Annotated in this window: 205 protein-coding genes, 1 tRNA gene and 1 pseudogene (1 of these 207 cut by a window edge); 104 read left to right on the forward strand and 103 right to left on the reverse strand. The window is 67.2% G+C overall.

Annotated elements, in window-relative coordinates:
• Positions 1-344: 344 nt before the first annotated feature.
• The 3 genes from ACLQ3C_RS05285 to ACLQ3C_RS05295 are packed head-to-tail and all read left to right on the forward strand — an operon-like array spanning position 345 to position 2,750.
• Positions 345-1,514 carry an acyl-CoA dehydrogenase family protein gene (locus ACLQ3C_RS05285; protein WP_425703989.1) on the forward strand — a complete coding sequence of 390 codons (1,170 nt, stop codon included), beginning with the start codon at positions 345-347 and terminating at the stop codon, positions 1,512-1,514.
• 1 nt (position 1,515) lies between these two features.
• Positions 1,516-1,992, forward strand: a complete 477-nt coding sequence (locus tag ACLQ3C_RS05290; protein WP_425703990.1) for an LLM class flavin-dependent oxidoreductase — start codon at positions 1,516-1,518, stop codon at positions 1,990-1,992.
• Positions 1,989-2,750 carry an LLM class flavin-dependent oxidoreductase gene (locus ACLQ3C_RS05295; RefSeq protein WP_425703991.1) on the forward strand — a complete coding sequence of 254 codons (762 nt, stop codon included), beginning with the start codon at positions 1,989-1,991 and terminating at the stop codon, positions 2,748-2,750. The genes ACLQ3C_RS05290 and ACLQ3C_RS05295 overlap by 4 nt, the downstream gene beginning before the upstream one ends.
• 30 nt (positions 2,751-2,780) lie before the next feature.
• Here the strand turns inward: ACLQ3C_RS05295 and ACLQ3C_RS05300 are convergent, their stop codons facing one another.
• The 5 genes and pseudogenes from ACLQ3C_RS05300 to ACLQ3C_RS05320 form a co-directional block, all read right to left on the reverse strand.
• A complete protein-coding gene (locus tag ACLQ3C_RS05300; protein ID WP_425703992.1) occupies positions 2,781-3,641 on the reverse strand; it encodes an HAD family hydrolase in 861 nt (286 codons plus the stop codon).
• Positions 3,638-3,787 (reverse strand): hypothetical protein, encoded by a 150-nt coding sequence (locus ACLQ3C_RS05305; RefSeq protein ID WP_425703993.1) that lies wholly within the window; start codon positions 3,785-3,787, stop codon positions 3,638-3,640. Before ACLQ3C_RS05305 ends, ACLQ3C_RS05300 begins: the two co-directional genes overlap by 4 nt.
• A gap of 69 nt (positions 3,788-3,856) precedes the next feature.
• Positions 3,857-3,967, reverse strand: a pseudogene (locus ACLQ3C_RS05310) (DUF4440 domain-containing protein); the annotation flags it as partial.
• Positions 3,968-4,174: 207 nt separating this feature from the next.
• Complete coding sequence (locus tag ACLQ3C_RS05315) at positions 4,175-4,954, reverse strand: lysophospholipid acyltransferase family protein (protein WP_425703994.1); 780 nt, start codon at positions 4,952-4,954, stop codon at positions 4,175-4,177.
• Between the two features lie 2 nt (positions 4,955-4,956).
• Positions 4,957-5,952, reverse strand: a complete 996-nt coding sequence (locus tag ACLQ3C_RS05320) for a polysaccharide pyruvyl transferase family protein (RefSeq protein WP_425703995.1) — start codon at positions 5,950-5,952, stop codon at positions 4,957-4,959.
• Positions 5,953-6,298: 346 nt separating this feature from the next.
• Here ACLQ3C_RS05320 and ACLQ3C_RS05325 point away from each other — a divergent pair, with 346 nt between their 5' ends.
• The 3 genes from ACLQ3C_RS05325 (at position 6,299) to ACLQ3C_RS05335 (ending at position 10,172) form a co-directional block, all read left to right on the forward strand.
• Positions 6,299-7,930 carry a Rieske 2Fe-2S domain-containing protein gene (locus ACLQ3C_RS05325; protein ID WP_425703996.1) on the forward strand — a complete coding sequence of 544 codons (1,632 nt, stop codon included), beginning with the start codon at positions 6,299-6,301 and terminating at the stop codon, positions 7,928-7,930.
• Positions 7,931-7,967: 37 nt separating this feature from the next.
• Positions 7,968-8,585 carry a TetR/AcrR family transcriptional regulator gene (locus ACLQ3C_RS05330; protein WP_425703997.1) on the forward strand — a complete coding sequence of 206 codons (618 nt, stop codon included), beginning with the start codon at positions 7,968-7,970 and terminating at the stop codon, positions 8,583-8,585.
• A gap of 132 nt (positions 8,586-8,717) precedes the next feature.
• Entirely contained in the window at positions 8,718-10,172 is a 1,455-nt protein-coding gene (locus ACLQ3C_RS05335; RefSeq protein ID WP_425703998.1) for a lipase family protein, read from the forward strand.
• A 16-nt stretch (positions 10,173-10,188) separates the two neighbouring features.
• On the opposite strand, the gene ACLQ3C_RS05340 is transcribed toward ACLQ3C_RS05335, so the two are convergent.
• Positions 10,189-10,764: a hypothetical protein gene (locus ACLQ3C_RS05340; protein ID WP_425703999.1), complete on the reverse strand. Its 576-nt coding sequence runs from the start codon at positions 10,762-10,764 to the stop codon at positions 10,189-10,191.
• A gap of 86 nt (positions 10,765-10,850) precedes the next feature.
• Here ACLQ3C_RS05340 and ACLQ3C_RS05345 point away from each other — a divergent pair, with 86 nt between their 5' ends.
• Complete coding sequence (locus ACLQ3C_RS05345; protein WP_425704000.1) at positions 10,851-12,128, forward strand: sensor histidine kinase; 1,278 nt, start codon at positions 10,851-10,853, stop codon at positions 12,126-12,128.
• Positions 12,128-12,781: a response regulator gene (locus ACLQ3C_RS05350; RefSeq protein WP_425704001.1), complete on the forward strand. Its 654-nt coding sequence runs from the start codon at positions 12,128-12,130 to the stop codon at positions 12,779-12,781. The genes ACLQ3C_RS05345 and ACLQ3C_RS05350 overlap by 1 nt, the downstream gene beginning before the upstream one ends.
• A gap of 65 nt (positions 12,782-12,846) precedes the next feature.
• Here the strand turns inward: ACLQ3C_RS05350 and ACLQ3C_RS05355 are convergent, their stop codons facing one another.
• From ACLQ3C_RS05355 to ACLQ3C_RS05420, 14 genes are all read right to left on the reverse strand, one after another.
• Positions 12,847-13,389 (reverse strand): hypothetical protein, encoded by a 543-nt coding sequence (locus ACLQ3C_RS05355; protein ID WP_425704002.1) that lies wholly within the window; start codon positions 13,387-13,389, stop codon positions 12,847-12,849.
• Between the two features lie 43 nt (positions 13,390-13,432).
• The gene (locus tag ACLQ3C_RS05360; RefSeq protein ID WP_425704003.1) at positions 13,433-13,975 is read right to left on the reverse strand and encodes a hypothetical protein; all 543 of its coding nucleotides are present in this window, start codon (positions 13,973-13,975) and stop codon (positions 13,433-13,435) included.
• Positions 13,972-14,097 (reverse strand): hypothetical protein, encoded by a 126-nt coding sequence (locus ACLQ3C_RS05365; RefSeq protein WP_425704004.1) that lies wholly within the window; start codon positions 14,095-14,097, stop codon positions 13,972-13,974. Before ACLQ3C_RS05365 ends, ACLQ3C_RS05360 begins: the two co-directional genes overlap by 4 nt.
• Entirely contained in the window at positions 14,094-14,780 is a 687-nt protein-coding gene (locus tag ACLQ3C_RS05370; RefSeq protein ID WP_425704005.1) for an alpha/beta hydrolase, read from the reverse strand. Before ACLQ3C_RS05370 ends, ACLQ3C_RS05365 begins: the two co-directional genes overlap by 4 nt.
• Before the next feature lie 74 nt (positions 14,781-14,854).
• The gene (locus tag ACLQ3C_RS05375; protein ID WP_425704006.1) at positions 14,855-15,652 is read right to left on the reverse strand and encodes a hypothetical protein; all 798 of its coding nucleotides are present in this window, start codon (positions 15,650-15,652) and stop codon (positions 14,855-14,857) included.
• Positions 15,652-16,029 carry a hypothetical protein gene (locus ACLQ3C_RS05380; protein WP_425704007.1) on the reverse strand — a complete coding sequence of 126 codons (378 nt, stop codon included), beginning with the start codon at positions 16,027-16,029 and terminating at the stop codon, positions 15,652-15,654. The genes ACLQ3C_RS05375 and ACLQ3C_RS05380 overlap by 1 nt, the downstream gene beginning before the upstream one ends.
• A gap of 123 nt (positions 16,030-16,152) precedes the next feature.
• A complete protein-coding gene (gene ctaD, locus ACLQ3C_RS05385; protein ID WP_425704241.1) occupies positions 16,153-17,769 on the reverse strand; it encodes a cytochrome c oxidase subunit I in 1,617 nt (538 codons plus the stop codon).
• 120 nt (positions 17,770-17,889) lie between these two features.
• A complete protein-coding gene (locus ACLQ3C_RS05390) occupies positions 17,890-18,948 on the reverse strand; it encodes an enolase C-terminal domain-like protein (RefSeq protein WP_425704008.1) in 1,059 nt (352 codons plus the stop codon).
• Positions 18,945-21,926 carry an FAD-binding and (Fe-S)-binding domain-containing protein gene (locus ACLQ3C_RS05395; protein ID WP_425704009.1) on the reverse strand — a complete coding sequence of 994 codons (2,982 nt, stop codon included), beginning with the start codon at positions 21,924-21,926 and terminating at the stop codon, positions 18,945-18,947. Before ACLQ3C_RS05395 ends, ACLQ3C_RS05390 begins: the two co-directional genes overlap by 4 nt.
• Complete coding sequence (locus ACLQ3C_RS05400; protein WP_425704010.1) at positions 21,919-23,721, reverse strand: thiamine pyrophosphate-requiring protein; 1,803 nt, start codon at positions 23,719-23,721, stop codon at positions 21,919-21,921. Before ACLQ3C_RS05400 ends, ACLQ3C_RS05395 begins: the two co-directional genes overlap by 8 nt.
• Before the next feature lie 122 nt (positions 23,722-23,843).
• Positions 23,844-24,701 (reverse strand): hypothetical protein, encoded by an 858-nt coding sequence (locus ACLQ3C_RS05405; protein ID WP_425704011.1) that lies wholly within the window; start codon positions 24,699-24,701, stop codon positions 23,844-23,846.
• 3 nt (positions 24,702-24,704) lie between these two features.
• On the reverse strand, positions 24,705-25,658 hold the full coding sequence (locus tag ACLQ3C_RS05410) for an EamA/RhaT family transporter (RefSeq protein ID WP_425704012.1): 954 nt from the start codon (positions 25,656-25,658) through the stop codon (positions 24,705-24,707).
• Between the two features lie 33 nt (positions 25,659-25,691).
• Positions 25,692-26,948, reverse strand: a complete 1,257-nt coding sequence (gene serS / locus ACLQ3C_RS05415) for a serine--tRNA ligase (protein ID WP_425704013.1) — start codon at positions 26,946-26,948, stop codon at positions 25,692-25,694.
• Between the two features lie 77 nt (positions 26,949-27,025).
• Positions 27,026-27,439, reverse strand: coding sequence for an ankyrin repeat domain-containing protein (locus ACLQ3C_RS05420; protein ID WP_425704014.1), 414 nt, complete (start codon positions 27,437-27,439; stop codon positions 27,026-27,028).
• Between the two features lie 63 nt (positions 27,440-27,502).
• Between ACLQ3C_RS05420 and ACLQ3C_RS05425 the strand changes: the two genes are divergently transcribed.
• Positions 27,503-28,702: a septum formation family protein gene (locus ACLQ3C_RS05425; protein WP_425704015.1), complete on the forward strand. Its 1,200-nt coding sequence runs from the start codon at positions 27,503-27,505 to the stop codon at positions 28,700-28,702.
• 8 nt (positions 28,703-28,710) lie between these two features.
• On the forward strand, positions 28,711-29,061 hold the full coding sequence (locus tag ACLQ3C_RS05430) for a metallopeptidase family protein (RefSeq protein ID WP_425704016.1): 351 nt from the start codon (positions 28,711-28,713) through the stop codon (positions 29,059-29,061).
• A 126-nt stretch (positions 29,062-29,187) separates the two neighbouring features.
• Here the strand turns inward: ACLQ3C_RS05430 and ACLQ3C_RS05435 are convergent, their stop codons facing one another.
• From ACLQ3C_RS05435 to pheA, 3 genes are all read right to left on the reverse strand, one after another.
• Positions 29,188-30,162 carry an HNH endonuclease signature motif containing protein gene (locus ACLQ3C_RS05435; protein WP_425704017.1) on the reverse strand — a complete coding sequence of 325 codons (975 nt, stop codon included), beginning with the start codon at positions 30,160-30,162 and terminating at the stop codon, positions 29,188-29,190.
• A 159-nt stretch (positions 30,163-30,321) separates the two neighbouring features.
• Positions 30,322-31,011 carry a histidine phosphatase family protein gene (locus ACLQ3C_RS05440; protein ID WP_425704018.1) on the reverse strand — a complete coding sequence of 230 codons (690 nt, stop codon included), beginning with the start codon at positions 31,009-31,011 and terminating at the stop codon, positions 30,322-30,324.
• Entirely contained in the window at positions 31,011-31,991 is a 981-nt protein-coding gene (gene pheA, locus ACLQ3C_RS05445; protein ID WP_425704019.1) for a prephenate dehydratase, read from the reverse strand. The genes ACLQ3C_RS05440 and pheA overlap by 1 nt, the downstream gene beginning before the upstream one ends.
• A 231-nt stretch (positions 31,992-32,222) precedes the next feature.
• On the opposite strand from pheA, the gene ACLQ3C_RS05450 reads away from it, so the two are divergent.
• From ACLQ3C_RS05450 to ACLQ3C_RS05465, 4 genes are all read left to right on the forward strand, one after another.
• Entirely contained in the window at positions 32,223-32,996 is a 774-nt protein-coding gene (locus ACLQ3C_RS05450) for a DUF2470 domain-containing protein (RefSeq protein ID WP_425704020.1), read from the forward strand.
• A gap of 39 nt (positions 32,997-33,035) precedes the next feature.
• A complete protein-coding gene (locus ACLQ3C_RS05455; protein WP_425704021.1) occupies positions 33,036-33,836 on the forward strand; it encodes a CPBP family intramembrane glutamic endopeptidase in 801 nt (266 codons plus the stop codon).
• 268 nt (positions 33,837-34,104) lie between these two features.
• Positions 34,105-35,361, forward strand: coding sequence for an LCP family protein (locus ACLQ3C_RS05460; protein ID WP_425704022.1), 1,257 nt, complete (start codon positions 34,105-34,107; stop codon positions 35,359-35,361).
• A gap of 112 nt (positions 35,362-35,473) precedes the next feature.
• The gene (locus ACLQ3C_RS05465; protein WP_425704023.1) at positions 35,474-35,776 is read left to right on the forward strand and encodes a hypothetical protein; all 303 of its coding nucleotides are present in this window, start codon (positions 35,474-35,476) and stop codon (positions 35,774-35,776) included.
• 26 nt (positions 35,777-35,802) lie between these two features.
• Here the strand turns inward: ACLQ3C_RS05465 and ACLQ3C_RS05470 are convergent, their stop codons facing one another.
• The 5 genes from ACLQ3C_RS05470 to ACLQ3C_RS05490 form a co-directional block, all read right to left on the reverse strand.
• On the reverse strand, positions 35,803-36,804 hold the full coding sequence (locus tag ACLQ3C_RS05470) for a DUF5926 family protein (RefSeq protein ID WP_425704024.1): 1,002 nt from the start codon (positions 36,802-36,804) through the stop codon (positions 35,803-35,805).
• Positions 36,805-36,850: 46 nt separating this feature from the next.
• Entirely contained in the window at positions 36,851-37,642 is a 792-nt protein-coding gene (locus tag ACLQ3C_RS05475) for a glycerophosphodiester phosphodiesterase (RefSeq protein ID WP_425704242.1), read from the reverse strand.
• Positions 37,639-38,571, reverse strand: coding sequence for a DUF4328 domain-containing protein (locus tag ACLQ3C_RS05480; protein ID WP_425704025.1), 933 nt, complete (start codon positions 38,569-38,571; stop codon positions 37,639-37,641). Before ACLQ3C_RS05480 ends, ACLQ3C_RS05475 begins: the two co-directional genes overlap by 4 nt.
• A 92-nt stretch (positions 38,572-38,663) precedes the next feature.
• Positions 38,664-38,996 (reverse strand): rhodanese-like domain-containing protein, encoded by a 333-nt coding sequence (locus tag ACLQ3C_RS05485; RefSeq protein ID WP_425704243.1) that lies wholly within the window; start codon positions 38,994-38,996, stop codon positions 38,664-38,666.
• Positions 38,997-39,416: 420 nt separating this feature from the next.
• A complete protein-coding gene (locus ACLQ3C_RS05490; RefSeq protein WP_425704026.1) occupies positions 39,417-40,265 on the reverse strand; it encodes a S49 family peptidase in 849 nt (282 codons plus the stop codon).
• A 71-nt stretch (positions 40,266-40,336) separates the two neighbouring features.
• Here ACLQ3C_RS05490 and ACLQ3C_RS05495 point away from each other — a divergent pair, with 71 nt between their 5' ends.
• Positions 40,337-41,095 (forward strand): VOC family protein, encoded by a 759-nt coding sequence (locus tag ACLQ3C_RS05495; protein ID WP_425704027.1) that lies wholly within the window; start codon positions 40,337-40,339, stop codon positions 41,093-41,095.
• Between the two features lie 9 nt (positions 41,096-41,104).
• Here the strand turns inward: ACLQ3C_RS05495 and ACLQ3C_RS05500 are convergent, their stop codons facing one another.
• Positions 41,105-42,196 (reverse strand): winged helix DNA-binding domain-containing protein, encoded by a 1,092-nt coding sequence (locus ACLQ3C_RS05500; RefSeq protein ID WP_425704028.1) that lies wholly within the window; start codon positions 42,194-42,196, stop codon positions 41,105-41,107.
• 10 nt (positions 42,197-42,206) lie between these two features.
• Positions 42,207-42,908 (reverse strand): peptide-methionine (S)-S-oxide reductase MsrA, encoded by a 702-nt coding sequence (gene msrA / locus ACLQ3C_RS05505; protein ID WP_425704029.1) that lies wholly within the window; start codon positions 42,906-42,908, stop codon positions 42,207-42,209.
• A gap of 120 nt (positions 42,909-43,028) precedes the next feature.
• On the opposite strand from msrA, the gene ACLQ3C_RS05510 reads away from it, so the two are divergent.
• A complete protein-coding gene (locus tag ACLQ3C_RS05510; protein ID WP_425704030.1) occupies positions 43,029-43,181 on the forward strand; it encodes a hypothetical protein in 153 nt (50 codons plus the stop codon).
• A 264-nt stretch (positions 43,182-43,445) separates the two neighbouring features.
• Positions 43,446-44,075, forward strand: coding sequence for a superoxide dismutase (locus ACLQ3C_RS05515; RefSeq protein ID WP_425704031.1), 630 nt, complete (start codon positions 43,446-43,448; stop codon positions 44,073-44,075).
• A gap of 120 nt (positions 44,076-44,195) precedes the next feature.
• Here ACLQ3C_RS05515 and ACLQ3C_RS05520 read toward each other — a convergent pair whose 3' ends face one another.
• Both ACLQ3C_RS05520 and ACLQ3C_RS05525 read right to left on the reverse strand, forming a co-directional pair.
• Positions 44,196-44,945 carry an energy-coupling factor transporter transmembrane component T family protein gene (locus ACLQ3C_RS05520; protein WP_425704032.1) on the reverse strand — a complete coding sequence of 250 codons (750 nt, stop codon included), beginning with the start codon at positions 44,943-44,945 and terminating at the stop codon, positions 44,196-44,198.
• Positions 44,942-47,158: an ABC transporter ATP-binding protein gene (locus ACLQ3C_RS05525; RefSeq protein ID WP_425704033.1), complete on the reverse strand. Its 2,217-nt coding sequence runs from the start codon at positions 47,156-47,158 to the stop codon at positions 44,942-44,944. The genes ACLQ3C_RS05520 and ACLQ3C_RS05525 overlap by 4 nt, the downstream gene beginning before the upstream one ends.
• 214 nt (positions 47,159-47,372) lie before the next feature.
• Between ACLQ3C_RS05525 and ACLQ3C_RS05530 the strand changes: the two genes are divergently transcribed.
• Both ACLQ3C_RS05530 and ACLQ3C_RS05535 read left to right on the forward strand, forming a co-directional pair.
• Positions 47,373-47,894, forward strand: coding sequence for a peptidase (locus ACLQ3C_RS05530; RefSeq protein ID WP_425704034.1), 522 nt, complete (start codon positions 47,373-47,375; stop codon positions 47,892-47,894).
• A 107-nt stretch (positions 47,895-48,001) separates the two neighbouring features.
• Positions 48,002-48,733 carry a TMEM165/GDT1 family protein gene (locus tag ACLQ3C_RS05535; protein WP_425704244.1) on the forward strand — a complete coding sequence of 244 codons (732 nt, stop codon included), beginning with the start codon at positions 48,002-48,004 and terminating at the stop codon, positions 48,731-48,733.
• A gap of 15 nt (positions 48,734-48,748) precedes the next feature.
• On the opposite strand, the gene ACLQ3C_RS05540 is transcribed toward ACLQ3C_RS05535, so the two are convergent.
• From ACLQ3C_RS05540 to ACLQ3C_RS05550, 3 genes are read right to left on the reverse strand one after another with little or no spacing between them, the layout of a single operon-like run.
• Positions 48,749-49,996, reverse strand: coding sequence for an MAB_1171c family putative transporter (locus tag ACLQ3C_RS05540; protein WP_425704245.1), 1,248 nt, complete (start codon positions 49,994-49,996; stop codon positions 48,749-48,751).
• On the reverse strand, positions 49,996-50,502 hold the full coding sequence (locus ACLQ3C_RS05545; protein ID WP_425704035.1) for a hypothetical protein: 507 nt from the start codon (positions 50,500-50,502) through the stop codon (positions 49,996-49,998). The genes ACLQ3C_RS05540 and ACLQ3C_RS05545 overlap by 1 nt, the downstream gene beginning before the upstream one ends.
• A gap of 48 nt (positions 50,503-50,550) precedes the next feature.
• Positions 50,551-51,066, reverse strand: coding sequence for an XRE family transcriptional regulator (locus ACLQ3C_RS05550; protein ID WP_425704036.1), 516 nt, complete (start codon positions 51,064-51,066; stop codon positions 50,551-50,553).
• A gap of 775 nt (positions 51,067-51,841) precedes the next feature.
• On the opposite strand from ACLQ3C_RS05550, the gene ACLQ3C_RS05555 reads away from it, so the two are divergent.
• Positions 51,842-52,147: a hypothetical protein gene (locus ACLQ3C_RS05555; RefSeq protein WP_425704037.1), complete on the forward strand. Its 306-nt coding sequence runs from the start codon at positions 51,842-51,844 to the stop codon at positions 52,145-52,147.
• Here ACLQ3C_RS05555 and ACLQ3C_RS05560 read toward each other — a convergent pair.
• On the reverse strand, positions 52,073-53,953 hold the full coding sequence (locus ACLQ3C_RS05560; protein ID WP_425704038.1) for a TM0106 family RecB-like putative nuclease: 1,881 nt from the start codon (positions 53,951-53,953) through the stop codon (positions 52,073-52,075). The genes ACLQ3C_RS05555 and ACLQ3C_RS05560 overlap by 75 nt on opposite strands.
• Before the next feature lie 186 nt (positions 53,954-54,139).
• Here ACLQ3C_RS05560 and ACLQ3C_RS05565 point away from each other — a divergent pair, with 186 nt between their 5' ends.
• Together ACLQ3C_RS05565 and ACLQ3C_RS05570 are read left to right on the forward strand one after the other, a co-directional pair.
• Entirely contained in the window at positions 54,140-54,853 is a 714-nt protein-coding gene (locus tag ACLQ3C_RS05565; protein ID WP_425704039.1) for a DUF6474 family protein, read from the forward strand.
• A gap of 97 nt (positions 54,854-54,950) precedes the next feature.
• Positions 54,951-55,592, forward strand: coding sequence for a hypothetical protein (locus tag ACLQ3C_RS05570; protein WP_425704040.1), 642 nt, complete (start codon positions 54,951-54,953; stop codon positions 55,590-55,592).
• Between the two features lie 24 nt (positions 55,593-55,616).
• On the opposite strand, the gene ACLQ3C_RS05575 is transcribed toward ACLQ3C_RS05570, so the two are convergent.
• The 3 genes from ACLQ3C_RS05575 to ACLQ3C_RS05585 all read right to left on the reverse strand — a co-directional run bounded on the left by ACLQ3C_RS05575 (position 55,617) and on the right by ACLQ3C_RS05585 (position 59,022).
• Positions 55,617-56,465: an alpha/beta fold hydrolase gene (locus ACLQ3C_RS05575; protein ID WP_425704041.1), complete on the reverse strand. Its 849-nt coding sequence runs from the start codon at positions 56,463-56,465 to the stop codon at positions 55,617-55,619.
• Between the two features lie 78 nt (positions 56,466-56,543).
• Positions 56,544-57,392 (reverse strand): helix-turn-helix domain-containing protein, encoded by an 849-nt coding sequence (locus ACLQ3C_RS05580; protein ID WP_425704042.1) that lies wholly within the window; start codon positions 57,390-57,392, stop codon positions 56,544-56,546.
• Entirely contained in the window at positions 57,361-59,022 is a 1,662-nt protein-coding gene (locus ACLQ3C_RS05585) for a DUF222 domain-containing protein (protein ID WP_425704043.1), read from the reverse strand. Before ACLQ3C_RS05585 ends, ACLQ3C_RS05580 begins: the two co-directional genes overlap by 32 nt.
• A gap of 176 nt (positions 59,023-59,198) precedes the next feature.
• On the opposite strand from ACLQ3C_RS05585, the gene ACLQ3C_RS05590 reads away from it, so the two are divergent.
• Positions 59,199-59,657 carry a DUF3224 domain-containing protein gene (locus tag ACLQ3C_RS05590; RefSeq protein ID WP_425704044.1) on the forward strand — a complete coding sequence of 153 codons (459 nt, stop codon included), beginning with the start codon at positions 59,199-59,201 and terminating at the stop codon, positions 59,655-59,657.
• Between the two features lie 185 nt (positions 59,658-59,842).
• Positions 59,843-60,409 (forward strand): Rv1733c family protein, encoded by a 567-nt coding sequence (locus ACLQ3C_RS05595; RefSeq protein WP_425704045.1) that lies wholly within the window; start codon positions 59,843-59,845, stop codon positions 60,407-60,409.
• A gap of 18 nt (positions 60,410-60,427) precedes the next feature.
• Here ACLQ3C_RS05595 and ACLQ3C_RS05600 read toward each other — a convergent pair whose 3' ends face one another.
• The 5 genes from ACLQ3C_RS05600 to ACLQ3C_RS05620 all read right to left on the reverse strand — a co-directional run bounded on the left by ACLQ3C_RS05600 (position 60,428) and on the right by ACLQ3C_RS05620 (position 65,630).
• Entirely contained in the window at positions 60,428-61,981 is a 1,554-nt protein-coding gene (locus ACLQ3C_RS05600) for a succinic semialdehyde dehydrogenase (RefSeq protein WP_425704046.1), read from the reverse strand.
• 41 nt (positions 61,982-62,022) lie between these two features.
• Entirely contained in the window at positions 62,023-62,520 is a 498-nt protein-coding gene (gene rraA, locus ACLQ3C_RS05605; protein ID WP_425704047.1) for a ribonuclease E activity regulator RraA, read from the reverse strand.
• 98 nt (positions 62,521-62,618) lie between these two features.
• The gene (locus tag ACLQ3C_RS05610) at positions 62,619-62,870 is read right to left on the reverse strand and encodes a type II toxin-antitoxin system Phd/YefM family antitoxin (RefSeq protein ID WP_425704048.1); all 252 of its coding nucleotides are present in this window, start codon (positions 62,868-62,870) and stop codon (positions 62,619-62,621) included.
• A 43-nt stretch (positions 62,871-62,913) separates the two neighbouring features.
• A complete protein-coding gene (locus tag ACLQ3C_RS05615) occupies positions 62,914-64,062 on the reverse strand; it encodes a lipase family protein (protein ID WP_425704049.1) in 1,149 nt (382 codons plus the stop codon).
• Between the two features lie 56 nt (positions 64,063-64,118).
• Complete coding sequence (locus tag ACLQ3C_RS05620; protein WP_425704050.1) at positions 64,119-65,630, reverse strand: M28 family peptidase; 1,512 nt, start codon at positions 65,628-65,630, stop codon at positions 64,119-64,121.
• 225 nt (positions 65,631-65,855) lie between these two features.
• On the opposite strand from ACLQ3C_RS05620, the gene ACLQ3C_RS05625 reads away from it, so the two are divergent.
• The gene (locus ACLQ3C_RS05625) at positions 65,856-66,437 is read left to right on the forward strand and encodes a TetR/AcrR family transcriptional regulator (RefSeq protein ID WP_425704051.1); all 582 of its coding nucleotides are present in this window, start codon (positions 65,856-65,858) and stop codon (positions 66,435-66,437) included.
• A gap of 15 nt (positions 66,438-66,452) precedes the next feature.
• Here the strand turns inward: ACLQ3C_RS05625 and ACLQ3C_RS05630 are convergent, their stop codons facing one another.
• The gene (locus ACLQ3C_RS05630; RefSeq protein ID WP_425704052.1) at positions 66,453-67,352 is read right to left on the reverse strand and encodes an alpha/beta fold hydrolase; all 900 of its coding nucleotides are present in this window, start codon (positions 67,350-67,352) and stop codon (positions 66,453-66,455) included.
• A complete protein-coding gene (gene lysX, locus ACLQ3C_RS05635) occupies positions 67,352-70,771 on the reverse strand; it encodes a bifunctional lysylphosphatidylglycerol synthetase/lysine--tRNA ligase LysX (protein WP_425704053.1) in 3,420 nt (1,139 codons plus the stop codon). Before lysX ends, ACLQ3C_RS05630 begins: the two co-directional genes overlap by 1 nt.
• A 56-nt stretch (positions 70,772-70,827) precedes the next feature.
• Here lysX and ACLQ3C_RS05640 point away from each other — a divergent pair, with 56 nt between their 5' ends.
• Positions 70,828-71,049 (forward strand): RNA-binding S4 domain-containing protein, encoded by a 222-nt coding sequence (locus tag ACLQ3C_RS05640; RefSeq protein WP_425704054.1) that lies wholly within the window; start codon positions 70,828-70,830, stop codon positions 71,047-71,049.
• Between the two features lie 369 nt (positions 71,050-71,418).
• Here ACLQ3C_RS05640 and ACLQ3C_RS05645 read toward each other — a convergent pair whose 3' ends face one another.
• The 4 genes from ACLQ3C_RS05645 to ACLQ3C_RS05660 form a co-directional block, all read right to left on the reverse strand.
• Positions 71,419-72,873, reverse strand: coding sequence for a glutamate synthase subunit beta (locus ACLQ3C_RS05645; protein WP_425704055.1), 1,455 nt, complete (start codon positions 72,871-72,873; stop codon positions 71,419-71,421).
• Positions 72,866-77,485: a glutamate synthase large subunit gene (gene gltB / locus ACLQ3C_RS05650; protein WP_425704056.1), complete on the reverse strand. Its 4,620-nt coding sequence runs from the start codon at positions 77,483-77,485 to the stop codon at positions 72,866-72,868. The genes ACLQ3C_RS05645 and gltB overlap by 8 nt, the downstream gene beginning before the upstream one ends.
• Before the next feature lie 350 nt (positions 77,486-77,835).
• Positions 77,836-80,034, reverse strand: a complete 2,199-nt coding sequence (locus tag ACLQ3C_RS05655; RefSeq protein WP_425704057.1) for a DUF2254 domain-containing protein — start codon at positions 80,032-80,034, stop codon at positions 77,836-77,838.
• 87 nt (positions 80,035-80,121) lie between these two features.
• Positions 80,122-80,775, reverse strand: coding sequence for a TetR family transcriptional regulator (locus ACLQ3C_RS05660; RefSeq protein WP_425704058.1), 654 nt, complete (start codon positions 80,773-80,775; stop codon positions 80,122-80,124).
• Between the two features lie 88 nt (positions 80,776-80,863).
• Here ACLQ3C_RS05660 and ACLQ3C_RS05665 point away from each other — a divergent pair, with 88 nt between their 5' ends.
• Together ACLQ3C_RS05665 and ACLQ3C_RS05670 are read left to right on the forward strand one after the other, a co-directional pair.
• The gene (locus ACLQ3C_RS05665) at positions 80,864-81,664 is read left to right on the forward strand and encodes an SDR family NAD(P)-dependent oxidoreductase (protein WP_425704059.1); all 801 of its coding nucleotides are present in this window, start codon (positions 80,864-80,866) and stop codon (positions 81,662-81,664) included.
• Between the two features lie 61 nt (positions 81,665-81,725).
• The gene (locus ACLQ3C_RS05670; RefSeq protein WP_425704060.1) at positions 81,726-82,121 is read left to right on the forward strand and encodes an ester cyclase; all 396 of its coding nucleotides are present in this window, start codon (positions 81,726-81,728) and stop codon (positions 82,119-82,121) included.
• 131 nt (positions 82,122-82,252) lie between these two features.
• On the opposite strand, the gene ACLQ3C_RS05675 is transcribed toward ACLQ3C_RS05670, so the two are convergent.
• Entirely contained in the window at positions 82,253-83,563 is a 1,311-nt protein-coding gene (locus ACLQ3C_RS05675) for a DUF222 domain-containing protein (RefSeq protein ID WP_425704061.1), read from the reverse strand.
• A gap of 179 nt (positions 83,564-83,742) precedes the next feature.
• Positions 83,743-84,615: a LysR family transcriptional regulator gene (locus ACLQ3C_RS05680; RefSeq protein ID WP_425704062.1), complete on the reverse strand. Its 873-nt coding sequence runs from the start codon at positions 84,613-84,615 to the stop codon at positions 83,743-83,745.
• 92 nt (positions 84,616-84,707) lie between these two features.
• Here ACLQ3C_RS05680 and ACLQ3C_RS05685 point away from each other — a divergent pair, with 92 nt between their 5' ends.
• Both ACLQ3C_RS05685 and ACLQ3C_RS05690 read left to right on the forward strand, forming a co-directional pair.
• Positions 84,708-85,946, forward strand: coding sequence for an MFS transporter (locus tag ACLQ3C_RS05685; protein ID WP_425704063.1), 1,239 nt, complete (start codon positions 84,708-84,710; stop codon positions 85,944-85,946).
• Positions 85,947-85,953: 7 nt separating this feature from the next.
• Complete coding sequence (locus tag ACLQ3C_RS05690) at positions 85,954-86,754, forward strand: PIG-L deacetylase family protein (RefSeq protein ID WP_425704064.1); 801 nt, start codon at positions 85,954-85,956, stop codon at positions 86,752-86,754.
• Between the two features lie 19 nt (positions 86,755-86,773).
• Here the strand turns inward: ACLQ3C_RS05690 and ACLQ3C_RS05695 are convergent, their stop codons facing one another.
• Positions 86,774-87,199: a DUF779 domain-containing protein gene (locus ACLQ3C_RS05695; protein ID WP_425704065.1), complete on the reverse strand. Its 426-nt coding sequence runs from the start codon at positions 87,197-87,199 to the stop codon at positions 86,774-86,776.
• Between the two features lie 30 nt (positions 87,200-87,229).
• Complete coding sequence (exaC, locus tag ACLQ3C_RS05700; protein ID WP_425704066.1) at positions 87,230-88,753, reverse strand: acetaldehyde dehydrogenase ExaC; 1,524 nt, start codon at positions 88,751-88,753, stop codon at positions 87,230-87,232.
• Positions 88,754-89,109: 356 nt separating this feature from the next.
• On the opposite strand from exaC, the gene ACLQ3C_RS05705 reads away from it, so the two are divergent.
• A complete protein-coding gene (locus ACLQ3C_RS05705; RefSeq protein WP_425704067.1) occupies positions 89,110-89,271 on the forward strand; it encodes a hypothetical protein in 162 nt (53 codons plus the stop codon).
• 13 nt (positions 89,272-89,284) lie between these two features.
• Here the strand turns inward: ACLQ3C_RS05705 and ACLQ3C_RS05710 are convergent, their stop codons facing one another.
• Together ACLQ3C_RS05710 and ACLQ3C_RS05715 are read right to left on the reverse strand one after the other, a co-directional pair.
• Positions 89,285-90,583 (reverse strand): GAF domain-containing protein, encoded by a 1,299-nt coding sequence (locus tag ACLQ3C_RS05710; RefSeq protein WP_425704068.1) that lies wholly within the window; start codon positions 90,581-90,583, stop codon positions 89,285-89,287.
• An 88-nt stretch (positions 90,584-90,671) separates the two neighbouring features.
• Positions 90,672-90,926, reverse strand: coding sequence for a hypothetical protein (locus ACLQ3C_RS05715; RefSeq protein ID WP_425704069.1), 255 nt, complete (start codon positions 90,924-90,926; stop codon positions 90,672-90,674).
• An 81-nt stretch (positions 90,927-91,007) separates the two neighbouring features.
• Between ACLQ3C_RS05715 and ACLQ3C_RS05720 the strand changes: the two genes are divergently transcribed.
• Complete coding sequence (locus tag ACLQ3C_RS05720) at positions 91,008-91,430, forward strand: YccF domain-containing protein (RefSeq protein ID WP_425704070.1); 423 nt, start codon at positions 91,008-91,010, stop codon at positions 91,428-91,430.
• Positions 91,431-91,467: 37 nt separating this feature from the next.
• On the opposite strand, the gene ACLQ3C_RS05725 is transcribed toward ACLQ3C_RS05720, so the two are convergent.
• The 3 genes from ACLQ3C_RS05725 to ACLQ3C_RS05735 form a co-directional block, all read right to left on the reverse strand.
• Positions 91,468-91,884 carry a type II toxin-antitoxin system VapC family toxin gene (locus ACLQ3C_RS05725; protein ID WP_425704071.1) on the reverse strand — a complete coding sequence of 139 codons (417 nt, stop codon included), beginning with the start codon at positions 91,882-91,884 and terminating at the stop codon, positions 91,468-91,470.
• Positions 91,881-92,138 (reverse strand): FitA-like ribbon-helix-helix domain-containing protein, encoded by a 258-nt coding sequence (locus ACLQ3C_RS05730; protein WP_425704072.1) that lies wholly within the window; start codon positions 92,136-92,138, stop codon positions 91,881-91,883. The genes ACLQ3C_RS05725 and ACLQ3C_RS05730 overlap by 4 nt, the downstream gene beginning before the upstream one ends.
• A gap of 99 nt (positions 92,139-92,237) precedes the next feature.
• Positions 92,238-93,317, reverse strand: a complete 1,080-nt coding sequence (locus ACLQ3C_RS05735; protein ID WP_425704073.1) for an aldo/keto reductase — start codon at positions 93,315-93,317, stop codon at positions 92,238-92,240.
• A gap of 182 nt (positions 93,318-93,499) precedes the next feature.
• Here ACLQ3C_RS05735 and ACLQ3C_RS05740 point away from each other — a divergent pair, with 182 nt between their 5' ends.
• Positions 93,500-94,258, forward strand: a complete 759-nt coding sequence (locus tag ACLQ3C_RS05740; RefSeq protein WP_425704074.1) for an SDR family NAD(P)-dependent oxidoreductase — start codon at positions 93,500-93,502, stop codon at positions 94,256-94,258.
• Between the two features lie 46 nt (positions 94,259-94,304).
• Positions 94,305-95,360 carry an L-glyceraldehyde 3-phosphate reductase gene (gene mgrA, locus ACLQ3C_RS05745; protein WP_425704075.1) on the forward strand — a complete coding sequence of 352 codons (1,056 nt, stop codon included), beginning with the start codon at positions 94,305-94,307 and terminating at the stop codon, positions 95,358-95,360.
• A gap of 30 nt (positions 95,361-95,390) precedes the next feature.
• Here the strand turns inward: mgrA and ACLQ3C_RS05750 are convergent, their stop codons facing one another.
• Positions 95,391-96,080, reverse strand: a complete 690-nt coding sequence (locus ACLQ3C_RS05750; RefSeq protein WP_425704076.1) for a FadR/GntR family transcriptional regulator — start codon at positions 96,078-96,080, stop codon at positions 95,391-95,393.
• Positions 96,081-96,171: 91 nt separating this feature from the next.
• On the opposite strand from ACLQ3C_RS05750, the gene ACLQ3C_RS05755 reads away from it, so the two are divergent.
• The 4 genes from ACLQ3C_RS05755 to ACLQ3C_RS05770 are packed head-to-tail and all read left to right on the forward strand — an operon-like array spanning position 96,172 to position 101,397.
• Positions 96,172-97,374, forward strand: coding sequence for an MFS transporter (locus ACLQ3C_RS05755; RefSeq protein ID WP_425704077.1), 1,203 nt, complete (start codon positions 96,172-96,174; stop codon positions 97,372-97,374).
• Between the two features lie 60 nt (positions 97,375-97,434).
• On the forward strand, positions 97,435-98,280 hold the full coding sequence (locus tag ACLQ3C_RS05760) for an ABC transporter ATP-binding protein (RefSeq protein ID WP_425704078.1): 846 nt from the start codon (positions 97,435-97,437) through the stop codon (positions 98,278-98,280).
• 29 nt (positions 98,281-98,309) lie between these two features.
• The gene (locus ACLQ3C_RS05765; RefSeq protein WP_425704079.1) at positions 98,310-99,293 is read left to right on the forward strand and encodes an ABC transporter substrate-binding protein; all 984 of its coding nucleotides are present in this window, start codon (positions 98,310-98,312) and stop codon (positions 99,291-99,293) included.
• Between the two features lie 19 nt (positions 99,294-99,312).
• On the forward strand, positions 99,313-101,397 hold the full coding sequence (locus ACLQ3C_RS05770; RefSeq protein WP_425704080.1) for an iron ABC transporter permease: 2,085 nt from the start codon (positions 99,313-99,315) through the stop codon (positions 101,395-101,397).
• A 19-nt stretch (positions 101,398-101,416) separates the two neighbouring features.
• On the opposite strand, the gene ACLQ3C_RS05775 is transcribed toward ACLQ3C_RS05770, so the two are convergent.
• Positions 101,417-102,949: an ATP-dependent DNA ligase gene (locus ACLQ3C_RS05775; protein WP_425704081.1), complete on the reverse strand. Its 1,533-nt coding sequence runs from the start codon at positions 102,947-102,949 to the stop codon at positions 101,417-101,419.
• Positions 102,950-103,117: 168 nt separating this feature from the next.
• Here ACLQ3C_RS05775 and ACLQ3C_RS05780 point away from each other — a divergent pair, with 168 nt between their 5' ends.
• Both ACLQ3C_RS05780 and ACLQ3C_RS05785 read left to right on the forward strand, forming a co-directional pair.
• Entirely contained in the window at positions 103,118-104,737 is a 1,620-nt protein-coding gene (locus ACLQ3C_RS05780) for a DUF222 domain-containing protein (protein ID WP_425704082.1), read from the forward strand.
• A 253-nt stretch (positions 104,738-104,990) separates the two neighbouring features.
• Complete coding sequence (locus tag ACLQ3C_RS05785; protein WP_425704246.1) at positions 104,991-106,547, forward strand: SpoIID/LytB domain-containing protein; 1,557 nt, start codon at positions 104,991-104,993, stop codon at positions 106,545-106,547.
• 7 nt (positions 106,548-106,554) lie between these two features.
• On the opposite strand, the gene ACLQ3C_RS05790 is transcribed toward ACLQ3C_RS05785, so the two are convergent.
• The gene (locus tag ACLQ3C_RS05790; RefSeq protein WP_425704083.1) at positions 106,555-107,232 is read right to left on the reverse strand and encodes a GAF and ANTAR domain-containing protein; all 678 of its coding nucleotides are present in this window, start codon (positions 107,230-107,232) and stop codon (positions 106,555-106,557) included.
• 195 nt (positions 107,233-107,427) lie between these two features.
• Here ACLQ3C_RS05790 and glf point away from each other — a divergent pair, with 195 nt between their 5' ends.
• From glf to ACLQ3C_RS05855, 13 genes are all read left to right on the forward strand, one after another.
• Positions 107,428-108,651 carry a UDP-galactopyranose mutase gene (gene glf / locus ACLQ3C_RS05795; protein WP_425704084.1) on the forward strand — a complete coding sequence of 408 codons (1,224 nt, stop codon included), beginning with the start codon at positions 107,428-107,430 and terminating at the stop codon, positions 108,649-108,651.
• A gap of 44 nt (positions 108,652-108,695) precedes the next feature.
• Positions 108,696-110,660 (forward strand): glycosyltransferase, encoded by a 1,965-nt coding sequence (locus ACLQ3C_RS05800; RefSeq protein WP_425704085.1) that lies wholly within the window; start codon positions 108,696-108,698, stop codon positions 110,658-110,660.
• Positions 110,641-111,360 (forward strand): phosphatase PAP2 family protein, encoded by a 720-nt coding sequence (locus ACLQ3C_RS05805; RefSeq protein ID WP_425704086.1) that lies wholly within the window; start codon positions 110,641-110,643, stop codon positions 111,358-111,360. Before ACLQ3C_RS05800 ends, ACLQ3C_RS05805 begins: the two co-directional genes overlap by 20 nt.
• A complete protein-coding gene (locus ACLQ3C_RS05810; protein ID WP_425704087.1) occupies positions 111,357-112,283 on the forward strand; it encodes a decaprenyl-phosphate phosphoribosyltransferase in 927 nt (308 codons plus the stop codon). Before ACLQ3C_RS05805 ends, ACLQ3C_RS05810 begins: the two co-directional genes overlap by 4 nt.
• Positions 112,270-114,540: a flagellar motor control protein ZomB gene (gene zomB, locus ACLQ3C_RS05815; protein ID WP_425704088.1), complete on the forward strand. Its 2,271-nt coding sequence runs from the start codon at positions 112,270-112,272 to the stop codon at positions 114,538-114,540. Before ACLQ3C_RS05810 ends, zomB begins: the two co-directional genes overlap by 14 nt.
• Positions 114,541-114,863: 323 nt before the next feature.
• On the forward strand, positions 114,864-115,889 hold the full coding sequence (locus ACLQ3C_RS05820) for an alpha/beta hydrolase (RefSeq protein ID WP_425704089.1): 1,026 nt from the start codon (positions 114,864-114,866) through the stop codon (positions 115,887-115,889).
• Between the two features lie 360 nt (positions 115,890-116,249).
• A complete protein-coding gene (locus ACLQ3C_RS05825) occupies positions 116,250-117,701 on the forward strand; it encodes an alpha/beta hydrolase-fold protein (RefSeq protein ID WP_425704247.1) in 1,452 nt (483 codons plus the stop codon).
• 241 nt (positions 117,702-117,942) lie between these two features.
• Positions 117,943-118,476 carry a DUF732 domain-containing protein gene (locus ACLQ3C_RS05830; protein ID WP_425704090.1) on the forward strand — a complete coding sequence of 178 codons (534 nt, stop codon included), beginning with the start codon at positions 117,943-117,945 and terminating at the stop codon, positions 118,474-118,476.
• 14 nt (positions 118,477-118,490) lie between these two features.
• On the forward strand, positions 118,491-119,495 hold the full coding sequence (locus ACLQ3C_RS05835) for a cutinase family protein (RefSeq protein ID WP_425704091.1): 1,005 nt from the start codon (positions 118,491-118,493) through the stop codon (positions 119,493-119,495).
• A gap of 144 nt (positions 119,496-119,639) precedes the next feature.
• Positions 119,640-120,653, forward strand: coding sequence for an LLM class F420-dependent oxidoreductase (locus ACLQ3C_RS05840; protein ID WP_425704092.1), 1,014 nt, complete (start codon positions 119,640-119,642; stop codon positions 120,651-120,653).
• A 463-nt stretch (positions 120,654-121,116) separates the two neighbouring features.
• A complete protein-coding gene (fadD32, locus tag ACLQ3C_RS05845; RefSeq protein ID WP_425704093.1) occupies positions 121,117-123,018 on the forward strand; it encodes a long-chain-fatty-acid--AMP ligase FadD32 in 1,902 nt (633 codons plus the stop codon).
• A gap of 166 nt (positions 123,019-123,184) precedes the next feature.
• A complete protein-coding gene (gene pks13, locus ACLQ3C_RS05850) occupies positions 123,185-128,443 on the forward strand; it encodes a polyketide synthase Pks13 (RefSeq protein ID WP_425704094.1) in 5,259 nt (1,752 codons plus the stop codon).
• Between the two features lie 44 nt (positions 128,444-128,487).
• Positions 128,488-130,035: an acyl-CoA carboxylase subunit beta gene (locus ACLQ3C_RS05855; RefSeq protein WP_425704095.1), complete on the forward strand. Its 1,548-nt coding sequence runs from the start codon at positions 128,488-128,490 to the stop codon at positions 130,033-130,035.
• A gap of 13 nt (positions 130,036-130,048) precedes the next feature.
• Here the strand turns inward: ACLQ3C_RS05855 and ACLQ3C_RS05860 are convergent, their stop codons facing one another.
• Positions 130,049-130,807, reverse strand: a complete 759-nt coding sequence (locus ACLQ3C_RS05860) for a VIT1/CCC1 transporter family protein (RefSeq protein ID WP_425704096.1) — start codon at positions 130,805-130,807, stop codon at positions 130,049-130,051.
• 285 nt (positions 130,808-131,092) lie between these two features.
• Here ACLQ3C_RS05860 and ACLQ3C_RS05865 point away from each other — a divergent pair, with 285 nt between their 5' ends.
• The 3 genes from ACLQ3C_RS05865 (at position 131,093) to ACLQ3C_RS05875 (ending at position 138,413) form a co-directional block, all read left to right on the forward strand.
• The gene (locus ACLQ3C_RS05865; protein ID WP_425704097.1) at positions 131,093-134,464 is read left to right on the forward strand and encodes an arabinosyltransferase domain-containing protein; all 3,372 of its coding nucleotides are present in this window, start codon (positions 131,093-131,095) and stop codon (positions 134,462-134,464) included.
• Complete coding sequence (locus ACLQ3C_RS05870) at positions 134,457-137,855, forward strand: arabinosyltransferase domain-containing protein (RefSeq protein ID WP_425704098.1); 3,399 nt, start codon at positions 134,457-134,459, stop codon at positions 137,853-137,855. Before ACLQ3C_RS05865 ends, ACLQ3C_RS05870 begins: the two co-directional genes overlap by 8 nt.
• Before the next feature lie 81 nt (positions 137,856-137,936).
• Complete coding sequence (locus ACLQ3C_RS05875; RefSeq protein WP_425704099.1) at positions 137,937-138,413, forward strand: GNAT family N-acetyltransferase; 477 nt, start codon at positions 137,937-137,939, stop codon at positions 138,411-138,413.
• Between the two features lie 29 nt (positions 138,414-138,442).
• On the opposite strand, the gene ACLQ3C_RS05880 is transcribed toward ACLQ3C_RS05875, so the two are convergent.
• Both ACLQ3C_RS05880 and ACLQ3C_RS05885 read right to left on the reverse strand, forming a co-directional pair.
• A complete protein-coding gene (locus ACLQ3C_RS05880) occupies positions 138,443-138,637 on the reverse strand; it encodes a hypothetical protein (RefSeq protein ID WP_425704100.1) in 195 nt (64 codons plus the stop codon).
• Positions 138,638-138,733: 96 nt separating this feature from the next.
• Positions 138,734-142,066, reverse strand: a complete 3,333-nt coding sequence (locus ACLQ3C_RS05885) for an arabinosyltransferase domain-containing protein (RefSeq protein WP_425704101.1) — start codon at positions 142,064-142,066, stop codon at positions 138,734-138,736.
• 69 nt (positions 142,067-142,135) lie between these two features.
• Here ACLQ3C_RS05885 and aroQ point away from each other — a divergent pair, with 69 nt between their 5' ends.
• Complete coding sequence (aroQ, locus tag ACLQ3C_RS05890; protein WP_425704102.1) at positions 142,136-142,600, forward strand: type II 3-dehydroquinate dehydratase; 465 nt, start codon at positions 142,136-142,138, stop codon at positions 142,598-142,600.
• 17 nt (positions 142,601-142,617) lie between these two features.
• Here aroQ and ACLQ3C_RS05895 read toward each other — a convergent pair whose 3' ends face one another.
• The 7 genes from ACLQ3C_RS05895 to ACLQ3C_RS05925 form a co-directional block, all read right to left on the reverse strand.
• Positions 142,618-143,370, reverse strand: a complete 753-nt coding sequence (locus ACLQ3C_RS05895) for an MBL fold metallo-hydrolase (protein WP_425704103.1) — start codon at positions 143,368-143,370, stop codon at positions 142,618-142,620.
• Between the two features lie 2 nt (positions 143,371-143,372).
• Positions 143,373-145,379 carry a galactan 5-O-arabinofuranosyltransferase gene (locus ACLQ3C_RS05900; protein WP_425704104.1) on the reverse strand — a complete coding sequence of 669 codons (2,007 nt, stop codon included), beginning with the start codon at positions 145,377-145,379 and terminating at the stop codon, positions 143,373-143,375.
• A gap of 136 nt (positions 145,380-145,515) precedes the next feature.
• A complete protein-coding gene (locus tag ACLQ3C_RS05905) occupies positions 145,516-145,671 on the reverse strand; it encodes a hypothetical protein (protein ID WP_425704105.1) in 156 nt (51 codons plus the stop codon).
• A 57-nt stretch (positions 145,672-145,728) separates the two neighbouring features.
• A complete protein-coding gene (locus ACLQ3C_RS05910; protein ID WP_425704106.1) occupies positions 145,729-146,490 on the reverse strand; it encodes a decaprenylphospho-beta-D-erythro-pentofuranosid-2-ulose 2-reductase in 762 nt (253 codons plus the stop codon).
• A gap of 56 nt (positions 146,491-146,546) precedes the next feature.
• Positions 146,547-147,971, reverse strand: coding sequence for an FAD-binding protein (locus ACLQ3C_RS05915; protein WP_425704107.1), 1,425 nt, complete (start codon positions 147,969-147,971; stop codon positions 146,547-146,549).
• Positions 147,972-148,043: 72 nt separating this feature from the next.
• A complete protein-coding gene (locus tag ACLQ3C_RS05920; protein ID WP_425704108.1) occupies positions 148,044-149,657 on the reverse strand; it encodes a phytoene desaturase family protein in 1,614 nt (537 codons plus the stop codon).
• A gap of 3 nt (positions 149,658-149,660) precedes the next feature.
• The gene (locus ACLQ3C_RS05925) at positions 149,661-150,887 is read right to left on the reverse strand and encodes an alpha/beta hydrolase family protein (RefSeq protein WP_425704109.1); all 1,227 of its coding nucleotides are present in this window, start codon (positions 150,885-150,887) and stop codon (positions 149,661-149,663) included.
• Positions 150,888-150,985: 98 nt separating this feature from the next.
• Here ACLQ3C_RS05925 and ACLQ3C_RS05930 point away from each other — a divergent pair, with 98 nt between their 5' ends.
• The 4 genes from ACLQ3C_RS05930 (at position 150,986) to ACLQ3C_RS05945 (ending at position 155,812) form a co-directional block, all read left to right on the forward strand.
• Positions 150,986-151,816, forward strand: coding sequence for an aldo/keto reductase (locus tag ACLQ3C_RS05930; RefSeq protein WP_425704110.1), 831 nt, complete (start codon positions 150,986-150,988; stop codon positions 151,814-151,816).
• A 113-nt stretch (positions 151,817-151,929) separates the two neighbouring features.
• Complete coding sequence (locus ACLQ3C_RS05935) at positions 151,930-152,361, forward strand: GtrA family protein (protein WP_425704248.1); 432 nt, start codon at positions 151,930-151,932, stop codon at positions 152,359-152,361.
• 114 nt (positions 152,362-152,475) lie between these two features.
• Complete coding sequence (locus tag ACLQ3C_RS05940; protein WP_425704111.1) at positions 152,476-154,302, forward strand: glycosyltransferase; 1,827 nt, start codon at positions 152,476-152,478, stop codon at positions 154,300-154,302.
• Positions 154,268-155,812 carry a glycosyltransferase family 39 protein gene (locus ACLQ3C_RS05945; protein ID WP_425704112.1) on the forward strand — a complete coding sequence of 515 codons (1,545 nt, stop codon included), beginning with the start codon at positions 154,268-154,270 and terminating at the stop codon, positions 155,810-155,812. Before ACLQ3C_RS05940 ends, ACLQ3C_RS05945 begins: the two co-directional genes overlap by 35 nt.
• A gap of 15 nt (positions 155,813-155,827) precedes the next feature.
• Here the strand turns inward: ACLQ3C_RS05945 and ACLQ3C_RS05950 are convergent, their stop codons facing one another.
• From ACLQ3C_RS05950 to ACLQ3C_RS05970, 5 genes are all read right to left on the reverse strand, one after another.
• Positions 155,828-156,706 carry a TIGR03619 family F420-dependent LLM class oxidoreductase gene (locus tag ACLQ3C_RS05950; protein ID WP_425704249.1) on the reverse strand — a complete coding sequence of 293 codons (879 nt, stop codon included), beginning with the start codon at positions 156,704-156,706 and terminating at the stop codon, positions 155,828-155,830.
• A 138-nt stretch (positions 156,707-156,844) separates the two neighbouring features.
• A complete protein-coding gene (locus ACLQ3C_RS05955; RefSeq protein ID WP_425704113.1) occupies positions 156,845-157,759 on the reverse strand; it encodes a glycosyltransferase in 915 nt (304 codons plus the stop codon).
• Positions 157,756-158,577, reverse strand: coding sequence for an ABC transporter ATP-binding protein (locus ACLQ3C_RS05960; protein ID WP_425704114.1), 822 nt, complete (start codon positions 158,575-158,577; stop codon positions 157,756-157,758). The genes ACLQ3C_RS05955 and ACLQ3C_RS05960 overlap by 4 nt, the downstream gene beginning before the upstream one ends.
• A 44-nt stretch (positions 158,578-158,621) precedes the next feature.
• On the reverse strand, positions 158,622-159,485 hold the full coding sequence (locus ACLQ3C_RS05965; protein ID WP_425704115.1) for an ABC transporter permease: 864 nt from the start codon (positions 159,483-159,485) through the stop codon (positions 158,622-158,624).
• Positions 159,486-159,555: 70 nt separating this feature from the next.
• On the reverse strand, positions 159,556-160,116 hold the full coding sequence (locus ACLQ3C_RS05970) for a bacterial proteasome activator family protein (protein ID WP_425704116.1): 561 nt from the start codon (positions 160,114-160,116) through the stop codon (positions 159,556-159,558).
• A 95-nt stretch (positions 160,117-160,211) separates the two neighbouring features.
• Here ACLQ3C_RS05970 and ACLQ3C_RS05975 point away from each other — a divergent pair, with 95 nt between their 5' ends.
• Positions 160,212-161,408 carry an aminotransferase class V-fold PLP-dependent enzyme gene (locus ACLQ3C_RS05975; RefSeq protein ID WP_425704117.1) on the forward strand — a complete coding sequence of 399 codons (1,197 nt, stop codon included), beginning with the start codon at positions 160,212-160,214 and terminating at the stop codon, positions 161,406-161,408.
• 70 nt (positions 161,409-161,478) lie between these two features.
• Positions 161,479-161,967: a MarR family winged helix-turn-helix transcriptional regulator gene (locus ACLQ3C_RS05980; RefSeq protein WP_425704118.1), complete on the forward strand. Its 489-nt coding sequence runs from the start codon at positions 161,479-161,481 to the stop codon at positions 161,965-161,967.
• Here the strand turns inward: ACLQ3C_RS05980 and ACLQ3C_RS05985 are convergent.
• Positions 161,964-162,956, reverse strand: coding sequence for an NAD(P)H-quinone oxidoreductase (locus ACLQ3C_RS05985; RefSeq protein WP_425704119.1), 993 nt, complete (start codon positions 162,954-162,956; stop codon positions 161,964-161,966). The two genes, ACLQ3C_RS05980 and ACLQ3C_RS05985, sit on opposite strands and share 4 nt — an antisense overlap.
• 129 nt (positions 162,957-163,085) lie before the next feature.
• Between ACLQ3C_RS05985 and ACLQ3C_RS05990 the strand changes: the two genes are divergently transcribed.
• The 9 genes from ACLQ3C_RS05990 to ACLQ3C_RS06030 all read left to right on the forward strand — a co-directional run bounded on the left by ACLQ3C_RS05990 (position 163,086) and on the right by ACLQ3C_RS06030 (position 169,006).
• A tRNA-Ser gene (locus ACLQ3C_RS05990) sits at positions 163,086-163,173 on the forward strand.
• A 166-nt stretch (positions 163,174-163,339) separates the two neighbouring features.
• Positions 163,340-163,618 (forward strand): hypothetical protein, encoded by a 279-nt coding sequence (locus ACLQ3C_RS05995; RefSeq protein ID WP_425704120.1) that lies wholly within the window; start codon positions 163,340-163,342, stop codon positions 163,616-163,618.
• A complete protein-coding gene (locus ACLQ3C_RS06000) occupies positions 163,615-163,836 on the forward strand; it encodes a hypothetical protein (RefSeq protein WP_425704121.1) in 222 nt (73 codons plus the stop codon). Before ACLQ3C_RS05995 ends, ACLQ3C_RS06000 begins: the two co-directional genes overlap by 4 nt.
• Before the next feature lie 187 nt (positions 163,837-164,023).
• Complete coding sequence (locus tag ACLQ3C_RS06005; protein WP_425704250.1) at positions 164,024-164,659, forward strand: YoaK family protein; 636 nt, start codon at positions 164,024-164,026, stop codon at positions 164,657-164,659.
• 396 nt (positions 164,660-165,055) lie between these two features.
• Entirely contained in the window at positions 165,056-166,240 is a 1,185-nt protein-coding gene (locus ACLQ3C_RS06010) for an IS30 family transposase (RefSeq protein ID WP_425704122.1), read from the forward strand.
• A gap of 561 nt (positions 166,241-166,801) precedes the next feature.
• On the forward strand, positions 166,802-167,218 hold the full coding sequence (locus ACLQ3C_RS06015) for a CoA-binding protein (protein WP_425704123.1): 417 nt from the start codon (positions 166,802-166,804) through the stop codon (positions 167,216-167,218).
• A 7-nt stretch (positions 167,219-167,225) separates the two neighbouring features.
• The gene (locus ACLQ3C_RS06020) at positions 167,226-167,975 is read left to right on the forward strand and encodes a hypothetical protein (RefSeq protein ID WP_425704124.1); all 750 of its coding nucleotides are present in this window, start codon (positions 167,226-167,228) and stop codon (positions 167,973-167,975) included.
• Positions 167,976-168,004: 29 nt separating this feature from the next.
• A complete protein-coding gene (locus tag ACLQ3C_RS06025) occupies positions 168,005-168,493 on the forward strand; it encodes a MarR family winged helix-turn-helix transcriptional regulator (protein WP_425704125.1) in 489 nt (162 codons plus the stop codon).
• Between the two features lie 30 nt (positions 168,494-168,523).
• On the forward strand, positions 168,524-169,006 hold the full coding sequence (locus ACLQ3C_RS06030; protein WP_425704126.1) for a hypothetical protein: 483 nt from the start codon (positions 168,524-168,526) through the stop codon (positions 169,004-169,006).
• Positions 169,007-169,023: 17 nt separating this feature from the next.
• Here the strand turns inward: ACLQ3C_RS06030 and ACLQ3C_RS06035 are convergent, their stop codons facing one another.
• On the reverse strand, positions 169,024-169,551 hold the full coding sequence (locus ACLQ3C_RS06035) for a DUF1697 domain-containing protein (protein ID WP_425704127.1): 528 nt from the start codon (positions 169,549-169,551) through the stop codon (positions 169,024-169,026).
• 4 nt (positions 169,552-169,555) lie between these two features.
• Positions 169,556-170,707, reverse strand: a complete 1,152-nt coding sequence (locus ACLQ3C_RS06040; protein WP_425704128.1) for a citrate/2-methylcitrate synthase — start codon at positions 170,705-170,707, stop codon at positions 169,556-169,558.
• Between the two features lie 101 nt (positions 170,708-170,808).
• Between ACLQ3C_RS06040 and ACLQ3C_RS06045 the strand changes: the two genes are divergently transcribed.
• Positions 170,809-172,038 carry a citrate synthase gene (locus ACLQ3C_RS06045; protein ID WP_425704129.1) on the forward strand — a complete coding sequence of 410 codons (1,230 nt, stop codon included), beginning with the start codon at positions 170,809-170,811 and terminating at the stop codon, positions 172,036-172,038.
• Here ACLQ3C_RS06045 and ACLQ3C_RS06050 read toward each other — a convergent pair.
• Positions 172,029-172,808: a methyltransferase domain-containing protein gene (locus ACLQ3C_RS06050; RefSeq protein WP_425704130.1), complete on the reverse strand. Its 780-nt coding sequence runs from the start codon at positions 172,806-172,808 to the stop codon at positions 172,029-172,031. The two genes, ACLQ3C_RS06045 and ACLQ3C_RS06050, sit on opposite strands and share 10 nt — an antisense overlap.
• Before the next feature lie 54 nt (positions 172,809-172,862).
• Here ACLQ3C_RS06050 and rnhA point away from each other — a divergent pair, with 54 nt between their 5' ends.
• From rnhA to ACLQ3C_RS06065, 3 genes are all read left to right on the forward strand, one after another.
• Positions 172,863-173,342, forward strand: coding sequence for a ribonuclease HI (gene rnhA, locus ACLQ3C_RS06055; protein WP_425704131.1), 480 nt, complete (start codon positions 172,863-172,865; stop codon positions 173,340-173,342).
• Entirely contained in the window at positions 173,339-174,265 is a 927-nt protein-coding gene (locus ACLQ3C_RS06060; protein ID WP_425704132.1) for a D-isomer specific 2-hydroxyacid dehydrogenase family protein, read from the forward strand. The genes rnhA and ACLQ3C_RS06060 overlap by 4 nt, the downstream gene beginning before the upstream one ends.
• A gap of 63 nt (positions 174,266-174,328) precedes the next feature.
• Positions 174,329-175,006 (forward strand): hypothetical protein, encoded by a 678-nt coding sequence (locus tag ACLQ3C_RS06065; protein WP_425704133.1) that lies wholly within the window; start codon positions 174,329-174,331, stop codon positions 175,004-175,006.
• Positions 175,007-175,064: 58 nt separating this feature from the next.
• Here ACLQ3C_RS06065 and ACLQ3C_RS06070 read toward each other — a convergent pair whose 3' ends face one another.
• The 5 genes from ACLQ3C_RS06070 to ACLQ3C_RS06090 form a co-directional block, all read right to left on the reverse strand.
• Entirely contained in the window at positions 175,065-176,996 is a 1,932-nt protein-coding gene (locus tag ACLQ3C_RS06070; RefSeq protein WP_425704134.1) for an ABC transporter ATP-binding protein, read from the reverse strand.
• A complete protein-coding gene (locus tag ACLQ3C_RS06075) occupies positions 176,993-178,726 on the reverse strand; it encodes an ABC transporter ATP-binding protein (protein WP_425704135.1) in 1,734 nt (577 codons plus the stop codon). The genes ACLQ3C_RS06070 and ACLQ3C_RS06075 overlap by 4 nt, the downstream gene beginning before the upstream one ends.
• Before the next feature lie 141 nt (positions 178,727-178,867).
• Complete coding sequence (locus tag ACLQ3C_RS06080; protein WP_425704136.1) at positions 178,868-179,668, reverse strand: family 1 encapsulin nanocompartment shell protein; 801 nt, start codon at positions 179,666-179,668, stop codon at positions 178,868-178,870.
• Positions 179,669-179,732: 64 nt separating this feature from the next.
• Entirely contained in the window at positions 179,733-180,773 is a 1,041-nt protein-coding gene (locus tag ACLQ3C_RS06085) for a Dyp-type peroxidase (RefSeq protein ID WP_425704137.1), read from the reverse strand.
• 97 nt (positions 180,774-180,870) lie between these two features.
• Positions 180,871-182,556, reverse strand: a complete 1,686-nt coding sequence (locus tag ACLQ3C_RS06090; RefSeq protein WP_425704138.1) for a CocE/NonD family hydrolase — start codon at positions 182,554-182,556, stop codon at positions 180,871-180,873.
• Positions 182,557-182,640: 84 nt separating this feature from the next.
• Between ACLQ3C_RS06090 and ACLQ3C_RS06095 the strand changes: the two genes are divergently transcribed.
• Entirely contained in the window at positions 182,641-183,327 is a 687-nt protein-coding gene (locus tag ACLQ3C_RS06095; protein WP_425704139.1) for a TetR/AcrR family transcriptional regulator, read from the forward strand.
• Between the two features lie 70 nt (positions 183,328-183,397).
• Here the strand turns inward: ACLQ3C_RS06095 and ACLQ3C_RS06100 are convergent, their stop codons facing one another.
• A complete protein-coding gene (locus ACLQ3C_RS06100; protein ID WP_425704140.1) occupies positions 183,398-185,056 on the reverse strand; it encodes an FAD-binding dehydrogenase in 1,659 nt (552 codons plus the stop codon).
• Positions 185,057-185,380: 324 nt separating this feature from the next.
• Between ACLQ3C_RS06100 and ACLQ3C_RS06105 the strand changes: the two genes are divergently transcribed.
• Positions 185,381-186,337 (forward strand): alpha/beta hydrolase, encoded by a 957-nt coding sequence (locus ACLQ3C_RS06105; protein WP_425704141.1) that lies wholly within the window; start codon positions 185,381-185,383, stop codon positions 186,335-186,337.
• Positions 186,338-186,700: 363 nt separating this feature from the next.
• On the opposite strand, the gene ACLQ3C_RS06110 is transcribed toward ACLQ3C_RS06105, so the two are convergent.
• Positions 186,701-188,263 (reverse strand): DUF3068 domain-containing protein, encoded by a 1,563-nt coding sequence (locus ACLQ3C_RS06110; RefSeq protein WP_425704142.1) that lies wholly within the window; start codon positions 188,261-188,263, stop codon positions 186,701-186,703.
• 128 nt (positions 188,264-188,391) lie between these two features.
• Positions 188,392-189,798: an ABC1 kinase family protein gene (locus ACLQ3C_RS06115; protein ID WP_425704143.1), complete on the reverse strand. Its 1,407-nt coding sequence runs from the start codon at positions 189,796-189,798 to the stop codon at positions 188,392-188,394.
• 192 nt (positions 189,799-189,990) lie between these two features.
• On the opposite strand from ACLQ3C_RS06115, the gene nadB reads away from it, so the two are divergent.
• The 6 genes from nadB to ACLQ3C_RS06145 all read left to right on the forward strand — a co-directional run bounded on the left by nadB (position 189,991) and on the right by ACLQ3C_RS06145 (position 195,880).
• A complete protein-coding gene (gene nadB, locus ACLQ3C_RS06120; protein ID WP_425704144.1) occupies positions 189,991-191,640 on the forward strand; it encodes an L-aspartate oxidase in 1,650 nt (549 codons plus the stop codon).
• A gap of 73 nt (positions 191,641-191,713) precedes the next feature.
• Positions 191,714-192,688 (forward strand): hypothetical protein, encoded by a 975-nt coding sequence (locus ACLQ3C_RS06125; RefSeq protein WP_425704145.1) that lies wholly within the window; start codon positions 191,714-191,716, stop codon positions 192,686-192,688.
• A 114-nt stretch (positions 192,689-192,802) separates the two neighbouring features.
• Positions 192,803-193,096: a metal-sensitive transcriptional regulator gene (locus tag ACLQ3C_RS06130; protein ID WP_425704146.1), complete on the forward strand. Its 294-nt coding sequence runs from the start codon at positions 192,803-192,805 to the stop codon at positions 193,094-193,096.
• Positions 193,097-193,192: 96 nt separating this feature from the next.
• The gene (locus tag ACLQ3C_RS06135) at positions 193,193-193,396 is read left to right on the forward strand and encodes a heavy-metal-associated domain-containing protein (RefSeq protein WP_425704147.1); all 204 of its coding nucleotides are present in this window, start codon (positions 193,193-193,195) and stop codon (positions 193,394-193,396) included.
• A 7-nt stretch (positions 193,397-193,403) separates the two neighbouring features.
• Positions 193,404-193,598 carry a hypothetical protein gene (locus ACLQ3C_RS06140; protein ID WP_425704148.1) on the forward strand — a complete coding sequence of 65 codons (195 nt, stop codon included), beginning with the start codon at positions 193,404-193,406 and terminating at the stop codon, positions 193,596-193,598.
• Positions 193,598-195,880: a heavy metal translocating P-type ATPase gene (locus ACLQ3C_RS06145; RefSeq protein WP_425704149.1), complete on the forward strand. Its 2,283-nt coding sequence runs from the start codon at positions 193,598-193,600 to the stop codon at positions 195,878-195,880. Before ACLQ3C_RS06140 ends, ACLQ3C_RS06145 begins: the two co-directional genes overlap by 1 nt.
• A 402-nt stretch (positions 195,881-196,282) precedes the next feature.
• Here ACLQ3C_RS06145 and ACLQ3C_RS06150 read toward each other — a convergent pair whose 3' ends face one another.
• On the reverse strand, positions 196,283-197,767 hold the full coding sequence (locus tag ACLQ3C_RS06150; protein ID WP_425704150.1) for an FAD-binding protein: 1,485 nt from the start codon (positions 197,765-197,767) through the stop codon (positions 196,283-196,285).
• Between the two features lie 111 nt (positions 197,768-197,878).
• On the opposite strand from ACLQ3C_RS06150, the gene ACLQ3C_RS06155 reads away from it, so the two are divergent.
• Positions 197,879-199,510 carry a molybdopterin-dependent oxidoreductase gene (locus tag ACLQ3C_RS06155; RefSeq protein ID WP_425704151.1) on the forward strand — a complete coding sequence of 544 codons (1,632 nt, stop codon included), beginning with the start codon at positions 197,879-197,881 and terminating at the stop codon, positions 199,508-199,510.
• Between the two features lie 111 nt (positions 199,511-199,621).
• On the opposite strand, the gene ACLQ3C_RS06160 is transcribed toward ACLQ3C_RS06155, so the two are convergent.
• Positions 199,622-200,896 (reverse strand): DUF222 domain-containing protein, encoded by a 1,275-nt coding sequence (locus ACLQ3C_RS06160; RefSeq protein WP_425704152.1) that lies wholly within the window; start codon positions 200,894-200,896, stop codon positions 199,622-199,624.
• A gap of 365 nt (positions 200,897-201,261) precedes the next feature.
• On the opposite strand from ACLQ3C_RS06160, the gene ACLQ3C_RS06165 reads away from it, so the two are divergent.
• The 6 genes from ACLQ3C_RS06165 (at position 201,262) to ACLQ3C_RS06190 (ending at position 207,034) form a co-directional block, all read left to right on the forward strand.
• Positions 201,262-202,719: a hypothetical protein gene (locus ACLQ3C_RS06165; protein WP_425704153.1), complete on the forward strand. Its 1,458-nt coding sequence runs from the start codon at positions 201,262-201,264 to the stop codon at positions 202,717-202,719.
• Positions 202,720-202,777: 58 nt separating this feature from the next.
• Entirely contained in the window at positions 202,778-203,038 is a 261-nt protein-coding gene (locus ACLQ3C_RS06170) for a hypothetical protein (protein ID WP_425704154.1), read from the forward strand.
• Positions 203,039-203,138: 100 nt separating this feature from the next.
• Entirely contained in the window at positions 203,139-203,672 is a 534-nt protein-coding gene (locus ACLQ3C_RS06175) for a Fic/DOC family protein (protein WP_425704155.1), read from the forward strand.
• A 445-nt stretch (positions 203,673-204,117) separates the two neighbouring features.
• Positions 204,118-205,206: an NAD(P) transhydrogenase subunit alpha gene (locus ACLQ3C_RS06180; protein WP_425704156.1), complete on the forward strand. Its 1,089-nt coding sequence runs from the start codon at positions 204,118-204,120 to the stop codon at positions 205,204-205,206.
• Positions 205,206-205,511 (forward strand): NAD(P) transhydrogenase subunit alpha, encoded by a 306-nt coding sequence (locus ACLQ3C_RS06185; RefSeq protein WP_425704157.1) that lies wholly within the window; start codon positions 205,206-205,208, stop codon positions 205,509-205,511. Before ACLQ3C_RS06180 ends, ACLQ3C_RS06185 begins: the two co-directional genes overlap by 1 nt.
• Positions 205,508-207,034, forward strand: a complete 1,527-nt coding sequence (locus tag ACLQ3C_RS06190; RefSeq protein ID WP_425704158.1) for an NAD(P)(+) transhydrogenase (Re/Si-specific) subunit beta — start codon at positions 205,508-205,510, stop codon at positions 207,032-207,034. The genes ACLQ3C_RS06185 and ACLQ3C_RS06190 overlap by 4 nt, the downstream gene beginning before the upstream one ends.
• Here ACLQ3C_RS06190 and ACLQ3C_RS06195 read toward each other — a convergent pair.
• Positions 207,021-207,347: a hypothetical protein gene (locus tag ACLQ3C_RS06195; protein ID WP_425704159.1), complete on the reverse strand. Its 327-nt coding sequence runs from the start codon at positions 207,345-207,347 to the stop codon at positions 207,021-207,023. The two genes, ACLQ3C_RS06190 and ACLQ3C_RS06195, sit on opposite strands and share 14 nt — an antisense overlap.
• A gap of 253 nt (positions 207,348-207,600) precedes the next feature.
• Here ACLQ3C_RS06195 and ACLQ3C_RS06200 point away from each other — a divergent pair, with 253 nt between their 5' ends.
• On the forward strand, positions 207,601-207,753 hold the full coding sequence (locus ACLQ3C_RS06200) for a hypothetical protein (RefSeq protein WP_425704160.1): 153 nt from the start codon (positions 207,601-207,603) through the stop codon (positions 207,751-207,753).
• On the forward strand, positions 207,740-207,889 hold the full coding sequence (locus ACLQ3C_RS06205; RefSeq protein WP_425704161.1) for a hypothetical protein: 150 nt from the start codon (positions 207,740-207,742) through the stop codon (positions 207,887-207,889). Before ACLQ3C_RS06200 ends, ACLQ3C_RS06205 begins: the two co-directional genes overlap by 14 nt.
• Before the next feature lie 73 nt (positions 207,890-207,962).
• On the opposite strand, the gene ACLQ3C_RS06210 is transcribed toward ACLQ3C_RS06205, so the two are convergent.
• The 7 genes from ACLQ3C_RS06210 to ACLQ3C_RS06240 all read right to left on the reverse strand — a co-directional run bounded on the left by ACLQ3C_RS06210 (position 207,963) and on the right by ACLQ3C_RS06240 (position 216,615).
• Positions 207,963-208,991 carry a YdcF family protein gene (locus ACLQ3C_RS06210; protein WP_425704162.1) on the reverse strand — a complete coding sequence of 343 codons (1,029 nt, stop codon included), beginning with the start codon at positions 208,989-208,991 and terminating at the stop codon, positions 207,963-207,965.
• 142 nt (positions 208,992-209,133) lie between these two features.
• On the reverse strand, positions 209,134-209,646 hold the full coding sequence (locus ACLQ3C_RS06215; protein WP_425704163.1) for a hypothetical protein: 513 nt from the start codon (positions 209,644-209,646) through the stop codon (positions 209,134-209,136).
• Positions 209,643-210,740: a MerR family transcriptional regulator gene (locus ACLQ3C_RS06220; protein WP_425704164.1), complete on the reverse strand. Its 1,098-nt coding sequence runs from the start codon at positions 210,738-210,740 to the stop codon at positions 209,643-209,645. Before ACLQ3C_RS06220 ends, ACLQ3C_RS06215 begins: the two co-directional genes overlap by 4 nt.
• A 234-nt stretch (positions 210,741-210,974) precedes the next feature.
• On the reverse strand, positions 210,975-212,246 hold the full coding sequence (locus tag ACLQ3C_RS06225; protein WP_425704165.1) for a DUF222 domain-containing protein: 1,272 nt from the start codon (positions 212,244-212,246) through the stop codon (positions 210,975-210,977).
• Positions 212,247-212,475: 229 nt separating this feature from the next.
• Positions 212,476-213,213, reverse strand: a complete 738-nt coding sequence (locus ACLQ3C_RS06230; RefSeq protein ID WP_425704166.1) for a metallophosphoesterase — start codon at positions 213,211-213,213, stop codon at positions 212,476-212,478.
• 97 nt (positions 213,214-213,310) lie between these two features.
• Positions 213,311-214,081, reverse strand: a complete 771-nt coding sequence (locus ACLQ3C_RS06235; protein ID WP_425704167.1) for a dienelactone hydrolase family protein — start codon at positions 214,079-214,081, stop codon at positions 213,311-213,313.
• Positions 214,082-214,197: 116 nt separating this feature from the next.
• A complete protein-coding gene (locus ACLQ3C_RS06240) occupies positions 214,198-216,615 on the reverse strand; it encodes an ATP-dependent DNA ligase (RefSeq protein ID WP_425704168.1) in 2,418 nt (805 codons plus the stop codon).
• Between the two features lie 59 nt (positions 216,616-216,674).
• Between ACLQ3C_RS06240 and ACLQ3C_RS06245 the strand changes: the two genes are divergently transcribed.
• From ACLQ3C_RS06245 to ACLQ3C_RS06270, 6 genes are all read left to right on the forward strand, one after another.
• On the forward strand, positions 216,675-217,634 hold the full coding sequence (locus tag ACLQ3C_RS06245; RefSeq protein ID WP_425704169.1) for a Ku protein: 960 nt from the start codon (positions 216,675-216,677) through the stop codon (positions 217,632-217,634).
• A gap of 70 nt (positions 217,635-217,704) precedes the next feature.
• On the forward strand, positions 217,705-219,057 hold the full coding sequence (locus ACLQ3C_RS06250) for an MFS transporter (protein WP_425704170.1): 1,353 nt from the start codon (positions 217,705-217,707) through the stop codon (positions 219,055-219,057).
• 183 nt (positions 219,058-219,240) lie between these two features.
• The gene (locus ACLQ3C_RS06255; RefSeq protein WP_425704171.1) at positions 219,241-219,549 is read left to right on the forward strand and encodes a hypothetical protein; all 309 of its coding nucleotides are present in this window, start codon (positions 219,241-219,243) and stop codon (positions 219,547-219,549) included.
• A gap of 214 nt (positions 219,550-219,763) precedes the next feature.
• Positions 219,764-220,786, forward strand: a complete 1,023-nt coding sequence (locus ACLQ3C_RS06260; protein ID WP_425704172.1) for a hypothetical protein — start codon at positions 219,764-219,766, stop codon at positions 220,784-220,786.
• A complete protein-coding gene (locus tag ACLQ3C_RS06265) occupies positions 220,786-221,238 on the forward strand; it encodes a hypothetical protein (RefSeq protein ID WP_425704173.1) in 453 nt (150 codons plus the stop codon). Before ACLQ3C_RS06260 ends, ACLQ3C_RS06265 begins: the two co-directional genes overlap by 1 nt.
• Before the next feature lie 128 nt (positions 221,239-221,366).
• Positions 221,367-221,822, forward strand: a complete 456-nt coding sequence (locus tag ACLQ3C_RS06270; RefSeq protein ID WP_425704174.1) for a hypothetical protein — start codon at positions 221,367-221,369, stop codon at positions 221,820-221,822.
• 55 nt (positions 221,823-221,877) lie between these two features.
• On the opposite strand, the gene ACLQ3C_RS06275 is transcribed toward ACLQ3C_RS06270, so the two are convergent.
• The 3 genes from ACLQ3C_RS06275 to ACLQ3C_RS06285 form a co-directional block, all read right to left on the reverse strand.
• On the reverse strand, positions 221,878-223,470 hold the full coding sequence (locus ACLQ3C_RS06275; RefSeq protein WP_425704175.1) for a cutinase family protein: 1,593 nt from the start codon (positions 223,468-223,470) through the stop codon (positions 221,878-221,880).
• 156 nt (positions 223,471-223,626) lie between these two features.
• Positions 223,627-224,286: a response regulator gene (locus ACLQ3C_RS06280; RefSeq protein WP_425704176.1), complete on the reverse strand. Its 660-nt coding sequence runs from the start codon at positions 224,284-224,286 to the stop codon at positions 223,627-223,629.
• A complete protein-coding gene (locus ACLQ3C_RS06285; RefSeq protein WP_425704177.1) occupies positions 224,283-225,398 on the reverse strand; it encodes a sensor histidine kinase in 1,116 nt (371 codons plus the stop codon). The genes ACLQ3C_RS06280 and ACLQ3C_RS06285 overlap by 4 nt, the downstream gene beginning before the upstream one ends.
• 161 nt (positions 225,399-225,559) lie before the next feature.
• Between ACLQ3C_RS06285 and ACLQ3C_RS06290 the strand changes: the two genes are divergently transcribed.
• Entirely contained in the window at positions 225,560-226,129 is a 570-nt protein-coding gene (locus tag ACLQ3C_RS06290) for a hypothetical protein (RefSeq protein WP_425704178.1), read from the forward strand.
• Between the two features lie 52 nt (positions 226,130-226,181).
• Positions 226,182-227,462 (forward strand): alpha-hydroxy-acid oxidizing protein, encoded by a 1,281-nt coding sequence (locus tag ACLQ3C_RS06295; protein ID WP_425704179.1) that lies wholly within the window; start codon positions 226,182-226,184, stop codon positions 227,460-227,462.
• 7 nt (positions 227,463-227,469) lie between these two features.
• On the opposite strand, the gene ACLQ3C_RS06300 is transcribed toward ACLQ3C_RS06295, so the two are convergent.
• A complete protein-coding gene (locus tag ACLQ3C_RS06300) occupies positions 227,470-228,408 on the reverse strand; it encodes an oxygenase MpaB family protein (protein ID WP_425704180.1) in 939 nt (312 codons plus the stop codon).
• Between the two features lie 113 nt (positions 228,409-228,521).
• On the opposite strand from ACLQ3C_RS06300, the gene ACLQ3C_RS06305 reads away from it, so the two are divergent.
• The 3 genes from ACLQ3C_RS06305 to ACLQ3C_RS06315 form a co-directional block, all read left to right on the forward strand.
• The gene (locus tag ACLQ3C_RS06305) at positions 228,522-229,262 is read left to right on the forward strand and encodes a TetR/AcrR family transcriptional regulator (RefSeq protein WP_425704181.1); all 741 of its coding nucleotides are present in this window, start codon (positions 228,522-228,524) and stop codon (positions 229,260-229,262) included.
• Positions 229,259-229,912 carry a TetR/AcrR family transcriptional regulator gene (locus tag ACLQ3C_RS06310; RefSeq protein WP_425704182.1) on the forward strand — a complete coding sequence of 218 codons (654 nt, stop codon included), beginning with the start codon at positions 229,259-229,261 and terminating at the stop codon, positions 229,910-229,912. Before ACLQ3C_RS06305 ends, ACLQ3C_RS06310 begins: the two co-directional genes overlap by 4 nt.
• 147 nt (positions 229,913-230,059) lie before the next feature.
• Positions 230,060-230,686: the 5' portion of an acyl-CoA dehydrogenase family protein gene (locus ACLQ3C_RS06315; RefSeq protein WP_425704183.1), read on the forward strand. 591 nt of this gene lie beyond the right edge of the window; 627 of the gene's 1,218 nt are visible here — the first part of the coding sequence; it begins with the start codon at positions 230,060-230,062; the stop codon falls past the right edge of the window.

The raw sequence follows: 230,686 nt of genomic DNA on the forward strand, positions 1-230,686 counted from the left end.
TTGCGCAAGCTTGTCTTCGACGCTGGTTCCCGGACCACCAGTCGAATCGGTTGCGCTCATTGTCACCCCCCAGTGAAGCGATCAAACATCAGTTCGTCGCTGGTGCGTTCGAGTCTACGCCCGATCTATCCGGTCGGCAACCATCGATCGAAAATACTTTTGACGAATTTCGGATCACAAGAGGTCCGCGGCGTTCCTACACCATCGCCGCACCTGGGTCGAGTTCACATCGTGCCGGTTCTTATCCTCGGCGACTCGTGACGGCAGCTCTACGGTCGATCTGACGTCCGGGCCACACTTCCGTCGCAGTTGATCCGATGCCCGGCCCCACCGGAAGGCACGTCATGACTCACCTTGCCCCGCCGTCGAGAACCGGTTGGCTCATCCCCACCGACACACTCCAGCGATTCCGCGAGCGCGCGATCGTCCACGATCGGGAGAACACCTTCTTCGCCGACGATCTCGCCGACCTCATCGAGCTGGGATATCTGCGTGCCGCACTTCCGGTCGATCACGGCGGTCTCGGACTCTCCCTACACCAGCTCAACGCCGAGCAGCGACGCCTGGCCACCTTCGCGCCGGCGACCGCTCTCGGCATCAACATGCACCTGTACTGGACCGGCCCGCTCGCCGACCAGCTCAACGCCGGCAACACCGAGAACTCTTGGCTCGCAACGGAGATCGCGCACGGCAAGGTCGTCGCCGCCGGACACGGCGAACCCGGCAACGACCTCGTCATCGACGATTCGACGACGATTGCGATCCCGGTCGAGGGCGGCTATCGCCTCACCGGACACAAGATCTTCACCTCGCTGTCGCCGGCGTGGGACTGGCTGGGCGTGCACGCCCGCGACAACTCCGACCCGCAACACCCGAAGATCGTCCACACCTTCATCCGCCGCGGCGAGCCCGGCGTGTCGACCGTCGAGACCTGGGACACCCTCGGGGTCCGGGCCACCGCCAGCCACGACACCCTGCTGGAGGATGTCTTCGTCCCCGCCGAACGCACCGTCGGGATCGTGGACCTCGGGCAGCCGCCGACCGGGTATGTGGCCGGGATCTTCCCCTGGGTGCTACCACTTCTGGGCAACGTCTACCTCGGGATCGGCCGTCGCGCACTGGATCTGGCGATCGCGTCGGCGTCGGCGCGCAGCGCGCTGTCCCTCGGCGGACAGTCGGTGGCGCACAAGCCGTTCACGCAGTATCACGTCGCCGAGGCCGAACTCGCACTCGAGGCCGTCACCGGACAACTCGATGACCTGACCACGTCGCTGACGGCCGGCGAAGATCTCGGCGACCGCACCCTGTTGCGGTTGTTCGCGGCCAAGGAGAACGGCACCCGCGTGGCGCGCACCGTCACCGAGCTCGCACTCGAGATCGCCGGCGCCGGTGCGCTGCACCGTCGCAACGAACTCGAACGTCTTTATCGCGACGTCCGTGCGGGCAGCTTCCATCCGCCCAACTCCGATGCGGTACGCGCCTACATCGGGGCGTTCGCGCTCGGGCTGGGTTGACTTGGCGCCGCAGCCCGTCTGCGACCCCGTCATCGATGCGCGCTCGATGGTGTTGCGGATCGCCGACGTCACCGGAGTGAGCGGGGCCCTCGCCCTCGCCCGCGACGCGGACCGCCACGGGACGGCGTCGCTCGTTGTCGACCCACAGCCCGGCGCCGGCGTCGACCCGTTCGTGGTGGCCGCGGCGATCGCCGTGGCGACCGCCTTCACCCGGATCGGGGTCGTCGTCGGGCTGGATACGTGGCGTCCGTATCCGCTCGCGCGACGCCTCGCCCAACTCGACCAGCTCTCGGCCGGGCGGATCGCGTGGAGTCCTGCCGATCCCGATCCGCGCCGTCGCATCGAGGCGATCGGCGTGGTCACGTCGCTGCTGACCTCGCGGGCGCCCGATTCCGTGCCCGCCGGACCCCAGGGCGCGGTGCCGGTCTTCGTCGGCGCCGACCGTCCGGACCGATGTCGCGTGGAGGACCTCTGGTGACGCCAATACCGTTGCTGCTGGCCGATATTCCCGTCTTCGACGGCCACCCGGACTCCTACCTGGAGTTCGCCTCCCACCTGCCGTGCGGTGGCTTCTTCGCCGCCTGCCTCACCGACGAGATCGGTGCCGCCGAGCCATCCACCCTTGCCGCGGCCATCGTGGCCGAGTTGCCGGATCTGACCGTCGTGGTCGCCGCCTCGACGGTCGACGCGTCCGGCGCGCAACTTCACGACCAGTTCACCACGCTGCAGTCGCTCTCGAACGGCAGGATCGGGTGGGAGATCGTCACCGCGGCCGATCCGGCCGAACCCGTCGTCGACGATCTCCTCGACCGCTGGGGAGATGATCGCCCGCTGTTGGTGCACGCCGCGACGACACCGGCCGGGCGCAGCTTTGCCGCCCGATATGCCGATGTGGCGCTCGGAGCGGCGCCGACCAAGCAGGCCGCCAAGGCGTGTCGCCGAGAACTGCGCCGACGGGCCACCGCAGCCGGCCGCGACCCGGACGACATCTGCTTCATCCCAACCATTTTCACCACGGTGCACGACACCGGCGGCGAGGCGCCCACCCCCGCCCGCAGCGACAGACATCTGTCGGTGAGCGGTACCGGCGCCGACGTCGCGGCGGTGATGAACGCGTGGGTCGGCGATCGGGCCTGCGACGGATTCTTCGTCAAGTTCGCGCACAACAACCCCGGAGCCGCAGTCGATTTCGTTCGCGAGGTTGCGCCCCTGCTGTCGGCGCCCGGCCTCGTCTGACCACGGCCTCGGCTGACCCGGCGTCGGCGCCTACCCGAACCAGCGTGCCAACACCCGCGCCACACCGTCCTCGTTGTTGCCGACGGTGACCTCGTCGGCGGCGGCGAGCGCGGCGGGATGCGCATGCCCCATGGCGACACCGTGACTCGCCCAGGTGAGCATCTCGACATCATTGGGCATATCACCGAATGCGATCGTCGATGACCCGTCGCCCCCGGTGTGCTCCAACAGCTTTCGTATCCCCGATGCCTTGTGGGTGTCGGGCAGCGAGAGTTCGACGAGACCGTTCTCGGTGGAGAAGGTCACCTCGGCCAGATCGCCGATCGGAGCCGAAATACGCTGCGCCATCTCCGAACTCGGCATTCCGGGGGCTCGGATCAACAGCTTGACGGCGGGTTCGGTGTAGATCTCGTCGTCGCCGACCTCGACGTGATCGGGATTGAGCCACGCATGCTGATAGCCGGAGGTCGCGACGAACGGCGGGGTGGCCGCATCGTGCGCGGAGCGGCCCACCCGCTCGGCGGCGATCCCGCACCCGGGGATCTGCGCCGTCGCGATGGCCCCGAGTTCGGCGAGGACCTCGGGGGCCAGGGTCGCCGCCGACAGCACCCGATCATGTTCGACGTCGTAGACGATGGCGCCATTGGCGCACACCGCATGTCGGATACGTACCCGCGACGGGTCGAACTGGTCGGTGATCTCGGCGATCCAGCGCGGCGGGCGGCCGGTCGCCAGCACGAACTCCGCGCCGGCATCGCGTGCATTGGCCAGGATCGACTGGGTGTAGGCCGACACGCGGTTCTCGTCGTCGATCAAGGTGCCGTCGACGTCACTGGCGATCAGCGTCGGGGCGGCAAGGGATTCCGGATGCACACCACCGGACGCGGTCACCGGCGTGCCCTCCGGCCGCGCGCCGCTGCCTGCTTGTCGACGTCGGCGTCGGGTGCGACCCCGATGCCGACCTTCTGGGCCCGGACGAGCGTGTTCGCGACGATCTCGAGGGCCCGGAACACCGGTTCGGAATCCGCGTTGGTCATCCGGCAAGAGTATCGGGGCCGCCGCGTCCGGCCCTATCCGGTGGGCGGCACGAACTCGGGCTGATGGAATGGTTCTTCGGGAATGAAGGTCGGCCGATGGGCCGGCACCTGCGCCCACAGTTCGCGGATCGCGTCGCGGCCGGTGGTCACCTGTCCCGGCGGATACGCCAGGACGGCGTCAGCTCGAGTATTTCGCCGCCGTCGCCCATCCGGACCGTCGTCGACCGGGCATGCGGTGAATTACGCATCGGCATCGAGGCGACGTCGCCGGATGCGATCGCCGGTCTGGTCCGCGGTGACGGCCTTTGTGGCGTTCGCCCGGGACGCGTTCGGTATCGCGGCACCCAGATAGCCGGTACACAGATAGCCGGTGCGAAACCTGGTGAACTACTGCTCGTCCGGGGCGCCGGCGGGCCGCGGCCGCGCGGCGCGGCGGGCGGCCCGGGCGGCCTGCTCCTCGGCGTCGAGCCGGTTGGCCTCCTCGAGCGTCGGTGCCGACCCACCGAGGCGCGCCGGCACCCAGAACTCCCCTTGGGGATGTTCGCCATAGGCGTCCTGCAACTCCAGGAGCTTCTCGCTCATCGCCTTGTGCAGCTGCGCGGTGAGGGTGTCGGCGTCACCGACCGGTTCGATCGGCTCACCGACCCCGATCATGATCTGGTAACCGGTCCGTCCCAGACGTTTCGGGTGACCTTTGGTCCACACCCGCTGCGCACCCCAGATGACGGTCGGGATGAGCGGGGCGTGCGCCTCCAAGGCCATCCGGGCCGCACCGGATTTGAATTCCTTGAGCTCGAAGCTGCGGCTGATCGTCGCCTCCGGATAGACGCCTACCAGCTCACCTTGCTTGAGGTAGTCGACGGCGTCGTGGTAGCTCTGCGCGCCGTCGGCCCGGTCGACAGGAATGTGCTTGAGCGCCCGCATGATCGGGCCCGAGTACTTGTTGTCGAAGACCTCTTTCTTCGCCATGAAACGCACATAGCGATGACCCTGCAAGAACGCGGGGATACCGGCATAGGTGAAATCGAGGTAGCCGGTGTGGTTGATGGCGACGACTCCCGGCCCGCTCTTCGGGACGTTACCCACTCCGGAGACCTTGAACTTCAGACCTTCGGCCAGCCACAGCAGCCGGGCTGCGGTGATCACGGTGCCGTACACGGGTTCCATGGTTAGACCCTAGCGCCCGTCCGCAGCACCTCGCCGACGAGCTCATCGGCCTGATCGGTCGGCGCCCGGGCGGCGACGGCACGCGCCGCGGCGCGACCTTCCGCCGACAGACACCAGGCGAACCACCGGTCGAACTCACTCCCCTGTTGCTGCCTGGTCTCGGCCGAGATGAGTGCAGGCCAATGCAGCGCCCGCGCCTGCGCAGTCACCTTGGCGCCGTGACATCTCGGCCCGCTCGCTTCGCTCCCGGCGCCGTGACATACCGGGTCGACCGCCACCACCGGCACGCCCGCCCGCAACCCCAGGACCAGTCCGTGCAGCCGGGTGGTGACCACCGCGTCCACCCGGCGGATGGCCGAACAGAACTGGTCGGGGTCGCGGAATTGGGCGTCCGGCCCGAGCCGCGTGTCGAATTCGAGTACCGCGCAGGTTCGCTCCCGGAGCGCGCCCTCGATGGCCTCATGTACCTCCTCGTGCCGGCCGCGCTTGCCGTACTCGGCCTGCCCGGGCGCCCGGATCCAGGCGACGACGGGCACCTCGGCCGTGCTCGCGGAGAACGCGAGGTCCACCCGCGGCGGTCGATCGGCCGCGGTCATGGTGACGTCGCGGGGCAGGACCGAATCGAATCCGGTGACGGCCGGATCGTGCGGGTCGGGCACCGAGACCCCGACCGCGATGCGGCGGCAGTGGGCAAAACGCCGGTGCAGCCACTCGAGTTGGCGGCCCGCGACCGGACCACAGATGAAGACCACGTGCGTGTAGCGCCCCGGGTCGACGTCGTCGAAGGACAGCGCGCCCGGACGGAACCCCGGACTCCAGCAGACATCGTGCGGGACGCCCTGCGCGGTCAGCGCCGCGTCGATGCGCGACACCGCCAGCACATCCCCGGCGGTCGCCTCGCCGTGCCGGAAGGCCGCCCAACTGGTCAGCAGGACGCGCGGATCGCCGCACCCCGCAGTACCAGAATGCGGGCCGGTCCCGACATCTATCGGCGCCATGGCGTCCTCCACTCGCTGAGCGTTCTCGATCGTGTCCGAACTACCCGCAGCCCGCGGATTCCACACCTGCTCGGGGCCCGAACGTCCCCAGATTCAGTCAGCGGACCGTTCGATCTCGGTTCCGAACCCCCGTCGACCCGGCATTCCTCGCCGACTATTGCCACGCCCGCGCGGTTGGGGTCCCGACACGTCTGATGCGGGGGCCGGCGCCGACACCGCGCCACTGGCCGGATTCGCGCGGTCGGGACCGACGGCCCACGACGCCCGGTGCGCCGGGCCGATAGATTGGTGTGTCGAATGCTCCGCCCGCGCGCGCCGCGCGCGCACCTGTCAGGAAAGGCCTAACGTGCAGATCACCAGCATCGGTCACGCCGGATTCCACATCCAGACCACGGCCGGGTCGATCCTCTGCGACCCATGGACCAACCCCGCGTACTTTGCCTCCTGGGTGCCGTTTCCCGACAATGCGGAGCTGGACTGGAAGAGTCTGGGCCAGTGCGACTACCTGTACGTCTCGCATCTGCATCGTGATCACTTCGACGAGGCGAACCTGCGTGACAACGTCAGCAAGGACGCCACGGTGCTGCTGCCGGATTACCCGGTGCCCGATCTCAAGCGGGAGCTGGAGAAGCTGGGCTTCACCAAGTTCGTCGAGACCACCGACTCGGAGAAGATCACCGTCGAGGGCCCCAAGGGTTCCCTCGACGTGATGATCATCGCGTTGCGCGCCCCGGCCGACGGACCGATCGGCGATTCTGGTCTCGTCGTCGACGACGGCGAGACCGTGGTGTTCAACATGAACGACGCCCGGCCGATCGATCTCGACGTCATCGCCGAGCAGTTCGGCCGCGTCGACGTACATCTGCTGCAGTACTCGGGGGCGATCTGGTACCCGATGGTCTACGACATCCCCCGCAAGTCCAAGGCCAATTTCGCCGCGCAGAAGCGTCAGCGCGGCATGGACCGGGCCCGCTCCTACATCGAGCAGGTCGATGCCACCTGGGTGGTGCCGTCGGCCGGGCCGCCGATGTTCCTCGACGACGACCTGTTCGCGCTCAACGACTTCGGTTCCGGGATCGACTCGCCGGAGAATCCCCGCCCGGGCGATGTGACGTCGATCTTCCCCGACCAGGAGACCTTCCTGGAGCAGATGCGCATCCACGGCACCGACGACGGCGAGAAGCATCGCGGTCTGCTGATGGTGTCGGGGTCGGTCGCGGGCTTCACCGGTTCGGCGCTCGACGAGATCACCCACCCCTATGCGCCCCACGAGGTCTTCGGCGAGAACAAGCAGGCGTACCTGGAGCGCATGAAGGAGAAGTTCACCCCGGTCATCGCCGCCGACAAGGCGACCTGGGCCCCGGCCGAGGGGGATCCGCTGCTGCCGGCACTCAAGGAACTCTTCGAACCGATCATGGGCGCGTCGGATCTCATCTGCGACGGCATCGGCTACCCGGTCGGCCTGGTGATGGCTCCCGGTGGCGCCGGCAAGAACACCCCCGAGTCGGCCACCGAGACCGTCGTCCTCGACTTCCCGAACCGCATCGTGCGGGAACCGAAAGAAGGAGAAGGCAAGTACCGCTACGGTTTCCGCATCGCCACCGAATTGGTGCGGACGGTGCTGCGCGATCAGGAGCCCGACTGGGTCAACACCATCTTCCTGTCCACCCGGTTCACCACCTGGCGGATCGGCGGTTACAACGAATTCCTCTACACGTTCTTCAAATGCCTCACCGACGAGCGGATCGCCTACGCCGACGGCTGGTTTGCCGAAGCGCACGACGACTCGTCGTCGATCACCAAGGACGGCTGGGAGATCCAACGCCGCTGCCCGCACCTGAAGGCCGACCTGTCGAAGTTCGGCGTGATCGAGGGCGAGAAGCTGACCTGCAATCTGCATGGCTGGCAATGGGATCTGCCGACCGGGCGCTGCCTGACGTCCAAGGGCCACGAGTTGCGGTCGAAACATCTCGAGTGACATGCCGGTCTCGCGTGACGTGGGAACCTCGAAGGAGATGACAGGACCGGCGCGCCGCTACGGTGGCCGCAGTGTCGCCGACCGGCTGGCCGAACGGCGTCGACGCTTCCTCGACGCCGCGCTCGCCGAATTCGCGACCGCCGGCTACACATCGTCGTCGGTGACCTCGATCTGCAAGGCGGCGGGCCTGTCGCGCCGGCAGTTCTACGAGCTGTTCGACGACCGCGAGTCGCTGCTGATCGCACTGTATGACGAGATCCAGGGCGACGCCCGCACTGCCGTGGCACAAGCGTTGGGCGACAGCGCTTCTGGTGATCGAAAACATCTGGCCACGGTGGCGATGCGCGCCTACGTCGAGTCGGTGGGATCGGATTTCCGTCGGGCGGAGGTGTCCTTCGTCCAGATCGTCGGTGTGAGTCCGGCCGTCGAGCAGCATCGACTCGACTCGCGTGCGGAATGGATGGATTTCTTCGTCGCCGGGATGAGCGAGTTCGCCGGCCGCGAACCCGGGCCGCGCGACGCCGAGCTGGCGACGGGCTTCGTCGGCGCACTCACCGCGGTGATCCACCGGTGGAGCCTGACCCCCGAACCGCACCACATCGAGACCGTCGTCGACGTGCTCGCCGACATCCTCGTCGCCTTCATCGACATCTGAGCAGTAGGAGACATCTGAGCAGTACGGGATACGCGTCACCCGAGTCCGCCGGTTGTGTCCCGTGCCACAACCGTGTACCTTCACCCACGGTGTGAGACACCTGCGTCTCACATATGGGAAAGGTGACAGTAGATGCGTCGGGGATCCATGGGCAGACTTCGGTATCGAATATTCGCGTTGCTGGCGGGCACACTGATCGCCACCCCGGTGGCCACCGCGTTCGTCGCCGGCACCGCAGCCGCCGCCCCGACAGCACCCGCGACGAGCGGCGTCCGGGTCGCACCGGCGCTGCCCTTTCCGGTCCCGCCGGCCATCCCGGAGTTCGACAAGGGCTTCTACCAGCCACCCGCATCGGTGGTCGCGTCCAAGGCGCCGGGTGAGCTGATCTCGGCGCGGCGCGTCAATCTGGCCGCATTGTCGGTGGCCCCGATCAACGTCGACGCCTGGCAGATCTCGTATCGCTCGACCAACACGCGCAACCAGCCGATCGCGGCGGTGGCCACCCTGATCAAGCCGCGCGGACCCGTTCACCCGGGCCCGTCGAAGCTCGTGTCGTGGCAGTCGGCCGAGGACTCCACCGCGCAGTACTGCGCACCGTCGTATGCGATGCAGCAGGCGTCGATCCCCGGCCAGCTGACCGGGTCGGCGGATTCGACCTATGAACTGCTCCAGATCACCTCGCTCGTCGCCGCCGGATGGTCGGTGGTCATCCCGGATCATGAGGGCCCGGATTCGGCGTTCGCCGCCGGTCCACTGGCCGGCCGCATCACCCTCGACGGCATCCGTGGCGCGCGTAACTTCGCCCCGCTCGGGCTCAAGCCCGATCTGCGCGTCGGGCTGATGGGCTACTCCGGCGGCGCCATCGCGACCGGATGGGCGTCGGAACTGCACAAGTCGTATGCACCCGAATTGCCGATCGTCGGCGCCGCCGAGGGCGGGGTGCCGGCCAACATCCGCGCACTGGTCGACCTGGCGAACAACAATGCGGCCTCGGGTCTGATCATGGCCGGCATCATCGGCGTCAGTCGCGAGTACCCAGAGCTGGCCCACTTCCTCGATCAGCACATCAACCCCTTGGGCCGGGCCCTGATCGCGGGGAAGAATCCGCTCTGCCTGTCCTATCAGGCGGCGCTCGCCCCGTTCGTCAACATCAAGGGCCTGTTCCCCGGGCCCGGTGATCCACTCGACGCGCCGGGACCGCGAAAAGTGCTGGACCAGTTGAAGATGGGCAAGACGGTTCCGGACTTCCCGATGTTCGTCTACCAGTCGAACCCGGACTGGATCGCCCCGGTCGGACCGGTCAACAAGCTCGTGTCGACCTATTGCGCCGACCCGAACGCACGTGTGCGCTACGTGCGCGACCACTTCAGCGAGCACATCTCGCTGGCGGTGGTGGGCTTCGCCCCGGCGATGGTCTGGATGCAGCAGCGACTCGACGGCAAACCCGCCGCGCGTGGATGCTCCACCAGCGATCAGGGGTCGATGACACTCGATCCGCAGAACTGGCGGCCCTTCGTCAACCTGGTCGGCAACAACATCGCCGCCCTGTTCCAGGCGCAGCTGGGCAATCCGCCGGTGCGGCCCTGAGGGTCGGCGAAGTCGGTCAGCGGTGCCGGGCGTCGGCGTCGTCGCGCGCATCGAAGAGCGTCCACACCGGCCCGGTGAGCAACCAGATCACGGTGACCACCCCGAGCATCGGGAAGATGCCGCGGAGATCATCGGCCTGCTGTGCCGAGGCAACGGTGACCGAGAGAACCAGGATCGCGCCCGTGGCGATCGCGGCGGCGATCAGCCACTGCCCGAACGCGAGCAACTCGTGCCGAAATGCGGCCGGTCCGGATCGCGGTGGTCGCGGTGGTGCTTTCGCCCCGGCGAACCAGTGGGCGAAGCGCGCATCCGTCCACGCGACGATGCTGTGCCCGAAGGCGGCGGTCTCGCCCAGGTAGATCCCGGCCAGCCGATGCACGATCGTCACCTCGGCGCCGTGCGAAAGATCAACGGCGACAGCGATCAGCAGGACCACATCGACGACGGGCACCAGCGCGAGGATCACCGTCGAGGGACGTCGGCGCCGCAGCATGTAGCGCACGGACAGACCGCCGATCACCAGCGCCCAGAAGCCGATCTCGCATCCGAGGATCACCCAGAGGACCGGCGAGTGCAGGACGTTGTGTGACATGCCTTCACGATCCGGCGCAATGCCGGGCGGGTCGTCGGCCATCCCATCGACCCGGTGTCGCCCCTGGGTCGTCATCCTTTTGTCGGATGACCGGCGCCGTGCGTGCGTGCGACGATGGCGACATGTGGCGTGTCCCGGTGTCTCGCGCACGGCTCAACGACTACGCATTGACCCTGCTGTTCTTCGCCCTCGGCCTCGCGCTGTATGCGACCGGACTCGGCCTGATCGGGCAGGACCTCGCCGCTGACCTACCCGCCTGGACCTGCCTCATCACGCTCGCCGTCGCGGCGTGTTTCCAGCTGTTCCGGTCGAGTCACCCCGGCGTGGCACTCGCCGGGGTGACGCTCGCCCTGATCGTCGATGCCGCGACCGTTCCGTCCATCGCGGTATGGCTGGTGTTCTCCGACATCGTGTACGCCACCTGCGTCTACGGTGGTCCGCGGCTGGTCCGTGGCCTCTACGCGGTCGCCGGAATCGTCTCGGTGGCCACGTTCCTGCTCGTGACCACGTTCGCCGGCTCCGATTGGCGGCTGATCTTCATCTGCCTGCTGTGGCTGATGGCCTTGGTCGGCTCGCCGCTGGCCTACGGGCTGGCCGTGCGGGAACACCGCAATGCGCTCGTCCTCGAACGCGCCCATTCGCGCACCCTCGCCGATCTGGCCGAACGCGAGCAGATCGAGGCCGTCGCCGATGAACGTCGGCGACTGGCCCGCGAGCTCCACGATGTGATCGCCGGCCGGCTCTCGGCGATCACCGTGCAATCGGCGGCGGCGCTGCAATATCCGGAGGACACCGCACTCGCCGGCAAGGCACTGCAGTCTGTGCGCTCGAGCAGCGTCGAGGCATTGAGCGAGATGCGCGGACTCATCGATCTGCTCTCCGACGGCACCGATCACAGCGCGCCCGACGGTCGGGTCACCGCGGGCCTGCGTCGGATCGACCGTCTCATCGAGCCGATCGCCGAGTCCGGCACCGACATCGACGTCGACGTGCCCGACTCGCTCACCGCAGCCGCCGGCACCGATGAGCTGGCGCCGGTCGTCGACATCGCGGCCTATCGGATCGTCGCCGAAGCACTCTCGAACGCGGTCACTCATGCACCGGGACAACCGATCTGGGTCGCCATCACCTACGACACCGAGAAATTGCGCCTGTGCGTGCGCAATCGGCTCAGCCCGCACCGCGGCCGCACCGGCGGCGACACGGGACACACCGGCCGCGGACTGGGCAACATGCACACCCGCGCTCACACCGTCGGCGGCATCCTGCACGCCGAACCGGACGGCGACGAATTCGTCGTGGAGGCAACGCTTCCCGCTACCGGCGGCACCTCCGTCGGCACCACTACGCCGAAGGAAGTGTGATGACCGCCGTCCTGATCGCCGACGACCACGCCGCCATCCGCGCCGGGGTCCGGATGATGCTCGAACCGGCCGACGGAATCGTGGTCGTCGGGGAGGCGGCCGACGGCGACCAGGCGATCGCCGCCGCCCGCGAACTGCGGCCCGACGTGGTGGTGATGGACGTCCGGATGCCCGGCACCGACGGTATTCGCGCCACCGAAGTCATTGTCGGCGAGGGTCTCTGCCCGGTCATCGTCCTCACCACCTTCGACCACGACGAGTACGTGTTCGGCGCGCTGCGCGCCGGTGCCAGCGGCTTTCTGCTGAAGACCGCATCGGCCGAGGCGATCATCGACGCCGTCCGCGCGGCGCAGCGCGGCGACGCGACCCTCTCGCCGGAGGTGACCCGGCGCGTCGTCGACACCTTTCGTTCCGCACCGGAGCGCCGACGCGCGGCCCCCGCCACACCGCCGGCGGCACTGGCGGAACTGACCGCCCGTGAGCGCGACGTACTACGTTGCCTTGGAGAGGGTTTGGCGAATGCGGACATCGCCGCCACCCTGTTCGTCACCGAGGCCACCGTCAAGACCCACGTATCCCGGGTGCTGATGAAACTCGGACTCGAATCCCGCGTGCAGGCGGCGATCCTGGTGCGCGATCTCGGTGGCATCTGAGCCCGGCTCCACGAATCGGTAGACATCTCTCTCGGAAACCGCGACTGGATGCCTACCAAGCCGAGTCACCGGTCGCCGCCGGACGGATCCCGAACGCATGGCGATGACGAACTGATCTCCAACCTCAACAGCTGACTGACGGGGTAGTTGTAGATGAGCACTCCCACCGTGAACTTGCGAGAATCCGAGACCGTGACATTTCGCGGATCACGCGTATCGGGCTGAGGCCTGACGACGAACCCCTTCGAGACCAGGCCTTGCGCGCTGGCTCGCCATTGATCGATCCGAGCCGCATCCGGATTGTCGTGGTCGCGTCGGGCGACGTACCGCCACGGTGGCCCCGTCGGCAGCGCCGACGGGAAACTGTCTACGCAGCCGACGCGCGTGACGTCACCGGTAGGAGTGTCGTACCGGACCACGTCATCGGCTGGTGGGTCCACTGCATTCAAGTTGTCGATGACCGTCCGCGAAGCCTCGGCCGGCGACATCGAGATCGCTTCGACGTCGTCACCGTCGTCGGGGAGCAGACCACAACCCGCTGACACACTCACCACGATGGCCGGTACGACCACCATCAGGCATGCGCGGACACCACCACGCAGCGTCATCGCAAATCAACAATCCGACAAGCCCCGCGACAAGTCCCGCGAGTCACCGGTCGCCGCCGGACGGGTCCCGAACGCACGGTGAGGATGAACTGATCGACACTCTCAACAGCTGACTGGCGGGATAGTTGTGGATGAATACTCCCACCGTGAACCCGCGAGAATCCGAGACCGTGACATTTCTCGGATCATCCGTATCGACCAGTGGATCGACGTCGAACCCTTTCGCGACGAGACCTCGTGCGCCGGCCCGCCATTGATCGATCCGAGCCACATCCGGATTGTCGTGGTCGCGTCGGACGACGTAGCGCCATGGTGGACCGGTCGGCATCGCCGACGGGAAACTGTCTGCGCAGCCGACGCGCGTGACGCCACCGGTAGGTGTGTCGTACCGGACCACGTCATCGGCTGGTGGGTCCACTGCATTCAGGTTGTCCATGACCGTCTGCGAAGCCTCGGCCGCCGTCATCGAGATCGCATGGTCGTCCTCCCCGTCGTCGGGGAGCAGACCACAACCCGCTGATGCACTCACCACGACGATCGGTACGACCACCATCAGGCATGCCCGGACACCACCGCGCGCGATCATGGGGGCGTCACCTCGACGGTCAAGGGTCCTGGGGCCAGGATCACCGGTGGCGGGGTGGTGTTCTCGAGCCGGGTGTCCGGTGCGCGCCACACGTACTCGGTGGGTTCCTCACCCCTGATCACCTTCGCCATGTTCTGGAAGGCAGTCGATTCCGGGTCGTCCCAGTAACCGCCGTGACTGTGCGCACCCCACACGAGTTCGCGCGAACCGTCGTCCTTCTGCCCGTAGTAGCCAGTTCGAGGCGTGTCACGCCCGGCGTGGTGTCGGGGTCCCCGCCGTGCTGAGTTTCCAATCCCTGGAAATACTGGATCGGATCCCCCGGCGCGGTGAGCGAGTATCGCCGCACGTCGTCATTCGGGTTGTGCCAGGGCTGATCATCGATGACCCCGGTACCTGCCGATGATGCATAGATCACGTTGTCGGCGTTGAGGCCCAACTGCTCAGCGGTCCCGACGATCGATCCGCCGTAGGAGTGTCCGATGAAGGTGGTCTTCGCGTCAGGTGAAGTCTCGTCGAGCGTCCGGTCCAGTTCATGACCGAAGGACACCAGATCGGGTGCCATCCGCCTGGCGAGCGTCGTGTCCATGGCGTCGTTGTCCCCGAAGGGATTGACGAATGCCGAAACCCCGTTGCCTGCCGGGAATTCACCGTCCATGTAAAGGATGACCGGCCCGCCCGATGCACGCGCCAGGTTCAGTGCCGCGTTGTGGTTGGACTGGCTGCCGTTGAGGTTGCTGTTCGTTCCCGGCACGTAGACCGCGACATTTCGTGTCGTCGGGTTGATCGCGCCGACGATTTCGATCATGTTGCCGTGTCGCGTGTTCTCGAAGGCGAGGAAGGTCCGCTCGATCCGGCCGTCGTCCGCGCCCTCCTGACGCGTCAGCGGATCTTCGATCGGGTGAGCATCGCCTTCAATTGGTCGATCCGGGAATTGTCTGGTGGCTGCTTCTGGAGTTCGTCGGCAAGTGTGTTCCGGATGTTGACCTCGTTCGCGTCGATACGCACCGGGAACGGGACACCGTCCATGTTCCCGATCACATCGGGGTCGGCCTGGGCGAGTCTGCGCAGTTGCTCGGGTGTCAGACGACCCAGCAGCGCGGCACGCTCATCAGGCGTCATACCTTTCAGCCGGGAGACCAGCGCGTCCGGATCGATCGCCCCGATCCCCGACACGACGAGGTCTGGCTGTCCCTTCACCATCGACGCCAGATCCGATGACAGTCCTTCGAGGCGTGACCCGTAGGTTTCGTCGAGTTCGTCGACGGTGTTCAACGCGGCGGTGATGATCGCCTGCTGCGTCTCGACGTCTTCCGCCTTGTCTGGATCGGGGTGCGAGACGACACCGAAATTGTCGACGTCGAGTTGGGCTCCGATAGCGTTGCGGACGACGCGCAACGTGTACTCCTTCGCATACCCGAGATCACGGCTGGCGTCGCCGGCCTCGTCGGCAGTCCGATTGAGGACGTTGCGCACCTCTCGCGCGTGATCTTGTTCCTGCGTGATGCGGGTATGCGCGGCATCGCGGGTCTGTCCGAACCAGGATCCCGCGTTGTCGATGCCACGTACGGCCGAATCGACGGCATCGTCCAGTTTGGCGGCGTTGCCCTCGGCGAGGGCCGACAATGTCTGCAGCCCAGCGATATCCCAGCTCTCGAGCTGATCGATCGTCGGCCGCATCAGCGCTCGGAGAGTTCACGAATGCCGGCACCGGCGCGACTGTCCGTCTCGACCACACGAGAGTTGAACACCTTGAGTTTGTCAGCCAGTGCGGTCAGTCGTCCACCGATGGAGTTCGTGGCGGCCGCGGCCGGTGACGCCACCGAACGCGCGGCGGCAAAGGTTCGGCCACCATTGCCGGTCACCGAACCAAAAGCGGAGAAGTCCAGCCCGTTGACGGTGGTCCCCTGGCTCCGCCAACCGTTGGCGATACCTGTGACCTGCGACGGCAGAATGCCGAACCCTGCCGATCGCTGCTGAGGCTGCCCCGGTGGCGGTGGGACCGGGCCCGGTTCGGCCGGCATCGGCTCCCGCGGTGGCGTCGTCGGCGTCGTCATCGAACCCCCTGGCCCCGTGCCCGGTCGTCGTCGAACGGGCATCGATTCGTCCGTCATGGCGAACGCCACGACCGCAGGTCAACATACCCGACTATTCCGGCTCCGCGAATCTTCGATCCACGGTCATCGGCTCGCGGCCTTGCGGCCGTGTACGTGGGCCTCGTCGCGTATTCGTTGCCGCATATGGGGATAGTGCAGCTCGTAGGCCGGCCGCTCGGACCGGATGCGCGGCAGTTCGGTGAAGTTGTGCCGGGGCGGCGGGCAACTGGTGGCCCATTCAAGTGAATTGCCGAAGCCCCACGGGTCGTCGGCGGTGACCACCTCGCCGTAGCGGTAGCTGCGGAAGGCGTTCCACAGGAACGGAATCGTGGACACCCCGAGGATGAAGGCACCGACGGTGGAGACGACGTTCAGCGTCGTGAATCCGTCGGACGGAAGGTAATCGGCATAACGGCGGGGCATGCCCTCGTTGCCGAGCCAGTGCTGCACCAGGAAGGTGGTGTGAAAACCGATGAAGGTCAACCAGAAGTGGACCTTCCCGAGTTTCTCGTTCAGCATCCGCCCGGTCATCTTGGGGAACCAGAAGTAGATGCCGGCGAAGGTGGCGAACACGATGGTGCCGAAGAGCACGTAATGGAAGTGGGCGACGACGAAGTAGGTGTCGTGGACGTGGAAATCCAGCGGCGGGGAGGCCAGGATGATTCCGGAGAGCCCACCGAAGAGGAATGTCACCAGGAATCCCACCGAGAACAGCATAGGTGTCTCAAAGGTCAACTGTCCCTTCCACATCGTTCCTATCCAGTTGAAGAACTTGATCCCGGTGGGTATCGCGATCAGCATCGACATCGCGGAGAAGAACGGCAGCAGCACGGCACCGGTCACGAACATGTGATGGGCCCACACCGACATCGACAACAAGGCGATGGCAAAGGTCGCATAGACCAGCCCCGTGTAGCCGAAGACCGGCTTACGGGAGAACACCGGGAAGATCTCGGTGACGATGCCGAAGAACGGCAACGCCACGATGTAGACCTCCGGGTGTCCGAAGAACCAGAACAGATGCTGCCACAGGACCGCGCCGCCGATTGCGGGATCGAAGACGTGGGCACCGAAGATGCGGTCGGCCATCAATCCCATCAGCGCCGCGGTGAGCAGTGGGAACGCGATCAGGATCATGATGCTCGTGGCCAGGATGTTCCAGGTGAAGATCGGCATCCGGAACATGGTCATACCCGGTGCGCGCAAGCACACCACGGTGGTGATCATGTTGACCGCGCCGAGAATGGTGCCGACACCGGAGACGGCCAGACCCATCGCCCACAGATTGCCGCCGACGCCCGGTGAGTTCATGGCGTCGCTGAGCGGCGTGTAGGCGGTCCACCCGAAATCGGCGGCGCCACCCGGGGTGAGGAAGCCGGCCAGAACCACGGCGCCACCGAACACGAACAGCCAGAAACTGAGGGCGTTGAGACGCGGGAAGGCGACGTCGGGGGCGCCGATCTGCAAGGGCAACACCACATTCGCGAAGCCGATGACGATGGGGGTCGCGTACAGCAACAGCATCACGGTGCCGTGCATGGTGAACATCTGGTTGTACTGCTCATTGGAGAGGAACTGCAGCCCGGGTTGCGCGAGTTCGGTGCGCATCAACAGCGCCATCAGGCCGCCCATCAAGAAGAAGGCGATACACGCCACGATGTACATCTGCCCGATCAGCTTGTGGTCGGTGGTGGTGATCATCCGGTAGATGAAGCTGCCGTGGAGCCCCCGTGCGGGGTACGGCGCCGCGGCAACGGGGGCCGTCCGTGGCTTTTCGACGGTGGACACGGGGTCGACCTCCTGATGAGAATTCCGCGCGGGTCAGTGTGCGGCGGCGAGCGTCATGCCGTGGCCTGCGGATGCCGACGGCTTCAGTGCTCCGTCGATGACCTCGGGGACGCCGTCGGCCAGGTGGGGCTCGAGGCGGGCGTGGTCGGCGAAGTATTCGATGTGCCGGATATTCGGCGTGGCCGCAGCCACCGGGGTGTGGAGCGCCGGAGCGCAGTGCGCCGAGACGTCGAGGTGATGCGCGGCGGCGATACCCGCGCAGCGGAACCAGGCGGTGTATCCGCCGCAACGCGTCACATCGAGTTGCAGGCAGTCGACCGCCGGTGCCGTGCGTTCGGCGTCGGTGATGTTCCACACGTACTCGCCCGCGGTGACATCGCAGTCGAGTCGCTCGCGCAGCGACGCCAGGCCCACCAGGTCGTCGCTGGTCACCGGTTCCTCGAACCAGGTGATGCCCATCCGATCCAGCTCGTGGCCGACCCGGACCGCCTGGCCGCGGGTATAGGCACCATTGGCATCGACCATGCAGTCGGCGCCCGTGGGTGCCTGGTCGACCAATGCGGTCGCGCGCGACAGATCGCGCTCGATTGCCGTACCGCCGGCCTCCCCGATCTTGATCTTCATGCCGCGGCACCCTAGGCGTGACCACTCGTCGACGTATCCGCGGAGCTGCTCGGCATCCTCGTTGACGAACCCACCCGATCCGTAGACCTCTACGCGCGAATGCATCTCGCCCCACAGCGTGGTGAGGCCGACGTCGAGCGTGCGGGCCCGCAGATCCCACAGGGCGATGTCGACGGCGCTGATCGCCTGCATCACCAGTCCGGTGCTGCCGACATTCCGGCACGCCCGTACCATCGCCTGCCAGCATCGGGGTGGGTCGGCGAGGTCGTCGTCGTGCAACGCCGACCGCAACACCGTGTCGATCACCTCGGTGGCCGCGCGGTGACCGTAGGTCCAGCCGAGCCCGGTGTGGTCACCGGCCGCGATGGTCACCACCACCGCCGTGGTGGCGTCCCAGCGCAAGGTGCCGTCCTCCTCGGGGTGGGGAGTCGGAAATCGGCGGCTCTCGGTGCGTAGCTCGAACGTCATCGGTTGCCGTCGATCCGGTCGGCGAGGAGTTCGGCCAGATGACGTCCGACCCGGCCACCGCTGTCGAGTTCGGCGATCTGGGTGCGGCAGCTGAATCCGTCGGCCAGCACTTCGGTCTGCGCGGGCGCGTCGCGGATCGAGGGCAGCATCGACTGCTCGGCACAGGCGACGCTGACGTCGAGATGACCGGGCTCGAAGCCGAAATTGCCTGCCAGCCCGCAGCATCCCGATTCCATGAAGGTCGCGTCGATGCCTGCGGTCTCGAGCACCGACCGATCGGCGTCGGTGCCCATCACCGCATGCTGGTGGCAATGGGTTTGCACGAGCGCGGCCGCCGGGCCCGTACCATCGGTGCCACCACGGCTCGGTAGCTGCCATCCGGGGGTGTGCGCGTCGAGGAGCTCCGCGAGCGTCACCGTCTGATCGCGCAGCCGCCGCAGGAGTTCCTCGTCGCCGAGCAATTCGATGGCATCGGCGCGGAACACCGCAGTACAACTGGGCTCCAGACCGACGACGAGTCCACCGGCACGCAGATGATCGGCCAGCGCGTCGAGCGTGCGGCGCAGCACCTTCTCGGCGACGTCGAGTTGCCCAGTCGAGATCCACGTCAGCCCACAACACAAGTCGCCGTGGGGAATCCGGACCTGCCACCCGGCGTCCTCGAGAACCCGGACCGCGGCCTGGCCGATATGTGGATGGAAATGGTTGGTGAAGGTGTCCGGCCACAGCATCACCGTTCCACGAGACGGCTTGGCCACCGGATACCCAGTGGGCCGACGAGACCACCACTGCTGCAACGTTGTTGAAGCAAACCGTGGGATCGCACGGTCCTCGAGGCCGGCGATCCGGGTGCCGATGCGGGCCAGCGGCCGTTGTGCGGCCAACGCATTGACGAGTCTGCCTGCGCGGATATGTCCGATGGCGGCAGCGGCCACCGGTAACCAACCCATCGTGTAGTGGGCGCGCGGGCGCAGCCGGCCCGCGTAGTGGTGGGCGAGGAACTCGGCCTTGTAGGTCGCCATGTCGACGTTCACCGGGCAATCGGCTTTGCATCCCTTGCACGAGAGACAGAGGTCCAGCGCATCACGCACCTCGGTCGATTGCCAGCCGTCGGTGATGGTGCTGTCGGGATGTCCGCCGATCATCTCGAAGAGCAGCCGCGCGCGCCCGCGGGTGGCATCCTCCTCCTCCCCGGTCACCTGATACGAGGGGCACATGACCGATCCGCCGGAGTGGCTGTGCTGCCGGCATCTGCCCACGCCGACACAGCGATTGGCGGCCCGGACGAATGAGCCGTCGTCGTCGGGATAGGTGAAATGCAGATCGGTCGGATTCGTCGGTTGCCATGCGGCGCCCAGCCGGAGGTCGCTGTCGAGCGGATCGGGATCGACGACCTTGCCCGGATTCATCCGGTTGTGCGGGTCGAAGATCCGCTTCAACTCCCCGAACGCCGACACCAGGCGGTCACCGAACATGATGGGCAGCAACTCGCCCCGCCCCTGCCCATCGCCGTGCTCACCCGACAGCGAGCCACCGTAATCCGCGACCAGCCGTGCCGCGTCGGACATGAACGCCCGGTAGGTCGCCACTCCTTGGGCACTGGTCAGGTCGAACGGGATTCGCGTGTGCACGCATCCTTGCCCGAAGTGACCGTAGATACTCGGCGCGGTCTCGCCCAGGTATCCGTACTTCTCGTAGAGTCCCTGCAGATCCCGGATGTAGTCGCCGAGCCGGTCGGGCGCGACCGCGGAATCCTCCCAGCCCGGCCAGGTGTCGGGCTGACCGGGGACGTGGGCCGTGGCGCCGAGTCCGGCCTCTCGTACCTGCCAGAGTTTGTCCTCGACGGCCGGGTCCTTGAGTACCGAGACGTGCGGGTCGTCCTTGCCGATACCGAGATCCGACCGCAGCCGCGCGACGGCATCGGCGACCTCCGCTCGCGTCTGGCCACCGAATTGGACCATGAGGAAGGCCTTGCCCGCCGGAAGGTCGTGCAACGCATCCGGATCGATGTGATTGCGTTGCTCGTCGACGATCAGCCGATGGTCGAGCCCTTCGAGTGCGATGGGGTCCGATCGGATGACGACGGGGACGTGGTCGGCCGCGTCGGCAACGCTGTCGTAGCCGAGCACGACGACAGCGCGCTCGGGAAGCACCGGCACGAGCTCGATTTCGGCGTGGAGCACGGTCACCAGGGTGGCCTCGCTGCCGACGAGTAGTCCGGCGACGTCGAAGTTGTGCTCCGGCAACAATGAATCGAGATTGTAGCCGGAGACGCGGCGCGGAATGTCCGGATATCCGCGGCGGATGTCGTCGGCATACTCGTCGCGCAGCCGCCGCAGTTGCCGGTAGATCGCCGACACCGGATCGCCATGCCGTTCGATGGCATCGTATTCGTCGTCACCGGTTGCCCCACACCAGAATCGGGTGCCGTCGTACAGCATCACCTCGAGGCGCGCGATGTTGTCGACGACCTTGCCGGTCCGCTGTGCCGTCGCACCACACGAGTTGTTGCCGATCATGCCGCCGAGTGTGCAATTCGGGTGGGTCGAGGGACGCGGCCCGTATTCCAGCCCGTGCCCGGCGAGTGCGCGGTTGAGATCATCGAGCACCACGCCGGGTTCGACCACGGCCCGGCGCCGTTGCGCGTCGACCGACACGATCTGGTTGCAGTATTTGGACCAGTCGATCATCACGGCGTGGTTGGTGCACTGTCCCGCCAAACTGGTGCCCCCGCCCCGGGATACGATCGGCGCGCCGGCGTCGCGGCAGGCATGGATGGCCCGGACGCCGTCCTCGATCGTTCTCGGTACCACCACCCCGATCGGAACCTCCCGGAAGTCGGAGGCATCGGTGGAATACGCACCGCGCGTGCCACTGTCGAATCGGACCTCACCGTCGAGCTCCCGAGCGAGACGGCCGGAAAGTTCGGCCCAGCGTGATTGTGGCCCAGTGGATTCGGCGGCCTCGACGCTACTCACCGTCTTCTGCTTTGGTGCCGGGAAGGTATTGCTGCACCTTCTGTTTCGCGCCCTCCTTGATGATGCCCCAGGCATCCTCGTCGCCCTTGACCAACGCGGCACTGAGCGACATCGCCTGCTCACGTGTGGCATGCGGCGGGATCGGCGGAACACTCGGATCACAGCGGACGTCGAGCACCGTGGGCTCCTCGGCGGCCAGTGCCTTGTCCCAGGCATCCCCGAGCCGGCCGACGTCGTCGACGTTGATGCCGCCCAGTCCGATGCTGCGCGCGAAGCCGGCGTAGTCCATCTCCGGAAGATCCTGGGATGCTTTGAATTTCGGCGACTTGGTCATCGCACGCTGTTCCCAGGTCACCTGGTTGAGGTCGTTGTTGTGCAGCACGGCGACCACCAGCCGCGGATCGCTCCACTGCTGCCAGTAGTGCGCGATCGTCAGCAGCTCGGCCATGCCGTTCATCTGCATCGCCCCATCGCCCTCGAAGGCGATCGCGGGCCGTTCCGGGTGCGCCCACTTCGCGCCGATCACATACGGCACCGCCGGCCCCATCGTGGCCAGCGTGCCCGACAACGACCCGCGCATCTGATCGCGAAAGACGATGTGGCGGGCATACCAGTTCGCGGCGGAGCCGGAGTCGGCGGTCACGATCGCGTCCGACGGCGCCCGCCGGGAGAACTCGTGGAAGATCCGCATCGGATTGATCGGATCGGCGTCGGTCATCGCCTGCCGTTGCGCGGTCTTGTCCCACCGCTGCACATGTTTTTCGACCGACTCCCGCCAGGACCGGTCCTGCTTGTACTCCAGATGCGGAAGCAACTGCTGCAGTGTCGCTTTGGCGTCGCCGACGAGATTGACCTCGTTGGGGTAGCGCATGCCGATCCACTTGCCCGACCGGTCGATCTGGACGCCACGGGCCTGCCCGAATTCCGGGAGGAACTGGCTGTAGGGAAAGTTCGATCCGACGGTCAGCAGGGTGTCGCAGTCACGCATCAGGTGGTAGCTGGCGGTGGTACCGAGCAGGCCGATCGAGCCGGTGACCCATGGCAGGGTGTCCGGGAGGACGTCGCGGCCCAGCAGCGCCTTGGTGCAGCCCGCGCCCAACGCCTCGGCGACCTGGGTGACCTCCTCGACGCAACCACGCGCACCCTGCCCGATGAGCATCGCGACCTTCTTGCCCTCGTTGAGCACCGACGCCGCTCGTGCCACGGACTCCTTGTCGGGGGCCGCGGAGGCGGGCTCGATACCCATGCTGGAGGGCACCTGTTTGAACGCGTGCTGCGGCGGCGTGTACTCGAGTTCGAAGACGTCGGACGGGAAGATGATCGCGGTCGGCGCGCGCTCGCTCAACGCGGTTCGAATGGCCCGATCGAGCAGATTCGGGATCTGCTCGGGCACGGTACACATCTGGATGTATTCACTGCACACGTCCTTGTACAGCGAGAGCATGTCGATTTCTTGCTGATACGACCCACCCATCGCCGACCGCTCCGTCTGCCCGACCAGCGCCACGACCGGCACATGCTCGAGCTTGGCGTCGTAGAGTCCGTTGAGCAGATGCACCCCGCCCGGGCCGCTCGTCGCCGCGCACACCCCCACGTGGCCGGAGAATTTCGCGAAACCGACGGCCTCGAAGGCGCTCATCTCCTCGTGGCGTGACTGCACGAACTGCGGTTTGTCGTCGGCGCGCGCCCACGCGGCCAGCAGTCCGTTGATCCCGTCACCGGGATAACCGAACACCTGACTCACGCCCCATTCACGCAATCGGGACAAAACGACGTCGGCGAGTGTCTTACTCACGGAACCTCCTCGGGGTGCGCTACCGGTAATCAGTAGCGCGTACCCGATTGGTCAGATCCCTACACGTTGTCCGGAGCACGGTTTCCGCGCGGTGCTACCTCGGTGCGCTCGGCGCGGCGCCCTCAACCCTCGGTGCTCGCCACCGCCGACGACATCGCGACGATCACGGCACCGGCAACCGCGGCGCAGAAGGCGATCACCGCGACGACGGCCCAGCCGGCGCGCACGGTGTCACCCAGCAACACGATGCCCGCCACGCCGGGCACCACGGTCTCCCCGACGACGAGTGCGGCAGAGGCGGCGCTGACCGACCCGGTCTGCAGTGCGACGGTGAACAGATAGAAGCCGCCCACGCCGCAGACGATGATCGTGTAGGCGGCCGGGTCGGTGAGCAGCCGGGCAAGGTCGAACGGCGAGATCCCGTCGACGATGCGCACGGCGACGGCCAGGCAGCCGAACAGCACACCACCGAGCAGCCCGGCACCCACGGCAACCCGGGCGCCGGAGAACCGCATCAGCACCAGCCCGGCCGCGACGAGCACGGCGCCGACGACGAGCACGCCCCAATGCAGGAGGTCACCGGCATCCCGGTGTCCCTCCTGCCCGGCCGCGACGCCCAGGACCGCCAGCGATGCGACGACGACGACGATGCCCGTCCAGTCGCGCGCCGACAGCCGCGCATGCAGCATCACGGTGGCCAGCAAGGCAGTGACCACCAGATTCGCGGCGATGATCGGTTGGGCGACGAACAGCGGCATCGTTCGCGCGGCCACCATGTTGCCGGCGAAGCCGAGGGTGTCGAGGGCCAGGCCGCCCAGGAACGAGACGGTGATCATCGCGGCGAAGGTCGACGACGCGCTCGGCACCTGTCCGTGCGCGGCGGCGCCGTCGTCGACCTGCGCCGCGCCGCGCGCCTGCAGCACCGACGCGGTTCCGTAGGCGAGAGCCGCGATGACGGCCGCGATCAGCCCGATCAGCATGTCTCAGGCCTTGTCGACGGGTGCGGGCCCGAGTTGGCGCGGCCGGTGCTCGTGGTGATAGGCCGCGGCCTCGGCATGCTCGACGGCCTGCACCGCGCTCGACGACGACACGATCACCCCGCCGATGACGGCGGCGACGAACGCGACGATGGTCGGAATCTCCCAGCCGTTGTTGATGGTGTCGCCGAGCAGCAGGATCCCGATCGCACCGGGGATCACCGTCTCGCCGACGACGAGGGCGGCGGCGGCACCGTTGACCGACCCGGTCTGCAACGCGACGGTGAACAGATAGAAGCCGAGGATGCCGCTGAGCACGAGTCCGTAGAGCGCCGGATCGGTGAGCAACTGACTGACCGAGAACGGTGAGACACCGTAGAGCACACGCGATGCCACCGCCATCACACCGAACATCGCGCCGGCGACCAGACCGGTGGCCGACGCGATGTGCTTGTGCAGCACCCGCATCAACACCAGTCCGAGACCGAACAGCACGAACGTCGCCGCCAGCGTCGCCCAGTGCATCCAATAGTCGTTGCGCGTTCCCTCCGGGCCCGCGCCCACCGCGAGCAGCACCAGTGCGGCGATGACCACCGAGCCGGCGATCCAATCCCGCCGGCGCAGGGCCACGTGCAGGATCAGCATCGCCAGTACTGCGGTGACCACGAGTCGTGCGGCGATGATGGACTGCGACAAGAACAGTGGGATCAGACGCGCCGACAGGATGGTGGCACCGAAGCCGACGACGTCGAAGAGCAGGCCGAGCAGGAACGGCCATCTGATGATGGTGCGGACGGTGGACCGCAGACTCGGCGGCGCCTGGGTGGCCACCGAGCCGGGGGTGGCGGTGGGGTCGTCGGCCTCCCGCCGCGCAGTCCATTCGGCGGCCATCGATTGCAGGACCGCCGCGAGTGCGAACGCGATCGAACCGATGACCGCGGCAATGACGCCCATCATCATGTCGTGCCTATCCCTGCGGAACCGATCTCGCCATCATGCCGGGGTCAGCAGATCGGTGCCGACGAATCGCGCCAGCTCGGCAGGTAGCCGCACCGAACCGTCGGGCTGCTGATGGTTTTCCAGGATCGCCACAATCCAGCGCGTGGTCGCGAGGGTGCCGTTCAGGGTCGCGGCGATCTGCGGCCGACCGTTCTCGTCGCGGTAGCGGGTCGAGAGCCGGCGCGCCTGGAACGTCGTGCAATTCGACGTCGATGTCAGCTCGCGGTACGTGTTCTGCGTCGGCACCCACGCCTCGCAGTCGAATTTGCGGGCCGCCGACGACCCGAGGTCGCCGCCGGCCACGTCGATGACGCGATAGGGCACGTCGATCGCGGCGAGCATCTCGCGTTGCCAGTGCAGCAGTTTCTGGTGCTCGGCCTCGGCCTCGTCGGGTCGGCAGTAGATGAAGCCCTCGACCTTGTCGAACTGGTGGACGCGGATGATGCCGCGGGTGTCCTTGCCGTACGAGCCGGCCTCCCGGCGAAAGCAGGTCGACCAGCCGGCGTAACGCTTCGGTCCGTCCGACAGATCGAGGATCTCGTTCATGTGATAGCCGGCCAGCGGCACCTCGGAGGTACCCACGAGGTACAGGTCGTCGTCCTTGTCGAGGTGATACACCTCGTCGGCGTGCGCGCCGAGGAAGCCGGTGCCGCCCATGACCTCCGGACGTACCAGCACCGGCGGGATCATCAGGGTGAAGCCGTTGGCGGTGGCCTTCTGGGCGGCCATCGTGAGCAAGCCCAGTTGAAGCAGCGCACCCTGCCCGGTGAGGAAGTAGAACCGCGACCCCGACACCTTGGCCCCGCGTTCCATGTCGAACAGACCGAGGGATTCGCCGAGCTCGACATGATCCTTCTGGTTGTCGATGACCGTCGGCTCACCGACGTGCTCGAGTACGACGTAGTCGTCCTCACCCCCGGACGGCGCTCCCTCGACGATATTGGCGATCGCGGCGTGGGCGACTTGCGACTTCGCGTCGGCCTCGGTCTGCCGGGCGACGGCAGCCTTGACCTGATCGGCGAGTTCTTTGCCCTTGGCCAGCAGCTGCGTCTTCTCCTCGGGCGCGGCCTTGCCGACCTGTTTGCCCAGCGCCTTCTGCTCGGAACGCAACGAGTCGGCCTCGACGATCGCCGAGCGCCGCGTGACATCGGCATCGAGTAGTTGGTCCACCAGACCGGGGTCCTCACCGCGGGCCCGCTGCGAGGCGCGGACACGGTCGGGATCTTCGCGCACAATCTTGAGGTCGATCACGACTTCAAACCCTACTTGAGCTGCCGTGCAACCCCCGGCCAGGAGTGCCGGATGTGCAGATCGCGTCGCCGGATTCGTCAGTGCTCGTCGGCGGGATCGCCCCATCGTGCGAGGTAGTCCGCACGCCCGAACATGAGGGCGGTGTCGTGGGCGGTGGGCGCGCCGTGGTGCGGGTCGGCGCCCGCCCCGAGTAACACCGTGACCACGTCGTCGTGGCCCTTGAACACCGCGCCCGCCAGCGGACTCTGCCCACGGTCGTTGGCCAGATCCGCGTCGGCGCCGCGTGCGAGAAGGGCTGCGACGGTGTCGGCGTGGCCGTGGTAGGCGGCCAGCATCAGAAGCGAGTCGCCGGCTTGATTGCGCAGGTCGGCGGGCACGCCGGCGTCGAGGTACGCGGCCAGCTCGGCCGTCGTGCCGGCCCGTGCCAGCCCGAACAGGCGGGTGGCCAGGGCGATGACCTCGGGATCGATCTCGCCGGGATCGGAAGTCACCTCGCCGAGTGTAGGACGTGGCGCGCTCGGAGTCTGTGGACCGACCAGGCATCATGGAGGGCGATGAGTGACGAAGCCCACCGCGACGAGCACGACGACGACGTCGCCCGCGACGAGCCGGACAGCCGAGCCGTCGATTTGACGAAGTACGACGACCAGCCGACCACGCAGTTCACGCCGGCCGAGTCCCCGCCACCCCGCAGCCGAGTGCAGCGCAACGCCGTGCGGATCGGGCTGGCCGCGATCGTGATCGGCGCCCTCGTCGCCGCGGGCGTCGCGTTCGCGATGGGCGCGTTCAACGATCGCGGCAGTGTCGGGACCACCGACATCGGCCAGCACGACCGGCTCGCCGAGAACGCATTCACCCAGTCGAATCCCGGGGACTGTCTGACGTGGCCGGAGAACAGGCCGGGCGAACCATCGAAGGTGGTGTGCACCGACGAGCACCGCTTCGAGGTGGCCGGCGCCCTGGACACCGCGCTGCTGCCGGGGTCGGAGTTCGGTGATTCCGCGCGGTGGCCCGGGCCGGAGCGGTTCGGCCAGATCCGCGACGAACAGTGCCCGGTCATCGTCAACCGCTACCTCGCCGGCCGTCTCGACCCGGACGGGCGATTCTCGGTTGGCCTGATGTATCCCTCGGAACAACAGTGGGACAAGGGCGCCCGCGAATTGCGGTGCGGACTGCAGGTGACCGGCGCCGATGGCACCCCCCAATTGTTCGCAGGCAAGGTCGCCGATCAGGATCAGTCCTTCCAGTGGCCGGCGGGCACCTGTATCGGCATCGACACGCAGACACGACGCGTCGCGTCGCCGCCTACGGTGGTGGGATGCTCTGAGCCCCATGCATTTCAGACCACCGGGATCGTCGACCTCGGGCAGCGGTTCGGCGATGCGACCTCGGGTAAGCCGTGGCCGGGCGAGAAGGCGCAGAACGAGTACCTGGCAACGATATGTCCGGGCCAGGCCGAGCGATTCGTCGGCGGCAAGCAGAAGCTCGATGCCACCGGCCTCAATACCCAGTGGTCGGTGATCAGTGAACCGCGCTGGCTCTCGGGAAGCCGTAAGATCGTGTGCTTCATGGGTCTTCCGGACCAGGGTGGCTTCGCGACCCTCGTCGGTGATGCCCGCGGCGCCGTGCTGATCAACGGCAAGATCCCCCAGCCGCCGGAGCAGGGGCCGCCCGGACGGGCCTTGCCCACGCCGGTACCGCTGCCGCCCGGCGTCGTTCCCAATCCGTTCGAGACACCGGCCCCGGCCGGATAGGCCCGGGCATGCCGGTACGGATGCGTGACGACGAGTTCGAGGAGTTGGTGGGCGACGCCCTCGACTCGATTCCGGGCGAACTCACCGACGCGATGAGCAACGTGGTGATCCTGATCGAGCCACACAACCCGGAGGCTCCGCACATTTTGGGCCTGTATTCCGGTGTGGCACTGACCAGACGGACACACGACTACGGCGGGTTCCTTCCCGACACGATCCATATCTACCGGGATCCGATCCTCGCGATGTGCCACAGCCGCGAGCAGGTGGTGCACGAGGTGGCAATCACCGTCGTCCACGAGATCGGCCACCACTTCGGCATCGACGATGACTGGCTACACACCCACGGGTGGGGCTGAGCAGCGGAAGCCTGGGTGCCGGGCCGGCGCCCTATGAAGTTCTCAAACAACAATTGCAGCCCCGGCGGGCCGGGTGCGGGGTCAGAAAGTTGTTGCGGGCAAGCCTGTTTCAGGCGGCCAGTGTGGTCAGGCAGCGTTGTCGAGGCGTAGCGTTCGCCGGTTGTAGGCCGGTAGTGGTCGTCGTTTCGGGTCGACCGTGGCCGGTGGGATCAGCCACGGATGCCGGTCGAACCCCATCACCACATCCCAGTAATCATTCGGCCCGCTCGCTTCGCTCCCGGCGCCGGCGCGATCGTGAACGTCGTGGTGGCAGCTGGTGCAGAGCAGGCAGCCGTTGTCGAGGTCGGTGGGGCCACCGTCGGCCCAATGCCGCAAATGGTGCGACTGGGTCCGCGACGCGGGTGCACCACACTTCACGCAGCATTCGTCGCGCAGGATGAACGCTTTGCGTTGGGCATTGGTGAACAGGCGTTTACGGCGTCCGAGTTGTAGGGGCGCTTGTTCGTCGTCGAGGATGGCGACAGTCAGTTGGGCGTCACACGTCAATGTGGTGGCGAGTTGGTCGGTGACCGGCCCCATGTGTTGCAGGGCAGACCGGTCGGGCTGGTGGGCGTTGAGCGTCAAAAGGATGTCGTAGCGCGACGTGGTGGAGACGGTGTGGTCGCGGCGTTGCTCGGGGGTGATGGGTTCTCCGGCGCGGGATTCGATGTGGGTGAGTCCGAGGACGACCGCGTCGGCGTGGTCGAGGGATATCGCACCGTCGACGGTGTGGATACGCAGGCCGTCGAGCTCCGTGGTGGTGCCGACGCGGACGAGTCGGCTGGCAACAGCCGGGGCGATTCCCATGGTGATCAACAGTTGTCGTACCGACCGGCCTTGGGGCGCGGTCATTTTGAGGCGGTCGAACTCACCGGTCATGGTGGCTGCGAGGTGATCGAGCATGTTGCGCAAGGTGATCAGTTGCTGCATTGCCGCGAACGCTTCTCGTGAGGTGATGTCCGCGCGGAAGGTGCGGTCGTCGAGTTGGGTGATGAGGCCCGCGGACAGGTCAGCCGAAAGCTCCGCGGACAGTGAAGCCGAAAGCGCGGTGTCGTCGATCATGGAATCCCCCTGGATGCTCTTGCGGTGACTCCATCCTACGCGAACCCACCGACAAGATCCCACGCTCTTGCCTGGAGCTGTGCAACGAATACTGTTTGTGGACAACATTTTCCGCAGTTCAGATGGGCGCGCGATTCTGTCGGAGGCGTGTGCTACCGCTCAGCCCATCGGATTCCCGTCGACGACCAGTGGTTCGTCGACGGCCTGCCCGAACGGCGCCCGGATGGCGCCCCAGCGGTGACACACCCACAGCCCGTCGCGGTATTCGAGTTCGACGCTGCCCGCATTGGGCAGATGTGTTGCGGCGGCGAACTTTCCATCGATCCCGGCCAGCCGGGCCGCAACCAGCCGAATGGCTGCCCCATGGCTGACGACCACCACGTCGGTGGCGTCGGGCCCGCTCAGGTGCCGCTTCGCGAGTTCGTCGATGGCCGGTAGATAGCGGTCGTAGACCATCTGGAGGGATTCGCCACCGGGGATGCGGGTCTGCGGTGCGCCGCCGTACCAGGCGTCGAGGACCTCACGGAAGACCCCGTGCGCCTCATCGTCGCTGCGGTCCTCGAGCTCACCGGCCTGCACCTCGTGGATCCCCTCGACGGCCTCGGGGTCGACCTCCCACACCGAGCCGATCAGCTCGGCGGTCTGCTGCGCCCGGCGGGCCAGCGAACTGACCAGCACCGCCGGCCGCCCGGCCGACTCGCCGGTCACTTGCAGACGGTTCTCCAGACCGTACCGAACACCTTGACGCACACCGAAATCCGTCAACGCCGCGCCGGGCAGTGCGGTGTCGAGGCGGCGCATCACGTTGGCGGTGGTCTCGCCGTGGCGAACCAGATGCAACCGGGCCATCAGTCTGCGCCCCGACGTATCCGGGCCAGCCATTGCGCGCCGGCACGATGGTCGGGCGGCGGAGTGCCGCCACCCGCGTCGGCTGACCACGACCCGAGAAACGTTATCCGCTCCGAGCGCCGATATAGCGCCTGCAGCGCCTCGGCGATGGCGGCGTCCTCGATGTGCCCGACCGCATCGAGAAAGAAGTGATAGTGGCCGGGCATCGTGGTGCCACGTTCCACGTCGCGCCGCGGCCGGGACTGGATTCGTGTGAGATCGATTCCGCGTGAGGCGAATTCGTTCATCGCCGCCATCAGGCTGCCCGGCTCGTTGGAGAGTTCGAGGATCACCGACGTCCGGTCGGCGCCGGTGGGCGCCGGCGGCGCGCCCGGGCGGCCGATCAGCAGGAAGCGGGTGACGGCGTCGGTCGCGTCACTCACACCGTCGGCCAAAACCGTCAGCCCGGCTCCGTCGGCGGCCAGCCGCGTCGACACCGCCGCGTCGGCGCGTCGGGCCGCGACGTCGATCGCCGCCGCCGCATTGGACGATGCGGTGACGAATTCGGCTCCGGGAAAAAGCTTCTCGACGCTCGCACGAACCTGCGCCGAGGCGACGGGATACGCCGCGATCGAACGAACGTCTGCGGCGGTGGTATCCGGCCGCGCGGCGATGGTGAAGGCGATGTCCAGATTCACCTCCGCGAACACCTGCACCCGGGGCACGAGGGCGCCGGGGTCAGGGACCAACGCGTCCATGGTGGCGGGCACCGATCCCTCGAGCGAGCTCTCGATGGGCACGCAGGCGAACTCCGCATGCCCCGAACGCACGGATTCGATGGTGGCCACCGGACTGCTCGCCGCCACTTTGCTGATGTTTGAGATGGCCATGGCACCGGTCCGGCCGACCAGCTCGCCCAGCAGCGGGGCGTCCGCGAGGAACCGGTCGAGGGCCATCTCGGTGAACGTTCCGGGCGGGCCGAAGTACGCGAACTGGGTCACGTCAAAAGCCTAGTGGACTGTGTCACGTGAAAAGCCCAGGAAACAGGGTCACGTGAAAAGCCCAGGAAACAGGGTCACGTGAAGAGCCCGGTAAACATTCGAGCAGCGCGATTCTCACCATTGACGACAGACGTCTCTGGATTTAGGTTAGGGTCACCTTGGTAGAGCCGTCGCGTTGCCGGTCCCGCCAAGGCCGGACGCCGGATTCTCCCCAGATCAGTGAGGACCACCATGACACGTGCCATCACCGACCGTCCGTCGGACGCCGAGGCGATCGCGACCGCCTGCCGCCGCGCCTCCACCGCGATCCTCGCGGTGGAGGATCCGGGCCGGCCCGCCGGCAGCGAACCGGCCCCGGTCGATCTGATCCACCTGTTCGAGTCACAGGCCTTCCTGCTGGTGCCCAGCGACTGCGCCGTACTCGACCTTGCGACCCATACCGTCGACGGCGTGCCCGCGATGGTCGAGATCACCGACTGCGCCCCCATCGACCTGCGCGAACGCGTGCGGTCGCTGATCTGGCTCAGCGGCACCGCACACGCGGTGCCGTGTGAACTCGAACGGGATCTGGCCGTCGAGATCGCCGCCGAACATCCCGAAGGCAGCCTCCTCGACATCGGACACGGACGCTCGATGATCCGGCTGCAGGTGGGCAGTGCGGTGGTGGCCGGCAGTTCCGGTGCGGCAGCCGTCTCGGCCACCGAACTCGCGGCCGCCGTACCCGACCCGTTCTGGTCCTACGAGAGCGAGTGGCTCGTGCACCTCGACGCCGACCACGCCGACGTGGTCGGCCGACTCGCCCGCAAGCTTCCGGGCGATCTCCGCAAGGGGCGCGTCCGGCCGCTCGGACTCGACCGCTTCGGCATCCGGTTCCGCGTCGAGGGAGCCGACGGCGACGCCGACGTGCGACTGCCCTTCCCGCGTCCCGTCGACGACGTCGGCGAGCTCTCCCGTGCGCTGCGCTCGCTGGCCGGCTGCCCGTTCCTCAACAGCCTGCCCGGCTGAGCGGTCCGGAGTCGGCGCCGCACCGTAGTCTGACCACCCATGCGGGTCTCGTCGTTGGTGCGTCCCCCGGTCCAGGCGCAGGTGGCGGTGGTCACCGACCCACGGGAACGACGCGGACTGATCATCGAGCTCGTCATCGTCGGCGTGCTCACCTTCGGCTTCTCGGCACTGTCGGCGATTCTGTCGCTGGTCGAGATCCAGGTGACGAGCGGGGTCGGCAACGCCACGGTGGCCCTCAACCCCAGCCAGTCGTCGGTAGCCGCGATCGATCTGCTCCGGCAGCTGATGGGCGCGGCCCGCCTGTACGCCATCGCCGCCCTCGGTGCCTATCTGCTCTGGCGCAGCGGACTCGTGCTGGGTCGTCTCGGTCTGGGCCGGGTGCGCACTCCCGACATCCCGCCCGGCCTGACGCTGGCCGCGGTCATCGGGCTGCCCGGGCTCGGGCTGGTCGCCGCGGCGCGGGCCCTGGGGATGAATGCTCACCTCGTACCCAGCGAGACCGGCGGCACCTGGTGGCACTGGCCGCTCTACATCCTTCTCGCCATCGGCAACGCGGCGGCCGAGGAGATCGTCGTCGTCGCCTACTTCATCACCCGGTTACGCCAGCTCGGGGCGTCGGAGAACGCGTCGCTGGCCGCCAGCGCGGTGCTACGCGGGGGCTATCACCTCTACCAGGGCGTCGGTGCCGGGCTGGGCAATCTGGTGATGGGCCTGATCTTCGGCCGGTACTACCAGCTCACCAACCGGGTGTGGCCACTGGTCATCGCCCATGCGGTCATCGACGTCATCGCGTTCGTCGGATATGCGCTGCTGCACGATCACCTGGGCTGGGTCGGGTGAAACCCGCCACCGCAGTGAATGACACGGGCACGGCGGGTACGTCGGTACATTCGATGAGGTGAACCAGCCCGATCCGCCGAATGCGGGACGACGCGGTGGTCCATCGCCCGCCCCGAATCGACGGAATCCGGCGCCGATACCCCCACCCCGTCAGAACCCTCCCCCTCAGAACTCACCCCGTCAGAGCCCGCCCCGCCCGCATGGCCGGTACGACGACCGGCAGCCATTTGTGCCGGGCGCGCGTCCCGGCGGCACTCCACGCCATCCGGTGCCCCCGGACCCCGCCGCACCGACCCGGCGGGTGGCGCCCCCGAATCGCCCGCGCAACGACGTCTATGAGCCGCCCCGCGCATACTCCGGGGTTCCCGGGTACGCGCCACCGCAACAGCCCGAAGCGATTCCGGGCCGCGCCCGCCCGGCCGAACCCGCTCCCCGCGAGCGGCATTCGTCATCGGGCGCACCTCCGCGCCGCCCGCGCACCGACGACCCGCGCGCGGCGCCGCCGAGGGAGCCCACCCCGAAGGGGCCCGGTCGCCGGCGCAGACCGTCGCTGCGCCGGCCACGCACCGGCCGCCGGCTCACCAAACGTCGGGTCGGGGCGATCGTGCTCGTCATCTTGTTGGTCCTGGTGATCGTGCCGGTGGCCCTGATGTTCTACTACGACTCCAAACTGCATCGGGTCGACGCACTGGCCCCGTACGCCGGTCGGCCGGCGAGCACCCCGGGCACCACCTGGCTGATCGTGGGGACCGATTCGCGCGCCGATCTCTCCGCGGAGCAGCGCCGCGACCTGTCCACCGGTGACAGCGACGGCGCCCGTACCGACACGATCATGCTGGTGTACAAACCACCGTCGGGAAAGACCTCGATCATCAGCATCCCGCGCGACCTCTATGTGCCGATCCCCGGTCAGGGCAGCCACAAGGTCAACGCCGCCTTCAACTTCGGTGGACCGACGCTGCTCGTGCGCACGGTCGAGCAGCTCTCGGGGGTGCACATCGACCATTACGCCGAGATCGGCTTCGGCGGTTTCGACACCCTTGTCGATGCCGTCGGCGGCGTGAACATGTGCATCGACGCCCCGCTCCACGATCCGAAGGCCGGGCTGAACCTCAAACCGGGGTGCCAGACCCTCAACGGCCGCGAGGCACTGGGCTTCGTCCGTACCCGCGCCTTTGCCAACGCCGACCTCATGCGCGTGACAAATCAGCGAAAGTTCCTCGCGGCGTTGATGTCCAAGGCGACCAGTCCGTCGGTTCTGCTCAATCCGTTCCGGTTGTTCCCGTTCGTCAGCGGCACCGTGGACACCTTGACCGTCGACAAGGGCACCCACATCTGGAATCTCGCGATGCTGGCGTGGTGGTTGCGCAGCTCGCCGCAGACGATCACCACGCCCAACGGTGGACCCGTCGACACCGACGACGGCAGCTCGCTGGAGGTCGACGACTCCACCAAGCAGTTCTTCGACGCCATCCGTCAGGGCCGGCAGATCCCGCAGGAATTCGTCGACGGACAGGCGGGCTGACGACCGGCCACCGCGGTGTGGGATCAGTCCGATTGGCCGCATTTGCTCACCGATTTTTCGAAACTCGGCGAAAATTCAGCCATTCTTCAGCAGGGTGGTGCAGGGTGGGCCCATGGCTTCATCGCGCATGAACCCTCGACCCGACCGTTTCACCACGGTGCCCCGATGGTTTGCCGCATTGGCAACCGTCTACGGCACGGCGCTGACTTTTCTGGCGGCCGCTTTCATCCTGGGCGCGAGCACCTGGTCGCACACCGCCACCGCCAGCGCCAGTGCCATCGGCGACGGCTTCGCCCACTGGTGGCCGTCGGCGAGTCTCGCGGCGGCCATCGTGGCCATCATCCTCGTCAGTTTCGGGGTGGCCGCGTCCCGGCGGCGCCGATCGCACGCCCGGGCCCGGCTGCCGCGCCCGTAGACTTCCGGTCCCCGCGAGGGCTCGGCTCAGCGCAGGGTGACCTGCCGGCCCCGGATACCGTCGCGGGAACTGCGCTCGTCCAGAGTCAGTTCCGTCGTCGCGGCGAGCGCCTCGGTGAGTCGGCCGTCGAACCGGTCGAGCTCGTCGTACCACTCTTCGTGATGACGTTCGTTGTCGAGATCGAAGACCGGGACCAGCAGGCCGTGGGTCCGGAACGAACCGGCAAACCGCGAGCCCTCGCCGAGGCTCAGCTGCCCGGCCGCATGCAGTCGTGCCAGCGCGGTCATCACTTCGTCCTCGGGTTCGGGACGCACCCAGCGCAGATGTGCGCGTTCGCCCGCGTCGACCCACCACGGTGCACCGTTGCCGCTGCTGACATGCATGCGCGCGGTCGGCAGCACGGTGTCATTGGCCCGTTCGAGCATCGCCGCGATCTCCGGCGGCACCTCGTTGCCGGGCGGGAACCACCACGCGAAGTCGCCGTGCACGACGATCTCCAACTCCGCGTCGGCCTTGAGCACGTCGGTCAGCGCCGGCCGCGCGGCCCCGTCGGGTGTGGTCTCACCGCCGTGCCGATATTCGCCACCCGGGCCGGCATGGGCGGCCCACGCGATGGCCGCGGCCAGCGCACCACTCAGGTCATCTGGGTCGGGATCGGTTTGCAGCGCCACCAATGCCTCGGTGGCACCGCTTATCTCGCGGGTGATGCCGGCGACCGCACCGGGCAGGATGGTGGCGAGCACGACCTCGTTGCGCGCCCCTTCGGGGGCAGGCGGTGCGATCGCGGTGTCGTCGGGGAGTACCGAGGTCAACTCGGGTCGCGGCGGTCCCGGTTCGACGAGGTCGAGCACCGCGGTCGCCGACGGGACGAAGGTGTGCAGCGCCACCAGATCGCATTCGGCGGCGAGACCGGCGAACGGGCGCGGGGGCGGCGCGAGGGCTGCGGCCTGGCGCTCCTTGCGTGCGGCAACCCGCTCGGCGCGATTACTGCCCGGACGCGGACCACTGCCCCGCTTGCTCTTGCCCATGGCTCCACCTTCTCACGGGCGCGCTGCCCGGCGGCATCGACCCGAATCAGTCGACGGTGACGAGCCAGTCCCGCACTTTCTGCGGGTGATCGGTGGCGATCCAGCGCACGCCGAGATCGGCGCACAGCTGTACGTCGGCGACGTCGTCGACGGTCCAGCAGTAGGTGACGCGGCCGGCCGCGGCCGCCTTGTCGACGATCTCGGGATGCAACCGCAACGTCTGGATCGAGGGGCCGATGCCGGTCGCCCCGACCGCGGTCGCCGCACTGCCGCCGAGCACCCGAGCGGTCTCGCCGAGGAGGATCGTCGGCAGGATGGGCGCGTGGCGGCGGATGCGCCAGACTCCGGCCGAGGAGAACGAGATGACCACGGCGCGACTGTGATCGGCCGACGGGGGTGCGGCGACCCCGAAGTTGTGCAGTTGGGCCAGCAACTGTTGTTCGACGAGGCTCCCGAACCGCACCGGATGTTTGGTCTCGATGAACAGCCGCACCGGCCGGCGCCAATCGAGGGTCAGGGTCAGCAATTCCGCGAGGGTCAGCACCGTGGCCGGCTTGCCCGACGGATGCCAGCTGCCGAAGTCGAATTCGCGCAGCTCGGCGAGGGTCATCTCGCTGACGATGCCCGTGCCGTCGGACGTGCGCTCGATGGTGCGGTCGTGTACGCACACCAGCTCGTGGTCGGCCGTCAGGCGGACGTCGCACTCGAGCCCGTCGGCACCCTGCTCGAGCGCGAGTTCATACGCCTGGAGGGTGTGCTCCGGCAGATCGGCCGACGCCCCGCGATGCGCGACGACCGCGGGTTTACCCGACCGTGAGACCTGCTCGGCGACGTTCATCCGACGACCACCCATCGATGTGCCGGAACCTTTTCCGGCGCGGCGGTCGGTGAGAACACCGACGGCAGCCGGGACGCGGCCCAGTAGGCGAATGCCGCCGAGACGGCCGCACAGAGCACGACCATGAACAATGCGTTCGCGCCCGTCTGGATCGAGCCGGACGCTGCCCCCACCCACCAGGTGATGACGGTGGCGACGGCGACCGCGTTGACCACCGCCCACCCCACCCACAGCTTTCGCAGGTGCGCGAGCGCCGCGCCGCGCGCGACGTCGTCGAGGGTGGCGGCGGGTTCGTGGAGCAACAGGGCCGCACCGGCCACGTTGACGAGGGGGATCGCCGCCAGCGGGATGATCTGCCAGCGCGGACGGGGATCGAAGAAGCCGCGGTCGGCGAACACCCCAGACCGGACCGCAAGTAGCCAACGAACGAAAATGACTGTCGCATAGACGTATCCGGCAATTGCGAGCGCACCGGAGGCCAACACCAGGACGGTACTGAGTGCGATGAGCCAGCCGGGCAGCGTCGTCGAACGATTGACCACCAGCAACAGGTACTGCAGCAGATGGGCACACGTCGACGCGACGAATGCGGCGCCGGCGATCTGCAGTGCGGTGGTCAGCGCCGCGCCCAGACGCGCGCGTACATTCGGCGTCTGGTCGGCGGCGTCCGGGGAATCGAGCAGGCCCCATCGGGGGAGGTAGGCGTAGCGCGGGATCGGCCGCGGCCCGACACGACGCGGTGGGCGCGGCGGCGGCAGCGTACCGGCCGGGCGGCGTGCCACCCAGCGAACCTGCCTGCTGCCGTACATCCGCGGCGCGCCGCCGCCACGGTGGGGACCTCCCCCGCCCGGCCGCGGCGGCGGGGGTGGCACCGGGGCCGGCGACCGAAAGGCTGCGATGACGGCCGCGGCCTGGGCGTCGGAGGCCACCACGGTGAGCGGACCACCACACCGTGGGCACCGGGTACGGCCGTCACGGTGCGGTGCCTGGATGCGGCAACGCGGACAGAGATCCTGCATGCTCAGGCCGGCCCCGTTCCGGTCTCGACCGGCTTGCCGCCCTCACGCCACGCCATCATGCCGCCCCGCACACAGGTTCCGTCGTAGCCGACCTGCTGCAAGTACTGCAGGACCCGCAATGAGCGGCCGCTGGACAGGCAGATGACATAGAGGTCGGCGTCGGAATCGATCTCGCCGAGTCGCGCGGGAACCTCCCCCAACGGGATGTGCATGGCACCGCGGACGTGCCCGTCCGCCCATTCGTCGTCTTCTCGGACATCGAGCAGCAGCTTGTCGGTGTGGGCGCTGAAGTCGTCCGGCAGCTCGGTTACGGGGACCTGCGGAATCTCGCCGATGCTCACGAATCCATGGTCGCACAGCGCCGCCGGTACCGGCGTCGGCCTGTCGAGGAGTTACTGCGCGATCTGGCGGGTAAAGACTCCGAACCAGCCGCGCGACGCTCGATTTGACAACGTCAACCCCGGCCACAGCCGACTATGCACCCCTGCATAACGCTATCCACATGGGGTTCGGTATCGACTGTGATGTGCAGCACAGCGCGAGTGTCAAGTTGTGGATGAGACTGTGGAATCTGTGGAGAAATGATCGTGGTCACTTGATCAAGTGTGATGGCGATCACGGGTTCGCAACAGTAACGCGTCAAAGTGTTCACGTCAGTGCACTCCGCGGATGTCGCGCATCATTCACAGCCATCCCCAGTGCCTGTGGATAACTTGGGGACAACAACGCATATTTGTCAGACCGGCGCCAACAGGTCAGTGCAGACGCACTGCACTGGCGCGTTCGAGGGCGTTCACCGCACCGCCGATGAGCGACTCGGCCACCACCGACGCCCGGACCTGATCACCGACGACGCGGGCCAGCAACGGCTTGGGCGTTTCGATGACGGTGATCTCCGCGTCGGGATAGTGCTCGGCCACCACCGACCGCATGACACCGATGCCGTCGACGAGCCCGAGTCGGGCGGCGCGCTCGCCGATCCACACGTCGCCGTTGAACAAGACCTCATCGGCGGCGTCGAGCCGCTTACCGCGACGCTGACGCACCCACCCGATGAACGACTCGTGCAGCTGGCGTTGCAGCCCCTGTAACCACTCGACGTCGTCGGCCTTCTCCGGGGAGAAGGAATCGAGACGGGTCTTGTTCTCGCCGGCCGAGTACAGGCGTCGCTCCACACCGAGGCGACTCAGGACGTCGACGAACCCGAATCCCGACGACACCACGCCGATCGATCCGATCAGGGAGGTGTGCGCGGCATAGATCTCGTCGGCCGCGCAGGCGATCCAGTAGCCACCGGAGGCGACGACGTCCTCGCAGAACGCCAGCACCCGCACGTCCTTCTCCGACGCGAGCTGACGGATGCGTTCGGCGATGTACTCCGACTGGGTCGGCGAGCCGCCCGGCGAGTTGATCACGATCACCACCGCACGCAGGTGCTCGGTATCGAAAGCTCGTCGGAGAACCGGCTCGACGCTGGTGGTCGACAATCCGGATCGGCCGGGACCACCCTGCCCGATCGCCCCGTCCAAGCGCACCACCGCAACCTTGTCGGCCCGTTTGTGGGCCAGCTTCTTCGCGATTCGCCCGATCGGTCCACGACTCATCCCGCCGAGTCTAGGGCGTCGCGCAGCGGCGTGTCCCACCGGCGCGGCCGGTCCGCCCCTACACTGCTGACGTGCAGATCCGGTGGCTCACGGCATACCTCGACTTCGCCGCGGCGCAGTTCGGGACCGAGGTCACCTACTGGCGCGCCATCACCGGGTCGACCGTGTCGCCGCCGCGCGGGCCCCACCGCGAATTCGCGACGCTCGAACCGTTCACGGGCGACTCCCACCTGCGGGTACAGCGCATCGAGGAGGGCCCCGGCGGCGTCCACCTCGACATCCACCTCGACGACCCGCGTCGCGCGGCCGTCGAGGTGACCGAACTCGGCGGCAGCCTCGTCGCCGACCATCCCACCCACCTCGTCTACGAGTCGCCGGCCGGCATGCGGTTCTGTCTCGTCCCGGTTCATGGCACGCCGCGGCGCTCCGGCCCGATCCGCTGGCCCGAGGACACGATCTCCATCATCGATCAGATCTGCATCGACGTGCCGCCGACGATGTTCGACCGTGAGGTCACCTTCTGGTCGCTGCTCACCGGCCGGCCGACCCGTCCCGGCTCTCGTCCCGAACTCATCGGATTGCGCCGCGATCGGGCACTCGGCCTCGGAATCCTGCTGCAACGCTTGGATTCCGGCACCGGCGACGACGGCTTCCCGGTGCGCGCGTCGGCGCATCTGGACCTCGCCACCACATCGGTGGTCGACGAGGTGGGCCGCCACGAGGGCTGGGGCGCGACAGTGGTGACGCGCTTTGCGCACTGGACGGTGATGGCCGATCCGGTCGGCCGTCGCTACTGCATCACCGACCGCAATCCCCGCACCGGACAGTGACCCACCCACTCACCGTTCCCGGGACAGCCACTCCGACAACCACTCTCCGAGCCGCGACACCTCGTCGTCGAGTTCGGCCCGCACCTCCGGCGATCCGCCGGCGAACAACTCGGTCTGCACCACCGTCGAGCCCGGCGGGATCCGCCACACCCCGGCCAGCCGGCCGTCGACGAGGATGAAGCCCGGTGAGCGTCCGTTGGGAGTGACGGTGCGACCGAACAGATCGTCATCGGCGATGCGCACCCGATCGCCCTGGGCGACGAGGATGTGGTCGAAAGGCGCGATCAGCCGTACCGGCGCAGGTTGGTCCGCATCGGCGAGGTCGAGCCCCTCGAGGTCGTAGAGCATCTGCCCGTGCGGACCGGTGTAGACGGCGAGCTCCCAATCGCGTTCCATCTGTTCGACGAGACCGCGCAATTGGCGTAGTCCCGACCATTTCTGGATGGCGCCGATCGACGCCGGGCCGAATCCGCGCAGGTAGAGCCGGATCAGTTCACGACGCGCCTCATCCCCGTCGAGCGCCGGCTCGCCGGGACCGATCCAGTCGTCGAGGAGCCGATAGGTCGGCCGCCCACTGCCCTGCCAGAGTCCGCGCGGCGGGATCTGCACCAGTGGCAGTGCGCAGCGCGCGATCCCGGTCAGCGTCGACGGGTTCTCCCCGGGATGCCGTTGCGCCAGCTCGCGGCCGAGTTCGTCACCGGTCATCGGCGCGGCCCGCAGCAACTCGACGGCGTCGGCGATCACCGGCGGGGACGTGGTCGAGACGAGCTTCGGCTCGTACGCCGCACGCAGCTCACCGTCGATCACCGGCTGGGCGAGCGGGCGAATCCAGCGGGCATCCTGGCCGTCGACGAGAAAGATGGTGCTGCGCAGCAACGCGATCCGCACGATCTCACGGTCGATGAGCAAGGCGTCGAGCTCAGGCGGCTCGAATCCGTCGATGCGGCAATGCAATCCGAAGAACGCCGATGCGGGATCCTGCGATTGCATACCGACGAGACGATCGATGACCTCGATGGCGTCCTCGTCGACGCGCGCGAGTAGATGCTGGCGTTGCAGCAGCGTGCGGTTCCACTGCCCCGCGGTGATGGGTTGGGCCACCTCGGAGCGGTCAGCCCCCGAAGCCGACGCCGGTGGCGGCGTGGCAACGGTACCCGTGTGGATTCTTCGCCAGGTACTGCTGGTGGTAGTCCTCGGCGTAGTAGAAGTGGCCGTCGCCGGCCTGCTCGAGCGGCGCGATCTCGGTGGTGATCGGCCCGAGTCCGGCGGCGTCGAGCGCCTTCTGGAACGTTTCCGCGCTCGCACGGGCGATCTGGGCGTCGGCCGCCGAGCTCGTGAATATCGCCGAGCGGTACTGAGAGCCGATGTCGTTGCCCTGCCGCATCTCCTGGGTCGGGTCGTGGTTCTCCCAGAAGATCCGCAGAATGCCGTCGAGGTCGATCCGTGCCGGGTCGAATACCACCAGCGCCGACTCCGTGTGACCGGTGCGCGCGGTGCAGGTCTCCTCATAGGTCGGATTGGGCGTGAAGCCCCCGGCATAGCCGACGGCGGTCGTCCACACTCCCGGCACCTGCCAGAAGATCTCCTCGACGCCCCAGAAGCAGCCACCGGCCAGTACCACCGCGTCGAGACCGTCGGGGAACGTGCCGATCCCGGTGCCCTGCTCAGGGGAATCGCCGCGCATCGGATGATGGGTGATGATGTTCTCCGCTGCCTGCTGCACCGGCGTCGTGCGGCCCGGCAACGCCGCGTCGGCGCTGATCAATTGCTGTTTGGCGGAATGGGAGGACAGGAGCTCGGCAAGCCACGACATGGTCCGATCCTACGCGGCGAACTTCACGCGAACTTGAGCCCGCAGATCAACCGCGTCTATGATGGCGACGGCGGATGTGACGACCGTCACTTGACGCAGCCCGTACCCGGAGGACAGATGATGGCCACTGACGCGACTCGCAATCTTCGGCCATCGCGGTCGGCAGGCCGGCCGGTCGGCCGGGTCGCCTACGACGTCCGATCGTCCTGCATCGGCATCGGGGTCAGCATCCTGGCGCTCGCCGTTCTGCTGCTCGCCCTCGCACTGCTCTGAGGATCGCCGGGGTCTCCACGAATTCGATGACCGGGATTCGACGCCCGACGTGATCGCGTAAAGCGTTGTGCGCGAGCAGATTCGGGCGTATTCCTCATCGGGATACTTCAACTCGGGTTGAAGTATATTGGCGCGCGTTTGTTGCATTCCCCCATGTACTGGGGAAGGGTGGAACCATCCGCGAGGCGGCGTCCACCCGGGCGATCACGCGCGTGTCGATAGTGAAAGCAATACCCGAACGGTATGTGCGAAGAGAGGATTACCGTGGCTGAATACACCTTGCCGGACCTGCCTTATGACTACGCGGCACTGGAGCCGCATATCTCCGGCAGGATCATGGAGCTCCACCACGACAAGCACCACGCCACCTACGTCAAGGGCGCCAACGACGCCCTCGACAAGCTGGCCGAGGCGCGGGCAGACGGCTCGATCGCCGGAAAGGTCTACGGACTGTCGGCCACCCTGGGATTCCACCTGGGTGGGCACACCAACCACTCGATCTTCTGGAAGAACCTGTCGCCCAACGGTGGCGGGAAGCCGGAAGGCGAGCTGGCCGCCGCGATCGACGACCAGTTCGGTGGCTTCGACCAGTTCCAGGCCCACTTCACCGCTGCGGCGACCACACTGCAGGGGTCGGGCTGGGCGGTCCTGGCCTATGACACCATCGGTGGCAAGCTCGTGATCCTGCAGCTGACCGATCAGAGCGGGAACATCCCCGCCGCGATCATCCCGATCGTGTTGCTCGACATGTGGGAGCACGCCTTCTACCTCGACTACCAGAACGTCAAGCCCGACTACGTCAAGGCCTGGTGGAACGTCGTCAACTGGGCCGACGCCGCCGAGCGCTTCGGTCGTGCGACCGCTCAGGGCAAGGGCCTCATCGTCCCCGCCTGAGTTCTTTCTCTCCTTCACCGCCGACGGCGGCCGACTCCCTGCCGGGGGTCGGCCGCCGTTCGTGTCAGCAGGACCGCGGCGCCGAAACACTCGGCCCAACAGCCTTCGTCGGCGATCAGCTCAAAGCAGCACCGTCGCCGTGATGGCGCCCGCGCAGGCGGCGACGATCACGACCAGCACCACCGCATCGGTCAGATGCGGCCGGGACGGATAGGCGGTCAGCCTGCCGGTACCGCCGCGCGCGGTGATCGCCTCGGCCATCTCCTCGGAGCGGCGCAGCGCCGAGGACATCGCCGCCACCACCATGTCGATGATCCCCATCTCCGCAGCCGGATGACCCGAATCGGCCGGGGCCTTCGGCCGCAACCGCTGCGCCGCCCGCAACAGTCGCAGTTCCTCGATCAACATCGGCAGGCCACGCAGACACAGTGCGATCGAGACGGCCCACTCGTCGACGGGCAGACGCAACCAGCGCAGCGGGCGCATCAGGGTCGCGATGGCCGGCGACACCTCGGCCAGTGGCGTCGTCCAGATCACCAGGATCGAGGTGGCCACCAGTACCAGTCCCAGTGCGGTGGCACGGGCAAAGATGACCACCGCCGACAGGCTGACGGCCGCGTTCACCGCCGCCCCGACGAGGATCAGCGCCCAGAACCACCAAGGCGGACGCGGAATCGCACCCAGCGGGATGCCCGCGAGCAGCGCGGTGATCAGCAACGTCGCGGCGACCAGACCGAGCGCGGGCCAGGAGGGCAGCACCCAGGTCATCGCGCTGAGGAGGAACACGACGATGAGTTTCGTTCCGGCCCAGAGCCGGTGGATCACCGAGTCGCCGGGTACCTGACGTAACGGAACCGTGCGCATCGTCATTCGCGGTGCCCCTTCCCTCGGAACACCGACGGCCGGGCCGCATCGGCCCCGTCGTGATGATCGCCGTCCATGGGGTCGCCGGCACTCTCCGCGCCGGAATCCACCTCGTCCTCGCCGCCCTCGGTGAGCACACCGTGCACCAGATGGACGCGACGATCGCACACGTCACCGAGTGCGGTGAAGTCGTGGGAGATGATCACGATCGTCATGCCGGCGCGGCGTAGACCCGCCAGCACGCCGATGACCTCGGTGCGTGCGCCGGGATCGAGTCCGGCGAGCGGCTCGTCGAGCACCAGCACCTCCGGCTTACGGGCCAGCAGTCCGGCCAGGACGACTCGGCGCATCTGTCCGCCGGAAAGCGAATCGGTGCGTGCCGCCGCGATCGACCTCGGCAATCCGACCGACTCGAGCACGCGGGCCACCTCGTTGGTGCCGACCTTTTCGCCGCCGGCGGCCATGATCTCCTCGCCGACATTCTGCTTCTGGATCTGCAGCCGGGCGTGCTGAAACGCCAGCCCCACCTCGCCGACGCAGCTGGTCACCTGCTGGGCGGTCTCACCGTCCGGTCCTGTCCCGTCACCGACGAGTTCACACTTACCCTCAGACGGCGCGATGAGGCCGGCCATTATCCACGCGAGAGTTGTTTTGCCCGAACCATTTCCGCCGACGATGAGTAGCCCGTCACCACGATTGACGGTCAACGTCACCGCATGCAGGGCCGTCACCGCCCAGGGCGAGCCCGCCAGATAGGTGTGCCCGACCCGATCCAGGCGCAGCACCGGGCGCCGATGGCCGATCGCGTGGGCCGCGCCGACCGTCTCGGGGGCGGACTCCGCGGCCGCGCCGGCGCCCGGCATCCACGCCGGTGCCTGCGGCGCCACCCGGCCGTCGACGATGTGCACGACGCGGTCGGCGGCCACGGCCTCCGACGCGCGGTGGGTGATGAGCACGACGGCCACTCCACGCGTCCGGGGCAGTTCGGTGAGCAGCGCCATGATCTCCTCGCGGCCCTGTGGGTCGACCATCGAGGTCACCTCGTCGGCGATCAGCAGCGCCGGATCACGGGCCAGTGCGCCGGCGATCGCCAGGCGTTGTTGCTGGCCACCGGACAGATCCGACGTCTCGCGCTCGCCGAGGCCCGACAAACCCACCTCGGCGAGCAGTGCATCGACGTCGACGTTCGCCTCGGCCGGAAGGCCCCAGACGACGTCGTCGGCGACCCGCGAGCCGAGCATCTGCGTCTCGGGGCGCTGCAGCACCATCGCGGTGCCGCCGAGCCGGCCGAGTCCCGCCGCACCCGGGCGGCTCACCGTGCCCGTCGACGGGTGCCGGCCGGCGAGGATCTTCGCCAGCGTCGACTTGCCCGAACCGTTCGCGCCGACGACGGCGATGAATTCGCCGGACTCGATGGTCATGTCGATACCGCGCAGGATGCGGCGACCGCCCGGCTCATAGGCGAATTCGACGTCGTGTAGCGCCATCGGCAGTGGTGCGATCGTGGCGTCGTCGGCGGCCGGGGACGCCGCCTCCCCGGAGTCGATGGTGTCCACGCTGCTCACGTCGGCCAGCCGTTCGATCACCGAACCGAGAATCCACCAGGCCACCACGATGGTGATGAAGGTGCCCACGGCCCCCGACACGAGCACCCACGCCCACCAATAGTCGACGACACTGGATCGAACGCTGTTGAGCCCGTGGGCGATTCCGCTGCCAATGGACGGGATCTTGCCGATCCAGCGGGCAGCACCCTCGATCGAGTTGGAGAGCGCGGCGAGCACCAGTTCCCGCAGCGGCCGCAGGATCAGCAGGATCAGCACGGTCACCGCGGCCACCACCGGCGCGGTGAGCAGCGCGGCGAGCAGCATCGTCGGGGCGCCCCGGCCGCGGCGTTTGATCTCGCCGATGATGCCGCCGAGCACCGCCGACCCGAACACCGAGATCGCCGCCCCGGTGCCGGCCATCGCGAAGGCCACCCCGGTCGTCGCGATGGCTGCGGCAACGGTGGCCCGCGGCCGGCTGCGGGCCGCGATCAGGGCCAGCGGCACCGGCGCGAGTACGCGCACCGCGCTGGCGAGTGGGATGACCGCGGCGATGACGACCGTCGCCACGGCCAGGCCCCCGAAGATCGCGATCGAAGCGATTTCGACCGGGCGCAGCGGTCCGCGGGGCACACTCGCCTGCCCCGCCGGCAGGGTCTCGGTCTTTGGTCGCACCCATCCAGTGTGCCTGGGCCCACCGACGTCCGATCCGACGCGTCGGGCTTGCGCCCGGCCGCGGTGGCGCGGCGGCGACCACCAGGGGGGTGCCGGATAGGTAAAAGTACCGTCACATCCGGTGATTCGAGTTGTCCGTGGTGCGCATCGGGAGGATATTTTCTTCACCGGTTGTCCGCGGCCGGTTCACCGCACCTCGCAGGAGGGAGACACCATGCAGTCGACCCCGATCGGGCTCACGCCGGTCCATCAAGAAGGTGAACTGAACGGCATCCTCATCTCCGGGCGCTGGCCGGAGTCGACTCTCGAGTGGACCCAGACGCTGGTGGCCTCGGTCCGCATCGCGTGCCGTCCCGGTTTTCTGCCCACGACCACGATCTTCGGCGTCGTCGAGGACCGTCCCGATGAAGCCGACGACGACGCCGTGGGCATGATGGTGGCCGTCGGCAACGTGGTCGACGACAGTTTCCTGGAGGCGGGACGCTTCCTCACCAATCCGCCGGCACTGCTGATGCTGCACCCGCCGTCACGCACCCGGCCCTCGCTGCCGGAATGCTCAAAGGTCGCCTCGGGCTGTGTACTGCTACCGGGTCTGCCCGAACTCGGGCTCGAACACCGCGCGGGCTGGGCCGAGGCGGAGGCCGACGGAACCGTGGTGAACCTGCGCAATCAGGTCGGCATCGACCCGAACGCCGACCCCGATACCGCGGTGTTGGCGATGCTGCTCGCCGCCTGAGACCCCGTTTCAGGTATCCCCAACTTTCATTTTTGGGCCTCCTACCTGCACAAATGTGGGTTGGCGAGACGTTGCGCCGCGAGTGAGGCATGTCTAACCTGGCCGACGTGATTGCTGCCCTGCTCTTGAGTTTCGGCGTGATCTTCGTCGCCGAGCTCGGTGACAAGTCGCAGCTGATGGCCATGACGTACGCCTTGCGCTACAAGTGGTGGATCGTCCTCGCGGCCATCACCGTGGCCACCACCGCCGTGCATGCGGTCTCGGTGTTCTTCGGCCACTTCCTGGGCCTGTCGATCCCGTCGGACCTGATGTCGATCGTCGGCGGACTGGCCATGCTGATCTTCGGTCTCTGGACGCTGCGCGGCGACGACCTCGACGAGAACGAGAAGGCCCGGGCCGAGCGCGTCGGCGCGTCGGTGTTCCTGGCCGTCATGTCGTCGTTCTTCCTCGCCGAACTCGGCGACAAGACCATGCTGGCCACCATCACCCTGGCCGCCGACAACAACTGGGCCGGCGTCTGGATCGGGTCGACGATCGGTATGGTCGCCGCCGACGCGCTGGCCATCGTGGTCGGCATGACCGTGGGCAAGCACCTGCCCGAACGCCTCATCGCCCGCGGCGCGGCGGTGTTGTTCTTCGTCTTCGCCGGCTGGCTGCTCGTCGAGGGGCTCTCGTCGGCCGGTACGCCGGTCATCGTGGGGACGATCACCGCGGTGGTCGCGCTCATCGGTGTCGGCTCGGTCTACATCCGGTGGGTGCATCGTCGCCGAGAGCGCGACCGCCGTGCGCAGGCGGCCCTGGTCCCTGCGCATGGGCACCCGGACGACGCGACCCGCTGAGGCGCCCGCCGCCGATCAGCCGGTCGCGCCTTCGGGTTCCTCGCCTTCGGGGTCCTCGCCTTCGGGGTCCTCGCCTTCGGGTTCCTCGCCTATCTCGGGGAGCGCGGCGAGTGCCGCCGACAACTCCAGCAGCGGTGCGGCATCTCCTTCGAGGCCGTCGCCGACGGCCGGCAGCACGTCACGTACCGCTCCCGAGCGCATTCCCTCGTCGGTGCGGCGCGCGGCAGCCATGCGCACCATCGCTGCCCGGACCTCGGTCGTGGCGTAGTCGAAGGCGTCGGGCAGGAAGGGGCCGAGTTGGGTGATCGCGTCGCGGATCTCGATCACCCGGCGATGCAGCAGTGCCGTCGGCGAGATCCGTCCGGTGTCGGGCAGAACCACCTCGGGGACGGCGCCGGTCACCAACTCCCACAGCGGCAGCAACTCCTGCGCGTGGCGACGGCGGCGCCGGCGCGCGGTGAGCCCGTGCCATTTGGCGTGCACCATCGGGAAACTGATGCCGATCAAGAAACCCACGACGCCCAGCGCCTCGACCCATCGGCTCGTGGCCAGCAGCCACCCGGCGTCGGCGACCCCGGTCGCATTGCCCAGCACGTACAGAATCTGGATGACGGCACCGACCGCGAGCAGTGCCAGCCCGGCGATCAAGATGGTCAGCGCGGTGCGGAGGTATCCACCCGATAGCGCCAGATACCTCCGGACGCTGCGCACACAGGCGGAAAAGCCGTAGGCCAGATAGCCGCAGGCGATGAGATAGAACAGGGCGTAGCCCCAGTTGGTCAGCGTCCAGTGACTCAACGATGCTTCGCGCATATTCGTCGGGACGAACGTGAGACTGACCTGCAGCCCGACGAGGGCGGCGACGAGGGGCACGGCCTCGACGCCCGCCCGGCGCTCGCGACTGACCTTCGCCCCCGGATAGAAGAACACCACGATGAGCGAGGCCACCCCGAGCGCGAGCAGACCGTAGAAACACAAGCGCGACGCGCCGGCGACGATCCAGTCGTCGATCGTGTGCGACGCCGAGTTGTTGCTCACCACGAAGGCCAGCGTCAGCGCGGCCACCGCGACCGTCATCGCCAGCGCTTGCAGACCGCCACCGTGGCGTCGGATCTGATCGATCCGCCAGCACAGCGCCGCGGTGAAGGCGACCAGCGCCAACACGTTGATCGCGGCCGGGGCCGTCAGCCAGTGCGCGGCGAGGGTGCCGCCCGGGTGTGGGTCGGCTGCGCCGAATCGGGGGATCCACGCCTGCCCGGACATCACAGCCACCCCTTGTGGCCTCCGAGGAGCCGTTGCAGTCCCCGCACGTCCGGGTGCGCCGAGGTCGCGCCGACGCCGTCCCGCGCTTGCGCGGCCCAGGTCAGGATCATCGAGGCCACCGTCTCGGCCTCCCGTTCACGCTCGTCGTCATAACACGTGCGCTGTAGCGAGGAGTCGGCGTCGGCGTCGCTGAGGCCGGCGAGCACCGCAGGCATGTCTGCGAGCATCTGGTGCCCGCAGATCAGATGGGCGAACTCGTGGATGACGATCTGGTCGCGATGCCAGCGCGTGGTGTTCGCCTGGTGAAAGAAGTAGTCGGCGTCCTCGGCGGCAAGCCACACGCCGTTGGGCACCCCGGCAGGCAGCGGGTGCGCGAGCAATCGGATCGGCCGGCCGCGCTGTGCGCCGTACCGCTCGCAGAGCTGGTCGACGTCGAGCGGCAGATCGAGTCCGAGCGGACCGAGCACCGACCGGCACAACGACCACATGGCGCGCGAACTGCGCATCGCGGAGATCTCCTCATCGTGGCGGAACAGGCCGCGGCGACGCAGGGATCAGTCCTCGATCTCCTTGCCGCCGACCACGCGCAGGCGCGCGTCGGCCTGCTCTTCGGTCAACCCGGCAGCCACGATATCCGGTGGGTCCTTGGGCAGCCCCTGCTGATCACGCAGCACCTTGATCAGTTCGTTGACCACGGTCACCGAATCGCTCGACAGACCGGCCAGCCGAAAGGCCGCGAGCTGCACGTTGGTGTCGGCCTGTAGCCGCATCAAGTCGATCTCATCGCGGGTGCGCTGAGCTGCGCGGTCCTCGAGGAAGTAGTGCACATCGACCCCGAACGCAGCCGCGATCCCCTCGACCGTCCGGAACGACGGCGACTTCGCCTTACCCGAGCGCAGCTGGCTCAGGTAGGACTCGCCGAGCCGAAATCCTCGCTCGGTCGATCGCGCAGCGATCGCCTTCGCGCTGTAGGCCCGGCCGTTGGGGCCGGGCACTGTGCGGAACAGTTCTTCTAGTCGGCGCGCGAAAAGTCCCGGGTCGGTGTCGACCGGCCTATCGGCAGCCCCCATCGTCGTTCCTGCGGGCCGTTCATCGCCTCGTGACATCATACCTTCTCCGAAACCTGAAACTTGCATCTGCAAACATTAAAGACCGTAAACCGAGAGTTCCGCAACGGCCAGCTATCATCAATCATTGCTTGAACCCCCCACAACTTCTACTTCACCCGCATGGCCAGCACACCAGAAGGTTTTGTGGCCTTGATCACAATCAATGTTGCAGATGTCCATTGGCCGTGATCCATCTGTGACCCTACAGTCACAGATCGGTGAATTCGAGGCGAACACGAACCACGAACGCAGGAGACAGGCGATGGGATTCCACCGGACACCGCGGGCTCGGTGGTGCCGTGTGAACCGGCGCCCTGGTCTCCTGGTCTTCGGGCTCCTGGCCATGCTGATGCTGACACTCGGTGCCGGGGTCGGAGTCGCCGTCGCCTCGCCCGGCGAATCCGGCGAGTCGGGCACGCCGTCGGGCGATTCATCGGTCGGCACGGCGACACGCCCGGGGGGATGCCACTGGCACGGGGACTGCTGTCACCACCACCATCACTGTGAGACTTCCTCCCCGACGACCACAACCGAGCCCGCGACCACCCCCACGCCGACGACGCCCACGACCACACCCGAATCCAGCACAGATGAATCCACCACGACCCGCCGGCACCGCGGCGGTGGCGTCGTACCTCCACGGACCTCGAGCTCGGCACCGTCGAGCAGCCGCGGCACCCCGGACCTCGACCGGTCGCCTCACCCGCCTCCGTCGGCCGCCGCGCCCATGCCGCCGGTGGTGCCGGTCCCGGCGGCTCCTGCGCCGCCCGCTGCGAGCCCCGGTCCGGCCGGCACCGGCTCGAATCCGGATGCTGCGAGCCCCGGCCCGGCAACGAGCGGACCGGGATCCGGCCCCGCCGCGCCGCGACCGGCGGTGCCGGCGCCCGGAACCGCCGAGCCCGCCCCGCAGCCGCGGCTCACGCTCGCCGCGGTCGGTGGCTTCCTCGGCGACATCTCGCCCGGACTCCTACTGCTGCTCGGTGCGGTCGCCCTCGTCGGAACCGGGCCGTTCCTCGACGCGCTGCGCTCCACCCGCCTCTGACCGGGCGGCCACGCCCGCCCGCCGGAAGGCCAGCAGGTCCTGCTGATAGGGGATGCGCCGCGCGGTCTCGTCGTCGGACCAGTCGCGGTCCATCCATTCCCGCAGCACCTTGGTGGCACGCACATCGTCCTCGTTGTATGCCAACAGCCGATCACGTTGGGAGAGATCGAGTTCGGTGCCGGCCAGCCCGACGGCGGCCTTGTACCAGTCCATCGACGCCGCGCCGCCGGCTTCGTCGTCGCGCCAGGTGAACCCGGCGACCGGGGCCACCTTCTTGAGGCCCTTGCCCTGCGGGCACACGAAGTTTGCACCAACCGCCTCGAAGATGTCGACCCACTCCGGCGAATCGATGAATGCCTGGACCTCCCCGCGGGTCGGGACGCCCTCGGCGCCGACGAATCGATCCGCCGACGACAATAACCACCGATTCTCGGCTTGCTGGGAATAGCAGTACGCCGCAAAGGTTTTCCCGGCCGTGTGCGCATCGTCGCGTTCGGTGGCCAGCCAGTCCCAGAACTGCGCGAAGGAGTGGGCCTCGTCGGCGGTCGGCAGCGGGTGCCAGGTGACGAACGGGCGGTAGCGCACGGGCCGGTCGCGGTCGACCCGGTCGGTGAGCAGCGTGCCCCACATGTAGGCGCCGTCCTCGCCGTAACTCTCCATGTCGACGTCGACTTCCACATCGGCGCGCTGCACCCGGGGTTGCGGCCGGCGGCGGATCAGCGGGATGTCGGCGAGCCAGGCGATCGCATTGGTCACCGCGTCGTCGAAGGTGCCCTTCGGCGCCCACGTCTCCGGTGCCGGGCCCTCATGGTGCGCGAGTCGGTCGATGGTGCCCAGACCCGCCTCCGTCAACACCTCGGCCTGCGCACCGGAGACGACGAGACTGACGTCGCGGCGGGCCTCGAGTTCAGGGCCGCACTTCTCCCACCACGGGCAGCCACGGCATTCCGAGACACGCCGCGGGGTGGTCCTCACCGCCCCGGAAGCGATGTCCTGCCGACGTTCGAACACCGTCCGATAGTCGGACAACGACGCGCCGATGTGGTGCACCACGATGCAGTCGGCGTCGAGGCCGATCACCCCGGCTCGCAGCTCGCTCTCGGGCACCGAAGGGGCGAGCCCCTCGTCGAGCAGCATCTGCGTGAGGTGGGCCAGCCGGAGTTGGTCGCGGCGGTGACCACGCACGCTCCGGTACGGGTCCGGGGCCGGAATCCAGCCCCACAGTGGACTTGTGAGAACTTCGGGACTTGTGAGAACTTCGGGACTTGTGAGAACTTCGGGACTTGTGAGAACTTCGGGACTTGTGAGAACTTCGGGCCTGGTGAGAACTTCGGGACTCGTGAGAACTTCGGGACTGGTGACCGCCTGCGTCGACCCCTCGACGGACGCGCGTCGACGCTGCCTGGCGGGGTGGGACGCACGGTGATTGACAACGATGATCGGGAGGTAGCCGTCACCGACACGGACCAGGAGTTCGGAGTGTCCGCGTCGGCCGCGCTCGCGGTCGGCGGGCAGGGTCGCATTCCAGATCCATCGGGCACCGGCGGCGCAGGCACGCAGAGTGCTCGCCGACCGTTCGGCGCCCGGGCCGGGGGCGACGATGACGAAGGTGTTCGGCGGCTGGTCGCTGTGTATCGCACGCAACAGCTCGCGGACCCGGTCGCGGTGGCGCGTGGCGGCCTCGGTGCGCCGTGCGGCCTCCGGGGTCTGCGGACGGTCTCGCATCACGCCGGGATGCGTCGCATCCAGTGCGAGACGATGCTCGCAGCCGGCGAGGTCACGTGCATGGAGCAGCGACGATCCCATTCTCTCCTCACCTCCTCGTCTCCCCGCGTGGGCATCATCGGACGACGATGTGCCGTATCCGTCGTCACAGCCCGCCCACGAGCCTATGTAATGCTTGTGGCAGCAGGTGCACCCTTGCGGTCGCGCACGCCAGGTGGCGGTCGTGTAGGTGCGCGTTGATCGGCAGTCCCAGCGAAAGGTGCACCGATGGGTTTGTTCTCGTCTGACCGTAGGAGCCGCGCCGAGCGGCGGGTCGAGGCCAAAGCAATCAAGGCCAAGGCGAGGCTCGAGGCGAAGTTCGCATCCAAGGAACGCCGCAAGGCCGTCAAGGACCGCCACAAGGCCGAGCACAAGCTGCGTGACAAGGAACTGAAGAGGCAGAGCAAGGCCGCGAAGAAGGCGGCCAGAGCCGCGCGCAAAACCGGCAAGGCACAGGTCAAAGTGGCGCAGGCCGAGGCCAAGACGGTGGCGGCGAAGTCCAAGGCCGACGCCGACGCGAAGCCGTTGAGCCCGGCCAGCGTGCGCCGCTATCTCACCGTCGGCCGGCTCGTGGCGCCGATCGTCGCGCCGGTCGTCTACCGGGCCGCGGTCGCCGCGCGTGGCCGGCTCACCACGATGCAGGCCGAACGCGCCGGCGTCACGCCCGATGTGTTGCGGAAGTTCTCCGGCCACGGTGCAACGCTGTCGGCGCGGATCGCCACCGCCCGCACCTCGGTGGAGAAGGTTTCCGCGAAGGACACCTCGGCCGACGCGAAAGCGTTCGTCGACGCGATGACCGATCGGCTGGACAATCTGGCCATCGCCGTCGACGCCGCGGAGTCGATGTCGGCCGGTCAGCGCCGGACGGCGCATCGGGCGATAGAGGACGAACTCGGCGCCATCGACGCCGACGTGCTGGCCCGGCTCGGGGTCCGCGCCTGAGCCTCGCCGCGGGCGGGTGTCGTGGTGAAACCACATCGGACACCCGTGTCTAGGATTGACTTCGCCACGCCAGCGACACGCAAGGGAGCGACTCGATATGACCGACCCGAATCCGCGCGAAGTGCCTGAACCGTCGGCTTCTCGGCCGGCAGACGACAACGCGGCGGAGACGGGTGGCACGGGGGCCGCCGACCAGCAGCAGTCGACAGAACAGCAGAACCCGCCAGAACAGGCGCAGCCGAAGGCGGCGCCCGCGAAGAAGGCGCCCGCCAAGAAGACCCCTGCGAAGAAGACGCCGGCCAAGAAGACCCCCGCGAAAAAGGCAGCCGCGAAAAAGGCACCGGCCAAGAAGACCGCCGCGAAGAAGGCGCCGCCTGCCAAGCGTCCGGCTCCACCCGCGGGTACCGCACCAGCCAAGAAGGCACCTCCGAAATCCGCACCGCCGGCCGCGCCGCACGTCGAGCCCGAACTTCCCTTCGACGAATCGGCAACAGCGGCCCCGGTTGATTCCACACCGGTCGACCCCACACCGGTTGATTCCACACAGCTGACGCCGGACGCTCCGGCTATCGTCGACGTGGTCGCCGAGTCCGATGCTCAGCAGGCCACCTTCGCGCAGTTGCGAGCCGGCGCACCGACCGAACTTCCTTTTCCGGTGCGTGTGCCTGTCGTTGTCGGCGCCGGCCTGCTCGCGGCCCTGCTCGTACTCGTCGAGGTGCTGCGCCGACGCCGCTCCTGAGCCAGGCAACCGACCGGGGCGGCCTCAGCCGATGCGCGCCAGGATGGCGTCGGCCACCTCACGGGGACGCCGCTGCGGAATCCAGTGGTCGACGCCCTCGAGAACGATGAAATCGTAAGGCGCGTCGACCATCTGCGCGCATCCGCGCGCACCGGCGCGGGACAGGAAGATGTCGCCGTCGCTCCAGATATAGGTGGTGGGGACGGTCACCTTGCGGTTCATCAGGCCGCGGTCACCGTACTTGAGCGCGCGATACCAGTTGAGGCCGCCGGTCAGCGCGCCATACTCGACGATCTCGGTGCGCAGGTGATCGGTGAAGCCGGGCGGACCGATCTGCGGCGCGCGCGGACTGGTGACTCCCTTGCTCAGCAACCACTCCGGTAACCGTGGGATCTGGAACAGGCCCATGTACCACGAACGCAGTAGTTGACCGCGAGGCATCGCTCGCAGATATGCGCCGGGGTGCGGGACCGCGAGTGCGGTGAGTGTGGCCACGCGGTCCGGATGATCACCGGCCACCGACCACGCGACAGCCGAACCCCAATCATGGCCGACGAGATGAATTTTCGGTGCGTCGAGCGCATCTGCGAGTGCGATCACATCGCGGGCCAGTTCAGATGTTCGATAGTCGCGGACGGCACTGGGGCGGGCTCTGGGCGAGTACCCGCGCTGATCGGGTGCGACGGTCCGATATCCCTGCGCATTCAGGAGCGGGGTGACCGCGTCCCAGCAGGATGCGCGTTCGGGGAATCCGTGCAACATGACGATGGGCACATCGTCTGCCGCCGCGGCGTCGTCCGATCTGGTCACACCGGAGTCGGTTACATCGAACGTCAGTCCGTCCCTTGTGAATTCACTGATCGTCTGCGCCATCACGCCTTCCCTTGTGCACCGCGGGGCGACCCGTGTCGCGCACCGCTGCCTTGCTCCGACGATAGCGTGCCCGGCGACTCAGCGTCGACGATCTGTGGTGCGGCCGCCGCGGACATAGGCGGCCGGCGGTGTGCCGACGACCCTGGTGAACGCTCGCGTCAGGTGTGACTGATCGGTGAAGCCCAGGCGCACAGCGGTTTCCGCCCAGTCGACGTCACCGCCGGCATTGGCCACCGCAGCCACATCGAGCATCCGGAACCGCTGGATGACCCACTTGGGTCCGATGCCCACGTACTCGCCGAACTGGCGTTGCAGGGTTCGCAGGCTCACGCCACCCCGGTGGGCGAGTTGTTCGGCTCGGGTGATCTCCGCGTCGTGTTCAGCAGCCTCGACCAGCGACGCGACTTCGTCGATCGCCGGGTCGACAACCGGACCGAGGTCGCGGAGCCAACCGGTGACGATCGCGGCCAGATCGTCGTCACCGCGATCGGGATCGAGCAGCCGGGACGCGAGAGGGCGATCGTCGACGCCGAGCGCGTCGCCGACGGTGCGCACCGAGCGGGTCAGTGCACTCACCGGTCCGTCGAGGAACCCGCGGAAACCGCCCGCGCGGAAGGCAACGCCGACCACCTGGCCATCACCGGCGAGCGTGCGCGCAAAGCTGTTCTCCCCGACCCCATGTACCCACATCCGGTCGGCCTCGGCCGCCATGTGCACGACCGGCTGTGGAATCACCTGCTGCACATGCGGCTCGGTGACCGTCCAGCGCACGATCCACGTGTAGTCGACCCAGTACGCGAGGTCGGCGGGTGGAAGTATTCGCGACACCCGGAACGGCAGCGCGTCGGCAGCACCGATGATGGCCTGCCGCCCGCGACCGACGCGCGACAATGCTCTACCGATCTGCCGGGTCGAGCGCGTCATCATCGTGGGTGATGATCTCGACGATGTCGTAGCTGCCGGTCGCGGTGCCGACGGTGGTGCGCAGGATCTTGTCACCGGGCGCCAAGCCCACCAAGCAGCTCCGGTCCGAGGCGATCGGACCGGTGAATATACCGGTACTGCTGTCCGGCAACGGATTACCCGCGTCGGGTGGGTCGGATGGTTGCGCGTGTATTTGGGCACGCACCCTCGCGAGCCCGGCAGTGAAGTCGGGCCCGACGTCGGGCAGTTTGTTGACGCGTTTCGGGTGCGGTGGGGCGCCGGGTGCGGCGTTGCGGCGCCACCAACACCGGCCGGCGAGGGGTCCGTCGCGGTAGATGCCGGTGGTGTACTGGCCAAGCCGGTCGCCGACCATCCGATTGTGTTTCGGGCACGCCGGGGCGAGGTCGTCGATGTTGGTCAACCCGCCCTTCGCATAATCGAGGGTGGCGTGGTGGATTTCCGAATGCGCGGCCGGTTGCGAACATCCGGGGTGTGAGCACACTTGGCCGTCGGGTTTGGCGAACAGGGCGATGCGTTGTCCGCGGCTCGCCAGCCGGGCGCGACCCAAATACAGGGGCACGGTGGTGTGCTCACCGAACACCGCCAACCAGGGTTGCGCGTCGGCCGCCAACCGGATGACGTCGGTGATGGGCAGCAGGCTGTTGGTGGCGGTCACGCCGTGGCCGGTTTCGTTGATCAGGTCGGTCAGGTCGGCTTTGATGATCAGCTGCACCGGTAGGCCGCGGTGCGATTCGCCGAGTTCCCCCGACGTCAGGGCCAGTTTGTACACGGCCTGCATCGCATCATGGTTGCGTTGGGCTTGGCTGCGGGTGTCGCGGTCGGCGGCGGCCGCCAATTTTTCGGGGTCGGCGTCTTCGACGGAACCCGACGGTGAGTCGGGGTCGTCGGGGTTGTTCATGCCGGGTGCGGCCCATACCGCCCAGACGGCTTCTTGGTCGGCGCGGCATTCCGGGGTCATTTTGCCGGTCATCTTCGACATTTGCTGGGTGTCTTGGCGGCCGAGGAACACTTGGCGTTTCTGCTGCCGGTCGGTGTCGTCGGTCAACTCGCCGTCGGGGTCGAGGTGTGCCATGAGGCGGGCGCCGATCGTGGTCAACTCGGCGGGGGTGTGCACGCGCGCGTAGTCGGCCATCTGCTTTTCGGCGTTGACCTTGATGTCGTGGTCGACCTGGTGCGGGATGTCGTCGAGGACGTCGATCACCACCCGCGAATGTGCGGGCCCGACCGCCCCCTCGGCGAACGCCTGCGCCAACGTGGGGTACTTCGGGGCGAGGGGTTCACCGGTCAACCCGTGATAGGTGGCGGTGGCGGTCATCTGCTTGCGGCGGCGCATCGGCTCCGACACCCGCAACCCGACGACCATCATGTCGGTCACCGATCGAAACCCGAACCGGCGCTCCGCATTCCGGTCGGATAGCTCGACGATCTGCCGGTCACCCTGAAACGTCAACCGGTTGATCGCGCGTTCATTGGCTGCCGCGACCTCCAACAGTGTCTCATCCGAACACGGCGACAGATCCGTCTTCGCCAGATCATCGATGAGGGCGTGCAATTGCGCAACCTTGTCTTCGACGCTGGTTCCCGGACCACCAGTCGAATCGGTTGCGCTCATTGTCACCCCCCAGTGAAGCGATCAAACATCAGTTCGTCGCTGGTGCGTTCGAGTCTACGCCCGATCTATCCGCATGGCAACCATCGATCGAAAATACTTTTGACAAGTTTCGTGGGTATGGACGGGCTGTCGCGTTTCTCCAAGACACCCCCGCCCGCCACGGGCAGGCTGGGTTCATGAATGCCACTCCCGACATCCAAACCCACACCGTCGCAGCGACTTTCCAGGTCGCCTCCTGGGAAGAGGAAACGATCTACCTCGCCGACGACCACACCGTCGAGATCAGCGGAAAGGATTACCCGACGCACGGCTTCGCTCGCGCCGACGTCACCTACAGCTATGACGGCGACGTCTCCGGTACCGGCCGCCTGTCCTACCTGCTCGCCTATAACGCCGAAGGCGATGCACCCACCTTCGGATTCGAGGCATTCGAGGGCTCCATCGACGGCCACGAGGGCACGCTGGTGCTGCGCCACAACGGCTTCCACAATGCGACCGGGGTCTACGAGCGGCTCGACATCGTCGAGAACCTGGGCACCGGCGGGCTGGCGGCCATGCGCGGATTCGCGCAGATCGAGATCGCCGGACACAGCGACGCCGGCTACCCCATCACCTTCCATTACACGATGGGCTGACCGGGCAACTCGCCATACACCGCAACAGCCTCGACCGATCGGTCGCGGCTGTTGCGGCTCGATGACCGCTCTGCGCGGTGTTTCGTTACTCACAGTTCGGCCCTGGACCGGGGATCGAGTTTGTCAAAACGGCCCGACAGGCGAATTCTGGATGGTGAACAGGTTTGGGGATCGCGAGGACTGTGATGGACGATCGGACGGCGTATCGGCGCCGGGACGCGTACCTGCCGTGGTCGCACAATGCGTTGATGCGGCGCGGCGATCGAATGTTCGCCACCGCGGCGGTGATTTCGGTGGCCCTGGTGTTGCTGGCCATTCCGCTATGCGTGTGGGCGGGCAACGCCACCTACCGGGCCGTCACCGCCCGGGCGGACGACGCGATCCCGATCAGCGCCACGGTCGTCCACGTCACCGACCCTGGAGCCACCGCCGTGGGAACCACTGCGACCCTCGCCTGGCGCACCTCCTCGGGTCGCCATACCGACACCATGTCGGTGGCCGACGGCACCAAGACCGGCGCCGTCCTCGACGCCTGGACCACTGCGGACGGCACCCGCCTGCACAACCATCCCGGCGTCACCGAACGTGTGCTGGGCGCGGTCTGGGTCGGTGGACTGACGTGGCTGGCGGTACTCACCCTTGTCATCATCGCGACCGGCCTCGTGCGACGTCGCGTCACCCGCACCCATGACGCGCTCTGGGACCGCGAGTGGGCGCTCGCCGGCAAAGCCAACGGCTGGGCCGCCCGCTGAACTCTCCGCCAGGGCCCGTCAGCGGCCGGGCAGATACTTCAGGGCACGCATCGCGTACGGGCTCGCCGCGCGGTAGAGGCCCCGCGGGATGCCGGGGGCGCGATCGATACCGATGAACCGCTGCTCGGCGATGGTCTGCGACTCGGTGTATTTGAGCAGCCCCTCCTCGCCGTGCCTGCGACCGACACCCGAGATGCCCATGCCGCCCATCGGGGCCGCCGTCGACGCCCATGCCGCGGCGTAGCCCTCGTTGATGTTGACGGTGCCGGCGCGCAGCTTCTCCGCGATGCGCTGCGCCTCTTCGCTGCTGCCGGCCCAGACGCTCGCGTTCAGCCCGTATGCGGTGTCGTTGGCGAGTTTGATCGCCTCGTCGACGGAGTCGACGGGATACACCGACACCACCGGCCCGAAGGTCTCGTCGGCGAAGCACTCCATCGCGTCGGTGACGCCGGTGAGCACGGTCGGCTCGAAGAAGAACGGCCCGAGATCTGCACGGCGCTTACCGCCGGCGACCACCGTGGCACCCTTGGCCACCGCGTCGTCGACGTGCGCCTGCGCCGCGTCGACCTGGGCCGCCGATGCCAGCGAGCCCATGTCGGCGTTGAAGTCGTAGGAGGCGCTCAGGCGCATCTTGCGGACAAACGCGCCGAATTTCTCGATGAACTCGTCGGCGATGGCGGCATCGACGTAAAGCCGTTCGATCGAGATGCACAACTGGCCCGAGTTCGAGTAACAGGCGCGGGCAGCGCCCTCGACGGTCCGGTCGATGTCGGCGCCGGCGGTCACGATCATCGGGTTCTTGCCGCCGAGTTCGGCCGAGAATCCGATCAGCCGTCGGCCGGCCTGCTCGGCCAGGGTGGCGCCGGTCGCCGACGATCCGGTGAACATCACATAGTCGGTGGTCGCGACGATCGCCTGCCCGACGACGCTGCCCGGTCCGGGCACCACCGCGTACAGCTCCGGCGGCAGGCCCGCCTCGTAGAGGAGTTCGGCGAGGGCCAGTGCACAATACGGCGTCTGGCTGTCCGGCTTGATGACGACGCCGTTGCCCGCGAGCAGCGCCGCGACCGCGTCGGAGACCGCGAGCGTCAGCGGGTAGTTCCACGGACTGATGACGCCGATGACACCCTTGGGCTGATACCGCACCCGCACCTTGGTGGCACCCGGGAGGATGCCCTTCACCTTGCGATCGGCGAGCAGCTTGGGGCCGTTGGCGGCGTAGTACCGCGCGGACAGCGCGACGTCGATGACCTCTTCTTGGGCGTACGCGCGGGCCTTACCCGTCTCGGCCTGTGCGATGTCCATGAGCGACACCGCATTTCGGTGTACCAACTCAGAGAACCGGTCGATCACCTTGGCACGGTCCTGCGGGCTGCGGGCAGCCCAGCCCTCCTGTGCGGCGCGCGCACGTGCCACCGCGGTCTCGAGGTCGTCGGCGGTGCCGACCGGGATGGTGGCCATCTCGACGCCACTGAACGCCTCGAGCACCGGACGGGTCGGGCGGTCCGCCGCGTTGTCGATCGCGGCGAGCGCGCCGAGCCGGGCGAAGTATTCGGGTGTGGGTCGGGCCATGATCAATCTCCTCGCGCGATCGGACAGAACGGGTGGTCGGGTCAGACGGCGGCGACGAGCACGATGCCGTCGTCGTCGGAATAGAGGGTGTCGCCGGGGGCGAAGGTGATGCCGCCGAGTTCGAGCGGGATGTCGCGCTCCCCGGCGCCGGTCTTGGTGGACTTGCGCGGATTGGTGCCCAGCGCCTTCACCCCGATCTGCATCCCGCCGATCGCCTTCGCGTCGCGGATCGCGCCGTTGACGATGACGCCGGCCCAGCCGTGGGACCGGCCGAGCTCGGCGATCAGGTCGCCGACCAGTGCGGTATGCACCGATGCGTCCCCGTCGACGACGAGCACGCCACCCGGATTCGATTCGCCCAGGATCGACTTGAGCAGCGCATTGTCCTGAAAGCAGCGGACCGTGGTGACGTGGCCGACGAACTCGCGCACCCCGCCGTACTGGGTGAACTGGGTATCGCAGCTCCGCACATCGGCACCGATCTCGTCGACCAGGTCGGCGGTCGGGGTAAAGGTGAGCTCACTCATACCGAACAGCATAGGTGTTACCGAAACCAACAGGTAATGCCGCTCACGCGACGGCGCAGTGGCGGGTGGTGACGAAGTGATCGTGGACGCCGAGGTGAGCGGCTCGACGGTCACCGCGAGCCGCGAACGTCCTCGAGGATCGCGGTGAGGTTGTGACGGCTGCGGATCGGGCTGACTGCGGTGAGCATCCCGGGGCGGCGGGCGGGAACGAGGACCCCGGCGTCGATCAATGCCGATCGGGAGCCTTCGCTTTCGGCGGCCGGCACCAGATGCGCGACGAGGCGTCCATTGTTCGCCACATCCAACGTCTCGCCGGCCTCGACTCGCGCGAGGTATCGCGATGCGTTCTCACCGCAGCTCACGCACTCCGATGGTCTCCATACCGAAAGCCTATGCCCGATCGTGCTACCGCGGCTCGAGCCGAGCCGTCAGCCACTCGGCGATCGCCGTCGCAGTACGCGGGTCGGTGGGTACCGGCGTGTGGCCGGCCGGGTGGACCGCGAAATCCACGGGCGTGCCGGCGCGCCGATACTTCCCGACCAGCTCCGCGACCACCGGCAGCGGGGCCACCGCGTCGTAGGCTCCCGCGTCGACACGAATCGGCAACCCGGCCGGAAACCTCAGGTGGGCAACATCATTGCGGTCGACGATGGCCGCCAGCTGTGCGCGTGCCGACACCCCGCGCGGCCCGAGGAGCTGGGTCGGGGCCATGCCGCCGAACGAGTCCGATGCCGACAACCCGGTGTAACAACGACTTTCGAGGTGCGGGAGCAGTCGCCTCGCGGCGGGGCTGAGGCCCCCACGCTCGACCAGGCCGGCGAAGCCCGGGTCGGCGGCCGCGGCGCCGTGGATCAGCAGGGCGGCGAGTCCGACGAGGTCGGCGGTCGGCGCGCCGCCGAACGGTAGCTGTCCGACACCGGAGACGATGTCGCCCATGTGCGTCGGCGGGGTCACCGCGGCCACCGCGCGTAGCCGCAGGCCGCCCCACTCGACCGCGGGCGACGCGGCCGCGAACAGTGCCGCCACCGCCCCCTCGGAGTGGCCGGCCAGCACGACGTCGCGGCCGATCCGCGAGTCTGTGTGCCGCACCGCCAACGCCGCGTCGATCGTCGACCGCGCCAGCGACCGGCCGATCAGATACGGATGCGGCCCCGGCGCCCCGATCCCTTCGAAATCTGGTCGTACAACCGCAATTCCGGCGTCGAGCAGCCTGCCGACAATCCGATTCCCGGAGGTCATGTGCGCCAGCTCGGGATCACCGGCCCGCGCCGATGACGGGGCACAGACGTCGGCTGCACCGACCGTCATGTGATTCCACACGGCCAATGGCCAGCCACCGGGAGGCGGCGCGGACCGTGGCAGCAGCAGCGTCCCGGTCATCTGGGTCGGCTGCCCCCGCACCGACGTCGACGAATAACGGATCAGCGTGGTCGAGACCGCCTGTGGCAGTGCGACGACGGGATCGGTCACCGGCGTGGCCGCGAGAACGGTCGGGACCACCACCGGCGCACCACGCGCCCCGCCCGCGCCCGCCAACGCCGCAACCGCGGTCATCGCCAGGATCACAACGCCTGCGCTGCACCGCTTCCCACGTGCCGCCGGCATTAGGGTCACCGGGGTACCAGGCCGATCGATCGGCTCGGCTGCGCGTCGAGACGATCAAGGGTGTCGGCGAAGAACGCGGCCACCGGGGCGAGTTGGCTGCGGTCGACCTTGTCGAGGGTGTCGGCGTCGTCATACATGTACAGCGGTCCGGCGATGAAGCTCACGACGGGTATCCCGGCGACCAGGGCGAACGACGCGTCGGTCGGCACGCCGCCGCCGGTGTATTGGAAGGGCGCGGCATTGAGCATCGTGGCGGCCCGAACATCGTTGCGGCTCAACGAACGTGCCATGTCGGCCTTGAGAGCGAGATTCACGTTCTCGAAGATGCCCTTGGGCTCGGGCTGATCGGTGGTGATCAGACGGCCGTTCGCGGCGCGCTTGGCATGGCGCCCCACATGTTCGATCGTGGTGTTGGCCACGATGTTCCACGGCGTGGCCCGGCGCACGAGATATTTGTCGACGAATGCCTGATGGGACTGATATCCGGTGAAGTGGGAGTCGAAGGTGACGAACATCAGGCTCTTGTCGCGCGGACGGTATCCCGGCCGCCGGGCCGCCGCACCGTAGTGGTCGGCGAGCGCGATCACCTCGGCGGTGCCGGTGCCGTCCTCGACGGCGCCGGTGGTCACCGAATCATGATGCGACTGCACCATGACCGTGTCGCGGGTACGCCCTGCCAGCATGCCGACCACGGTGCGAGCGGTCACCGCCCGCCGGTCCACGGTGAGATCGATTCGTGCTCGATTCCCCTGCCGGGCAAGCATTTCGCGCATCCGAGCCCCGTCAGCGCGGGTCACCCACATTCCGGGGATCGTCATCGCGAGTCGCCGGTAGTACTCGTTGTGATAGCGATTGGAGTCGAAGTAGTCGTCGAGCACACCGACGAAGCCGACGGCGCCGGCCTGTTGCGCCTCGCGGACAGTCGATTCCAGTGACGTCAGGTAGGGATTGGCGGCGAGCATCGTCTCCGGATCGAATCGCGAGTTCCCCGGATCGTTGATGTACTCGGCCAATGGCAGCATGCCTGCGGTGGGTAGCAAGAAGTCCAGGTCGAACAGGACGATCTTGCCGCGCACATCGTGACCGGCGACCTTGCCGTTCCCGATGTCGGCGACCGGCGCGGTGAGCCCGGTCATCCCGGTGCTGCGGTGCCCGGCGCCGGCATCGGCCGGGATGAACGAGTGCGATACCGGGAAGGCGTCGATCGGGGTGTCACCGACACGCAGCCCGTAGTTCGACGGCGTCCAATCGTAGGAGGTGACCTCCTCGAAGTGGACGTCGGACAGCCCGGCGGCCTGGAAGCGCTGGGCCACATAGTCGGCGGCGCGGCGGCCACCCGGTGACCCGGTTGCCCGCGGACCCGACGACGTCAGGTCGCCCACGGTGGAATAGATCGACTCGCTGCTCATCGGGCTCGCCGGGCTCGCGTGCGCCGGCGCCACATGCGGCCCGACGCACGCTGCCGCGACGGCCACGACGGCCCCGATGACTCGCCGCACCACTATTCTCGAACGCACTGCACTCCCTCGATCCGTCCGCACACCAACTCGATCCGTCCGCACGCCAAGTAACGTACGGTTCGGTACTTTACTACAGGAGGTATTACGTCCACGTCCGATTCGGCCGAATCGCCCATTCCCAGGATCACCGAGGGCGTCTTCTTCAGCACACCTGAGCGCCTGCCGCGCGGTCCGCACGGCCTGAGTCGCGAGAAGGTCCGCGCCATCCAGTCCGAGCGCGTGATGATCGCCTACACCGAACTGGTGGCCGCGTACGGCTACCAGGCGGTCGGCGTCAAGGAGGTGGTGGCACGCTCCGGGATGTCACGCTCGGCGCTCTACGACTGCTTCGAGCACATCGACGCCTGCGCCGACGCCGCCTACGACCGATTCATCTCGGTACTGGTCACCGAGATGACGGCGCGGCTGACCCACACCGCCGTCAGCCGCGACATTCCCCTGGTGCTGCGCGCCTACCTCGAGACATTGCAGCGCGACCTCGTCGTCGCCCGTGCATTCCAGCTCGAGTTCGACGCAGCCGGGCCGTCCGCGCGCCGACGCCGCCGGGCGGCAATGGAATTCATCGCGACATTTCTCCGTGACGAGCATCGCAAATTGGCCGTCGACGACGCCGATCTCGACCCCGATCTCCCGTTCGAGGTCTTCCTCGCGGCCGTCTACGCCGTCCGCCAACTCTCCTCCGACGCCCTCGATACGCACGCCGAACCGGCACTACCGGACCTCGAACCCCTGCTGTCGGGTTGGCTCGCACGCAGCCTGCTCCGGCCCGGGAGTCGACGAGCGCCGGGCACGTCGACAACCTGAGCTCGTCGGAACCACCTATGTCCGCCCGCCGACCTCGCCCACCAACTCGGCCACCTCGTCGGGTCGATCGAGCACCACGAAGTGGCGGGCGGCCACGGTACGGAACTGCGCACCGAGATCCGCGGCGTAGCGCCGCTGCTTCCAGCACCAATAGCGCTGCCACACAGCCGGTCCCGACACCGCAGCCAGCACGATGGTCGGCACCTCGGGCATCGGGTGTGTATGTCGCATCCGCCGGAGCGCTGCGTTGATCGCGGGGAAGGCGGCGTTCTCCGTCAGCGTCGCCAGCAGCATCGACGGTCCGCCGAACAGCCTGCCGGCCCAGCGCCGTTGGGACTCGTCGAACCCCTCGGGAGGCCGCGGCAGCACCCGCTCACGCACTGCGGCACCATCCGCCGGGCGAATTCCGCTGCACCGGCCGATCGTCCGCAGCAGGCCGATCGCCCGGTGCGCGTTGCCCACCCGGACACCGGTGGGCAGAATGCGCCACGGGACCAGCACATACGACCCGTCGAGGATCAGCACACCGGCGGTCCGGTCAGGGCGGGTTCGCGCGAATCCCTCGACGTACAACGACGCCAGCGAATGCCCGACGAGGATCACCGATCCGGCGACACCCACCGCGTCGAGAACGGCCAGCATCCGGTCGATCTCACCATCCAGCGACGGAACATGATGGGCCCGAGGCGCTTCGGACATCCCGTAGCCGGGCCGGTCGTAACGGACCACGCGATGGCCGCGGGCCACCAGCCGCGCGGCCAGCGGATCGAGATCGAACCAGTTGCTGCCCAATGCGGCCATCAGCAGCACCGGCGGCCCCGCACCCTCGTCGACGACGTGGATGCGTCGGCCGTCGACCTCGACGAACCGACCCGGCACCGACGTTCCGGATCGGGGCCCGGCCGGCTCGGTCATCACCCCTCGTCGGGCTTGACCAGCGGGAAGGCCAGCGACTCGCGGATCGACTGCCCGGTGATCAGCATGACGACGCGGTCGACGCCGATACCGAGACCGCCGGTCGGTGGCATCGCATACTCGAGCGCCTCGAGGAAGTCCTCGTCGAGCTCCATCGCCTCCGCGTCGCCGTCGGCGGCCAGGATCGATTGCGCCGTCAGCCGTCTGCGCTGTTCGACCGGGTCGGTGAGCTCGGTGTAGGCGGTGCCGAGCTCCACCCCCCACGCCACGAGATCCCACCGTTCGGCGACGCCCGCGCGGCTGCGGTGCGCGCGGGTCAGCGGCGACGTCGACGTCGGGAAGTCGATGTAGAACGTCGGGAACGTCGTGCGGTCCTCGCCGAGATGCTCATACAGCTCCAGCACGAGGGCGCCGGCATCCCAATCCGGCCGGTGCGCGATCTCCAGGCGATCGCAGATCCGTCGCAGGTCTTCGGCGCTCGTCTCGGGCGTGATCTCCTCCCCCGCGCCCTCGGAGACGACCTCGTGCACCGTCTTCACCGGCCACGCCCCGGAGATGTCGATTCGCTCCGGGTTGCCGTCGCCGTCGGTCCGGTAGATCACCGGCTCACCGTGCGCGGCGGTCGCGGCAAACTGGATCATCTCCCGGGTCAGGTCCAGCATCTTCAGGTAATCGCTGTGTGCCTCATATGCTTCCAGGCTGGTGAACTCCGGGTTGTGGCTGAAGTCGACGCCCTCGTTGCGGAAGTTGCGGCCGATCTCGTAGACCTTCTCCACCCCGCCGACGCACAGCCGCTTGAGGTAGAGCTCGGGGGCGATCCGTAGATACAGGTCCAGGTTGTAGGCATTGATGTGGGTATGGAACGGAGTTGCGTTGGCGCCGCCATGTACCTGCTGCAGTATCGGCGTCTCCACCTCCAAGAAGTCACGCGCCGAGAGGAAGTCGCGCAATGCCTTGACCACCACGCTGCGTGTCCGCAGCAGCTCACGACTGCGCGCGTTGGTGGCGAGATCCAGATAGCGTTGCCGCACACGGGCTTCCGGATCGGCGAGGCCGGCCCACTTGTCGGGCAGTGGACGCAGGCACTTGCCGTTGATCCGCCACGCATCGATCAGCACCGACAGTTCGCCCGAGCGGCTCTCCCCCAGGATGCCGCGCGCCTCGATCAGGTCGCCGAGATCCACGTCATCACCGAAATCCGGGGTTCCCGGGATGATCCGGCAGTTCTCGACGAGCAGCTGGACCTCGCCGGACCAATCGTGGAGGTCGGCGAAGATCACCTTGCCGAAGTCGCGCAGCCGGGTGACCCGGCCGGCGATGGTCACCTGCGTGCCCGCCGGCTCCTCCCGCGCCTGCGCGACGGTGTGGGTCGGGGCGTCTGCGGGCGGATACGGATCGAATCCTTCGGCGACCAGGCGATCGAGCTTCGCCATGCGCACCCGCACCTGCTCGGGCCGATGCACCGTGACGGCTTCCCGATCGGCTTCGGCCGCAAGTTCGGCGATGAGTTCGTCGACGTCGATGCCGGCCGGCACCGACGACCCGCCGTCGGCATTGCGTTCCTTGCGACGCAGCCGCGGCAGCTGCACAAAGCCCTCGGTGACGACGCTGGCCAGCCCGGCGCGCGGCAGCATGCGGGCATCCTCGAAGCACAAGAAGCGTGGCTGCCAATCGGGCAGGTATTTCGCGTTGGACTTGTAGAGCGACTCCATCTGCAGAAACCTGGAGCCGAACATGAGCAGCGAGTAGGTCGCCCGCGTCACCGGTCCGGCCCCGATCTGACTGCCCTGTTCGAAGAACGCGCGGAACGTCGCGAAGTTCAACGAGATCTCACTGATGCCGACCAGCGCGGATTGCCGGCACAGCTCGGCGACCATCGTCTCGACGACGCCGTTGACGCCGTTGCGGTCGCGGCGCATGACGTCCAGCGAGATCCCGCGTCGACCCCACGGGACGAACGAGAGCATGCCGACAACCTTCTCGTCGCCGGCCTCCGCGTCCCCGGCCGTGCCGTGGGCACCGTGCTGGATCGCCTCGACCAGCAGGCAATCGCCGTCGGCCGGATCGCCGAGTCGCGACAGCGCCATTGCGAAGCCGCGTTCCTCGTCGGTGTCACGCCACGCGTCGGCGCGCGCGATCACCTGCGCCATCTCTTCGTCCGACAGTTCACGGTGGCGGCGCACCCGCACGGTCACGCCGGCGCGGCGGTTACGGGTGACGGCCTGCCGCACACTTTTCATCGTCGATCCCGAGAGACTGAACTCGGCCGTGTGGATGATCGCCTCGTCACCGATGGTGAGCGTGCCGAATCCGGCGGCGTCATAGGCGGCGGCGCCGCGCTGACCGGCGCCCATGGCCGCCGGATGCCAGCCGTAGCGCTCGCAGAGGGTCAGGAACTCCGCGATCGCCCCCGGCCACGACGCCGGGTCGCCGATCGGGTCGCCACCGGCCAGGCCGACACCGAGTTCCACGCGATAGGTGATCGCGGCACGTCCGTCGAGGGAGAACACGACCGCCTTGTCGCGCCGTGTCGAGAAGTAGGCCAGCGAGTCGTCGGCGCCGAACCGGTCGATCAGCGCCCGGATCAGCCGTTCGTCCTCTGCGGTCATCAGCGACTGCAGTCGCTGTGACCGGAACAGGACGAGTGCCGCGACGATCAGCGCCAGCGCTCCGAGAAGCCCGAGCAATCCGTTGATCCACGGGTGGGTGTGGCCGTCGAAGGTGCGCTGGTCGATTGTCGCGAAGGCGACGACGCGGTTGAACGCGTACGCCAGTCGTTCGCCATGTTGCAGACTGCCCGGGGCCAGCTCCACCAGACCCCAGCCGATCAGCGTGGCGACGGCCAGACCGCCGATCAACACGCCGTTCGCGCGCAGCAATGCGCCACGACGAACCCGCGTATAGAACTGCCGGTAGGTCAGGAGCAGAAAGATCAGGATTGCCGCATCGATGGCCAGACCGATGCCGATGTTGATGCGCTCGGTCCGTGAGATATTCAGATCGGCGCCGATCGCCGGGACGAACAGCAATGCGTTGGAGATCAGGAACAATGGCACCAGGATGACGCAGATCCACCACGCGATCCGTTTGCGGGCCGCGAGTGCGATCGCCAGGATCGCGAGCACATAGGCCCACGCGAAACTCGTATCCGGCAACGCGACGATGTAGTTGTCCACGTAGTCACGCGGTACATGGATCCAATGCCGGAAGAACGGAAAAACGCTGGACGCCAAGGCGATCGCGGCCAGCACGCCGACGACGGTGCCGGCGATCCGCGGTGCGCCGCGGCCGAATCCCCGCGGACTCCGGATCTGATCGAGCAGCTCGGCCGATCGACGTTCGGCCGCCTTCGGGTCCGGTCTCGCCGGTAGGTGCCGCCTCGCCTCGGCGGTCTGCTCAGCACGCGTCTCGACCACCATGAATCACAACCTTAGACTGCGGTTCGGTTCGCCGGAAACGCTTGCATTCGGGCAGGATGGCCGGTGTGTGGGACGTGGTGATCAACGATCAGGCAATCCGGCTCGGCCAGTTCTTGAAACTGGCCGGCCTCATCGACTCCGGCGCGGAGGCCAAGGAAGTCATCTCCGACGGACTCGTGTCGGTCAACGGCGAGGTGGAGACCCGCCGCGGGCGTCAGTTACACGTCGCCGACGTCGTCGAATTCGCGGGGCGGTCCGCGCGTGTCGCCGCCGAATGAGGCGGCAATCGATCAGCCGTTGAGGCGGCGAAGCTCCGCGGCCGTGATCAACCGTTCGGCCTCGGCCGGGAACGTACGAGCCTGGCGCCGAGTGCGACGAATGGAGAGCGCACCGAGCCTGGCGGGACGACGGGGTCCATGGAATGTATCAGCCAACTTCATGACCTGACGCTTCCCTGATCAATACAACGGATACCGACTTCGTTTTACTGTAGCGGTAATCATGACGACCACCACCACACCCGTGTACGTCGATATTGGCATGCAAATCGTTACCTGACCGGCAGCGACTCGCACCCCGTTGAACTGGGTCGAATCAGAACGTGGCGAAGATCACTCGGCTGCGAGAACCCGGACCAGACGAGATCCTCAGCGCTGGGCGACCTGCGTGGGAACGATCGGCGCGGGCAGATCCGACCGGCCGGCCAGATAGTTGTCGGCGGCGGCAGCGGCCGAACGACCCTCGGCAATGGCCCACACGATCAGCGACTGTCCGCGGCCGGCGTCCCCGGCGACGAAGACGTTCTCCTGGCCGGAAGCACGGAACTCGTCGTCACGCTTGATGTTTCCGCGTTGGTCGTACTCGACGCCGAGCTTGTCGAGCAGATCGCCGCGCTCGGGTCCGACGAAGCCCATCGCCAGCAGGACGAGGTCGCATTCGAGCTCGAAATCGCTGCCCTCGACCTTCTCGAAACGGCCTTCGCGCATCACGACCTCGTGTGCCTTGAGTGCGGTGACCTTGCCGTTCTCGCCGACGAACTGTTCGGTGTTGACCGAGAACATCCGCTCGCCACCCTCTTCGTGAGCCGATGACACGCGGTACATCAACGGATACGTCGGCCACGGGGTCGACTCGGCGCGCTCATGCGGTGGCATCGGCATGATCTCGAACTGGTGCACGATCTCGGCGCCCTGACGCAGCGACGTGCCCAGGCAGTCGGCGCCGGTGTCGCCGCCACCGATGATGACGACCTTCTTGCCCTTCGCGGTGATCTGTCCCTCGACGGTGTCACCGAGCTGCACCCGATTGGCCTGGGGCAGGAACTCCATCGCCTGGTGGATGCCGTCGAGATCCCGGCCACCGATCGGCAGGTCACGGCCGATCGTCGAACCCATCGCCAGGATCACCGCGTCGAAGTCCTCACGCAACTGCGCGACGGTGACGTCGACCCCGACGTTCACGCCCGGACGGAACACCGTCCCCTCGGCCTTCATCTGCTCGAGACGGCGATCGATGTGGCGCTTCTCCATCTTGAACTCGGGGATGCCGTACCGCAGCAGCCCACCGATCCGGTCGGCGCGCTCGTAGACGTAGACGGTGTGTCCGGCGCGGGTGAGCTGCTGCGCCGCAGCCAGTCCCGCGGGTCCCGAACCGACGACGGCAATACTCTTGCCGGTGTGCTCGGACGGCACCACCGGCGTCACCAGACCGGTTTCCCAGGCGTTGTCGATCAGCTCGACCTCGACCTGCTTGATGGTGACCGCCGGCTGGTTGATGCCGAGCACACACGACGCCTCGCACGGCGCCGGACACAACCGCCCGGTGAACTCCGGGAAGTTGTTGGTGGCGTGCAACCGTTCGATGCCGTCGTCCCAACGACCCTTGTGGACCAGGTCGTTCCACTCCGGGATCAGGTTCCCCAACGGGCAACCGTTGTGGCAGAACGGGATACCGCAGTCCATGCATCGGCTGGCCTGGGTCTCGAGGGCACCGTGATCGAAGTCGGTGTAGACCTCTTTCCAGTCCATCAGGCGCAGGTCGACCGGCCGGCGCTCGGGCAGTTCACGCTCGGTGTGCTTGAGGAATCCTCTGGGATCAGCCACGTGCGGCCTCCATGATCGCTTCGTTCACGTCTCGTCCATCTCGCTCGGCGGCGGTCGCCGCCGCGAGCACCCGCTTGTAGTCACGCGGCATCACCTTGGCGAACTGGGTCTGTGCGGTCTCCCAGTCGGCGAGCAGCGCTGCCGCGACCGGCGACTCGGTCTCGTCGCGGTGCTCGGTGATGATCCCGGCAAGAAACTCGATGTCGTCGGCGTCGAGCGGCTCGAGTTCGACGAGTTCGCCGTTCAGGTTGTCGGCGAAGTTCTGCGCCGGGTCGTGCACGAAGGCAAGCCCGCCGGACATACCCGCGGCGAAGTTGCGTCCGGTCGTCCCGAGCACCACCACGCGGCCACCGGTCATGTACTCGCAGCCGTGATCGCCGACGCCCTCGACAACGGCGGTGGCTCCGGAGTTGCGCACACAGAAGCGCTCGCCCACCACGCCGCGCAAAAAGATCTTGCCCGCGGTCGCGCCGAAGCCGATGACGTTGCCGGCGATGATGTTGCGCTCGGCGACAAAGCCTTCGGGGGCGTTGCGCGCCGGGCGCACCACGATGCGGCCGCCGGAGAGGCCCTTGCCGACGAAGTCGTTGGCGTCGCCCTCGAGCCGCAACGTGATGCCCTTGGGCACGAACGCACCGAAGCTGTTGCCTGCCGATCCGGTGAAGTCGATCATGATCGTGCCGTCCGGAAGACCGTGTGCGCCATAGGCCTTGGTGACCTCGTGGCCGAGCATGGTGCCGACGGTGCGGTTCACGTTGGTGATCTTCGACGAGAAGCTCACCCGGGTACCGTGATCGATCGCCTCGCGGCTCTGCGCGATGAGCTGCTGATCGAGCGCCTTGTCGAGTCCATGATCCTGCACGCCGGAGCAGTACAGGTCCTGATTCATGAACGGCGATTCGGGCTGTGCGAGCACCGAAGACAGGTCGAGCCTGCCGGCCTTGGCCGAACTCCAGTGCGACAGCGCCTTTCCGGTGTCGAGGGCCTCGACGTGGCCGACCGCCTCCCGCAGGGTGCGGAAGCCCAGGCGCGCGAGGAGTTCGCGCACCTCCTCGGCGATGAACATGAAGAAGTTCTCGACGAACTCCGGTTTGCCGGTGAAACGCTCACGCAGCAGCGGATTCTGGGTGGCCACACCCACCGGGCAGGTGTCGAGGTGACACACGCGCATCATGATGCAGCCCGACACCACCAATGGTGCGGTGGCGAAACCGAATTCCTCGGCGCCGAGCAGAGCGGCGACCACCACGTCGCGGCCCGTCTTGAGCTGACCGTCGACCTGCACCGAGATGCGGTCGCGAAGACCGTTGAGCAGCAACGTCTGCTGGGTTTCGGCCAGACCGATCTCCCATGGCGCGCCCGCATGTTTGAGCGAGGTGAGCGGCGAGGCACCGGTGCCACCGTCGTGACCGGAGATCAGCACCACGTCGGCGTGGGCCTTGGACACACCCGCGGCGACGGTGCCCACCCCGATCTCGCTGACGAGTTTCACGTGAATCCGAGCCTGCGGATTCGCGTTCTTCAGGTCGTGGATCAGCTGTGCGAGGTCCTCGATCGAATAGATGTCGTGGTGCGGCGGCGGCGAGATCAGCCCGACGCCCGGCGTGGAGCCGCGCACCTCGGCGATCCACGGGTACACCTTGTGCGGCGGCAGCTGACCGCCTTCACCGGGCTTGGCGCCCTGGGCCATCTTGATCTGGATGTCGGTGCAGTTGCTCAGGTAGTGCGAGGTGACACCGAACCGGCCGGATGCGACCTGCTTGATCGCGCTGCGCCGCCAGTCGCCGTTCTCGTCCGGATCGAACCGGCGCGTGTCCTCGCCGCCCTCACCGGAATTCGAGCGTCCGCCGAGGCGGTTCATCGCGATCGCGAGGGTTTCGTGGGCCTCGGCGGAAATCGAGCCGAAGCTCATCGCGCCGGTCGAGAACCGTTTGACGATCTTCGACGCCGGTTCGACCTTGTCGATCGGGATCGGGTCGCGGTCACCGAAATTGAAGTCGAACAGCCCACGCAGCGTCGCCAGTTTGCGCGCCTGATCGTCGACCAGCTTGGTGTACTCCTTGAACACCTGGTACTGCCCGGTGCGGGTGGAGTGCTGGAGCTTGAACACCGTGTCCGGGTTGAACAGGTGGTACTCGCCCTCCCGGCGCCACTGGTATTCGCCGCCCACCGTGAGTTCGCGGTGCGCCCGCTCGCTGGGACGGTCGGTGAAGGCCAGCGCATGTCGCGCGGCGACGTCGGCGGCGATCTCGTCGAGTCCGATACCGCCGAGCTGACTGCGCAGGCCGGTGAAGAATTCGTCGACGGTGTCCTGGTCGATACCGATCACCTGGAACAGTTGCGCACCGGTGTAGGAGGCGAGGGTGGAGATACCCATCTTGCTCATCACCTTGAGCACGCCCTTGCTCCCGGCCTTGATGTAGTTGGCGCGGGCGGTCTCGAAGTCGATGTCGCCCAACGCCCCCCGCTCGACCATGTCCTCGATGGACTCGAAGGCCATGTACGGGTTGACCGCGGCCGCTCCGAAGCCGATCAGGGCGGCGAGGTGGTGGACCTCGCGGCAGTCGCCCGACTCGACGACCAGGCCGACGCGGGTGCGATTGCGCTCGCGCACCAGGTGATGGTGCACCGCGGCGGTCAGCAACAACGACGGGATCGGGGCGAGGTTCTCGTCGGATTCCCGGTCACTCAGGATGATCAGGTTCACGCCGTCGGCGATCGCGGCGGTGACCTGCGCGCGCACGTCGTCGAGTGCCTGGCGCAGTCCGGCGCCGCCCTGCGCCACCGGGTAGAGGCCGTGGATGTGGGCGCTGCGGAAATCCGGCAGGTTCGGGTCGTCATCGACGCGGACCAGTTTGGCGAGGTGATCGTTGTCGAGAACCGGTGTGGGCAGCACGATCTGGCGGCAGGCCGCCGCGCTCGGGTGCAGCAGGTCGGCCTCCGAGCCGATGGTGCCGCCGATCGCGGTGACGATCTCCTCGCGGATGGCGTCCAGTGGCGGATTGGTGACCTGCGCGAACAACTGCTGGAAGTAGTCGAAGAGCATGCGCGGCCGCGCGGAGAGCACCGCGATCGGGGTGTCGGTGCCCATCGACCCGATGGCCTCCGCCCCGGTGCGGGCCATCGGCGCGACGAGCAGATCGAGTTCCTCGGTGGTGTAGCCGAAGGTCAACTGCCGCAGCGTGACCCGCGGATGAGACATGTGCTCGTGCGGCAGCGACTTCACATTGTCGATGTGCACCAGGCCCGCGTCGAGCCACTCCTGGTACGGATACTCGGCGGCGAGCTGATCCTTGATCTCCTCGTCGTCGACGATCCGGCCGGCGGCGGTGTCGACGAGGAACATGCGTCCGGGCTGCAGGCGCAGCTTCTGCACCACCTCGGAGTGGTCGATGTCGAGGACGCCGACCTCCGACGCCATCACCACCAGACCGTCCCTGGTGACCCAGACCCGGCTGGGGCGCAACCCATTGCGGTCGAGCACCGCACCCACCACGGTGCCGTCGGTGAAGCAGACCGACGCCGGTCCGTCCCACGGCTCCATCAGGGTGGCGTGGTACTCGTAGAACGCCCGGTGCTCGGGCTTCATCGACTCGTGCCGCTCCCAGGCCTCCGGGATCATCATCAGCACCGCGTGCGGCAGGCTGCGCCCGCCGAGGTGCAGCATCTCGAGCACCTCGTCGAAGCGCGCGGTGTCGGAGGCACCCGGGGTGCACACCGGGAAGATCTTCTCGGAAACACTCCCGGTATCGGCCCCACTCTCGCCGAACAACTCCGTATCGATGAGCGCCTCACGGGCCCGCATCCAGTTCTCGTTACCGGTGACGGTGTTGATCTCGCCGTTGTGGGCGACCCGCCGGAACGGATGGGCCAGCGGCCACGACGGGAAGGTGTTGGTGGAGAAACGCGAATGCACCAGTCCCAGCGCGCTCTCGACCCGTGAGTCCTGCAGGTCGAGGTAGAACTCGCGCAGCTGCGGGGTCGTCAGCATGCCCTTGTAGACGAACGTCTTGCCCGACAGGCTCGGGAAGTACACGGTCTCGCGGCCCGGGCCGTCCGCACCGGCGCCCTTGGTGCCGAGCTCGTTCTGCACGCGCTTGCGCACCACGAACGCCCGGCGCTCGAGGACCATGCCGTCCGGATCGTCGGCATCCTCGGGCAGCGCGATGAACAGCTGACGGAACGTCGGCATCGCGTCGCGGGCGAGTGCACCGAGCCCGTTCTCGTTGACCGGCACCGCACGCCAGCCGAGAATGCGCAGACCCTCGGCCTCGACGATCTTCTCGACGCCCGCGCACGCCTCGGCAGCGTCCTTGGAACCCTGCGGCAGGAACGCGATGCCGGTGGCGTAGGCACCTTCGGCCGGCAGCTCGAAGTCGACGACCTCACGCAAGAAGCGGTCGGGAACCTGGATCATGATCCCGGCACCGTCGCCGGTGTTCGGCTCGGCGCCCGCGGCACCACGATGCTCCAGATTGATCAGCGCGGTGATCGCCTTGTCCACGATGTCCCGGCTGCGTCGTCCGTGCATGTCGACGACGAACGCGACTCCACAGGAGTCGTGCTCGTGGATGGGGTCATATAGGCCCGTGGGACCGGGAGCATGCTTCATATCTGCCTCACTTTGCGCGCGACCTTGCGCACCGATTCACCCGTATACGTCTGTTCGGACACCGCACCGCCGACCGTGTCCCGAAAGGCCCGTCCATGGGCTGACCTGGCACTTTTCGGAGATCAGGCGGTGGCGTCCCCGAGGTCAGCGCCGTTGCTGACACCTGGTCCCGGCAGTCGTTGCCAGGCAGGAAACACCCTGCTCGCTAAGCATTGTCAGATATTTTCTCACGCAGGGTGCCCAGTACCGAAATCCGGCTACCACATCGACGCCGACGTCGCAGCGTATGACCGCTATCGGCGCCGCCGACCGGAGCGGCGTCGCCGAACGGGCCGGCTTCGGTATTCGGACTATTCGGACCTATCCCGCGAATCCCGCTGCATGCCCCGCTCGGTGCCCCGCTCCGACCCATAGCCCTGGCGGTCTGGTGCGGACGCCAGCCGCCGGTCTAGCGGCACCCGCCATTCGTGCGCTATCTGGGTGTCCAACGCAGCAAGGCGCTCCCGGAACGGCATCTGCTGATCGGCCGAACAGCGACTCATCAGCGTCTCGTAGAGGACGCGCAGCCGTCGCTGCACCTGCGCCTGCCCGCGACTGTGCCTGCGGATCTCGTCGGTCCCGACGGCCACGTAGTCGGCCCAGCTCCGCCGATAGCCGTCGACCAGGGTCGCGCGCTCCGAGCGCAGCGCGGCACGCACCCGCGGGGCCAGCATCGTCAGCAGGTCCTCGGTGTGATCGAGCGCCAGCACGACGGTGCTCGGATCGTTGCCGGCACTCGATATCGCCTTGAGTGCGATATCGGAGATCGACTGCAGCGCGGCGGCGGGGCTCACCGACGGCTGGTGGGTGTCGCCGAAGAGCAGACACCGCAACACCTTGTGGTCGGCGATCTCGTCGCGGCGATCCCCGACCACCGCGATCACGCCGATGTCATGCGGCACATGATCACCGACGGCGACGAGCAATTCGAACCGCACCCCGGCGCCAACCGCCTGACGCTGTAGCCGCGCCACGTTGACCGCCAGCAGGACCCGGCCACGCGTTGCGGTCTCCTTGAGGTGAATGATCTTGCGCGGTATCGCGTTCGGCTCCACGGTGATCGGCGGGTCCGCTTCCGGCGCCAGGCCGTCGGGCAGGCCGTCGGGCAGATCGTCTGGCCGGTCGTCGGGGTCGGCGGGATACTGTCTGCGGATGGCGGCGCGGCCGTCGGCGGCGATCCAGCGCATCAGCTGCGCCGAGTTGAGGATTGCACCCACCTTCGCCACCAGGGCGATGAACAGGAACGCGGACACCACCGTCAGCAGTGCCGCGATCGCGGTCGACACCCCCGGTGTGGTGTCGTCGGGTTCGGCGAGGGCCAGGTCCATCGCCACCATCACACTGAACACGAAGGTGGCCAAGAAGAATCCGATCGACCATCGCATCACCGGCTCGCGCTGCAGACGCGGGATCACCCGCACCGAGATCTGCGACGCCCCGAACTGCATGGCCAGGGTGACAGCGGTGAACACCAGACCGGTCAGGGTCGCCATCGCACCGGCGATCACACCGAGCACGGTGGCCAGCGTTCCCGAATCCACTTGCAGGCCGAGGGATTCGTCGAGGGTGATGCACAGGATCGCCGCGATGACCGCGAGTACCACCAGGATCACCGGCAGCCGCCACGTCGGCACCACCCGCAGTTCGCGGCACGTCCGGCGCCACCGGATGGCGGTGGCGATCGCGTTCGGTGCGGCGGCCTTCGGCGCAAGCGGAGTCGGCGTCATCGGGAGCGCGGGCGGCAGGTCGGGCACCCCGAACCGCCCGGCGAGCGCCTCCTGCACGACGATCTTCCAGCGGATGAGCGGTTCCCGGTAGCGAATCTCCCGTCGGATCGCCTTGTCCAGCTTGCCCTCTGCACGCCGATAGAACCAGCGCGCCCACGGCGATCGCGGGCGCGCGACGCGAAAGGCGCCGAACAGCAGGAGGATCGGGACGAACATGCCGATGAGTCCGGTCCACAGTTTGCCCTTGATCAGGGTGATCAGCGCGAGCGCGACGTTGATTGCGACGATCACCCCGGCCGCAATCCGGGTCTGCAGGTCGGAGCCTTGCGTGATCTCGGAGGTCGCGTCGGACAAACCCAGCGGCCGCAGGCCCAGCAGGAACAGCACGCCGATCGCGATGGCGACGAAGACCGCGTCGACCGACGCACGACCTTCCTTCTCCCAGTAGACATCTCGCAGATGCAAGATGAGCGCGAACTCGTCGAGCACCAGCGCGCAACCGATGCCGAAGACGGCGGCGAGGACGCAGTCGGCGATCGGGGTGTCGAACCGGGAGAGCGACACCAGACCGAAGCCGGACAGCAGCATCATGATCACCCCGAAGAACTCGTGATGCAGATGCATTCCGCCCGGCGCGACGTTTCCCGGCCACCAGCTGACCTCGGCCCGGATCAGGCGCACGCTGAGCCGGATGAACAGGAAAGTCAGGATGAATGCGACCAGGAACAGAAACAGCGGCAATCGGCCCGGATCGACGACGGTACGCGTGAACCATTGGCTCACGACGACGAGCCCGGGAGGCGGCACTGCCGAGACATGGACGAAAGTCTATGTCGAGGCCGGTGGTGCCACGTCACCATTGGCCACCGATCACCGATCCGGTGTCATCAGCCCGGTGAGGATCATCGAACCCAGAGCCGACGCACCCGAGGCGAAGGGTTCCTCCCCACCCTCGGTGAGGGTGTCGTGAATCGCCTTCACTCCGTCGAACGCACCCACCAGTGCGACCGCCGCACCGACCGGATCGATGTCCCCGCGCACCTCGCGTAGTTCCTGCGCCCGCCGGATGACGTCGGCGACCATCTCGACCCACGTCTGACTCAATCGGGCGATGTGCCTGCGCATCGGATTGTCCGATTCCAGATCTGCCAGGCTACGGCTCAGCTTCGACACCGCCCACACCGAACGATCGTCGTCGTGAATCGCGAGCATCGTCGGCAGGAGTCCCTCCAGACGACGTCGCCCCTCGGGTAGGCCGGCCAGCCGCGCGTTGACGTCGGCGAGCCATTCCGCATGCTTGGTCTCCAGAACCGCAAGCGCCAGAGCCTCTTTGCTGTCGAAGTGGAAGTAGACCGCACCTTTGGTGAGGCCGGTGGCGTCGACGAGCGTGGTCATCCGTGCCTTGTCGTACCCCATCTGAGCGAAGACCGTCGCCGCCGACTCGATGATGCGTTTGCGGGTGCCGGCCCCCTTGGCCGTCGGTCCGAGCGGACGTCCCACCGCACGCCCTGAACGGTCACTCATTCTCGATCCCTCCTTGCGCTTCGGTGTCTCATCGATCAAGATACCAGTAACATACCGTCTGGTCGGTTTAAATAACTTAGGGAGCATCATGAGCGTGTACGCCACCGAACTCTTCACAGGCAAGACGGTGCTGATCACCGGGGCGTCATCGGGCATCGGACGAGCCTTCGCGCAGCGGGCGGCCGCCCACGGCGCGCGGTTGGTCCTCGTCGCCCGCCGGGCGCCCGTCCTCGCCGAACTGGCCACCGAGCTCCAGACGCGCCATGACTCGCAGGTGCACGTGATCCCCTGCGACCTCGCGATCCCCGGCGCCGGCACGCAGCTCCACGACGAGGTCGTCGCAGCCGGCCTCGAAGTCGACATCCTGGTCAACAATGCGGGAGTCGGCGCTCACGGCGATCTCGTCGCCGCGCGTGCCGCCGACGTCGTCGCGCAGATCCAGCTCAATGTGACGGCGTTGGCCGAGCTCACGACGCTGTTCCTGCCCGCAATGACCGCCCGGCGCCAGGGCACCGTGATCAACATCGCGAGTACCGCCGCGTTTCAAGCGATCCCGCACATGGCGGTCTACGGCGCGACCAAGGCGTTCGTTCTGTCGTTCACCCGCGCACTGTGGGCGGAGACCAAGGCGACCGGGGTGCGAGTCATCGCGGTGTGTCCGGGCGCCACCGACACGGAGTTCTTCGACATTGCGGGCGAGGCGGCGTCGGTGGGCCGACGCCGCAGTCCCGGCGACGTCGTCGACACCGCACTGCGCGCCCTACATCGCCATCGCCCCAGCGTCGTCGACGGAATCTCCAACGCCGCTGTCGCCATGATCAGCCCCCGACTACCCGCACGCGTCGCCATCGGCGCCGCCGAGCGGTCCGTGCGCCCGACGGCCGGGTAGCCGCCGGTCCGCGCAGCCGATCCGCATGCCAGGTTTCACCCTCGAGAAAGCAGGAGACACCATGTACATCCACGATTTCGCCGCCGCTGCGACCGCCGCGGTCAACGAGCACAACCCCACCGCCGTGGTCGCACTGTGGGCCGAGCCCGCCGACTACCTCTCACCGTTGACCGGTCCGCAGAATGGGCTGGAGGCACTCCGGCGACGAGAAGAGTCGCTCTTCGGTGCATTCAGCGATCTACGCACGACCATCACCCCACTCGGCCAGGACGGGCACACCGGCGCCATGCTGGTTCGGTTCGACGGCACCCACGACGGCCCCTATGCGGGGATGCCGGCCACCGGCAACACCATCGCCCTCGAGATGGTCGCGATCGTCGACTTCGACGACGACGGCAAGGTGATCGGTGAACGCGTGATGCTCGACACCGCCGACGTCGCCGCTGCGCTGGGGTGAAAGATCCCGAGTCGTGGGCCGGCGCGCTATGAAGTTCTCAAACAACAATTGCGGTCCCGGCAAGCCGGGTGCAGGGTCAGAAAGTCGTTGCGGGCACGCCTGTTCAGGCGGCCGGTTCTAGGTAGCCGGTTTCAGGCAGCGTCGTCGAGACGTAGGGTGCGTCGGTTGTAGGCCGGTAGTGGTCGTCGTCGGGGATCGACGGCGGCGGGCGGGATCAGCCACGGATGTCGATCGAATCCCATCACCACATCCCAGTGATCATTCGGCCCGCTCGCTGCGCTCCCGGCGCCGGCCCGGTCATGGACATCGTGGTGACAGGCCGTGCACAGCAAGCAACCGTTGTCGAGGTCGGTAGCCCCACCATCAGCCCACGACACGAGGTGGTGCGCCTGGGTGCGTGACGCGGGCGCACCACACTTCACGCAGCACTTATCCCTGAGCAGCAACGCTTTCCGCTGCGACGGCGTGAACAGCCGCTTCTCCCGTCCGACGTTCAGCGGCACCTGTTCGCCGTCGACGATGACGACGGTGACCGCGGCATCGCAACCCAACGTCTTCGCCGTCGCAGGTGTCACCGAGCCCATGAACTCGAGTGCGGACAGTTTCGGGGCATCGGCAGGAATCGTCAACAGGACCCCGCCGGTGGGTTTGCACGACACCGTCTCGTCGGCGAGACCTTCTCCGGCGAGCTCCAAGATGGATTCGAGAGCATCAGCACGTCGGCGGTCGACCGACCGCGGATCGTGCGAGCCGTCGGGTTGGGGTTTCGGCGCGGATAGTGATTCGACGAGGCTGTGGAGTTTCTCCCCGGCGACAGCATCCAGGTTGGCGCGCACATCGAGACGGCCATCATCGGTTTTGTGGTAGCCGAGTTCGTTGATCGACTTGTCTTCGGCCGCCGGTTTACCGTAGTCGGTGTCGGCGGCGAGTTCGTTGGCGATCATTCGGGCGTGATCGGCGATCTGGGCCGGCGTCATCCCTGCCGACGACCACGACATCAGTGACATCAGTTGCGCCGACCGCATGTCGGGGGCCACGGGCTCAGCAGATCGGGAGTCGATGTGCGACAGGCCGCGCACGATCGCGTCGGCGTGTTCGGACGAGATGGAACCGTCGGCGGCGTGGCGTAGCAGTGGGTCGATGTCGGTGGCGGTGCCGATCCGCACGAACCGGGCGGCGACGGCGGGTGCGCACCCCATCACGGTCAGTAGTTCCCGCAACCGGCGGCCGTGGCCGTCGGCGACGTTGAGGCGGTCGAGTTCACCGGTGAACGTGGTTGCGTGATGGTCGGCGAGGTTGCGGATCAGCAGGATCTGTTGCAGTGCGGCGTGTGCTTGCGGCCCGGTCACATCCGGGTTCGTACGGAGTTCGGTGAGCTGGTCGACAATGCCGGCCAGAATGGCTGCGGTATCGGTGCTTTCGATGGTGTCGTCGGCGATCATGGTGCCCCCCTTGGCGATCGATGCGATGTCTCCATCTTACCCGCATGCGCCGACAACGGCACCCAGATCTGCGGCATCCGTGTATCGAATACTACTTGTGGACAACATGTTTCGCGGCTTCGGCGGGTGCACGTTTCTGTCGGTGCGATGTGGTAGCGCGGGCCCGAAGTCGGCAACCCTCACCGCCGGGCGGCGTACTCGACCACGAACGCCCGGAATCGTTGCGCCGCATCGGAAAGCGGTCGCGACCGGAACCACGTCAGTCCGATCTCCCGACTCTCGCCGGCCAGCGGGACGAAGGAGACGTCGGTACGCCGGGTGGCGTCGTCGAGGGGAACGACGCCGACGCCCAGGCCCGCGCCCACCAGTCCGGTGATGGTCGCCAATTCCGTCGACTCGAACGTGACGGTCGGGGTGATCTCGGCGGCCGCACAGAGTTCATCGAAGATGCGGCGCATACCGAATCCCCGTTGCATCACGATGAATTCCTCGTCGGCGGCCTCGGCCAGCCCGATGCTGGGCCGCCCGGCGAACCGGTGACCGCGGCCGACGACGAGCGCGAGATCCTGCTGTGTGATCGGCTGCCACGCCATGTCGGTCCGCATCGGCCGGGGTGCGACGAGCGCGAGATCGGCGGCGCCCTTCTCGACATGATCGAGGACGGTGGCGACCGAATCCTGGGCGAGCGTGAAACCTGCACCGGGATTCTCCTCCCGGAACCCCCGGATCAGATCCGGTACGAGCGCGAGCCCGAACGAATGCAGAAATGCCAGCCGCACAACGCCGCGGGCCGGGCGGCGCATTTCGTCGATCTGGTGGCGGGCGGCGTCGAGTTGTGCCCGGGCTCGCCGCGCCCGCTCGAGGTACACCTGCCCGAAGGGATTGAGCACCAATCGCCGACCGTGGCGGTCGAAGAGCGCAACACCGAGATCGCGTTCGAGGCGAGCCACGAACCGAGACAGCGTCGGCTGCGAGACGTGCAGCCGCGCCGCGGCCTCGGTGAGGCTCGCCGTCTCCGCGACCGTGACAAACCACTCAATCTCTTCCTGCACGCTGCAACCCTAACTGCACTTATTCATTTCTGAATCGCCCCGCACACAATCATTCATTTTGCCTTCGCCGGACGGAGCAGGAACCTGGACGAGTGACCTCCGCCGATCCCACCGCCCTGCCTGCGCCCGCCCCGGCGCGCTACGCCCTGGGCTCGGCCGGGTATCGGAGGACCACGCTCGCCCTCTTTGCGGCGGGCATGACGACGTTCATGGCGCTCTACTACGTGCAGGCGCTGCTCCCGCAGATCTCGCAGCATTTCGGCACGTCACCGACCACCTCGGCGCTCGCGGTATCGCTGACCACCGGGTTGCTCGCGGTCGCGATCATCCCGGCCAGCGTCCTCTCCGAACGCTTCGGGCGGGTGCGGATCATGGTCATCTCGGCGACGGCGGCATCGGCCATCGGCATCGCGCTGCCGTGGTCGCCGACGATCGAGATCCTCCTTGCCGGCCGCGCACTGCAGGGTGTGCTGTGCGCCGGGGTGCCCGCCGTCGCGATGGCCTACCTGGCCGAGGAGGTCGAGGGCCGTTCGCTCGGCACCGCGATGGGACGGTATGTGGCGGGCACGACGATCGGCGGACTCGTCGGCCGGCTGATCCCCGGATTCGCCGTCGATGTCATGTCGTGGCAGTGGGCCCTGGAGATAGCCTGCCTGGTGTCGCTGGGCTTCGCGCTCGTCTTCTGGCGGACGGTCCCGGCATCGCGGTTCCATGTCCCCCGACGCGTCTCGCCGGCCATCACCACCCGAAACCTGTTGGCGCACCTGCGTGATCGGCGCCTGCTGCCGCTGTTCCTCACCGGCTTCGTGCTGATGGGCGGGTTCGTCACCGTCTACAACTACATCACGTACCGATTGCTGCGCGACCCGTTCGATCTCAGCGAGGCCGTGGTCGCCTCGGTCTTCTTCATGTACCTCGCGGGTACCGCATCGTCGGCGCTCGCCGGCCGGCTTTCCGACCGTGTCGGCCGTCCCGTGGTGCTGAGCACCTCGGTCGTGATCATGCTCGCGGGCCTGGGAATGACCGTGCCCGACCAACTCTGGTCGATTCTGGTGGGTATGTTCGCCTTCACCGCCGGCTTCTTCGGGGCACACTCGGTGGCCAGCGGCTGGGTGTCGGCGCGGGCCACCGAGCATCGCGCCGAGGCGTCGTCGCTGTACCTGTTCCACTACTACCTGGGCAGCTCGGTGGTGGGAGCCCTTGGCGGCCTGGTGTTCTCGGCGTACGGCTGGGTCGGTGTCGCGGTGTATGTCGCAGTGCTCGTCCTGATCGGCCTGGGATGCACCCTCGCGTCCGGTCCCGATCGGCCGCGGACAGCACAGGTGACATGATCTACCCGTGAGCACCATCGTCTTCGTCCATGCCCATCCCGACGACGAGGGCACCGCGACCGCAGGCACCATGATCCGCGCCGCCCGCGAGGGCCACCGGGTGGTCGTCGTCTACTGCACCGACGGGGATCCCGGGGACGTGCCGGACGATCTGGCACCCGGCGAGACCGTGGCGAGCCGACGACGCGGCGAGGCCGAGGCATCGGCGGCCATCACCGGCACGGCTCGGGTCGCGTGGCTCGGATACGCCGACTCCGGGATGACCGGCTGGGCGCAGAACGACACCGACGGCGTCTTCTCACGCGCGGACGTCGGCGAGGCCGCACGCCGCCTGGCCGACCTGCTCGACGAGGAGGACGCCGATGCCGTCATCGGCTACGACTGGCACGGTGGTTACGGGCATCCCGACCACGTCATGCTGCACCGCACCACGCTGGCCGCGGTGGACCTCGCCGCCCGACGACCTCGATACCTCGAGGTGTCGATGAACCGCGATCTGATGCGGCAGCTGTTCGTCCTCGCCACCGAGATGGGCATGGATGGGTACGACCCGGACGCACACGGAGACGACGGGAATCCGATCGGCACACCCGAGTCCGAACTGCACTGGGCCGTCGATCTCGGCGACGATGTGGTGGCCAAACGGCAGGCGCTGGCGTGTCACGGCAGCCAGAGCGACGTCCGGCAGCTGATGTCGCTGCCGGTGCAGGCCTTCGGCTTCGCATTCGGCACCGAGCACTACCTCGAGCCCGGGCGCCCACCCGGCATGGTGCGCGGCTGGTGGGTCGACGAACCACCCGTCGGGTAGTCGGGCGCCCGGCCGTCGATCAGATCCCCGCGCTCGCACCGGTCAGTGGCGGGTTCTGCGCGAGTAGCGCATTTTCCTCGTCGTCGAAAGCCCTTGCCCGCGAGATGAATCGGACACCTTCGGGAGCTTCGAGACTGAATCCGGCGCCACGTCCGGCCACCACATCAAGGATCAGCTGGGTGTGTTTCCAGAGCTCGAACTGGTCTCCGTTGATCCAAACCCGCACCGCCGGAAGCGGTTCGGGAAGAACGACGCCGCCGACCAGGACGTCGCGCTGGCCCACCCGGAACTCACCGACGGGGTAGCACATGGGGGCCGAGCCGTCACAGCAGCCACCGGACTGGTGGATCATGAGACCGCCGTGCAGCTCCGACAACGTGGTCAGGAGCTGCACGGCGGCGTCTGTGGCGACCACCCGATCAGGAACGTCGTGTTGTTCTGACACGGGTTTCACCTGCTCTCTTTCGGGGTGGACTCAGAAGAAGCCTTTCGCATTCTGCGCGTAACCGACCAGCAGGTTCTTGGTCTGCTGGTAGTGCTCGAGCATCATCAGATGGTTCTCGCGACCGATACCCGACTGCTTGTAACCACCGAAGGCCGCGTGGGCCGGGTAGTCGTGATAGGTGTTGGTCCACACCCGGCCGGCCTGGATCTCGCGGCCGGCGCGGTAGGCGGTGGCCCCGTCCCGGCTCCAGACTCCGGCGCCGAGTCCGTACAAGGTGTCGTTGGCAATGTGGATGGCGTCGGCGTAGTCCTTGAACGTGGTCACGGCCAGCACCGGGCCGAAGATCTCTTCCTGGAAGATGCGCATCTTGTTGTTCCCGTAGAACACCGTCGGCTTGATGTAGTAGCCGCCCTCGAGATCGCCACCGAGGTCGGCGGGCTCTCCGCCGATCAGGATTTTCGCGCCCTCTTCCTTGCCGATGGACAGGTACGAGGAGATCTTCTCGAACTGGTCGTTGGACGCCTGCGCGCCCATCATCGTGTCGGTGTCGAGCGGGTTGCCCTGCTTGATCTTGGCGACACGGTCGACGGCCTTCTCGAGGAAGTTGTCGTAGATGTCCTCCTGGATGAGCGCGCGGCTCGGGCAGGTGCACACCTCACCCTGGTTGAGCGCGAACATGGCGAAGCCCTCGAGGGCGCGGTCGAGGAATCCGTCGTCGGCGCTCATCACATCGTTGAAGAAGATGTTCGGGCTCTTGCCACCGAGCTCGAGACTGACCGGGATGAGGTTCTCCGACGCGTACTGCATGATCAAGCGGCCGGTCGTGGTCTCACCGGTGAATGCGATCTTGCGGATCCGGTTGCTCGAGGCCAGCGGCTTGCCTGCCTCCACGCCGAATCCGTTGACGATGTTGACGACGCCGGCCGGCAGCAGGTCGGCGATCAAGCTCATCACGTACAGGATCGACGCGGGGGTCTGCTCCGCCGGCTTCAGTACGACGGCGTTGCCCGCCGCGAGCGCCGGGGCGAGCTTCCACACGGCCATCAGGATCGGGAAGTTCCACGGGATGATCTGGCCGACCACACCGAGCGGCTCGTGGAAGTGGTAGGCGACGGTGTCCTCGTCGACCTCGGAGATCGAGCCCTCCTGGGCGCGCAGCGCGCCGGCGAAGTAGCGGAAGTGGTCGACGGCCAGTGGGATGTCGGCGGCCAGGGTCTCGCGGACGGCCTTACCGTTGTCCCAGGTCTCGGCCACGGCGATCTTCTCGAGGTTCTCCTCGATCCGGTCGGCGATACGCAGCAGCACCAGTGAGCGTTCGGCCACCGAGGTCTTGCCCCACTGCGGCGCGGCCTTGTGCGCCGCATCCAGTGCCAGATCGATGTCCTCGGCCGTCGACCGCGCGATGTCGCAGAACGTCTTGCCGTCGACCGGCGACGGGTTCTCGAAGTACTGACCCTTGACCGGCGGCACCCATTGTCCACCGATCCAGTTGTCGTAACGCGACTCAAAGCTCATCACCGAGCCGTCGGTGCCCGGCTTCGCGTAAACAGTCATGTGTTCCCAGCTCCCTCAATGCCATCGCGGGATCGGTCCCCGCTCGGGTGTGCCACACCGCCGCATCATCGTTCGGTGTGATCTGACACACAGAGTACGAGCGGCCTGGTTGCACTGACGTTGCAAGTGGGTACTCGATATTGGGTGACGACAGAACCGCTGATCAGGGCGTCGCCCGGCGCCGTCGGCCGCCACGAGGCCGAAGTTGCCTGCGTCGGTCGAAAGGGTGAAATGACGGAAAAGTACTGGACCGGGCGAACCCTTTCGCGGTACTAAGGACTCACACCGATTTGACACCGTGCAATGCAGTTTCGAGAATCTGATTCACTGTAGTCAACACCCCAGGAGGGGTCACGATGGTTCTGGCTCACCACGGCGCCGCCCCGAGCCGTTCCGCACGCAGTTCCACGGAGTCGCGAGGTGCGTCGCTCGGCTCCCTGGGCGTCGGCGCGTTACTGGTGCTGGCGTGCATCGTCGGCGGGACCGCCCTCGTTCTCCTGCTGATCGGCTCCTACTGACCGGGTCGGCCGGTCAGACACCGTAGCGCTTGTCGAGCAATCTGATCCGGCCGCCGACCACGGGCCGGTCCGGATGGCCCACGGGGAGTCGATTCTCGAGTCGGCGCCACGCCACCAGATCGTCGCGGCCATGGACCGACGAAGTCCACGCACGCAGCGCGCCGACGTCGCCCTCGGCGATCACCCGCGACCGCACATCCTCGCGCACCACCTCGAAGATCTCGCTCACGCCGGGCGCCGTCGACGCCGCCAACAGGCCACCGCGGCCGAGCTCGTCGATCACCGACGACAGCGCTGCACCCTCGGCGATGCGTGCACGCAGGTCGCCGACATCCGAGGACATGTCGACGGTCAGCCGGTACGGGCGCGAGGAGAGGACGTCGGTGCCCAGGTCGCGGCGCAACCGCGAGATCTCGGCGCGAACGGTCACCGGGTCGATGCCGTCACCGGCGAGATGAATGGCGAGTTGTTCGGTGTTGAGCCCCTCGGGATACTCCTGCAACAGCAACAAGATCTCGGCGTGCCGTCGCGACAACGTCCGCTCCCCCATCGGGTCACCCTCACGGCGCCACCGAAAACCGTTGCCGTGCAAACCGTTGCCGTGCAAGACCGAGAGCCGGGCATCGCCCCGATCCGCGCGGGCTCCAAAGGTTGCCGGATCCGCCAGATCGACCGCATGCGAGCGCAATTCCCGCTCGGCGGCAGCCACGACGGACCGCACCGCGGCCAGCGCGAACGGTGCGGCGACCTCACGACCGCCCGTCACGTCGACGACGCCGATGACATGACCTGTCACCGGATCGTGGACGGGCGCAGCGGCACAACTGAATTCCTGTACCGACCCCGCGAAGTGTTCGGGGCCGATCACCTGCACACCCTTGCCGACCGCGAGCGCCAGCCCCGGGGCGTTGGTCCCGACGACGTCCTCGCTCCACACCGAACCCTCGACGAAGTTGATGTGGCCGGCCCGGTCGACGGCCTCGGTACTGCCCTCGACCCACAACAATCGGCCGGCCTGATCGGTCAGGGCGACAACCACCCCCGAGTCGGCGATGTCGTCGAGCATCAACGACTGCACCAGCGGCCGCACCGAGGTGATCGGATGGGCCTGCCGATAGCGGTTGAACTCGGCCATCGTCATGGTTGCGCTGCCGTCGTCCTCGGGCAGCGCCTCGGTCGGGTCCACTCCGCGCTTGAGCGACCTCGTCCACGAATCACGCACGACAGAGCGCACCGCGTCGGACGGCGGCGTGATGCCCGAGAGGAAATCCTCATAGGCGCGCCGGACGCGTGACGAGCCGAGTTCGGTCATAGATCGTCCCTTGATTGCCTCTGTAGACGTCGATTATGCCAACCGGCGTGTGATCTGGGCTACAGCGCCCGGGTGAGCCACGCTCAGCTCACGGAAGCCAGCTGTTACGGCGCGGATACCGGGCCCGCAGGTAGCTGTAGAGATAGGTGCTGATCAGCAACGCGACCCCGCTGCCGACCGCCGGCCACAGGAAGCCGTTCATCATCGAATCCCGGATGGCCGCCACCGCCCAGCCGATCACCAGCAAGATCGTCGCGATCGTGGCGAGCAGACGGATCACCAGCACCAATGTGGTGATGACCCACCACAGGGTGACGCGTGCGTGCTCGGCTTCGGGGGCCATGGCCACAGGTTAGCGAGCGCACGCGGACCAACGTTGGGGATTGTCTGCTCCAACCGGGCCCCGGCAACGGACAATGGGCATATGCGCACACTTCTCAACATCATCTGGCTGGTGCTCTGCGGATTCTGGATGGCCATCGGGTACGTCCTCGCCGGCATCGTCTGCTGCATCCTGATCATCACGATCCCGTTCGGCATCGCCTCGTTCCGTATCGCCAACTACGCACTCTGGCCGTTCGGGCGCACCGTCGTCCGCAAGCCGCAGGCCGGCGCCGCGTCGACCATCGGCAACATCGTGTGGCTCATCGTCGCCGGCATCTGGCTGGCACTCGGGCACATCACCGCCGGGATCGCGATGTGCCTGACCATCATCGGCATCCCGCTGGGCATCGCGAGCTTCAAGATGGTGCCGGTGTCATTGCTGCCGCTCGGCGCGCAGATCGTCGACGCCGATCAGCAGCGGTCGGGCTACATCGCCACGCCGCCACCGCCGCAGCGGTACTGACCCCCCGTGCGCGAGAACCCGAGAATCGTTGTGGCCGTTATTGCCATGGGTCGATGGTCGGCACGTCGGCGGCTTCGAACGGCGAACGGTCGCGGGTGGCGACGGCGAAGCCTGCGGCGGCCGCCGTGGCGGCGATCATGCCGTCGGCAACGGCGACGGCACGCCCGGCGGAGCGGGCCTGCGACATCAGGCGCGCGTATTCCGCAGTCGCATCCAGGCCATAGGCCAGGACTCGGCCGGCGAAGGCGGGCACGGTGTAGTTCTCCAGCCAATCGGTGAACTCGTCGCGGCGGCGGCCGACGGGCATCGTCGCGATGCCGTACCGGAGTTCGCCGACAGTGACAGCTGACAAGTACAGGGTCTCGCCGGCTTGGGCGTCCAGCCACGCCATGACCCGCTGGTCCGGGGTCTTGGTGGTGGGCTCGCTGATGACGTTGGTGTCCAGGATGATCACTGGCCGAACACCGTCGGCTCGTGCGGGGTCTTGTCGCGACCGAAGTAGGCTGCCCGTTCGTCGTCGGTGAGCCGCTCCTTTTCGCTGATAACGCCCGCAAGCAGCGTGCCGAGCTTGACTCGCTCGGCCGGCTTCACCGCCTCGGTGAGAATGGCACGCATCTCAGCCTCGACGCTTCGTTCGTTCCCGGCCGCGCGCCGGCGGATGGCGCGGTGTACTTCGTCGCTCAGATTTCGGATCGTCACGTTCTTCACGAGCTGCCATACCTCTTCCGGTGCTATCAATGCATTCGCATTGCTATCAATGATGGCAGCTTGAGCCTACCTGATATCACACGCCTCGGTGAGCTCTGATCAGACCTGCGCGGCCGTCGTGCTGATGATCGAGCGATCGGCGGCACTGAGCCGGTCCGACGCCAGATCGGCCTGGTGCCAGAAGGGGTAACGCACCGGCGGCGGACTGACCTGCGCGATGCGGTCGATCTCGTCGTCGGTGAGTTCGAGCTTGAGCGCACCCAGCGAGTCGCTCAACTGGTCCGTATTGCGAGCGCCGACCACGAGGTTGGTGACCCCGGGACGCGCGAGCAGCCACGCCAGCACCACCTGCGGGATGGTGGCGCCGCGTTCGCCGGCGATCTCGTCGAGGCGGTCGACCATGTCGTACAGATTCTCGCGGTCGGGGATCTGCACGTCCGAGCCGTCGCCGTCGACCATCCGGGCACCCGCTTTCGGCCGGCTGTTGCGCCGGTATTTGCCGGTGAGCAGCCCCATCGCCATCGGGCTCCACACCTGGGTGCCAATCCCCTGGTCGATGCCGGCGGGGATCATCTCGTACTCGGCGTCGCGGGCCTGCGGCGTGTAGTAGATCTGCTGGCTCACCGGCTTGATGAGGTTGTGCCGCTCGCACGTCATCAACACCTTCATCAGCTGCCACGATGTGTAGTTGGAGACCCCGTAGTAGCGGATCTTGCCAACTCGCACAAGATGATCCAGCGTCTGCAGCGTCTCCTCGAGCGGGGTCTGCCCGTCCCACTCGTGAAGGTAGTACAGATCGAGATGGTCGCGGCCGAGGCGGCCCAGCGTCTTGTCGATCTGGTCCAGGATGTGCCAGCGCGATTGCCCACCGTCGTTCGGTCCGTCGCCGACGACCATGCGCACCTTCGAGGTCACGAGCAGGTCGGCGAAGTCCGCGGATTTCGTCAGTGCCTGGCCCAGCACCTCTTCGGCGACACCGGTCGAGTAGTAGTTGGCGACGTCCACCATGTTGACGCCCGCATCCTGTGCGGTGGACAACAGCTTTGCCGCGCCATCGGGGTCGACGTGTCCGAAATACTCCATGCCGTGCGCGCCACCGAAGGTGATCGCACCCAAGCTGATCGGGCTGACGCGCAGGCCACAGGTGGGCGACAGTTGCCGGTAGAAGTCCTGAGTCATGTATCTCTCCTTGGCGAACCGTGGTCGGGGCGAAACAGTGGTCGGAGCCGTCAATCCTGCACCCCGACGCCGGAATTCGTCGGTGCCGAGCCGATGCCGGTCGGCGACCATAGGATTGACCGGCCGCATACATCGGCGTACCCATCGAGACCATCACGAAACCCGTATCGGAGACCACGCACGTGACCCCACTGCTCGACGGCAAGACCGCACTCATCACCGGCGGCGGGACCGGCATCGGCCGCGCCATCGCCCTCGAGTTCGCCAAGGCCGGCGCGAAGATCGCGGTGACGTATCGCACGCATACACCCGATGACGGATTCCGCGCACAGGTCGAGGAGTTCTCGGCTTCGCCGTTGGTCGCGCACGCCCTCGACGCCACCTCCGAGGACGAGGTCGTGGCGACCCTGCAGGCCGTGCACCGTGCGGTCGGTGAGCTCGACGTGCTGGTCAACAACGTCGGCGGTCTGGTGCAACGATCCCCGGTCGCCGACATGGACTTCGGCCTGTGGCGTCAGGTGATGGCACTCAACGTCGACAGCACCTTCCTGATGACCCACCACGCCCTGCCGATACTCAACGACGGTGGGCGGATCATCAACATCGCCTCCCTGGCCGGCCGGACCGGCGGGCACCCCGGTGCGACCGCATACGCGACGGCCAAGGCCGCCATCTTCGGCTTCACCCGTGGGCTGGCAAAAGAGTTGGCCCCCAGCTGTATCACGGTCAATGCGCTGGCCCCCGGCTTCATCGAGGACACGCCCTTCCACGACACCTTCACCACCGCCGCATCCAAAGCGGCGACCGTGCAGTCGATTCCGGCCGGCCGGGCCGGAAAGCCGGCCGACGTGGCCGGTGCCGCACTGTGGCTGGCCGGTGGCCTCTCCGAGTTCGTCACCGGCACGGTCATCGACATCAACGGCGGTCAGTACTTCGGCTGAACATCGTTCCGCCCTCGGCCAAGAACTCGCCGGCCGCGGTGGCAAGATGATTGTCATGGCTCTTCAACCTGCACAGGACCGTTACGAATCCATGCCCTACCGCCGCGTCGGCAGCAGCGGCCTGCAGTTACCCGCCGTGTCGCTCGGGTTGTGGCACAACTTCGGCGACGACAAGGCATTCGACACCCAGCGGGCCACCCTGCGCCGCGCCTTCGACCTGGGCGTCACCCACTTCGACCTCGCCAACAACTACGGGCCACCCTACGGTTCCGCGGAGACCAACTTCGGCCGCCACCTGGCCCAGGACTTCCGGCCGTTCCGAGACGAATTGATCATCTCGTCCAAAGCCGGCTACGACATGTGGCCGGGCCCGTACGGCAACTGGGGTTCCCGAAAGTACCTGTTGGCCAGCCTCGATCAGTCCCTGAACCGGATGGGTCTGGACTACGTCGACATCTTCTACAGCCACCGCCCCGACCCCGACACCCCGCTCGAGGAGACGATGGGCGCATTGGACACCGCGGTCCGGTCCGGCCGCGCCCTGTATGCCGGGATCTCGTCGTATTCACCGGAGAAGATGGTCGAGGCGGTCACGATCCTGAAGGAATTGGGTACTCCGCTGCTGATCCATCAGCCGTCGTATTCGATGCTCAACCGCTGGGTGGAGAACGGGGACCCGAGCCTGCTGGAGGTGCTCGAGCGCGAGGGTGTCGGCTCCATCGCCTTCTCACCGTTGGCCCAGGGCATGCTCACCGACAAATACCTCAACGGGGTGCCCGCGAATTCTCGTGCCGCAGAGGGCAAGTCACTGTCGAAGGACTTCCTGTCCGACGAGAACATGCGCCGGGTGCGTGGCCTCAACGACATCGCCGGCTCGCGCGGCCAGACGCTGGCACAGATGGCGATCGCCTGGGTGCTCCGCAAGCAGTCGAAGGGGTCGGCGATCACCTCCGCCCTGATCGGCGCCTCCAGCGTCAAGCAACTCGAGGACAGCCTGGCCGCGGTGAAAAACCTCGACTTCACCGACGACGAGCTGCACTCGATCGACGAATTCGCCGTGGACTCCGACATCAACCTGTGGGCGGCCGCGCTCAAGAGCTGAAGAACTGGTTCACAGGGCTATTCCACAGGGCTATTCCACAGCGTCGAACCGGTCGATGACATGGCGGAGATGCTCGGACGCGAGGTGCCGGGCGCCGTCCGCGTCTCCGCCGGCGATGGCATCGAGGATCTCCCGGTGCCCGTCGACGAAGGATCGTGCCTCGTCGGCGGGCGCCGCCTGATGGATCGACTGCAGCACCGAGTTCTGGATGCCGGTGTAGAGCGAGATCAGCGGCGCGTTGTGGCTCGCCGCCACCACGGTGCGATGGAAATCGATCGACGCCTCGCTGGATTTGAGCAGATCCCCGGCGGCCGCGGCGTGCTCACCACGTTCGATGGCTGCACCCATCTGCGCCAGTTGCGCCGGAATCGCTCGCCCGGCGGCGAGTGCCGCTGCCTGCGACTCCAGCGCCTGGCGCACCTCGAGAACCGACCGCAGGTCCTTGGTCGAGAGGAACCGACTGACCACGGCCTCGACCTCGGATGCGGCGCGCACGAATGTGCCACTGCCCTGGATGGTTTCGAGCTGTCCGACGTGCACGAGTGCTTGCACGGCTTGTCGCAGGGTGATGCGGCTGACACCGAACTCGCGCGCGAGCTCGTCCTCCACCGGTAGCCGTGTGCCCACCGGCCAGTGGTCGGCGCCGAGCCGGGCCTGGAGGAGCTCGATGACCTGTTCTACGAGCCCTATTCGGCGCGCCCTGCCGTTCGTAGCCGTCATGACCCTCTTCGTACCCGGTCGAGTTGCATGCCCTTCATTGTGCGGCAACCTCGATCCGGCGCAAAAGGGCTGCTGTTAGTCTCTATTTCCGATGTCCACGAAGTTCCAGCACGCGGTGCCGCCGGTCATGTACGCGCGCCGTGCGAGTGCCGGATGTTGTCTGGCCATGGCCTGCATCGGCGCCCTGATGGCGTCCTATGGACCGTTGATCGCGGAATTCGGGGAGCGCTTCGGGGCGGCCGGCGCCCAGGCCGGCTTCCCACTTGCGATCCAATCGGCCGGATCGGTCGTCGGCGCGGTCGTCACCCAGCGCATCGTCTTCGCATACGGCTATCGTCGCGGCCTGGCGGGTTCGTTCGTCCTGATCGCCGCCGGCGCGCTTCTCATGGGTTCGGTGGCATCCTGGCCGGCCTTGCTCGCCGGGGCGCTGATCGCCGGACTCGGGCTCGGCGTCTGCGACACGTCGGTCAGCCAGTCGTTCATCGTCGCGCATGGTCGGCGGGGTCCGGCGATGGTCAACCTGGCGCACGGCTGCTTCGGCATCGGCACGGTGGCCGGCCCTGCTCTCGTCGCCGTCGTCGGCAGCGACCGGTATCAGCTCGTCTTCTGCACGATCGCGGTCCTGGTGCTCTGCGCCGGCGCCGGACTCGGCGGGATACCGCGCAGATTCGGTATGGGCGGCTCCGGCGCCGGCGGTGCGACGCCCGCACCGAACGGCTCGCGGCTCGACCGGCGTGGTCTCTACATCGTGGCGGCTTTCCTGGTGCTCTACATCGCCCACTTCGGCGTCCAGTCGGGCATCGGCAGCTGGGAGCCGACCCGGCTGGCCGATCAGGGCGTCGACGCCACCGTCGCCACCCTCGCGACATCGGGTTACTGGCTGGCCATGGTCGTCGGACGCTTCATCGCCATCCCGCTGAGCTCCCGACTGCGGCCGTCGGTGATCGTGATCGGCAGCTGCTCGGGAATGACCGCTGCGCTGCTGATCGCCGTCGCCGTGCCGTCGTCGGCCTTGTGGGCCTATCCACTGGCCGGACTGTTCATCGGACCCATCTTCCCCAACGGCCTCACATGGCTGTTGACCAGCGGGTACGCCCGCGGATCGGTCTTCGGCTACGTCGTCGCCGGGGCACTGGCCGGCTCGATCGTGCTGCCGCCGCTGCTCGGCCAGATCATCGCGAACCACGGCACGTCGAGTCTGGCACCGACGCTGCTCGTGGTTGCGTGCCTTTCGGTCGTCGCCGCCCTGTCCGTGGCCGGCCTGACCGCGTCGCGGCCGGCCATGAAGCGATGAGTGAGGTGGCGTAACCAGCCACATTTTGCTTAGCTGAGCCTTACCTGCATAATGGACCGGGTGGAATTGAGCAGCCCTTTCATGCAGGCGCAGGGAGTGTCGGTCGAGTTCAGCGGCCACGAGGTGGTCCACGGGGCCGACTTCACCCTTCGCGGCGGCGAGGTCACCGCCCTCGTCGGCCCCAACGGCTCCGGCAAGTCGACACTGTTGCGCGCGCTCTCGCGACTGGTTCGCCGATCGTCGGGGGCGATCACCCTGGGCGACGACACCGATGCGAGTGCCCTCTCGGCACGCGAATTCGCACGCCGGGTGACGCTGCTGCCCCAACAGCGACCCACTCCGGTGGGCATCACCGTGCGCGACATCGTCGAATTCGGAAGGCACCCATATCGTTCCGGCTGGCGCGGGCGCGACGAGGACGGTGCAGCGGCGATCGCCCGGGCGATCGCGGCGACCGGTTTGGCGCACATGACCGACATGCCCCTCGAGACGCTCTCCGGAGGTCAGCTCCAGCGAGCGTGGTTCGCCAGCGCACTGGCCCAGCAGACCGAAGTCCTCCTGCTCGACGAACCGACCAATCATCTGGACCTCCGATATCAGATCGAGGTACTCGAACTGATCCGGTCACTGGCCGACGACCACGGCGCGGCGGTCGGCGTCGTACTGCACGACCTGAACCATGCCGCCGACATCGCCGACCAGATCGTCGTTCTCGATTCCGGCCGGGTCGTCGCCGAAGGTACGCCCGAACAGGCACTGGCACCCGACCTGCTGACCCAGGTCTGGGGTCTGCCGATCTCTGTCACCGAGGACCCGACCACGGGTCTTCTCGAAGTGCGGGCACGCCGTGCCCGCACCACCCGCGTCGGATCCCGCCAGCCGGTCATGGCTGCTCCGGGCCACTGACGCGCGTCACGAAAGGGATGAGAATTCACATGACAATACGGCGTACTGCCGTCGTCTCGGCCTTGCTGGCGGTCTTCGTACTGTTGGTCGGCTGCGGAACGACGGACGATTCCACCACGAGCGACGCGAGCTCCTCCGGAGCTCCGGTCACCCTCGACAACAGTGCCGGCGGAACGGTGACCCTGCCGCACGGCCAGGCACACCGGATCGTCTCCCTGGAGTGGGAGTACGCCGAGATCCTCAACAGCATCGGCGCAGGCAACACCGTCGTCGGATTGTCCGATGTCAAGGGCTACAACCAATATGACGGCCCGACGGTCCCACTGACATCGACGCCGACCGATGTCGGGCAGCGACTCGAGCCCAGCCTCGAGACGATCGCCGACCTGCAACCCGACCTGATCATCGCCTCGACGCGCTCGATCCCCGATTCGGTGCGCGACCGGCTCGGCAAGATCGCGCCCATCGTGGTCCTCTCGACCTCCGACCCCACTGATCCCATCGGCCGCCTGCAGCAGACCACACGCACTCTGGGAACCGCCGTGGGCAAGCAAACGCAGGCCGACGACCTCAACAAGCGCCTCGACGCGGCCCTGACCAAGAATGCCGAGACCCTCAAGAAGAACGGTCACGCCGGTCAGCACGCGGTGTTCGCCTCGGTCTCGGCGGAGGGCAGCACCGTCTCGATCCGCATGCACGCGCGTGGTTCGACCCCGGAGGCGGTCCTGGAGCGGATGGGCCTGCAACCCGCATGGCCGAACGGCGACGGCAAGACCGGGCTCAGCTATGTGGATGTCGAAGGGCTGACCAGACTTCCGGCCGACACGTGGTTCCTGTACTGGAACGAAGATACCGATCCGGTCGAGAAGAACCTGGCGAGCAACCCCGTCTGGCAGTCCTTGCCGTTCGTCAAGGACGGCCGGGTGCGCGGCGTCAGCAAGGGTGTGTGGATGTACGGCGGCCCGCAGTCACTGATCGCCTTCAGCGACCAGGTCACCTCGGCACTGTCGTAACCAGGGAACGACCGCGATCATGAAGACACAGACAGCTTCTCGGGCCGACGCTCCGTCACCGGCCCGCACACCCCAGCGCAACCGTGTGATCATACTCACCGTGCTGCTGCTCGTCTGGGTCGGCGTGATCGCGGTCGTTCACCTCACCCAGGGCAGCGCCGATCTGTCGGTCGCCACGCTGTGGAAAGCGTTGTGGGGGAACGGCATCTCCCAGACCTCCGATATCGTCCTCAGCTCACGGCTACCGCGATTGCTGGCGGCGACGCTGGTCGGCGCCGCGTTGGGGATGGCCGGTGCAGCCCTGCAGTCGGTGACCCGAAATCCATTGGCCTCACCGGAGACGACCGGCGTCGGCGCCGGCGCCTACCTCGTCTTGACGATCGCCGCGGCATGCGGCCTGTCGTCCAGCACCGGTGTCGGCTTCCTCTTCGCCTTCGGCGGCGGATTATGCGCGGCCGCAGTCATTCTCGGCATCACCGGCCAGAAGGCCGATGTGCTGCGTCTCGTCCTCGCCGGGTCCGCGCTGACCATGGCTCTCAGTTCCATCACCTCGGTCATCCTGTTGCTCAACACCTGGCAGACCCAGGGCATGTTCGTCTGGGGCTCAGGCAGTCTCGCGCAGAACGGCATCGGCGGCGTCGCCACCATGATCCCGGTCGCGGCGGTGGCAGCCTGCGGACTCCTCGTCTACGGACGCCGACTGGACCTACTGCAACTCGGCGACGACGCCGCGGCGTCCTACGGCGTTCCGGTCACCTCGACCAGATACAGCGTCCTGGTGTTGTCGGTACTCCTCACCGCCGCCGCCATCACGGTCACCGGCCCGATCGGCTTCGTCGGTCTGTGCGCGCCCGCTCTCATGCGGCTACTGACCCACCGCATCCCGGGACTCCGGCGTCAACGCGTCTTCCTCTCGACTGCCGCGCTGACCGGTGCCGCGCTCGTACTCACCTCAGATGTCGCACTCCGGGGCATCTTCGGTGCCGTCAAGGGCATCGGCATCCCCACCGGCGTGCTCACCAGCGTCATCGGCGCCGTCTTTCTCATCGTCCTCGCGCGTCGGCTGCCGCGCGGCGGCGGCCGGGGCGAGTCGATCGCCTCGCTGCGTGCGGGCATCGTCTCACCCGAGCACGGCGCCCGGACGCTGGTGATCGTCGCCGCTGCAGTCGTTCTCGTCGTCGCGCTGGTGGCGGCGCTACTCCTCGGCGACCGAATACTGCTCCTGGGCGACCTGTGGAATTGGTGCCGCGGCGTCGCCTCGCCGCGCGTCGACCTGATCATCGAGACCCGGCTGCCACGGGTCGCCGGCGCCCTGCTGGCCGGCACCGCACTCGGCATGGCCGGGCTCTTCGTCCAGACCGTCACCCGAAACCCGTTGGCAGACCCGGGAATTCTCGGCGTGAGCTCATCGGCGGGCGTCGGGGCAGTCGCGGTCATCACGCTGTCGTCGGCGCCCAGCGACCTCGTCATCTACCTCGCCGCCACCATCGGGGCACTGGTGGCGCTGGTCTTGCTCCTCCTCCTCGGGCGCAAGGACCAGTTCCAGCTCGTGCTCGTCGGCGTGGCGCTCGGGGCGGGTGCAGGCGCGGTCACCACCCTGTTGCTCATCCGCAGCGATCCGTGGAATCAATCGCGAGCGATGACGTGGCTCGGCGGCTCGACGTACAGCACCACCGGCGCACAACTGGTCCCACTGCTCGTCCTCATCGCGATCGGCGTCGTCGTCACGATACGGACCCGACGGGATCTCGATGTCCTCCAATTCGATGACACCACACCACATGTGCTGGGCGTCTCGGTTCAGCGCTCCCGACTGATCCACATCGGGCTGGCGGCCCTGCTCACCGCTGCCGCCACCGCCGCCGTCGGGGTGTTCGCGTTCGTCGGGTTGATCGCACCGCACGCCGCCCGCCTGCTCGTCGGCAAACGTCATGCGCTGGTCATCCCGCTGACCATGGTGCTCGGCGCGATCATCGTGGTGGTCGCCGACATCCTCGGCCGCGCACTGTTCGCGCCGACCCAGTTGCCTGCCGGCCTGGTCGTCGCCATCGTCGGCGCACCGTACTTCCTGTTCCTGTTGAAGAGCGCGAAGAGCGAGGGCTGAGTTCACCACGGCTGCGGCCCTAGCGGAGCAGCGCGCGCACCGCATCGATGGTGTCGGCGAGGTCGGCGGTCTTGTCGGGGCGGTAGCGCAGGACGCGCGCGAAGCGCAACGCCACGCCGCCGGGATACCGTGAACTCCGTTGGACGCCATCGAGTTCGATCTCGACGACGATCTCCGGCCGTAGATACACGGTGTGGGCGTCGCGATGGTCCTCATGCTTCGGGAACTCGTCGGTCTGCCACTGCAACAGTTTGTCGGTGAGGCCCTTGAAGGTCTTGCCGACCATCACCGGTGGTCCGCCGTCGGGATCGCGCGCACCCAGATGCAGATTCGACAGGAAGCCGGTGCGCCGGCCCGATCCCCATTCGGCGCCGAGAACGACGAGGTCGACGGTGTGCACCGGTTTGACCTTCTGCCAAGCCTTTCCGCGCCGTCCCGCCGCATACGGCGCCGAGAGCGACTTCACCATGACGCCCTCGTGCCCCGCGGCGAGCGCCTCGTCGAGCGTGTCCTGGGCCTGTGCTGCCGTCGGGTTGCGCATCGACGTGATCCGCAGATGCGGCGCGATCGAATCGAGTGCATCGAGGCGCTCGGCGAGCGGACGATCGATGAGATCGGCGCTGTCGAGGTGCAGGCAGTCGAAAAAGAACGGACGCAGCAGACGTGGCCCATCGTCGACGTCCGGGTCGGCGGCGATCATCGAGCCGAAGCGGCTCATCGTGTCCTGGAAGGGCCGGGGCCGGCCGTCGTCGGAGAGGGTGAGTGTCTCGCCGTCGAGGATCACCGTGCGTACCGGCAGTTCACGCACCGCCGCAACGAGATCGGGTACGCGCGCGGTGACGTCGTTGAGTGTTCTGGTGAACACCGCAACGTCGTCACCGTTCCGGTGGACCTGGATGCGTGCGCCGTCGAGTTTGTGGTCGACGACCAGATCGGGGCCGAGACTTTCCAGGGCGGCATCGAGATCCTCCGCCGGACTGGCCAACATCGGTGACACGGGCCGCCCGACCTGTAATCCGACCGCTGCCAATGCGTTCGAGCCGCCCTCGATGGCGAGCGTCGCGGTCTCCGCCAGCGACCCGGTCAGCATGTGCGCGCGGCGCACCAGTGCCGGGGGCTGTCCGGAGACGGCGATGATCGCCTCCACCATCACGCCGGCCAGCGCGCCCTGACGTAGCTCTCCGGTGAGTAGACGGAACAAGAAGTTCTGTTCGTCGGCCGTCGAGCGACCAAAGAGGTTGTGGAGCAACTCCCCTCGCGCCGCGACCGATCCCGAGCCGGTCGTCGACGCGAGCCGGGAGAAGGCGTCGTCGACTTCGGCGACGGTCAACACGGCGTCGTCGTCCGGGCGCGGCGGCTCCTGCAGGTCGCGCAGCGTCCGCCACCCGATCCCGAGACGCCCCTGCGGTATCTCCCCCGACATCCACGCCACCACGATCTCCGCATCGGCTCCAGCAGCGGCCAGGAGTTCGCGCAGCGCAACCGTTTTCGCGGTACGGGACCGCGTCGCCGCAACCGTCGCCGACGCCTCGACCACCGAACGGAATCTCATCGACGACCTCTGAACAGCGGAGCTCACCATGACTGTGACGATACCGACCTGCGGACGAAATTCGTCAAATGTATTTTCGATCAGGTGTTGTCATGCGGCCGTATCGGGCGTAGACTCGAACGCACCAGCGACGAACTGATGTTTGATCGCATTCACTGGGGGGTGACAATGAGCGCAACCGATTCGACTGGTGGTCCGGGAACCAGCGTCGAAGACAAGCTTGCGCAATTGCATGCCCTTCTTGATCAGATGGGTTCGACGGATCTGTCGCAGTGCTCGGACGAGACGCTGCTGGAGGTCGCGGCAGCCAATGAACGGGCGATCAACCGGTTGACGTTTCAGGGTGACCGGCAGATCGTCGAGTTGTCGGACCGGAATGCGGAGCGCCGGTTGGGGTTTCGGTCGGTGACCGACATGCTGGTCGTCGGTTTGCGGGTGTCGGAGCCGATGCGCCGCCGCAAGCAGATGACCGCCACCGCGACCTATCACGGGTTGACCGGTGAACTCCTCGCCCCGAAGTACCCCACGTTGGCGCAGGCGTTCGCCGAGGGTGCGGTCGGGCCCGCGCATTCGCGGGTGGTGATCGACGTTCTCGACGACATCCCGCATCAGGTCGACCACGACATCAAGGTCAACGCCGAAAAGCAGATGGCCGACTACGCGCGGGTGCACACCCCCGCCGAGTTGACCGCGATCGGCGCCCGCCTGATGGCACACCTCGATCCTGATGGCGAGTTGACCGACGACACCGACCGGCAGCAGAAACGCCAAGTGTTCCTCGGCCGCCAAGACACCCAGCAGATGTCGAAGATGACCGGCAAAATGACCCCGGAATGCCGTGCCGACCAAGAAGCCGTGTGGGCGGTGTGGGCGGCACCCGGCATGAACAACCCCGACGACCCCGACTCACCGTCGGGTTCCGTCGAAGACGCCGACCCCGAAAAATTGGCGGCCGCGGCCGACCGCGACACCCGCAGCCAAGCCCAACGCAACCATGATGCGATGCAGGCCGTGTACAAACTGGCCCTGAAGTCGGGGGAACTCGGCGAATCGCATCGCGGCCTACCGGTGCAGCTGATCATCAAAGCCGACCTGACCGATCTGATCAACGAAACCGGCCACGGCGTCACCGCCACCAACAGCCTGCTGCCCATCACCGACGTCATCCGGTTGGCCGCCGACGCCCAACCCTGGTTGGCGGTGTTCGGTGAGCACACCACCGTGCCCCTGTATTTGGGTCGGGCCCGGCTCGCGAGCCGCGGGCAACGCATCGCCCTGTTCGCCAAACCCGACGGCCAGGTGTGCTCACACCCCGGGTGTTCGCAGCCGGCCGCGCATTCGGAGATCCATCACGCCACCCTGGATTATGCGAAGGGCGGGTTGACCAATATCGACGACCTCGCTCCGGCGTGTCCGAAACACAATCGGATGGTCGGCGACCGGCTTGGCCAGTACACCACCGGCATCTACCGCGACGGACCCCTCGCCGGGCGGTGTTGGTGGCGCCGTAACGCCGCCCCCGGTGCCCCACCGAACCCGAAACGCGTCAACAAACTGCCTGATGTCGGGCCCGACTTCACCGCCGGGCTCGCGAAGGTGCGTGCCGAAATCCACCGGCAACCACCAGACCCACCCGATACGGGTACACCGTTGCCGGCCGGCAGCACCGGTGCCCACGACGTCGTCGAGATCATCACCTGGGATCCCGCCGACGTACTGAAGGATGCCGTCACACGCTCGTCGAGCGAATCGCGCCTGCGCCACCTACTCACCACCCGCGGACTCTGACGCGCGCAAAAATCTGCAGCCTTTGATCGCGGAAACCGCGATCAAAGGCTGCAGATTCGGCACCCCCTCACCGCAGCCTTGTAACTCGTGATGCGGTTGCTACCTCCTATGGTTGGTGATCTGCAAGTGACTTGTCTATCGTCACTGGAGTCTCACCATTCACATCTGTAACAGATCAGGCGTAACGCAACGAGGCATCAGGAACCCCGGCCCGGAGGAGTGATTGACCGTGACAAAGGCGGACTCATCGGCGGTGACGTCTCTGGTGTCCCGGGCACTGACCATCCGTACGCGGCCCGGTCATTCTCGTCGTCGGCGCATGTCATCGCTCGTCGGGGGTGTGTCGGCGGCGGTACTCGTGGGCGGAGTCGGGCTGGTGGGAGCCACCGCGTCGGATCGCGTCGACATCGGGTTGACCGCGGGATCGGAGATCACCCTCATCGGGCACGGCCTCGGCCACGGCCGCGGGATGGGCCAGTACGGCGCTTACGGTTACGCCAAGCGCGGGTGGTCATACCGGCAGATCCTGCAGCACTACTACGGCGGCACCACCTTCGGGCGCCCCGCCGATCCCACGGTCAACGTCGCGCTGCACGACAAGAACGGCGTCAGCGTGCACTCCGATGCGGGGATGCAGGTGGCCGGGCAGCCGGTTGCGGCAAATGAGGCCGTCACGGTGACCGGTGGCACCGCGACCATCACCGCAGGCTGTGGTGGTGCGCCGGTGCGCACGGTCCCGGCCGCGTTTGCCGACCCCGTCAACCCCGCGCCCAACCGCCCGCCCAACGAATTCCTCAAGTTCTGCGGCTCGAACGAGCCGTTCCGCGGCTCGCTGGGCTCCGACGGTGGCCGGGTCACCAACAAACTGAACGTCGACGACTACGTCAAGGGCGTGATCGCCAAGGAGAGTGTGCCCGGCTGGGCCACCTCGGGCGGCATCGAGGCGTTGAAGGCGCAGGCGGTTGCCGCACGCACCTATGCGCTCGCGGCCATCGCCAGTGGCAAGAAGATCGACGACACCCAGAATTCGCAGGTCTACGGCGGCGTCTCGGGTGAGGGCGCGGGCACCAATACGGCCGCCGACGCCACCGCCGGGCAGATTCTGCTGCAGAACGGGGTGCCGGCGTTCACCGAGTTCTCGTCATCGACGGGCGGCTATACCGCGGGTGGCAGGTTCCCGGCCGTCGTCGACGACGGGGATACGGCCTCGCCCAATCACAACTGGACGGCGACCATCAGTCCGAGTGCGGTCGCCACGGCGTTCGGTTTGCCCAGCCTCGACGCCTTCGAGGTGATCCAGGCCAACGGACTCGGTGCCGAGAACGGACGCGCGGTGAAGGTGCGCGCGACCGGCGGCGGACGCAGCGTCGAGGCCACCGGTGACGAAGCTCGCACCAAGCTGAATCTGAAATCGGCGTGGTTCGCCGTGCAGGGGCAGCGCACGCCGCCACAGATCGTCAAGCCGCCGACCGGGCCGGCCGGCGGCCTCGGCCTGCCGGACCTCAGCGCACTGGGCGGGATCGCCGACCAGGTGGTGCCCGGTGCCGGCGAGCTGGTCGGTACGGCCACGACCGCATTCAAAGGGCTACTCGGCGGCCTGGGTGGTCTTCCCGACACGCTGGGACAGGCCCTCGGTGCGCCGACGCCGACGCCCGACGGTGCCGGCGTCACCCAGCTGTTCCAAGAGGGGATGATGTTCTTCTCGAAACAGACCGGTGCGCATGTACTGGCAGGTCAGGGGCTCAAGAGGTTCCAGGCCCGTGGCGGAATCCCGGTATTGGGCTTCCCGAAGACCAACGTGTTGCGCTGAGCAGGTGTCAGCCGCCCGGTCCGGCGCCGACCAACTTGAGGGCGACCTCGACCAACTTGGTGTTCGACTCCTGCGACAGCCGGGCGAGCAGCAGAAAAGCTGCGTCGGCGTCGATGTGATAGCGCTCCATCAACATGCCCTTGGCCTGCCCGATCAGATCGCGCGAACTGAGGGCGTTGCGGAGTTGCTCCTTCTCGCGCACCGCGCCGAAGGTCGTCGCGCAATGCGCCGCGAACAGCTCGCCGAGTGAACACGCCTCGTCGGTGAACGCTTGCGGCTGCGTGCTGTGCAGATTGAGGGCGCCGAAATCGTTGCCGTCGATGTAGAGGCAAAAACACGCCATCGATGCCACGCCCAATGCGCTCGCCGCCGGGGCAAACCGGGGCCAGCGCAGGTCGGTGGCGAGGTCGTCGATGCGCACGGTGGTGTCGTCGACGGCCGCGCGGACGCAGGGGCCCTCACCGAGTTCGCGCTGCAGGTCGTCGCACTTGCCTGCGAGATCACCGAACATCACCGGCGTCTCTATCCGCCCGCGCGTGACGATCGTGACACTCGCGTATTCGGCATCGTCGATCGTGTTGACGGCGGCCTTCGAGATCGCCCGGAGGACCGCCTCCTGATCATTGCTCTCGACTCGCAGCTCGTTGATGACCCCGGCCATCCGACTGGTGATCTCCGTCGTCATCCCACGCTCCTTGCTACCGACGATTCCCGCTTGGTATCCGACGGAACCATCGGCCGAGCGCATCACCGAGATTACCGTGGACCACGACATCCTGGCGGCGGGTCGGGACTTCGCTCGAGCGCACCGCTTCGCACCGGCGCGCTCGCCGGGACGGCTTGGCAACTCCTCAGCTTCGGTCGGTTACCCTGAACACCCGTGGCATCCAATACCAGCGCCGATTCCGACCGCTCCGGACCCTATGACCTGATCGTCGTCGGCTCCGGATTCTTCGGCCTCACAATCGCCGAGCGTGCCGCCGCCGAACTGGGCAAACGCGTGCTCGTGATCGAGCGTCGGCACCACATCGGTGGCAACGCCTACTCCGAGCCCGAGCCGACCACCGGCATCGAGGTCCACAAGTACGGCGCGCACCTGTTCCACACCTCCAACCAGAAGGTCTGGGACTACGTCAATCGCTTCACCGACTTCACCGGGTACCAGCATCGGGTGTTCGCGATGCACAATGGGCAGGCCTACCAGTTCCCGATGGGGCTGGGTTTGGTCAGCCAATTCTTCGGCCGCTACTTCAGCCCCGACGAGGCGCGTGCGCTGATCGCCGGGCAGGCCGCCGAGATCGACACCAACCAGGCGGCGAACTTCGAGGAGAAGGCGATCAGCCTGATCGGGCGTCCGCTCTATGAGGCGTTCATCAAGCACTACACCGCCAAGCAGTGGGAGACCGACCCCACCAACCTGCCGGCCGCCAACATCACCCGGCTACCGGTCCGCTACACCTTCGACAACCGGTACTTCAACGACGCCTACGAGGGTCTGCCCGTCGACGGCTACACCGCCTGGCTGGAGAACATGGCCGCCGACGACCGCATCGAGGTTCGCCTGAACACCGATTGGTTCGAGGTACGCGACGAGTTGCGCGCGGACAGCCCCGACGCACCCATCGTCTACACCGGCCCACTCGACCGCTACTTCGACTATTCGGCCGGGCGCCTCGGCTGGCGCACGCTCGACTTCGAGACCGAGGTCCTCGACACCGGCGACTTCCAGGGCACCCCGGTGATGAACTACAACGACGCCGACGTGCCCTACACCCGGATCCACGAGTTCCGGCACTTCCATCCCGAACGGGATGGCTACCCGGCCGACAAGACCGTGATCATGCGCGAGTTCGGCCGGTTCGCCAAGGACGACGACGAGCCGTACTACCCGATCAACACCCCGGAGGACCGCGACATGCTCGCGGCCTACCGCAAGCTGGCCAAGTCCGAGACCGCCGAGTCGAGGGTCCTCTTCGGCGGACGGCTGGGCACCTACCAATACCTGGACATGCACATGGCCATCGCCAGTGCGCTGACGATGTTCGAGAACACCCTGGCGCCGCACCTGACCGACGGTGCGCAGCTGGCGAGCCCCGACGCGTAGCGCCCGGACGTGGATCAGACCCGGACGTGGATCAGAGCGGAGTGATGAGTGTGACCCCTGCCCAACAGGAGAAGCTGTCGGCACCGGCCCCGGCCGAGGCCGACGCCCCGAAATCCCAAGCGGCCGAACTGTTGCAGCGGGTGATCTTCCCGCGGCCCGGCGAGCCGCTGGCCGTGCGCTCGCTCTACCTCGTCGAATCCGCGAGCAACAACCGCCGCGCACACGCGCCGACCCGCACGTCGGTGGTGCTCGGCGCGGAATCCGAGGTCAGCTTCGAGAGCTACTTCAACGCCTTCGCCGCGAGCTACTGGCGACGCTGGACCGTCCTCACCTCGGTGGTCTTACGCGTCGAGGTGATCGGCACCTGCCGCGTCGACCTCTACCGCTCCAAGATCGACGGGTCACGCATCGGGATCGGCGGCGACCTCGTCCCCATCGACGAGACCGGCCGCGGCGCCATCGAATTCGAGCTCGACCTCGGGCCGTTCGAGGACGGCGGGTGGATCTGGTTCGACGTCACCACCGACACCGACACCGAGATCGTCTCCGCCGGTTGGTATTCGGCGATCCCGGTGCCGGCTGCGCCCGGCGGCGCCGACACCAAGCGGGTCACGGTCGGTATCCCGACCTTCAACCGGCCGACCGACGCGGTGAACGCGCTCGCCGCGCTCACCTCGGATCCATTGGTGGACGAGGTGATCGACGCGGTGCTGATGCCCGATCAGGGGACCCGCAAGGTCGTCGACGAGCCGGGTTACCCCGAAGCTGCTGCCGCCCTGGGTGATCGGCTGCACATCTTCGATCAGGGCAACCTCGGCGGCTCCGGCGGCTACTCGCGCATCATGTATGAGGCGTTGCGGCTCACCGATTCTCCGTATGTGCTGTACATGGACGACGACATCGCGATCGAGCCCGACTCGATCCTGCGGGCGCTGGCGATGTCGAGGTTCGCCCGGACGCCGATGCTCGTCGGCGGGCAGATGCTCAACCTGCAGGACCGCAGCCATCTGCACTGCATGGGTGAGGTCATCGATCACCACACCTTCATGTGGACCGCCGCGCCGTTCGTCGACTACGACCACGACTTCGCGCAGTTCCCGTTGCGGGATCGGGAGAACTCGAAGAACCTGCACCGGCGCATCGACGTCGAGGGCAATGGCTGGTGGATGTGCATGATCCCGCGCGCCTGCGCCGAGGAGATCGGCCTGCCGATGCCGTTGTTCATCAAGTGGGACGACTGGGAATTCGCCTTGCGGGCAGGCAAAGCCGGGTATCCGACCGCCACCGTCCCCGGCATCGCGATCTGGCACATGGCCTGGAGCGACAAGGACGACGCGATCGACTGGCAGGCGTACTTCCACCTGCGCAACCGGCTCGTGGTCGCGGCCATCCACCACGACGGGCCGATCGGCGGCATTTTGCAATCCATGGCCAAGGCGACCGCCAAACACCTGCTGTGCCTTGAGTATTCGACGGTCGCCATCCAGAACGAGGCGATCCGCGACTTCCTCGCGGGGCCCGACCACATCCGTTCGCTCCTGCCGACCGCGTTGCCGAAGATCGCCGCGATGCGCAAGGAGTACCCCGACGCGGTGGTATTGGCCTCGGCGACGGAGCTCCCCCGAACCAGCGGTGAGGCAACGGGTCTGGGAACCGCGGAGCCGAAGAATCCGGTCACCAAGCTGCGTGCCCTGGCCTGTGCGGTCGTCAACAACCTACGTCCGGCCGATCCGCGTCATCACGAGGTGCCGCAGGCGAACTACCCGCCGGTCGAGGCGCGCTGGTTCTCCCTGGGCCGGGTCGACGGCGTCACCGTCACCACCGCAGACGGGCGCGGCGTGGTGTATCGCCAGCGCGACCGCGACAAGATGATCGCCCTGGCGCGCAAATCCGCGGCACTGGTACGCGAACTCAAGGAGAGGTTCCCGGAGATGCAGGAGCAGTATCGCGCCGCGCATCAGGAGCTGACCAGTAAGGAGAGCTGGGCGCGTGCCTTCGGAATCGACTGAGCAGGAACCCATCTCGGCACCTACCGGCGAGGTGGCGGCGCTCATCGGTATCCAAGGGGCGCTGCTGGAGGTGCCGGGCATCGTCCCGGCGGCCCGCGGACTGTCCCACTTCGGTGAGCACTCGCTGGGCTGGCTGGCCGTCAGCGCCGTCGGCTGGGGTCTGGCGGTGCGTCGTGACGACGAGACGGCGCAGCGGCGGTGGATCGAGGCCGGCGTCGGCGCCTTCGGCGCGCATGCGGCATCGGTCGTCATCAAACGCGTCATCCGACGTAAGCGTCCCTACGATCCCCGCATCCGGGTGGGCGTCTCGACGCCGAGCCGGCTGAGCTTCCCGTCCTCGCATGCGACGTCGACCACCGCGGCGGCCATCCTCATCGGCCGGGCCGCGGATTTGCCGCCCTACCTGCTTCCGGCCGTTCTGGTCCCGCCTATGCTCACCTCGCGACTTGTTCTCGGCGTGCATTATCCGAGTGATGTCGCCGCCGGAGCCACGATCGGCGCCTTGAGCGCCGGTGCCGTCGTCCTCGGCGATCAGTTCATCGAGCGTGCCGTCGACACCGCGGCACGCCACCCGCGGACCACCCGGCTCGCGGGGGTGGCTGCCCGGATCGGTGCGATCGCGCTGATGCCGGGATCGACTGCGCGTCTGCTGGCGCGCCGGGTCGTCGGTGGAACGTCCAGTGACAGGGAGAAGGCATGAGCGAGGAGCCGATCGAGCACGGAAAGGTGAAGGGTCCGCCCAAGAACCTGGCCACCGGGCTCATCAAGGCGGTACGTCCACGTCAGTGGGTCAAGAACGTCCTGGTCCTCGCCGCACCCCTGGCCGCCGGTTCCGACGCGCTGACCGACGGCCACGCGATGGCACGCGTCGGTCTGGCGTTCATCGCGTTCTGTCTCGTCGCGTCCAGCATCTACCTGGTCAACGACGCGATGGACGTCGAGTCCGACCGCAACCACCCGACCAAGCGGTTCCGGCCGATCGCCGCCGGCATCGTCCCGGTCCCGCTGGCATACGCGCTGGCACTGATCTTCGCCGCCGGATCGATCGCGGTCTCGCTGGTCGCCAACTGGCAGACCGCGGTGGTGATCGCGACCTACCTGGTCATCCAGCTCGGCTACTGCTTCGGTCTGAAGAATCAGGCCGTCGTCGACATCTGCATCGTCTCGTCGGGGTTCCTGCTGCGCGCGATCGCCGGTGGCGTGGCCGCCGAGATCCGGCTCTCACAGTGGTTCCTGCTGGTCATGGCGTTCGGTTCGCTGTTCATGGCGGCCGGCAAACGCTACGCCGAGCTCCAGCTCGCCGAGCGCACCGGCGCCAAGATCCGCAAGGCGCTGCAGTACTACACCACCACGTATCTGCGATTCGTCTGGACGCTGGCGGCGACCGCCGTCGTCCTCTTCTACGGACTGTGGGCATTCGACAAGAACTCCGGACACGACACCAACGTCGCCTACGCGATCTCGATGGTTCCGTTCACGGTCGCGATTCTGCGCTACGCCGTCGACGTGGACGGCGGTCAGGCCGGCGAGCCCGAGGAGATCGCCCTGGGCGACCATGTGCTGCAGGTCCTGGCGGTGGCCTGGATAGTATGCGTGGGTGTCGCGGTCTATGCAGTCTCCTGATCGAGAATCTCCCGATCCGTCGCCCGACGACGACACGCCGACCCGATGGTTGCGGCTGAACCTCGGCAAGGACGAGGCCGACCGCCAAACGGGCCACGACGACGCAGTTGATGACGACGCAGTTGATGACGACGAGCGCACGTCTGACGAGGCGGGAATCGTCGACGGCGCGCCCCCGGTCGACGGGCGCGCGTGGTGGCACCGGAGCGCGCGCGAGTGGACCGCGATCAGCAGCTTCCTGATCGGAGCGGTCACGGTCACCACCCTGTTCGCGGTGGGTGCATGGCAGCGTCGCTGGATCGCCGACGACGGCCTCATCGTCCTGCGCACGCTGCGCAATCTGTTCGCGGGCAACGGGCCGGTCTTCAATGCCGGCGAGCGCGTCGAGGCCAACACCTCGACGGCCTGGACCTATCTGCTCTGGTTCTGGGCGTGGGTGACCGACGGCCAACTCGAATACGTCGCCCTGTGGGTGGCGCTCGTATTGTCGGTCTCCTCGATTCCGATCGCGATGTACGGGACCGCACGCCTGCTGGGGCGTCGACTCGGCGGCTTCACCGGTGACGGCTACACGTTGCTGCTGCCACTCGGCCCGATCATCTACATTGCGCTGCCGCCGGCCCGCGACTTCGCGACCAGCGGACTGGAGAACGGTCTCTGCATCTTCTGGGTTGCGGTGCTGTGGTGTCTGCTCATCTCCTGGTGCAGGCGCAGATCCGGGTCGGCGGCCACGCGCGCGGGTTCCGCGGCCACACTGTTCCTCGCGTTCTGGGCGGGGCTGGCGCCGCTGGTCCGTCCGGAGCTGGCAATCATCGGGGGCATCGCCCTGCTGCTCGTGTTCTTCGCGCCGCAGTCGTGGAAGATGCGGATCGGGATGATCGTCGTCGCAGCGGTCCTGCCCGTGGGCTACCAGATCTTCCGGATGGGCTATTACGCACTGCTGGTACCGAATCCGGCTGTCGCCAAGGACGCGAGCGGCTCCAAATGGCACCAGGGGTTCATCTATCTCGCCAATCTCTTCGGGCCCTACACGCTGCTGCTGCCGGTGATCCTGGCAATCATCGCGGGCATCCTGCTGGCCATCGGTGTGCGCGTTCGCCGACTCTCGCCCAACCGGACCGAGCCGTCGCCGGCCTCCACGCGCGAGCGCCTGGCGTCGTGGTCGGCGCGCCTGCAGACCCCGGGAGCGGTGGTGACCGCGACCGTGCTCGCCGGCCTGCTCGTCGGTCTCTACTGGCTGCGTCAGGGCGGCGACTTCATGCATGGGCGCGTCCTGCTGACCCCGCTGTTCGTCCTGCTGCTGCCGCTCATGGTGATCCCGGTGACGATTCCGGTCCACGGCATTCGCGCCGCGTTCCGGCGCCGTCGCGGACCTGCCGCGGACCTCCACGAGGACGGTGCCGACGAGGAGGCTGCCGACGAGGACGGCGTAGACGAGGACGCTGCCGACGAGGACCGCGCCGACGGGGTGGACGGTGCCGAGAACCGCAATCGGCGCACCCGGTTGCAGCTTGTCGGTTCGACCCTGCTGGCCGCCATGTGGATCGCCACGATCGCCTGGGCCGTCGTCGCGCACGAGAACGTCCTGCCCAATGCGGGCATCGACATCGGGCGCAGCGGGATCGTCGACGAGCGGCGCTTCTATGTGACCAACATGGGCATCGAGAACCCGGTCACCGCGAAGGACTATCTGGACTACCCGCGCATGCGGGCGATGGTCGAGAACATCGCGAAGTACGAGAAGGACGGCGGGGTGCTGCTCGGCTCGTTCAATTACGACGAGTGGTACTACGTGCCGATGCCGGCCGACACGCCGCCCGACAAGCGTCAGTTGACGGTGTACTTCCTCAATCTGGGTATGACCAGCATGAACGCGCCGCTCGATGTGCGCGTCGTCGACCAGATGGGACTGGCATACCCGATCGCCGCCCACACCGAGCGGCTCGACGACGGGCGCATCGGACACGACAAGGTGTTGCCCTCGGAGTGGGTGGTGGCCGAGGCGGGTGCGGTGTCGCGGCGTCCGATCCTCCCCGGCTTCCTCGACGAGGACGTCGTACGTCAGGCGCAGGTGGCCCTCACCTGCCGGGCGACCGAGGACCGGATCGCGTCCTACGAGGCGCCCTGGACGTGGCAGCGATTCAAGAGCAATCTCGCCCAATCGTTCACCTTCACCGACTACCGGATCGATCGGAACCCCGAATACGAGATTGCGCGCTGTGGCCTGCAGATGCCGCCGCGAATTCACCCGCGGTAGCTGTGAAGAACCTGCGGGTGGCATCAGAAAACTTGCGGAAGTTTATTTCGAATCGGTAACGTGCCGCGGAGCGCGATCGATATACCGTGCGTCAAGATGACGGCGGAATCGGTGTAACCGCGCCGACCTGAGGATATTGTGAGAGCCATCACAAGGATTGTCAGGTTCTGGTGGCTGCAATAGGCTGCCGGGGGCTCGGCACGTGGATTTTTGCGCGTGGGAGCTCGGTGTCGGGGGACCGGACGTCGCAGATGTGAAGTCCGGAGTACGGCACGGTCCAACCGGTCCGTACAAGGCCGGTGACAAAGGGAGAATGCAAGGCGATGGGTGTAGGTGAAGTGAAACCGAAGACGTCCGGAGGTCTCCGGCTCCGTGGTCGGCTGCTGGCGATCGTCATCGCGGTGACGACGGTTGCGGGACTGATCGGTGCCGTGGTCGGCAGCGGCCAGGCCGACGCCCGGATCAACGGCACCGGCGGTGTCGACGAGTTCTGGATCAATTCTTGCGGCATGCCCACCGGCAACGCCCTCGGCCCCGGGAATGGCAACGGAGGCGTCAAGGTCCGTTCGTGGCATCGCCCGGGCAACCAGCGCACGGTCATCATGCTCGACGGCATGCGCGCCCAGTACGACTTCTCCGGCTGGGAGATCAACACCAACATCCAGGAACTGGTCAAGCAGGGCATCAACGTCGTCGAGCCGATCGGCGGACCGGCCAGCTTCTACACCAACTGGAACGCGGCGAGCAACTTCAACGGCCAGCAGGCTCCGTACAAGTGGGAATGCGTCATCAACGACCGGCTGGCCCCGGCGCTGCGGGCTCGCCACTTCGGCACCAAGGGCGGCAAGTTCGCGATCATGGGTGTCTCGTCCGGTGGTAACGCCGCACTGACGCTGGCCGCCCATCGCCGCGACCTCTACTACGCGGCCGGCTCGCTCTCGGGCTACGACTTCCTGAGCGCCCCCGGTATGCACACCATGCTTCGTCTCGCGATGCTCGACGTCGCGCCGGCGCCCTGGAACGTCGACGCCATGTGGGGCCCGCCGTGGGATCCGCGCTGGTACCAGAACGATCCGTCGATGCTGCTCAACCAGATGCACGGCCTCAATCTCTTCGTCGGTTCCGGTAACGGGCTGTTCGGTCAGTACAACGCCCTGCCGAACGTCTTCAACGACCTGATCCAGGGATCGACGCTCGAGGTGCTCGCGTTCACCCAGGCCAAGGCCTTCGAGGGCCTCGCGGCGCTCAACGGGATCAACATCAAGAGCCACTACGGCGTCGGCACCCATGCGTGGGGCTACTGGCAGGACATGGTCTGGAGCGCCAAGGCGCAGGGCTTCTTCCGGTAACCAGCCAGACAAGATCGTCCGGGGCAACCCCGGCCGGAACCGAAAGGTTCGGGCCGGGGTTGTGTCGTTTCTGCGGCCCGAACTGCCCAGACGCAGCAGTACCCCGACGGATCTCGGGTCACAGAAGTCACAAAATTCTCACCTGTCACAGCGTGGCGTCGCCGCTTCCCTCGCCACGACGTGTAAGAAACACCTGAGGCGTTATGACACCAGTGGGATTTCTGTGACTTGAGTGGCCACTGAGTCGACGCGGTTCCCGACCGCGGTGCGTCGACCAACAGGGGCGTGAAGGAGCGCGAGGGAATGCAAACAGTGAGTGGTCGCCGGTCGATCCGGCGCCGGCCCATCCGCACGGCGAGAATGCGCCGGCCCATCCGGGCCGGTATCGCGGCCGTGGTGGTGGCGTTGATGGCTCTGGGTTGGGTCCTGATCGGCCAATCGGCCGCGACCGGCGCACCCGCACCCGCACCGGCACCTGCCCCGGCAAATCCCGCCTCGGCGCCGGCTCCCGGGACCGGACCAGCACCCGCCCCGGCGCCGGCATCCCCGCCGGCACCGGCTCCCGCGGCGACGCCGGCACCCACCCAGCCGGCGCACGTGACCAAGACGTTTTGGTACTCCGATCGCCGGGTGGCACTCTGGGTCTTCTCGCCCTCGATGAACACCGAGATCCAGGTGCAGATCCTGCTGGCCCGCGACTGGTGGGCCAAGCCACAGGCCAAGTTTCCGCAGCTGACCATGCTCGACGGTCTGCGTGCCCAGGACGACCAGAGCGGCTGGGTCATCAACACCGACATCGTCGACTTCTACAAGGACAAGAACGTCAACGTCATCCTGCCGATCGGTGGCGAATCGAGCTTCTACACCGACTGGAAAGAACCCGACAAGGGCAAGAACTACAAATGGGAGGCGTTCCTCCAGCACGAGTTGCCGCCGATTATCGAAGGCGATTGGCGCTCGACGGACGTGCGTGGCATCGAGGGACTGTCGATGGGCGGTTCGGCAGCGATGATGCTCGCCGCACGCAATCCCGGCTACTACAAGTTCGCCGGCTCGTTCTCTGGCATCCTGCAGCTGACGTCCTACGGCATGCCGCAGGCGATCCAGTTCGCGCTGCGTGACGGCGGCGGCTATGACGCGATGAAGATGTTCGGGCCGCCGAGCGATCCGGAATGGAAGGCGCACGACCCGTATCTGCTCGCCGACAAGTTACGCGGCACCAGCCTTTACATCTCGTCGGGCAACGGCATGGTCGGACCACACGACAAACCGTCGGACATACCGTTGCTGGCCACCAACTACTCCGGCGTGGGGCTCGAACTGCTCTCGCGCGTCACCTCCCAGCAGTTCGCGATCAAGCTGAACCAGCTCGGTATCCCCGGTCAGGCGGTGTACCGGCCGTCGGGAACCCACACCTGGCCCTACTGGGAGTTCGAGATGCACCAGGCATGGCCACAGGCCGCGGCGGCCCTCGGGCTCTCCGGCGACAAGGTGGCGTGCGGGGTCGGCCCGGCGTTCAAGAAGCTCGCCGACAAGGCCCGGATCGGACGGTGCCTCACCCCGGAGTACGCGGTACCGGGCGGCCGGGCCCAAGACTTCGCCAACGCGCGGATCATCACCGGACCGAAGGGCCCGCAGGTGGTCGGCGGAGCGATCGGCGGAGCCTATGTCGGCGCCGGCGGCCCCGGCGGCAAGCTCGGTCTGCCGACGGGCATGGAGGTGCCGGCCGGGCGTGACGGCGGCAAGACGCAGACCTTCGAACACGGCCGGATCGACTGGTCGCCGCGTGGCGGTGCACACCTCGCGCGCTGATGCGCGGCGCCCCGGGAGCACGAACCCGGGGCGCCGCGTGTGCGCGTCCTGAGATCTCACTGTGGAATCGCCACGTTTATGCAGGTGAGGTGGTTCCGGTGGCAAAAGATGTCGGTGCGGTTGGGTAACCTTGCGGGCGGTTGGGACAAACCATCGTATGTGTGTGCGCAGTTGCCACCGCGAGGATCGGCCCGGGTCGGGCGGGTCGGCGCGATCGGTGACGCGTGACGAGGAAGTGAAGATGAGTAAGTACCTGAGGCTGGGCGTGCTGATGACCGGTGCGGTGTTCGCGCTCGGTTCGTTGGCTGCGTGTGCAGACGATTCGACGGCCAGTGCGCCGATCACCAGCAATCCGGTCACCACGACGTCGATGTACTCGGCGGCGCCGAGTTCGTCGGCTCCCGCCGCTGCGAGCACGCAAGAGTCCGCGGCTTCGGCCACCACCGGCGGCTCCAGTCTGCCCGCCACTGCGCCGCGGTCGAGTGCGGAGGCGTCGGGTCAGTTCGCGACGCCGGAAGGGCAGCCGCTCGACGACAAGGCCAAGCGGTACCTGCAGGCCCTGCACAATCAGAACGTCACGTTTCTCGGCGATTCCGACAACAGTGTCGCCCTGACGCTGGCGACCTACGTGTGCGACGCGCAACACAAGAACACCGACCCGGTCACCACCAAGGGCTATGTCGTCGCGCTCGTCGCGCCAGGCACGCAGAACGCACAGGAGGCCAATACCAAGGCCGACAAGGTGATCAAGGCCGCCCAGGACAACTATTGCTGACCGGGACCTGATCGGTGAACCCACGCCGTAACTCTCGCTCACGATCCGGTCGTGCCCTGCGCCTGCTGCTGGCCGCCGTGGCACTGATCGCGATCATCGCGATCGTGTTGATCGTCATCTGGGTCAAGGGTCTCTTCGGGACACCGACGCCGCCCCCACCGCACGGCGGTGGCCCGTCCTCGTCGGCACCCCCGGGCCGGCCGCAGGCCCAACCCGCCGACTGCCCGGATGTGCTGACGCTGGTGGTGCCCGGAACGTGGGAATCCACGCCGAACGACGATCCGCTGAATCCGACATCGAAGCCGGCCTCGCTGCTCCTGCGTGTCTCCAAGGCGATCAGCAGCGAGTTCCCCGCGTCGCGCACCACCGTATATACGGTGCCCTACATCGCCGAGTTCCGGAATCCGACGATTCTCAACGACCGGCAACACTCGTACAACGACTCCCGGACCCAGGGCTACCGGCGTGCCGCGGGTGAGATCATCTCCACGCACGGCCGGTGCCCGCTGACCCGCTACGTGATCATGGGCTTCTCGCAGGGTGCGGTGATCGCGGGAGACCTCGCATCCGCCATCGGGAACGGTCGCGGAAACGTGCTGCCCCGCTCCGATGCCGATCTCGTCCTCGGCGTGGGCATGATCGCCGACGGCCGCAGGCAGTCCGGTGAGCAACGCGATATCGGTCCCAATCCGCCCGGCGTCGGTGCCGAGGTCGCACTCGCCGGCGTGGGCAGCCTGGTACCGGGCACGACGATGACCGGACCCCGCCCCGGTGGCTTCGGCGACATTCGCAGCAAGGTCGTATCCATTTGTGCCCCAGGCGATCTCATCTGCGACGCGCCGACGGTGTCGAATCCGCTGGGCGCGGTGGGGCAGATGGCCAACGCCATGAACAACCCGGTGCACGCCATGTACGCGACCCCGCGCTACTGGTCGCTGAACGGTGCGACCGCGACCCAGTGGATGCGCGGCTGGGCGAGCGGATTGATCGACGGGGCGCCGCGTCCCGCACACAACTGAGCCGGCCCGCCCGGATTCGTTTGGGTGGCACCGCCGTGCTGCATTAACGTGATGTGCTGGCTCGGCGATGTCCCGGAGAGCCGGGGACGATCCGTCGACCATCAGAGCACATGACGAGGCCGGCAGGCAGCACGAGGAGAACGAATGACCGAGGGGGAGGCCACCGGGACCGGTGGCAGCGAATCCACGCTGCGCAAGTTCCGGTTCGGCGCCGGGGGCGAGGGCAACAAAGAAGAGGGCGGTGCCCGCAAGTTCGTGAAGCTCGCCCAGACCGCCGAGGAGTACGGATACGACACCTTTGCCGTGCCCGACCACCTCGGCAACCAGGTCGGGCCGCTCGCTGCGCTGGGCGCGCTGAGTCAGGCGACCGACCGCATCCGGCTGGGCACCTCGGTGCTGGCGAACGGGTTGCGGCATCCGGCGGTGCTCGCCAAAGAAGCCAACACCATCGACGTGCTGAGCAAGGGACGCCTGGAGCTGGGGATCGGCGCCGGGTGGCTCAAGGAGGAGTTCGACAAGGCGGGCATCGAGTTCGAGTCGCCGGGCGTGCGCATCCGGCGTCTCGACGAGTCGCTGACGATCCTCGACAAGCTGATGCGCGGCGAGACCGTCGACTTCGACGGCGAGTTCTACCAGATCAGCGGCCTCGAGGGCAGTCCGCGCCCGCGCCAGGGGCCGCGTCCGCCGATCGCCGTCGGTGGCGGCGGCCCCAAGATGCTGCGGTTGGCCGCCAAACACGCCGACATCATCTCGGTCGCGCCGGGCACCACGCCCGACGGCCGGATGAAGCTCTCGGATATGACGATCGAGAAGACCGCCGCGCGCGTCGACGGCATCCGGGAGGCCGCAGGCGATCGGTTCGATCAGATCGAACTGAACTGGACCATTGCGGTCATCGTCATCACCGATGACCGCCACGCCACCGCCGAGATGGCGCTCAAGGCCCTCGAGCAGGGATATCCGCCGAACATCGAACGCGACACCGAATTCACCGTCGGCGACGTGCTGAATTCGCCGTATATCGCAATCGGTTCCTTCGAGGAGATCGCCGAGCAGATCCGCGAGGTGCGCCGGCGCACCTCGATGTCCTACGTCGGCGTGTTCCCGACGCAGATGGATGCGTTCGCGCCTGTCATCTCACTCCTCAAGGGGGAGTAAACTATGTCCTCGGTCCGGGGGAGAAGCCGCACGATAACCGTGGGTGAAGCACTGCTGCAGAGCGGTGATCAGACTGCGGACTGGCGAAGACGGACATGACGATCAGCAAGGAAGTGAAAGGGTTGGGACACGACCGTGCAACCGCGAAGACGCGGCGCGCGGACCAATGACTTACCGAACAATTCGAGTGCCGAGACAGTCGAGTACCGAGACAGTCGAGTACCGAGCCATTCGAATACAAGCCGGTTGAGTACGAGCCAGTTGAATACGAACCAGTTGAATACGAACCAGTTGAATACGAACCATTGAGTACCGATCCGACCGACGACGCGCAGCGCGACGACGACCGACACCGAAGCGGCCGCATCGCCATACGCCGGGGGTGGTGGCGCCGCGGGGTGTGCCACGAGGTACGCACGACATGCCCGACGAGGGCAGCAACGTGGGGCCACAGGAGTAATGAATGCTGAAGACTGAATTTGAGCAGTTTCTCGACGACAACGGTCAGCTGCACTTCACCGAGGACGCGACGCTCGTCGACTACGTCGAACGCAATGTGCGTGACGCGGCCGACACCCTCGCCTACCGGTACATCGACTACAGCCGGGAACGTGACGGCGAACGTCAGGACCTCACCTGGGCGCAGTTCGGCAAACGTCTCCGGGCCGTGGCGGCGCGGTTGCAGCAGGTCACCAAGCACGGCGATCGCGTCGCGATCCTCGCGCCGCAATCGCTGGAGTACGTGATCGGCTTCTTCGCGGCCCTCTACGCGAGCAACGTCGCGGTCCCGCTGTTCAGCCCCGACGAACCCGGCCACACCGACCGGCTGACCGCGGTGCTCGCCGACTGCGAGCCGACCGCGATCCTCACCTCCACCAAGTCCGCCGAGGCCGTGCGCAACTTCTTCGCCGACCGCCCGGCCAAAGAGCGACCCCGGGTGATCGCCGTCGACGCGGTCCCCGATTCCGTGGGCTCGGCCTGGGTGGCCCCGATCGCCGGCACCGACCACAACAAGGACACCGTCGCCTATCTGCAGTACACATCGGGCTCGACCCGCGTGCCCGCCGGCGTCGAGATCACCTATCAGGCGGTCGCCGCCAACGTCCTGCAGATCTACGACTGCATCGAGATCGACCGCAACGCGCGCGGTGTCACCTGGCTGCCGATGTTCCACGACATGGGGCTGCTGACGGTGATCCTGCCCGCACTGGGCGGCAAATACATCACGATCATGAGCCCGCAGGCGTTCGTCCGCCGACCGGGGCGCTGGATCCGCGAACTCGCCGCCGACGACGACAACGCCCCCACCTACGCGGCCGCCCCGAACTTCGCCTACGAGCACGCCGCCGTCCGCGGCCTGCCCAAGGAAGGCGAATCGCTGGATCTGTCGAATGTGATCGGCCTGATCAACGGCTCCGAGCCGGTGACGGTCAGCTCGATGAAGAAGTTCAACGACGCATTCGGCCCCTACGGTCTGCCGAAGACCGCGATGAAACCCTGTTACGGCATGGCCGAGGCAACGCTGTTCGTGTCGGCGACCCAACGCGACAACGAGGCCAAGGTCATCCACGTCGACCGCGAGGAACTCAACGCCGGCCGCATGAAGGTGGTCGATTCCGACGCACCCAACGCGGTCGCGCAGGTCTCCTGCGGTCAGGTCGCGCTGAGCCAGTGGGCGGCGATCGTCGACGCGGAGACCGGCGCGGAAAGGCCCGACGGCGAGGTCGGCGAGATCTGGCTGCACGGCATCAACATCGGCGCAGGCTACTGGAACAAGCCGCAGGAGTCGCGCGAGACCTTCGAGAACACGATCCCCACCCCGCTCGCGCAGGGCAGCCACACCGAGGGCACGCCGGCCGACGCGAAGTGGATGCGCACCGGCGACTACGGCGTCTGGCTCGACGGTGAGCTCTACATCACCGGCCGCGTCAAGGACCTCGTCATCGTCGACGGCCGCAACCACTACCCGCAGGACCTCGAATACAGTGCGCAAGAGGCCAGTTCGGCGCTGCGTCCCGGCTTTGTCGCGGCCTTCGCGGTGCCGTCCAACGAGCTACCCCCAGTGGTCTTCGAGCAGGCCACCAGCGGACTGAGCTTCGATCCCGACGACGCCTCCGAACAGCTGGTGATCGTCGCCGAACGCGGCCCGGGCAAACGCCACGATCCGCAGGAGGTCTCCGACACCGTCCGCGCCGCGATCGCCCAGCGCCACGGCGTGATGGCCCGCGACATCCTGCTGGTGCCTGCCGGGTCCATCCCGCGCACCTCCAGCGGCAAGATCGCGCGCCGGGCGACCAAGGCGGCCTACGTCGACGGCAGCCTACGAGGCGGGCACAAGCAGACAGCCTTCCCGGATAGCTTGTGAGAACTCGCGTTACAGCCGCAAACACGGTGTTCGGGGCCGCGCCGCGATGCAGGAGGAAGAGCCAGGAGCGCAGCGACGCCGCGATGACGACGAAGAGCGGTGCACCTGGCCCCGAACGCCCGCGGCGGCGGAGCCGACGCCAACGACCCAAGTACATTGAGATGTGATGTCTGAAGTGAGTGGTAACGAGCCGACCGCGGCCGTCGAGGTGTCCACCGAAGCTGCCGATGGCGAGACTGCCGGCGGATTGACCGTCCCCGAGCTGCGGGACTGGCTGCGCAGCTGGGTGGCCGAGGCCACCGGTCTGGCGGCCGATCAGATCTCCGACGACCGGCCGATGGAAGAGCTCGGGCTGTCCTCGCGCGACGCGGTGGCGCTGGCCGCCGACATCGAGGACAAGACGGGCGTGGTCCTGACCGCGACCGTCGCATACAACCATCCGACGATCGCGATGCTGGCCAAGCGCATCATCGAGGGCGATCCGGATGAGGACATCGACGTCGATGCCGACCGGTTCTGGGAACGCGAACGCGACTCCGCCGACGACATCGCCATCGTCGGCCTTTCCACCCGATTCCCGAAGGCAGGCAACACCCCGGAATCGACGTGGGCGGCGTTGGCCGAGGGCCGCGACGGCATCTCGGAGCTGCCCGCCGACCGATGGACGGAATTCAAGTCCGATCCGCGGATGGTCGAGATCCTCGACAAGCGCAATCTGCGCGGCGGCTACCTCGACGACGTCAAGGGCTTCGACGCCGACTTCTTCCAGATGAGCCCGCGTGAGGTCGAGATGGTCGACCCACAGCAGCGGCTCGCGATGGAATTGACCTGGGAGGCGCTCGAACACGCTCGTATCCCGGCCAGCGACCTCAAGGGCGGCCAGGTCGGTGTCTTCGTCGGCACATCCACCAACGACTATCAGCTGATGGCCGCGCTCGGACTGGGCGAGGGCTCCGACGAGACGGCCGCGTACGCGCTGACCGGTACCGCGACGTCGATCATCGCCAACCGCGTCTCCTACTTCTACGACTTCCGCGGGCCGTCGGTCGCCCTGGACACCGCGTGCTCGTCGTCGCTGGTCGCGGTGCATCAGGCGGTGCGGAGCCTGCGCTCGGGCGAGTCCGAGGTGGCGCTGGCCGGTGGCGTCAACATGATCCTGACCCCCGCCGCGACCGTCGGCTTCGACACGATCGGCGCGGTCGCCAAGGACGGCCACATCAAGGCGTTCTCGGCCGACGCCGACGGGATGGTGCGGTCGGAGGGCGGCGGTCTGTTCGTCCTCAAACGGCTCGCCGACGCCCGCCGCGACGGCGATCAGGTGCTCGCGGTGATCTCCGGTACCGCGGTGAACTCCGACGGCCGGTCCAACGGCATCTTTGCGCCCAACCCGGACGCGCAGGTCGAGGTTCTCCGATCGGCCTACACCGATGCCGCGCTCGATCCGCGCCTGGTCGACTACGTCGAGGCGCACGGCACCGGCACGATCCTGGGCGACCCGATCGAGGCCGACGCGCTCGGACGTGTGGTCGGCCGCGGTCGCGTCGTCGGCGCGCCGGCATTGCTCGGTTCGGCCAAGACGAACTTCGGCCACATGGAGTCGGCGGCCGGCGCCGCGGCGCTGGCCAAGGTGGTCCTGGCCATGGCGCACGACACGATCCCCGCCTCGCTCAACTACGCAGGCCCCAATCCCTACATCCAGTTCGACGCCAACGGACTCAAGGTCACCGCCGAGACGACCGAGTGGCCGCGTTACTCCGGTCACGCCGTCGCCGGTGTATCCGGCTTCGGGTTCGGCGGCACCAATGCGCACCTCGTGGTACGCGAGGTGCTTCCCGGTGACCTCGTCGCAGAACCGGCTGCCGACCCGGTCGCCGAGGCCACGGCCGCCGAGACGCCGGTCGCCGCCGATCCCGACGACGACGAGGAATTTCTCACCGAGGCCGAGCGTGCGGTACTCGCCGCGCAGGCCACGACAGCCGCACCCGAAGCCGTGGTCGCCGAGCGAGATGCGGCCGAGGGGTTCGCGCCGTGTGCCGTCGAGGGTTCGGTTGTGCCCCTGGCGATCTCGGCATTCCTGCCGTCCCGGCGTCGTAAAGCGGCCGCCGACCTGCTGGCCTGGCTCGAATCCGAAGCCGGACAAGCCGCCCCGCTCGCCGACATCGGCCGCGCGCTCGCCCACCGCAATCACGGCCGCTCGCGTTCGGTCGTCATGGCCCGCTCCCACGAGGACGCGGTCAAGGGTGTGCGTGCGGTGGCCGAGGGCAAGGCCAATCCGCTTGTGTATTCAGCAGATTCGCCGGACGCCGCGTCGGCGGTGTGGTTGCTGTCGGGCTTCGGGTCCCAGCACCGCAAGATGGCCAAGCAGCTCTACACCGAGAACGCGGCATTCGCGAAGTACGCCGACCGCGTGGATGAGTTCGTCCAGCGAGAGCTCGGCTATTCGATCGTCGAGATCTTCCTCGACGACGCGCAGACCTACGCCATCGAGACCAGCCAGGTCGGCATCTACACGATCCAGGTCGCGCTCGCCGACACGTTGCGGCACTTCGGCGCCGAACCCGGTGTGCTGATCCCGCATTCGATGGGGGAGGCCTCGGCCGCCTACATCAGCGGCGGTCTGTCGCTCGAGGACGCGACCCGGGTGATCTGCCAGCGTTCACGTCTGATGGGGGAGGGCGAGTCGATGCTCGTCGGCGACGACATCCGGCTGATGGCGCTCGTCGAGTATTCCGCCGAGGACATCAACGACGTGCTCGTCGACTACCCCGATCTGGAGATCTGCGTCTACGCGGCGCCGACCCACACCGTCATCGGTGGTCCGGAGGCTCAGGTCGACGCCATCGTCGAGCGCGCCGAGCAGGAGGGCAAGCTCGGCCGCAAATTGCAGACCAAGGGTGCCAGCCACACCTCGCAGATGGATCCACTGCTCGGCGAATTGGCCTACGAGCTCACCGGTATCGAGCCGCTGCGGCCGAAGGTGGGCTTCTACAGTTCGGTCGACCGGGAGACCTACTACCGGCCCGGGCACGAGCCGGTGCACACCATCGACTACTTCCTCAAGGGACTGCGGCACAGTGTGTGGTTCTCACAGGCGATCGGCAAGGCCGTCGAGAACGGGCACCGTACCTTCCTGGAGCTCTCGCCCAACCCGGCGGTCCTCATCTCCGTTGCGGCGGTGACCTTCTCGGCCGGGCTGCACGATGCGGAGCTGATCGAGACACTGCGGCGCAAGGAGGACGAGAGCTTCGGCGTCGTCAACGCGCTGATGAAGCTGTACGTGCACGGTCACCCCGTGGACGTGGGTGCGTTGTTCGGTACCGGGCCCGACCGCGGCTTCGCCGACATCCCGCGAACCCGCTTCGAGCGCAAGAACTACTGGCTCAAGGCCGTTCTCTCTTCCGGTGGCGGCAGCGCGACGGTCCCCGGTGCGCACGTCGCCCTGCCCGACGGCCGGCACGCGTGGGAGGTCGACGCCGCGTCGGTCACCGATCCGCGTGAACTCGTGCGCGCCGCGGCGGCGCAAGTACTCTCCGAACCTGCGGTCGGTGCCGCCGTGGCCCACGGCGGGTTCCCCTCGCAGGGCTCGCTCACCACGACCCTGAGCCCACATCCGGGCGGTGCCTCGGTGACCGTGCATGCCAAGCAGGACAAGAACTTTGCGCTGCTGTTCGAGGCCGTCGTGACCGGGTCCCTCGACGGCGCCGTCTCGCCCGCCGGTGGCGCCGCCTCGCCCGCCGACAGCGCTCGTCCGGGTGCCGACGGCGCCCTGGACCCGCAGAAGATCGGATATATCGACACCTCGGTGGTGGTCGAAGACGAGATCGTCGACGACATCGGTGACAAGTGGGACCCGCAATCGGGTGAATCCATCGACGATCGGCTGGCGCGCATCGTCGGCGAGTCGATGGGATACGACCCCGAAGACCTGCCGCGCGAGATCCCACTCGTGGAGCTGGGCCTGGATTCGCTGATGGCGGTCCGGATCAAGAACCGCGTCGAGTTCGAATTCGACATCCCGCAACTGCAGCTGCAGGCGATGCGGCAGGCCGATCTCTCCGACGTCGCGAAGTTCGTCGACTACGCGGTCCATCACCGCGACGAGCTCGACAGTCTTGCCGGTGCGGATGGCGAGCTCGACACCGCCGCGCTCAACGCCTACATCGACGAGCAGAACGCCAAGCGCGCCGCCGAGCCGGCTCCCGAGCCTGCCGAGCCGGCCAAGCCGGCCAAGCCTGCCGAGCCCGCTCCCAGGCCCGCCGAACCCGCCCGCGGGCCGGCCGATATCACCTCGCAGGCCGCGGTGGCAGAGGCGGCCGGGGCCGACGTCCCGCCGCGTGATGCCGCCGAGCGCCTGACGTTCGGGGTGTACGCGGTGGTGACCAAACGATCGGCAGGCGGCATCTTCACCAAGCTGCCGGTGCTGGAAGAGCAAGTGGCGCAAGCGCTCACCGACAAGCTCAACGAGCGCACCGGCGGCGACATCGACGTCGAGGACATCCTCGACTCGGAGACCATCGAGGAGATGTCGAACTACGTTCGCAATTACCTCGACGCGGCCGCCGACACCGACGGCTTCGTCCGCTACCTGCGCCTGGTGCCGGACGGCAAGAAGACCTACGACACCACTGCCGGTGACCCCGCCCCGATGCTGCTGTTCCATCCGGCAGGCGGGAACACCGCCGCGTACGAGGCGCTGCTGAAGCGGCTTCCGCCGACGCAGCCGGTCATCGGCTTCGACCGGGTCGAGGGCACCATCGAAGAGCGTGTGCGGCAATACCTTCCGCGCCTGCGTGAAGTGGCGCCGCATGGCCCGTACGTGCTGGTCGGCTGGTCGCTGGGCGGGGCGCTGGCCTACGGCGCGGCCCAGGTGCTGCGCGCGGAGGGCGAAGAGGTGAGCTTCGTCGGGCTCATCGACGTGGTGCGCCCGCGCCACGACGTCGAGGAGACGCCGGAGACCAAACGTGCGCGCCTGGAACGGTGGAAGGACTTCGCGATCCGCAACTACGATCTCGACGCCGACATCCCGATCCCGATGGATCGGCTCGTCGAGGCCGACGACGAAGGACAGTTCGCGATCATCATGGAGATGATGTCGATGTCGGGCACCAAGATCCCCGGCGGCATCATCGAGCATCAGCGCACGTCGTTCATCGACAACCGGGCTCTCACCAACATCCGTCCGACGCCCTACGACGGCAAGGTCATCCTGTATCGGGCCGACCGGATGCACGAGGGCGCAATCGAACTCGAGCCGCAGTGGGCCGAGATCGACGAGGACGGGCGGTGGCGTGAGGTCGTCGAGGACCTCGAGATCATCCACATCGGCGGCGATCACCTGTCGATCGTCGACGAACCGTTCATCGGCAAGATCGGCGCAGACCTCACCAAGCGGCTCGGTGGCCTCGACGCCACCACCGAAAACTGAGCGATCCGCGCGGATTCGCAGACCGGACAAAGGGATACACCGCCATGGACACCACCGCAGCCAAACTCGCAGACTTGAAGGCCAAACTCGAGCTCGCCCAGGAGCCGGCCGGCGAGAAGGCGGTGGCCAAGCGGGCGAAGAAGGGGATCTTCTCGCCCCGTGAGCGTCTGGAGATGCTCTTCGACCCGGGAACATTCGTCGAGATCGGTGCGCTGGCCAAGATGCCGGGCGCCGCCGACACCGGATACGGCGACGGTGTGGTCACCGGGCACGGGCTGGTACACGGCCGGCCGGTGGCCTCGTTCTCCCACGATCAGTCGGTACATGGTGGGACGGTCGGAGAGATGTTCGGCCGCAAGGTTTCTGCACTCATGGAGTGGGCCGGCCGACTCGGCTGCCCGATGGTGGGGATCAACGACTCGGCCGGCGCCCGGATCCAGGATGCGGTCACCTCGCTGGCCTGGTATGCCGAGATGGGCCGCCGCAATGACCTGCTCTCGGGTCTGGCGCCGCAGATCTCGGTGATCCTCGGCAAGTGTGCCGGCGGGGCGGTGTACACCCCGGCCAACACCGACATCCTCGTCGCCGTCGAGGACAAGTCCTACATGTTCGTCACCGGTCCCGACATCATCAAACAGACCACGGGCGAAGAGATCTCGGCCGAGGATCTCGGTAGCGCCCACAATCAGGCGCGGTGGGGCAACATCCACCACGTCGCCGTGGACGAGAAAGCGGCGTTCGAGTGGGTGCGAGAGTACCTGCAGTACATGCCGTCGAGTTGCTACGAGCAGCCGCCGGTGATCAATCCCGGACTCGAACCGGAGATCACCGAGTCCGATCTCTCGCTCAACTCGTTCATGCCGGATTACGACAACGCCGGGTACGACATGCACGACATCATCATCAAGCTCTTCGACGACGGCGGCTTTCTCGAAGTCGGAGAGCTGTTCGCGCCCAACATCATCACCGGCTATGCGCGTGTCGACGGGCATTCGGTCGGTGTGGTCGCCAATCAGCCGAGCGTGATGGCAGGCACCCTCGACACCGACTCATCGGAGAAGGCCGCGCGATTCGTCCGCATCTGCAATGCGTTCGGCATCCCGCTGATCTTTCTCGTCGACACCCCGGGGATCCTGCCGGGACTCGTCGAAGAGCAGAAGGCGACCATCCGACGGTCCGGGCGCTTCCTGTACGCCTACGTCGAGGCCGACGTGCCGAAAGTGACTGTGGTGCTGCGTAAGGCATATGGCGGCGCGTACGCGGTGATGGGTTCCAAGCAGCTCGGCGCCGACCTCAATTTCGCGTGGCCGTCGGCCAAGATCGCGGTGATGGGTGCCGAATCGGCGGCAGCGGTGCTGACCCGGCGACAGACCGAGGGATTGTCGGCGCGGGAAGCCGACAAGGTGCGGCGCGACTTCATCGACTTCTACAACACGATGATGGCCACCCCGTATCTCGCGGCCGAACGTGGCTACGTCGATGCCGTCATCGAGCCCGCGCAGACGCGACTGCAGCTGCGAAAAGCGTTGGCGCAGTTGCGGGACAAACAGATCATCCGCACTCCGCGCAAGCACCTGCTGATGCCGATCTGAGCGATCGGCTTCCTCAGCCGACCGTGTGACCGACCAGATGCCCGATGGCGTAGGTCACGATCATCGCGATCGCACCACCGAGTACGACGCGCCACATCGGACGCCACGGTGACGATCCGCCCAGAGTGGCACCGGTGAAGCCGGTGATCGCCAGGGCGGCGAGCACCGCGATGAAGGTGATGGGAACGCGCAGGTGCGGCGGTGGCACCAGGATCGCGATCATCGGCAGCAGCGCCCCGGAGAGAAATGAGACGGCCGAGGAGGCCGCGGCCTGCCACGGGTTGGTGAGCGCGTCGGGGTCGATACCGAGTTCGATGTCGACGTGCGCCCCGAACGCATCGCGTTCGGTCAGTTCCGTGGCCACCTGGGTCGCGGTCTCGTGGCTGAGTCCCCTCTTCTCGTAGAGGCCGACCAGTTCGTCGAACTCGGCCTCCGGCTGCTCGTGCAATTCCCGGCGCTCCTTGGCCAGCAACGCCCTCTCGGTATCGCGCTGGGTGCTCACCGACACGTACTCGCCGAGTGCCATCGACACCGCGCCCGCGGCCACCCCCGCGATGCCAGCGGTGAAGATCGGGCCGCGATCGATCGTGGCGGCGGCCACGCCGATCACGATGCCCGCTGTCGAGACGATGCCGTCGTTGGCGCCGAGGACCCCCGCGCGCAGCCAGTTGAGCCGGCTGGCCAGCGAACCGACGTCGTGCGGCTCATCCGAATGCTGGTGCGGTGGTTCAACAGACCGGCGTTCGTCACCGGTTCCGCCGAGGTGGGTCATAGGTCTACTGAAGCGCCAACGCCAACGATCACGCAAGCAAGGTGAGGCTGCGGTCACGGACCGAAGACCAGGTGGCGGGCGTGCCGGCCGCTGCCGGGCGATCAGAGATGGATCGCTCTCCCACGACTCGACGCGAGCAGCTCACCCGGTCGGCGAGCGCCACGCACCGGGTCGCCGGCGACGCGCCGGCAGCCCGCTGACGCCGTCGACGAACACGCGGGCGGCCGCGTTGGTGCGATGCCTGAGGCGGGCACTCATACTCGTCCACTACTGTGTCGATCTGAGATGACTGAGCCCGCGACGCCGACGTCCACCACGCCCGATCGGCGTGGCGATGGCCGCACCCTCCATATCGGTGGCGTCCGGATTCCGTCGAATCCGCGGGTCTGGGCCACGATCTCCGTTCTCGCCGGAGCGGTGGCGATCCTGGCCGGCGTACTCACCCCCTTCCTCCCGGTCACGGTGCACACCGCGTCGATCACCTGGCCGCAGGGGCAGCAGCAGGGCGCCGCGCCGGGCATCACCGCGCCGCTGGCCGCGCAGACCGCCGCGCACCTCGACGTGACCGCCGATTGCCGGGTCCTCGCGCGCGCCGTGCGCGATACCGGCTCCGGTGCGACCACAATCTTCGCCACGATGCCCAAGGGCGCCGACAATGCCCGGCAGAGCGCGCTGTTCGTCACCGCCGATACCACTGGCGTCAGCGTCGTGACGCGCGGAACGCAGATCGCCGCGGCGACCGCCGATCAGGTGGCGAACTGCCGGAGCCTGCACGTGACCTCGGCCCGCGACGGGGTCACCGCCCACTTCGTCGGCGTCGGCACCCCGGACGCCGCGGGCACGGCCCCGCCTGCCGACCAGCCGCAGATCGCCGGACTGTTCACCGACCTCACCGGCACCGCAGGCGTGTCGGCGCACCTCGAGATCGACAACCGGTTCGACACCAGCCCGTCGGCGATCAAACTCGCCGTGATGATCATCGGCATCCTCGCGGCTGTCGTGGCGTTCATCGCGATTGCGGCCCTCGACGTCCTCGGCGGATACCATCGCCGCGTCGGGCGGATCGACGTGCGCCGGCTGCTGATGCCCCGGGCCGCCGACCTCGCCGTCACGGCGGTACTGGTGGTGTGGCATTTCCTGGGTGCCGGGTCCTCCGACGACGGCTACATCCTCGGCATGGCCCGCAACAGCTTCGACGCGGGCTACCTCGCCGACTACTACCGCTTCTACGGCATCCCCGAGGCGCCGTTCGACTGGTATTACTCCTTCCTCGCGCACTGGTCGGAGGTGTCGACGGCCGGGGTGTGGATGCGTCTGCCCGCCCTGATCGCCGGCCTGCTGAGCTGGTTCGTGCTCAGCCGCATCCTGCTGCCGCGACTCGGCGGCGCCGTGCGCCGATCGCAGTGGGCGATGTTCACCGCCGCCGCGGTCTTCGTGGCGTTCTGGATGCCGCTGTGCAGCGGTCTGCGCTCGGAGTCGATCATCGTGCTCGGCACCCTGCTGACGTGGTGGGGCGTCGAGCAGGCCATCGCCACGCGCCGGCTCCTGCCCGCCGCGGCGGCCACCCTGACCGCGTGCCTGACCCTCGCGCTCGCACCACACGGCATCATCGCGGTGGCGTTGCTCCTGGCCGGTTCCCGCCCCATGCTGCGGGTGCTGCGCCGCCGATCCGGACAATTCCTTCTCACCTGGCGTGGGCGGACCCTCTGGGGGTCGGGTGCGCCACCGCTGCTCGCGCCGCTCGCCGCGGCCGTGGGTGCGGTGATCATCGTCGTCTTCCGCGACCAGACCGTTGCCACGGTGGCCGAGTCGCTGCGCATCCGCCTGACCGTCGGCCCGACGCTCTCCTGGTTCCAGGAGTTCCTGCGCTACTACTATCTGACGCTGACCACCCAGGACGGCACGCTCGTGCGCCGGGTGCCGGTGTTGCTGTTCTTCGCGGCCGTCGCGGTGACGGTTGCCGTCATGTTGCGCCGCAAGCGGATTCGCGGCATCGATCCGGCGCCGGTGTGGCGGCTGATCGGCGCGATCGGCCTGACCATGGTGCTGTTGGGTTTCACGCCCACCAAGTGGACGGTGCAGTTCGGCATCTACACCGGGCTCGCCGCCGCGATGGCCGCCGTCACCACCGTCGCCGTCGCCCAGACGTCGCGCCGCTCGCCCCGCAACCTCTGCGTGTACATCGCCGGGCTGCTGTTCGCCTGCGCGGTCGCGGTGGCCGGCGAGAATGCGTGGGGCTGGGCCTACGACTTCGGCATCGCCTGGTTCGACAAGGCACCGGTCATCGGAGGCCACCCGCTGTCGTCGATCTTCTTGGTGCTGACCGTCATCGCGCTCGCCGCAGCGGTGTGGTTCCACCTGCGGATCGACGTCGACGCCGAACACGGCCGTACTCCCGGTGATTCGGGGCGGTCGCGACTGAAGACGGGTATCGCCTCGTCCCCGATGCTGGTGATCGCGACGCTGGTGGTCCTCGTGGAGCTCGCACTGTTCGCCAAGGCGGCCGCCGCCCGCTCGGACACCTACACCACCTTCGGCGCCAACATGTCCGCGCTGCGCGGCAACCCGTGCGCCATGGCCGACAAGGTTCTCGTCGAGAACGACCCGAATGTGGGTGCGCTGCAACCGATCGGCACCACCGACATCTCGAAGGCGCTGGCCGGCGAGCAGACCGGGTTCACCCCCGACGGCGTGGCCGGTGACCTCACCCCGGACGCGACGACGCTGGGTGCCGGCACGATCAACACCGCCGGAGATCTGTCCCGGCCGTATGTGGTGTCCGGTGGTTCGCCCGGCACCACCGGCGGCCGCGGACCCAAGGGCGTCAACGGCAGCACCGCGGCACTGCCCTTCGGGCTCGACCCCGCGACCACACCGGTGCTCGGCAGCTACGGCCACGACAACGGCACCGCCGAATTGACCTCGCTGCCGTACCGATTGCCTGCCCGGAACGCGTCGCCGCTGATCGTCATCAGCGCGGCCGGGTCGATCCTGTCGGTCGACCAGGACGGCGTCATCACCCCGGGCAGGCAACTGCACGTGGAGTTCGGCAACGTCGTCGACGGCGCCTTCCAGGCCGTCGGCGCCCCGTTCGTGCCGATCGATCCCGGTCCTGACCGGCCCAACCGGCCGTGGCGCAACCTGCGTATCCCGATGACGGCGGTGCCGCCGCAGGCCGGCGCGATGCGCATCGTCGCCGTCGACGACAACCTCGCCAACGATCAGTGGCTGGCGTTGACCCCGCCGCGCGCCCCGAAACTGGAGACGCTGCAGGATCTCGTCGGCTCGGACTCGCCGGTGCTGCTCGATCTCTCGGTGGCCAGCCAGTTCCCGTGTCAGCGTCCGGCCACGGTATCCAACGGGATCAGCGAGATCCCGCAGTGGCGGATCACCCCGGACCGGACCACCACATTCTCCAAATCCAAGTCGTGGCAATCGGCGTCGGACGGCGGCATCCTCACCGCATCCGACGCGCTGACCACGTCGAATACGGTGGCCACCTACCTCGAGAACGACTGGTATCGCGACTGGGGCAGCCTGCTGCGCCTGACCCCGCTGGTATCGGACGCGCCGCCGGCGCGGGTGCAGACGGGGACCGGATCGACGTGGGGCTGGACGCGGAACGGAGCGATCAGGGTGGTGGCCGAGAGTGACTGATCACACCGAGAAGACCGAGCCCACCGAGCTCGATCGGGACCCCGGGACCGACGCCACCGATACCCGCACCACCGAGACGGGAACGTCGGGTCTCACCCCCCGCACCATTGCCATCGCGCGGATCGTCGCCGTGACGACCGGCCTGCTGGGTATCGTGCTCGCCATCGCGATGCCGCTGTTGCCGGTGAGCTACACCAAGGTCGTCATCAACTGGCCGCAGTTCGGGACGAGCGAGCCGGGTGTGCAGAATGTGGTCGCGCCCAACGTGTCCTACACGCCGGTGAACATGGACATCGCCGTGCCGTGTCGGTTGGCCGCCGACCTGCCCGCGGCCGGCGGGGTGCTGGTGTCGACGGTGCCGTCCAACGGCGCCGAGGCGGGCAAGGTGGGACTGTTCGTCCGGGCCACCACCGACCGGCTGCTGGTCACACAGCGAAACATGGTCCTGCTCAACGTGCCTCGCGAACAGGCGCAGACCACTGCGGGCTGCACGGTGGTGATCCACGCCGACACCGGCGGCATCCGCGGCGAGATCCGCGGGCTCTCGACCGATGGTGGCGCCCCGCCCAGTTTCGCCCTCGACGACTCCAACGCCCGGCCACAGATCATCGGCGTGTTCACCGAACTGCCGAAGAACGTGGACGCGCAAGGACTTTCGTACTCCTCGACCGTCGACACGCGGTTCGTCTCAAGCCCCACCACGCTGAAAATGGCGGCCGCGATCCTGGGTGTGATCGCCACTCTCGCGTCGATGATCGCGCTGGCGGTCCTCGACCGGCAGGACGGCCGCAAGCGCCTGCGCTGGTTGCCGCGCCGGTGGTGGCGGATCACCTTGCCCGATGCGGTCGTCGTCATGGTGCTGGTGATCTGGCTGTTCGTCGGCGGTAATACCGCCGACGACGGATACCAGGTGACGGTGGGCCGGGTGGCGCCCGGTGCCGGTTATCTGGACAACTACTACCGCTATTTCGGTGCGCCGCAGGATCCGTTCGGTTGGCACTATCGATACCTCGCGCTCTGGATGCAGGTCAGCACCGCGACGCCATGGCTACGCCTGCTGCCCTTGCTGTTCGGGCTCGCCGGCTGGTTCCTCCTGTCCCGCGCCGCGTTCGGCCGGGTCGGTGCCGCGGTCCGCTCGTCGAAGGCGGCGCGCTGGGCCGGCGCATTCGGCTTCCTCGCGGTGTGGCTGGCGTTCAACAACGGTCTGCGGGTGGAGCCCATCCTGGCGGTCGGCATCCTGGCGACGTGGTTGCTCGTCGAGCGATCCGTGGCCACCGGCCGGCTGTTCCCGCTCACCCTCGGCATCGTCGTCGCCGCATTCACCCTCACCGTGCATCCCGCCGGTGCGATCGCCGCCCTGGTACTCGTTGCGGCACTTCGGCCGATCATCAAACGCCTGCGGATACGCATCCGCCGCGACGGCTGGCTGCCGGTGCTCACACCCATCGTGGCATCCGGGTTGCTGGTGCTCTACGAGATCTTCGCCGACCAACCGCTCGCGTCGATCCTCGAGGGCATCAAGGTCCAGGGGATCGTCGGCCCCACCAACAAATGGTGGACCGAGGCGATGCGCTACTACATCCTGCAGAACCCGACCACCGACGGGTCGATCGCCCGGCGCATCGGGATCTTCGTGACCTTCCTCGCGGTGATCATCATCGTGCTCACCCTGCTGGCCAAGCGACGGGTGCCCGGAGTCGCGACCGCACCGCTGTGGCGGCTGGTCGCGGTACTCGCCGGAGCCGTTGGCGTGCTGGCCTTCTCGCCCACCAAGGCCACCCACCAGTACGGCACGTTCGCCTGCCTCACCGGTGTCCTCGTCGCGGCTGCGACGACGATGATCTCGCCCGGGGTCATCCGACGGCGCTGCAATCGGACGTTCATCGCCGCGGCCGCCACCTACGTCCTGGCGGTCACCTTCGCCGGGCGCAACCAGTGGTGGTACGTGGGCAGCTACGGCATCCCATGGGGCGACGACACCCCGAAGGTGGCGGGGATCGAGCTCTACATCCCGATCCTGCTGGTCGCGATCGCGCTCACCGCACTCGGGGCGTGGCAGTACTACCGCGACGACCGGCGCGCCCAGCAGGGTCACGCCGTCGTGGAATCCACCACGGGCTTGCGTGGCCTGCTCGGGCGGATGCCGACGTATTCGCTGGCCATCGTGCTCGCGATCGTGGTCGTGTTCAACCTGATCTCGTTCGGGAAAGGTATTCAGACGCAACGGGGCTCGTGGTCGTGGGCGAGCTCCAACGTGAACGCGCTCCGCGGCAACCCGTGCGCCCTGGCCGACGCGGTGCTCATCGAGCCGGACGCGAACAAGGGCGTCCTGGCGCCCGCTCGTGTTGCCGGACAGCACGATCCGTCGCCGGGGGCGGCCCTGGCCGGTGCCGGGATGACCGGGTTCACCCCCAACGGGGTGGCCACCGATCTGGAGAACACCTACGACGAGTCCTCCGACGGGAACGATACCCAGGACCCGTCGCAAACCGACCCGACTGTCTCGCAACAACTTCCGTCGGGTACGGCCGGTGCCACCGACACCGGTGGCGGCACCACCTCCACCACGGGCGTCAACGGCTCGTCGGTCAAGTTGCCGTTCGGCCTGAATCCCGCCCACGTCCCGGTGCTGGGCAGTTTCGGCGCGCCGAACGGGCACGCACAGTTGACCTCCGACTGGTATCAGATGCCCGCCCGCAGCGACGACGCGCCGCTGGTGACGATGGCGGTCGCCGGACAGGTGTCGTTCATCGACGACGTCGCGGTCACCCACGACGGGCAGAAGGTCCGGCTCGAGTTCGGCCGGGTCGGACCCGACGGCAAGGTGACGACGGTCGGTTCGATGCTGCCGATGGGAATCGACACCGCGCCGGAGTGGCGCAATCTGCGGTTCCCGTTGGCGCAGGCACCGCCGCATGCGAGTGTGGTGCGCGTCGTCGCCGCGGACACGAGTACCGATCCGGCGCAGTGGCTGGCGATCACCCCGCCGCGGGTGACCCCGATGGTGACGCTGAATTCACTGGTGGGCAGCGAGGATCCGGTGCTGCTCGACTGGGAGGTGGCCTTCGCCTTCCCGTGCCAGCGCCCGGCCGGTGTCCACAACGGCATCCTCGAAGTGCCCAGGTGGCGGGTCACGCCCGACGCCGACGGCGAGCGCGTCAACTCCCGGCGCTGGATGGCCGGCGACTACGGCGGTCCGCTCGGCATCGTCGAGAACGACCTGAAACCGATGGTGCTGCCGTCCTACCTCCGCAACTCGTGGGCCAAGGACTGGGGCAGTCTGCAACGTCTGACGCCACTCGTTCCGCAGGTACCTGCTCAGCTTGAGGTGTCCCAGGACGTTCGCAACGGGCTCTGGACCCCCGGACCGATGCGGGCCATCACCAACTGAGCACAGCCCCCAGAGATGGACACCTCGGTGCGGTGGAAATCGAGAGGCGCCGGGTGGGGTGTGACTGGCAGAATCGGCCCCGTGGAAACCGATGTGTCTCTGTCTGTGTCGGATGCAGGTGAGCTGTTGACCCTTCAACGTGCCGCTTACGTCACCGAAGGGCAGGCGCATCACGATCTACGGCTGCCGCCGTTGATCCAGTCGCTGGACGAGTTGACGACCGAGCTCTCGGATCCGTCGGTGGTTGCGTTCGGGCTACGGGATTCCAGGTGGCGTCTGGTCGCTGCGGTCCGCGTGAACATCGATTGTGCGAAGGAGATTGCCGTGCTGGGCCGGCTGGTCGTGGCGCCGGACCTGCAGGGTCGCGGTCTGGGGAGCCGCTTGCTTGAACTGGTAGAGCAGCGACTCTCCACTGAAGTTGTTGAGTTGCAGCTGTTCACGGGCGAGCACAGCGCAGGCAACCTGCGACTCTATGCCAGATTCGGCTATCGAGAGACACACCGAACTCTGACACCAGGTGGGTACGCATTGGTCCATCTGAGCAAGCCATTGAGGTAGCGGCGGCGGCTCTGCAATGCCCGCAATTCTCAACGCCGGGTGCGGCGGGCGATGATCTCTGCGGCGAGTCGGTCGGCTTCCTCGGTGGCAGTGGTTTCGCCGCGCAGGACGCGACGGACGGCGGCTTCGTCACGGTCTGTCAGGGCCATGCCGGCCATCTCGTGGCCGGCGGCGACCGCAGCCGGCATCTCTTCTTCGGTATGGGTGACGTGCGGTGCAGCCATGTGACGTCAATCCTCCTGATCGGGTGCGCGTCCGACTCTACCCGAGATGGAGACAGTGCAGGTCAGACGTGGTCGGCGGCGGTCGCCGAACGATACTCAGTACCGGATCGGCGCCGGGCTCCAGAGTCCGCTGCGAGTCTGCGTGCCCGTGGTGATCTCGGCGTGATGGGTGACGCCGTCGTAGGGGACCAGACGCTCGAGGGAGCCCCAGTCGCGGCCGACGTCGCCCTGCAGGTAGGTCGCCAGCGCGGTGGGCTGCAGGAGCACCTGCTCCCAGCCGCGGGGTCCGCCGCCGAATGCGTCCTGCCAGGCCGACACCGCCGCGGACAGGTCGGCGCCTGGGCTGATGCGCCACTCGGGCAGTTCGGCGACGCCGTCGTGGTGGGTGAAGGGACGCTGGCAGGGGAACACCAGGCCGGAGGTCCAGTCCACGTGCACCGGCGCGGTGGAGCCGACGACCTGCTGCACCGTCTGCATCTGCGGCAACCGCGGTGGCGTGACGATGATGTAGCGGTCCGAGGTGAGGTTGTCGTCGGTGGCGATGATGCGTACCGCGGTGACGCCGTCGGGCAGATCGCTGGTGGGCACCCGGACGTTGCGCCACGAGGGCCGCGGGCCGGGATCGATCAACTGGACCGAGCCGGTGGGTTGCAGATCGGCATCGTGGGTGCCCGGGCCGGGCTTGTCGGAGGTGTACTCCAACAACAGATCCTGCGGATTGTCGAACTGTCCGGCGATCGAGAAGGTGACGAGCGGGCGGTCCCGGTAGTCGGCGGGCATCTTGTACCACCCCGACGTCAGATGCGCCGGCGTCTGCTCACCGTCCGAATAACTGCCCAGCACCGGGGTTTTCGATCGGTTGAGCTCGAAGGGCAGTGCGGCGTGGCTGCCGTTGACGCCGGGGGTGGCCACCTGCCCGGCGCCGGTGCCGCCGGCGTTGGCGATCAGGACGTCGGGGTCGGCGGCCGCGTCGCCCGCGAGCACGCCCAATGCGCCGGCGGGCGTCTTGGTGTCCAGGTCGTCGGAAATGCCGTCGGGGCCGAACCCACTGGTGGCCGGACGCGCAGACGTCGGTGGCGCGGTGGCCGGGCCGGCGAGTGGATCGGTGAGTGTCGGGTCGACCGGGGACAACTGGAAGCTGCTCGGGTTCTGCTCGACCCACACCTTGTCGGCCATGCCGCACTGCTTGCCCGCCAGCGCCTCGAGATTGGAGCGGGGGACGGAGTACGAATCACTTTGGTGGATACCGGCGAACGCAGCGGTCACGAGTTCGAAGACCACCACCGCGGCGGCCACCCACGCCAGTGGGGCCCCGGCCAACGAGTGCGCGCCCCGGCGGTACCAGGGGTGCGAGCCGGTGGGTTGCGCTACCGGATCGGGACCGGGGTCGGTGCCAGTGAACGGTTCACGGAAGTGAAACCACAACGCCAGCAACAACAACACCAGCGAGATCGCCAGCATGAGCGTGCCGAGACGGACCACGATGGTCACCTGGTCGACACCCCATGGCATACCCCAGGCCGACGAGTAGTAGTACGAGTTGGGACCGGTGAAGGCCAGGCCGACGATGAAGAACACCAGCGCCGCATACAAAGTCCGGTTGCGCCGGGAGTGCATGGCGCTCTGGCTCGCCGCGATCGCCGCGATCGCCGCCAAAGCGGCTGCGAGACCGGCGAACACGCCGAAGTGGTGGGTCCACTTGGTGGGCGTGAACATCAGGAACACCAGCGAGGCGAAGGTGATTCCGACGATGCGCCGCGTCGGGCCGATCGCCGTGCCGGGGATGCGCGACTTGCGGATGAGTACCGCCGCCGACACGACCATGCCGAGGATCATCGCCAGCACGGCGAACCGCCGGCCGATGGAGCCGTCGGCGGAGAACGCGAACAGCGTTGAGTAGCGGTCGATCTCGTTGTACCAGTGCAGCGACGGACCGAGGGCCGTCTTCATGCTCGACGCCTCGAGGAACGAGCGCAGCGTCAGATTGGCGAAGACCACGAAGATGACGAAGGTACCGGCCGCGAGGATCGGGGCGAGCAGGGCGAGGTACGAACTCCATCCGTTGCCGATGGCCCGGGCCCGTTTGATGAGCGCCAGGATCATCGGTCTGGCGCCGGCGATGAGCGCTGCGACAGCCAGCAATCCGGTGGGCCCGGCGGCGAGGCTGAACGCACCGAACAGACACGCCAGCGCCGCGGGCAGCAGCCGGCCGGTGGCGATCGAGCGTTCGACCGAACACCAGGTGAGCAGTGCACCCAGGCAGATGATCGGTTCGGGCCGCAGGCCGTTGTTGAACGGGAACCACGACGCCAGGAACACGAACGCCGCGGTCCAGCCGACGCCGGGCCGGATGGTCGCGGCCCGGCCCAGCCGGGGCAGCACTTCGTGACTGATGATCAGCCACGACACGACACCGCAGAGCAGGCCCGGTAGCCGCATCCACGGACTGGCCACCGACACGTGGCTGAGCAGTCCGAACACCTGGTAGTACCAGCCGAACGGTGCCTCCGGTGCGCCGTACCAGCGGAAGTAGTTGGCGGTGTACTCACTGTGCTGCGCGACGCGCGCCATCGTCAGCAGGTAGCCGTCGTCGGAGGTGTTGGGGCCGATGAAATGCCAGACGAGCAACGAGGCGAGCACCACGTAGTCGCGCAGATTGAGGCGCCACCAGCGGGCCGGGAAGATGCGGCGGTGCTTGCGGCCGTCGGTGGAGTCGAGCACCGCCAGCGCCGAGAGTGACAGCAACGCGCACACGATGCCGAAGATCAGTACCAGCCACTTCAGGATCGTCGGGGTGCTGGTGTAGCGCGTGTCGATGGTTGCCTGGGCGTGCAGACCACCGAGGGTCGCTGCGGGGCCGGACAAGTCGGTGAACAGCCCGGTCATCTGCGGTCGCTGGTCGGAGTTGAACAGGTCGCGATCGGCAGTAGTGCCCGTCAGCGACTCGCCCTTGTCGTTGCTCATGCCGACGAATTCGGCGGTCACCTCGTCGGAGTCGGCATGCACGACGATGTTGCGGCAGTCCTGCGACCGGATCTGCGCCAGCGTCGCCGACACCAGCGGCACGTTGCGGTTGACGACCTCGACGGTCTGCTTGTCGGCGGGATCGGTGGCAGCACCGCTCTTGCGGATGAACAGCCCACGCTCGGGCGACTTCTCGGCACCCTTGGGAGTCGTCGAGAGCAGGACCGACTGGTCGTCGCGGAGTTCGCCGACCGCCGAGCACGGCACCTGCACGTCGAGGTCGATGGGGACGTAGCTGATCAGGGGCGCGGTGACCGAGCTGATCTGACCGTGCTGCGGCCAGGTGATCGACGCGGTGGTCTGGTTGACCGGCATGAACGGCGTCGCCAAGGCGAGGAACAGACCGAGCAGGCCTGTGGTGATTGCTACGAGCTTCGCTCGCCCGACCGTCGACGCTGCTGGCACAAACAGTGATGGTAGTTGGTGGGCTCGACGCGACCGGAGCGGCCATTGCCCTCGACTACGCTGGCGATCATGCCGACCGATCCCGCCACCGACTCCGCGCCTCTGCCCATCCTGCTGCTCAACGGGCCCAACCTGAACACCCTCGGTGTGCGGGAACCGGACATCTACGGCACCGACACCCTCGCCGACGTCGTCGACCTCGCCGAGCGCACCGCCGCGGAACTCGGCTTCGGTCTCCGGGCGGCGCAGACGAATCACGAGGGCGAGATGATCGACTGGATTCACGAGGCGCGGGGAGCGGTCTGCGGCATCGTGATCAACCCGGCGGGATGGACACACACGTCGGTGGCGCTCGCCGATGCGCTCCTGATCCCCGAGGTGCCGATCATGGAAGTCCACCTCAGCAACGTCCACAAACGCGAGGCGTTCCGGCAGCACTCCTACATCTCGCCGAACGCCTCGGGGATCATCGTCGGCTACGGAATCCGCGGATACGAGTTCGCCATCCGGCGACTCGCCGAACTCGTCGGCTGATCGGTTCCGCCGGTTGTTCAGCGTTGCAGGGCCGCGCGGGCCATGTCGGCCACCGGCCCGTCGACGCGTGGACCGTGGCCGGGGAACAGGACTGTCGCCTCCAGGCCGGTGAACGCCTCGACGCTGCGTCGAGCGGCGGCCACGTCGTGCTGGAAGACGTCCGGGATGCACTGACAGCCCGAGATCCCGGAAATCGGGTGCCCGCTCACCAAGGCGTCACCGGCGACCAGCACCTCGCCGTCGGCGACGAGATAGGCGCTGTGGCCGTCGGTGTGGCCGTGGGCCGGCACCGGTACCGGATTGCCCGGCAGGCGCAGGGTGTCGGTGAACGGCCGGGTCGACTCGATGCCCTTGCGGCTCAACACTCCCAGTGGCACGACCTCCGCCAGCCACCGCCACACGCGCGGCCGGTAGGCGATCGAGGCGATGTCGATCGGCGACGCCTGCTGCAGATGCTCGCGGCGGGCGTGGGCGACTTCGGCCGGATCGGCGTAGACCGGAAAGCCGTGTCGCGCTGCGAGTCTCGCCAGACCGCCGAGGTGATCGACGTGGGCGTGGGTGAGCAGCGCGCCACGGATGTCGGCCGCGCTCGCGCCGATCTTCCTGATCGATTCCTCGACGAGATCGGCCTGCCGTGGATAGCCGCCGTCGATCAGGGTCAGTCCCGAGTCATCTTGCAGAACAACCCAGTTGACGGCATCGGTGCCGACGAACCACGCCGTCGACGACGCGCCGTCGACCCGGCTGAGCACCATGTCACCGGCGCGCATCGTCACTTCCGGACCACCAGGACGAACGGTCCGACCTCGGTGACGGTGAACCGCGGATCGGCGAACGCCTTGGGATCGAAGGTCACCGTGTACCGCTTCACATTCGGATCGTTGGGGTAGACGTCCTTGGCCAGCCGCAGGGTGTAGCCGTCGGCGGAGTAGCGGAACAGGAACACGTTGGGCGGCTTCCACGCGGAATGATCGAGCTGAGCGATCATCTCGTCGGGAGTCGTTGCCTGCGTCCACTTCTCGATGGTGGCGGCCCGCTTGTCGAATTCGGCGAGCGGATTCGCGTAATGCGACGTCAGTCCCTGGAAACCCCAGTACGGGTAGACCGAGAGGAAGCCGTAGTCGGCGGTGAGCACCACATTGCCGGTGGCCGGTCGTCCGGTCTGCTCGGTGATGAGGTGATCGATCTGCGGGTAGAACGATTCGGCGCCGGACGGGCGCTGGTCGGCACGGTGACCGTATCCGTCGGTGTCGGTGTAGGCGGTGTTGATCTCGTTGGCGAGGTAGTCCGGAACTCCTTGTGCCATGGCGATTGCGGCGACCGCGGCGATCGCACCGATGACGATCCGGATGTCCCCGAACCGGCCGACCGCCCATCGCGACAGATCGACCACGCCCAGCACACCCGCGGCGGCGAGGACCGCGACGAGGATCGGCTCGAGGCGGAAGGAGAGCAGGGTGGAGCCGGTGGCGGTGCGCAGCATCGACAGCAGGCAGAACAGATAGATGCCGACGACGGTGATCCCGAAAGTCAGTGCCACGGTGCGGGTGCGAAAGCGCACCAGAATCCACAGCAGCCCGATCATCGTGATCGCGCCGGTCAGACTCAGCTCGAACATCGGCAGCGGCAGCACCGATCCGCGGCCGGGGAGATAGTGTTCGGCAGTGCCACCGCTGGCGGGTGTGTTACGCAGCCGCGCAAGCAGATACGGCGTCCACACCAGCAACGCGATCAGTCCGGAGACCACCGCCATGACGATCAGCCGCACCGCCACCGCAAGGACGAGACCACGCCGAGCAGCGGAAACCTCCGGCGCGGCAACGGCTTTGTTCGCGGCCCCACGCCAGCCGAGCGCGACCACCACCAGCGCCATCAAAACCGCGACCCCGGCGAACAGCCCGGCATAGAGCGTGTAGGAGGCGGCGCACAGTCCGAGGAAGACCCCGCCCGCGACGACCGCCCACCAACTGGTGCCCGAGCGCAACGATCCCGACGGGCCGTCGGCGAGGCGTCCGTGTCCGCGCAACCCGTACATCATCGGGACCAGCAGCGGAATGCCGATCAGGATCAACACCGCGGCATACGGTTCGGGGCCGGCCTGCATCAGCGTCGTCGTGGTGACGGCCAGGGCGACCGCCGCGCCGCGATCGGCGCCGAGCATCCGGTTCCACAGCACCACGCCGACGGCGGCGGCCACGGCGATGGTGAGGATCGCCCACGGCTTGAACGCCTCCCACCCGGGCTGACCGACCGCATTGGCGAACCGCCCGCCCCACCAGAACCAGCCGGCGGGGTAGTAGGGCGCCAGATCGGGGTAGGTCATGTCGGCCAGGTGCGGGCTCGAGGTCAGCCGGGTCAGGTATTCGGTGCGGAACTGCTGGTCGACCGACAGCCCGCCCAGGTACAGCCGCGTCGCGCCGAGCGGCATGCCGAGGGTGGCGGTGACCAGCCCGGCCACGCCGATCGTCGATGCCAGGGTCGTCAGCCACCGCGAGCGGCGGTAGCGGTACAGGATCGCCGCGGCCACGACGAATGCCACCGCGACCACCTGGCCCACCGTGGTCAGCGCCCGCGTGACGTTCGACGAGTTGAACGCCGGCCATCCGACGGCGTCGATGATCTTCAGCCCGGCCAGCGAGACGACGGCGGCGGCGACGACGGCCACGATCAGGTCGATCAGCGTGGCGACGCGCCCAGGGATGTGTCGACGCGGCGTCGGCGCTGCCGTGGGCGTCGGCGGACGGGGGTCGTCGAGGGCCGGGGTCTGCGTTCGCGTCACGCCACTGGTTCTGACGTGTGCGAAGACTTCGGGCGCGGCGTTGGCGTTGTGGTCACGGCGTCGATTGTAGGTGGGACGGTCCCTGGTCAAGGTTGCCGGATGAGCCGCTGAGCGGACCATCCGGCAACCTCGAGCGCTAGGAGGCGCGTTTGAGAAGTCTCGCTGCGCGGCGACTGACGGGGCGACCGGTCTTCTCACTCGCCGTGGCCGCCACCTTCGCGGCCGCCTCCAGAACACCCTTGCGGTGGCTGTCGGCTGCCTCCGCGGACTTCTGGCGTGGAACCGAGGTCATTCGTCATGATCGTCTCCTGTCCCTTCCTTCCAGCTTCTGTGCGGCCGCACGCGATCTTTACACCGGCAGCTTGCGGAACACCTTTCGCGGGACGTGACGGAGTCCCATCATGATGAAGCGGAACGGGCCGGGCACCCACACGATCTCCTTGCCTGCGTCCACCGCCGCGGCGACGGCCCGCGCGACGTCTTCTTTGTTCACCGTCAGCGGCGCCTCGTCGACGTGGGCCGACAGCCGGGTGCGGACCTGGCCCGGGCGCACCACGAGGACATGCCCGCCGAACGGTGCCAGCGCCTCACCGAGGCCGAGGAAGAAGCCGTCGAGGCCGGCCTTGGACGACCCGTAGACGAAGTTGGAGCGCCGGACGCGTTCGCCGGCAACCGAACTCATCGCCACGATCTGCCCGTGGCCCTGCGCCTTGAACCGCTCGCCCAGCAGCACGCCGACGCTGACCGCGGCGGTGTAGTTGATGGTCACCTCGGTGACGGCCTTGCCGTGGTCCTGCCAGACGGCCTCGTCGTCGAACTGCACGCCCGCGGCCACGATCGCCAGATCGATGTCGCCGGCGGCGAAGGCCTTCTCGATGACCTCGGGGTGGGTCTCGGGCTTCAAGGCGTCGAAGTCGATGACCTCGACGGCGGTGGCACCGGCGGCCTTGATGGTGCTGACCGCGGCGTCGGCGGCCGGGTCACCGGGGACGACGGCGAGGACCACGCGTGCCGGGCCGCGCGTCAAGAACTCGCCCGCGATGGCCAGGCCGATCTCGGAGCTGCCGCCGAGAACGAGGATGGACTGCGGGGCGCCTACGGCGTTGAACATGAATGGATTCCCTCTGCTGTCGAAAGCTGTTGTGCGGTGCGGATACTGCGAGCGACTCAGGCGAGTTCGAGGCGTCGCCCCATGTCGGACATGAAGACGCCGGTCGGGTCGATCTTGCGCCGGACGGCGATCCAGGAGTCGAGTTCGGGATACATCTTGCGGAAGTTCTCCGCCGACGTCCGCGAATCCTTCGCGGTGTAGAGCCGCCCGCCCATCTCCATCACCCGACGGTCGAGGTCGTTGAGGAACTCGGCCAGCCCGCGTTTGATCGGAAAGTCCAGGCAGACGTTCCAGCCCTTGAACGGGAAGCTCAGCGGCGCCTTGTTGCCGTCCCCGAACAACTTGATGACGTTGAGGAAGCTGACGTGTCCCGACGCCTGGATGTCGGTGATGATCTTCTTGAACTCTGGTTCGTTGCCGGTGGGCACGATGAACTGGTACTGGGCGAAGCCGCCGCCGCGGCCGTAGCCGTTGTTCCAGTCACCGATGATGTCGAGCATGTGATAGAACTGCGCCAGATTTTTCACGGCACCGCGCTTGTCGCCGCCCATCCGGTAGTAGGCCTCGCCGACGATCATGAAGTCGAGCTTGTTCGCCAGCCCACGCGGGAAGACGTTCGGCAGGCTGATCAGCGGCTTGTTGTTGAAGGTCAGTGCCTTGGCCCGCAGCTTGCGCGGCAGCTCCTCGAGGGTGGCGAGGTTGCCGCGGCTGAAGGTTCCGCGCCCGAGTTTCGGCGGACCGCTGATGGTGTCGAACCAGCCCGACGCGTACTCGAAGCCGTCCTCATAACGGTCCTTGAGGTGCAGATCGATCGTTTCGTCGAGGTTCGAGGTGGTGAAGGTGTCGGCGATGAAGAACGCGCTCTCGGTCCGCTTCATCGCGATCTTCGCGCGCAAGATGATGCCGGTCAGACCGATCCCGGCGACCGTCGCCCAGAACAGCGAGCCGTCGGGGTCGTCGTCGGAGCCGTCGGGCGCCAGTGTCAGGATGCGGCCGTCGGCGACCAGCAGTGCCATCTCGACGACGTGGTTGCCGAAGCTGCCCTGGCTGTGGTGGTTCTTGCCGTGGATGTCGTGGGCGATGGCACCGCCCACGGTGACCTGCCGGGTGCCGGGCAGCACCGGAACCCACAGTCCGTACGGCAGGGCGATCTGCATCAGCGCGTCGAGCGACAGCCCGGCGTCGACGTCGACGATGCCGGCTTCCTCGTCGATCGAATGCACCCGGGTCAGGGGCGTCATGTCGATGGTCAGCCCGCCCGAGTTCTGCGCGGACTCGTTGTAGGAACGGCCGAGCCCGCGGGCGATCACGCCTCGCTTGAGGTAGTCGGGCTTGTCCGCATTGTCGTCGGCGACGCGGGCCACTGCCTCGGCGATGAGCTCCGGATATGGCGTGGACAGCACGTGTCCCTCGATGGGGGTGGTGCGCGACCATCCGACAAGTGCTCGGGTCGTGATCGGCAGCAATTCTTCTGTAGACATCGGGGTAGAGAGTACCCGCATGCGCCGACGCCCCAGCCAGGTCGTGGGAGCCGGGTCGTGTGGGCGGCGCGATCACCAGGCGAGGACCGCGGCGGCCGCATTGCGTCCCGGGATGCCGCTCACCCCGCCGCCGCGTCGTGCGCCGGCGCCGCAGAGCAGCAACCGCGGATGCCTGGTCTCCACGCCCCACCGGCCGACTTGGGCGCCGGTCTGCGCCCACGGCCACTGCAGCGAACGATGGAAGATGTTGCCGCCCGGCAGTCCCACGGCCGCGGCCAGATCTTGCGGCGTCTTGACCTCCAGGCAGGCGTTGCCGTGCGTGTCGGTGGCGATCACCGACTGGATCGGTTCGGCGAGAACGGAATTCAGTGACGCGAGGGTGGCCTCGACGGCGTCGGCGGTGGCGCCCGGTGCGGCGAACACCTCGGGCGGCATGTGTAGACCGAACAGCGTCAGGGTGTGCATGCCCGCGAGTTCGGGCCCGAGGACCGACGGATCGGCGAGGGTGTGGCAATAGATCTCGCACGGTGGCAGTGCGGGCACCTGATCGAGGCGGGCCTGCGCCCATGCGGTCTGCAGCTGCTCGTAGGACTCGTTGACGTGGAAGGTGCCGGCAAATGCGGCCCGCGGGTCGACGCTTGCGTCGCGCAGCCCGGGGAGCCTCTCGAGGAGCAGGTTGATCTTCAGTTGCGCACCCTGCGGCGCGGTCTCGGTGTCGACGGGCGCGTCGAGCATCGTGTTGAGTACCGTCGGCGCGCACGCCGCGTGGATCATCGAGCCGCGCACGCTGCCGACGCGCTGCCGATTCCCGGCGGTCTCGGTCATCACGTAGTCGACGGTGCCGTCGTCGGGGTCGACGCCGATGACCCGGCAGTTGGTGTGGATGACCGCGCCGGCGGCGACCGCGGCCTGATAGAGCGCCCCCGACACGGCGCCCATCCCGCCGACGGGCACGTCCCAGTTCCCGGTGCCGCCGCCGATCAGGTGATAGAGGAAGCAGATGTTCTGCCGCAGGGAGGTGTCGTGCAGGTCGGCGAACGTGCCGATCAGCCCGTCGGTGGCGACGACGCCGCGCACCACATCGTCGTCGAAGTACCGCTCGATCACCTCACCGAGCGGCCGGGTGGTGAGCAGTTCCCACAGGTGCGCCGACTCCGCGTCGGCGGCCGGGTCGGCGTGCGCCACCAGCTCGTTCATCTGCTCGCGAGAGCGCAGCGGTTCGATCAGGGTGGGGAAGACCCGGCGGGCGATCTGCCCCATCTGTTCGTAGAACCGCCGCCACGCAACGAATTCGGTGTCGCCGCCGGCGGCCCGGGCAAAGGACACGGCGGTGGCGTGCTCGTCGGCGGTGTCGACGAGCAATCCGCGCGACGGATCCGACGGCAGCGGGGTGTAGGAGGAGTGGCGCCGCCGGACCAGTTCGACGTCGAGTTCGAGATCGGCGATGATCTCGGGCGGCATCAGCGACACGAGGTAGGAGTAGCGCGACAGCCGGGCCGCGACACCGGGAAAGGGCGTGGCCGACACCGCTGCCCCGCCGACGTGGTCGTCGGACTCGAGGACCAGCACCGAGCGGCCCGCGCGGGCCAGGTATGCGGCCGCGGTCAGACCGTTGTGGCCGGCCCCGATGACGACGTCGTCATAGGCCGCTCTCGACGCCGGGGGCCCGGCTGCTGCCATCGCCATCGGCTACCTCATGATTCGCGCCAGGAACGGGGTGGAGTCGGGGATGGACGCGAGCACCGTCCCGGAATGGTCCTGGTTGGGATAGACGTGGAACTCGACGGGCTGCCCGGCGGCGACCATCTGCGCGTAGAGCGACAACGCCGACGGGGCCGGGACGTCGGTGTCGAGGAGCCCCTGGCCGAGGAAGATCGGCCGGTCATAACCCGAGTACGGGGTGCCCATGTACTCGGCGAGGGCCTCCCGGATACCGGGGATCGTCGCGACCGGCGCGGCGAGGAATTGGGCGAGGGTGACGCCCTTGGCCTGCGGCGCCATCTCGGCGTAGCAGAGCGTGCGCGCCTTGGCGACCAGTTCGCGGCCCTTCGGGGCGAGGATCTTCTCGACATGCAGGTCGGGGCGGGCTTCGGAGAACCCGGCGAAGATGTAGGCGGTGTAGGCGTTGAGCGCGGCGGGCAGCGCAATCGGCGCCGGCGGGGCCAGCGCCACGATCTGCTCGATGTTGGCGGGGGTGCCGGTGGCGACCACGCCGCGGTAGTCCAGACCGCTGCCGGTCGACAGTGCGGTGGCGCGCCGGGCTGCGTTGAGGGCGGCCCCGGCGCCCTGTGACTGGCCGACGATCGCCCACTTCTCGGACAACGGCAGACCCATCTGATGGGCGGCGATGACCGAGTCGACGACGGACTGCGCCTCCGCGGTCCCGCTCAGGTAGTTCATGAATCCCGGGGTGCCCAGGCCGACGTAGTCGGTGGCGACGATCGCATAGCCCTGATCGAGCCAATGTCCGAGGTAGGTGGCGTCACGTTCGCTGTGGGGCAGCACCGACGGCGCGCAGTTGTCGCCGAGCCCGGTGGTGCCGTGCGCCCACGCGATGACCGGGTATCCGCCGGCCGGTGCGGGCCGTTTCGGCAGGAGCACCTCACCGGAGCTGACCGCGGGACGTCCGTGGATATCGCGGGTGGCGTAGAGGATCCGGTAGGCGCGTCCGGCGGCGGGCACGCTGACCGAGGGGGCGAGCGGCACCTGCGCGATCAGGGTGCCGGGGGCGCCGATCGGGCCGTGATAGTCGGCCGCGTCGAGGCCGGAGGTGACCGGGGCGGCGGTCGCATCGGCGTGCGCCGGGGCAACTGTCCAGGTCGCCAGTGAGATCAGAATCCCGATGGTCAGGGTCGAGATCCCGATGCGGGAACGGATGCGGCGTGCAGACGAGGTGCGGGGAGCTCGATCGGGCATGGATCGAACCTAACGCCCAGCGCAGTGGGCCGCACCATTCTCCGGCTACTGCGCCGGTTGGCGGGCGCGCGCACCGCTGTGCGCCATATCCTTGGTGGGTGGAGATACCGTCGGTGACCCTCGCATCCGGTTTTTCGCTGCCGCTCGTCGGGCTCGGCACGTATGACATGCTCGGAATGCCGTGTGTTCAGGCGGTTTCCCATGCGCTCGACTCGGGTTATCGGTTGCTCGACACCGCGTCGCGGTACTCCAACGAGCGCAGCGTGGGTCTCGGGATCGAGGAATCGGGTGTGGACCGGTCCGAGGTGATCGTGGCGACCAAGCTCGGCGGTGGCGACCAGGGCTTCGACGAGGCGATCACCGCCGCCAAGGAGAGTGCGCGCCGCCTCGGGGTCGCCTACATCGATGTCTACCTGATCCACTGGCCGTGCCCGAGTCTGGGGCGGACGGTCGACTCCTGGAAGGCGTTGCTGACCCTGGCCGACGAGGGGTTCATCCGGGTGCCCGGGGTGTCGAACTTCAAGGAGCACCAGCTGCAGGAGCTCTATGACGAAACCGGGCGATGGCCGGAGCTCAACCAGATTCAGTGCTCACCGGCCCTGGCGCGCACAGAACTGCGGGAATTCATGCGTGACAACGATATTCATGCACAGGCGTGGCATCCGACGGGGCGCAAGGATGGGATGTCGGGGGATGCGACGGTCATCCGGCTGGCCCGCAAATACGGCAAGTCGCCCACCCAGATCGCGTTGCGGTGGGCGGTGCAGCAGGGCATCGGCGTGGTCCCGAAGTCGTCACACAAGGGCCGGCAGCTCGAGAACATCGATCTGTTCGGCTTCGAACTCGACGCCGACGACCTCGCGGCCCTCGCCGAACTCGATCGTGGCGAGGGTGCCGCGCGTAACTCCGACGTCGAAGAGGAGTTCTGAAGGTCTAGGGTGTCAGCGTGGTAGAGCCCAGCCCCGACGAGCCGAACGACCTGCACCAGGCTTCGCACGAGCATCATCCGAACCATGACGACTTCCGGACGCGGCACGCGCCGATGGCCCCGGAACTCCCGTTCGACGACCAAGAGGCGTCGACGAATCTGCCGTTGGCGACGCAGATCTTCCGGTTCGTCGTCACCGGGGTCGGCTCGGGCATCCTCGACTTCGGGCTGACCGCGATCCTGCAGTACGCGCTCGGGATGCCCGCCGGGTTCGCCAAGGCGATCGGCTTTGTCTGTGGCACGACGACCGCCTACATCTTCAACCGGCGCTGGACGTTCCGCGCCGAGCCGAGCATGGCCCGGTTCGTTGCGGTGGCCGTGCTCTACTGCGTTACGTTTGTCGTCAATGTCGGGGTCTATACCTATCTCTCCCACCTGTGGCCGGAAACGGTGCTCTACAGCCTGCTCGGCTACGTCATCGCCCAGGGGCTGGCGACCATCATCAACTTCATCGTGCAGCGCACGGTGATCTTCAACATCAAGTGACCGGTGTGGGGCCTGCTCGCCGTGTCGGCCGCACCGGCGGCCGATACCGGTGCGTTAGTCTCGGTGCGGGTCGGGGCGACCACGACTCGTCACGCGCACTGATTATGAGGGCCGATGCAGCAGGAAATTGAGCGGACGCTTGTCCAGCGAACGCTATTCGCGGGACCGCACCCCCGGGTGGCTCCGGGTATGTACGTCACCGCGAACCCGGCGATGGTGCGCGCCGACCGGACCGGGGTCCGGATGGAGCCCGGTGCAATTCTGAGCACCAACACCTACTTCGGGCGGTTCGCCGCGAGCTACTGGCAGCGCTACACCGCGATCACCGCGGTACGGCTGGAATTCGACCACGATTGTGCACCCGACGCGACACTTCGGGTGGAGGTCAAGGCATCCGATGCGGGCGGCCGCTGGCGTCCCGTCGACGCCGTCGAGGTCACCGGCCGCGGCCGGTCGGTTCTCGACCTCGACGTCCGCCGATTCGTCGACGGCGGCGGCCTCTGGTTCGACGCCACCGCGATCGGTGGTGGCGCGCGGATCGCGGAGGTGACGTGGTCGGTGCCGCGTCCGCAACGCAACCGGCTGATGTCGGTGGTGATGTGCACGCACAACCGCCCCGCCGACGCCATCTCGACGCTGCTCACGCTGGCCTCGGATTCGATCGCCCTCGACCTCATCGAGTCGGTGTACGTCGTCGATCAGGGCACGCAGCGGGTGGACGCCCACGACGAGTTCCCGGCCGTCAAGGACGTACTCGGACCGCGGTTGCAGTATCTGGTCCAGCCGAATCTCGGTGGGGCAGGCGGCTTCAACCGCGGCATCCACGAATTGACGCGAACCGGCGAGTGCGACACCGACATCGTCGTCATGGACGACGACATCCTGTGCGAGCCGGAATCGGTGGTCCGCCTCTCCGCCATGGCCAACAATGCCGTGCGGCCGGTCATCGTCGGCGCGCAGATGCTGCTGTTGTCGGAGACCTACCGCGTCCACATGACCAGCGAGTGGGAAGCCCTCGACGAGTTGAAGGCCGGCCGCCCCGGTGCCGGTGGGCGGGCCGGGCTCAATGCCCTGAAGAAGCATCAGGACGCGCGCGGCGATGCCGGCTGGAACGGGTGGTGGACAGCCCTGCTGCCCGCGGAGGCGGTGGTGGCGGCCGGACTGTCGTTGCCGCTGTTCTTCCAGTGGGACGACATCGAGTTCGGGATCCGCGCCCGCAAGGCCGGTTTCGCGACGGTGACGTTGCCCAATGCCGGTGTGTGGCATGCCGACTTCCACCTCAAGGACTACGACGACTGGTCGCGGTATTTCAGCTGGCGCAACGCGCTGATCGTGGCGGCCATCCACGGACGCTTCGATCCGACGGAGGTCGCGACCGTGGTGGCCCGCGAGATCACCGGCCACATCGTGTCGATGCAGTACGGGTTGGCCGAGACCTTCCTGCTCGCGGTGCGCGACTTCATGTCCGGGCCATCGATCCTCGCCGACGGCGGCCGCTCCAAACTCGGCGAACTCGCCGAGCTGCGCGCGCAGTACCCCGACACGGTCCGGCACGAGGCCACCGAGGGACTCGTCGGCGATCCGCGCATCGTCACCAAAGGCCATGAGCCCAAGGAGAAGAAGCTCGACCAGGTGATGGCCAAGCGGGTCGTGCAGCAGGTGCTCGGCCGGGTCCGGGGCGGCCGGGTGGCGATCCCGGCGGACAGCGCCCGGTGGTGGCACGTCGGCCTGTTCGCGGAGGCCATTGTCACCGATGCCTCCCAGACCGGCGTGCGAATCCGCCGCCGCGACAAGCAGATCGCGGTACGTCAGTTCCGTGAACTCACACAGGTATGCCTCGAACTGAGGCGGAACGCGCCGCGCCTGGCCGCGCAGTGGCAGGCGGCGCTGCCGGAACTCACGAGTCATGAGAACTGGCAGCGACTCTTCGACGGCGACTGACTCGCCGCCGACTGATCGTCGGCGAGTCCTCGTCGCCGCGACGCTGGTCGGTCTGCTCGGCTTGCTGCTCGCGGCCGCCTGGTCCTGGCAGCCGTCGTTCTGGTACGACGAGGCCGCCACCATCTCGGCGATCAATCGCTCGTACCCCCAACTGTTTTCACTCGTGCATCACACCGACGCCGTGCATGCGGCCTACTATGTGGTGCTCAAGGCGTGGGCGTCGGTCTTCGGGTTGTCGGAGTTCGCGGTGCGCTTCCCGTCGGCGATCGCTGTCGGCGCGGCCGCGGCGGCGCTGGTGGTCCTCGCCGAACGGCTGTGGGATCTGCGGTTCGGGGTGCTCGCCGGTCTCATCCTGCTGACCATCCCGCGGGTGATGTGGGCGGGCAGTGAAGCCAGATCCTATGCGGGCACGCTGTTCCTGGCGATCGTGGTCACGCTGCTGTTGATCATCGCCGCCGATCGTGGTCGCTGGTGGTGGGTGGCGTATGCCCTCGGCGTGGTCGTCATGGTGGTCTGGTTCTTCTTGGCGATCACCCTGCTCCTTGCGCATGCGCTGTATCTGTTGTTGTTGCACCGGAAGGCCATTCGCGGGTTCACGATCGGTACTGCGGTGGCGGTTCTGGCGTTGGTGCCGTTCGGGCGGTGGGCATTCGGTCAGCGCGAACAGGTTTCGTGGATTCCCGACATGTCGGTCCAGCGGGTGTGGACGTATGCGCGCTTCGAGTTCTTCACCGGTTCGGTGGCGTACCCGATCGTCGCCGGACTGGCGCTCGCGATCGCACTCATGGCGGCGGTGACGACGTGGCGTCTGGACGGCGTCCGCCCGTTCGTGCTCGCCTGGTGCTGGTTGCTGCTCCCTGCGGCGGTGATCTTCGCGGTGTCGTGGACGGGCACCCATCTGTACGCCCCGCGGTATCTGGTGTTCACCGTGCCAGGTATGGCACTGCTGCTGGCGTGGTCGGTGACGGTGCTGGCCCGCGAGAGTCGCTGGGTGATCGGCGTTGCGCTGATCGCGCTGGTGGCCGCGGCGGCGCCCCAATACGTCACGCAGCGTGGCACATACGGTCATCTCGGTGGCAGCGACTTCTCCACCGTCGCCGACTACATCGGTGATCACGCCGAGCCGGGAGATTGCGTCGCCTTCGGGTCCGCACCGTCGTGGAGCCCCATCTCACAGCGGGTGACCTTGCGGGCCAAGCCCGCCGACTTCGCCGGGCTTCGGGACATCGGCGCGCGAGTCGCCGCCGCGCCTTCGGGTCGGATGTGGGACCTCGAGAGACCGGTCCCCGCGTATCGCTACTTCGCGAGAAGTTGTCAGGTGATGTGGGTCGTCGCCGACGGCGAACGAAGCCGACGCGCGGTCGAGTTCCCGGGCGGTATGTCCGACTGGTACTTCGAGCCGTATCACTTCACGAATACGCCGCTGTACCGGCAACTCTCGGCCGCCGGACTCCACATCACCGATCGCACCGAGTTCAATCACTCCCAGGTCGTGCGCATGCAGCGGTGAGTCGGTGCCGCCGCGTCAGCCGTTGACCTTGGCGATCACGGTGTCGGCGTAGGAGTTCAGATGGTCGAGCTTCTTCTGTAGGGGTTCGGTGTCGGCGCCGGTGATATACGGCAGCCGGAAGCCGACGATCACGTCGGTGATGCCCTTGTCTTCCAGGCGTTTGCAGCCGTCGACGGTGTAGGCGTCGAGCGAGATGATGTGGATCTCGAACGGGTCGTTGAGTTTTCCCTCGGCCTTGCGGATCTCGGTGATCCGGTCGAGCAGGGCGTCGAGCTCCTCCGGTGGTCCGCCGCCGTGCATCCAGCCGTCGCCGCGGATGACGGCCCGGCGCAGCGCCGCATCGGCGTGCCCGCCCACGAGCAGGGGGATCGGTTCGGTGGGGGCAGGGCTCATCTTGATCTTGGGGATGTCGTAGAACTCGCCGTGGAACTCGAAGTATTCACCGGTGGTGAGTCCGCGGACGATGTCCATGCACTCGTCCATTCGCTTTCCGCGCCTGCGGAAGTCGACGCCCATGATGTCGTAGTCCTCGGGCCAGGGGCTCGTGCCGACGCCCAGTGCCAACCGGTTGTTTGTCAGGTAGGCGACCGATGCCGCCTGCTTGGCCACCAGCGCCGGTGGCCGCACGGGGAGTTTGAGGACGAACGGGGTGAAGCGGATGGTCGAGGTGACCGCGCCCAGTGCGGCGGCCTGGATGAAGGTCTCGATGAACGCCTTGTCCTCGAGGAACTCGCGGTTGCCGTCCGGCGTGTAGGGATAGGTCGCGTCGGATTCCTCGGGATAGGCCAACGAGTCCGGGATGGTGAAGCCCGCGAATCCGGCTTCCTCCGCCGCCCGCGCGAGGGGCGCGTAGTAGGTCGGATCGGTCATCGCCTCGGCGAAGGTGAAACGCATGGTCATGGCTCCCGGTGTCGTGGTCTCGCCACCCAGAGTAGAACACGTTCTAATTCTGCGGGCAAGATCGCCGCAGCCCGCAGCCCGCAGCCCGCAGCCCGCAGCCCGCAGCCGGACTGCCCGTAGGACGCGGGTCTACTATTCCGGCCGGACGAAGTGCTCGCGGCGGCCGAGGCGCTGCAGGCGCAGCCATTCGGCGAATCCGGTGACGTCGCGCTGCTGCACGAGGAAGTACCAGCCGAAGCGCGCGTACTCCTGGGGGAGCAGTTTGCGCATACCGGGCTGGGCCATGAGGTAGCCGCGGTTGCGGTAGGTGAAGAACCGCTTGGTCGGGTTGTCCGGATACTGCGTGTGCATCCGGCCCCCGAGGATCGGCCGGAACTCGTCGGAGCCGTAGGGGTGCAGATACGCTGTGGTCAAACAGGTTCCGAAGGCCAGCCCGGAACGTTGCAGGCGCCGATGGGTTTCCACCTCGTCGCCGCGGAAGAACAGGCGGAGGTCGGGGACGCCGATCATCTCCAAGGTCTCGGCCCGGAACAGCGCCCCGTTGAACAGCGAGGCGATGCCGGGGAGAAGGTCTTCGCCACTGTCCTCGCCGTCCTCGAACAGTTCGGATCGCCTACGCCGCCAGGCGATTCCACGCCGCAGCGGAAAGGCAAGGGTGTCGGGATCGTCGATGTTCACCACGACGGGCGACACCTCGGCCAGGTCGTGGCGTCGCGCGCACCCGAGGAGGGTCTCGAGCACCTCGGGGCCCTCGGGCCGGCCGTCGTCGTCGGCACACCACACCCAGTCGGCACCGAGCGCCAGCGCATGCAGCATACCCAGGGCGAAGCCGCCGGCCCCGCCGAGGTTGCGCTGCGAACCGAGATAGGTCGTCGGCACCGGTTGGGCCGCAACGAGTTCGGCGACCTGCGCTTCGTCGGCGTTGTCGACGACGACGATGTGGTCGACGGGCCGGGTCTGGCCGGCCAGCACCGTCAGCGACGCGCTCAGCAACTCGGCTCGCCGGTGGGTCACGACCACCGCGATCACCTTGCCCTGCATGCTCATTCGCCCTCGGCGTCCTCGCGCTTCATACCCGAGATCACCTCGCGCACCTGGGCGGCGGCCTGCGGCCCCTCATAGGCCTCGACCACATCCTCGATGCCGCCGTCCATCCGGATCTCACCGTGATCGATCCACAGTGCCCGGTCACACAATTGCGCCAGGAATTCGTTGGAGTGGCTGGCGAAGACGAGGATGCCCGACCGCGCCACCAACGCCTCGAGCCGGGTGCGGGCCTTCTTCATGAAGTCCGCGTCGACGTTGCCGATGCCCTCGTCGAGGATCAGGATCTCGGGATCGATGCTGGTCACCACGCCGAGCGCCAGCCGCACGCGCATGCCGGTGGAGTAGGTGCGCAACGGCATGTTCAGGTAGTCGCCGAGCTCGGAGAACTCCGCGATCTCATCGGTCTTCTTGAGCATCTCCTTACGGCTCATACCCATGAACATGCCGCGGATGATGATGTTCTCGTAGCCGGAGATCTCCGGGTCCATACCGATGCCGAGGTCGAAGACCGGCGCGACCCGGCCGACCACCTGGCAATGGCCGCGCGTCGGCTCGTAGATCCCCGACAGCAGCCGCAGCAGCGTCGACTTGCCGGCACCGTTGTGGCCGACAAGTCCGACGCGATCACCGTGCTGCAGATGCAGATTGACGTTCTTGAGCGCCTCGACGACGATGACGTTCGACGCATTCGCGCCGATCACGCCACCGGCCGCGCCCATCACCGACTTCTTCAACGACCGTGTCTTGGCGTCGAAGATCGGAAAGTCGACGCAGGCGTCCCAGGTGTCGACCCGGACGTTGCTCTTGCTCGTGGCCATCGTTGTCGTCGCCTTATCTCCGCCGGTCGCCCATGGCGCGGCGGTCACACCCAATAGGCCACGCGGGCCCGGTAATTGCGCATCACGGCCAGTGCCATCAGCCAGCCGACCACGGTGCAGCCGATGACGATCAGCCAGTGATAGAAGGCCACCGACTCACCCAGCAACGGGCCGCGTGCGATGTCGAGGTAGTGGTACATCGGGTTCAGCTCGACGAGCCGCAGCCGCGCCGACTTCTCGCCGCTCTGGCGTCCCAGACTCTCGGTCGTCCAGATGATCGGCGTCATGAAGAACACCAATTGCACAGCCGTGGTCAGCAGCTGACCGATGTCGCGGAAGCGGGTCGAGAGAATTCCGAACACGATCGAGGCCCACACGCCGTTGAGCACGAACAGCACGATCGCCGGGATCACCAGGATCACCGTCCAGTTGATCGGCTGTGGGAACACGATCAGGATCACGATGTAGATCACGATGTTGTGGGCGAAGATGATCAGCTGACGCCACACCATGCGGTACACATGCACGCTCACCGGGGACGGCAACTGCTTGATCAGGCCCTCGTTCTTCGAGAACACCTCGGCGCCCTCGAGGATCGAACTCTGGATGAAGTTCCAGAAGATGAACCCGAGCGTCACATACGGCAGGAACGACTTGATGTCCATGTGGAACAGCTGGCCGTAGAGCAGCCCCATGGCCACCGCTGTGACGCCGGTGGCGATCGTGATCCACAGCGGGCCGAGAAGAGAACGGCGGTAGCGTTGTTTGATGTCCTGCCAGCCCAGATGCAGCCACAGTTCCCGGGCGCGCAGACCATCGGACAGGTCGCCGAACGCGCGCGCCATGGACCGCGAACCGGCGCCCGATGGCGGCGGCGGGATCCGACCCTCGCTTACTTCCGCTGACACGAGGCCACAGCATACAAGCGCCGTGCGGACGCTCTCCGCGCAGCGTGGGTGATCAGCCCAGATGTCGTGATCAGAGGTACTGCCCGGTGCTGCCGTGCCCTGACGACGGAGTCATGCCCGGCGGCAACGCACCTTGGCGCATCTGCTCCAGTTGCGCCCGCGCGGCCATCTGCTGGGCGAACAACGCCGTCTGGATGCCGTGGAAGAGACCCTCGAGCCAGCCGACGAGTTGCGCCTGCGCGATGCGCAGTTCGGCGTCGGACGGGGTGGAGTCGTCGGTGAACGGAAGTGCCAGGCGTTCGAGTTCCTCACGCAACTCCGGTGCGAGGCCCTCTTCGAGCTCGTGGATCGACGACTCGTGGATCGCGCGCAGCCGGTTGCGGCTCGCGTCGTCGAGCGGAGCGGCACGGACCTCCTCGAGCAGCTGTTTGATCATGGTGCCGATCCGCATCACCTTGGCCGGCTGTTCCACCATGTCGGCGACGCTGGTGCCGTCGGCGGACTCCTCGGCCGAGGCCTGGGTGCCCAGCGGCGACCCGGCGCCCACCACGACGACCTGATCGTTGTCGTCGTCCGGGCTTCCGTCTCGATCAGGTGTTCCGAACGGACTCGCATTGCTGTCGATGACCATGCGCTCCATTGTGCCCAATGCGTCTGTGGCCGATGCGCCCAATTGGGCACCGGATACCCGCCAGGGCCTGTACACGGCGCGTCTATCGTGGGGCCATGGCCTTCGACGTCGCCCATGCGCGTGGACTTTTTCCCTCGCTCGGCGACGGCTGGATCCGCTTCGACCCGCAGGCCGGGTCGGTCATACCCGACTCGGTGGCCAGTGCGGTGTCGAGGGGATTCCGCCGGCTCGGCGCCTCCCCGCGTGGACGCTATCCCGCTGCCCGCGAGACCGCCGAGGCACTGGACGGGGCGCGGCGTGCCGTCGCCGACTTGCTGTCGGCGTCGGCGGACGGGGTGGTGCTCGGACCGTCACGTTCGGTGCTGTTGTGGACCCTGGCCGAGGCGATCAATCCCAACACGTGGCTCACCGGCAACGTGGTGGTCAGCCGCCAGGACGACGAACCCAACATCCTGCCGTGGCTGCGCGTCGTCGACCGGGTCGGCGGCAGCTTGCGGTGGGCCGAGATCGACGTCGAATCGGGCGAGTTGCCGCCATGGCAATACGACGACCTCATCGACCGGCGCACCGCGGTCGTGACGGTACCGCTCGCGTCGTCGACGCTGGGCACCATCACCGACGTCTCCGAGATCGCCGCCCGTGCCCGCGAGGTCGGCGCGATGGTCGTCGTCGACGCGTCCAGCGCGGCCCCATACCTGCCGCTCGACATCGGCGAACTCGGTGCCGACGTCGTCGTGGTGTCGGCCGAGCGCTGGGGCGGCCCGCGCATGGCGGCGATGGTGTTCGCCGAGCCCCGCGCGATCGACCGCCTGAACACGATGTCCGCCGACCCGCTCGCGGTCGGTCCCGGACGTCTGGAGATCGACGAGCATCAGGGTGCGCTGCTGGCCGGCCTGGTGGCGTCGGTGGAACATCTCGCCGGGCTCGACGAGGACGCGCTCGGTAAGCGGCGTCGCCGCCTCACGACCTCGCTGGATGGGGTCAACGAATATCTGCAGCGCCTCGGCTTCTACCTCGTCAACACGCTCGACCAGCTCAATCACGTGTCGGTGATCGGCAAGAGCGACAACCGGGTGCCCCTGGTCAGCTTCACCGTGGAGGGTGTCGGCGCCGACACCGTGGTGCGACGGCTGGCCGACAACGGGATCTGTGCGCTCGCCGATCTGCCGAGCCGCGCGCTGGCGCGCATGGGGGCCGGCGATTTCGGGGGAGCGGTCACCGTCGGGCTCGGCCCGTACTCGACTCCGTACGAAGTCGATCACCTCGTCCGGACCCTCGGCTCGCTGGCCTGATCGACCGAATTGTCGGTCAGATGACCCAATGAGTTCGTAAGAAACGCTCTGGCGCACTATCTTGTGGAAAGTGAAGAGCAAGGGGTCGGTGTCCATGGGGTCTGTCTCACTGTCCGGCGACGAGATGGACGTGTGGCGCGCGGTCGTCGACGGCGGCTGGGCGCTGATGGCCGAGGTCAACGCCGGATTCAGTGCTGCGGGCGTGACCGTGACCGACATGCGGCTGCTCGAGATCATCGTCGCGCGCGAGTCCGCGGGGATCAGCGAGCTCGCGGCAGCGATGCACGCCGGTGTCAGCAGGGTCTCGCGCGTGGTCCGGAGACTCATCGACGACGGACTCCTCGAGCGGGTGCCCTCCCGGTCGGACGCACGTCACCGCCTGGTCCGCATCACCGACCGCGGGCGTGCCGAGCTCCGGGCCCAGCTCGACGTGCGCGACGCGGTGATCCGCGCCCACGTCGTCGAGATGCTCACGCCGGAGGAGTACGAGAATCTCGGACGCATCTTCGGCAAGATCCGGGACGGCTGCTCGGCCGACGATTGTCCGCCCCCGCGCTAGCCGGTTGCTGGTCGGGCGGCCGATACGCGCAGCAGGACCTTGCCGATCGCCTCGCCACTGTCGAGACGCTCGTGTGCCGCGGCCGCGTCGTCGAGGTCGTAGACGCTGTCGATGACCGGCACCACCTTGCCTGCGGCGATCAGCGGCCACGTCACCGCCTGTGTGTGGGCGACGATCTGCCTCTTGCCGCCGTCGCCGTCGACCGGGCGCGACCGTAGCGTCGTGCCGATCACCGAGGCGCGTTTGCCCATCAGCGTCGCGATGGAAAGCTCGGCGGTGGCTCCGCCCTGCATCCCGATGATGACGAGCCGGCCACCGGTATTGAGTGAAGAAACGTTGCGCGACAAGTACTTTGCGCCGATGATGTCGAGAATGACGTCCGCGCCACCGTGTTCGGAGATCACCTGGGCGAAATCCTCGGTGGCGTGGTTGATCAGGATGTCGGCGCCGAATCCGGCGCAGCGATCCAGCTTCTCCTGGGTGCGCGCGGTGACGGCGACCCGGGCGTCGAGTGCGTGCGCGAGCTGCGTGGCGTGCGTGCCGATGCCACTCGAGCCGCCGTGTATCAGCAGCAACTCCCCGGCGCGCAGCCCACCGGCCTCGACGACGTTGGACACGACGGTGCACGCCACCTCCGGCAACGCGGCCGCGTCGGCCACCGGAACCCCGGCCGGTACCGGCAACACCTGCGCTGCCGGCACCACGACCCGCTCGGCGTATCCGCCGCCGGCCAGCAGGGCACACACCTCGTCGCCGACCGACCAGCCGGACACGTCCGGGCCCACCTCGCTGATATGGCCCGACACCTCCAGACCGAGCGTGTCGGGGGCACCGGGCGGCGGCGGATAGTGCCCGCGTCGTTGCAGCAGGTCGGCGCGGTTGACCCCGGCCGAGACGACGTCGACGATCACCTCGTCGGCACCGGCGACCGGATCGTCGATGGTGGAAACGGACAGATCGCCGGACGAAGAAACGGTGACGGCACGCATACCCCGATCGTGGCACACCATGGCGTCCGCACGCGGTCCGTCCTGGTAGACGCGGTCGGTGCACCGGTGGCGTTCTCTCATTCGCCCCGCGTTCGGCGTCGTGGCCTCCTCACGTACCCTTTTCGGCAGGGAAGCGTGGCAGAGCGGCCGAATGCACTCGCCTTGAAAGCGAGCGTGGGTAAAACCACCGGGGGTTCAAATCCCTCCGCTTCCGCCAGGAGGGCCGAGGTCGTTTCCGGGGATCCGGGAGCCGCCCCTGGTCCTCGCGGATGTCATGTACGTCGATTGGGTGAAGCCAGTGGGGGGCTTGATGACGGACCCGCTTTCGGTTCGGGATCGGCCGTGCCTCGGATCGAGCGAGCGCCGAGTTGAGTAGCGGTTCGATGGCGAGGTCGTCGGGATCATTGTGCGCGCTGGTTGCCGGCGCGTCCGCGAGCATCGTGGGTGGTCTCGCCAATGGGGTCTCGAGATTTCTTGTTGCGCAAGACATGGTATCGGTGGGTCTGCTCGCAGGTGTCTTGATCGGCGCAGGCGTCGTGGTGCTGACGACGCGGATCTTCCTGTTTCCACGGATCGGGACGTGGACCCGATTCTCGCCGATGGCAGGCGGAATGGCCGCCGGGATGGTGTGTGCGGCCCTGCTGTTGCTGGTCGGCCTATGAAGAACGAGGTGTGGTCGATTCTCGGTGCCGTTTGGGGAGCACTGCTTCTGGTCTTCGGATTGTTCTACCCACCTTTGTGGATTGTGTACGTCTTGGCCACGATCTCGCTGGTGCAACCGGCCCGCACCAGATCCTTCGGGATCGGGATGACGTGCGCGCTACTCGCTGTCGGCGCGTTCGCGGTCGTCCGGCTGTCGTTGGATTCCTTCGCGGGCTGATAATTCGCAGCAGCGAGCGGATCGACGTGAGCGTGCCCGGCACGTGTTGCCCATTGACAGCCAGGTGCGAACTGCTTGGGGGACAACCGATTAGGTCTGGTCGCGGGATGGATCGCCCTACGTGCGTACCGGCCCCACCTGCTCGATGTGCCAGGATCAGCGGGTGCAGAGTGTACGTAGACGGGAGTTGCTGCTCGCGACGGTGCTGGCCGCCATCGCGGGGTATCTCGATGCGGTCGGCTTTCTCCATCTCGGCGGCTACTTCGTCTCGTTCATGAGCGGGAACACGACGCGGGCTGCGGTCGAGGCGGTGAACGGCCGGTGGGTGTCGGCCGGCCGCGCCGCGGGACTGATCGGGTTGTTCTTCGTCGGTGTCGTGGCGGGGTCGTTGCTGTCGCGGTCCCGCGACGGGCGGAGCATGGTGTTGTGGGCGACGACCGTCATCATCGGTGGCGCAGCGACGGCACGATCGCTCGGTGTCGGCGTGCCCGCGATCGTCGTGATCGCGGTTGCGATGGGCCTGCTCAATGCGACCTTCCAGCGCGGCGGCGAGGTGTCGATCGGCATCACCTACATGACCGGCACCCTCGTCAAAGCCGGTCAGCGCCTGGTGGACGGCTTCTTCGGCGGCTCACGCACCGCATGGCTTCGGTATCTGGCGATGTGGATCGCGCTGGCGATGGGCGCGGTCATCGGCGCATACGTCTACACCCGACTCCCCGACGCGGTGCTGTGGATCGCCGCCGGCGCCTTGCTGTTGACCACCTCGATCACCACGGTTGTGCGTCGCAGGTCTGAGTCCTCTGGCCACCGCGAGTACTGATATCGGACCGCTGCGAATACAGAATGCGGCTATAGCGACGGCCGAGACGATAATCGTCGCGACCGTCGCCATAGCCGCAAGTTATATTCGGTGACGGGGCCGAATGGTGTTGCGCGTTCCTTGACGAATCCGGGAAGAGTCTGCCTGCGCGGCCGTGCGCGTGTACACCGACTGCCGAGGGAGTTTGCGGGGCTGGCCAACAGCGGTGGTGGTGGCATAACGGGCCAGGGCTTGTCACCGGTGGATCGCCTGCGGATGTGTGGTGCGTGTCGAGGACGAAATGCTACTGACGCGAATACAGAATGCGGCTATAGCGACGGCCGAGACGATAATCGTCGCGACCGTCAGGCAGGTTCAAGGTAGTCACGCAACACCCCTGATCTGAGGAGTGTTGCTATGGCTCGTGCATCACGGCGTCCGCCGTTGCCGTTTGAGGTTCATCGTCGGTTCTGGCAGGCGATCCGGTCTGGGATGACCGTCAACGAGGCCGCGCAAAGTGTCGGCGTGTCGCACACCTGGGGACACAACATCCTGGCGAACGCTGGTGGGGTGAATCCTGTCCGAGTAGCCGATCCTATCGGCCGATATTTGTCGTTCAGCGAGCGTGAGGAGATCCTGCGGCTGTCATCATCGGGCTTGTCGATCCGCGAGATCGGCCGGCGACTCGGACGTGCTCCGAGTACCGTCTCGCGCGAGCTGCACCGCGGTAAAACAACGCGCTACGGCTATAAACCGATGGTTGGGCAAACCAACGCCGAGGCCGGACGCCGAGCACCACGCTCGGCGAAGTTGGCCACCCATGCCCGCCTACGTCAGCACGTGCAGCAGTACCTGTCGCTCAACCACAGCCCCGAACAGATCTCCGGCAGACTCAAAGTTGACTTCCCCGAGGATCTGGAGATGCGCGTGTCAACCGAGACGATCTACCAAGCCATCTACATTCAGTCTCGTGGCGGACTGAAACGTGAAGTGCAACAACATCTTCGAACTAGACGGGTATGTCGTAAGCCGCGATCGATGGTCGATTCCCGGCGTACTCGAATACCGGGGATGATCAACATCAGCGAACGTCCGGCAGAGGTCGCCGACCGAGCGGTGCCGGGTCATTGGGAAGGCGATTTGATCCTTGGGTCAACCGCGTCGGGGAGCGCAGTAGGAACGTTGGTCGAACGCACCAGCGGGTTCGTGATGCTGCTGCACCTACCGGAAAACCACACCGCGGCAGCCGTCGAACAAGCCGTGATCGCCAAGATGTCGACCCTGCCAGCCCACATCCGGCGCTCGCTGACGTGGGATCAGGGATCTGAGATGGCCAACCATGCCGCGATCGCCAAAGCCACCGGACTCAAGGTGTACTTTTGCGACCCGCACTCGCCCTGGCAGCGACCCAGTAACGAGAACACCAACGGACTGTTGCGCCAATACCTCCCCAAAAGCACCGACCTGTCCTTCTTCGGCGCCGGAATGCTCGACAACATCGCCGCCGAACTCAACGCCCGCCCACGCAAGCGACACGACTTCCACACCCCCGCCGAAGTCCTCGATCGACTACTCTGTGACGCCGAAACCGGTGTTGCGTGACTACCTAGAATCCGCCTCACTATAGCTGCAAGTTATATTCGGTTGCGGGGCTGAATGGCGTTGCGCGTTCCTTGACGAATCCGGGCCGGTCACGGTCACCTTCTCCCAGGGCACCGAAATATTGGTCGCCTTCTCGTCCTCGATGCCATTGACGTACCAGGAGGCGTCCACGTCCGAGACCCCGGAGGCAGTCACCCGATACGTGACTTCTACCCTCCGCTGGAATTCCTTGACGGCCTCATGCTCGGCGAGGCTGACGACAGCGAAGCCGCCGCCGATGAGGAGGACGATCGTGAGGACGACGCTCCCGAGGACCCATGGCCAGACCGTCCGCTTTTTTCTGCGGCGGCTGTGGCGGATACGGGTACGGCTGTTGCCCGTAGGGCTGCTGATGTGGGGCGGGCCCGCCGTTACCGGGCGGGAGAAGCCTGGTCACGTCGACTGGGCTCTCCTTGATGCCCATGGGTCGAAGCCTGTGGGTCGTGACGGGATCGTAGTCGACTCGGACCGCACCACCTCACGCCCGCAGGACCGGCGCCCGCGCGCTCTAGACTCGACGCCATGAGCACCGACGATGTGGTGGAACAGATCCTGCGCACCTACGACACCATCACGGTGGTGGGGGCCAGTGCGAATCCGGCGAAGGCCGCGGGCGAGGTTCCCGCAGTCATGCAGTCCAAGCGCTGGCGGATCATCCCGGTCAACCCGACCGCCACCGAGATCGTCGGCGAACGCGTGTATCCAACGTTGGCCGATGTTCCCGAGCAGGTCGGCCTCGTCGATGTGTTCCGGCCGTCCGCGCAGACTCCGGAGATCGCCCGGCAGGCCGTCGCCGTCGGGGCCACCGCTCTGTGGCTGCAACTCGGTATCGCCTCACCGGAGGCTCGTGAGATCGCCGAATCGGCCGGACTGCTCTACGTCGAGGACCGGTGCCTGCTCATCGAACAGCGCCGCACCGGGATCAGCGGCGGCGCCTGAGCGCACCGTGAGCGCGCTCGAGCACTTCTGGCACTCGGGTCGATTGCCGGTGTCGTTGCTGTTCATCGCGTTTCTGCTGACCTTCGTCATCACCCGGACCATCACGCGCCTGATCCGGGCGGGCCGCGGGCCGTTTCGCAACAACGTGCGCGGCGGGGTGCACATCCATCACGCGGTTCCGGGGCTCATCCTGTTGCTCGTCGGTGCGGTCACCTCGGTCGCCGTCGCCGGCCATCGCCCGGGTGCGCTGGTCGCGGCGGTCCTCATCGGTGTCGGTGCGAGCCTGGTGCTCGACGAGTTCGCCCTGATCCTGCATCTCGGCGACGTCTACTGGACCACCGAGGGCCAGCTCTCGGTGCAGGTGGTCTCGCTGACGACCGCGGCGCTCGGGTTGCTCGCACTGGGAATCGACCCGTTCGACGACGACTCGACCGCCCACCTCGACGGCAACCTCGGAATCCTCGTCATCCTGCCGATCCACATCGCGTGCGTGCTGATGTGCGTCGCCAAGGGCAAATACTCGACGGCCGCGGTCGGCGCGTTCATCGTCCCGGTGGGCTGGGTCGGTGCGATCCGGCTGGCCCGGCCGCACTCGCGGTGGGCCGCCCACCGCTATTCCCCGGCCAAGGCGGCGTGCAGCGCGAAGCGGGCCGCCGACTTCGATACCCGCTTCGGTAAATGGGGTCTGACCATCGAAGATCTGGTGGCGGGCAAACCGTCGGGAGACGCGCCCGGTGCCGCCCGCCCTACCATGTGAACAACGCATACGTTCCGAAGAGGAGGGCCATGTCGGAGCCGACAACGCCGATCGCCGGACCGGGGGGCGCCGACGATAATCCGCTCCTGCTGGAACGGCAGGTGTGCTTCGCGCTGGCGGTCGCCAACCGATCGGTCCTGCGGATCTACCGTCGGGTCCTCGATCCGCTGGGACTCACGCATCCGCAGTACCTGGTGATGCTGGCGCTGTGGGAGACCTCGCCGCAGGCGGTCAAGGAGATCGGCGTGGCGCTCCAACTCGATTCGGCGACGCTCTCACCGCTGCTCAAGCGACTCGAGGCCACCGGGCTCATCGAACGCCGTCGCCGCGACGACGATGTCCGTAACGTCGACGTCGATCTCACAGCCGCCGGGCGGGCGCTGCGCGAGCAGGCGCTGTCGATTCCGACCGCCGTCGTCGACGCGCTCGGCGTCGACCGCGCCGACCTCGAAGAACTGCACTCGGTGCTCACGCGGGTCAATGCGGCAGCGGTGCGGGCCGCACACGAGCCCGGCTGAGCACAAACCGCATTGGGCTAAGGTCGCATTATGTCGGCCATCGCGATCGTTGTCATCGGCGTCATCGTCTTCGTCGCACTGTTCATCCTGATCGGGGCCATCTGGTTCGCCTGGGATTCCGACAAGCGGGTCCGGGCGTTCGCGCGCTCGACCGACCTGATCCCCGGCAAGCCGAGCCGGGCCCCCGACGACTGGACGACCGCCACCTCACCGGAAGCGTTGCTGCACCGACGTGTTCGCTATGCGATCGCCGACGTGCACCAGAATCCGGCGATCCCGCACGACGAGCAGACCCTCGCCGAGCGGGACCGCCTCGACGACGCGGTGTTCGCCGTCGACGATCAACTCATCGCCGCGACGGAATTGAGCGGTGACGAAAAGACCGAACGACTCGAACAGCTCGAGAGTGCGGTGGAAAAGCTCGAGGAACTGCCTCGCAAGTTGTGGGAAGCGCCGTTCGCGCAGCAGCGCGAAGACATCGGAGCGGTGACCGCGGCATTGATGCGCGTGTAGCGCCCGGCCCGCCACGCTCAACTCTGCGCGAGCTCGATCAAGGTGCGGACGGTGCGCAGGTTGCGGCCGGTGCCGGTGACGCCGAGACCGCGGGCGATCTTGGGTACCGACAACTTGGTGGCCGCCGCTCCGGCCCGATAGCGGATGTGCAGGTCTGCCCCGATCACTGCCAGTTCGTCGGGTTCGAAGTCATTGTCCAGAAACGACTTCACCAGCTCCGCGTCAGGGACGCCGGTCAGGAAGTAGAGGTGTGCGAACTTCTCCTCGCCGGCGTCGAACGGGTACGCGGCCACCGCATCCCCTAGTTGCGCCGCCGACCGGGCGATCACTTCGCGAAAGAAGCCGAAGCGATCCTCGATCCGCGTCTCGAGCGTCCGGGCGAAGTCGTCGGGGCTCCCCGGCGGGGTGCAGACAAGGTTGCCCGACGCGATGTGCGTCTTCACCTCGGTGGCGCCGAGTTCGGTGGCCAGCGAACGCAATTGCGCCATCGGCAACTTCGCGCCCCCGACGTTGATCGCGCGGATCAGATAGACCTGACGTGCCATGTCCTCAGTCTGGCACGCCTTCCCCGGTCACGGTTGGGGCCGGCCCGACGTAACGGGCGGCGGGCCGGATGATCTTGCGGCTGCGGGCCTGTTCGAGGATGTTGGCGCTCCATCCGACCACCCGGCTGACCGCGAAGGTCGGGGTGAACATCGAGCGCGGCACCCCGCAGCATTCCATCACCACCCCGGCATAGAACTCGACGTTTGCGTAGCGGGGCTGTTCGGGATAGGCCTGCGCGAGCACGTCGGTGATCGCGGCTTCAGCGGCGACGGCCTGCTCGACAAGGGGACCGCCGAGTTCGCGGGCGATCTCGCGCAGCATCAGCGCGCGCGGGTCGGCGGTGCGATACACCGCGTGCCCGAATCCCATGATGCGTTGCCGCTGCTCGACCTGCCGGCGTGCCCACTCGGTCGGATCGCCGAACGCCGCGATCTCGTCGAGTGCGTCGAGCGCACGGTCGGGTGCCCCGCCGTGCAGCGGCCCGGAGAACGACCCGATGGCACCGCACACCGCCGCGAACACGTCCGCACCGGTGGACGCGATGACCCGGGCGGTGAAGGTGGATGCGTTGAATCCGTGATCGATCGTGGCGATGAGGTAATGCTCGATCGCCCGTACATGTTGCGGTGTGGCCTCGCGCCCGGAGATCAGATACAGCCAGTTGGCGGCCGCCGACAGATCGCGGCGCGGCGCCAGGGGCTCCTCACCGGCGCGAATCCGGGCGAGCGCACCGAGGATCGTCGGGGTGAGTGCGGCGACCCGGATGGCGTCGACGCGACGTTGCTCGTCGTCGCTGTCCCATAACGGTTGCGTGCCGGTGGCGCTGCCTGCCGCCGACAACACCGTCCGCAGCCCGGCCAGCGAGTCCCGCTCGCCACCGAGTAGTGCTGCCGCGGTGAGGATTCCGCCGACCTCGGGCGGCAGCACCGACAGCTCGTGCACCACGTCGACGAATCCGGTGAGTTCGGCGGCGGTGGGCAGATGCCCGTGCACGAACAGGAACCACACCTCCTCGAAGGAGCGGGTGCGCGCCAGCTCGATCGCCGAGTACTGGCGGTAGTGGTAGAAGCCCTCCGATCCGCGCACGTCCCCGATCTCGGTGTCGGCGACGATGACGTCGTGCAATCCCGGTGGTGCGACAAGTGGTCCGGTCATCGTGACTCCTCGTGGTCGTCGAGGGCGTGCCCTCGTCTGCGGTTCCCACGGTTCACGATGGCGACGTTGAGCGCGGCGGTCAATGTTGATTCAATCAATGTGTGGACCGCACACACACCCGCCGTTTTCCGAAGCCGATCCGTCATGACGGCCGTGACTACCTGACGACCGAACAGGTCGCAAAGGTGTTGGGGGTCAAGATCTCCACGGTGTATGCCTACGTGAGCCGCGGGCGGCTGCACAGTACCCGGATCGACGGATACGACGGCAGCATGTTCCCGATCGACGAGATCGACGCGCTCGGCGATCGTGCCCGGCACCGTCCACCGGCCGGGGTCGCCGAACGCATCCGCACCCAGCTCACCCTTCTGCACGACGATCGGCTCTACTATCGCGGCCGTGATGTCGTGGAGCTCGCTCGCGCATCGACGTATGAGCAAGTGGCGCAGTTGCTCTGGGAGCAACCCTGGGTATCCGCCGCCCCGTCGCGCGGGGTCGGCGCCGCAGTGCGGCGCGTGGCCGGGCCGAATTCGCGTGGCGTGGACCTGATCCGGCTCACCGTGGATCTGTTGGGTGCGCGAGACCCGTTGCGGCATCACATCGAGCCGGCCGCGGTGACCGTGAAGGCGTCCCGGGTGCTCGTCACCGCCGTCGACGCGCTGACCCCCGGACCGGCGGAAGGCTCATTCGCGCAACGTCTGTGGCCGCGGCTGACCGACGAGCCCGCCACCGCCCGGACGGCCGCCCTCCTCAACGCGGCCCTGGTGCTGCTGGCCGATCACGACATGTCCGCCGGCGCCGTTGCGGCCCGCGTCGCGGCGAGCGCGCGGGGTAGCGTCTACGCGGTCATCGGTGCCGGCCTCGGCGCCTTCGACGGGCCGATGCACGGCGGCGCAACCACTTTGGCCTACCGATTCCTCGCCGACGCGCTCGACGACCCGACCGCCGCCGTGGCCGCTGCCCTCTACGCCGACACGCCTGTTCCCGGAACCGGGCACGTCGTCTATCGGACGGGAGATCCGCGGGCGACGGCACTGCTGGAGATGTTGCGGCGCAGTGGTGGCGGGGACCGTCGGGTGGTGCCCGCCCTCACCGCGATCGACGATGCGATCGGCCCGTCGTCGTTCATCAATTCCGACCTGGCGCTGGCTGCCGTGGCGTTACGGTACCGGATGCGTCCCGATGCCGCCGAAACCGTCTTCGCGCTCGCCCGCATCGCCGGATGGACCGCGCACGCCCTCGAGGAGTACCAGGCGCCACGGCTGCGCTTCCGGCCCGAGGGCGTCTACACCGGCGTGCGGCCGGGCGGCAGTCCCGCCGATCAATACTGATGCGCCGCCGGCCCCGCGACGGCGAAGGTACGGCGGAACGGCAGCGGCGTGCCCCACGGATGTGTCGGGTACCGCTCACGCAACTGCGCCTTGTAGTCCTCGGTGAACTGCTCGAGCAGATCGTCGGGCAACGCCTGCAGGTACGGGCGCGCACCGGTACCCGAGATCCAGTCGAACACCGGGTCCTCGCCGTCGAGGACGTGCAGGTACGTGGTCTCCCAGGCGTTGACCGAGTAGCCGCGCTCGGCGAAGAACTCCAGATACTCCAGGGGGGCGGTGGTGGGCAGACGTCGTACCTCGTGCAGATACTGCGCGTACGGCTCGGTGCGGGCGATCTCGTCGAGCAGCGTGTGGGTGGTCGAGCTGGCGTTGTTGGGAACCTGCACCGCAAACGCGCCGCCCGGCGTCAGGTGGTCGAGCAGGGCACCGATGACCGTGAACTGGTCGGGAACCCACTGGAACATCGAGTTGGAGACGATGAGATCGACCGGCTCGTAGGGCGCCCAGGTGGTCACGTCGTGGATGTCGTAGTTCGCGTCCGGGTCGGAGTTGCCGCGCAGCGCCTCGTCGATCATCTCTGCCGACGAGTCGATGCCGAGGATCTGGGCGTCCGGCCAGCGGGCCCGCAGGTGGCGGGTGAGGTGCCCGGGTCCGCAGCCGAGATCGATGATGGTGACCGGTTCGATCGGGACCTGCGCGATGAGGTCGAGGAACGGGCGTGTGCGGGCGTCGGCGAACTGGAGATAGCGTGTCGGATCCCAGACGGGCATGCATTCACCCTAGACGTTTCGACCAGCCGCCGCGTGTCTCGTAATCTTGGACGAATGGCGAATGATCCGACCGCGAGCCCCCTTCCCGACGACGTCGTCGAGATTTCCACCGACGGCGCCTGCCTGGGAAATCCGGGACCGGGCGGCTGGGGGGCGGTGTTGCGATTCAAGGGCACCGAGAAGGAGCTCTCCGGCTCGGATCCCGACACCACCAACAACAAGATGGAACTGCTCGCGGCGATCGAAGGGCTGGCCGCGCTGACCCGGCCGTCGACGGTGATCCTCTATACCGACTCCAGTTACGTGCGCAACGGGATCATGAAATGGGTGGCCGGCTGGCAGCGCAACGGCTGGAAGACCTCCGACAAGAAGCCGGTGAAGAACGCCGAACTGTGGAAACGCCTCATCGAGGAGGAGAAGCGGCACCGCGTGGAATGGCGCTGGGTCAAGGGCCACAACGGCGACCACTACAACGAGATCGCCGACCGGCTGGCAACGTCGGCGGCCCGCGAGATCGCGCCGGCGCGTTCATGACGGGATCGAGCGGCGAGCAGTTGCGGGTGGCGGTCGAGCCGGTGCGCGACGCCCACGTGGTGGCCGCGGTCGAGGGCGCCGGGGCGCGCGTCGTCGGGCTCGACGACGCGCAGGCGCTGGTGTGGCTGGGCGATCCCGGCAGCTTCCCCGCCCTGCCCGACGCGGTGCGGTGGGTGGCGCTGAAGTCCGCGGGTATCGAGGGCTTCCTCGCGGCCGGGGTGCTCGACGACAAGCGGATCTGGACCAACGCGTCGGGCTTCTACGCCGAGAACGTCGCCGAACATGCCCTGGCCCTGCTGCTGACCGGGCTGCGCCAGATCCACACCGCCGTCCGCGACCACTGGGACAAGGAGCCCATCGACACCGCGGTCCGTACCCTGCGTGGCGCGACGGTGGCCATCGTCGGCGCCGGCGGGATCGGCGCGGCGCTGACCGGACGACTCAAGGCGTGCGGCGCCGAGGTGCTTGCCGTCAACCGTTCCGGGCGCAGTGTCGAGGGCGCCGACCGGACGCTGCCGACCACGCGGATGGACGAGGTGTGGACCTCGACCGACCACGTCGTGCTGGCGGCGCCGTCGACGCCGCAGACCCATCACCTCATCAACTCGGCCAGCCTCGCGGCGCTGCCCGCGCACTGCTGGGTCGTCAACGTCGCGCGCGGTCCGCTGGTCGACCAGCAGGCCCTCTATTGGGCATTGCGCGGTAACGAGATCGCCGGTGCCGCACTCGATGTCACCGATCCCGAGCCGCCTGCGCCGGAGGATCCGCTGTGGTCGCTGCCCAATTGCATCATCACCCCACACGTCGCCAATCCCGCGTCGGGTCTGACGCGCGAGTTCGCGCCCTGGGTGGCCGAGAACATCCGGCGCTTCGTCGCCGGGGACGAGCTGATCTCGACGGTGTCGGCCGAGGCCGGCTACTGAGGTTTCGCTGAACGAAGGACCGGACATCGGCGCCGCCGGGGCCGGGGCCGGTAGGGTTGTCACGTGGACCAATTCCTCCACTATGCGCAGAGCTACTGGTGGCTGATCTTCCCGGTCGGCGGCGTCGTAGGAGGCTGGGCAAATCACATCGCGCGGTACAACGAGAAGCGCCGCCGGGACAAGATCGAGCTCGCCCGGATCAAGGCGACCGCCAAGAGCGAGCAGCTGCGCATCACCCAGGCCGACGCGGCGCAGGTGAACAAGGTCCGCAAACGCCACGACGAGATCAACGAGAAGTGGTTCGCCTACGAGCTCGACCTCGCGACGCTGATCGAGTTCCCGATGCTGATCGACATGCGCGAACCGCTGACGCTGGCGTTCCACCAGGCGAAGGTGCGTGCCGACGATCTGGCACCCGAACCCGGCGAGACGCTCGACCCGGAGACCTTCGGCGACTACCGCGACGCGGTACAGGTGTATGCCGCATCCTTCGATGCCGCCGAGCGTGAAGCCCGGCGCCGCAAGCAATCCGACTTTTCACCCATAGAACGCGAATCGCTCGATCGGGCGCGCAAACTCATCTCGATCGCGGTGGACGCCGCAGCCACCCCGGCCGAACGGCAGGCCGCATACCGCAAGGCGCGCAGCGAGCTCGACGGCCTGATCGACGTCCCGTCGCCGGCCGCCGCGGCGCTCGAACGGGGCATCGCCGGCGAGCTCGAACGCGGCCGGGGAGCCTGAGCCCGTCCCGGCCACCCGGTCGGCGGTCTACTCGGTCGGCGGTCTATTCGGTTGCGGTCTATTCGGTTTCCAGGGCCCCGGCGAACTGGCTTTGATACAGCCGGCAGTACGCACCCTGGGCGGCGAGGAGCTCGTCGTGATTGCCCTGCTCGACGATGTGTCCGTCCTCCATCACGACGATGGTGTCGGCGTCTCGGATCGTCGAAAGACGGTGCGCGATCACGAAACTCGTGCGGTCGGCGCGCAGATTGGCCATCGCCTGCTGGATCAGCAGCTCGGTGCGGGTGTCCACCGAACTCGTGGCCTCGTCGAGGATCAGGATGGTGGGCCGTGCCAGGAAGGCCCGGGCGATCGTGATGAGTTGTCGCTCACCGGCACTCACCCCGCCGCCCTCGTCGTCGAGGACGGTGTCGTAGCCGTCGGGCAGCGTCCGGACGAAGTGGTCGACGTGGCTGGCCATCGCCGCGGCCATCACGTCTTCAGGCGGCGCGCCCGGGTCACCGTAGGCGATGTTGTCGTAGATCGTGCCGCCGAACAACCACGAGTCCTGCAGCACCATGCCGGTTCGTTCGCGCAGGTCGTCACGCGTCATGGCGCGCGTATGGACACCGTCGAGGACGATGCGTCCGGCGTCGACGTCGTAGAACCGCATGATCAGGTTCACCAGGGTGGTCTTGCCCGCGCCGGTCGGTCCGACGATCGCGACCATGTGCCCGGGCCGGGCCACCAGCGACAGATCCTCGATCAGCGGCTTGTCGGGGACGTAGCGGAAGGACACGTCCTCGAATTCGATGCGGCCCTTGTCTTCTGCGGGGCTCTGCGGCTGCGCCGGATCGGGCGTCTGCTCGTCGGCGTCGAGGATCTCGAAGATGCGCTCGGCCGAGGCCACGCTGCTCTGCATCAGATTGATCATCGACCCGATCTGGGTGAGCGGTTGGGTGAACTGGCGGGAGTACTGGATGAATGCCTGTACCTCACCGAGGCTCAGTGATCCCGAGGCGACCCGTAGACCACCGACGACGGCGACCGCGACGTAGTTGAGGTTGCCCAGGAACATGATGGTCGGCATGACCATGCCCGAGATGAACTGTGCCCGCCAACTCGATTGGTAGAGCTGCTCATTGCGTTCGTCGAAGGTCCGCTCGATCTCGTCCTGCCGGCCGAACACCTTCACCAGCTCATGCCCGGTGAACGCCTCCTCGATCTGGGCGTTGAGTTTTCCGGTCGATGACCACTGGGCGATGAAGTGCGGTTTGGAGCGGCGGGCGATGAGTGCGGTCGCGGCCACCGCCAGCGGGACGGTCACCACCGCGATCAGCGCCAGCAGCGGCGAGATCCAGAGCATCACCACCAGCAGGGCGATCACGGTCAGCACCGAATTGACGAACTGCGAGATGGTCTGTTGCAGACCCTGCGACAGATTGTCGAGATCGTTGGTCACGCGGCTCAGGAGGTCGCCACGCGGCGTGGAGTCGTAGTAGCGCAACGGCAACCGGTGCACCTTCTGCTCGATCTCGGTGCGCAGACCGCGAACGGTGTCGACCACGATCACATTGAGCAGCCGAAAAGCCATCCAGGTCAACAACGATGACGCGACGTAGCAGATCACGACGATCAGCAGCGTCCAGGCGACGGTGGTGAAGTCGATCCCCACTCCGGGGGTCAGATCCATCGACGACACCATGTCGGCGAAGGTGCCCTGACCCCGCTCGCGCAGACCGTCGACGGCCTGCGCCTTGCTGATCCCGGCGGGCAGCATCTTGCCGATGGCGCCGTCGAAGATGAGGTCGGTGGCGTGTCCGAGGATGCGTGGTGCCGCGGCGAGCAGGATCACCGACCCGACGATCGCCGTCAGCACGACCACCATCTGCCAGCGGTGCGACATCAGCAGGCGCACCATCCGCTTCATCGACGGCCCGAACGACTTCGGCTTCTCCAGCACGGGTCCGGCGCCCGCCATGGGGCCACGGCCCGGTCCGGGGCGGGTCATGCGTGTTCTCCGATCGACAGTTGCGAGCGCGCGATCTCGGCGTAGGTCTCGCTGGAGGTGAGCAATTCGTCATGGGTGCCGCGTCCGACGACGTGTCCGCGATCGAGCACGATGATCTGGTCGGCGTCGACGATCGTCGAGATCCGTTGCGCGACGATCAACACCGCGGCGTCGGCGGTGGCCGGGCGTAGTGCCGCACGGAGTTTCGCGTCGGTGGTGAGGTCGAGGGCCGAAAACGAATCGTCGAACAGATACACCGACGGTCGCCGGATCAAGGCACGGGCGATGGCCAGTCGTTGCCGCTGCCCGCCCGAGACGGTGGTGCCGCCCTGCGCGATCGGGGTGTCGAGCTGCTCTGGCATCGCGGCGACGAAGTCTGCGGCCTGCGCGACTCGCAATGCCGCCCAGATCTCCTCGTCGCTGGCGTCGGGTTTGCCATGACGGATATTGGTGGCCACGGTGCCGGAGAACAGATATGGCCGTTGCGGGACGAGCCCGATCACCGACCGCAACTCGTCGGGATCGAGCTCCCGCACATCGGTGCCGCCGACGCGGACCGCACCGGCGGTGACATCGATGAGCCTGGGCACCAGACCGATCAGGGTGGTCTTGCCCGAACCGGTCGAGCCGACGATGGCGGTGGTGGTACCCGGGCGCACGCGAAAGCCGATGTCGGAGAGGACGTTCTCGTCGGCGCCGGGGTAGCGGAACTGCACTGCGTCGAACTCCACCGTCGCGGGATCGCCGGCGAAGGGCGCCGGCTGCTGCGGCGGCCGCACCGACGTCTCGGTGTCGAGGACCCCACCGATCCGTTCGGCGCAGACCGCGGCGCGGGGGGCCATCATGGCCAGGAAGGAGGCCATCATCACCGACATCATGATCTGCATGACGTAGGTCATCAGCGCGGTCAGCGCACCGATCTCGACGCTGCCGTCGGAGACGGCATGCCCGCCGAACCAGATGATCGCGACGATCGTGACGTTGGTGATCATGGTGACCGCCGGGAACATCAGCGCCATCATGCGGCCGACCCGCATGGACGCATCGCTCAACTGGTCGTTGGCGACCGAAAAGCGTGCCATCTCATGGCGTTCCCGCACGAACGCGCGGACCACGCGGATGCCGGTGATCTGCTCGCGCATGACGCGGTTGACCGCGTCGAGCCGATCCTGCATCGCCCGGAATCCCGGGATCATGCGCGCGATGATGGCGGCCATGGTGATACCGAGGATGGGGACGGCGACGACGAGGAGCCAGGACAGGCCGGGCGCCACGCGGATGCCCATCACGATGCCGCCGATACACATGATCGGCGCCATCACCAGGATGGAGGTGCTCATCACGGCGAGCAGTTGCACCTGCTGGACGTCGTTGGTGTTGCGGGTGATCAGCGACGGCGCGCCGAAGCTGCCGACCTCGCGCGCGGAGAACGTGTTGACCCGATGCAGCAGGTCGTGGCGGATGTCGCGACCGGCGCCGAGCGCGGCACGCGAGCCGAAATACTGGGCGATCAGGGTGCACACGATCTGCACGACGGTCACCGCGAGCATCCAGCCGCCGATGCGCAGGATGTAGGCGGAGTCGCCGCGGGCCACCCCGTTGTCGATGATGTCGGCGTTGAGGGTCGGCAGATACAGCATCGCCGCGGTGGCGACGAGTTGCAGCAGGATCACCGCGGTGATGTTCCCCGGATATCGGGACAGATACGTGCGGATCAAACGGGTCAGCATGGGGCGATCACCTCGACGACGGTAGCAATGAGAATTCGTCCCGGCGAATGGTTATGCCGGGATTGGTGGGCCGGGTGGCGCCGGTGTCTGAAATGTCGTGATCTCCAGAAGTTCCTGTCCCAGAGACCCGGTCGAGGTGGCTCAGGCTCCGGCGAGCGCGACCGCTGCCTCGCCGGTGTAGGTGAGGTAGGTGAAGGACTCCTGGAAGTACAGGTTCACCACGTCGGCGTCGTGTGAGTCGTAGCCGATCGACACGTCCTGCCCGATCGTCAACTCGAAGTCCCCGCCCCGGGTGGACAGCACGAATGCGCCGGTGATCGCCGGTGCCCAGACGATCTCGCCGTCGATCAGCCGTTGGATGTGCTCGCGAACGGGGTAGCCGTGGTCGGACGTCTCGTTGATCAGCGTGTAGACGTCGGCGGACACCGCAATCGAATACGGCCCGTCGATCGAGGCCAGCTTCAGCGTCGACAACGCCTGGCTGAACGCCTGCGGATAGTCACGCACATCATCGGGCAGCCCGATGGGGGTGGCCGTGGCCTCGGCGCGGATCCCGCTGATCCCGGCGGCCGGGTAGCCCTCGAAGACGGCGCGGTCCTCGGCGAGAGCGAGCTGCCGTGCCGCCTCCACCACCGGATCCCAATCGGAGTCGAGTGCCCCGCGGTCGACGTCGTCGATGGCCGTCCGGGTGACGGTGAAGGGAACCTTCAGCTCGATCAGCGGCTGCACGTGCCGCTTGAACGCGAGGATGCCGTCGGCGGGGGAGTCGATCGTGGACCGGTGTCCGCGGGTGACCGCCGACGTCTCGAGCCCGAGCGGCCCCTTGACGTCGACGAGGCGGCGCCCGGCGATGTTGCGACGGAGCGAGCGCGTCGCCTCCTCCTCGATGGCCTCCCACGCCGATGCGGAGATCGGGGCGAGTTCGCGATGCAGGTTGTTCATGGCTGTCTCCTGGTGGTCGGCGGTCGGGTGGGTTCGGGAGTGGTTGGGGGAGAGGCGAAGCGGGTCAGTGCAGTGAGCCGATGCCCAGCGAGCCGTCGCCGGGCCGGGTGGGTGGGGGTGCGGGCGGCTCGGCGGGGCCATCGCCGGAATCGTCCGCCGATCCCCCCTCGGCTGCCGGTGCCGGCGGCAGATCGTCGAGGAAATCGACTGTGGGCGTGAAGAATTGGGAACCGGTGACCGCGGTGGTGAAGTCGAGCAGCCGATCGTAGTTGCCGGGCGGGTCGCCGATGAACATCTTGCGCAGCATCTCCTCGGTGACGTCGGGACCCGAGGAGTAGACGATGTAGAAGGTTCCCGTCTCGCCGGTGCCGGAGACATTGCCGTAGGGCATGTTGTCGCGGACGACCTCGATCTCCTCGCCGTCGGCGTCCTCGACGACGTTGAGGGCAATGTGCGAATTGGCCGGCTTGACGTCGTCGGACATCTCCACATTGTCCAATTTGGTTCGGCCGATGGCCTTTTCCTGTTCGGTGACACCGATGGCGTTCCAGGACTCGAGGTCGGTGACGTAACGCTGGATCGCCACGTAGCTGCCGCCCGCGAACGCCGGATCTTCGTCGCCGACGGTGATCGCGTCGATCGCGGCCTGTCCGTCCGGATTCTCGCTGCCGTCGACGAAGCCGATCAGGTCACGCAGATCGAAGTACCGGAACCCGTGGACCTCGTCGACGACGGTGACCGCAGCACCGAGATCGTCCATCGCCAGCCGGGCGAGTTCCCAGCACAGATCGGTCTGGTCACTCTTGACGTGCAGGAGCAGATCGGCCGGGGTGGCCGGGGCGGTGTGTACCTCGCCCGGGTAGACGACGAAGGGCCGCAACGACCGCGGCCGCGCGCCGTCGAAGAGCCGATCCCACGCCTCGGACCCGATCGACACGATTCCCGAGAGCGCCTCCTCCGGCGCACGGGAGGAGACCGAGTTGATACGGGAGCCGAGGACGGCGAGAAAATCGCGCACCGCGGCCTCGCCGCCCTCGTTGATCGTCATGACCAGGAACACGGCGTGTTTGGTCTTGCGCGTCAGGATCGTCTGCGGCACCGGCACGTCGTCCACCCTAACCGGCGATCGGTGCGGCCCGGACTGTGGAGTTGATCGCCGGCAGCGGTTTCGGGCCCGGGTGATCTGCGCGCTCTGGAGCCGCTCAGTGTGCCGGGATCACGGGAATCTCGAGTGTCGAGGGGCGCTCGGGGCGCCAGCTGATGGTGGCGCGGCCGGACTTGTTCGGAACGTAGTGCGTTGGAAAGTGGCCGAAGAGGGGGTTGCGGGGTTGCAGGTAGCGGCCGGCGACCATGAGCCGCAGGCTCTCCCCGGCGTGGAAGAGGGTTGCCGAGGAGCTCAGGGGGATGAGCACCTCCAGCTCCTCGCCGTCGCGTACCGGTTGGAGGGTGCGGAAGGTGTGCTCGGGCTGATGGGGCATGCTCAGCTCGGGGTCCAGTTCTCGCAGGGCGAGTCGTAGCCGGCCCTGGGCGATGCGGTCGCGACCGTACCCGTAGGAGCCTTCGAAGGGCACCGGCCTGCCGTGCGACCATTTCTCGACCCCGACGAACAGGCGTGGGTCGTCGGCGCCGTTCGTGGCCACCTGTAGTCGGAGGGTCATCGGGCCGCTGAGCTCGGTGTCCTCCTCGAAGCGGTACTCGAATGCGGCGGCGTTGCGCTTGAGGTCGAAGGTCACCTGCCCGGGTGCGCCGGCCGCGTCGGTGAGGGCGCCGTGGGCGCCGAGGTGCAGCTGCTGCCATTGGGTGCGGGCGAGGGGCCACTGCTGTTCGTCGCGCACCTCGACGATGCGCTCGGCCCGGTCTCGGACCTCCAGCCGCACGGGTGGCAACTCGGGGACGTCCCGCCCGCGGAGGTGTCTGTCGAAGAACGCGAGCTGGACGCGCTTGGCCTCCCCCCCGTAGAAGACGGCCCACTTGGCTCCGCGGTGCGTGTACGCGTGCTTCTCGGCGGAGCCGGCCCTCTGGAAGGCGCGCATGGACCCGACGCTGTGCAGGTTGGCGTCGGAGAAGCTCGTGCACTCGAGCATGGGAACCCGGATCTTCGCGATGTCGGGGGTGATCTTCTTCCACCAGTCATCGTGCAGGGGGTGCTTCATCCGCTCGGCGGCGAGGTTCGTGTTCGTTCGCGCGACTCTCTTGGTGATCGCCAGCCACACCTTCGCGAACCCGTCCTCGACGATGCCGCCGGGGGTCATGAAGTCGCGGTAGGCGTCGGTGAAGCCCTCCCACGGGCAGATCGCCTTCAACGCCGGCGGGTTCAACGCTGCGACCTTGTACTGCGACATCGCGAGGTACGACACGCCGAGCGTTCCCACCCGGCCGTTGCTCCAGGGCTGCTCGGCAGCCCAGGCGATGACCTGCGAGATGTCGTCCGCCTCCTGGTCGGAGAAGAGGTCGCCGCGGCCCTGCGAATGACCGCCGCCACGGGTGTCGAGATTGATGACCGCGTAGCCGTGCTGCGCCCACCACACCGGGTCGGGTGCTTCCCAACTCGTCTGGTCCGAGATCCGCAGCGGCTCAGGCTGATTCATGATCCGGAACTGGAAGCTCAGCGACCACTTTCCCCCCTTCTTCTTCGGGACCGAGTCTTTCCGGTAGGGGTGCGCGGAGAGCAACACCGGCAGCGGGCCCTCGGCGTCGGCGGGGCGGAACAGGTTCAGCCGTAGCGTCACGCCATCGCGCATCACCACGGGCACGTCCTCGTCCTTGCGCACGTCGGCGCCCATCTCGTACACGGTGACCGGCGGATGCAGAAATGCCTTTCGGCGCGCTCGTGCGTAGGCGGCGGCTGCGGGCCGCTTCCAGGGCTTATCGATCGTGGTGTTCTTCATGATGCTGATCCCTTCAGCTATGCTCTTGAGTGCCATTCAATAGCACTTGAGTGTCACTCTAGAACGTGCGGTAGGGTGTTGTCGATGACCACGGAAAAAGAAGCTGCAGCCGATTACCGCAGTCGGCAGAAGCGCGTCGGCGACGTTCTGCGGCAGGAGACCCGGAACAGGCTCCTGGAGGCGGCCGAGGCCGAGTTCGCCGCGCACGGCTACGCCGCGACCACCGTCACTCGCCTCGCATCCGCGGCCGGGGTTTCGGTGCAGACCCTTTACCTGGCCTGGGGCAGCAAGCGCGAGCTCCTGCGCGGGTACATGGAGAAGGTTCTCGCGGGCGGTGCCGCGTCACCCGCCGACGCGTCCGAGCGGTTCACCGAACAGATGCCGCCCGACCGTCGACTCAGGGAGCTCGCGCACCTGGTGGCCGAGGTCGCGGAGCGTGCCTCCACCGGCTGGACGCTCTACCGTGACGCCGCCGCCATCGATCCCGAGATCGCTGCCGACTGGAACGAGCTCCAGCTCCTGCGACACCAAACCTTCACCACCATCATCGGGGCCATTCCGGAGGACTCGTTGAAGCCCGGGCTTACTCGCCAGGTAGCGATCGACACCGCTTGGGCCATCGCCGGCCCGGAGACGTTCGACCTTCTGGTTCACCGCCTCGGCTACACCCTCGACGGATTTCGCGACTGGCTCGAGCGGACTCTCCCCGCAGCGCTACTCAGAACGGCGCCATCGGGTGAGCGGTCGGCGGCCGGCGGGTCCGACGGATGAGCCCACGCCCGGGTCAGGTGTGGTGTCGAAGGGACGAGCTGCGACCCGACCACAATGATCGGGCCGCGCCTCAGCGTCGCGCGATGGCCCGGCCGGCGGCGCGGCCGGAGAAGATGCAGCCGCCGAGAAAGGTGCCCTCCAGCGCGTTGTAGCCGTGGACGCCGCCGCCACCGAAGCCGGCCACCTCACCGGCGGCGTAGAGGCCGTCGAAGACGGTGCCGTCGGGACGCATCACCGCCGAATCGAGGTTGGTCTCCACGCCACCGAGGGTCTTGCGGCTGAGGATGTTGAGCCGCACCGCGATCAGCGGCCCGTGCGCCGGGTCGAGGATCTTGTGCGGTTTGGCGACCCGCGCGACCTTGTCGCCGAGGTACTGCCGCGCATTGGTGATGGCCATGATCTGGGCGTCCTTGGCGAACTTGTTGTCCACCTCGGCGTCGCGCGCGGAGACGATGCGTTCGATCTTGGCCAGATCCAGTTGCGGGCCGCGCGCGATGCGGTTCATCCCCGCGACCAACTCCGAGAGATTGTCGGCGACAACGAAGTCCTCGCCGTGCTCGACGAACTTCGCGATCGGGCCGGGCGCACCCTTGGCCAGGCGGCTCTTCGCCGCGAACTTGAGGTCCTTGCTGGTCAGATCGGGGTTCTGCTCCGAACCCGAGAGCATGAATTCCTTCTCGATGATGGTCTGGGTGAGGATGAACCACGAGTAGTCCTGCCCGGTGGCGAGGATCGCCTTCATCGTCGAATTGGTGTCGAAGCCGGGGAAATTGGGCGGCGCGAGCCGGTCGCCGTTGGCGTCGAGCCAGATCGACGACGGGCCGGGGATGATCCGGATGGCGTGATCGGGCCAGATCGGATCCCAGTTGATGATGCCCTCGGTGTAGTGCCACATGCGGTCGCGGTTCACCAGGTGGGCCCCGGCGCTCTCGGCTATCCCCAGCATCCGGCCGTCCACGTGTGCGGGCACCCCCGAGATCATCGTCTTCGGTGCCGGGCCGAGGCGATCGACCGGCCAGTTCGCGCGGATCATGTCGTGGTTGTGGCCGATGCCGCCGGTGGTCAGGATCACCGCGCCGGCGCGGATCTCGAAGTCGCCGACCACTTCTCGGTTCGACGCCTTCCCTCGGTCGAGATCGGTGGGCGCCAGCACGGCGCCGCGTGTTCCGACCGCCGCGCCGTCTTCGACGATCAGTTCGTCGACGCGGTGGCGGAACCGGAACTCGACGAGTCCGCGGCGTTCCGCGTCGAGCACCGGCTCGGCGAACACCCGGACGACCTCCGGGCCGGTACCCCAGGTCAGATGGAATCGCGGTACCGAGTTGCCGTGGCCGTCGGCGAATCCGCCACCGCGCTCGGCCCACCCGACGAGCGGCGCCCGCAGACCGAGGTCGCGCAGATACTGTCGCTTCTCAGTGGCGGCGAACTCGACGTAGGCGCGCGCCCACTGCCGCGGCCAGTAGTCCTCGTCGTCGCGATCGAATCCGGCCGAGCCCATCCAGTCCTGCAGGGCCAGTTCGGCGGAGTCGTGGACACCGAGTCGCCGTTGCTCGGGGGTGTCGACCAGGAAGAGTCCGCCCAGCGACCAGAAGGCCTGCCCGCCGAGGTTGTTGCGGTTCTCCTGATCGACCACGATCACCTTGCGGCCGGCGCGGGTGAGTTCGTAGGTGGCGACGAGACCGGCCAAGCCGGCTCCGACGACGACGGCTTCGGCGTTCTGCTGATTCACTGGACCTCCCTGGCAGTCGCCATCGACTGTAATCCGCGCCACTCGAGGTGGGCATCGGCGACATATCGGATCCGGTGTTCGACGACTTTCGGCTATGTGACCAAGTCGACGTGTAACCGTGATCGGTGCAGGTGACGAGGATCACCGGGGCCTGGCAGGATCTCTCGAAGTGGTCGTCGGGCGCTCGTCTCCCTTTGCCGCCGTGTTATGGGGCCGTTACTATCACCGCGACGGGGATCGTCCCGGGCGGCTTGCCGCCACTCACCCCGCACCACCCCATGTGAACGAGACCGCTCGGGTCACGATCGTAAGGACTGACAACTCATGCTTTCTCGCGCCCGTAAGCGCCTGGTGGCGGGAATGGTGGCCCTCGCCGCCGTTGCCGGCGTCACCACCGTCGCCGCACCGGCCGCCTCGGCGGCCCGCGGATGCATCGTCGAGCCGGTCTACTCGCAGTCGATGCACCGCAACATTCCGGTCTGCATCGTCTCCGACGGTGGCAGCAACAAGCCCACCCTGTACCTGCTCGACGGTCTGCGCGCGATGGACAACAACAGCGGCTGGCTGATCAACACCAACGTCGCGAGCTGGATGGCCGGAAAGGGCGCCAACGTGGCGATCCCGTTCGGTGGCGGCGGCAGCTTCTACACCGACTGGGAGCGTCCCGACCCGAAGCTCGGCATCAACAAGTGGGAGACCTTCCTGACCCGCGAGCTCCCTGCCTACATGGCCGCCAGGCACGGCAGCGACAACCGTCGCAACGGCATCGCCGGGCTGTCGATGTCGGGGACCTCGGCGCTGAACCTCGCCTCGCGTCACCCGGGCTTCTACAAGGCCGTCGCGTCCTACAGCGGCTACCCGACCGTCACCATGCCCGGCTTCACCCAGGGCATCCAGACATCGGTGGCTCAGACGGGCGGCGATCCCAACAACATGTGGGGCTTCTACCCGGCCGGTGAGTGGTTCCAGAACGACCCGTTCCTCTCGGCGGGCAACCTGTCCGGCAAGTACGTGTACGTGTCCGCGGGCACCGGCATGGGCAGCCGCTACGACTCGTCGATCACCCCGGGCAGCCCCAACTTCAACGCGGTGCACTTCGCCCAGATGGTTCCGCTCGAGGTCGCAGCCTCGACGAGCAGCCAGATCTACATCGGCCGGCTGCGCACGCTGCCGATCCACCTCACCACCCGGATCACCCCGGACGGTGATCACTGGTGGACCTACTGGGACGACGATTTCAAGCAGTCCTGGGGCACCACGTTCGCGCCCGCGTTCTTCTGATCGGCTGATCGGAAGGTTCGCGAGGGCTTGAGACCGAGACAACGACGAGGGCCGGTGATCATCGCGATCACCGGCCCTCGTTCTGTGTCTGTGCTGCGCGTCTAGTCGCCGAACACCGCCTGCGCTGCCTGGTGGGCAGCGATGGAGGTCGAGATCAGCACACCGGCGACGGCTCCGCCTACCGAGCATCCGATCGCTTCGAATCGCCACATATCCGCTACCTTGTCCTTCGTCTCGCCGTGCCTCGGTTGATCAGTCGATCAACCCCGCAGCGAGGGTATAAGCGGACTTACACATACGCCAGCCGGCTCCCCGGTGAGCGTGGCCGGACACACACCCACGGCCACACCGTGCGCTGCGCTGCTACCGGTCCTCGTCGCGACGCTCGTGGGCGTGATGCGGGGGGTCCGCGGACGACTCGTCGATGGGACGGAAGTCGTGATCGCCGCCGCCCGTGGGCGCCGGCCCTTCCACCCGCGGGATCTGCTCCGTCGGGTGATCCCACAGATATGCGGTGTCGTCGTCGGCGTCGTCCGGGCCGGCCTCGTGCCCGGGGTGATCCGGATTCGGGGAGGCGGGCGTATTGTGCCGCGATCGCTGATTGGCGATGACCGCGGTCGGTGCAGCCGCGCGCGCCGCGGCCGGCCCGCCGGGGTCGACGACGGTCGGCGCATCGGCACCCGGGTCGGTGTCGGGGACCTCCCCGTACCCGTTGTCCCCGTACTCGTTGTCCCCGTATTCGTTCTGCCCGTCGTCGCGCGGGTCCCCGTCGGGCCCGGCACCACGGTTGCGGCGTCGGCGCAGCAAGATGAGCAGGCAGGCGAGCAGCAGCACCGCACCGACGATGCCGAGGATGAGAGGTAGCCAGAAGTTGCCGAGCTTCAACTGGCCCATGTACTTGTCGGCCTTGTCGGCCTGCGCGGACACCGTCTTGTCGCTCCAGGCGAAGTTGGCCTTCAGCGCGTCGAGCTGGAAGTTGCGCACCGGCGCCGGCGTCGAATCGTCGTCCTTGTAGGGCGAGCGGAAGTACTGGTGCTGAACCTCACGGCCGTTGACGATCGTGCCGGTGCGCGGTTCGACCCACACCTCGCGGGTCGCCGTCGCGTAGCGGTGCATGTTGATGTGATCGCCCGGCCGCACCCCGGGACCGGTGATACCCCACCACTTGGCGGGCATCGTCAGCATCGTCCCCAGCGGTGCCTCGTTCTGCGGGTTCGGCAGCGACGACAGATCGGTCTCGGGGACCTGGGTCCGGAAGTGATAGGTCTTGATGCCGTGGACGGTCTCCTCGCCGACGAACGCGGCCGGGGTGTCCTGACGGGTGTTGAGGTCGTAATAAAGGTACGAACGCTTCTTGGTGTTGAACGGGAACTTGTACTGGAAACCCTTGCGGTTGGGAAGCTGAACCGACACGTCGTTGCGGTTCACGCCCTCCGGGGCCGCCTCGACCTGCAGCGAGCTGACGGTGCCGTTGGGCACCGATGTCTTGCGGTTCAGTGAGACCCGGTCGATGTTCGCCGTCAGCAGGCCGTCGTTGCACTGCAGGTCGCCATTTGCCGCAGGAGCCGCAGGCTGCGACTCGTCGCCGTTCGCGGCGCGGGTCCCGTCGATGCGCACCGTCTGGGCGGACTGGATCGTGGCCTGGCGGCGATCGGAGGGGTCGACGATGACCGATCGGCGCTGCTGGGTGAGGTGCGCCTGCAGGGTCTGCGCCTTGGCCTGGCCGACCGAGCAACGATCGAAGATCTCGGCGGGAAAGCGTTCGCCGGGCGAGCCGTCGGCGGCAACGCTGGTGGCGTCTGAGGTGATGTCGAGGTCAAGTGGGACCACCTTCAGCTGCGGGACCAGCCACAACGGCACGGCGATCGCTGCCGTGATGCAGGCCACGCCGAGGAATGCCAGCACCGCAGGCAACACTCGTTTCATCAATCGTCTCCCTCGGGTCGGCGACGTCGAGCCATCCGCGCGCTCGCGACTGACACCACCCTAATGGCGACGGTGTGGCGAGCCGCTCAACGCCTCGCGATCGGCCACTGCGGGCGGCTCGGTGCGATTCAGCGAACGGATGCGCCGGAGGCGCGGCGATCTCGCTCGGCCTCCTTCATGATCCCGGCCATATAGCCGTAGATTTCGCGATCGCTCAGCGCCTTCCAGCGCGGGGCGAGGAGCTTCATGTACTTCTCCACGTAGAGCAGTTGTTTGCCGACGAGGACCAGCTCACGCGGCAAGCGCGCGTCGTGCGCGCGGGCGAGGGCGGCGAGCTGACGGCCGAGGTCGGTGTAGCTCATCGACCCGAGGTCGGTGCTCGACAGTGGTGCGGCGACCTTCTCGATGTCGGCGCCGCCTTGCGCGGACGAGCCCGGATTGCGGACGGCGCCGAGCAAGAAGATGGCCCGGCCCGCCGACTCGAAGTCGTTGCGGACGATCAGATCGACGACGAGTTGCCGCAGGATGCGGCGCGTCCGGGGGGTGAACCGGCCGACGATGCCGAAATCGAGGAGCACCAGCCGCCCGTCGTCGTCGACGAGGACGTTGCCCGCGTGCAGGTCACCGTGGAACAGGCCACCGTGAAAGGCCGACTCCAGCAGCGAGAGCAACAGGTTGCGGCACAACGCCACCCCGTCATGGCCCGCGGCCCGTACCCCCGCCGCGTCGTCGATGCGGGTCGCGTAGATCCGTTCCATCGTCAGGACCCGGGGCGTGCTGAGCTCGTCGTAGACGCGGGGCACGCGCACGCGATCGCCAAAAGGCCCGGGGCGCAGGCATTCATACCATTCGCGCATCGCCGACGCCTCGTTGCCGAAGTCCAGCTCGGCGTCGAGGCCCGCGGCGAAGTCCTCGACGAAATGCCGGGCACTGAGCATCCGTCCGTATTCCGAGCGCTCGGCCAGCGCGGCCAGCCGGTCGAGGATCGCCACGTCGGGGGCCAGTCGCGCACCGATACCCGGGCGCTGGATCTTGACGACGACCTCGGTGCCGTCGGGCAGAGTCGCCGTGTGGACCTGGGCGATCGAGGCCGAGGCGATGGGCCGCGTGTCGAAGGTCGCGAACACCTCTTCGGGCGGGCGCCCGAATTCTTCGATGAAGAGTTGCCGGATCTCGGTTGGGTCGGCGGGCGGCACGCGGTCGAGCAATCCCTCGAATTCGGCGGCCAACGTCTCGGTGAACACCCCCGGGCTGGATGCGATCAGCTGGCCCAGCTTCACGTAGGTGGGGCCGAGGCGCTCGAAGGTCGCGCGAACCTCTTGGGCTGCGCGCCGGGCAGTCAGCTGGGCGGTCGGCGGCCGCAACCGCAAAGCATCGAGGGCAGTACTCGCCGCGAATCGTGCCACTCCGACGGAGGCCTGCACGGCGGTCGAACCGAACCGGTAGGCCTCCGACAGCGGTGAGACCGGGCGCAACTGTGCGTGCGCCGGCTGCGCTCGCCGGTCGACCTGGGTGTTGACAGGGGGTTTGTTCATGAAGGTCACCGCGGGCCAGTGTAGCCACGAATTCCGACGTGGCTCCGCATCCGCGCAGTGGTGAGTTGGCAAGCCGTATTCGGTGTGAACGCATCCTCGTCGTTGCCGGCAACCAGGCGTACAGTGCACGTCAGAGGTTTTCGACTGTGGATCGAAAACGAGGGTTCATCTCCGGTGCGGAAAGGCGTGACCATGACTGCTTCACGGGCGTACGCGACCCGCTGCGCCGATCTCGTGGTGGTCGGAGCGGGCGTCGCCGGGATTGCCGCGGCGTTGACCGCCCATGCCGCGGGGCTGCGCGTGGTCGTCGTGCACAAGGGGCCGCGCTGGCAGCCCGACCGTGCCGAACAGGCCACGGCCACGTTCTACGCGCAGGGTGGGATCGCGGCGGTCATGCCGGGCGACCCCGACGATTCCGTCGACGCCCACCTCGCCGACACGGTGGCCGCGGGCGGGGGACTCACCGACCCCTCGGCGAGCCGGCCGATCCTCGACGCCGGCTGGGCCGCGGTCGCCGAACTGACCTCGTGGGGAACACAATTCGACCGAGATGCCGACGGTGCCCTGGCCCGGGGCCGCGAGGGCGGGCACCGGATGCGCCGCATCCTGCACGCCGGTGGTGACGCGACCGGCGGGGCAGTGCAGCGCGCGTTGGGGTCGGCGTTGCTCGGTGCACAAGCCGCCGGGGGCGTCGAATGCGTCGACGACGCCGTGGTCACCCGCCTGCTCACCGATGTCGACGGCCGCGTCGGCGGGATCGAATACCTGCGGGCAGGCGGCCAGGGTGCGGGGCAGGACCGGGTGGGGCAGACGGCGGTGGTGAGGGCGCCGACAGTGCTGCTCGCCACCGGCGGCGCCGGGCACCTCTATGCCGCGACGACCAACCCGGCCGGCGCAACCGGCGACGGTATTGCCCTCGCCCTGCGCGCCGGGGCCCGGGTGGCCGACCTCGAGTTCGTCCAGTTCCATCCGACGATGCTCTTCACCCCTGGCGAGCGGGGGCGGCGCACCCTGGTCACCGAGGCGATCCGCGGCGAAGGCGGTCGTCTCGTCGACGCCGGCGGCCGGTCGGTGACGGCGGGTGTGCACCCGCTCGGCGATCTCGCCCCGCGCGACGTGGTCGCCAACGCCGTGATCGCGGCGATCGAACGCACCGGCCATCCATGCGTCTACCTCGACGTCGCGGATATCGAGCACTTCGCGTCGCGGTTCCCGACGGTGACCGCCGGGGTGCGTGCAGCCGGGTTGTCGATCGAGGGCGGCCGCATCCCGGTGGTGCCCGGCGCCCACTATCAGTGCGGCGGCGTCGTCACCGACACCGTCACCCGGACCGGCGTGCCGGGGCTGCTCGCTGCCGGGGAGGTCGCGCGGACGGGGTTGCACGGCGCGAACCGGCTGGCGTCCAACAGCCTGCTCGAGGGTGTGGTGACGGGTATTGCGGCGGCCGGGGTCGCATCGTCGTGGCGTGACGAGAGCCGCGGGCCACTCGGGCACACCGCGCACGTCAGGCTGCCGGCGCTCGATCGCACGACGCTGCAGGACACGATGAGCCGGCACGTCGCGCTGCGGCGCGACGCGTCGGGTCTCGCCGAGGTGGGCGCCGTGCTGTCCTCGGCGCCGGTGCGGCGGATCGATGATTCGCGCGCCGCCGAGGATGCGTCGCTGACCCTGGCCGCGGGTGCTGTCGTCGCCGCGGCGGCGGCTCGTCGCGAATCCCGCGGCTGCCATGTACGCTCGGATTTCCCGCATTCTGCGCCCCGGGCCGCATCCCGCATTTTCGGTTTCGCCGATGGTCGGATGACCGAGTTCGCCGACGCCGTGCCGGCCGTCCTCCCGGGGTAGCCCCGGCAGGCGGACCTTCGTACACTGGCCGCGGGGGTTGGGAGTTCTTCGACCCGCGCGAATTGGAGGTTCGATGGACAGCGAGGGGTGCTGGTCGACGGTGGTCAGCTCGGCTGCTGAACGCCGGGCGCTGGGACTTCCCGAATCGGCGGGCTGGATGCTGGAGTGCCGCCTGTCCGGCGGCCATCGAGGCAACCATGCCACCGACGGCAGTCTGGGCCCCCGCGGCGATCGTCGGCTCTGGCTGGAGTGGAACGACTTCGACCGCCGCGCGCAGTCGCTCATCGAACGCAATCCGTGCCCGGTGCACTCCGCGGAGAACGCGCCCTGCCGCTACTTCTACGGCCATCCCGGGCTGCACGTCTACGCCAGGTCCAACGGGCATGCCCCGAGCGCCATGTCGGGGATGGCCGCCGGGGGGCACGGGCACGCGCCCGCCGGGCCCCATACGACGAGCCCGGCGCCCGGGCCGGAATACTCGACAACCCGTGGTGGCACGCACGGACCGTCGACGGGCGACCTGCCGGTCTCCGGCGTCGGCGCCCGCGGATCGCACCGCATGCCCGAGACATCGCAATCGGAGGCCCGGCAGCCCGAGATCCGGCGGCCCGAGACGCCACCGCCGCCGGCGGCTCCCACCGGGGAGTCCTACCGCGGTGGCCGACGCTCCACCGATTCCACCCCGCCCGGCGATCTGCCTGCTTATCGGGGGCGGCGTCACAGCTTCGACGTGCCCGCACCGGAGCCCGAGCCGTTGTCGGCTCCTGCGCAGACTCCGCGGACTCCACCTCAGGCCCCGGCCCCGGAACCGGCGCCCCCGACTTCCGCGCCCGCAGCTCTCGAGCCGGCAGCCTCCGAGCCGGCAGCCTCCGAGCCCGCAGCCTCCGAGCCCGCGGCGCGAGACCACACAGTCGAGCCGACCGCACCGCTGCCCGCCCCGTCGCCGGACGTCTCGGCAGGTCGTGGCGGCCTGGGCACGGTCGGCGATGCGCTCGATGACGTCGCCTCGGCGCTCTCGAAGCTCGCCGAAGCACTGCGCCGTCGCTGACAGCGCTCGCTTACTCGCCGACGGCCCACATACCCTAGGGGGGTAGCGTTTCCCGTGTGGCCGGCGTATACCTATTGGGGGTATCACCGAACCAGTTGCACCGATGGAGGCTTCATGGACCACGCCGAACACGGCTACATCGGCCGCAAGGACGACTACTTGCGCCGGCTGCGCCGCATCGAAGGGCAGGCCCGCGGGCTTCAGCGGATGGTGGAGGAAGAGCAGTACTGCATCGACATCCTCACCCAGGTCTCGGCGATGACGAAGGCCCTGCAGGCCGTCGGACTCGGTCTGCTCGAAGAGCACATGAACCACTGCGTCGTCCGCGCCGCCCGGGAGGGTGACGCCGAGGGCAAGGCCAAGGTCGACGAGGCGGTCCAGGCGATCGCGCGGCTCGTCAAGTCCTGAGAAGCGTTGTGCTGCAACATTTGTGTGCTGACAACCGACTGTGTCCAACCGGGCCCGGCGTGGCGCCGGACCGAAGAATTGTGAGGAGTGATTTCCATGGCAAGTGAGATCTACACCGTGAGCGGCATGACCTGTGGTCACTGCGCGGCATCGGTGCGTGAGGAGATCGAGGAGATCTCCGGCGTGCAGAGTGTCGACGTGACCGTCGACTCGGGGCGTGTCGAGGTGACCAGCGACGAGCCACTCGCCCGCGATGATGTGGCCCGGGCCGTCACCGAGGCCGGATATCAGTTGGTGTGAGCCGATCATGATCCCGCGTGCGCTGACCGCCGGCGCCCTCGCGTCGAGCACCGCCGCACGGGTGGCCGCCTTCCTGGTGGCCCTCGCGGCGGTGTTCGTCGTGGCGTTCACGGTCGGTCACGCGGTCGGGCCCGACACCGGCGCCCCTACCCATCAGCATCAGCAGCCACCGACGACCACCGAGATCCACCGAGGCCACTGATGACAACCCCCGCCACCGCGCCCACCGCCGACCGCGTCGACCGCGTCGACCTCGACATCGAGGGCATGACGTGTGCGTCGTGCGCCAACCGGATCGAGCGCAAGCTCAACAAGCTCGACGGGGTGCACGCGACAGTCAACTTCGCGACCGAACGGGCGCACGTCGATCACCCCGCCGGCCTCGACACCTCCCAGCTCATCGAGGTGATCCGGTCCGCCGGCTACGACGCGGGACCCGTTGACGACCAGCCGCGCACCGACACCGAGTCCGAGACCGACACCGACCCGGTGCTCGACGCGCTACGCAACCGGGTACTGATCTGCGCCGTACTCACCATTCCCGTCGTCGCATTGGCGATGGTCCCGGCATGGCAGTTCACCTACTGGCAGTGGTTGTCGCTGACGTTGGCGGCGCCGGTCGTGGTGTGGGGCGCCTGGCCGTTCCATCGCGCCGCGTGGCTCAATCTGCGTCACGGCTCGACCACGATGGACACGCTGGTGTCGATGGGCACGCTGGCGGCGTTCGGCTGGTCGCTGTACGCATTGTTCTTCGGTACCGCGGGCGAGCCCGGGATGACCCATGGCTTCGATCTCGTCCCGCAGCGCGCCGACGGCGCCGCGAACATCTATCTCGAGGCCGCCGCGGGCGTCACCACCTTCCTGCTCCTCGGACGCTACTTCGAGAAGCGGGCCAAGCACACCGCAGGCGACGCCTTGCGCGCGCTGATGCGCTTGGGCGCCAAGGACGTTGCCGTGGTACGGGGCGGGGTCGAGACCCGCATCCCGATCGAGGCGCTGCGCGTCGACGACGTGTTCGTGGTGCGTCCCGGCGAGAAGATCGCCACCGACGGAGCGGTCGTCGAGGGGGCCTCGGCCGTCGACGCCTCGATGGTCACCGGCGAATCGGTGCCGGCCGAGGTCGGCCCGGGGGATGCCGTGGTGGGTGCCACCATCAACACCAGCGGCCGATTGCTGGTGCGTGCCACCCATGTCGGCGCCGATACGGCGCTCGCCCAGATGGCCCGGATGGTCGCCGACGCCCAGACGGGCAAGGCCGGTGCCCAGCGCCTCGCCGACCGCATCTCGGCCTGGTTCGTGCCCGCGGTGATCGCCATCGCCGTTGCGGCGCTGGGATTCTGGATGGGCGCGGCGATCGCCACCGATTCACCGGTTACCTTCGCGTTCACCGCTGCGGTGTCGGTGTTGATCATCGCCTGCCCGTGTGCACTGGGTCTGGCGACCCCGACGGCGCTGATGGTGGGCACCGGCCGCGGCGCGCAGCTGGGCATCCTGCTCAAGGGTCCGGAGGTGCTGGAGCAGACCAGACGCGTCGACACGATCGTGCTCGACAAGACCGGCACCGTCACCACCGGAATCATGCGGGTCGAGACGGTCCACACCCTCGACGCCGCCGACCATGAACGGATGCTGACGGCGGCGGCCGCCGTGGAATCGGCGTCCGAACATCCGATCGGCAAGGCCATCGTCGTTGCCGCGCAGGATCTTCCGGTGGGAACGGTCACCGACTTCGCCGGCACCATGGGTGCCGGGGTCGCCGGAATGGTCGACGGCGACAAGGTTCGCGTCGGCAGTCCGCGCGAATTCGCCGACCTACTGCCGGCTACGTTGACCGCCCAGGTCGACGCCGCCCACGACCGGGGCGCCACCGCGGTGATCGTGTCCGTCGAGGGCCGGGGGCCGACGGAGTACGGTGTCATCGTGGTTGCTGACGAGGTGAAACAGACCTCGGGGCAGGCGATTACCGAACTCAAACAGATGGGCTTGACCCCGGTGCTGTTGACCGGCGACAACCCGGGCGCAGCGCACCATGTGGCCGGTCAGGTGGGGATCGATCAGGTCATCGCCGAGATGCGGCCGGAAGAAAAGGTGGCCGCCATCAAGAACTTCCAGCAGCAGGGACGCGTGGTGGCGATGGTCGGCGACGGCATCAACGATGCTGCCGCGCTGGCTCAGGCCGATCTGGGGTTGTCGATGGGTACCGGCACCGACGTGGCCATCGCCGCCGCCGACCTGACGATCGTCGACGGTGATCTGCGCAAGGTGATCGACGCGATCAACCTCTCGCGCCGCACGCTCTCGATCATCAAGGGAAATCTGTTCTGGGCGTTCGGATACAACGTCGCCGCGATCCCGATCGCCGCGGCCGGGCTGCTCAATCCGATGATCGCCGGTGCCGCGATGGCGTTCTCGTCGGTATTCGTCGTCGCGAACAGCCTGCGGCTGCGGGGTTTTCGGTCACGCGTGGCCGGGACACGGTCGTGAGTGAGCCCTGCTGAATCCAGTTCGCGGTGTCCTCGCCACCACCGGCCCCGTTCAGCAGATACAGCGTCGGCGCCGGAGCGCCGCCCGGTGCGCGCAGGACCTCCACCGGGACGTCGCGGCCCATCGATGGCGAGAACACCCGCAGGAGACGATGATTCGGTCCGGCGGTCTCGGTGGAGACCACGCGCCCGGGATCGGCCGACGACGTGGGCGGGGAGATTCCCATCGCGATCACGCCGCTCACGGCCGCGATAAGAAATGCGGCGGCCAGGTGGATGAGTCGGTGTGATCGCATGGTCCACACTCCTCGGTGCGCACCTCGGGAGTGGGCGCACCACGGTGCGCGGTGGTGTCGGTGAACGCAGTACACCACCAGGATCGGCGGCGGACGTGCGTAGCCGACTACCCGATCACCTCGGCAGATCGGCGGCGTGCGGCGGCGTGCCGTCCCGCGCGGCGCCCGAAGTACGAGCCCTCCCCGAGCTGGGTGCCGCTGGCGTATCCCAAGCTGTCCTGGGCGATGTTGGCGGCGCACGCTCCGGCCGCATACAGCCCCGCGATGGAACTGCCGTCGGCGTCGAGGACTTCGCCGTCCAGCGAGGTCGCCATGCCGCCCATGGTGAACCCGGCGTACATCGCCTTGCCCAGACTCATGTCGAATACCGCCCACGGGCCGGTGTCCTGCGCGGCCAGGAATTCCGCCGACTTGTGGAAGTCGGGGTCGGTGCCCGCGGCGGCGTGGGTGTTGTAGCGGTCCAGCGTCGTCTGCAGTCGGCCGGTCGGAATACCCAGGGCCGCTTCCATTTCGGCGACCGTCTCGTATCCGTCGACGAAGGGTACCAACGGCATTCGGGGGCGTTTCATATGTGCCTCGTCGACGATGAGGTAGGCCGTCGCATCGGGTTGTTCGAGCACGAATGCCGACGTCCGGGAATGGTAGGAGTCCTCGGCGACGAAGCGATCCCCGTTCTTGTTGACGGCGATTCCGGTGAGCAGGATCGACGGCGGGTACACCGGCGCGGTGCAGAACGCCTGATCCATGTGCTTGAGCACAGCGCCTGCCGACACTCCCATCCGGAGTCCGAGCCCGTCGTCGTAGGTGTTGCCCAGCACGAACGGCTTCTCGGTCAGCCACGGCACGTGCTCGGCCACCATCGCGGAGTTCATGACGAATCCGCCGGCGGCGACGATCACCCCGTGCGCCCGAATGTAGCCTTGTTCGCCGCCGATGCCGCGCCACGCCACCCCCGTGACGGCACCGTCCGCGTCGACGACGAGGTTGCGTGCGCCGGTCTCGTAGCGCACCTCGACGCCGAGTTCGGCGAGCCGTTTGACCAGCAGTTCGACGACCATCGCGGCGCCGCCGGTGTCACCGGGTACCGGCACCTTGTGTCCGCGCGGGGCGGGTTTGGCCATGTCCTTGAACGGCCACACCTTTTCGTTGCCGGTGTACATCAGCCCCTGCGTCTCGGGCTGCACGACGGCCTTCTCGGGGTAGTAGCTGCGCTCGAAGGTGAAGCCGAGAGCCTCGAGCCAATTGAAGTGATCGACGCTGTCGACGCAGTACGCGTGGATCTTGTCCGGCTCGGGATCGCTCGAGACGGCGGTGATGTAGCGCTCCATCTCCTCGGCCGAGTCCTCGTGGCCGGTGGCCTGTTGCACCGCGGTGCCGCCGCCGAGGTAGAAGTGTCCGCCGGCCATGGCGGTCGTACCACCGGCCTGCGCCGCACGTTCCAGTACGAGTACCCGGGCGCCGTGGGCCGCGGCCTCGACGGCGGCGCATCCGCCCGCGATGCCGAGTCCGATGACCACCACGTCGACCTCGTCGCCGAAGGTGTCGACCGATTCGAGCGCGACCGTGTCGGGGATCGCTGTATCCGCTGCCATGCGCATCAGCGTAACCGACAAACTAGAACGCGTTCTAGTCTTGGGTTTGTCGGGTGACTGATCGACGTGGTGGGCGCGACCCGCGCGAGGAGGCCCGGACGGGGAGTATCAATGAGTGTGACCTCCGAACTCGACGACACACCCCGGCACGCCCCCGCTCGTCGTGTCGGGGCGCCGGTGAATGCCATCGCCGGAATCGTCGCCGTCGGTGCCGCCCTCGGCATCGGCGAATTGGTGGCGGCGCTCATCTCGCCGGAATCCTCCCCGTATTTCGCCGTCGGCTCGACCGTCGTGGACCATTCGCCGCTGTGGATGCGCGAATGGGCGATATCCACCTTTGGCACCTCAGACAAACTCACGCTGTTCGTGGTGATGGGCGTGGTGATCGCCGTGATCGCGGGTGTCTGCGGGGTCGTGGAACGGCGACGCCCACCGATCGGTTCGGTGGTCATCGTGGTTTTCGCCATCGTCGGGATGATCACCGCCCTCGGCCGCCCCGGTGCCACGGCGACCTTCGTGCTGCCCTCGCTCCTGGGTGGCGCCGCCGGCGTGGTCGCGCTGCGGATCCTCATCGGCATCCTCACCCTCGACGCCGGGAAGGATGAGTCGGGCGAGGATCCTGTCGATACGGACGATCCAGCGGATGCCGAGGACCGCCGTGGTGGTCTCGGAGCGCCCACGTCGCGCCGCTTCGTGCTGGCCGCGGCCGGGATCGCGGCGGTCGCCGTCGCCGCCGGTGCTCTGGGCCGGACCCTGCTCGCCGGTGCCGCCAAGACGCTGGCCGATCGCAATGCCGTGCGTCTCCCGGCCCCGGCCGACCCTGCCCCGCCGGTACCGGCCGCCGCCGACATCGGAGTTCCGGGGACGTCGCCGTTCGTCACCGGCAACGCCGACTTCTACCGGATCGACACCGCTCTGCAGGTCCCGCAGCTGACCACCGGCGACTGGAAGCTGCGGGTGCACGGCATGGTCGACAACGAGTTCTCCCTCTCCTGGGACGAATTGCTGCGGATGCCGTTGACCGAGCGGCTGGTCACGCTCACCTGCGTCTCCAATGAGGTCGGCGGTGACCTGATCGGCAATGCACGCTGGCTCGGGGTACGGATGAAGGATCTGCTCGATCGCGCCGGGGCGCGTCCGGGCGCGAATATGCTGCTGTCCACCAGCTCCGACGGATGGACCTGTGGCACACCGGTTTCGGCGATCAGCGACAACCGCGACGCCCTGCTCGCGATCGGCATGAATGGTCAGCCACTGCCGATCGAACACGGATACCCGGTGCGACAGGTCATCCCCGGGCTCTACGGATACGTCTCGGCCACCAAATGGGTGGTGGACTGGGAATTGACCACGTTCTCTGCGGCGCAGGCATATTGGACGACGCGCGGCTGGTCGGCCACCGGACCGATCAAGATCGCCTCGCGCATCGACCGCCCGTCCTCCGGCTCGAGTCTGCGGGCCGGCCAGGTGATCATCGCCGGCACCTCCTGGCATCAGCACACCGGCATCGCTCGGGTCGAGGTACGGGTCGACAACGGTCCGTGGGCGCCGGCGACTCTGGCCGCCGACTACAGCGACGATACCTGGCGCCCATGGAAATACGAGTGGCACGCCACGCCGGGCGCACACACCGTCGCGTGCCGGGCGATCGGGAAGGACGGGCAGGTCCAGACCGCCGCGCTCGCCGACCCGGTCCCCGACGGCGCCACCGGACTGGATACCCGCACCTATACCGTCCGCTGAGACCGATGGTCCCGAGTCCGGGGCCGGCGACCTATGAAGTTCTCAAGGAACGGATGCGGTCCCGGCAGGCCGGGGCGCAAGGGTCGGAAAGTCATTGTGGGTGAGCCTGTTTCAGGCGGCGTTGTCGAGGTGGAGGGTGCGTCGGTTGTAGGCGGGTAAGGGTCGTCGCTTCGGGTCGACACCCGCAGGCGGGACCAGCCACGGGTGACGATCGAAGCCCATCACGACATCCCAGCCGCGGTCGTGGACGTCGTGATGGCAGGCCGTGCACAGGAGGCACCCGTTATCGAGGTCGGTGGGGCCACCGTCGACCCATGACACGAGGTGGTGTGCCTGGGTGCGCGATGCGGGGGCACCGCATTTCACGCAGCACTCATCCCGCAGCAGCAACGCTTTTCGTTGCGCCGGGGTGAACAGACGCTTTTCGCGTCCCACGTTCAACGGCACCTGTGCGTCGTCGACGATGACGACGGTGACCGCGGCATCACACCCCAACGCTTTCGCCGTCGCGGGTGTCACCGACCCCATGAACTCCAACGCGGACAGCTTCGGGGCATCAGCCGGGATCGTCAGCAGGACACCACCGGTCGGCTTGCACGACACGGTCTCGTCGGCGAGACCCCGCTCGGCGAGTTCCAAAATGGATTCGAAGGCATCAGCACGGCGGCGCTCGGCCGCCCGCGGATCATGCGAACCATCGGGTTGAGGTTTCGGCGCCGACAACGCTTCAACCAGGCTGTGCAGCTTCTCCCCGGCAACCGCATCCAGGTTGGCACGCACATCCAAACGGCCATCATCGGTTTTGTGGTAGCCCAGCTCGTTGATCGACTTGTCCTCGGCGGCAGGCACACCGGCATCGGTGTCGGCGGCGAGTTCGTTCGCGATGGTGCGAGCGTGATCGGTGATCTGCGCGGGCGTCATGCCCGCCGACGACCACGACATCAGTGACATCAACTGTGCTGACCGCAGGTCGGGATCAACGGGTTCGGTTGAGCGCGATTCGATGTGCGACAGCCCCCGCACGATCGCGTCGGCGTGTTCGGACGAGATGGCTCCGTCAGCCGCCCGGCGCACGAGTGGGTCGATGTCGATGGCGGTACCGACCCGCACGAACCGTGCAGCGACCGCGGGCGCGCACCCCATCACGGTCAACAGTTCCCGCAGGCGGCGTCCGTGGCCGTCGGCGACACCGAATCGGTCGAGATCACCGGTCAGCGTGGCCGCATGGTGGTCGGCGAGGTTGCGGATCAGCAGAATCTGCTGCAGCGCGGCGTGTGCTTGCGGCCCGGTCATGTCCAATCCGGTGCGAAGCTCGGCCAGCTGGTCGACAATGCCGGCCAGAATGGCTGCGGTATCGTCGCTTTCGACAGTTGCGTCGGCGATCATAGTGCCCCCCTTGGTGATCGATTCGATGTCTCCATCTTACACGCATGCACCGACAATGGCACCTGGATCGCCGGCATTTGTGGATCGAATACCGCTTGTGGACAACGTGTTTCGTGGCTCGGTGGACGCGCGTTTCTGTCGGTGGGTTGTGCTAGGCGTACGCGCCCTGGCACGGTGTCGATTGGACTATCTGGGTTTCACCGATTGGTGGCAAGCGCCTCTGGTGCGCGGCGATGGGCGATACACTCACCTCTCGACATGGGCGGCAGCGGTCGTAGACCGGCGGGGACCAGTTCGCCGGAGGGGAACGATCCGCGGATCAGGGGGATGAAGTGCTCAGAGGGCGACACTCGATACTGACGGTGGTGGTGGCTGCCGCCGCACTTCTCTTCGTACAGGCAAGTTTTCAGCCGGGAGTGACCAACGCACTACAGATCGGCCCCATCATCTTCCCGGACGCCGGTTCCTCGGGAACCGGCGATCACGGCGAACCCGCACTCGTCAGAACTCCGGAATGGGCGCCGCCATTGAGCGCCGATGATGCGGTCATCCTCATCCCTGGCACCACCGACTACGACGGCAGCGACCAACTCGGGCGCACTCTGCAGATCGGGCTGTTCGGGGGCGTCACGACCGACGCGGCGACCGGCGCGGCCGTCGTCGATCCCAAGGCTGCACCGGAAGTCACCGTCGTCTCGTATCCCGGCGCCTTCGGACTCGATCCGTTCGGTATCCCGATCTACCTCGTCGGCTCGGATACCTTCACCCACTCTGTCGAGGCCGGATCGATCAACGGCGTCGCCGATGCGGAGGCCGCGTATCCGGGTGACGGCAACCGCAGGGTCGTCGTCAACGGCTACTCGCAGAGCGCACCGATCGCGATGAACGTCGCATACCTGTTGCACCACAGAAACATCGACGGGGAGGGTGAGATCCCCGACGACAAGATCGTGGTGATCATCGGCGCTGACTCACGCTTTCCCAACACTGGCGTGGAGAACACGATGCCGAGCCTTCTGCCGGGGCTGTATACCAACGGTGACCGCGATCCCGCCGACACCGGCGACATTCCCGTGTACTCCTACTGCGTCCGCGGCGATCCGACCTGTGGGGCGGGTAATCCGCTCGTCAATCCGATCTCCACGTTCTTCTATCTGGCACCAGGCTTCTACGTGCACGGATCTCTCAACCAGCACATCAACGAGTACACGATCACCAAGGAGTGGACGAGCCAGGAGGCCGGAGCCGGCGGCAACACGCACTACATCGTCTACGAAGGCGGCAATCCGTGGGGAATGATGCTGCGTGACTTGGGTATTCCGGTGCCGCGAGAATTCGACGAGGCGCTGAGTGCGCTCGTCCCGGTGCCGATGCCCGGTGCCCGCTCGACCCTGGCAGATCTGCCGATCCCGATGTCGGACGAAATGCGGGGCCAGTTGAGCGCCTACGACGTGCCCACACCGCGTGAACTCCAGGAACTTCTCGCCGCCCGTCTCGGAGTCGGCGTCCCGGTCCACGATCCCGATGCCTGCGCCCGGACCCCGTCGGCCTGCCGGGCCGACTACAGCTCGGTGGCCGGTGCCGACACGCCGCCTGCGACGACGCCGGCGAATTCGACTCCGACAGCGCCGTCGATCACCGGGACCAACCGATCGGCCACGAGTACGGCACCGGCACCGAGTAGTGGAGAGTTGGCAGCCACGACATCTACTGCCACCCCGACGCCAGAGACCCCGACGATCGAGACCCCGACGATCGAGACCCCGACGATCGAGACTCCGACGACCGAGAGCGCCGAACCGGCGGTTCTACCGAACACGTGACCGAACGTGGTTGGTTTCGCGGCTAGAATCTACGTACCGCAGCCGAAAGGAGCGTGCCATGGCCACTTCCACCTGGCTCACCCGCGCATACCCCGACCTGTTTGCCGGACTGACCGAACATGACGCGCTGGATATCACCGCCGCGGTGGACAACAACGTCCTCGAAGGCTGGGAGCCGACCCGCGACGACATTGCCATTCTCACCGCCGAGGCTCGCGGCGCCATCAGCCGCGACGACCTCCTGCGCCAAGCACGTGGCGAGATCACCCGAGCGGAGCTCGTCCAGATGGCACTGCGTGGAGTCACCGCCGCCACCTGACGAATCGTCCGCCTCGCATGCGACGCCCCCTGGAGTCATGACGGGTGGTGTCGCCGTCTTACTGCCGGTCATCATCAACTCGAGATAGGCGTCGCGGTCCATGGCTTCTCCCCGATCGGACTGGGATGCCACCTTCATCCCAGGCAGTCACGTATTGGCAAACAAGCTCGGGATCGACGACCCAGACCAACTCGAGCAGCTGGAGTATGGACTCACCGCCACCGCCGAGCGTCAAGTCCTGCGCGGGCAGCTGGTAATCGACCGCACCTACGACGCCGAGCATCTCCGCGCTGTACACACCGCCTTGTTCGCCGACATCTATGACTGGGCCGGTAAGACCCGCATCTACCCGATGGCCAAAGACCGCATCGGCTTCGCCGACCCTGCGCAGATCGGCGCCTACCTGAGGGCGGCTGCCGACCACATCGCCACCACCGACTGGGGTGCCCTTGCCCACGGCGGTCTCGCCGTCGAAGCAGCCACGGCCTACGCCTACCTCAATACCGCCCATCCCTGGCGAGAGGGAACGGCAGAAGTGCAAAACTGTTTCTGCGGCAATTGCTCCGGGACCACCGGCACGATCTGGACCTCAGTCGAATCACCCGGCAGCAGTGGAACAACAGCTCGGCGCTGACGATGCCCGATCGTGGCGCCTTCGAGCCGGTTCCCGACCTGATGATCCCGGTGTTCTCTCGCATCATCGTCGACTACATCCCACCAGCCGGCGGTGCGATCACCGCGCCGAGATGTTGATAGAGCCGCGGGATCGGCCGCTGTCCCATCCGGGACCGGTGCCGGTTCGCCTGATTGGCCCGGTTTGCCGGCCAATCTGACGCACGCAGTGCTCAGGACGTCGTACGAGAGTCAAGGGAAAGTGAGCAAACCAACGCAGTGATCTGCGTCGGGAGAGGTCGTGTTATGTTCGTCGCACGTTTCTGGTGGTGATGTAACCCGTCGCCCCGTCCCGACCGCATCACTGCGGCACGGCCGATCAGAGCACCGACCGGGCCGATCGTTCGTTTTCGCCGATGCACCGACAAGTCGATGAGTACCGACAGAACGAAAGACAGCGAATAGCAATGAGTGTGGGTGTCGTGCGCGAAACGGCCTCCGGTGAGCGTCGGGTGGCGCTGGTACCGAAGGTCGTCGCGTCGCTGGTGGGCAAGAACGTCCCCGTGATCGTCGAGGAGGGGGCAGGCCTCGGGGCGCTGATCCCCGACGAGGCCTTCGTCGAGGCCGGTGCGACGATCGGCGATCCGTATTCGGCCGATGCGGTGTTGCGGGTGTCGCCGCCGTCGGACGCCGAGATCGCCAAGCTGCACAGTGGACAGAAGCTGATCGGATTCCTCGCGCCGCGCAACGCCGACACCAAGATCGGCGCCCTGCGCGAGGCCGGCATCGAGGCGTATGCCGTAGAGGCGATTCCGCGTATCTCGCGCGCTCAGGTGATGGACGCACTGAGTTCGCAGGCCAACGTGTCGGGATACAAGGCCGTCATCGTCGCCGCCGATCTGTCGACCCGCTTCTTCCCGATGCTGACCACCGCGGCGGGCACCGTGAAGCCGGCAACCGTGCTGGTGCTCGGGGTGGGCGTCGCCGGTCTGCAGGCGCTTGCGACCGCCAAACGTCTGGGTGGCCGCACCACCGGCTACGACGTGCGGCCCGAGGTGGCCGAGCAGGTTCGTTCGGTGGGCGCGCAGTGGCTCGATCTCGGGATCGACGCCGCCGGCGAGGGCGGGTATGCCCGCGAACTGACCGACGACGAGCGAGCGAAGCAACAGCAGGCGCTCGAGGATGCGATCAAGGGATTCGACGTCGTCATCACCACCGCACTGGTGCCGGGTCGGCCGGCGCCACGTCTGGTGACCGCCGCCGCGGTCGAGGGCATGAAGCCGGGCAGCGTCGTCGTCGACCTCGCAGGCGAGACCGGCGGCAACTGCGAACTCACCGAACCCGGGCAGACGGTCGTCACACACGACGTCACCATCACCTCGCCGCTGAATCTCCCCGCCACCATGCCCGAGCACGCCAGCGAGTTGTATGCCAAGAACGTGCTCGCGCTGATCGACCTCATGCTCGACGAGAATGGTGCGCTCGCACCGGATTTCACCGACGAGGTCATCACCGCCGCGTGTGTCACCCGTGACAGCCAGGAGGCGTCGGCCTGATGTACAACGAACTACTCGCGAACATTGCGATTCTCGTGCTGGCCGGCTTCGTCGGCTTCGCCGTCATCTCGAAGGTCCCCAACACCCTGCACACCCCGCTGATGTCGGGCACCAACGCCATCCACGGCGTAGTTGTGCTCGGCGCCCTGGTGGTGCTGGGTTCGCTACCGGCCGACGCCAATTGGGGCGTGCGCATCATCGCGTTCATCGCGCTGGTGTTCGGCACGCTCAACGTGGTCGGCGGTTTCGCCGTCACCGACCGCATGCTGGGAATGTTCAAGGGTAAGAAGGAGTCCGCCAAGTGAGCGCCACCGTTTTCGCCCAAGAGGTGGTAGACGCCAGTTTCAGCGGCACGGGGCAGGTCTCCGAAGGCCTCGGTTACGGGGTGACCGTCCTCTACATCGTCGCGTTCTCGCTGTTCATCTATGGCCTGTCGGGCCTGACCGGGCCGAAGACCGCGGTGCGCGGCAACTGGATCGCCGCGGTCGGCATGGGGATCGCCGTCGTCGCGACGTTGCTCGGCGTCTACAACAACGCCGGCGATGCGGGCGTGCCGTCGATCAACTGGATTCTGATCGCCGTCGGCCTGGTGGTCGGTGTGGCGCTGGGCATCCCGCCGGCCCTGAAGACCAAGATGACCGCGATGCCGCAGCTCGTGGCACTGTTCAACGGTGTCGGCGGCGGGACCGTCGCGCTGATCGCGTGGTCGGAGTACATCGAGTCCGACGGCTTCACCGCAGTGCACGAGACGCCCGACGTACACGTCATCGTCGGCTCGCTGTTTGCGGCGATCATCGGTTCGGTCTCCTTCTGGGGATCGCTGGTGGCGTTCGCGAAGCTGCAGGAGCTGTTGAACAAGAACCTCGAGAAGAAGTTGGTCAAGGCCGCCAAGGCCTTCCAGTTCGCCAACATCGTGCTCGCCATCGCGGCCATCGCGATCGCCGTCTACATCGGTGTCTCCGCCGATTCCACTTCGGCGACGCCATGGTTCTGGATCGTGGCGCTGCTCGTGATCGCCGGTGTGATGGGTCTGTTCGTGGTGTTCCCGATCGGCGGCGCCGACATGCCGGTGGTCATCTCGCTGCTCAACGCGCTGACCGGGCTGTCGGCCGCGGCTGCGGGTCTGGCGCTGAACAACCAGGCCATGATCGTGGCCGGCATGATCGTCGGTGCATCGGGCACGATCCTGACCAACCTGATGGCCAAGGCGATGAACCGGTCCATCCCGGCGATCGTGTTCGGCGCCTTCGGTGGTGGCGAGGCCGGCGTCGCCGGCGGTGCGGACGCGGCGGGCGGCACGGTCAAGGCCACCTCGGCCGCCGACGCCGCAATCCAGATGGCCTACGCCAACCAGGTGATCGTCGTGCCGGGTTACGGCCTGGCCGTCGCGCAGGCGCAGCACACCGTCAAAGAGATGGCCACCCTGCTCGAGGCCAAGGGCGTCGAGGTCAAATACGCCATCCACCCGGTCGCCGGGCGGATGCCCGGACACATGAATGTGCTTCTGGCCGAAGCAGATGTGCCGTATGACGCGATGAAGGAGATGGACGACATCAACGGCGAGTTCGCGCGCACCGACGTCGCCATCGTGATCGGCGCGAACGACGTCACCAATCCGGCGGCGCGCAACGATCCGGGTTCACCCATCCACGGCATGCCGATCCTCAATGTCGATCAGGCGCGTTCGGTGATCGTGCTCAAACGCGGGATGAGTTCCGGATACGCCGGCATCGAGAACCCACTGTTCTACCTCGATCACACCTCGATGCTCTTCGGGGACGCCAAGAAGTCCGTCGACTCGGTCATCGAGGAACTCAAGGCGCTGTAGCCGGCCCGCGATCGACGCCCCCGGCGCGGCCACGGCCGCTCCGGGGGACCAGGAATACGCTGATCGCGGCGCCGATGAGGAAGCAGCACAACGTGATCCACGGCCACGGCGTCACCTGCAGCGAATCGGCGTCGACGTCGACCGATGAACCCAGAGCCGAGACCTGGTGTGCGGTATCGGAGGTGAACCACAGCACCGCCACCACCGCGAGGGCCGAGAGTGCGATACCGGTATAGCCGGCCCAGACCGGGCGGTATGCCGGGCTCAGGCGCCGCAACGCCAACGCACCGAGCAGGCAGGCCAAGACCACCACGACGGTGCCACTGGACGTACTGATCTCGCTGGCGCTCAGCTGTTGTGGCGCACCGGCATCGGTGACCTCGGATTGCGCGCGAGGCCGGCGTCAGCCGCAGCACGCTGTACCGTCGCTTCCCCGGCAAGGAGGAACTCCTCGCCGCGGCGGTCGAACGGATGCGTCGCGATTTCGTTCACGAGATCGGCGTGCGGGTCAAGGGGCTCGACCCCGCGCCGCCATCGTCGAGGCCTTCACCGCGGCAGTTCTGGGAATGCGCAACAACGACGTCATCGCGAAGGTCATCGTCGACGACCCGGCCGCCATCGATCTCAGCGTCGGCACCGAGGATCCCCGTGTCGACGACCTCATCGACGAATTCAGTGGCGGCGTCGTCGCCACCCTGCGCCTCGATGCCCGAGCCTGATCTGCGCCTGGTCGCCGAGATCCTCTTCCGCTTGGTCACGTCCTTCGCGACCACGTCATCGCACGCCATCGACGTCGACGACGACGACGCGCTGCGCGAGTTCGCGACGAAATTCCTTGCGCCGCTGGTCTGGTAGACCGGCCGTTCGGGCAGACACCGGGCAGACCTCGGGCGACGCGCCCGGATGCCGAATCACCCGCCGAGGGTGATCAGCCGGCCGACCCCGATCCGACCAGCTGCCCGAGGATCTTCCCGCCGATGTCGTCGATTATTCCGGGGCCCACGTCAGGTAGCTGACTTCCCGGTAGCTGATCGGTGGGCAGAAGCGGGGTCCGGCTCGTCGGAATGCCCGCGGTGCGGGTCGCCTCGACGCGGATGCCGGTCTGCTTGTCCTTGGGCAGTGGTGCGTCGTTCTTCGCCAGGTCGGTGTCGGTGGTGATCGACTGCGTGACGGTGAGGCCGGCTGCGGCGAAGTCGGCTGCGGCGCGGCGAATGTGGTTGGGGGAAGTCACCAGCACCACATCGGAGATGTGGCGTGCGGTGAGGAGCCCGGCGGTGTTCTGGGCGTTCGACACGGTCGAGACGGACGTTTCCTCGGTGGCGATGCGTGCTGGCGCGACGCCGTTGGCGATCAGCCACTTGCGCATCACCGATGCCTCGGTGGCCCCGTTTTGGGGCTTGCCACCGGTGACGACGATCGGCGCCGACGGCGATGACAGTGCCTGTGCGCGTCCGGCTTCGAGTCGCTTGATCAGCTCGGGCGCCGGTTTCCCCTCGGGGGACAGGCCGAATCCGAGGATGACGATGGCCGGGTTGCCCGAGACGGGTCGGGCGGTGGTGCTCGGGACGATCGCGGCCGCCTTGGTGACGCCGTCGATGACGTTGCGTGTGGTCTTCGCCAACCGAGAGTCCACCACTGTCAAGCGATTCAGCGCTGCCTTGCCGAGCGCGTCGTCGGAGATCTGGTCGGCCCAGATGGCTTGCAGTGCAAGGGATTGGCTGTCAGCAGGATTGAGTGTCACCGCCTGTTTGAGGTCACCGAGGCCGCCGGCCACATCTCCGGCGGCGAACTTCTGTTGCGCGGCGTTGTACAGCGAGGCCGGATCGACGGTGACCGCAGCTGTGGTCACCGCGCTCTCGTGGGACGTCGGCAGAGTACCGACGGCCGCGCCGCCGATGGCCGACAGTGCGAGAACCCCGACAGCGGTTCGTCGAAAATTACGTTTCACTCTGGACACACCAGTCACTTGAGTAACAGTAGGTGGCGGATATGCAGGTCACCAGGGGGACTTGGTTCCAACCCGGTAACGAGCATCTGGTGGGCCGGAAATGGTCGCGTCCGGCGGTGGGGTGTCGCCCTTCTGGCCGGTGGAGCGGACGCTATTCGGTTCCGCTCGATGCTCGAGACCATGCGCGGGGTGCGGTGTCCCGCTTCTTGACCGCGGCGGCCACCTCCTCGATTCCCACACGAATGAGGTCGCCGTATGAATCGGCTTGCAGGGTAAAGGAGCGTTCACGGGCTGATGCGAGCTGGTCTCGGGCGGCGTCGAAGCTGCCGAGCCGACGAAAGTTGTCGGCGAGGTTGAGGTGAAGCGATGGGTAGAAGCCGGCGATGTGCAGGCCGGCGTCGAGTTCTCGGGCCCGTTGCTCGCTGACGGCATCGGCGGCGTCGAGTGCACGCACATCCCATTGCAGGGCCTGTGCAGGATCGATGTAGAGGTCGGCCAGGTAATGCGCCAGTGTGCAGCGGTGGAGTGGATCTCCGGTGACTCCGATTGTCTGCCACAGATCCAGGAGTTGGGTGCGTGCGTTGTCGACGTTTCCGCTGCGTCCGTCGGTGACCGCCTCGATGATGGCATTCATCGTCGGGTCGGTCGTGGTTGCTCCGGTCATTCGTGGTGCTCCTTTGGTGTGGCGCCATCTTCGGTGAATGGGGGCATGGTGGGCATGACAAGCGTGGTCAGATCACCGTTGTCGGCAGAGCGGATGGTCGCAGGCTGCGTCGCGCCGCGGAGGTCGAAGACCACATCCGCGCCGATTGCGGTACTGATGGCCGGATAGAGGGTGGTCATCTCGAACCAGACGTCGAACCCGGGCCCACTGACACGGCCCGGAATCTGGCCGTGCATGTCGTGGCTGGTGTCGTACAACGAGATCCCGGAGTTGTTGACGCGCAGGCAGATCAGTCCTGTGGATCTTTCTTCGAGGCGTTGGAGCAACATCGTCTTCGGCGACTCAACGCGCGTCGTCGGCGGGGGCAGTTCGTCGAGCATCAACTGGTAGTCGGGGAACGTTTCGGTCAGGAGTCGACAATGTCGATCTCCGCGTGTCGGCATCCGGATCCATATTTCGTGGTCGGTCGCCTCGATTCGAGCTTGCGGCGTGCGCCGCAGATCGGTCAGGCAGTCACGCAGGTCCTCGCCGTTCACCGTCGCTGCCCAGGCCGGACCAGGACGATGGGTGCTCACCAGCGTGCGAATCGACAAGCGGTAGCGATCGGTTGCGGTCACCACCACCGTGCCGGCGTCGGCCTCGATGCGTACACCGCCGAGTACCGGGACGTCCGGTTCGTCGGTGGTGGCGGTGAGGACCTGCGCCACCGCCGCGGCCAGCACTGGGCCGCTCACCGTGGCGACCATCGTTGCGGTCGTTTCGACCAGGGCGGATTTGATGGTGGCGGCACGCTCCCGTGCGGTGACGGCGTTGCCGACGACTGCGTCGACATGGTCGTCGACCAAGCGCACCGCCTCCTCGCAGTCGGCAGTGAGCACGGATCTCGCCGTCGCGAGAGGCATTCCGATCTCGCGTAGTTGCCGAAGCAACGACGCACGCTCGAGTTGGTCTGTCGCATAGAACCGATACCCGGACGCCGGGTCGACCTCGGTCGGGATCAGCACGCCGGCATCGGCATAGAAGCGCAACGCGCTCGCTGTCAGCCCACTCCTGCGCGCGAACGAACCGATCGGCATCAACCCGGGATCTTCCACCACCACATCATCGGGCTTCGATCTACGTGAAGGTCAACCCCGGCAGTCGCCGGCACCGACGTCCCACCTCGGAAGGGTGGTCGACGTGGACCGGCGACAGCCGGGATCTGGGCCGTAGCCCTATCTATCTATGAAGTTCTCAACGAACAGATGCGGTCCCGGCGGGCCGGGTGCGGGGTCGGGAAGTCGTTATGGGTAGGCCTGTTTCAGGCGGATCGTGTCAGACGGTCAGTGTCAGGCAGCGTCGTCGAGGTGCAGGGTGCGACGGTTGTAGGCCGGTAAGGGTCGCCGATTCGGGTCGACACCCGCGGGCGGGACCAGCCACGGGTGCCGATCGAAGCCCATCACCACATCCCATCCCCTGTCGTGGACATCGTGATGGCACGCCGTGCACAAAAGGCAGCCGTTGTCGAGGTCGGTGGGGCCACCCTCGACCCACGACACGAGGTGGTGCGCCTGGGTGCGCGACGCCGGCGCACCACACTTGATGCAGCATTTATCCCTGATCAGCAACGCTTTTCGCTGTGCCGGGGTGAACAACCGCTTCTCGCGTCCGACGTTCAACGGCACCTCGTCACCGTCGACGATCACCACGGTGACCCCGGCATCACACCCGAGTGTTTTCGCGGTCGCGGGCGTCACCGATCTCATGAACTCAAGTGCGGAAAGCTTCGGGGCATCAGCAGGAATCGTCAGCAGCACACCGCCGGTCGGTTTACACGACACGGTCTCGTCGGCGAGGCCCTTTGCCGCGAGCTCCAGGATCGTTTCCAGAGCATCGGCGCGCTTACGATCGGCCGACCGCGAATCCAGCGAACCATCGGGCTGAGGCTTTGGCGCGGACAAACTCTCGACGAGACTGTGGAGTTTCTCCCCGGCAACCGCATCGAGGTTGGCGCGCACATCGAGGCGTCCGTCGCTGGTCTTGTGGTAGCCGAGTTCGTTGACGCTCTTGTCTTCGGCGGCAGGCTTTCCGTCGGTGTCGTCGGCGAGCAGATTGCCGAGTTGGTTTGCGTGCTTACCGATTTCGGCGGGACTCATCCCGGACAACGCTTGCGAGACGAGGGACCGGGTGTGGTCGCGACGCTGTTCGGGGGTGACGGGTTCGCCGGTGCGGGAATCGATGTGGGTGAGTCCGAGGACGACGGCGTCGGCGTGGTCGAGGGATATCGCACCGTCGACGGTGTGGATACGCAGACCGTCGAGCTCCTTCGTGGTGCCGACGCGGACGAGTCGGCCGGCGACGGCGGGTGCGATTCCCATGGTGATCAACAATTGTCGTACCGAGCGGCCTTGGGGCGCGGTCACTTTGAGACGGTCGAACTCGCCGGTCAATGTCGCGGCGAGGTGATCGACTTTGTTGCGCAAGATGATCAGTTGCTGCATCGCCGCGAACGCTTCCCGCGAACCGATGTCCGCGCGGAACGTATGGTCATCGAGCTGCGCGATGAGACCCGCGAACAGGTCAGCCGGGAGCTCCGCGGAGTGTGTGGTGGCGTCGATCATGGAATCCCCCCTGGATGATCTTGCGATGAGTCCAGTGTAGCAGAAGATTTGTTCGACTGGCAGGGTTTGTAGGATTAATCCACAAGGGCAGCAACCACTTTCGCCACGCCAGTGAACAGTTGCCCCAGCGGTGAACGACTTTCCCTGCGGTGAACAGCCGTCACGCCGGTGGGCGATCTGGGTATCGAATACTGCTTGTGGACAAAGTGTTTCGCGCCTCGGGTGGACGCTAGAACATCACCGAACGGAAGTGAGTGATCAGGCGATCGCCGTCGATCATGTGGAAGGCGATACCCGGGGGTTGGCCGCGGTTGATGATGTCGGTGCCCTCGAAGGGCAGGTTCAGTGTCGATGAGACACCCGGCGCCATGCAGAGCGGACGGTCGGCAAAGCGGGTGACGCATGCGGAGTGTATGTGCCCACAGACGAAGCCGACGATGTTGGGGTGTTTGCCGACGAGAGCGGCCAGCCGCTGTTCTCCGGTCTGGCGGATGGTGTCCATGTAGGTCATACCGACGTCCACCGGCGGGTGATGGAAGGCCACCAGCACCCGGGTCTGCGGGCCGGCGGCCTCGATCTGCGCCGACATCCATTCGAGCGTGTCGTCGTCGAGGTAACCGTCGTTGCCCCCGGGAATGGAACTGTCCGCCGACAGCAGCAAGACGTCACCGATGAGCAGCGAGGAGTTGACCGGGGCCATGCTGCGACGAGGACCGAAGACCTCGCTGAAATTGTCCCGAAGATCATGGTTACCGACGGTGACCAGCATCGGTAGCGGGGACTCGAGAACGCGATAGGCCTCGACGTATTCGCGAGGTGTTCCTTCGTCGGCGATGTCGCCGGTGACCAGCAACGCATCGAGTCCGGCCGCGCGTGCGTTGAGATAACTCAGGGTCGACTCGATCCGGGCGCGGTTGTACCGCGTTCCGTTGAAATGGAGGTCGCTGATGTGGGCAACGACGAACACGCACACACTCCCTTGTCGACTCACCTGAGGCTAGCCGCATGGCACCGCAAGAGCACGCCGAGGGTGTACCGGGGCCGGCGCGTGGCCGTGCCCGCCGTCACCCCAGTGTGCGGGCGAACAATTTGGCCAGTTCCGCGAAGTGATACTCCGCCGCATCGTGGTTGTAGGAGGCAGTGTCGGCCATGGTGTATCCGTGTGGGGCACCGGGATAGACACTGGCGTGATGGGTGACACCGGATGAGGTGAGTGCGTGTTCGAACACGGCGACCGACTCGGGCGGCAGGGAGCGGTCGTGATCGGCGTGTATCGCGAGCACCTCTGCTTTCACCTCGGGCAGCGACAGGTGCGGGCTGTCCGAGGAGTCGGTGACCAGGCCACCGGTGTGGAACATGCCCACGGCGGCAACGTCATCGGGTCGGGTGGTAGCGGCCAGCAGGGCCAGCCGCCCGCCCATGCAATAGCCCGTCGCGCCGACCGGCCCGGGCGCGGTCTCCGGCAGCGCGCGCAACGCGTCGAGGTACGCGGCCAGATCGCCGCGCGCCCGGTAGGTGGTGAGGCTTTTGATGCGCGGCCGCGCTTTCGCGAAGAACGTCGAGCGGCTCTCGGCATCGAGCAACGGCTCGTCGGGGGAGGTCTCGGCCGCGGTTCCACTGCGGTAGAAGGTGTTGGGCGCCAACACCACATAGCCCCACGACGCGATCCGGTCGGCCATCTTCTCGATCTGGGGGCGCAATCCGATCGCGTCCATGAGAAACAGGACGCCGGGCCAGGTGTCGCCGTCCGCCGCGGGTGCCGGCCGCGCCACATACGCTTCGGCATCGCCGTCGGCGGCGGTGACGGTGATCTTCTCTCCGGTTGTCTCGCTCATCTCTTCCTCTCGAAATCGGTGGACTGATCAGCAGGGGTCGCGCGGCTCGAATTTGCTCACGCAGGTGGTCGACGGCCCGCGCGAACCAGGTCGGACCGCGCGAACGCGTACCCGCCTCATAGGTCGCCGGGCAGTTTGTCGCGTCGGATACCGCGCCAGCTCGGATGTCGCAGATGCCCGGTGCTCGTCCAATCCATGAACCGCACCTCACCGACGATCTTCGGCAGCACCCACACCGCATTCGCCGCCACCGGCCGATCCAACTTGTCCAGGAACGGGGAGCGGCGGATCGTCAGCGGTTCGAGTTCCTCGGCGAGCAAGGACAATTGGGCTTCGGTGAACCCGGTGCCGACCCGCCCGACGTAGCGCAGTCCGGTCGCCTCCGGCAGACCGAGGAGCAGGGAACCGATTGTGTCGGTGCGGTGGCCGCGCCCCGGCCGCCAGCCGCCGATCACCACCTCGATGTCGCGCCAGTTCTTCTGTTTGAGCCACGACTTGGACCGCCGACCCTGCTGATAGGTCGACGAACGACGCTTGGCGACAACGCCTTCGAGCTGGTGTTCGCGACTGTATGCTACGGCCGCCGAGCCCGGCTCGGGTAGCAGGGCGGGCACCTCGACGTAGCGCGAACGCCCGAACGCGGGTGCTAGCCCTTCGAGTAGTTCGCGTCGCTGCGACCACGGTTTGCCGAGCAGAGAGGTGCCGTTGAGGTAGAGGACGTCGAACAGATAGAGCTTGAGCGTGATACCGGCGTCCGCGGATCGGCGCCCGGCGAGGAGCGTGAAATTGGTGCGCCCGGCCGAGTCGAGGGCCACCACCTCGCCGTCGAGTACGACGTCGATCAGCCCGAGATCGTCGGTCATGGCGGCGAGTTCGGGAAAGTCGGCGGTCATGTTCAGACCGGAGCGGGAGGTCAGGGTGAACTCACCGCCGATGTAGCGCACCAGGAGACGGTAGCCGTCCCACTTGCCCTCGAAAGCCCAGTCCTTCGGGTCGAGCTTCTCCACCGGTTCGTCGGTGGCCAGCATCGGCCGCGGATCCCGCAGGCTGTCGGGCAGGATGGGGCGGGGCTCATCGCTCATCAGATGCGCGAGCCAGTTCTTCTCACCGGTCTTGATCAGCGCATATCTGCCCTGGATCCGCTCTCCGTGCAGCCGGACGATGACCTCGTCGTCACGCCACTTCTCGGTTTCGTACGTGCCGCGATCCCAGATCTCCACGTGCCCGCCACCGTATTCGCCGGCCGGGATGTCGCCGGCGAAGTCGGCGTAGTCGAGGGGGTGATCCTCGGTGTGCACGGCGAGCCGGTTCTGGTCGGGATCGGTCGGCAGGTTCTTCGGGACGGCCCAACTGACCAGGACACCGTCGCGTTCGAGGCGGAAGTCGAAGTGCAGCCGCCGGGCATGGTGTTCCTGGATCACGAAGATCGGGCCGGCGGCATCGGTGTCCTCGCCACCGGGTTGCCGGGCGGTGGCGTCGTCGAACGGCTCGGGTGTCACCTCGGCGTTGCGTTTGCGACGGTATTCGCGCAGGTTGATGACCTGGCCGGCATTCGTGGCCGCACCGTCCGCCTCGCCGTGTCCGTCGGCGTCGTCACCGTCGGGATCTTCGGTCGCCTCGGTGCTGTCGGCGGTATCGGGGTCGTCGTCGAGCCCCTCGAGGAGATCGCCCATCTCCTCGACCCGTGCGAGCACGTCGGTGTAGAGCAGCTGCGTCAGATCGGGATCGGCCATTTCGTCCCAGGTGCGTGGCGCGGCGACCCAGGGCTGTTCGCGCCCGCGCAACGAATACGGCGCCAAGGTGGTCTTCGATGCGCTGTTCTGGCTCCAGTCGATGAAAACCTTGTGGGGGCGTTGGGCTTTCGCCATGATCGCGGTGACCCGGTCGGGTTGCTGCTGGGCCAGGGAGGTGGCGATCTGTTTGGCCACGGCGCTCGCGGAGTCCGCCGACACCGGCGTCTCGAACCGTGCGTAGACGTGTATTCCCTTGCCGCCGCTGGTCACCGGATAGCAGGGCAGTCCCGCGGCGTCGAGCATGTCGTGGACGGCGCAGGCCACCTGGGCGCACTCGGCGAGCGTCACACCGGGCCCGGGATCGAGGTCGAGGACCAGCCGGTTGGCCTTGGGGCCCTCGGCTGCGAAGACCGCGGTCTCGTCGGGGGCGGGCAGACGCCATTGCGGGGTGTGCAATTCGAGGGCGGCCATCTGCGCCAGCCACACCAAGGTTGCCGGCGAATCGGCCACCACATACTCGATGATGCGACTGCTGTGTTCGATGGCGCGGCGCGAGACCCACTCGGGGGTGCCCTCGGGTACCGACTTCTCGAAGAACGGGGTGGACTCGACGCCGTTGGGCCAGCGTTTGCGGGTGACGAGCCGATCGGCCAGGTGGGGCAGCATGGTGTCGGCGATGCGCGCGTAGTAGTCGATGACGTCGTATTTGCGGGTGCCCGACGCCGGATAGAGCACCTTGGCCAGGTTGGTCACCGAGATGGTGTGTCCACCCACCTGGAGCGTCTGTCCTCCGGATGCCATGGAACAAGCGTGCCACGGGTCTCGTGTCCGGGGCGCAGATGCCGCCGCGGGATGGCACAATGGCGACCATGCGCTCGATCTGGAAGGGCGATCTGAGCTTTGGTCTGGTCAATGTGCCGGTCAAGGTGTATTCGGCCACGGAAAGCCACGACCGGAAGTCCTATCAGGTCGACTCCTCCGACGGCACCCGAATCCGCTATCGGCGCGTTCGGGAGGGCACCGACACCGAGGTCGAATTCTCCGATATCGCCAACGCCTACGAATCCTCATCCGGCGAGACGGTCATCCTGACCAAGGACGATCTGGCCTCGCTGCCGGTGCAGAAGAGTCCGGAGATCTCGATCCTGGAATTCGTGCCGGTCGAACAGGTCGATCCGATCTACTTCGACAAGCCCTACTACCTGGAGCCGTCGTCGAAGTCGCCGAAGGCCTACGTGCTGCTGGCGCGTGCGCTGCAGGAGACCGAGCGGCTCGCGATCGCGTCGTTCACGCTGCGTAACCGTACCCGCATGGCGGCGTTGCGGGTCATCGAACCCGGGGTCATGACGCTGCAGACCCTGCTGTGGCCGGACGAGGTCCGTAAGCCCGACTTCGGTTTCCTGGGCGAGGACGTGCAGATCCGCGACCAGGAGTTGAAGATGGCGTCGTCGCTCATCGACTCGATGGCACAGGACTACGACCCCAGCGAGTTCTCCGACACCTACCAACAAGAGCTCGCCAAGCTGATCGACGCGAAATCCGAAGGCTCCGAAGCGTTTCCGGAAACCGAGGAGAAGCCGGAAGCCGACGAGGACTCCGAGGTCGCCGACCTGTTGGCCGCGTTGCGTGCGTCGGTGAAGGACCGCGGTGCCGACGCGTCGTCGACATCGGAGTCCGATACGGCCGGCAAGAAGGCGCCCGCGAAGAAGACTGCCGCGAAGAAGGCTCCGGCGAAGAAGACCGCTGCGAAGAAGGCTCCCGAGAAGAAGGCTCCGGCCAAGAAGACCGCAGCCAAGAAGACCTCCCGCCGCGCCAGTTGAGTCGGTCGGGCCGGATCAGAACCACCAAAATCGGTGGCCGCACGGGACCCGGGTGGGGCACGCTGATGAGGTGAGTTCGTCGACGTCCACGCGTACGTTGCCGCGGGCGCTGCGCCCGTTCGGCAGTGGACAGTACCGGCTGCTCGCGGCCGGTCTGATGTTGGCGCTGTTCTCCGACGGCGTGTGGACGATCACGCTGGTGTGGCAGGTCATCGGGCTCGGTGGGGGACCGGGGCAGGTGTCGTTGGCGACCGGGTTGGCCGCGGTCGGGATGGTGGTGTCGACGCTGGCCGGTGGCGTGCTCGCCGACCGGGTCTCCCAGCGATCCATCATCATCGGGCTCGAGGTCGTGAAGATGGCCGTGTTCGCTGTCGTGGCGATCTGTGCGATCACCGGGGTGCTGTCGATGCCGATCCTCGCGGTGGCGGCCATGCTCGGCGGGGTCACCACCGGCATGTACTACCCGGCGTATTCGGCGTTGCTGCCGGGCATCGTCGCCGCCGACCAATTGCAGGCGGCCAACGGCATCGAGGGAATCCTGCGGCCGGTGCTGTTCCAGGCGGCCGGGCCGATGATCGCCGGCGCGGTGATCGCCGTGACCGCGCCGGCGCAGGCGGCCCTGGTGGCGGCGGTGGCGAGTGTGGGTGCGGCACTCTGCTACCTCGCGATGCGGCCGGTGCCGTTGCGCCGGGACCCGGATACGTTGCGCGGTCCGGCGATTCGTTCGATCATCACCGATCTCGCCGAGGGCTTCGGCTACATGTGGCGCACCCCGTGGCTGTGGTCGACGCTGTTCTTCGCGACGATTCTGGTGTTGGCCACCATGGGGCCGATCGAGGTGCTCATCCCCTTCGCGTTACGGGAGCGGGTCCACGGCGGTGCCGGCGACCACTCGCTGGTGCTGGCCGCGTTCGGTGCCGGCGCGGCGATCGGCTCCTTCGTGTTCGCATCGATCCGGATGCCGAGGCGCTATCTGACCCTGATGTTCGGGCTGTGGGGCTGGTCGTCGATCCCGTTGGTACTCATGGGCGTTGCCGGCCACACCTGGGTGTTCATCGTTGCCGGATTCGTCATGGGTCTGTTGTTCGACGGTCCGATGGTGTTGTGGGGCACGCTCTTACAACGTCGGGTGCCGCCGGCATTGCTGGGCCGTGTGGCGAGCCTCGACTTCTTCGTGTCGGTCGTGCTGATGCCGGTGTCGATGGCCCTGGCCGCTCCGGTCGCCGACGTGATCGGCCTCACCACGACCTTCGTCGTGTGCGGGCTCGTCCCCGTGCCGTTCGCGGCGGCCTTCTACCTCGCCGCCCGGCTGTGGCGCGACGAGACCGCTCACCCGCTCCGCGACACCGAGAACCAGCCCGCGATCGCGGTCGTGCACGACGAGATGTCGGCGTCGGCCTACAGTTGGCGGGCCGACCGGTGACGGCCTGTTTGCTCGCCCGGAGACTGTCGGAACGTGCGGGTCTGCTTCCGGTCGACGACGCCGCGCCGGTGATTCTGATCTGGTAGCACATCATTCTCTCGCATGACACCGATTCTCGATGTGTGGGACCCGCTACCATCATGGCCGAGTGAACGTCCCACCCGAAGATGAGCGAGGAGATTCATGTCCCACGAGTTCAGGCTTGATCCGGAGGCGGTGATACATTTCGGCAAGCATTTGTGGCGCGTGTCGGACAGTCTGGCCGACATCGACGCGGCGGGCATCCTTGCGACGGGCGCCGCTGCATGCCCCGGTACGGACCTCGAACGCGGGTTGAAGCGGCACGCCGAGCGTGAACATGAGGCCGTTAGTGGGTTGTCCACGAATTTCGACGAGTTCGGCAACGGCGTGAAACTTGCTGTCGATAGGTTTCTGCGAGCAGACAGCGAGTTTTCCGAGCAGATCGCTTCGCCCGGTGAGTCGCGGCTGTGACTCTTACGATCGGCCAGGTCGAAGACTTCTCGATTGGGTCGCTGACCCAGACCGGTGATGGGCTCAGTTCGGGAGCGGAGTCGTTGGCGGGTAATGCGACGTCGGTCCTCAATGAACTCGACCGCGCATCGACCGATTGGAAGGGCGAGACGCAGACGCAGGTTGCGGTGAAGGCCAAAGACCATGCCGAAAGCCTTCGGGAGAGGGCTGATCGATGGTCGATGCGGCCGTTGTGTTGCGTACCGCGGCCGACCAACTCGGAAAACTCAGGGACGAAATACTCGCCACAGTCGACGACATGATGGTGCGAACTGTATGTGATGTGGCAGACAGCGGTGTGGCCACGGTCAGAAAGAGCTATCTGCAGAAGCTGGCGGCAGCGAATGTCAATGACCAAGATGGATTGGCTGACGCGCGTGAAAAGGCTTTTGCGTTCGCTACGCAGATCACGTTTAAGTTGCGAACTTTGTTGAACACGATGGACGTGGCTGCGCAATACTACGACTGTTGTGTCGAAAACGCGCTACTCGGATGCGGAAGATTTCCGACCGCTGCTCATCCGTTCCATCCGCGGATACCCCCGGCACCCGCTCCCCCGGCGGGAGCAATCGCCGACGCGAACAGGGACGGGTCGGGGCCCGACGACTACCGCACCTACGATCCCAACCTTGCGAAGAAGGCGTATTTGCAGGGGATTCGGGCGGCTGCCGAAGCTGGTGCGGCAAATGCTTCGCCGAGCCTGCCCATCGCGTCGAGCATGCTCATGCATTTCCTCGGAAACAGTGGGAACGAATATCGATTCGATGTGAACGGAATGCTCAGAGATGTGCCCGAGTTCGCGGGAAGATCCGAAGATACCGCAAGCCGGAGCGCTAGCAGGGCGCAGTCGGTGATGCCGAACGGTTACGACGGGCCAGTTGCCTTTCAGAGCCAGTGGCAAGTCAACCCCGGATTTCGCGCAGACGCTACCGCACACCCGGACTACTGGGCTGCGCTGGGCACCTTCTCATATCAGACGAGTGGTGTCTATATGCCGCACCTCGGTGGAGCAGGCGTTGGTCCGGGTGAACTCACCTATCAGACCAGCATCTACGACTACTACAACTGGGATACAACCAAAAAGTCGCCATCCGAACAGTATTCGGATCTTAACGATCTCCACCGTGCCGGTTGGGCCCAGAACTACGAGGTAACAGGCACGTCGAGCCCTCACTCCGCACGATCCGGGACGCCGTGATGACACGCGCGCGTTGGATCTGGACGGCAGTGATCTGCGTGGCGGTGACTGTCGTGCTGGTGGTCGCTGTCGGTGTGACAACATACTTCAGCACCGGGCATCGTGCTGCCAGGATGGCAGACCGCATCGGGGTGAGCATTCCGGCTGACGCCACCCGGGTCGGTGTCGACGACCCACCGTTCGCCCTGCAGGGAAACTGTTCGATGTTGGACTTTCAGGTGCCCCAAAGTAGTTGGCAGTCATACGTTTCACACTACTTCGATGTCGATCGCCTCCGTGACCTGGAGGAGGTCCCGGGTTTCTGTGGGCATTCACTCATCAACTGTCACAAAGGCATTTACGCCGGCGGGTTTGAGGCGACGGAAGAGAAGAGCGGCATCCGACGTTCCTTGCAGGTGATACCGGATTGTGTTGACGGGCAGGCGCAAATTGTGTGGGGGACAACCGACTAGCTCGGCGGTATCCATCGTTGTTCGGTCGTTTCACCGACGCCGCCGAGAGCCGGTTGGGTTCGCTACTTGCCTCCGCCGCCGAAGGCTGTACGGCAGAGCCCAGAGCACACAGTAGGAGTCGTAACACCATGATGACGCGTACGGGTTGGATCTGGTCGGCAGTGATCTGCGTGGCAGTGATTATTGTGGTGGTGGTCGCTGTCGGTGTGGCAACGTACTTCAGCACCGGGCATCCTGCTGCCAGGATGGCAGACCGTATCGGGGTGAGCATTCCGGCTGACGCCACCCGGGTTGGTGTCGACGACCCACCGTTTGCCCTGCAGGGAAACTGTTCGGTCTTGGAGTTTTTGATACCGACGACCCAGTGGCGGGATTATGCCGGTCGATACTTCGAGCTGAATGCGCTGGACGGCCCGCATATGCTCTGGCCACCCTGCGGTCGAACACGGATCATGTGCGACAACGACATCTACATCAAAGGCTATGACGCGTCCGGTCAAGGCAAGGGTGTGACGCGTCGGTTGCAAGTGACCCCCGACTGTGTTGACGGCCAGGCGCGAATCACCTGGGGGACAACCGACTAGCCGGGTCGGCGCACTCTAATCGGTAGACATCTCTCTCGGAAACCGGTAACTATGTCTACCGATTCGTCGGCGTGGGTTCGGTAGCGGTGGGTGTTTCGGCGGCGGGCGCGGCCGGGGCCGTGGTCTCCGGCGTTGTGGTGACCGTCCCCGTCGGTGCGGTCTCGGGTGTGGTGACCGTGTCGGAGGGTGTCGTTTCGGTCGGGCTGGGTCGACTCGACGTCGCGGTGGCCGAAGGCGTGGCGGCAGTGGCAGATTCAGGGTTCGACGTCACAGGGCTCGATCCTGCTGCGCTCGACGCTGCTGGGCTCGATTCGGTTGAGCTGGTTGCCGAAGTTGTGCCGGTGGCCCGCGTGGACGGGGCGGGCGAGGTGCTCGTCCGTGACCGGGAGCCCAGCGGACTTGCCGTGCCCGACGGGCCGGACGTCGACGCCGTCGGAGCCGCCGTCGGCTTCTTCGCCGCCGCTTCGATTTTCGCGATCAGTTCGAGCGCGGCGTTGTGGATCGCGGTCCCCGCGGCCGTGAACATCGGTGAGGTGACGATGCCGTGGACGAGGGTGAGGCCCTGCTGGCCCCAGTAGATGGTGAAGTTCGCCGGCAGGAGAACCAGACTGGTGAGGCTGGCGGCGATCGCCTTGACCGCCGCGGCTCGGGTGACCCCATCGGAGCTGAGCATGTTGAGCGCGGTGAGTGGGTCGGGCAGATAGGCGCCGTAACCCAGCTTCGGCAGTGGGGGCATGAGGTCGTAGACGGCGGTGAGGACCGGCTGGATCGCAGCCAACTGGAACGGCAGATCGAAGTAGATGGAGGGAATGTCGACGCCGAGATACTGCTTCACCATCGACGGCATCGGTCGCAGGATGTTCTGGAATTCACCGAGTGCATAGTTCGGGGTCAGCAGCATCTCGGCGTTCTGGTAGCTGCCGTGCCGGCCGAGGACGTATCCGGCGGTCGCGTTCAGTGCGCCGATCGGGTCGTAGAGCGGGTCGGGCATGTCGCAGATGCCGTCGCCCTGGGTGCAATACGAGATCACCGGGATGTCGCCGAAGCCGTCGCGAGGGCCCGACAATGTGATTCCGGGAATCAGGCCGACCCACGAGAGTTCGATTCCGCGTCCGGTCTTGTCTCCGTCGCGGCGCGGGTCCGAATAGAGCTCGCCGCGAATCTCGCTCGAGTCGCTGATGGTGTAGGTGACGCCGTCGACGGTGGTGGTGGCCCGGCCGTGCGCGATGTCGGAGAGGACGTCCCCGGCGACTCGCGCGCCCTGGGAGTATCCGACGATCACGATTTCGCTGTTGGGACAGGCCGTCTGGTAGGTAGCGACCTGTTGGATGAGCTGCTGCTTTCCGCGGGCGACGTCGTCGTTGTATCCGATCGCCCCGACGGGCCACAGCGCGGTGGTGTAGTCCTCGTCGCTCGCGCCGAGGTCGTGGACCTCCCACTGGTCCGCGGGAAAGCGGGTCTGCAGGTTCTTGTAGGCCGCGCCACCGACGTCGTTGGTGCCGTTGACCATGAAGACCGCACCCGTCTTGCAGTCCACGGCACCGGCGGTTGCGGCCGCGCCCGGTGCCCAGAGAAGTGCGAGCATTCCCAGAAGTGCCGCAAACACCGTAAATACGGCAGTGCGACGCCAGCGCAAACCGACCACCATGACGGACCTCCCCGACTAGGACGATTGACCAGGTGTGATACACAACACAGTACCGTGGCGGAGTCGAGATGTGGTGAATTCAAGAATATGGGTGTTGCTGTATATAGATTGCCGACTCAAATGGCTGGGCTGCCGGAACGCAAGCCGAAGAATGTGTCAGATCAGACCATGTCGGTAGGCGTAGGCCACGAGTGCCGCCCGGTCGCGGCAGCCGGTCTTGGCGAGCAGGTGATTGATGTGGGTCTTGACGGTGCTGAGCCCGACCACCAGGTGCGATGCGATCTGCTGATTCGACATCGCAGTGGCGACGAGCCGCAGTACCTCGACCTCCCGGTCGGTGAGGCCGTCCGGGTTGGCGGCCGGCGCAGTGCGTCCGTCCGCGGTCCGCTGGTGGGTCAAGACCGCACGAAGTGCCTTCTCGTCGAGCATCGAACGGCCGGTGGCCGCGGCAACCAGCGCGGCCTCGATCGCGTCGGGATCGGCGTCTTTGTTGAGGAATCCGACGGCACCCGCCTCGAGTGCGTCGACGATCGTCGCGTCGACGATCGTCGCGTCGTCGTCGTAGGTGGTCAAGGCGACCGCATTGGTGCGTGATCCGGCTTCGCGGAGCCGGCGAATCCCTTCGACGCCGCCGATTCCCGGCATTCGCAGGTCGGTGAGAAGTACGTCGGGATCGGTGTCGGCGACGACGTCGAGCGCGGCTTCGGCCGACGCCGCGGTGCCGGCCACCTCGACGCCGTCGAACATGCCGAGCATCGAGCGCAGGCCCTCCCGCACCACCGTCTGATCGTCGGCGATCACCACTCGCACCGTCACGACGTCATCCGCATGGTGAGATCGAAGCCTTCCTCGCACGGGCCATGGGTCAGCGTACCGCCGGCCAGCGCCACGCGTTCGGCCAGTCCGGCCAAACCGTATGCGCCACTGGGATGATCGCGGTCGCTGAATTCATCGGGTGCGCCCACCGACAGCACACGCAGCGTCGTCGCGCCGAATTCGATGCGCACCGGGGCGCCTGCGGCGTGACGCAGCGAATTGGTGAGCCCCTCCATCACCACCGACTTCGCCAGTGCCACCCATGGCGTATCGACGTCGGCGGCCGAGCCGGTGACCGTGATCTCCAATCCGGTCGCGGTGTGCAGCCGCTCGATCGTGGAAGCGGTCCAGTCGGATAGCGATTCACCACCACTGCCAAGTGGCGAATCGTCGTCACCGCGCAGCGAACGAACGGCATCGCGAGCCTCCGCCAGTCCGTCGCGCGCCAGTGCTGCTGCGGTGTCGAGCTTTTCGGTCAGCTCCGGCGAGACACCCTCGCGCCGGGCGGCGAGCGCTGCGCCCTGCACCGTGATGATCAACCCCGACAAGGTGTGTGCCAGCACATCATGGAGCTGGGCGGCCAGTACCTGCCGGTCCTCGGCAGCCGCGGCTCGGGCCCGTTCGCCCTCGATGATCTGCCGTTGTGCGGCAGCGAGTTCGTCCGCCTCGCGCCGATACCGCCGCAGGTGTACCCAACCGAAGACCAGCAACGCGATCGCGAGATCGATGACGACCGTCCACATCTCGCGATCGAGCCACCACGACTGCACCACGATCGCGGCCACCGGCGGAACCGCCAGCAGCGCGGTGATCCAGATGCCGACCGGCGCCAGCGCTGCTGCGGCAACCCCTAGCAGGGGCACCCACACGGTGGCCGCGCCGCCAAAGGCGAGTCCGGCGGCGGTGGCCGCGGCGATGGTCACCGCCGAGAACACCATGGAGTCCTGGCCCAGGATGCGATCGGTGGCGGACGCGGCGAACATGCCGCGAAACACTGCCCCGACGAGGACCGCGGTGGCGGCCCAGCCGGTCGCGAGCCGCCACCCGGGCACCGATCCCGCACCCAGGGCCGCGGAGACCACCAGCGGGACACTCACCACAGCGCGCAGCACGAACGTGTCCATCCGGATCGGGACTCGGGTTCGTATGGCGGAGGGCACAACTCACCGTAGCCGTACAGGAGCACTCCGGTGACGGTCGTCGCCGCAAGATCAACCCGGTATCCACCCTCGGGTTGATGGCAACGGCGCCGCCACCGGCGAGAGTGAATCCCATGACCCAGAACGCCATGACCCAGAACGCCATGACCCAGAACGCCATGACCCAGAACGCCATGACCCAGAACGCCATGACCCAGAACACTGTCTTGTACGCACTGGTGGCGCTACTGGTGCTGGCGTACATCTGCTACCGCCAACTGTCCGAGCGCCCGATCAAGGACAGTCCGCTGAGGCTGCCGGCGATTCTTGCGGTCGTCGGGCTGATCGAGACCATGAACTATGTCCGCGGAGCGCACCACGTCGAGGTCGGCGAGGTCGTCGCGATGTTCCTGGGATTCGCGGTCGCCGCGCTGATCGCCGTTCCGCGGGCCCACACGATGCACATTTATCGCAATACCGCCGGCGTACTCGTGCGGCGCGGCAACGCGGTGACCATCAGCCTGTGGATCCTCGCGATCGCGGCGCACATCGTCATCGCGCTGCTGGTTCCGGAGCTGTTCGACGGACGGCACGGTTCGCTCGGCGGCCTCGAGAGTGCCTCGATCCTGTTGTTCCTCGGGATCAGTCTCGGGGTGCAGGCCCTGATCACGCGCGACCGGGCCGGGCGGGCGGCTGCGACCTGATAGAGATACGACCTGATAGAGATACGGGGAGGGCCGACGAAGGAGATCACCGATGACCGCAGGCTGGGGACGCACCCGTCAGAACGCCATCTACACCGCGGGAATCCACGGGCGGCGCCCCCGGGTGCCCACCGACTTCGCCGAACTCGAACGCCGCGCACGCAAGGTCATGTCGGAGCGGGCGTGGGCGTATGTCGCCGGCGGTGCGGGGGAGGGTCGCACGATGGCGGCCAATCGGGCGGCGCTCGACCGGTGGGCGATCGTGCCGCGGGTCTTGCGGGACGTGTCGCACCGCAGCCTCGAGATCGAACTGTTCGGCGCGCAGTTGCCTGCGCCGATCCTGTTCGCGCCGGTCGGTGCCGGTGGTCTCGTGCTGCGCGACGCCGACGTCGCGATCGGGCGGGCCGCAGCCGAACTCGGTGTGCCCTACATCTTCTCCAACCAGGGCAGCGCGTCGATGGAACGGGTCGCCACCGCGATGGAGTCGGTGAAGGACGGTGCGCCCCGCTGGTTTCAGCTGTACTGGTCGACCGATGACGACCTCGTCGACTCGTTCCTGCGACGCGCCGAGCGGTGTGGCGCCCAGGCGATCGCCGTCACGCTCGACACGACGCTGCTCGGCTGGCGCCCGCAGGATCTCAACCTCGGCTCGCTGCCGTTCGCGCGGGCCGAGGGCATCGCGCAGTACACGTCTGATCCGCGATTCGCCGAGATCGTCGCCGACCGGGCGGCGGTCGGTACCGGCGAGAAGCCGGAGATCTCGCCGGGCGCCCTCCGGACCCTGTTCTCGATCGCCCGCAACACCCCGGGGTCGTTGCTGCGCAACCTGATCCGTCCGGAACCGCGCGTCGGCGTGCAGACCTTCCTCGACATCTACTCGCGTCCGTCGTTGGGCTGGACCGAGATCGCGTCGTTGCGGGAACGGACATCATTGCCGATCGTGCTCAAGGGGATACTGCATCCCGACGACGCGCGCGCCGCCGTCGACGCCGGGATCGACGGCATCATCGTGTCCAATCACGGCGGCCGCCAGATCGACGGCGAGATCGGCTCGATCGACGCGCTCACCGAGATCGCGTCCGTCGTCGACGGCCGCGTCAAGATCCTCGTCGACTCCGGAATCTACACCGGTGCAGACGCTTTCAAGGCACTTGCGCTCGGAGCCGACGCAATCTGTATCGGCCGGCCGCACATGTACGGGCTGGCGATCGACGGCGCCGACGGTGCACGTGAGGTGGTCGCCAACATCATCGGTGAGCTCGATCTGACCCTCGGGCTCGCCGGCCACACCTCGGTGGCCGACGTGACCGCCGATGCCCTGCGCCGGATCTGACGAGCACTCACACCAGCGGCCGCTTGGTCCGCATCCGCCACTTCACGTCGGTGAGCAGTAGGTTGAAGGGGAAGGCGCGCACCGGCTTCGGGAGCCGCCGGATGACCGCGCGGGCCACCTTGTTGTGCGTGTCGAAGAACCGCTGCTGCCATGGCTTCATCTCGACACCCATGGCCGTGCGGAATCCCTCGGGAAGGAAACCGATGGTGAAGATCTCCGAATGCCAGCCGAAGAGCCGAGACACCACCGGACCCGCGAACTCCAGGCGGGCGATCGACATGAGGTGCGCCCGGATGACGGGGTCGATCTCGAGCTGCTCGACCGTGGTGTTCCAGTACTCCTCGAAATCCGCACGGGTGGCGGGCCACATCTCGCGTGGCATCTGCAACGTGGTGCCCATGACCGCACCGGCCTGATAGGCCTCCTCGGTGATCAGCGCCCGATCGCCGAAGATCCGCTGGACGTCCTCCCAGCCCTTGTACAGGCACGCGGCCACCCAGAGCTGCAGCGCGGGGTCGAAGGCGTTGTACTCGACGGGACTGTCCGGGGTGGACCGCACCTGCGCATGCGATCGTCCGACGGCATGCCGGTAGGCCTTGCGCACCTTGGGATCCCCGCTCGCGGCGACCGACAGGTAGGAGAGCGTGGTGCGGGTGCGCTTGACCGGATGCTTGAAGAGATTGCCCGAATCGACACGGCTCTCGTAGACGCCGTATCCCACCGCGGGCAGCGCCAGCTGCATGATCACATTCGCCGAGCCGGCCAGCGTCGCGATGCCCAGCATCTCCATGTTCGCGGCAGGCAGTGCGTCGAGTTCGGCGCGCGACATGCGTGCGGCCGGCGGCAGGAATTCGGTGTCCGGGGTCGCGGCGGCGAGATTGGCCTGAAGGGCGGCGTCCCGGCCGGGGGTGGTGTCGCGGCCGGAGGCGGTGTCCTGCGTCGTCATGCTCGCACCTCTGATCTCTCCAGATCGCTACGGCACTACCCCTCGGACGCCGCGTAATCTGGTAACGGATGTTTCCTGATTGATTGAACCCCTCCGGTCGTGAAGGTGTCAAGATGAAAGCCGTGTCCGACCGATCGCCGAGTGACAAATCCGTGCCGGCCGCCACCGAAGTCCGGGCGGAGCGCGGTACCGGTCTGCGCGGTACCGGTCTGCGTAGTACGGGTTTGCGTGCATATGGCGGCGTCGAAGGTGACGAGCGGATCTCCCGTCGCCGCGAGACATTGATGGACGCGACGCTCGGTGTGCTCGCCACCGAGGGCGCGGTCACCGTCCGCGGGATCTGCCGTGCTGCCGGGCTGAATCCACGCTACTTCTACGAGAGTTTCGAGTCCGCGGACGCGCTGGTCGCGGCCACCTTCGATCGCGTCATCGAGGAGATCTCCGACGCCGCGCTCGCTGCCTTCACGACCGCGACCGGCGGTGGCGTCACCGGTAAGGTCGCCGGGGCGGTGACGGCCATCGTCGAGATCATCGATGCCGACCGGCGCAAGGGAAAACTGCTGTTCTCACCATCGCTGTTGTCGCCGATCGTGGCCGCCAAGCGCAGCGAATCCACCGGCTTGTTCGCGATGCTGACGCTGCACACGGCCACCGACGCGCTGGCGACCGAGGTCGGGCCCGAGGCGATCGCGGCGGCCCAGTTCCAGGTGGGTGGGCTCGGCCGGCTGCTCTCGGCGTGGCTCGACGGCGAGGTCCCACTGGGGCGCGTCGAGGTGGTCGCACTGAGCGTGCGGTTGATGATGTCGCTGGTGGGTGCGGTCACCGGACGCGATGACGATATGTTGGACCGATGAGCGACGGAGCCGAGGGGACGCGGATCGAGGAGCCCGAGAGCGTGCCGGCCTTCGACTCGTGGCGTGACTACGGGGAGGCCCAGCTGCCGGTGCCCCTCGCCGCGGCGCTCGCAGCCTTCGCCGAACACGGCTATCACGGAACCTCGGTCCGTGAGATCGCCGCGCGGGCAGGCCTCTCGGTGCCCGGCCTCTATCATCACTACCCGTCGAAACAGTCGCTGCTGCAAGGACTCCTGGAGCGCACGATGACCGACCTGCTGGCCCGGTCCGAGCAGGCGATCCGCGAGGCCGGTCCCGAACCGGTGCGGCGCTTCGATGCCGTCGTCGAGTCGTTGCTGCGCTTCCACATGTATCGCCGCGAACAGGCATTCGTCGGGTCCACCGAGATCCGCAGCCTCGACGACTCGTACAAGCCCACCTACATCGGCCATCGCGACCGGCAACAGCACATGGTCGACGAGATCGTGTTCGCCGGGGTCGAGGCGGGCGACTTCGCGACCCCATATCCCAAGGACGCCGCCCGCGCCGTGGCCACCATGTGTGTCGGGGTGTCGACCTGGTTCAAACTCGACGGCGAACTCGGCGCCGACGAACTGATCCGGCGCAACCTCAGTTTCGCGCGTGACATCGTGGGCTATCGTCGGGCCTGACCTCGGCGGCCGGCGGGTCGAGGGGCAGGCGCGCTTGACCGTGGCGGTGCGGACTGGCAGGGTGAGACGCCGACAGAGCGAACGATCGGTCGGTGCGACCGGTCGGGCTGCTCCAGGTGAGGAGAGGCGAATGCCCGAGGAGACCCCATGCCGATCGATCTGACGTACGGCGCCGACGTCGTCGACCTCGTCGAGAAGACGTCGCAGTTCATTGCCGAGTATGTCGCGCCGATCGAGGAGAAGTACGCCGGCGACATCGCGGCGGCCGGCGGCGACGCGCTGCGGCGGGAGATGAACGCCAAGGCCAGGGCCGCGGGCATCTTCGCGCCCCATGCACCGGTGGAGTTCGGCGGGCTCGGGCTCGACATGTCCGATCGCGCACCGGTCTTCGAGGCCGCAGGCTACTCGACCTTCGGCCCGGTCGCCCTGCACATCGGGGCACCCGACGAAGGCAACGTTCACATGCTGGCCCACATCGCGAGTGAAGAGCAGCGGCACACCTATCTCGCGCCGCTCGCCGCCGGCGACGTGCGGTCGGCGTTCGCGATGACCGAACCATCGCCCGGTGCCGGCTCGGATCCGAATGCGCTGAACACCATCGCGACCAAGGTCGACGGCGGCTGGAAAGTCAACGGGGAGAAGCGATTCATCACCGGCGCCGATGGTGCCGGATTCTTCATCATCATGGCGCGCACCGCCGGCTCCCCGGGTGATCGGGGTGGTGCGACGATGTTCCTGGCGCCCGCCGATCGTGCGGGTATCGCCGTCGGCCGC

This window comes from Gordonia sp. DT30 (assembly GCF_049844915.1).
Lineage (GTDB): Bacteria > Actinomycetota > Actinomycetes > Mycobacteriales > Mycobacteriaceae > Gordonia.

Excerpts from the sequence above, each read along its gene's own strand:
- ACLQ3C_RS05380 (WP_425704007.1), bottom strand. The coding sequence starts at position 16,029 with ATGACGACGCCGACGACGCCACCGCGGGAGCCGATGCCGGCCGAACCG.
- ACLQ3C_RS05560 (WP_425704038.1), bottom strand. The coding sequence starts at position 53,953 with ATGGGATCGTCGCTGCTCCATGCACGTGACCTCGCCGGCTGCGAGCAT.
- ACLQ3C_RS06160 (WP_425704152.1), bottom strand. The coding sequence starts at position 200,896 with ATGATCGCCGACGCAACTGTCGAAAGCGACGATACCGCAGCCATTCTG.
- ACLQ3C_RS05925 (WP_425704109.1), bottom strand. The coding sequence starts at position 150,887 with ATGCCCGATCGAGCTCCCCGCACCTCGTCTGCACGCCGCATCCGTTCC.
- ACLQ3C_RS05880 (WP_425704100.1), bottom strand. The coding sequence starts at position 138,637 with ATGGCTGCACCGCACGTCACCCATACCGAAGAAGAGATGCCGGCTGCG.
- ACLQ3C_RS05435 (WP_425704017.1), bottom strand. The coding sequence starts at position 30,162 with ATGATCGACGACACCGCGCTTTCGGCTTCACTGTCCGCGGAGCTTTCG.
- ACLQ3C_RS05765 (WP_425704079.1), top strand. The coding sequence starts at position 98,310 with ATGACAATACGGCGTACTGCCGTCGTCTCGGCCTTGCTGGCGGTCTTC.
- ACLQ3C_RS05935 (WP_425704248.1), top strand. The coding sequence starts at position 151,930 with ATGGCCCCGGAACTCCCGTTCGACGACCAAGAGGCGTCGACGAATCTG.
- ACLQ3C_RS06260 (WP_425704172.1), top strand. The coding sequence starts at position 219,764 with ATGGTCGATGCGGCCGTTGTGTTGCGTACCGCGGCCGACCAACTCGGA.
- ACLQ3C_RS05820 (WP_425704089.1), top strand. The coding sequence starts at position 114,864 with ATGGGTGTAGGTGAAGTGAAACCGAAGACGTCCGGAGGTCTCCGGCTC.
- ACLQ3C_RS05710 (WP_425704068.1), bottom strand. The coding sequence starts at position 90,583 with ATGACCGAACTCGGCTCGTCACGCGTCCGGCGCGCCTATGAGGATTTC.
- ACLQ3C_RS05540 (WP_425704245.1), bottom strand. The coding sequence starts at position 49,996 with ATGTCCGGGCAGGCGTGGATCCCCCGATTCGGCGCAGCCGACCCACAC.
- ACLQ3C_RS05590 (WP_425704044.1), top strand. The coding sequence starts at position 59,199 with ATGAATGCCACTCCCGACATCCAAACCCACACCGTCGCAGCGACTTTC.
- ACLQ3C_RS05615 (WP_425704049.1), bottom strand. The coding sequence starts at position 64,062 with ATGACCGCGGTTGCGGCGTTGGCGGGCGCGGGCGGGGCGCGTGGTGCG.
- ACLQ3C_RS05510 (WP_425704030.1), top strand. The coding sequence starts at position 43,029 with ATGGCCACTGACGCGACTCGCAATCTTCGGCCATCGCGGTCGGCAGGC.
- ACLQ3C_RS05285 (WP_425703989.1), top strand. The coding sequence starts at position 345 with ATGACTCACCTTGCCCCGCCGTCGAGAACCGGTTGGCTCATCCCCACC.
- ACLQ3C_RS06125 (WP_425704145.1), top strand. The coding sequence starts at position 191,714 with ATGGACAGCGAGGGGTGCTGGTCGACGGTGGTCAGCTCGGCTGCTGAA.
- ACLQ3C_RS05715 (WP_425704069.1), bottom strand. The coding sequence starts at position 90,926 with ATGGCCCCCGAAGCCGAGCACGCACGCGTCACCCTGTGGTGGGTCATC.
- ACLQ3C_RS05905 (WP_425704105.1), bottom strand. The coding sequence starts at position 145,671 with ATGACCTCGGTTCCACGCCAGAAGTCCGCGGAGGCAGCCGACAGCCAC.
- ACLQ3C_RS05355 (WP_425704002.1), bottom strand. The coding sequence starts at position 13,389 with ATGACGCTGCGTGGTGGTGTCCGCGCATGCCTGATGGTGGTCGTACCG.
- ACLQ3C_RS05335 (WP_425703998.1), top strand. The coding sequence starts at position 8,718 with ATGCGTCGGGGATCCATGGGCAGACTTCGGTATCGAATATTCGCGTTG.
- ACLQ3C_RS06060 (WP_425704132.1), top strand. The coding sequence starts at position 173,339 with ATGACGGGATCGAGCGGCGAGCAGTTGCGGGTGGCGGTCGAGCCGGTG.
- ACLQ3C_RS05575 (WP_425704041.1), bottom strand. The coding sequence starts at position 56,465 with ATGGCGCAGACGATCAGTGAATTCACAAGGGACGGACTGACGTTCGAT.
- ACLQ3C_RS05470 (WP_425704024.1), bottom strand. The coding sequence starts at position 36,804 with ATGGGCAAGAGCAAGCGGGGCAGTGGTCCGCGTCCGGGCAGTAATCGC.
- ACLQ3C_RS05405 (WP_425704011.1), bottom strand. The coding sequence starts at position 24,701 with ATGCTGATCGGGCTGATCGCGGCCGTCATCGCGGCTCTCGCCTACGGA.
- ACLQ3C_RS05830 (WP_425704090.1), top strand. The coding sequence starts at position 117,943 with ATGAGTAAGTACCTGAGGCTGGGCGTGCTGATGACCGGTGCGGTGTTC.
- ACLQ3C_RS06015 (WP_425704123.1), top strand. The coding sequence starts at position 166,802 with ATGAGCACCGACGATGTGGTGGAACAGATCCTGCGCACCTACGACACC.
- ACLQ3C_RS05705 (WP_425704067.1), top strand. The coding sequence starts at position 89,110 with ATGGTTCTGGCTCACCACGGCGCCGCCCCGAGCCGTTCCGCACGCAGT.
- lysX (WP_425704053.1), bottom strand. The coding sequence starts at position 70,771 with ATGGTGGTCGAGACGCGTGCTGAGCAGACCGCCGAGGCGAGGCGGCAC.
- ACLQ3C_RS06070 (WP_425704134.1), bottom strand. The coding sequence starts at position 176,996 with ATGACCCGCCCCGGACCGGGCCGTGGCCCCATGGCGGGCGCCGGACCC.
- ACLQ3C_RS05350 (WP_425704001.1), top strand. The coding sequence starts at position 12,128 with ATGACCGCCGTCCTGATCGCCGACGACCACGCCGCCATCCGCGCCGGG.
- ACLQ3C_RS05340 (WP_425703999.1), bottom strand. The coding sequence starts at position 10,764 with ATGTCACACAACGTCCTGCACTCGCCGGTCCTCTGGGTGATCCTCGGA.
- ACLQ3C_RS06140 (WP_425704148.1), top strand. The coding sequence starts at position 193,404 with ATGATCCCGCGTGCGCTGACCGCCGGCGCCCTCGCGTCGAGCACCGCC.
- ACLQ3C_RS05750 (WP_425704076.1), bottom strand. The coding sequence starts at position 96,080 with ATGACGGCTACGAACGGCAGGGCGCGCCGAATAGGGCTCGTAGAACAG.
- ACLQ3C_RS05410 (WP_425704012.1), bottom strand. The coding sequence starts at position 25,658 with ATGATGATGGGCGTCATTGCCGCGGTCATCGGTTCGATCGCGTTCGCA.
- ACLQ3C_RS05315 (WP_425703994.1), bottom strand. The coding sequence starts at position 4,954 with ATGGAACCCGTGTACGGCACCGTGATCACCGCAGCCCGGCTGCTGTGG.
- ACLQ3C_RS05915 (WP_425704107.1), bottom strand. The coding sequence starts at position 147,971 with ATGTCTACAGAAGAATTGCTGCCGATCACGACCCGAGCACTTGTCGGA.
- ACLQ3C_RS05530 (WP_425704034.1), top strand. The coding sequence starts at position 47,373 with ATGCAGTCGACCCCGATCGGGCTCACGCCGGTCCATCAAGAAGGTGAA.
- ACLQ3C_RS06300 (WP_425704180.1), bottom strand. The coding sequence starts at position 228,408 with ATGACGACGCAGGACACCGCCTCCGGCCGCGACACCACCCCCGGCCGG.
- rnhA (WP_425704131.1), top strand. The coding sequence starts at position 172,863 with ATGGCGAATGATCCGACCGCGAGCCCCCTTCCCGACGACGTCGTCGAG.
- ACLQ3C_RS05630 (WP_425704052.1), bottom strand. The coding sequence starts at position 67,352 with ATGACCGAGCCGGCCGGGCCCCGATCCGGAACGTCGGTGCCGGGTCGG.
- ACLQ3C_RS05520 (WP_425704032.1), bottom strand. The coding sequence starts at position 44,945 with ATGACGATGCGCACGGTTCCGTTACGTCAGGTACCCGGCGACTCGGTG.
- ACLQ3C_RS06150 (WP_425704150.1), bottom strand. The coding sequence starts at position 197,767 with ATGGCAGCGGATACAGCGATCCCCGACACGGTCGCGCTCGAATCGGTC.
- ACLQ3C_RS05720 (WP_425704070.1), top strand. The coding sequence starts at position 91,008 with ATGCGCACACTTCTCAACATCATCTGGCTGGTGCTCTGCGGATTCTGG.
- ACLQ3C_RS05910 (WP_425704106.1), bottom strand. The coding sequence starts at position 146,490 with ATGTTCAACGCCGTAGGCGCCCCGCAGTCCATCCTCGTTCTCGGCGGC.
- ACLQ3C_RS06180 (WP_425704156.1), top strand. The coding sequence starts at position 204,118 with ATGAGTGTGGGTGTCGTGCGCGAAACGGCCTCCGGTGAGCGTCGGGTG.
- ACLQ3C_RS05825 (WP_425704247.1), top strand. The coding sequence starts at position 116,250 with ATGCGCCGGCCCATCCGGGCCGGTATCGCGGCCGTGGTGGTGGCGTTG.
- ACLQ3C_RS06115 (WP_425704143.1), bottom strand. The coding sequence starts at position 189,798 with ATGAACAAACCCCCTGTCAACACCCAGGTCGACCGGCGAGCGCAGCCG.
- ACLQ3C_RS05450 (WP_425704020.1), top strand. The coding sequence starts at position 32,223 with ATGACACGTGCCATCACCGACCGTCCGTCGGACGCCGAGGCGATCGCG.
- ACLQ3C_RS05490 (WP_425704026.1), bottom strand. The coding sequence starts at position 40,265 with ATGAGTCGTGGACCGATCGGGCGAATCGCGAAGAAGCTGGCCCACAAA.
- ACLQ3C_RS06135 (WP_425704147.1), top strand. The coding sequence starts at position 193,193 with ATGGCAAGTGAGATCTACACCGTGAGCGGCATGACCTGTGGTCACTGC.
- zomB (WP_425704088.1), top strand. The coding sequence starts at position 112,270 with ATGCAGTCTCCTGATCGAGAATCTCCCGATCCGTCGCCCGACGACGAC.
- ACLQ3C_RS05670 (WP_425704060.1), top strand. The coding sequence starts at position 81,726 with ATGTACATCCACGATTTCGCCGCCGCTGCGACCGCCGCGGTCAACGAG.
- ACLQ3C_RS05985 (WP_425704119.1), bottom strand. The coding sequence starts at position 162,956 with ATGCGTGCCGTCACCGTTTCTTCGTCCGGCGATCTGTCCGTTTCCACC.
- ACLQ3C_RS05970 (WP_425704116.1), bottom strand. The coding sequence starts at position 160,116 with ATGGTCATCGACAGCAATGCGAGTCCGTTCGGAACACCTGATCGAGAC.
- ACLQ3C_RS05895 (WP_425704103.1), bottom strand. The coding sequence starts at position 143,370 with ATGCGCGCCGGTGACATGGTGCTCAGCCGGGTCGACGGCGCGTCGTCG.
- ACLQ3C_RS05940 (WP_425704111.1), top strand. The coding sequence starts at position 152,476 with ATGCAGCAGGAAATTGAGCGGACGCTTGTCCAGCGAACGCTATTCGCG.
- ACLQ3C_RS05370 (WP_425704005.1), bottom strand. The coding sequence starts at position 14,780 with ATGATCGAAATCGTCGGCGCGATCAACCCGACGACACGAAATGTCGCG.
- ACLQ3C_RS06215 (WP_425704163.1), bottom strand. The coding sequence starts at position 209,646 with ATGACCGGAGCAACCACGACCGACCCGACGATGAATGCCATCATCGAG.
- nadB (WP_425704144.1), top strand. The coding sequence starts at position 189,991 with ATGACTGCTTCACGGGCGTACGCGACCCGCTGCGCCGATCTCGTGGTG.
- ACLQ3C_RS06240 (WP_425704168.1), bottom strand. The coding sequence starts at position 216,615 with ATGGCATCCGGAGGACAGACGCTCCAGGTGGGTGGACACACCATCTCG.
- ACLQ3C_RS05950 (WP_425704249.1), bottom strand. The coding sequence starts at position 156,706 with ATGCGTTTCACCTTCGCCGAGGCGATGACCGATCCGACCTACTACGCG.
- ACLQ3C_RS06235 (WP_425704167.1), bottom strand. The coding sequence starts at position 214,081 with ATGAGCGAGACAACCGGAGAGAAGATCACCGTCACCGCCGCCGACGGC.
- ACLQ3C_RS05975 (WP_425704117.1), top strand. The coding sequence starts at position 160,212 with ATGGCCTTCGACGTCGCCCATGCGCGTGGACTTTTTCCCTCGCTCGGC.
- ACLQ3C_RS05600 (WP_425704046.1), bottom strand. The coding sequence starts at position 61,981 with ATGGCCCGACCCACACCCGAATACTTCGCCCGGCTCGGCGCGCTCGCC.
- ACLQ3C_RS05455 (WP_425704021.1), top strand. The coding sequence starts at position 33,036 with ATGCGGGTCTCGTCGTTGGTGCGTCCCCCGGTCCAGGCGCAGGTGGCG.
- ACLQ3C_RS05475 (WP_425704242.1), bottom strand. The coding sequence starts at position 37,642 with ATGAACGTCGCCGAGCAGGTCTCACGGTCGGGTAAACCCGCGGTCGTC.
- ACLQ3C_RS06275 (WP_425704175.1), bottom strand. The coding sequence starts at position 223,470 with ATGGTGGTCGGTTTGCGCTGGCGTCGCACTGCCGTATTTACGGTGTTT.
- ACLQ3C_RS06105 (WP_425704141.1), top strand. The coding sequence starts at position 185,381 with ATGCTTTCTCGCGCCCGTAAGCGCCTGGTGGCGGGAATGGTGGCCCTC.
- ACLQ3C_RS05595 (WP_425704045.1), top strand. The coding sequence starts at position 59,843 with ATGGACGATCGGACGGCGTATCGGCGCCGGGACGCGTACCTGCCGTGG.
- ACLQ3C_RS06090 (WP_425704138.1), bottom strand. The coding sequence starts at position 182,556 with ATGAAGAACACCACGATCGATAAGCCCTGGAAGCGGCCCGCAGCCGCC.
- ACLQ3C_RS06175 (WP_425704155.1), top strand. The coding sequence starts at position 203,139 with ATGGCTTCTCCCCGATCGGACTGGGATGCCACCTTCATCCCAGGCAGT.
- ACLQ3C_RS05855 (WP_425704095.1), top strand. The coding sequence starts at position 128,488 with ATGGACACCACCGCAGCCAAACTCGCAGACTTGAAGGCCAAACTCGAG.
- ACLQ3C_RS05440 (WP_425704018.1), bottom strand. The coding sequence starts at position 31,011 with ATGGCCCGGTTGCATCTGGTTCGCCACGGCGAGACCACCGCCAACGTG.
- pks13 (WP_425704094.1), top strand. The coding sequence starts at position 123,185 with ATGTCTGAAGTGAGTGGTAACGAGCCGACCGCGGCCGTCGAGGTGTCC.
- ACLQ3C_RS05955 (WP_425704113.1), bottom strand. The coding sequence starts at position 157,759 with ATGAGCATGCAGGGCAAGGTGATCGCGGTGGTCGTGACCCACCGGCGA.
- ACLQ3C_RS05775 (WP_425704081.1), bottom strand. The coding sequence starts at position 102,949 with ATGAGATTCCGTTCGGTGGTCGAGGCGTCGGCGACGGTTGCGGCGACG.
- ACLQ3C_RS06035 (WP_425704127.1), bottom strand. The coding sequence starts at position 169,551 with ATGGCACGTCAGGTCTATCTGATCCGCGCGATCAACGTCGGGGGCGCG.
- ACLQ3C_RS05430 (WP_425704016.1), top strand. The coding sequence starts at position 28,711 with ATGCCGGTACGGATGCGTGACGACGAGTTCGAGGAGTTGGTGGGCGAC.
- ACLQ3C_RS05465 (WP_425704023.1), top strand. The coding sequence starts at position 35,474 with ATGGCTTCATCGCGCATGAACCCTCGACCCGACCGTTTCACCACGGTG.
- ACLQ3C_RS05545 (WP_425704035.1), bottom strand. The coding sequence starts at position 50,502 with ATGCGCAGTTCGCGCGCCATGTGGTCGTTGTGCCGGTCGGTGCTCGGT.
- ACLQ3C_RS05330 (WP_425703997.1), top strand. The coding sequence starts at position 7,968 with ATGACAGGACCGGCGCGCCGCTACGGTGGCCGCAGTGTCGCCGACCGG.
- ACLQ3C_RS05660 (WP_425704058.1), bottom strand. The coding sequence starts at position 80,775 with ATGAGTGACCGTTCAGGGCGTGCGGTGGGACGTCCGCTCGGACCGACG.
- ACLQ3C_RS06295 (WP_425704179.1), top strand. The coding sequence starts at position 226,182 with ATGACCGCAGGCTGGGGACGCACCCGTCAGAACGCCATCTACACCGCG.
- ACLQ3C_RS06025 (WP_425704125.1), top strand. The coding sequence starts at position 168,005 with ATGTCGGAGCCGACAACGCCGATCGCCGGACCGGGGGGCGCCGACGAT.
- ACLQ3C_RS06050 (WP_425704130.1), bottom strand. The coding sequence starts at position 172,808 with ATGCCCGTCTGGGATCCGACACGCTATCTCCAGTTCGCCGACGCCCGC.
- ACLQ3C_RS06030 (WP_425704126.1), top strand. The coding sequence starts at position 168,524 with ATGTCGGCCATCGCGATCGTTGTCATCGGCGTCATCGTCTTCGTCGCA.
- ACLQ3C_RS06245 (WP_425704169.1), top strand. The coding sequence starts at position 216,675 with ATGGCGACCATGCGCTCGATCTGGAAGGGCGATCTGAGCTTTGGTCTG.
- ACLQ3C_RS05625 (WP_425704051.1), top strand. The coding sequence starts at position 65,856 with ATGATCGCCTACACCGAACTGGTGGCCGCGTACGGCTACCAGGCGGTC.
- ACLQ3C_RS05640 (WP_425704054.1), top strand. The coding sequence starts at position 70,828 with ATGGCCGGTGTGTGGGACGTGGTGATCAACGATCAGGCAATCCGGCTC.
- ACLQ3C_RS05675 (WP_425704061.1), bottom strand. The coding sequence starts at position 83,563 with ATGATCGCCGACGACACCATCGAAAGCACCGATACCGCAGCCATTCTG.
- ACLQ3C_RS06305 (WP_425704181.1), top strand. The coding sequence starts at position 228,522 with ATGAAAGCCGTGTCCGACCGATCGCCGAGTGACAAATCCGTGCCGGCC.
- ACLQ3C_RS05960 (WP_425704114.1), bottom strand. The coding sequence starts at position 158,577 with ATGGCCACGAGCAAGAGCAACGTCCGGGTCGACACCTGGGACGCCTGC.
- ACLQ3C_RS06170 (WP_425704154.1), top strand. The coding sequence starts at position 202,778 with ATGGCCACTTCCACCTGGCTCACCCGCGCATACCCCGACCTGTTTGCC.
- ACLQ3C_RS05790 (WP_425704083.1), bottom strand. The coding sequence starts at position 107,232 with ATGACGACGGAGATCACCAGTCGGATGGCCGGGGTCATCAACGAGCTG.
- msrA (WP_425704029.1), bottom strand. The coding sequence starts at position 42,908 with ATGTCGTGGCTTGCCGAGCTCCTGTCCTCCCATTCCGCCAAACAGCAA.
- exaC (WP_425704066.1), bottom strand. The coding sequence starts at position 88,753 with ATGACTGTTTACGCGAAGCCGGGCACCGACGGCTCGGTGATGAGCTTT.
- ACLQ3C_RS06145 (WP_425704149.1), top strand. The coding sequence starts at position 193,598 with ATGACAACCCCCGCCACCGCGCCCACCGCCGACCGCGTCGACCGCGTC.
- rraA (WP_425704047.1), bottom strand. The coding sequence starts at position 62,520 with ATGCTGTTCGGTATGAGTGAGCTCACCTTTACCCCGACCGCCGACCTG.
- ACLQ3C_RS05425 (WP_425704015.1), top strand. The coding sequence starts at position 27,503 with ATGAGTGACGAAGCCCACCGCGACGAGCACGACGACGACGTCGCCCGC.
- ACLQ3C_RS06040 (WP_425704128.1), bottom strand. The coding sequence starts at position 170,707 with ATGACCGGACCACTTGTCGCACCACCGGGATTGCACGACGTCATCGTC.
- ACLQ3C_RS05360 (WP_425704003.1), bottom strand. The coding sequence starts at position 13,975 with ATGATCGCGCGCGGTGGTGTCCGGGCATGCCTGATGGTGGTCGTACCG.
- ACLQ3C_RS06290 (WP_425704178.1), top strand. The coding sequence starts at position 225,560 with ATGACCCAGAACGCCATGACCCAGAACGCCATGACCCAGAACGCCATG.
- ACLQ3C_RS05810 (WP_425704087.1), top strand. The coding sequence starts at position 111,357 with ATGAGCGAGGAGCCGATCGAGCACGGAAAGGTGAAGGGTCCGCCCAAG.
- ctaD (WP_425704241.1), bottom strand. The coding sequence starts at position 17,769 with ATGATCACCACCACCGACCACAAGCTGATCGGGCAGATGTACATCGTG.
- ACLQ3C_RS05800 (WP_425704085.1), top strand. The coding sequence starts at position 108,696 with ATGAGTGTGACCCCTGCCCAACAGGAGAAGCTGTCGGCACCGGCCCCG.
- ACLQ3C_RS05780 (WP_425704082.1), top strand. The coding sequence starts at position 103,118 with ATGAGCGCAACCGATTCGACTGGTGGTCCGGGAACCAGCGTCGAAGAC.
- ACLQ3C_RS05550 (WP_425704036.1), bottom strand. The coding sequence starts at position 51,066 with ATGGGGGCTGCCGATAGGCCGGTCGACACCGACCCGGGACTTTTCGCG.
- ACLQ3C_RS06255 (WP_425704171.1), top strand. The coding sequence starts at position 219,241 with ATGTCCCACGAGTTCAGGCTTGATCCGGAGGCGGTGATACATTTCGGC.
- fadD32 (WP_425704093.1), top strand. The coding sequence starts at position 121,117 with ATGCTGAAGACTGAATTTGAGCAGTTTCTCGACGACAACGGTCAGCTG.
- ACLQ3C_RS06155 (WP_425704151.1), top strand. The coding sequence starts at position 197,879 with ATGAGTGTGACCTCCGAACTCGACGACACACCCCGGCACGCCCCCGCT.
- ACLQ3C_RS05570 (WP_425704040.1), top strand. The coding sequence starts at position 54,951 with ATGACCGACCCGAATCCGCGCGAAGTGCCTGAACCGTCGGCTTCTCGG.
- ACLQ3C_RS05865 (WP_425704097.1), top strand. The coding sequence starts at position 131,093 with ATGACTGAGCCCGCGACGCCGACGTCCACCACGCCCGATCGGCGTGGC.
- ACLQ3C_RS05305 (WP_425703993.1), bottom strand. The coding sequence starts at position 3,787 with ATGACCAACGCGGATTCCGAACCGGTGTTCCGGGCCCTCGAGATCGTC.
- ACLQ3C_RS06225 (WP_425704165.1), bottom strand. The coding sequence starts at position 212,246 with ATGATCGACGCCACCACACACTCCGCGGAGCTCCCGGCTGACCTGTTC.
- ACLQ3C_RS06095 (WP_425704139.1), top strand. The coding sequence starts at position 182,641 with ATGACCACGGAAAAAGAAGCTGCAGCCGATTACCGCAGTCGGCAGAAG.
- ACLQ3C_RS05995 (WP_425704120.1), top strand. The coding sequence starts at position 163,340 with ATGGCGAGGTCGTCGGGATCATTGTGCGCGCTGGTTGCCGGCGCGTCC.
- ACLQ3C_RS05770 (WP_425704080.1), top strand. The coding sequence starts at position 99,313 with ATGAAGACACAGACAGCTTCTCGGGCCGACGCTCCGTCACCGGCCCGC.
- ACLQ3C_RS05345 (WP_425704000.1), top strand. The coding sequence starts at position 10,851 with ATGACCGGCGCCGTGCGTGCGTGCGACGATGGCGACATGTGGCGTGTC.
- ACLQ3C_RS05920 (WP_425704108.1), bottom strand. The coding sequence starts at position 149,657 with ATGGCGATGGCAGCAGCCGGGCCCCCGGCGTCGAGAGCGGCCTATGAC.
- ACLQ3C_RS06130 (WP_425704146.1), top strand. The coding sequence starts at position 192,803 with ATGGACCACGCCGAACACGGCTACATCGGCCGCAAGGACGACTACTTG.
- mgrA (WP_425704075.1), top strand. The coding sequence starts at position 94,305 with ATGATTGTCATGGCTCTTCAACCTGCACAGGACCGTTACGAATCCATG.
- ACLQ3C_RS06205 (WP_425704161.1), top strand. The coding sequence starts at position 207,740 with ATGCCCGAGCCTGATCTGCGCCTGGTCGCCGAGATCCTCTTCCGCTTG.
- ACLQ3C_RS06110 (WP_425704142.1), bottom strand. The coding sequence starts at position 188,263 with ATGAAACGAGTGTTGCCTGCGGTGCTGGCATTCCTCGGCGTGGCCTGC.
- gltB (WP_425704056.1), bottom strand. The coding sequence starts at position 77,485 with ATGAAGCATGCTCCCGGTCCCACGGGCCTATATGACCCCATCCACGAG.
- ACLQ3C_RS05860 (WP_425704096.1), bottom strand. The coding sequence starts at position 130,807 with ATGACCCACCTCGGCGGAACCGGTGACGAACGCCGGTCTGTTGAACCA.
- ACLQ3C_RS05375 (WP_425704006.1), bottom strand. The coding sequence starts at position 15,652 with ATGCGGCCGACGATCGATCAGCTCGAGAGCTGGGATATCGCTGGGCTG.
- ACLQ3C_RS05665 (WP_425704059.1), top strand. The coding sequence starts at position 80,864 with ATGAGCGTGTACGCCACCGAACTCTTCACAGGCAAGACGGTGCTGATC.
- ACLQ3C_RS06270 (WP_425704174.1), top strand. The coding sequence starts at position 221,367 with ATGATGACGCGTACGGGTTGGATCTGGTCGGCAGTGATCTGCGTGGCA.
- ACLQ3C_RS05840 (WP_425704092.1), top strand. The coding sequence starts at position 119,640 with ATGACCGAGGGGGAGGCCACCGGGACCGGTGGCAGCGAATCCACGCTG.
- ACLQ3C_RS05565 (WP_425704039.1), top strand. The coding sequence starts at position 54,140 with ATGGGTTTGTTCTCGTCTGACCGTAGGAGCCGCGCCGAGCGGCGGGTC.
- ACLQ3C_RS05390 (WP_425704008.1), bottom strand. The coding sequence starts at position 18,948 with ATGACGTTCGAGCTACGCACCGAGAGCCGCCGATTTCCGACTCCCCAC.
- ACLQ3C_RS06000 (WP_425704121.1), top strand. The coding sequence starts at position 163,615 with ATGAAGAACGAGGTGTGGTCGATTCTCGGTGCCGTTTGGGGAGCACTG.
- ACLQ3C_RS06080 (WP_425704136.1), bottom strand. The coding sequence starts at position 179,668 with ATGAACAACCTGCATCGCGAACTCGCCCCGATCTCCGCATCGGCGTGG.
- ACLQ3C_RS06185 (WP_425704157.1), top strand. The coding sequence starts at position 205,206 with ATGTACAACGAACTACTCGCGAACATTGCGATTCTCGTGCTGGCCGGC.
- ACLQ3C_RS06075 (WP_425704135.1), bottom strand. The coding sequence starts at position 178,726 with ATGCTGACCCGTTTGATCCGCACGTATCTGTCCCGATATCCGGGGAAC.
- ACLQ3C_RS05755 (WP_425704077.1), top strand. The coding sequence starts at position 96,172 with ATGTCCACGAAGTTCCAGCACGCGGTGCCGCCGGTCATGTACGCGCGC.
- ACLQ3C_RS05945 (WP_425704112.1), top strand. The coding sequence starts at position 154,268 with ATGAGAACTGGCAGCGACTCTTCGACGGCGACTGACTCGCCGCCGACT.
- ACLQ3C_RS06010 (WP_425704122.1), top strand. The coding sequence starts at position 165,056 with ATGGCTCGTGCATCACGGCGTCCGCCGTTGCCGTTTGAGGTTCATCGT.
- aroQ (WP_425704102.1), top strand. The coding sequence starts at position 142,136 with ATGCCGACCGATCCCGCCACCGACTCCGCGCCTCTGCCCATCCTGCTG.
- ACLQ3C_RS05585 (WP_425704043.1), bottom strand. The coding sequence starts at position 59,022 with ATGAGCGCAACCGATTCGACTGGTGGTCCGGGAACCAGCGTCGAAGAC.
- ACLQ3C_RS05735 (WP_425704073.1), bottom strand. The coding sequence starts at position 93,317 with ATGACTCAGGACTTCTACCGGCAACTGTCGCCCACCTGTGGCCTGCGC.
- ACLQ3C_RS05580 (WP_425704042.1), bottom strand. The coding sequence starts at position 57,392 with ATGATGACGCGCTCGACCCGGCAGATCGGTAGAGCATTGTCGCGCGTC.
- ACLQ3C_RS06265 (WP_425704173.1), top strand. The coding sequence starts at position 220,786 with ATGACACGCGCGCGTTGGATCTGGACGGCAGTGATCTGCGTGGCGGTG.
- ACLQ3C_RS05320 (WP_425703995.1), bottom strand. The coding sequence starts at position 5,952 with ATGGCGCCGATAGATGTCGGGACCGGCCCGCATTCTGGTACTGCGGGG.
- ACLQ3C_RS06200 (WP_425704160.1), top strand. The coding sequence starts at position 207,601 with ATGCGCAACAACGACGTCATCGCGAAGGTCATCGTCGACGACCCGGCC.
- ACLQ3C_RS06310 (WP_425704182.1), top strand. The coding sequence starts at position 229,259 with ATGAGCGACGGAGCCGAGGGGACGCGGATCGAGGAGCCCGAGAGCGTG.